The organism is Marinovum sp. 2_MG-2023 (assembly GCF_030548265.1).
Taxonomy (GTDB): domain Bacteria; phylum Pseudomonadota; class Alphaproteobacteria; order Rhodobacterales; family Rhodobacteraceae; genus Marinovum.
This window is the reverse complement of sequence record NZ_JAUOSD010000001.1, coordinates 393,387-582,182: the sequence shown is the minus strand read 5'-3', so window position 1 is coordinate 582,182 and position 188,796 is coordinate 393,387. Positions and strand designations below refer to the sequence as shown.

Below are 188,796 nucleotides of genomic sequence, written 5' to 3'. Positions count from 1 at the left end.
TGAAGACTCCGCGCCCGGCGCGCTTGCGTCAGACGCGGAAGCCGAATACCCAGATTCAACCTGCAGACTCTCATTATGAATGAGGGACCAGCAGGGGGCAGGTCAATCGCAAAGCCCCTACCCTACCTGTTACACTGGAAAATGCTCGCATTCAGCTCGAAGACGCCAATGCCACCGCCAACCCTTCTCACCGACACCAACGGCGCTTGAAGGCCTGTGCCCTCGGTATCACCGTTGCTTGCCCGCCGCGTGCCCGCGATGTGGTTGATCGTATGTTCTGGGGGCACGGCGTGTTCTATCGCGCTGACACAAACAGCTATGCGTTCGATTATAACCAATCAAAGGTCGGCCATGAGCTGAAAAATTGGCTTCCAGCCCAGCTTCAACACGTTCTTCAATGCATTGCTTCTGGGCGATAACGATGCGCGCTACCTGCCACAGATCCGCGAACAAGCGATTGCACAACGGCGCCCGATGTTCATGCGATACGACGGTGAACCTGTCGCTTACGGGTGGTTCGGGCGAGCCTGGAATGAAGCCATCGGATCATCAAGTCATTTGGCGCGCACATTGCTGCAAACCTTCCTCGCCGATCTTGGCGAACCTGGTCTTGCATACGGAAGAGATGCCATAGGCCACCGCGGTCACCGCCACCTTTTCAAATGCCGTGATGAGCACACCAAGAAGATTTCGGCATCAAAGGCCTCAGATGCCTTTTCGTCCCGCGCAGCAAACCTTTCACCAGACGACATATCGGACCTCTTTTGAAATGAAACATCCAACACAAGTCATTGAACAAAAACAACCACCTGAGCTGGCAAAAAACGCCTCAGCCATTTCAGGTCATCTTAAAACGGTAGAGACATTTCACGATATTGAAAATGCGCTCTGTGCCGCGACAAGGACCGGCACCCCCTGTATCGCCGATCGGCAGCACCGGGCAATAGACTTCCGGATTTTGGAACGCCTTTTGGGGGATCTTGACCACCCTGTCAGAACCTTCAGCATGGTACTCTCGGATGACTGGTCTGAGGTCCCTGACGAGATCAAGGATCGGATCCCCGGTAACGCAAGGAACAATCACATGCGCCTTATCGCCGCATTCAAGCGTGCAATCGGATTTTATCGGCCCGATCTTGACCCCTGGTCAGCCTTACAAGTGCTCGCGGACGTCGAAATGGCAAAGACATCACCCTCTTTGGGACGGGTAAAGGCACTTGCCAAAGAAGGTGATTTGAGCCCGGTAGAGTTGAACAACAAATGGATCGAGCAACAACTCACCGACTTGACACAGCAAAACGAAGCCGAAATCCGCGGAATTTTCCTTTTCCTTGTTAGGCTGTCGAAAAAACCAGCAGTACGGGCCTCAGGCCTCCTTCAGGGCGATCTCAAACTTCCCCCGACCAATAGGCAGAAGCGCCGCTCAACCGAACTTCCCGGATGGTTGCAAACCATCTATGGCAAAGTCGACCGCCCGACCCAAAATGCCTTGGACCGGATATGGCTCACTGTTGAACGTCTCAATCTCACCGCAAAGTGTCCGCGGGACATCCTGAGCTTGATTAACGAAGGAAAGCTGTCACACAGCACAGCGAACCAAGTCGAGCCCATCACGATAAATACATGGAATGGTTACGCGCAAAAAGCCCGAAGGGTTCTATGAGTCGGATCACTTCTTGTCATCCTCACCGTAGCTGTGGCGCCGAGCAATCGGTGAAAGTTCATATAAGCGTCTGCCCATATTTTTGACACTAAGCCATTTACATTACTAAACTTCTGAAGCGCGATCATTTAGCATAAACCATTGTACATAAGGCCAAATATGATACGCTTAGGGCGAAGCATTTTGATTTTGGACCTTACGCCGCCGTGAGTCTTCATGAAAACACGCACGACAGGAACAAGCTCGCAGATCTGGCAAAAGAAAACCCCGATATGCTTTTCCACCTGCACGTTGGGCCCACCGCGTTGTCAGAGGTTAAGGCAAAATCTACGGCCATGGGCCTCAATGACACCGAAATCGAAGCTGTTCGCGGCATGCATCTTGCTATCGCATTGGACGAATATGCTGACATGTATCACATCGGTCGCCTGTATAGCGTTCCCTCACGCCAAGAACTTCAATTAAACATGAACAAAGGCGAATCTTTCTGGCGCGGCTTCCAAATCGCCCGTGGCGAGATCGTCCTCAAAAGCGGCTTTCGCAGCAATATCCAGAATGAGGAAAGACTGGCAAGTTGGATGTACGCCAAATCATTGAATTACGCCTGTGCGATGGAGGGTTTTGCTTTTGGGGCTTCGACCGATATGTCGGGCACACAGGCAATCCTGAGCCAGATTCTTGGGACCGATGATCATGCGTCATATTCCCCTTCCACATATCTCGAATCCATCAGCGATCTGGTAGCTGCCATTGAGCGGTCAGATCAGTCGTACTTCATGGCAACGTGAGCCCCCCTGGCAGAGATGTTTAGGGCTTCCGCCAGTGACCTGCTTGAGATGCACTTTTGCCATAGGTTCTTTCGTCGCAATCATGGTCGTTGTGCTCGCTACCTTTTCAGCAAACCGTAGCATGGGCTGCTTCGCCAAATTTATTATTCAAGACAAAGCACTACACCCTTGAAGTAACCTTTGATGGAAAATAGCATCAAAGCTTGGGCTAAGGCTTATAAAATATTTGAGGAAAAATTTGGTGTTTCAAACATTTAGCGAACAATTGGGCCTTTTCCTCAAGAATGGTATCATCTCTGTTGCAGAGGCGCTGACTCTCTCCGACAGCCGCCCTGGTCAGATTGCAGGTGTGATCATTTTTGCCACCATCATATTTGCGATTTTGTACTTTATTCGATCGAGCCGCCAATTAGGCGCCATTACATTGCTGGACCAAAAAGTCAGAGCTTTTGAGAGCATTCCAGAATTTGCCGATGGTCACTCGGAACTCATCCATGAACTCCGAAATGACTATCGGAGAAAAGGCCCACGGGAAACGGTTTGGGAAGCTTTCGACGAGTTTAATGAAACCATCGTACACGATGATGTAGACGGCCCCCTGAGGCTGCGTAACTCGATCCGCCCAGCATCATTCCTAAACGTCGATGACTTGGGGTTTGGTCCGGGGGTTTTCCGCATATTACCGAATACATTGGTCTCAGCTGGTTTGCTGCTGACATTCTTAGGTCTCGTTGCGGCCTTGCACCAGTTTTCGCAATCAATGAACGCCGGGACAGGTGGAATGGATAGGGCGATGCAGGACTTTATGCAAATTGCCTCTGCTAAGTTTGTTATGTCGCTTGTGGGCCTGTTCTGCTCGATCTTATTCACGTTCCTGCTTCGCGCACGTCAAAACAAGATGGATGCAGCCCTGCATCGCCTTTGTATCGGTATAGAACGACGTCTCGTGTTCGTCAGCTTGGAGGACATCGGATTTCGTCAGCTGCGCGCAGCAACCGAACAACGCGAACATTTGCGCGAGATCGGCATGGGAATGGTCGCGGAACTTCAAAAGCCCCTTGAGGCTCTGCCGGAACAAATCACAAGTGCTATCGCGGACAGGATGGACCCAATTTTTGACCGTGTCACCTCCATGGGCACAAGCAGCATGGAAGGAATGGTCGGAGATCTCTCTCAACAGCTCTCCCACTCTGTCGGGAACGCGTTGACCCGCGCGAGTGAGTCTTTGGGTGAGGCGACCGACCGCATAGGTTTGATGGTCGATAGAATGAGCTCAACTAACACTCAGGCTGGCGACGGGCTGAAGGATGCGCTGGATCAGATGGCACGCGCGATGGCCGAAATGCGCAGCGAAGTGGCTGCCAGCGGGCGCACCGCATCGGAAGCCATGAACGAAGGGGCAGATCGCCTGCTTTCCGTCATGAATGACACGTTGGAAGGCATACGCGACAACACCGGTCAGGGAGCGGAAGCTATGCGCACTGCCGCTGAACAAATGCGGGCCGCCGCCGAAGGATTCCGCGACACCTTGGCCAGCGCCAGCGAAGAAAGCAGCCAGGCCGCGCGAGACCGCATGGCTCAAACCAGCGCAGAGGCTGGTCAAGCAATTGAAGGCGTCAGCAAAAGCTTGGTGGACAGCTTTCATCAGACCAGCACGGATATTGCAAAGCTTGGTTCCGAAATGGGTGGTGTCATAGGCGAAGAACTTTTGTCGCGGCTCGATACGATCAGCACACGGCTGGAGACCATGGCCGAAGCAGTACAGCGCGGAGCGGCCGGTGCCCAAAGTGCGGCGCAGGGCATGAACACGGGCGCAGACGCGATACACGGCGCATCCGAAGGGTTCCGCAGTGCAAGCCAAAGCCTCGTGTCTGCGGTCGATCCGATCCGTGCTTCACAAGAACGCGTAGAAACAACCCTGCGGAGGGTTGGTGACCTGGTTGAAACTGTCTCAGAGACGCTGATGCAAAACTCAGCTTCCGTCGCTGAAAATGCCACACATGTTCTGGATACTGCCCAGACCGCCCTTGGGAACGAACGGGAAGGTATCCGCCGCGCACTTGAGGCGACACATGCCGCAATGTCACAGCTTTCCAGCGAAGCAGAGAAGCTTGACCAAATCGATGAAATGCTTGGCCGTGCGCTGACAGAGTACAATTCGCAACTGGAAGCTGCTCTCGGGTCGGCGCAAGATCACGTTGGGCAAATGCGTGATGCCCTTGCTCCTGGACTGGACACCCTCAAGAGTGTCGTTGAACAAGCCGAAGCCTTCCTTCCTGCACAGCGGCAGCGTCGAACATGAGAGCGCAGGCAAAGCGCATACGTCACGAAGAGGAAGAAGAAAGCGCCTTCGTATCAATGACCGACATGACGGTCGGGTTCCTATTCATCATGATGATTTTGCTTGCATTTTTCGCAAGCCAGGCCGGCGATCCAGATGCGGTTTCAAAGATTGAATACGACCGAGTTGTTGAAGCGCGAGATAGCTGGCAACAGATAGCCGAAACACGCGAACAAACCATTGAACGGCTTGATGCACAGCTCGCAAAGCTCTTGCGGGAAAAAAGGCAATTGGAGGCTCTGGTCCTGCAGCTGTCCGCCAACCTCACAACCGCAGAAACGCGGATCAAAAACCTCGAAGAGCGTCTCCGGCAGTTGATCGCAGAGATTGAGCAAAAAGATGCCGAGATCGATCAACTCCGGCAGGAGCTTGCCGAATTAAAACAGATTGACCCACTTGAGGCATATCTGGCGCAGGTAACTCAGACGAGGCGTAAGGTGCTGACGCAACTACGGGACGCAATCAAGGCTGATTTCCCTGACTTACAAGTCGAATTGAGCGAAGAATCCGACGCGTTGCGCTTTCAGGGGGAGGGCCTTTTTGCCTCCGGCCGGTCAGATTTGGCCCGCGATAGACGCGAAATCGTCGCCCGGCTCGCGCAGCGGCTGAATGAGGTACTGCCCTGTTTTACAATTGGTCAAGCATCGCAATTTGATCGCACATGTAACTCCGGATTTGTTATGATTGAGGCCGTCCAAATTGAAGGTCATACTGACAATGTTGGAACAGATCGGCTAAACCGTACGCTGTCAGCGGCACGCGCCAACAACACTTTCTTCGCCATGACACAAGCAGCCCAGGGGGTTATGGAGCACCTAAACCTGAAGAGTCAGCCCGTTCTTTCAGTCGCCGCATATGGGCCCGATCGCCCTGTCGCGCCCAACGACACACAGGAAGGCCGGGCAACCAACCGCCGGATTGACCTTCGCTTTATTATGGTGACGCCACAGGATACCGACGGGATAGAAGTAGTACGAGAGGCGCTGGAAAACGTCGTGCTCCAGCCATGAACGCCCCTGAGACAAACCGCCCCCGCGAATCGACGCGAGCCTTACTGCAACGAGGCCAATCTTTCCGCACACGAGCCCTGCCACCGCTCGGTCAGATCAAGCGCTCCGTCGACAACATCCTGAACCGCTGGCCCGATGCTGTTCGAACCCCGGAGGATCGGGATCGCGAAAAGCTGGCCAAAAATATGCGATTGCGTGTCTCTGAGTGGAACTGGGAAAACATTACCACCCAGAGGGTAATCTCGGCTGCGGTTGCTGTCTTTGACAAGGAACGCTGCAATCGGCCCGACCTAAGCGACGTGCGTGAATTTTACTTCGATGAAATCGCCACTCGTGAACCAGGGGCCTTTCTTGACGGCATGGTGGGTGTCTATCTGGACAGTTTCACGGTTGGCGCAGACCACACCCGCGATCTTGCAAGAACCCTGTCTGCCCGCGGCAGCGACTTGGGAGGGCGGCATCGGAAGTTAATAACTGCCCTACCCCAAGTATTCACACCTGATGCTGCGCCGAGAGGTTTGGCGCAACTCATGCTTGAAACAGACGATGCATATGCCAAACTTCAATCCATCGGATTGAGCAGTCCCCACACCTCTGGTCTGGCCAAAGCCGCACAAAAGCTCTTTGTGAAATCTCTTGCGCCCGATCTCGCAAATACTTCAGCCCGTCATAAACTTTTTAACTGGCTGACCCCGCAAAATGGGCCAGTACTGCAAGCAGGTGCCGGTCCTGCGGTTGAGGCCCTATTGTCAGTCTGGCGCACAAAAACGCCCCCCGATGCCCTGCGCAATGAACTAAGCGAAGCAATCATCGCCGCATGGAATGACCCGCGCCTGCATACTGGAGGCATTTGGTCTGGCTTTGACCCGGAGCTGCGCGCCATTCTGTTACGATGGTTGACCCATCAGGACATGAAGTTCTTCTGTAATATGGTTACGGCAACTCAGAATAATCATATGTGGCCCCCTCGCCGAGATTTTTGGTTACAGCTATTCGATGACAAAATGATCGATGAGGCATGGGTGGCTTTTGGATCGGCAGCACGTCGCTATGCTCAGCAAAACCTTATACGGCAAGGAGATGCGAGCATGAATACCCGCTTCGGCCGCCAAATGGACCGAGGGGGAAATACTTCCCTCTTGATCATGAGGATTGGCAACAAGATCGTGGTCGACGGATGCCATAACTACAGAACGCATATATTTCGGATAGATGACCCTAAGGCACCAAAATTATACGAAAACTTTCAGCCTTACTACTGCGACAGGATCATGCATGCCGCTACAAATTCACGATCGCATCACCCTATCCCGCGCTGGAAAGAATGGGTTCTAAAACATGTCTAATGCCCCCCTGCAAAGAATCTCTGATAACAACATCGAGATCCGCTTTCCGGAGCAGAAACACGGCATCCTTTCACGCTTGATCTCAGCACCAACCGCACGCAGCTTTACAGATCTTGCCCCCGAAGATCGCAACCTTCTGTTTGCGATAGGTGATTTGCGTGCTTGGGAGGACGCGCACCCAGAAGATGTTGAAATCGCAGACGATCACCTGCGCATCTCCCATGATGCTGCGGCCCAACTTTCTGCACCGTCTGCCGAGGCCCTCGGCCTTCCTGCAACTGTGGATCTGATGCTGAAAACCGATGTGACAGGCGTATTGGGACGACCTGATTTTCGGCTTCACTATGAATGGTCTCGTGAGGGCCGGCGCGAAATCCCCAAAAGAACCGGCGCAATTTTGCACACGTCAAATGGACCACGCCGCCTCCCCCTTTGGATGAAGCGCGCTCTGGATCTGGCTGATACATTTGATGCGACGCAGCCCGTTGAACAGCACTGGCGGGCGCTGGCCGATTTTCGCCGCGCTATTGAACCCGAAGACGTTATTGAAAGCGAAATGCCCGCCAACAAGGAAATGGCAGGCCTTTCTATGACAGCCTTTCTGCGGGGACTTGAGGTGCGCATCGCGGACAGGTTTTCAGTGTCTCCTGATCCCTCCTTAGGCCAATTTGAAATCGTGCCTTATTCCACAAAACAGCTCGACGATGCGGGGCTCTCGGATGATGATATCTCTGAGCAGAACGCTGAGCTCACCGGCGAAGCTTTGGCAGTATTTCAACACCGCTTGCATGCCCGTGGTGCCAGGTCGGCTTACCAACTTGGCAACAATTCCTACCTGGTGATCGACAAAGGCTCCGCCCCAGTTCTGGAAGAGATGGTTCGCGTGCAGAATGCACCGCGTGAAGAACGGCAGGCTTTCATCGAAAATCCGCGTGCGTTCATCACAGAAGCGGTGAACCGCCACCTTGAACAGACCGAGGGTTTCAAGAACCTTGATGCTGCGGCGCAAGAAGAAATGGTTGAACAGATTGCTGGCCCTGCGCTGATTGAGAGCCGCGAGTATTCTGAACGGGTGACAGGTGTAGTGATCTATCAGCGCTCGCAGGATCAGATTGAGAGCAGCGGAACCACTTGGTTGCCCGAAGCCTTTGCTAAACATTTAGCCGAAGCAATCAAGGCCCTGCCCACCGCAGAACTAAATGACTTGCGCGATCACATGGTCGATGTGTTGGAAACCGGCAAGGATATACCGGCAGAGATCGCTGGCGAAACTGTGCAGATCACGCCAGCCCGTCTTGCAGCGATAAATGGCGAAATCGAACACCGCGAAGCACAGGACGCTCCGGCTGAGAATCCCGAAGCAGCCCCGGAAACCGATGGCCCGATCATCCTTGATACGCTCGACAATTATGACGACCTTTCGTGGGAAGCCAAATTTGCACCGCGTTTTGCAACCGTTCCGCCGAAATTACCCAGCTCGATCCGCACACCCCTGCATCAACACCAATTGGAAAGTTTCGATTGGGCACAAAAGGCTTGGCAAGCAGGGTTGCCCGGGATCCTGAATGCGGATGAACAAGGCCTGGGTAAGACGCTTCAGACGATTGCCTTTCTGACTTGGCTGAAAGAGCACATGAAACAACCAGATGCGGCGAACCGTGGGCCAGTTCTAATTGTGGCGCCTACCTCGCTTTTGCGCAACTGGGAACAGGAGGTTGAACACCATGTTGAAGGACGTGGTTTCGGCTCCCTGATCCGTCTTTATGGCGGGTCACTGGGGTCTCAAAAACGCTGTGATGCGCAGGGAACAGAAACACAATCAGGCCTGCCACTTCTGGATCTCGATTGGTTGGATGAGGCCTTTGACGATGGTCGCGCCCACCGATACTGGCTGCTCACCACCTACACGACACTTGCAAACTATCAGCATTCCTTGGGCAAGATTCCTTTTTCCGCCATCGTCATGGATGAAATTCAGAATATCAAGAACCGCTCAACGCTTGCCTCAAAAGCCGTTGAGGCGATGAATGCCGACTTCCGAATTGGCCTGACCGGTACACCAATTGAAAACGCCGCCATTGATCTATGGACCATCATGGATCGAATCGCGCCTGGGTGCCTTGGCTCTGGCGTTGAGTTTCGCGAGCGCTATGCCGCGCCCGATGCTGAAAACATGGCCGAATTACACGCAAGAGTTTTTAAGGCTCGCGGCTCGATGCCTCCCCTTGGAGTGCGCCGGTTGAAAGAAGAAGTCGCGCGAGACCTGCCCGTTAAACGGCGCTACCTGCACCCACGCCTGATGCCCAAGATTCAGGCAGATGCATATGACCTGGCGCAACTGAAACTGGCCAATGGAGGCCCCGGAGCCGCGTTGAAAATGCTGCACCATATCCGATCAGTTTCGGTGCATCCTGGTGACACGGAAGCCACACCACCTGACCAGTTTATCGCAAAGAGCGCACGTCTCGACGCTGTCATCGACATCCTGCGCAAGATCAAACAAGCAAATGAGCGTGTGTTGGTTTTCATCGAACACCGGGACCTGCAGTTCCGTTTTGGTGAAATCGTGCGTCACATGTTTGGTCTTGAGAAAATTGACGTGATCAATGGCGATACCCCGATCCCTCGCCGGCAAGACATCGTGAACCGCTTTCAACAACATCTGAAGACAGATGGCGGTTTCGATATGTTGATCCTCGGCCCAAAGTCAGCGGGCACAGGGTTGACCCTGACAGCCGCAACCCATGTCATTCACCTATCCCGCTGGTGGAATCCTGCGGTCGAAGAGCAATGTAACGACCGCGTTCACCGCATCGGTCAAACGCAGCCCGTTTCCATTCATATCCCCATGGCACTGCACCCGGAACTGGGTGCTCAAAGCTTTGACAGCCTACTTCAGAGCCTGATGCAACGCAAACGGCGGCTGGCAGAACAGGCGCTTTGGCCTATGGGAGACAACAAAGCAGATGTGACCGGCCTCACGCAGGCAGTGGCACAGCCGAACCGTGGCCAACATGCAGCCATCGCAGACATTATGGTCGAACAGTTCAATCGTGACAGCTTGCCCCCTATCTCCCCTAATTCAGAGGGGACTTACGAAATATTATGAATATGCAAACAGACACAAAAATGGATGTAACCCGCGGACTTATCATCGCCGATCCCTGGATCGGTCTCATTCTTGAAGGTCGCAAAGATTGGGAGATGCGATCACAAGCGACCTCGATACGCGGGTGGTTTGGCCTTATCCAAAAAGGCAGCGGCCATGTCGTTGGCCTTGCCCGCCTTGTAGATTGTGGAAAAGCGCTCATCCCGTCAGAGATGATTGCAAATATCAACCATCATCAAATTCCGGAGGATATGATCCGACGCGGTGAAGTCGCAAAATGGGTCATCCCATGGAAACTCGCGGACATCATTCCTTTGGAGCGCCCTGTCCCCTACCAACATAAGTCAGGCGCGGTCACTTGGGTTGCTTTTTCCTCAGAGGAGACACGAGAACTGAACCGTCTTCGCCATGAGTCTGGAGCTTCATCCAGTTCGGTCATACCAAAGCCAACGCGATCACTGCAAGAAAGCGTAAAGCTCTCTGACGTGGAACGCCCTATTGCGAAGCCCGTCTCTAACAGATCGGCAAATGGTCCTATGCCACCTTTGCCAGAAGGCAGGTTTAGAGTTCTTGGCCGCAGCCGCCTGACAGGTGGAAATGTACGGAACAATCACATCAATCTTTCAAAGTTCTTGAAGGCCTTCCCACAGGACGCGATTGGCGGCAAAAACAAATCTGATGTAGCCCCACGGCAGATTGAGATTGACTGGGGCGGACCACAACCAGTTCTGACCGATGTCGACGGCTCCAAGTCCATCTTCCGAGGACGCGGCTGGGTACGGCGCTTCTTTGCAGCGTCAGGAGCACAAGAAGGTGACTATGTGGTGATTACACAGACCGCCTCCTACAAGGTTTCCCTGCGGCTCGAACGCGCATCCTGACCAAATCGGTATCAATACTGCTACTTCCCTTTTTTGAAGGCCCGCTGGAAATCTTGCGACGAGGCCGCCGCTCCTTACTTGAGAAGTATATGACGATCTTGCTATTCGTTTGCTACTTGACAAAAGGTGTTTTTTTTAGCAATTAAAAACAACAACTTATAAACTGTAGGTCCAATCCATCATCGGGGCGACGGATAGGCGAGCAGCCCTTGAAACTTTTGAGTGTGTCGGGTCTTCCGTCATTTCCGTGTCATACCGTTTTTGCTCATATTGGCCCTTGTACCCCCGATTGGTCACACGAAATGCAGCGGCGCAGATGCGATGGTGAACATCAGAGATGTGCACTCTCGGGGATGGGTCGAAGGCATACCTTGTTCAGAACACCCGGCGCAAGGCGGGGGGCAGTGAAACCCGGCCATTCGACAAGCGAAAGATGCGCAAATGGTCTGCGCGACATTGGGTTTCAGCAGCACGTCCAAACCGCGATCCCGTCGCCCGACCTCGGGCGAGCAGAACCGCCGGATGGAACATCTCGGACACGCCACGCTGATGAACAATCGCACAATGCCAATGCATATCCTGACCGCCTTTGCGGCCTTCTCGACCTGCCGTCAGGCGGAAATGGGCCGGATCACATGGGACGGCGATGTTGCTGACGCCCAGCGCGCCATGGTGCGGCGCATTCCGAAACCGCACCGGCGGGCTATCCGCTGGTGACCTCTGGATCGCCCGCAAGAACGACCGGCATTTCCTGTTTCAAATAGGCAAGGAATGCTTCAAACGCCGGCAGCAACCCCCTGCGCGACGGCATCAACAGGCTGATCTGTGGCCGCCCCGCGGTCCAGCCCGGCAAGACACGCACAAGCGATCCGGCCGCCACCTCTGGTCGGCACACGTAACATGGCAGGGCAACAATCCCCAAGGAAAGCGCCGCAGCGTTTTTGAGCGTTGTCATATCGTCACTGGCAAACCGCACGTGGCACGGGACCGAGGCCGTTTGACCATCGCCGCCCGTCAGCAACCATTGGTGTGTTGCCCTGGGGCGGCCAAGGACAAGGGCCGGGTGATTGGCCAGCATGGCCGGATCCCCCGCCTGATCCCCCGCCAGATCCAAAGTGTCACGATAGTCAGGTGAACAAAACAGATGCCAGTCCACCCGCGCCAGTCGCACCTGCACCAAGCTCGAGTCCGGCAGCCTGTCCATATGCCCCCGGATGGCAATGTCGATGCCGCCCTTGATCAGATCCTCCATCTGGTTTGACGCCCGCTGCTCCACGGTCACGCCGGGATTGTCCTGCAGAAAACGCGGCAGGATCTGATCAAGGCCAAACTGCGCCATCCCGACGGAACAGGACACTGTGACATTGCCCTCTATGGTGTTGGTTTTGCGCCGGACGGCGGTTTCGGCGATCTCGAATCGTGCCAAAGCGTCGCGGGCGTGGCGATAATATTCCTCGCCAATCCGGGTCGAGGTGACGACACGCGATGTGCGCTGCAAGAGACGCACGCCGAGGTCATCCTCCAACTGTCGCACGCGGCGGCTCAGCCGCGATTTCGGAATGTTCAGCGACCGCGCGGCGGCGGAAAACCCGCCCTTTTCAACAACCTGAACAAAAAAGAACGCGTCGTTGAGGTCCATGCCAATCCCCGCCTTATTGTCCCATTAATGGAACGATAGGTTCCGATATTGACCGATTTTCGATCAATTGTCTCGCCCATATTATCAATTCAGCAAAAGCGAGAATTTGACATGAACACCCAACGTATCGACAAACTTGCAGGCGTTCCTTGCGAACCCCATGCACAAAGCGACGGCCGCAAGATCAAGATCAGCGACGGTTTTGAGGCCCGAAGCTATCAGCACGCTGAATTTCAGGGGCTGATGGATCCGTTGATCATGGTGGATCACTTCGTCATGACCCAGCCCACCTTCGGGACACATGCCCATGCCGGGCTTTCGGCGGTGACGGTGATGTTTGAGGACAGCACAGGCGCGTTTCGCAACCGTGACTCGCTTGGCAATGATCTCGATCTGGCGCCCGGTGATCTCTATTGGTTCAAGGCCGCGCGCGGTGCCATTCACAACGAAGCCCCCCGCCCCGGTGCCAGGACCCATGCCTTGCAGGTTTTCGTCAACCTGCCCGCCCGGAACCGGCATGACGCCCCGTCGGCCTTTCACCTTGCGGCCAGCGACATTCCAAAGCTGCCGGGCAAAGACGCCACTGCGCGGCTTGTCCTTGGTGAAAGCGACGGTGTCGCAGGGGCAACCGAGCCGGACATCGCGTTGACCTTGCTCGACATAGAGATGCAGGCCGGGGGACGGCTCACACACCACGGCGACGGCGGCCATCACGCCTGGGTGTTGGCCATCAAAGGCACATCCACCGTGACGTGGAACGCCCGCTCTGCCGAACTGCCCGCCGGCAAGGCCATCGCATTTACCGGTGCCACCGACATTTCGGTGTCCTCAGACACAGGCGCACATGCCGTCCTGTTCCGTGCGCCCCCGCTGCGCCAGACCTTTGTCCAACGCGGCCCGTTTGCAATGGGCACCACGGCAGAGCTTGACGCGGTCGAGGCGGATTATCGCGCCGGTCGCCTTGGATCAATTGACTGACCACCCCCCTGAAGACCAACCTTGAAAGGAGAAGACAATGACCAACCTGAATAATCCAGGGCCCCTGACCCGTGACAATGCCGCTGTCGTGTTTATCGACAATCAGGTCGGCCTGATGACCGGCATCCGCGACTATTCGATCGCGGATATCAAACACAATATCGTCGGTCTGGCCAAGGCGGCAAAGGCCCTCGGCCTGCCGATCGTCACCACCACCACCTCGTCACGGACATTGTGGGGACCCGCCATTCCAGAGCTGCAAGAGGCGCTGCCAGAGCACACATTCATCGACCGGACAACGGTGAACGCATGGGACGATCCCCGGGTGGAAGCGGCCATTCGCGCCACCGGGCGGAGCAAGCTGATCTTTGCTGGTCTGTCGCTCGAAGTCTGCGCCGCATTTCCCGCGATGCGGGCCGTGCGCGAGGGGTTTGAGGCCTATATCGCCGTGGATGCCAGCGGCACGTTCAACATGACAAAGCGTGAAACCGCAATGATGCGGTTGACGCAGGCCGGGGTCGTGGTTGCGGATGGCGCAAGCCTGATGATCGAAATCCTCGCAGACAACGCAAGCGATCAGGCCGGTGATGTCTACAGTGCCCTGGGCATGGATTGGTCAATCCTGGTCGGTCAGGTCCGCGAAAGCGCCTAGCCGATCTGCGCGATCCCCCTGCCTGGGCCTGACACCGCAGTGCGCGCGACATCACGGTCGGGGATCGCGGGTCCAGCCCCATCAAATTCAACTGTCCGCACGACTTTGCCTGACCGCGCTGGGCTGGGCCGCCACTTGGCTTGCTTGACCACGGATTGCCCGGCGCAGGGCGATCTTTCCCGCCAACACACCAAAAAATGCCTTCTGCTCAACATTGGAGATTACCATGACCAACCAACCCATTCTTGTCATCGGCGCGACCGGCAAAACAGGATCGCGCGTCGCCGCGAAACTCGAAGCGAAAGGTCTGGCGGTTCGGCGTGGCGCGCGCCGCTCGGACACCCCGTTCGACTGGGAAGACCGGGCGACATGGGCGCCGATCCTGGACGGCGTGGCCAAAGCCTATGTCACCTATTTCCCGGATCTGGCCTTCCCCGGTGCCATCGAAAAGCTGGAGGCTTTTGCCGAGGTCGCCCTGGGCGCTGGGTTGCAGCACATCGTGTTGCTGTCAGGTCGGGGCGAGCATTTCGCCAGCTTGGGCGAGGATGTGATCCGCAACTCCGGTCTTGGGTTTACCATTGTTCGCGCCGCCTGGTTTGCGCAGAATTTCTCCGAAGGTTATCTGCGCGACCCGATCCTTGGTGGTGTATTGCCCATGCCGGGCGGGGACATCGCAGAGCCGATCATCGACATTGACGATATCGCCGATGTGGTCGTTGCCGCCCTTACCGAAGACGGACATCTGGGCGAGCGGTACGAGGTGACAGGCCCGCGTTTGATGAGCTTTGCCGACATGGCCGCGGTCCTGACCGCCACCCTGGGCCGCCCGATCCAGCATGTTCCCATCAGCTTTGAGGACTTCCACGCCAATGTCGCAGCCGCTGGCGACAGCTTCGTCGCAGACGTTTTCACCACAATCGCAAGGGAAACCCTGGACGGGCGCAACGCCTATACCTCCGACGGGGTCGAGCGTGCCCTGGGGCGCAAACCAAGGGACTTCGCCGCCTTCGCACAGACCGCAATGACCGCCGGCGCCTGGCCAACTGCGGCCTGAACCATCCCCACAACCGGGCGGGTGACAGATGTCACCTGCCCAGATCGCCATAAAGGAGCGCTTTCGATGTCTGCCGTTTTCTTCCTTCTGATCCAGTTCGCCGTTCTCGCCTATGCCTTCGTCGGCGGCGTCTTTCTGGCCTTTTCCGATTTCATCATGCGCGCGCTGGCGATGGCCGGGGGCCACAGTGGTGTTGAGGCGATGCAAGGCATCAACCGAGAGGTCTTTCGCTGGGTGTTCATGGCGCTGTTTCTGGGCATGACCGGGGTGTCCCTGGTCATTGCAGCCTACGGCGCTTTTGCCCTGACCGGTGCGGCAGGCACGCTGATCATGCTTGCCGGTCTGTGCTATCTGATGGGCTGTTTCGGCGTCACTGTCGTCTTCAACGTGCCGATGAACACCGCGTTGGCCGGGATGGAAATGACCGACGCGACAACACTGGACTATTGGCGTCAAACCTATGTCCCGCGCTGGACCTTCTGGAATTCGGTCCGCACCACGGCCTGTGCTGTGTCAGCCGCATTGCTGCTGATCGGGCTTGTCATGTTGATCGGGGGCCAAGCGCAGGCTGTCTGATACCGGTTGACGACCGCCCAACGGCGCTGCGACCATCGCTGAGAAAGGCCGCAAACGCGCTTTGGCTCACGCTTTTCCGGCGTCACGCCGGCGGCGCATGGCCTTGGCGATCGGCCAGATGATCACAAGCACGGTCGCAATCGCCAGTGCCGCAGAGATCGGCCGCGTCAGCAATTCGGTGGCGTCGCCGCGACTGATCAACAGGGCGCGGCGCACGCTTTGTTCCGCCATCGGGCCAAGGATCATGCCAAGGATGACCGGTGCCAGCGGCACATTCACCTTTTCCAGGAAATACCCGGCAAGACCGGCGGCCAGCATCACCCAGAGATCAACAGGGCGGCCGTTGATGACATAAACGCCGACACACATCAGGATCAGGATCGAAGGCACCAGAAGCACCCCCGGCAGGCGCTGAAACTGGGCAAAGACGCGGGTCGCCACGGCACCGCCAAGCGCAAAGATCAAGACCGACGTCAGAAGCATTTCCATCATGAAACCACCGACCAGCACCGGGTTCTGATGGAACAATTGCGGGCCGGGTTGCAGCCCGTGAATGGTCAGCGCGCTGAGCACCAGCGCCGCAACGACATTGCCCGGAATGCCAAGCGCCAGCGCCGGGATCATCGAGGCGGCATTGTCGGCGTTGTTGCCGCATTCCGCCGCCGCCACGCCCTGCGGGTTGCCCTTGCCAAAGCTCGCCGGATCGTCCGAGGCGTTCTTGGCGGCGTTGTAGCTGAGGAATGCCGCGATATTGCCGCCCGCACCTGGCAGGATGCCAACACCGATGCCAATGCCCGAAGCCCGCAGCCAGGTCGGGATCAACGCCCGACGCTCACCGGGTTTGAAGGGCACATCGTTCAACCTGAGCTGCGCGGCTGACAGGCCTTTGAGATCGGCCTTTTCAGCCAATTGCAGCACCGGCGGCAGGGCATAAAGCCCCACCAGCACCACGATCAGGTCGAGCCCACCCAGCAGCCAGGTCTGGTCAAACGTGAACCGCGCCTGCCCCGAGAGATTGTCGATCCCCATCGTGCCAATCAACAGGCCCAGCACGGCGGCCATGATGCCCTTGACCGGGTCAGAGCCGACCATGACACCAACCGAAGCCATGCCAAAAATCGCAATCCAGAAATATTCGGCAGGGCCAAAAAACAGCGTCACCCGTGCCAGCAGCGGCCCGACGGTCATCAGCGCGATGGCGCTGGCGATGCCGCCCACGGCCGACGACCAGCAGGCGATTTTCAGCGCCTTGGCGGCCTCGCCCTTGTCGGCCATCGGGAAGCCGTCAAATGTGGTGGCGATAGAGGCCGGCGTGCCGGGAATGCGCAGCAGGATCGCCGGGATCGCGCCGCCATACATCGACCCGTTGTAGATGCCCGCCACCATGGCCAGCGCCACCAGCGGATCCATCGAATAGGTCAACGGCAGCAGAAGCGCGATGGCCATCACCGGGTTCAACCCCGGCAGCGCGCCGATGAAAACGCCCAGCAGGGTGGCACCGATCATTGCCGTCAGCGGTCCAAACGACAGAACCTGAACAAAGGCTTTGGTGTAAAATTCCATGTCAGGCTCCGGACGCGAAGAAGGACAGAAGGGCCTCGCGCGGCAGCGGCTTTTCCAGCAGCACCGTAAAAACGAGGTAGATCAAGACCATGAACACCAGCGCCACAACCAGCGCATAGACGGCCTGACGAAAGCCCAGCGCCATCGGCAGCGCCAGCATCAAAAGGAAGGAGGCGGTGTAAAACCCCAGCGGCACCACCAGCCCGACATAGAGCGTTGCGATCACCGCCGTGGTGATCATCTTCGCGGGTGCCTCGATCAGCGCCCGCGCCTCTGACCGGCCAGAGCGCACAGCCCTGACCGTGACGGCCCCGCCAAGAAGCGCCAGGATCAGACCAAGCACCATCGGGTAATTCCCGCTGGCCCCGGTGTATTCGGTCGCCATCCAGGCCGCGGCAATGCCAAGGCCGGCAAACAGCAGCCCGAGCACGATATCCTGACGCTTCTCCATGGTTCAGAGACCGAGGTTCTTGGAAACTTCGGCCAGCGCGTCATATTCCGTCTGCAACCGCGCGCCGAGATCTTCGCCCTTCACCACGTTGGGCACTTCACCCTTGGTAGCCAGGAATTCGACGTAGCCGGGATCATTGACCGCCGCGTCGATCACCTCGGCCAGCTTGTCGACGATGGCCTGATCCAGCCCCTTTGGCCCGAGGATGGCCCGCCACAGCAGGGTTTCCTTGTCGCCCAGCCCCAGCGCCGCAAGCCCCGAGGCCCCCGACAGGGCCGGCACATCAGCGGCAGAGGTCACCAGCGGGCACTTGGCCTCGCCGTTTTCGACATAGGGCAGAACGGTCGAGATCGAGCCACCGTAGATGTCCACATGGCCGCCGAGGAAGTTCTGCAAAGTCTCGCCTGCACCGCCGAAGGGAATGGCGATGGCGTCAATGCCCTTGGCCTGAAAGATCCGTTCCGCCGCCAGCTGCATGGTGCCGCCGATACCGTCATTGCCATAGGTGTATTTGCCCGGGTTGGCCGCAAGTTCCGCGAGGAATTCCGCACCCGTCTTGGCCGGGAAATCGGTCTTGACGCAGAGCGTATAGGCGGTTTCCGAGGTCGAGGCGATGGGCGTGAAACTGTCGAGCGCATAGGCCACATTCTGGACCTGCGGCACGGTGGTCAGCGGGCTGTTCCAGGTGGCGAAGAGCGCATAACCGTCCGGTTTGGCCTGCATGAACTGCGACGCCCCGACCGAACCGCCACCGCCGCCGACATTCAGGATCGCGATCGAGGTGCCCAGCTTTTCCTCCAGCAGGATCGCCAGTTTGCGGGCGCTGGTGTCGGTGCCACCGCCGGCGCCGGCCGGGATGGTCAGCTCGATTGCACGCTCGGGATATTCGGCCAATGCCGGGGCGGCCAGCGCCGTGACGGCGGTCAGGCCAAGCAGGATTGTCTTGATTTTCATGGTCTCTCTCCCTTTGGAATTGTGGGTGTCAGCTGATTTCGCTGCGATAGCGGAAGCCCTCGGCGCTGCCGCTGGCGATGCGCCATTCGACGGGCTTGTCTTCGACATCAAAGGCGGTGCGGCAGATCACCGCCAGCGGATCACCCGCCGCGATGCGCAATTGTTGCGCCACCGTGTCCGAGGCACGCCCAAACGACACCTCGTCGGTTGCGCGTTTTACCAGCACGCCGAAATGTTCAAAATAAGTGGGGTAAAGCAGCGGTCCAAAGGCGGTGTCCGGCAGGGTTTCGAACCCGACAAACCGCGTGCGCGGAATATAGATTTCCTCGAACAGCACCGGCTGATCGGACAGGCTGCGCAGGCGGACAATCTTGATCACCTCGCCGGTGCCAAGTGCCGCGGCCGCTTCGGTCGGGGCCTCGGCCGGGGTGCGCAGGATCATCTGGCTCTGTGGGATCGACAGCGGCGCGCCTTCGCTGCCGCGCATCGGGAAGAAGCGGAACAGCGTGGCATTAAAGGATGGTGCCCGCATGTAGGTGCCCGATCCTTGCCGCCGCTCCAAAAGCCCCTCGCCCACCAGCCCGTCAACCGCCTTGCGCACCGTTCCGACGGAAACGTCGAATTCGCGTGCCAATCGTGCCTCGGATGGGATCGGTTGATCCGGTGTCCAGTCGCCCGCAGCAATGCGGGCCGTCAACGTATCGCGCAGCCGGACATAAGCCGGCAACCGTTCGTCTGTTGTCGCGAATCCAGTGCTCATCATCGTCCTCCCGGGAAAGCTTCTAAACGATGTTGACCCATACAGTCAACTAGTCATATATATGAATTGTCTTGGGAGGGCCTCATGATCCAGTTCGACTGTCACGCGCATGTCTATGAAACCGTCACCGCAATCGACGGCGCGAGGTATATTCCCGCCCGACCGGCGCCGCTGGCCGACTGGCTGGGTCATCAACACGCAAACGGGCTAAAGGGCGGTGTGATCGTACAGGTCAGCTTCCTTGGCACCGACAATTCCGAGATGTGTGCAGCGCTTGCCGGTCTGGACCGCGCGCGTTTCGCTGGCGTGGGCGTGGTGCCGCTGGAGGTGGGGGACGCGGAATTGGACCGGCTGATGCGCGCCGGCATGCGCGGGGTGCGCTGGAACCTTGTGCGCGGTGCAGATTTGCCCGATCTGAGCGCGACGCTGACCAGACAATTTCTGACAAAACTGCGTGCCCGCGGCCTGCATCTGGAATTGCACCTCGAAGGTCCGCGCCTTGCGCCGGTCTTACCGGCGCTTGTCGATCAGGGGGTGAATCTGGTGATTGACCACTTCGGCCTGCCCTCCGACCCGGACCCCCGCAATGATCCGATGATCCGGGCGGTTGCCGACCTGCCCGACCGCAGCGCATTGCATTTCAAATTCGCCGCGCATTACCGCACGGGCTTTGACCTTGTGCCGCATGCAACAGAGCTGTTGTCCCAGCTGTCGAGCGATCACATCGTCTGGGGCAGTGACTGGCCCCATACCCAACATGAAAGCCGCGTCGATTATGCCGAGGTGTGCAGGCGCTTCGGGGATTGGGGCGACCTGTCAGACGGGATCGCCGCAAAACGATTGTATGGCATCGGCTGACCGTGGGGCTTGCGAAATCTCCGACCCGCGGGCGAATGGCGCGGCCCATGGACCGACCGGGGGACTTATGCCCCCCTTCGACGCAGCAGCAACAGGATCGGGTCAGCCCATCCGTTCAGAGGCATAAGACCCCGGCGACGCCGGGAAAACCACGGTCTTGTCCCCGTTCAGGAACACCCGGCCATGCACATGGGCGTGGATGGCGCGCGACAGAACCTGTGCTTCGACATCCCGGCCCAACGACACGTAATCTTCGGCGGATTGCGCATGGGTCACACGGGTGGTGTCCTGTTCGATGATCGGACCTTCGTCCAGATCCGCCGTCACATAATGCGACGTCGCCCCGATCAGCTTCACCCCGCGTTCAAACGCCTGTTTATAGGGATTGGCCCCCTTGAACGACGGCAGGAACGAATGGTGGATATTGATGATCCGGCCTGACATCTTCTGGCACATCTGATCCGACAAGATCTGCATGTAACGCGCCAGCACGATCAGCTCTGCACCGGTGTCTTCGACCACCTGCATGATGCGGGCCTCGGCCTCTGGTTTGTTTTCCTTGGTCACCTTGATGCAGTGAAACGGAATATCGGCGTTCACCACGACCTTTTGGTAATCCATGTGATTGGACACCACGGCGACGATATCAATCGGCAAGGCCCCGATGCGCGACCGGTAAAGCAAATCGTTCAGGCAATGACCAAAGCGCGACACCATGATCACCACTTTCTGCTTCACCGCCTCGTCAAAGAAATCCGCCTGCATGCCAAAAGGTTCTGCCACTGCGACAAAGGCCTCTTGCAGTTGCGCAAGCGTCCGGCCCTCTTCCGAATGAAAGCTGATGCGCATGAAAAAATTGCCGGTGCCCGCATCATCGAATTGGGCGCTGTCGATGATGTTGCAACCCTGTTCCGCCAGATAGGCGGAAATGGCGGCAACGATTCCACGCCGCGAGGGGCATTGAACACGAAGGGCAAAGCTGGTCATGACGTCATTCTTCTCGCTTGGGTCCGGTGGGCGTTGCCGCAGACCGGCAGGTTGGTCGATGGTTCCGGACCTAGGCCTGTTGGTCGGGCCTGACAACCACGCAGGCGCGCGATTGATGCCACGCGCACAGGAAACGCGTGGCATTTGCGCAAGTTGTGACCGCGATCGGCCCGCCTGTTTCCTATAGAGGCACCTGACCCGGTTCGCGCAGGGTCAGGGTGCTTTCGGTGTCAAACAGATGCACCGCCTCGGCCGCAAAGTTGAGCGCCACCTTGTCCCCCTGCCGCACGCGGGTCTGACCGGGGTTGTGGACGGTCAACCGGGTGCCATCCGCCAAGGCCCCATAAAGATAACTGTCCGATCCAAGCTGTTCGACCGCCCGCACCTCGAAATGGATCGCGCCCTCATCCGCGGGCTGAAGATCATTGGGCCGCAGGCCAAGTGTCACCCCCTGCCCCGCGCGTTGCGCGAACCCCTTCTGTGGCAAGCGCACAGTTTCGCCCGTGGCGAGCGTCAGCAAGGTCCGGTCGCTGGCATCCACATGGCCGGTCAGGAAATTCATCTTTGGCGACCCGATGAAACCGGCGACAAACAGATTGTGCGGATCGTTGAACAGATCCAGCGGCGCGCCGAATTGCTCCAGCTCGCCCAGGCGCAGCACCGCGATCTTGTCGGCCATGGTCATCGCTTCGACCTGATCATGGGTGACATAAATCATCGTGTTGCCCAGCCGTTTGTGCAGCGCCGAAATCTCGCCCCGCATGTCGACGCGCAATTCGGCATCAAGGTTGGACAGCGGTTCGTCAAACAGGAACACCCGCGGTTCGCGCACCACGGCGCGGCCAATGGCCACCCGCTGGCGCTGACCGCCCGAAAGATCCTTGGGACGGCGATCCAGAAGCTGATCAATCTGCAACATCGCGGATACCGCACCCACCTTTTCGGCAATCTCTGCCTTGGCGGTGTTGATATTTTCCAACCCGAAGCTGAGGTTCTGGCGCACGGTCATATGCGGGTAAAGCGCATAGGATTGAAACACCATGGCAAGACCCCGGTCGGCGGCGGGGATGTCGTTCACCACCTCGCCGCCAATCACGATGTCACCGCCGGAAATCGGCTCCAGCCCGGAAATCATCCGCAGCAATGTGGATTTGCCACAGCCCGACGGGCCGACAAAAACACAGAAATCGCCATGCGGAATATCCAGGTCGATGCCTTTGATCACCTCGACCGGACCATAGGATTTGCGCACGTTGCGCAATTGAATGCCGGCTTGTTGTACTGTCGTGCCGTCCATTATTTGCCTCCTGTCGACGCGATGCCGGTCGCAATGTATTTCTGCAAGAACATGAAGACCGCCGCGATCGGCAGCAATGTCAAAACCGTCATCGCCAGAAGCGACGCCCAGTCGGTCTGCAATTCACCCTGGAACGAGTTCAGCGCAAGCTGGAGGGTGAAGTTTTCGGTGCGTGTCAAAACGATCAACGGCCAAAGGAAATCGTTCCAGCGCCACATGATCGCAAGGATCGCCAGCACCGCAATCGCCGGCGCGCTGAGCGGCACGATAATGCGCCAGAAGATCTTCCATTCCGATGCCTTGTCCATGCGCGCGGCATCCAGAATCTCGTCCGGGATGGTGATCATGTATTGCCTGAGCAGAAACACCCCCGTCGGCGTCGCTGCGCCGGGAATGATCACCCCCCAGAGCGAGTTGAACATGCCCAGTTCCGTCACGATCAGGAACAACGGCACCAGCACAACGGTCTGCGGGATCATCAGCGTGCCAATCACGATCAACAACACCGACGTCCGCCCCCGGAACCGATACTTCGACAGGGCAAAGGCGGCCATGGAATTGACCAGCAGCATCAACAATGTCGCCGTGACGGTGATGAAGGTCGAGTTCCAGAAAAAGCGCAGGAAATTGAAACGTTCGAACAGCTGGGTATAATTTTCGGTGGCGAATTTCACGGATTCAATCGCCACCAGATCCTGCGCCGGCAGCCGAATGCGGGTGCCGGGATCGCTTGGGCGGATCACCTCGGACCGGCCGGCGGCGCGCCGGGTCTGGGCAACGGTTTCACCGGCCACATCCGACTCGGACTCCTCGGACACCATGAACAGGATCAGCGGCTTGTCAAAACCATCGACCATCACGGTTTCCTGCGCATAGGGCAGGAACCGGGGCGGAAAGCGGTCCAGCTCATTGGCGGTCTTGAAGCTGGACATGACCAGCCAGAGCACCGGGCCAAACATCAACAGGATGCCAAGGAAGAGATAGCCATAGGACACCCAATCGGTCCAATGCAGCCGCCCCTTGCCGCGTGTGGCGGTGAGGAACGAGATTATGTTAGCCATCCACATTTCTCCTGTTGGCCCAAAGCTGCACCAGCGTCAGCACGATCAGCACCAGCGCCACCAGAAGCGAGGCAGCAGACGCCAGACCAAACAGACGCGGTGCGCCGGCAAAGCCTTCTTCGTAGATGTACTGAATGATGAATGTCGTCGCCGTGCCCGGACCACCGCCGGTAAAGGCATAAATCTCGTCGAATGTCTGGACGCCCTTGATCAGCGCCAGCACCAGAACCACCAGCATTGTCGGCGACAACAGCGGCAGGGTGATGCGCCGGAAGGTGCGCCATGGTGACGCCCGGTCCATGATCGCGGCGTCGTAAACGTCGCGCGGAATGGCCTGCAACCCGGCCAGCAGGATCAGAGTATAAAACCCCATATGCGCCCAGACCGAAATGAACACCGACCAGCCAAAGGCCCATTGCGCATCCACCAGCCAGTTGATGCCCCCCGCCCCGGTCCAGTCAAGAAAGGCGTTCAAAACACCCTCGCGCTGCAAGATCCATTTCCAGATCAAGGCGACGACAACCGGCGACAACAGCACCGGAAAGAAGAACACAGACCGAAAGAACCCCCGCGCCCGGATATCCCGGTTCAGGATCACAGCGGTCAGCAGCGAAAAGCCGACCATCACCCCGACCTGAAGCACCACAAACCAACAGGTGTTCCAAACCGCGCGCCAGAACTTGTCCTCGCGACAGGAATTGGGGTCGAGAAAATTCGAGCAATCCATCAGGTTTGCGAAATTCCGCGCGCCCACATATGGCCGGTCCGACAACAGCACGTTGTCGCCGCCGGTTGATGCGTAAAACATGTTCAGGATCACTGGCAGGAACGCAAACAGGCCGAACAACAAAAGGTTGGGAAACAGGAACACCCAAGCCAGTTTGTTGATCCCCAACATGCGCTGTAACGCCAGCATCGGGATTTCGATCACGCGCATGATCGGTGTCAGGATGTGCAGCATCGGCCCCTCCGAATTGGTTGGCCCCGCGCACATGTTGCGCGCAGGGCCCTGTCAAGGAAGAGTGCCGCTTACTTGGTTTCGGCCATCGCCGATTCCAGATCAGAGGCCGCGCGTGCCATCGCCTCGGCCACTGTCAGCTCGCCGACAATTGCCTGGCTCAAACGTTCAACCGTGATGCCGAACATCGCGCGGTTGCCCGCATAGCCCTGATAGGCAAAGGCAATTGGCGACACATCCGGCAGCGCCCCGGCAAAGCCGTTCAGCGCAGCCTGTGCGGCGGGCGATGCATTTTCGAATTCGACCCCGGCGGATGCGACACCCAAATGGGCGGGCAGATTGCGGGTGCGTGCCGCAGCTTCGGCATACATTTCTTCCTGCGCAAGGAAGTCGATCACCTTGGCCACGATTTCGGGATGTTCGGTCTGTTCAAACCCGACAACACCCGCGCCACCCGGCATGCCGGAACAGGCGCCTGCCGGACCACAGGGCGAACCGACGACCTGCCAGTCAAAGAAATCGCCAACCTGTTCGTCCATGCGACCGACCTGCCAGGAACCGGAGTAGTAGAACACCACTTCGCCGTTGATGAATTCCTGCGCCGCATCGGCATAGGTCGCACCACCCTGGCTGGCCCAGACATCGCGCGCCATGGTGCCATCTTCGTTCCAGCCGACAAAGGCCTCGGCAAAGGCATCAAAGCCGTCAAAAGATCCGTTGCCTTCGGCGTCAAAGTATTTGGCACCATAGGAAATCGCCGGACCCGCCACGCGGTGGCCCGAACGGTCCATCGCCATCGGGAAATCGGCATCGGTCGCTTCGACAACCGCACGCGATGCGGTGGCCCAATCATCCCATGTCGCGCCTTCGCCCGGCATGTCGACCCCGGCCTGTTCGAACAGGGTGGCGTTCACGAATGGCCCGGTAATGGTCAGCTGGGTGTGCAGGCCATAATATCCCTGACGCTCGCCGACGCGATACCAGTCAAGTGTGCCGCCAAACGAGCTGTCCCAATAGCCGGTGTCGATATACGGCGCGAGATCGAGATAGAATTTGTTCAACCCGCCAAGGTCCGTGACCTTTGCCAGATCCGGGCCGGTTCCAGCGGCCAGCTGCACCGGCAGGTTTTCCAGAATCGCCTGATAAGGCACGACGTCAACCACGACGTCAACGCCTTCGTTTTCGGCTTCAAAACGGCTCAGCAGGTCTTCGTAGACCTCGCATTCATTGCCGTCGGAATAGCACATGAAACGAATTTCCTGGGCCGAAACGGCACCCGCTGCCAGCCCCAGTACCGCCGCTGCGGCGGTTGTTTTCAGGATTGTTGTTTTCTTCATTTTAGGTTCCTCCCATTGGTCCCCGAGCTTGTCGAAATCACTGTCGAAAAATCAAGTGTCACCCTGCGGCATCCACCCCGTATAGCCATCAAAACTTTTGTCCAACGGCAGACGAATAACCTCCTGATTGCGCGCGGATGCATATATCGCGCTCACCAGTTCAATTGAGCTGCGACCCTCGGCCAGGGTCACCGCCCCGGCCCCGTCACCCTGCAACGCATTTGCAATTGCCGCAAGGAATCCTGCGAAGCCTGATGGGCCTTCCCTTACGTCAGACAGCACTGTGTCGACCTGATCCTGGGTCACCGGCGCGCGCGCCGTGAACGTCCAGATGTCCTGGGCCGGTTTATAGGCCGATGTGCCGCTTTCGGCGGTCAGCCCCGCAAAGCAGAAGCGCAGGCGCGTGGTGTCATCGCCCGCCCCCAAAGTGACCGAACTGGTGGCCAGCGCGCCGTTTTGCATTCGAAAACTCAGCGCGGCGCAATCCTCGGTCTCAATCGGGTTCACCCGGGTGTCGGTGGCGGCAAAGACCTCTGCCACTGGGCCAAACACATGGCACAACAGATCATGCGCATGGATCGCGTGGCTAAGAAGCGATCCGCCGGCCTCTCCCTTCCATGTGCCCCGCCAGGGCACGCCATAATAATCTGCGCCGCGATTCCAGTGGGTTTCCAGGCTGGCGACAAACGGCTTGCCCGTCAGCCCGGCATCCATCAACGCGCGCAGCTGGCGCATGGCCTTGCCGAACCGATATTGGAACACCGGAAACACCTGTTTTCCGGCCGCTTCGGCAGCCGCGCCCAGCGCATCCGCTTCGGCCAGCGACCGCACAATCGGCTTTTCACAGATCACATGTTTGCCCGATTGCAGCACCTTGACCGACACGGGAAAATGCAGATGCGGCGGCAGGCAGACATCCACCAGATCGACCGACGGATCGGCCAGAACATTGTTCAGGTCACCTTCGACCCGGATCGTGGCATCGTCACCGGCCACGCCCCGCGCCCGGTCCAGATCCATGTCACACAGGGTCACAACCTGAAAGTCCTGCGGCAGGGCGCGATAGCCTTCCAGATGCTCGGCCCCGATCCCGGCGCCGATAATGGCAACCCGGATCAAGCTTGCGCGCCTTCGGCCATCGCCTGGGCCTGAAGGGCAAGATCACAGACGGTAAACACATGGTCCTGCCGGTTGGCGGTTTCCGTGCGATTGCGAATGTCGTCGATCAACCGGCCAAAGAACGGCAATCCCGCGTCCGATGCATCCATTCGTTCGCAGCGCGTGCCATTGACCAGGATCAAATGATCGGTGCCCTCATGGCCGACATCGACATATTTGCGCAGCTCGATATAGCCTTCGGTGCCAAGGATCGTAAGCCGCCCGTCGCCCCAATTCGGCAAGGCATCCGGCGTGTACCAATCCACGCGGATATAGCCGTGCCCCTTGTCGCTGCGCAGCGCAATTTCGCCAAAATCCTGCATGCCGGGATCATCGGGATTGTTGTAATTGGCGGCGCTGGCCATTGTGACCTCGGCGCTGTCGGAACCGGTGAAAAACAGGAATTGGTCGATCTGGTGGCTGGCGATGTCGGTCAGGATTCCGCCATAGGCGTTGCGATCAAAGAACCAATCCGGCCGCGTGGGCCGGTTGAGCCGATGCGGCCCCATGCCCAGCGTCTGAATCACCCGGCCAATCGCGCCTTCGGCCACCAGTTCGGCAGCACGGGTCACGGCCGGCACTTCGAACCGTTCCGAGAAATTCACCGACCAGATCCGGCCGGTTTCGGCCACCGTGGCGCGCAGCTCGGTCAGTTGGTCCCGCGTGGTGCAGCCCGGTTTGTCGCTCAGCACATCCTTGCCCGCCTGCATCGCCTTGACCGCCCAACCGGCACGGTCACAGGGCACGCCGGCCAACAGGATCAGATCAATACTGTCATCGGCCAAAAGATCCTCGCCACGGGCGGCGCGGGGCACATCGGGAAAGCGTTTGACGAACCCGTCTTCGGTCTCGGGGTGGCCTTCTGTGGTCCAGCCGACAAATTCGGCACCAGCCGCGACCATATTGGCCGACATGCCATAGATGTGGCGGTGGTCGATGCCAATGGCGGCAAAACGAAGCGGGGAAGTCATTGGGAAATCTCCTCAATCTGGCCATTGCGGGCCGAACGCAGGGTTGCGTCAATCAGGTCATGTGCGGCAAGCGCCGCCTCACCGGTCACCACGGGCGCACGGCCCTCGGTCAGGGCGGTGGCGAAATCTTCGATGATGGATTGGTGCCATTCGTGGGTAAAGGCCATCGGGTCCGCACCACCGCCGGTGCTGCCGGCCGCGCCGACCAGTTCTTCGCGGCCATCCCGCCACCGGATCTGCAATTGCCCTGAGGCGAGATGCAGGCTGGCGGCATCAAAATGCAGGGTGATGGACTCTGCCCCGCCCGGAAAGCTTGCGGTGCTGGCCACCATCGACCCGACCGCGCCATTGGTAAATTGCAGACCGGCGGTCACAAAATCCTCTGACTCCATTTGATGGAACCGGCTTGTCGCGGCCATGGCGCGCACTGATGTGACCGGCCCGGCCAGCGACAGCGCAAGGTCAATGGTGTGGATCGCCTGTGAAATCAACACGCCGCCGCCATCGCGGGCATAGGTGCCCCGGCCCGGTTCGTCATAATAGCTTTGATCGCGCCACCACGGCACCGCAATCTCGACCAGACCCAGCGCGCCAAAAGTGCCGGCGGAAATCATCTCTGTTGCCGCGATGGAGGCCGCGCGCATCCGGTGCTGAAACACCACGCCCAGGGTCACACCCGCGGCGCGGCAGATGTCGACCACCTCTCGCGATTCGTCGGCGTTTCGGCCCATCGGCTTTTCCAGAAGGATATGTTTGCCCGCCTCGGCCAGCGGGCGAATGACCTCGGCCCGCACATTGGGCGGCGTCAGGATGATGGCGAAATCGACCTCTGGATCCTGTGCCAGCGACATCACATCCGTGGTCGCGGCAACCGGTGTGCCCATCAAACGCTCGGCTTCGCTGGCCAATGACTGGGCCCGTTCCGGTGCCCGGCCGCAGATCGCCTTCAGCCGCACCGCGTCACTGTCCGCAATGGCAGCGACATGGGTTCTGGCCACCATCCCGGCACCAATTATCACCGCTGTCTTTTGCATCGCATTCCCCCCAGAAACAATCACCGCATCGGCTAGGGTTCATTTGGTGGCATGTGAGCAGGTCGACTGTCAATCACTTGGTATACCAAACTTTGGCACGGGGTGCGGTCCGGCCATCTCTTTCAAAGGTCCGGGCCAATAAAACACAGGTGTTTGAAAGCTTTGTGACGTTTGTGCCGCCCTAGTCGCGCAAGGCCACCCGCAGAAAATCCAGCACGGCGGCGCGCATGGCCGGGGTTTCCTGATGGCCGAAATCCTGTGCCACATGGAACGACAGACGCCCCGGTGCACCCAGTTTGTCAAAGGCGTTTTCGACATCCCGGCGGGCCTGCGCAAAGGCCTCTGGCGGGGTCGACCAATCCTGAAGCCCCACCGCAAATTGCAGCGCACGCGGCGCGGCCAACCCGGCGATCTGGCCGCTGCGCGCCACGGACAACAGCCCCGGAACATTCATATAGATGCCATGCCCGTCATGCGCCCCGCTGTCCACCAGCGTGCCAAGATCGGCAAAGGAACACAGGGCCGATGCGGCGCGAATACGCGGGTCCAGCGCCGCCAGCCACCAGGCAAGCGTGCTACCCATCGAAAAACCCAAAGCGCCAATCCGATCCTGCGCAATCACGGGGTGCGCTGCGAGGTAATCCACGCCGGCGCGCTGTTCCGCCAGCATTTGCCCGAACAGGGTCTGCCCCCGCCAGAAGTGCGCCTTGGCGCGTGCGCCCTCGGCCGGATGCTGCCGCGCGCCGAAACAGGGCATTTCAAGACAGAGCGCCGCAATCCCCAATTGTTGCAGATCCGGCGCATATGGCCCGACCAGCGCCGGGCGCCCCTCGGTCAGCTCGTCCCGGCCCATCTCATAGCGGTTGCCGTGCGCATGGGCATAGATCAGCGCCGGAACCGGCGGATGACCATCGGCGGGACGCAGGAAACGGGCCGGGATGCCCTCGCCTTCTGAATTGGTGAACAACAGATCTTCCAGCAACCAGTCCCGAAACCCCAGCCGCCCCCGCACCGTGACCGATGTGAACCCCGGCCCCGGATACCCCGGCCCCAACAGGGCGGTGATCTGATCACGCAGTTGATCCGGGTCATGAGCTGTCATGGCGTCACCTTGGCTGGGAACATGCCGCGATGATGGCCCGTGCGCCGGGCAACGGCAAGTGCCCCACGAACCGGGCAACGACAAGTGCCGCGCGAACCGGGCAACGGCAAGTGCCGCGCGAACCGGGCAACGGCAAGTGCCGCGCGAACCGGGCAAGGACAAGCGCCGGGCTAACCGGCCATTGCCATGGCGGCGGTCTTCTGGGCCTTTCCGGCGACATAGACTTGATCAATCGCGCGGTCATCGCCCATGATTTGCAGGATGAACAATTCCTCGGAAAGGCTCTCTGCTGCCTCGGCCCGCAGGGCCATTGCATCGGTGGCGCGGCTGTTCAACACCACGACATCGGCCTCGGTCCCGACGTCCAGCGTTCCGATGCGATCCGCCTGCCCCAGCGCCACCGCATTGCCACGGGTGATCCAATGGAACGCCGCCAAAGGGTGCAGTTTCTGGCCCTGCAATTGCAGCACCTTGTAACCTTCGTTCAGGGTTTGCAGCATGGAATAGCTGGTGCCCGCACCAACATCGGTGGCAATCGCCCCGGCAATGCCGCGCCCGCGCAACCCTGCATCGTCATAAAGACCACTGCCAAGAAACAGGTTGGACGTGGGACAAAACACCGGTTTCGCCCCGGTTTCGGCCAACACATCAATTTCGCGCGGTTCCAGATGGATGGAATGCCCCAACAAGGCACGTTCATGCAACAGCCCGTATTTTTCATACACCCCCAGATAGTCCGGCGCGTCGGGGTAGAGCGATTTGGTAAATGCAATCTCGTCGTGGTTCTCGCTCAGATGGGTTTGAAGGTAGCAGTCGGGGTGTTCAGCCACCAGCGCGCCAGCCATTTCCAATTGCTCCGGGGTCGAGGTAATCGCAAACCGCGGGGTGATCGCATAATGGGCCCGGCCCCGCCCGTGCCATCTGTCGATCAGCGCGCGGCTCTCGTCATAGCCCTGTTGCGGGGTGTCGGTCAGCCCCTCTGGCGCATTGCGATCCATCATCACCTTGCCACCGATCATCCGCATGTCGCGGCGCGCGGCCTCGGCGAAATAGGCCTCTGCCGATGTCGGATGCACCGAGCAAAACGCGACGGCGCTGGTGGTGCCATGGGCAATCAACTGGTCATAGAACCGGGTTGCCATCGCCGCGCTATGGGCGGAATCCGCAAATTTGACCTCTGCCGGAAAGGTGTAATTGTTCAGCCAATCCAGAAGCTGCGCCCCCCAGGAGGCAATGACCTGCACCTGCGGAAAATGGATATGGGTGTCGATGAAGCCGGGCAGCAACAGGTTGGGCCGGTGGTCTGTCACCGCGACGCCGGGGGCTGTGGCCGCGACATCGGCAAAATCGCCCATGGCCTCGATGACGCCGCCCGCCATCAGGATCGCGCCATCGGCGAAATAGCTATAGGCGGCGGTGTCGCTCTCATCCGTTGGGACGGCGTGAAAGGTCAGAACCCGGCCACGCAAAAGGGTCTTGGTCATGGTTTGAAGCATCGTGATCGTCCGATTGAAACATGGTTGCGCGGGACATGAGGGGAGAAACCACATGCCCCGCGCCTTGGCGGTCTTGGGGAAAGACCGGTTATTCGGCGGGGGTGCCTTGGCTGTCGCCCAGGGGTAATGCGTCTTCGGCCCGCTTGTTTTTGCCCCGCGTGTCTTCGGCCCCGACGTCGTCGCGGTGAAAGATCGGGTAGATGAACAGAAACGCCGCAACGATCGCATAGCCCATGGACACGCCGTTGAAGTCCGGCCAATGCAGGCTGGCACCGTGGATCACCCCAAAGAGCGACATGATGGCCGCGGCCAGTGCAAAGCCGCCGGCATTGCGGAACCGCCCGTCAATGACGCTGGCCACAATCGCGCCCCAGATCAGCCCGGTCAGGATCGCGCCCTGTGACAGCGCCAGATGCCCCTGATAATGCGCGCCCTGTTGCAGCAAGGCAGCGGTCAGTGCCGGGTCACCCAATTGCGGCAACCCCTCGACCCCCGATGCGCCCAGCGCGCCCATCAGCGAATTCCATTTCACCATCAAAAAGGCCGAGACATGCGGCATCATCGCAAAGGTGACGGCGGCCATATGTTCGGTCTTGACCGAATGCGCGGTGTTGGTGATCAGGCTCAGCGCCACAAACACCAGCACCGGCGCGGCGGCGGCCACCGGGATCAGGTTGTTCAGGAACGCCAGCAGGCCAAAGAACGCCGCCAGCGGGATCACCGCGCCCACACCAATGATATACCCGGCATGTGCGCCCATGCGTTTGTACGCCGGGTGGCCGATATAGGCCGTGGTCGGAAAGGGCGAGCCAAAGACCGCGCCGATCATCGTGCCAACGCCATCGGTGATCTGACAGGTGGCAACGGGGTAATGATCGCCCGCCGCCTCGGCGCTTTCGACGTTGTTCATGGTTTCGATGAAATTATAGATCTGCACCGGCACCAGCACGAGGAACAGTTCCGGGTTGTTAAAGAGGTGCTGGATACCGATGATCAGGTCGCCAAAATAGGGCAGCGGTGGATAAAACCCGACGCCTTCGAAACTAAAGCTCGACTGCCCCAGCGCAATCGCCACTACGGTGCCGATGATCAGCGCCAGAAGACCGGCCGGCATATTCCACGGCAAACGAAACTGCCCGACCAACCCCCAAAGGATGATGATCAAAGAGGCAAATCCGACAAAGGGATTTTCGAAAACGGTGGCCAATGGCACGGTGCCGATGAACACCAGCGCAATCCCGCAGAGCGTGCCCAACATGCCCGCGCGCGGTGTCACCCGTTTCAGCCAGGGACCGACAAGCGCGCCCATCCCGGCAACAATACCGCCCATGAACCCCGCGCCAATGCCGACCTGCCAGGCCAGCACCGGATCATTGGTGGCCCAGTAAATCGGCCCGATCACCCCGAAAAGATAGACAAACATCACCGGCGTTGAAATGCCATAAGGCAGCGCCGTGACATCACGACCGGCCTTTTCCGCCGCGCGTTTGGCCAGCAGCACATAGACCGCGATACCGGCCAGAATGGCCACGCCCGCCCCCGGCACGATACGCCCAAAAACGATCTCGGCCGGCATCTGAAAGACAAACTGACAGATCCCCGCCAGCACCATCAGGTTGATCAGGTTGTCAGTAAAAAGCGCCCAAAATGCGCTGAAATCGCTGCGGTCAAACAGCCTGTAGGTGTAACTCGCATCCCGCATCGGGATCTCCTCCTTGTTGGCATCTGCCGCACCACTCCTCCCGATGCGTCAGATGTTGTGTTACTCTGCCGCGACCTGTGACATGGGCCGTCCCAAAGACCCGTCTGCGCCGGACTGTTGCGCCGTCAACGCCGCAAGCACATCCGCCACCACAAAGGCGGCAATCACCGCCGGTCGCTTGTCACCGCTGCCCCCCGCCCCGATCGGGCAAACCAGGCTGTCGATTTCCAAACCGTCGCATTGATCACGGCACCAATTGCGAAACTTGACCCGTTTTGTGGCGCTGCCGATCAGCCCCACATAGGCCGCATCGCCGCGCTCCAACGCGGCAGAGGCCAAAAGAAAATCCAGCCCGTGATCATGGGTCAGCACAATGAACGCACTGCCCGGCGCGGCCGTCATGATGTCGACCTCCGGGATGGCACTTTGGCGATGTTCGACTTCGGCCTGGCTTTGCGCCAGCTCCTCGCGCCGTTGGTCGATCAGGATGGGTTTCACCGGCAGGTGTTGAAACAGATTGGCCAACGCGCGACCGACATGCCCCGCCCCCAGAATATAGACCGCAGGCTCTGCTGCCTCCTGTGCTCTGGCCCCGGCAATCGCTTCCTGTTTGTCGGCGGCGGACATGCGGTGCAGCGCGACCTCGACCCGCCCGCCGCAGCATTGGCCAATTTCCGGTCCCAAAGGCACATCCAGCACCTGCGCCAGATCCCCGGCCCGCAACAAATCACGCGCCGCATTGATTGCGATATGTTCCAACTGGCCGCCGCCCACAGTGCCAAACAGCCCCTGCGCGGTGACAAACATCTCTGTCCCCGTATCGCGTGGCGATGATCCGCGCACCCGGGTCAGCCGAAGGCGCACCGCAGGCTCATTCGCCAGAAAATGCGCAAGCTTTTCCGCCGTCCGCATCAGCCCCGCCCCCGCAGACGCTCTATCGCCATCAACACCCGTTCCGGCGTGGCAGGCGCGTCCAGACGCGGGCATTCGCGGTATTCTGCAACGCTTGCCACCGCCATCGACAGCGCCTCGAACACGGAAATCCCCAGCATGAACGGCGGCTCGCCCACCGCCTTGGACCGTTTGATCGTGCGTTCGCGGTTGACCGACCATTCGGCCAAATCGACATTGAAAATCCGGGGTCGGTCGCTGGCCAGCGGGATTTTATAGGTCGATGGCGCATGGGTGCGCAGCCGCCCGGCATCGTCCCACCAAAGCTCCTCGGTTGTCAGCCACCCCATGCCCTGGATAAACGCGCCTTCGACCTGGCCCTTGTCCAGAACCGGGTTCAGCGACCGCCCCACGTCATGCAGGATATCCGTCCGCTCGACCCGGTATTCGCCGGTCAGCGTGTCCACCGAAACCTCGGAACAGGCCGCACCATAGGCGTAATAGAAAAACGGCCGCCCCTGCCCCTTGGCACGGTCCCAATGAATATCGGGGGTCTTGTAGAACCCGGCCGCAGACAGATGCACCCGCGCCATATAGGCGGCCTTGACCAATGCGGTGAAGCTGACGATTTCCTCGCCGATCTTGACCTCATTCGGCAGGAACACCACCTCGGCCTCGGCCACGCCCCAGTGTTCCGCCGCAAAGGCCACCAACCGCGCCTTGATCTGATCCGCCGCATCCAGCGCCGCCATACCGTTCAGATCCGATCCCGAAGAGGCGGCGGTGGCCGAAGTATTCGGCACCTTTTCGGTGGTGGTCTTGGTGATCTTGATCCGGTCGAAATCGACCTGGAATGCATCGGCCACCACTTGTGCGACTTTGGTGTTCAACCCCTGCCCCATCTCGGTGCCGCCATGGTTCAGATGGATCGAGCCGTCCGAGTAGACATGGATCAGCGACCCGGCCTGATTGTAATGCGTGGCGGTGAAAGAGATGCCGAATTTCACCGGCGTCAGCGCGATGCCGCGTTTGATGAACCGGCTCTTGGCGTTGGCCTCAACAATCCCGGCCCGGCGGGCGCGGTAGTCTGAGGTATCCGTCAGCTCTGTGATCAGACGGTCGAGGATATTGTCGGTAACCTCCTGATGGTACGGCGTCAGGTTGCGGCCCGCGCCGCCATAGAAATTGGCGATCCGCACATCGAGCGGGTCGCGGCCCAGCTTGTAGGCGATCTCTTCGATCATCCGTTCGGCGGCGACCACGCCCTGCGGCCCGCCAAAACCGCGAAAGGCGGTGTTGGAGACGGTGTTGGTCTTCATCGGGCGCGACGTCAGCCGGACATGCGGATAGAAATAGGCGTTGTCGGCATGAAACAGCGCCCGGTCGGTGACCGGCCCGGACAGATCCGAGGACCAGCCACAGCGCGCGGCGAACTCACCCTGAACCGCCTGAATACGGCCCGCATCGTCGAACGCCACGTCATAGTCGATGACGAAATCATGCCGCTTGCCGGTGGCAGTCATGTCTTGATCGCGGTCGGGACGAATTTTCACCGCGCGATTCCATTTCTTGGCCGCCATCGCCGCGACGCAGGCAAAGAGGTTCATCTGGCTTTCCTTGCCACCAAACCCACCGCCCATACGCCGCACATTGACCGTGACCGCATTGGACGGCACGCCCAACACATGCGCGACCATATGCTGGGCCTCGCTCGGGTGTTGGGTCGAACAATGCACGATCACATCGTCATCCTCACCCGGAATGGCAAAGGCGATATGGCCTTCGAGATACATGTGATCCTGGCCGCCGACGGTCATCCGCCCTTTGATGCGGTTGGGCGCACCGGCAAACCCGGTCGCGACATCGCCGCGTTCCAGCTTCAGCGGGTCGGTGACATGCGGATAACCGGCCTCCTGCGCCTTGATCGGGTCAAGCGCGTGGGGCAGCACGGTGCAGTCGATCACCGCCCGTTCCGCCGCACGCCGCGCCGCATCGCGGCTCTCTGCAATGACGGCAAACAGCGGCTGACCGTGGAATTCGATCTTGTCGGTGGGAAACACAGGTTCGTCATTGCGGCCCGTGGGGCTGATGTCATTTGCACCGGGAATATCGGCGGCGGTCAGCACGCCGATCACGCCGGGGGCGGTGCGCACCGGGTCAAGGTCGATGCCATTGATCCGCGCATGGGCCACATCCGACACACCAAGATAGGCATGCAATGTGCCTACGGGTTCAGGAATATCGTCGCAATATTCCGCCCGCCCGGTCACATGTTTGATCGCGCTGTCGTGGCGCAGGTCAGTATTGACGGCCCCTTGAATTGTCACTTGATCTTTCATGGTCCTACCCTCCCCTTATGCCACGGCCAGCCGGACCGGCGTTTTGCCGGAATGCTCGTGGAAAAACCGGCGCAGCAGGTTGGCAGCGGCCATCGCGCGGTAATCCGACGTGGCACGCCAATCCGTGAGCGGTGTGAAATCCTGTGCCATGTGATCGGCGGCGGCGTCGAATGTCGCCTCGCACCAGGGTTGGCCGATCAAGGCCTCTTCGGTCCTGGCGGCCCTCTTCGGCGTCGCAGCCATACCGCCAAAGGCCAGTCGCGCGACGGTGATGACGCCCTCCTCAATGGTCACGGCGAACCCGGCCGCCACCGAGGAAATATCCTCGTCCCGCCGCTTTGAGATCTTGTAGGCGGCATGCATGTCGCCCGGTTTCGGCAGCGGCACGCGGATTTCGGCGACGAATTCACCCGGCGCACGATCCTGCTTGCCATAGTCGATAAAGAAGTCGGCCAGCGGCAGAACCCGTTGCGCGCCCCCCCGGCGCAGCACCACCTCGGCCCCCATGGCAATCAACACCGGCGGCGTGTCACCAATGGGCGAGCCATTGGCGATATTGCCGCCAATCGTGCCCATGTTGCGCACCTGCCAACCGGCAATACGGTTCCAATATTCGTCCAGATGCGGGAAATGCTCTGCCACCACCGGGCCGAATTCGGAATAGCTGACACCGGCGCCGATGCGAACCTCGGTGTCCGAGACTTCGATCCCCTTCAACCCATCAAGATGGCCGATGAAGATCGCCGGACCGATGGGTTTCAGGAACTTGGTCACCCAAAGCGCCACATCCGTCGCCCCGGCCACAATGGTGGCATCCGGCATCCCGGCATAGACTTCGGCGAAATCATCGACACTGCCGGGCAGGATGGCGCGGTTGTCCTCTGGCCCTGTCACCACCCGGTTGCCATCCTGCATAGCGGTCAGCGCCGCCGTCACCCGGTCGCGTTCCTGCATCAGCAGATCGGCGCTTGGCGTGCCATACCGGCTGACGGCCACCGCAGCGCGGATGATCGGCTCATACCCGGTACAGCGGCAAAGATTGCCCTGAATCGCGGTCTCGACCTGTGCCGGACTTGGCTCCGGCACCTCCATCCACAGCGCATAAAGCGACATGATGAAACCGGGCGTGCAAAAGCCGCACTGGGAGCCGTGGAAATCGACCATCGCCTGTTGCACCGGATGTAATCCGCCCCCTGATCCGCGCAGATGTTCAATCGTGACCACGTGACAGCCATCAAGCGTCGCCAGGAACCGAATGCAGGCATTCACCGCCTCATAGCGCAGCCCATCCGCCGCCAATCGGCCAACCAGAACGGTACAAGCGCCGCAATCGCCCTCGGCGCAGCCCTCTTTGCTGCCGGTCAAACGGCGATTGATCCGAAGGAAGTCCAACAGGGTCTGCGACGCGCCCACATCAGGCAACGAGACCGGTTGGCCGTTCAACAAAAAGTGGATTTCATGGCGTTCCTGCATCTGGCGTCTCCCGCTGGTGTGCTTGGCCTTGCGGTGGTTTTACGCTCATTTTCGTTCAACAAATACGGTCGCAATTGGCAAATACTTTCAACAGATCGTTGATAAACGGCCCGCCTTGGGGGTAGACTTCGGAAACCTTCCGGGAAATTGAGCCACGCCAATGCCTTATGTCGAAAGCCTTCGAGTCTTTGTGCGCGTGGTGGAATTGGGGTCGATCACATCGGGCGGCCGCGATCTTCGCCTGACGCCGGCTGTGGCCAGCAAACGGATCAAGGAGCTGGAAAAACACCTGGGCGTGCGGCTGTTCAATCGCACGACAAGATCGCTGACCCCGACCGAGGTGGGGCGGGTGTTCTACGACCACGCGCGCCAGGCGCTGGCCGCGCTGGAAGACGCCGAAGCGGTGGTGGCAAATTTCTCGGACACACCGCGTGGCGTGATCCGGGTAACAGCACCGCTGGGGGTCGGGCGTCGGATCATTGCGCCACTGGTGCCAAAATTCACCGACCTCTACCCGGAATGCCAGGTTCAAATGCGCCTGTCGGACCGCCAGGTGGACATTCTGGGTGAACGTCTCGACGTCGCGTTCTTTATCGGCATTCCAAAAGAGAGCAACCTCACCCTGCGCAAAATTGCAGAATGCAACCGGGTCCTGTGCGCGGCCCCTGACTATCTGGCGCGCCACGGCACACCGCAAAACGCCGACGCCTTGCTGTCGGCGGATCACAATTGTCTGTTGCTGCGCTATCCCCGCTCACCAGAATATTTCTGGTTGTTGGACACAGCAGACGGACCGCGCAAAATGGATGTGGCCGGCAAATTCGACGCGGACGACACCGATGTGCTGATCAATTGGGCCCTTGCGGGGCAAGGGATTGCAAATGTGCCGCGTTTCCTGATCACGGGCCATCTGACAGCAGGAAATTTATGTGAGGTGCTTCCCGCCACACCGCCGCGTCCCTCAATTTTCGGCTGTCTGTACCCACACCGCCGCTTGCAGGATCCCAAGATCCGCCGATTTGTCGAGTTCATGACCCAGCATTGCAGGTCGGGGATTGCTGATATGGCCCAGACCTACCCGATTTAACGGCCTTTACCCCATTTTGTGATCTCGTCGCGCCGGGGCGCGCCGACAGGCTGGGGGGCTAGCCCCCCAGACCCCCCAGGATATTTTCAAACAGAAGAAGAAACCAACGAGCTACGACTTTCATCTGACCAGAAATATCCCGGGGGTGAGGCCAAAGGCCGAGGGGGCTGGCCCCCTTTTGCAGTTTCGGTGAACATTGTCCCCTGCCCCGTGCCAGGGTCAGCCGGGAATGATCTCGAATTTCACCACGTCCACCATACCGCGGTCGGTGATTTTCAAGGCCGGGATAACCGGTAGTGCAAGAAATGCCAGCTGCAGGAAAGGTTCTTCCAAAACCACGCCAAGCGAGCGCGCGGCGTCGCGCAGCGAGATCAAATGCTGATGCACCACTTCGAAGGGCTCAAGGCTCATGAGTCCCGCCACCGGCAGGGCAAGTTCGGCCAACACCTTCCCCCCTTGCACCACGACGAACCCGCCTTCTATTTCTGACAGGCGATTTGCCGCGATTGCCATGTCGGTATAATCCATGCCAACGCAAGCGATATTGTGGTGATCGTGACAGACGGTCGAGGCAATAGCCCCGTCCTTCATTCCGAAGCCGCGCACGAAACCGGTGGCGATATTGCCGTTTTTGCCATGACGTTCGACCACCGCGATGCGCGCCAGATCGCGCGCGGCGTCTGGGCGTTTGTCGCCGTCTTCGATTGCTATTACCTCTGTCAGGTGTTCGGTGATGATCTTGCCTTCGATAATGCCGATCACATCGGTGGCGCTGCGATTGCCGGTGGCGCGGAAATCGGCGGCGCTGACGCGGGGCGCTTTGACTGAATTGCGCCCCACAACATCGACATGGCCACGGGCCGCAAATGCCGCATCATCAACACGTTGCCCCGCACAGAAAACCATCTGCGCATGGCATCCCTCCAAAGTGTCGATTGCAACGATATCCGCGCGCAGGCCCGGCGCGATCATGCCGCGATCCTTCAGGCCGAAGGCTTCGGCGGCAGACAGCGATCCGGCGCGATAGGCGGCCAGTGGCGGCACGCCGCGTTCGATCAGCCGACGGATCATGTAATCCAGATGGCCATGATCCGCGATGTCCAGAGGATTGCGGTCATCGGTGCACAGGCACATATAGGCGCTGGTCCGTTCGGTCAGCAGCTCTGCCAGCGCCTCGAGATCCTTGGATACCGAGCCTTCGCGGATTAGCACCCGCATGCCTTTTTGCAGCTTTTCGCGCGCCTCTTCCGCCGTGGTCGCCTCATGTTCGGTTCGGATGCCTGCCGCGACATAGGCGTTCAGATCCTTGCCCGAGAGCTGCGGGCAATGGCCGTCAATATGGGCGTTTTCGAACAGGCGCAGTTTGGCCATGGCGCGCGGATCGCGAAAGATCACGCCGGGGTAATTCATGAATTCCGCCAATCCGATAGCAGACGGGTGCCCCATCACCTGGGCCAGATCATCGGCTTCGATCCTGGCGCCCGAGGTCTCCATATCGGTTGAGGGCACGCAGGATGACAGTTGCACGCGAATGTCCATCAGCGTGTGCTCGCTGGCCTTCTGGAAATAGCGTATACCGTCTAGCCCAACGACATTGGCAATTTCATGCGGATCACAAATCGCCGTGGTCACACCGCGCGGGGCAACACAGCGGTCGAATTCAAAGGGGGTGATCAACGAGCTTTCGATATGCAGATGCGTGTCGATGAACCCGGGCACCAACGTCAGGCCCGAGACATCGACCACCTCGCGCCCATCATATTCTGCGCCGATGCCCACGATCCGGTCGCCACAGATCGCCACATCCCCGGTGATGAAGTCACCGGTCACAAGGCAGAACACCTGCCCGCCGCGCAGGACCAGATCCGCCGTTTCATCCCCGCGCGCCTGCGCGATGCGTTGTTCCAGATTGCCCATGGCAGCCCCCTAAGTGATCACTTTGCTGCTGATCATAGGGCGGTGCATGACGGTGTCACCCAGGGAAACGACGGCGCGGCGCAGGGGGAGTCCCGGACATGATCCGGGACCTCATCGAAATTTGGCGAGAGGTCCCGGATCACGTCCGGGACCGCGGCGCAGTTACTTGACCGGGGCCAGTTCGCCGTTGTCGATCTGTTCCTGTTCGATGCTTTCAAACAAGGCTTTGAAATTGCCTTCGCCAAACCCATCGTCGCCTTTGCGCTGGATGAATTCAAAGAAGATCGGGCCGATCACTGTCTTTGAGAAGATCTGCAACAGAATGCGGGTTTCGCCACCGTCGACCACGCCTTCGCCGTCAATCAGAATGCCATGTGTCTTCATTCGATCCAGCGGTTCGTCATGCCCTTTGACCCGATCATAGGACATTTTGTAATAGGTTTCGGGCGGGCCCGGCATGAACTTCACACCTTTGGCCGCAATCGCATCGGTCGCGTCATAGATATCATGTGACCCGACGGCGATATGCTGAATGCCCTCGCCATTGTATTTCTTGAGGTAAGCAACGATCTGGCCAGTTTCGCCGCGATCTTCGTTGATCGGAATGCGGATGCGGCCACAGGGCGATGTCAACGCACGGGAAAACAAGCCGGTGAATTTGCCTTGAATGTCAAAGAACCGGATTTCACGAAAGTTGAACAGATCGCCATAAAAGCCGAACCATTTGTCCATATTGCCCTTGAACACGTTATGGGTCAGGTGATCGAGGTAGTAGAAACCCACGCCGCGCGGCTTGGATTGTGCGATCCAGTTGAAGTCTTCGTTGTAGGGCGAAGTTTCATAATATTGGTCGATGAAATAGATCAGGCTGCCGCCGATGCCCTTGATCGCGGGGACATCCATGGTCTTGTCGTTGCCTTCATAGGGTTCGGCCCCCTTGGCCACCGCATGATCAAACGCACGTTGGGCGTCGACAACACGCCAGCCCATCGACGGCGCACAGGGTCCATGCTCCTCGACAAATTTGGCGGCGAAACTTCCCGGTTCGGCGTTCAGCACATAGGTGATGTCGCCCTGCTGCCAAAGCTCGATCGCCTTGGATTTATGGGTGGCCACATGTTCGTAACCCATGCGGGAAAACAGGTCGCGCAACTCTTGTGGTTCCGGGTGGGCAAATTCGACAAATTCGAAACCGTCAGTGCCGGCGGGGTTTTCCGCGGTGATGGTCGATTTCGGGGCTTCGTGCGGGAACGGTCCCATAGCGCGTCTCCTGATATCCTGTTTTGATATGTGGAGTGTAGCGTTGACCAATCCGGGGATGTGCGCATAATTCGGCATGACCTTTTATAATTTCGCGGCAGAATTACGATTTCTGTCTAAAAGATGCGGGAAATACGCATATGCTCGATTCTTCTGACCGCAAGCTGTTGCGGCTGTTACAGGAAAACGCCCATCTGACCGCCAATGAACTGGGCGAGGCGCTGAACCTGTCGCCAAGTCAGGCCGGGCGGCGCCGTCAAAGGCTGGAGGCCGAGGGATATATCCGGGCTTATGGTGCCAAATTGGATGCCGCGCGGCTTGGGCTTGGGGTGCAGGCCTTTGTGCAGGTCCAATTGGCCAGCCAGCGCCCCGAAGACGGCGAGAGTCTTTCGAGATTGATGCAATCCCAGCCGGAAATTGTCAGCACCTGGACCCTGACCGGAGAGGCGGATTTCCTGCTCCGGGTCTATTGCCGCGATTTGGCGGCGTTGAACCGGCTGATCCATGACGTGTTGCTGCCGCATCGCGCGGTGGCCCGCATCCAGAGCCAGATTGTCATGGATCAGCTGAAACAGGATGCGCCGCTGCCACTTTAGGCAGCTGACGGCACAGATCATGCCAAGCGGGCAATGGCCGCTTGTTCATCCCTGCCCCGCCCTGCACAATGGCCGCAATCAGCAGGAATTTATCTATGGAAAGTTTTCTTTTTCAGGCCACCGTGTTTCTCGCCGCTGCGGTGATCGCCGTGCCAATCGCGTCGCGGTTTGGGTTGGGCTCGGTGTTGGGCTATCTGGCGGCCGGCATCGTGATCGGGCCGATATTCGGCTTTGTCGGCGGTCATGAAACACAGGAATTGCAGCATTTTGCCGAATTCGGCGTTGTGATGATGTTGTTTCTGATCGGTCTGGAACTGGAACCCCGCACCTTATGGGACATGCGTCACAAATTGATAGGGTTGGGCGGGTTGCAAATCACCCTGTCGACCCTGTTGATCATGGGCGGCGCGATGCTTTTGGGATTGGTCTGGCCGGTGGCGCTGGCGGTGGGGTTGATCTTTGCCCTGTCGTCCACCGCAATCGTACTGCAAACCCTGTCGGAAAAAGGGTTGATGCAAACCGGCGGCGGACGGTCCGCGTTTTCCGTGCTCTTGACCCAGGACATCGCGGTCATCCCGATGCTGGCGCTTTTGCCACTGCTGGCGGTCATCCCCCAGGCGGCGATTGCCCCGGACGGCGCGATCATACTGCCCTCGAACGAGGCCAAGACGGCGGCGGAACATTCGATGTCACTGGTCGAGGGGCTGCCGGGGTGGGGTGTGACCCTTGTCACCCTGGGCGCGGTGGCGGCGATCATCCTGGCGGGGATCTACCTTGTGCGGCCGGCGTTCCGCTTTATTCATGCGGCGCGATTGCGCGAATTGAACACCGCCCTCGCCCTGCTGATTGTTGTCGGCATCGGCACCTTGATGATCCTGGTCGGCCTGTCGCCTGCGTTGGGCACCTTTCTGGCGGGGGTTGTGCTGGCGAACTCGGAATTTCGGCACGAGCTGGAAAGCGATATCGAACCGTTCAAGGGCCTGCTGCTGGGGTTGTTTTTCATCACCGTGGGCGCCGGGATCGACTTCCCCACCCTGTTTGATGCCCCGCTGAAAATCCTTGGGTTGACGCTGGCGGTTATTCTGGCCAAGGGCGCGGTGCTTTTCCTGCTGGCGATCCTGTTCAAATTGAAGGGGCGAAACCGTTGGCTGTTCACGCTCAGCCTTGCCCAGGCGGGGGAGTTCGGGTTTGTGCTGATCTCCTTTTCGGTCAACCAGCACATTCTAGCGCCGGAATTGTCGCAAACATTGCTGCTGGTGGTGGCGCTGTCGATGCTGATCACACCGCTGCTGTTCATCCTGTATGAATATCTGTCGCGCCGGATGCACGACGGGGCGGAAACCTATGAAGAGGACGTTATCGACGAAAAAGGTCCGGTGATCATCGCCGGGGTTGGCCGTTTTGGCCAGATCGTCAACCGGTTGGTGCAATCCTCGGGGTTCAAGACCGTGGTGCTCGACAACAACATGAAAACAATCGAGCTGATGCGGCGTTTCGGGTTCAAGGGCTTCTACGGGGATCCCACCCGCCCCGAGCTGTTGCATGCCGCCGGTCTGCGCGAGGCACGGGTGCTGGTGGTGGCCTTGGATAACCCGGCGGCGGCCACCGGGCTTGTCGCGCTGGCGCGCCGCGAACGGCCTGATTTGCATATCATTGCCCGCGCCCGTGATCGCACCCATGCGTTCAAACTCTATCAGGCCGGGGCGAATGACATCGTGCGGGAATTGTTCGATTCCTCGCTGCGGGCGGGACGCTATGTGTTGGAAAACGTCGGGTTGACGGAATACGAGGCCGCAGAGGCGGAAAAGGTGTTCTATCAACATGACCGTCATTCCGTGGCCGAGCTGGCCGCGCTGTGGCGCGATGACATTCCTTCGATTGAGAACGAGCCCTATATCGCCCGCGCCAAGGAGCTGGAGGCCGACCTCGGGGCGCTTCTGTTGGCGCAATTGCAAAAGGATGACGCGGCTTAGGGCCGCGTCCCCCTAACCGGCGGTCAGATGTTGCACCAGAATGACCGATCCCAGCGCGATCAGAATGCTGCCGCCGGTGCCTTCGGCAATACGGCCATACCGTTGGCCAATGAAGCGCCCAAGCAGGACACCGGATGTGCTGGTCACCAGTGTGGCACAGCCAATGGCAGCGGCGACAACCAAGATATTGACGTCCAGAAACGCCAGCGACACCCCAACCACCATCGCATCAATCGAGGTGCCCAAAGCCGTGGCCAGCGTCATCCAGACCGATACCCGTCCCGCGACGGCATACCCCACGGCCCGGGGGCGACAGGCCTGAACCAGCATGTGCAGACCAACCGCCACCAGAAGCACAAACGCGATCCAATGATCAAAGGCCGCGATAAACGGGCTGGCGGATTGGCCCAGCGCCCAACCAATCAACGGCGTCACCGCCTCGACCGCGCCGAATATCGCGCCGGTCCTGAGCGCAAAGCCAAGGCTCGGGCGATTTTCACCCTCTGACCCACCCTCGGTCCCTGCCCCGGATTTTGCGCCTTTTCCCAACGCCGCCACAAAGGCATCCACCGACATCGACAAAGCAAGCACGCCAATTGCAATTGGGGACATTGGTTTTCCTAACCAGCATTGCGGGCAGACGGCACCCTGGGCATTCATCTAAACGCACAGCTTGGAAAAATCAAGAAAATCAAATAGTTACAAATGATTTTCATTCGCAACTTGCCGCAGATGCAAGCATGGAAAAGGCCCGCGCGATCGCTCGCACGGGCCTTGGATAGGATTTTATCAGGTTTCGCAGATCAGGCCGCGCGCGACAAAAGCACCTCATCCACCTGTTTGGCGGCTGCCACTTCGTCGCCACCGGCCACAGCGGCCACTTCGCGTGTCAGACGTTCCAACGCGGCTTCATAAAGCTGACGTTCGGAATAGCTCTGTTCGCGCTGTTCATCGTTGCGGTGCAGGTCGCGCACCACTTCGGCAATGGAAATCAGATCGCCAGAGTTGATCTTTTGCTCGTATTCCTGGGCCCGACGGGACCACATGGCACGTTTGACACGGGCCTTGCCCTTCAGCGTGGTCAGGGCGCGCTCGATCACATCGGGCGAGCTGAGCGAACGCATGCCGATTTCAGTGGCTTTGTTGGTCGGCACGCGCAGGGTCATTTTGTCCTTCTCGAAGGAAATCACAAACAACTCCAACGGGATACCGGCAATTTCTTCCTTGTCGATCGACAGGATCTGGCCCACGCCATGGGCGGGATAGACCACATAGTCGTTCGGGCGGAACTCATTTTTCTTCGATTTGGTCATGCAGTCCTTCCTCGCATGTCCCCATGCATCAAACGACAAAAAAGACCGCACGGGGAACAATCCTCTCCGTGTGCCGGTTTTCTATGAGCCGCTGTCAGCTGATCAGGTGCAGACGAACCTGATCTAAGTGGGGAATGTAAATCATGTACAGGGCAATATGCCACAAAACGGATACGATTTCCAGCATATTAACGCGAATGCCGGGATAGCTGTTGAAAATTCAACAGGTTAGATCGAAAATCCGGGCCCGTTTACCCGGATTTATCGCCTTTGACCGCGAATCATTTCCGTCGGGTCAACCGCCCTCGCCCGGTGCTTCCGAGAAATATTTCTCGAGCTTGCCAGTTTCGCCATCGCGTTCTGCGGCTTCGGGCAATTGGTCTTTCTTGGTGATGATGACCGGCCACAGTTCAGAGTATTTTCGGTTGAATTCCACCCATTTTTCCATGTCCGGCTCGGTGTCCGGGCGGATGGCATCGGCGGGGCATTCCGGTTCACACACACCGCAATCAATACATTCATCCGGGTGAATCACCAACATGTTCTCGCCTTCGTAGAAGCAATCCACCGGGCATACTTCGACACAGTCGGTGTATTTACAGGCGATGCAAGCATCGTTGACGATATAGGTCATGGGGCGTCTCTTTCATGCTGTCGCAGCGGTAGGTAATCCAGCAGGCCGGATCATTCAAGCGGGCGAAGCCGGTTAAGATCGAGGTTTCGCCGATCCCGCTTTGTCGGACGCCCCTTTCCTTCAAATGCCGGATTTCTGGGCGGCTTGTCCTCGGATTTCGGCTCCGGCGGGGACAAATCTTCGTAAAGCGCCTGTGCCTCCGAGGCCGGACCGCGCCGATCACCCAACGTCACAACCCGCACCACCCGGACGCGACGGGCCTGCAGAAATGTCAGAACATCCCCCGGGCTGATGGTGCGGCTGGGTTTGGACACACGAACACCATCAACACGCACCCCCTCGGTCGAGATGATGCGTGCCGCCAATGTCCGTGTCTTGAAAAACCGCGCCTGCCACAGCCATTTGTCCAGGCGCAGTTTGTCGTTTGCGGCCAAAGTCTAACCCTTGTCCTTGAGCCCCATAAGCGCCGCGGCAAAAGGATTGTCCGGGTCGATCCGGTCCTTTTTCTCTGGTCGTGCGCTGAATTTGCGCGGGCCATTGTCGTTTTTCTTGCCGCCATGACGGTCGCCCTTGCGGCCGCCCGCCTTGTGGCCGGGTTTGCCGCCCGGTTTGCCACCGTCGCGCGCGGGGCGTTTGCCACGCGGTTTGCCGTTGGATTTACCATCCTGCGCGCCGGCATCACCGCCCGCGTTGTCGCCACGTCCAGCACCACGATTACGCTCGCCGCCGCGATTGCGATCACCGCGCGGGCGACCCCAACGGAAGGTATAGAACACTTCGACTTCTGGTGCGGCTTTTTCGGCATCAGCGGCCTCGCCCGGGGCGATTTCACCGGCCTCGACATCAACCGTAGCTGCGGTTTCGCGCGCGGCAACCTCGGCCTCTGGCGCGATGTCGGCGACGGTTTCGGCCTCCGGCTCTGCAACGTCTGCTCCGATATCCGGTGCAATGTCCGCAGGCGATTCGGCCAGATCCGGCGCAGCCGCATCCATGATCGGCGCATCTGCGGCCGGGGCGGTGCCCTCGGCGGTGTCTTTGACCGCGACATCTGCGGCTTTCACCTTGCTGCGTTCACCACGCTCGGCCTGATAGCCCAGCCCCATCATCAGATCGGAAAACTGTTCCAGCGTCATGCCGGTGATCGACAGCATGTCCGGTTTTGCTTCGAAACCGCCACGGGTGTCCTCGGATCGCAACATATCCGCCAGACGTTCCAGCATGTCGATGCGAATCGAGCGGGCCCCGGATTTGCGGTAACCCGACATCGTGTCGGCCCCATCCGCCGCACCCACATCGGTTGGCACAGTGACCAGACCGGGCGGCGGTGCTTCGGGGAAAATATCAAGGTTCTGCCACAGCGACCACAGCACCAGACGCAGACGCGTCGGGGCAGGTTTCAGCAGCAGCGGCATGAAGATCGTGAACTGACCGAAACGCACGCGATGTTTGCGCAGCGCGCCACGGGCGTCCTGATCGAGCGCCTTGACGTCATCCGCGACCGTTGCACGCGGCAAAACGCCAAAACCTTCGACCATGCGAAAGGCAAAACCCTTGGCCAACCCGCTCAGCGCCTCGTCACGGCCCAGCGCGACAAGCGGTTCGAACAGCGTCGACACCTTGCGATCAATGAAGTGCTGCAAACGCCGCTGCACCTTCTGTGCCACATCCGGTCCAGCTTCGTCATCGACGAATGCCTTGACCTCGGGCTTCAGCGGATCCGCGCCTTTGACAAGTTTGCCAACCGCCTGATCGCCCCACATCAACCCACCCTGTTCGGTAAAGTCGATTTCGGTATCAGGCGCATTATAGAACCGGTCCGCGCGCAGATGGAAATGCGGGCTCAATGCCTGAAGCGACGCGGTTTTCAGCGTTTTTGCCTCCTGCCCGGTCGCATCTTTGTCCTGCCGGAAGCGGAACCCCTCAAGACGGCCGACGAATTCGCCCTCGACCGTCACTTCACCATTTTCATTCACTTCGGCCAAGAGGGCCTCCTTCTGCTTCAACCGCCGCAACAACACAGATGTGCGCCGATCAACAAATCTTTGGGTCAGGCCGGCATGTAACGCGTCCGACAGCCTGTCTTCTACAGCGCGAGTCTCGCCGCGCCAATGGCTTTCGTCACTGACCCAGCCCTTACGCTGTGCCACATAGGTCCATGTGCGGATATATGCCAATCGTTTCGACAATGTGTCGATATCACCATCAATGCGGTCAATGCGGCGAATTTGCCGCGCCAGCCAATCGTCGGGCATGGTGCCGCCCTGATGCAGGAAGCCGAATATCGACGCCAGAAGCCCGGAATGTTCGGCCGCACTGATGCCGCGAAAATCGGGAATGCGACAAACGTCCCACAGCAATCTGACCGCATCGGGGCTGGATGCGCGGGCAAAGACCTCATCCTCTTGTGCCAGGGTGCGCAGCGCCCGCAGGTCGTCGGATTCGCGTGTGCGCACAAGGATGTCATCCTCGGTCGGGCGTTCCAGCGATGCGATCAACCGGTCGATCGTGCCGAATTCCAGCGCCGCATTGCGCCATTGCAGTTTTTTCAACGGGGTAAAGCGGTGGTCGCAAATCGCATTTGCCACCTCTTCATCCAGCGGCGGCGCTTCGCCGGTAACGCCAAAGGTGCCATCGCGCATCCCGCGCCCTGCCCGCCCGGCGATCTGGGCCAGTTCATTTGGCGCCAGCGCCCGCATCCGTCGCCCGTCAAACTTTGACAGGCCCGAAAACGCAACGTGATGCACATCAAGGTTCAGCCCCATTCCGATGGCATCCGTCGCCACCAGAAAATCAACATCGCCGTTTTGATAAAGTTCCACCTGGGCATTGCGGGTCCGGGGCGACAAGGCCCCCATCACCACCGCTGCACCGCCCTTTTGCCGCCGCAACAGCTCTGCGATGGCATATACATTTTCAACAGAAAACCCGACAATCGCGCTGCGCGGTTGCAGTCTACTTATCTTTTTCGAACCAATATAGCTTAATTGGCTCAGACGGTCGCGGCGGGTGAATTCCACCCCCTTGACCAATGCAGCAATCGGGCCGCGCATGGTTTCGGCCCCAAGGAACAGCGTCTCATGGGTGCCACGCATCCGCAAAAGCCGGTCGGTAAACACATGGCCCCGCTCTGGATCGGCACAAAGCTGAATTTCGTCAATCGCCACGAAATCTGTGCCCATACCCTCGGGCATGGCTTCGACTGTACAGACCCAATATTGGCTGCGCGGCGGCACGATCCGTTCCTCGCCGGTGACCAGCGCGACCACAGAAGGCCCGCGCGCAGCAACGATCTTGTCATAAACCTCGCGTGCGAGCAGGCGCAGCGGCAGGCCGATAATGCCTGTGCGATGCCCCAACATGCGCTCGATTGCGTAATGCGTTTTGCCCGTATTGGTGGGGCCAAGGACCGCAACGGTCCGTCCACTGGTCGCCATCCCGCGTCCTCCGGGTCTTGTTCAGAGATCACGGCCGCGGGCCGCGACCAACAGCCGCTCGACACCCTTTTGCGCTTCTTCATCGTTGGGATGCAAGCGCAAGACCATTTCATATCCGTCCAACGCGCGTTTCTTGTCGCCAAGAGATTCGAAAATCACCGCAAGCCCGCGCAGGGCGGCGAAATGGTCCGGGTTCAACCGCAGCGCCATTTCCAAATCCCCAAGTGACGGGCCAATCAGATCCGCATTGTAATACGCCATGGCCCGCATGTGATAGCCTTCGGCAAAATCCGGCGCATGGTCGATCAGGGCGGTCAAATGTTCAATGGCGGCCGGAAAATCCTGCACATCCATCGCGTCCTGACCGCGTTTCAGCAACAAATCCATCGCGCCAGAGCCAGAGCGCGACCAAAGCCGCGCAATCTCGGCTTCAATCCGCGCAGCTTCGACCGGCTCAGCCTCGCGCAATTGATTCAAAAGCGCGTCAGTTTCCGCCGCTTCGATAACCGAAGGTAGGGAATACATGACTATGAGCGAAAGTGCCGCAACGCTACGTTTGATGTGTTGTCTGATCGTATCCATAGTTATTCCAATGTAACGCGGCGGGATCGAAATACTACCCGCGATCAGACTTAGGAGAACGCAAATGAGTGATGTGGTGACCGCAGCGGTCAAGGCGCTGAACGAAAAGCTCGACGATGGCTTTGACGGCAAAGCAAAATTCGTCATCGATGGCGAGGGATCGATCCTGGTCGATGAAAACGGCGCCAGCGCATCGGACGAGGATGGCGATGTGACCCTGACCGCAGATGCCGACACATTCGAGGCCATTCTTGCCGGTGACCTCGATGCGACCAGCGCCTTCATGAGCGGCAAGCTGACGGTTGATGGCGATATGGGACTGGCCATGCAACTGGGATCGGCCTTGTCCTGATGACACTTTTGCCAGCCCCGTATTTCAGCGACATTGCCCGCGGTCCCGACAACGGCCAATGCTACTGGCTGACCACCGATGACGGAAAACGCATCCGTATCGGCCATTGGTCTGCCGCCGGCACCGCAGAAGGTAAGCCACTGGGAACATATCTTATTTTCCCCGGCCGCACGGAATATGTCGAAAAATACGGGCCGCTGGCAAAAAACCTGACCGCTGTCGGATACGAGGTGATTGCCATCGACTGGCGCGGTCAGGGGTTGTCGGATCGCATGCTGGCCGACGAACGGGTCGGCCATGTGGATGTGTTTGCCGATTATCAACGCGATGTGCAGGCTGTTCTGGCCGCATTGCCCAAACTGGGCGCGCCGAAACCGCTGTATCTGCTGGGTCATTCCATGGGCGGCTGCATTGGCCTGCGCGCCCTGCACAACAAGATTCCGGTTATTGCCGCGGTCTTTACCGGTCCGATGTGGGGCATTCGCATTTCGACCCCGGTGCGCCCCGCCGCATGGGCCGTGGGCTGGACCAGCAAAATTCTGGGCCTCAGCCATCATTACGCGCCCTCGACCGGGGCAGACAGCTATGTCGCCACCGCGCCCTTTGAAGACAATCTTTTGACCACCGACCGCGACATGTTCGATTTCATGCGCGATCAGGTGGTCACCCACCCGGAATTGCAACTGGGCGGACCTTCTCTGCATTGGTTGCATGAGGCGCTGCGCGAATGTCACCAGCTGGCGGCGATGCCCTCGCCCGACCTGCCCTGTCTGACCTTTATCGGCAGCAATGAACGCATTGTCAGCGTGCCGGATATTCAAACCCGCATGTCCAACTGGCCCGGGGGCAAGCTGGAGGTGCTGGAAAATGGCGAACACGAAGTCTTGATGGAGGCCAGGGAAATGCGGGCGCGGATATTCGAACTGACCTGCGCCCATTTCCACGCCGCTTTTGAGCAGGAAAATCAGGTCCGGGTCACGGCGTAACACAATCCGCCACCGGGCGGCGGCGCGCCCTCCCTTGAACCTTGGACCTTGCCGGGCTTATCTGTGGGCAACCAGAACAGAAGGCCAAATTCATGTTGAACCTCCCCTTTCCCGTGCGCGACGCCAATTCCGGTGCGGGCACCCGCGATCTTGGCGATTTGCCGGAATGGGATCTGTCCGATCTCTATGCCGGGGAAGATGCCCCCGAACTGGCCCGCGATCTTGACTGGCTTGCCACGGAATGCGCCAGCTTTGCTGCCGATTACGAAGGCAAGCTGGACGGTCTGGATGCTGCCGAGCTGTTGAAATGCGTGCAGCGCAACGAAAAGATCAGCTCTGTTGCCGGGCGCATCATGTCCTATGCCGGGCTGCGCTATTACCAGCTGACCACCGACGGTGCACGGGCGAAATTCATGTCCGACGCGCAGGAAAAAATCACCAATTTCACCACGCCGCTGGTGTTTTTCACGCTGGAACTGAACCGGCTGGGTGATGATCATTTCGAACGGCTTCTGGCCGAAAGTGGCGATCTGGCGCGCTATGCCCCGGTGTTCCGGCGCATTCGGGCGATGAAACCCTTTCAGCTTTCTGACGAGTTGGAAAAATTCCTGCATGATCTGGGGGTTGTCGGCGATGCCTGGGAACGGTTGTTTGACGAAACCATTGCCGGGCTGACCTTTGAAGTTGACGGCGAAGAGCTGAACATCGAAGGCACGCTGAACCTTTTGACCGAACAGGACCGGTCAAAGCGCGAGGCCGCCAGCGTCGAATTGGCGCGGGTGTTTGCCGAAAACATTCGCATCTTTGCCCGCGTGCACAACACGCAAGCCAAGGAAAAGGAAATCGTCGACCGCTGGCGCAAGATGCCCAGCGCCCAGACCGGTCGCCACCTGTCCAACGATGTCGAGCCAGAGGTCGTCGAAGCGCTGCGCAATGCGGTTGTTGCCGCCTATCCCCGGCTGTCGCACCGCTATTATGCGTTGAAAGCCAAATGGTTGGGCCTGGACCGAATGCAGGTCTGGGACCGCAACGCGCCCCTGCCGATGGAAGAAACCCGCACCGTTGGCTGGGACGAAGCACGCCAAATCGTGACCGAGGCTTATGCCGGATTTGATCCGCGCATGGCGGAATTGGCCGAGCCGTTTTTTGAAAAGGGCTGGATCGACGCGGCGGTAAAACCGGGCAAAGCGCCGGGTGCTTTTGCCCATCCAACCGTGACCGACGTACACCCCTATGTGATGCTGAACTATCTCGGCAAGCCGCGCGATGTGATGACATTGGCGCATGAATTGGGCCATGGCGTGCACCAGCGTCTTGCCGCCGATCAGGGCGAAATGCTGTCCTCTACCCCGCTGACATTGGCGGAAACCGCATCGGTGTTCGGCGAAATGCTGACCTTCCGCAAGATGTTGGAGGGCGCGAAAACGAAAGAGGCCCGCAAGATCCTGTTGGCGGGCAAGGTCGAGGACATGATCAACACCGTGGTGCGCCAGATCGCGTTCTATGACTTTGAATGCAAATTGCACGCGGCGCGCCGGGAAGGTGAACAAACCCCCGACGACATCAATGCGCTCTGGATGTCCGTACAGGCCGAAAGTCTCGGGCCGGTGTTCGACTTCATGGAGGGGTATGAAACCTTCTGGGCCTATATTCCGCATTTCGTGCATTCGCCGTTCTACGTCTATGCCTATGCCTTTGGCGATGGTCTGGTGAACGCACTTTATGCCGCCTATGAGGCCGAGCCGGAGGGGTTCCAGGAGAAGTATTTCGACATGCTGAAGGCCGGCGGATCGAAACATCACAAGGAACTTCTTGCCCCATTTGGCCTTGATGCATCGGACCCTGCTTTCTGGGACAAGGGCCTGTCGATGATCGAAGGTTTCATTGACGAGTTGGAAGCGCTGGAAGACTAGGCGCCAATGATCTGGCGGTTCGGGTAATTGCAGCCCGAGCCGCCAGATTGCGCATAACACATGCTGACATTTGAAAACATCCTGACCGACCGCGGATCGAAATATGCGGTATCCGGGGCGCCCTGTGCGTCGGACGCCGAAGCAAAAGAGCTGCTCAAAGCGCTGAAGACGCAAAAGAAATTCGCCAAGGCGACGCATAATACCTGGGCTGTTCTGCTCGACCACGCGCCCATCAAGAACGACGATGGCGAAAGTGGCGCGGGCAATGTGATCCTGAGGATGCTGGAACGTGATGACATCCGCAACCACCTGGTGATTGTCACGCGATGGTACGGCGGCAAGCATCTGGGCGGGGATCGGTTCCGGCACGTGCAAACCGCGGTACGCCATTACCTTCAGGCGGCGAATTTGCTCTGAAATCTATTGCAGGACAAAGGGTTGTTTCTGCCAATCCCGCAGCGCCTCAATGACCGCTTCGGGCTGTTCCATCGGCGACATATGACCGGCACCTTCGATCACCTTCAGCCGTGCATAGGGGATCAGGGTCGACAGAAATTGATGCCGTTTGACCGGCAGGGCCACGTTTTCCGCGCCACACATCACCATTGCCGGCACTTTGCATTTGCGCATCACCGCTTGTTGATCGCGACGGCGCACTGCGGCACGTGTCTGGCGGGCATAGACCTCTGCCCCCAGGTGCAACCCCATGTCCAACGCCATGGCCCTGACCTCTGCGCTGTCGGGCGAGACAGCAAGACCAGACAATCGCAACTCTTCTTCCAAAGCTTCGACCAAGCGCCCCGTGCGGGCCTTGACAAGCCGCGCCTCGCGCGCGGCGGCCTCTTGTGGCGTTTCGGCCAGGGGGGTTGTGTCCATCAGCGCCACGCGCAACACCCGCTCCGGGGCGCGGCGCATCACTTCCATGGCGACGATGCCGCCAAATCCCAACCCCGCCAAGGCAAATTTGGCGGGCAGCGCCGACATCAAGGCCGACGCGATTTCTTCGACGCGTTCGCCGATTGTCACCGGGGCGACCATCACAGGCGTATCCGCGCTCAGCGCCAGAACCTGCGGCCCGAACACCCGTGCGTCACACATAAAACCTGGTAAAAAGACGAGCGGCTCGCGCATTTCGACCCAAAGGCCCCCAATTTGTCCCCACTATTGCTGTGGGATTTGCGGCCACAATATCGAATGCCCGCGCAAAGGAAAGTGCGGAAACGCGGTCCGGGGCAACCGGGCGGATTGTTGAACATCGCCGTCGGAAACCGCCCAAGAATTCACCCCGCGCGGCCCCGAAATGGCGGAAAATCCTGATAAAGCTGCTGGCGCGTGGATAGCGCCATGTCCGGGACGGCCCCGCGTTTCAATAACGTGCCGCGCGGCGCGATGTAGCTGGAAATCTGCCGCCAGGGCTCTGGCCGCCATGAAATATTGAAGGCGCAGAGTTTTGGAAAGAACCACAGCTCTGAAAACGGCAGGTGATCGTGAATCCACCAAGCAAGATCGCGCCAATCGCGGCCACGATCATACTGGTCGGCAAACCACGGAATGACGATGCTGGCCCCGGCCACCGGAACATCGGGAAAATCCCAGATATGGCATTCCTGGGGATAGTCATTGCGGGCGCAATTCAGTTTGTTTTCGTTGCCATAGCGGTTCAGCTCTGGCGATCTATACCCGGATCGGACCGCGACCCGCCCAAAGGTGTCCTGCATCGGATCCAACAGCGCGTTGCAAAAGGACCGCCCGCGTGAAATCGCCAGATCCGGGTATTCCGGGATATTGGCGATGCCGTGGAAATTGCCGATTTCTGAATACAGAAATTCGCGCATATAAAAATGCTGTCCCAGCCGCACCCGGCCCAACGTTTCCAGGCTCCACATGCTGGTCGGCTTGCGCATCACCCTGCCCTGTGGTGTCGGCCCGGCCCACCGCAATGGCAGGCCGCTCCGGGTCGGGGGTCAGCCATGACCGTTCCAGCGAAACGACCCATCCGCAGCCAAGGGCGAAAACGGGTTATGCGCCACTTCCCAGATGTTGCCTTCTGGATCTGAGAAATACGCGTGATAGCCGCCCCAGAACACCTCTTGCGGCGCTTTCAGGATCGTGGCGCCGGCAGCTTCGGCCCGTTGCACCAGCGCATCCACAGCAGCACGATCCGCCAGATTGTGCCCCAATGTCATCGCGCCATGCCCCAGGCTGGCTTCTGCGACGCCAATATCCTTGGCCAATTCCGCAAGCGGATACAGACCCAATGTCTGACCAATCAGATCAAACGCAATCACGCCCTCCTGTGTTTCAACCCGGCGCCAACCAAGCTGGTCATAAAATGCCGCGACCGCCGCCATGTCGCGCACGCCCAATGTAATCAGCGAAATTCGTTGTTCCATCATGACCCTCATTGATTAACTGAGCGTGAACATATAGCGAACATCATCACAACACCAGTTACAACAGGCTGCCCTGTTCCGGGGGCGCTTTTGCCGGTTTGACCTTGATTTTGGGCTGCGCGCCGATTTTCAAACGCCCATCTGCGAATTCTATTTCCAATCCGGTTGCGTTTTGTGCCGCAGATTTTGTTGTGACAACGCCCGCTTCGCCGCGGACAACCGCATAGCCGCGCGCCAGGGTCGCTTTGTACCCCAATGTTTCACGCAGACGTTCCGCCGCAGCCAGTTGATCCCGCCAGCCAGCCACCTGCCGCTGGGCACTTCCTTCAAAACGTGAAGAAAGCGATGCAAGCCGCTCTTTTTGCGCCCTTAAATCCCGTTCGATTTGCCGCGTAGATACACGAATTGCATTCAATTTTTCGCGTTTCCGGGTGACCGATGCCGCCAGAACCGGCGCCAGTCGGGCCGCCAGTTTTTCGGTGCGTTGTTTGTCATTGCGCAGCATCCGGCGGAGCGACGACAATTGCAAAGCACCGGATTGTTCCGACAGGATCACGCGGCGCCGTTCGACCCCACGCACCAGCGCCACTGGCAGACGCTCGCCCCAGGTGTCCAGCCGCTGGCGCGGCCCCTCGGTCAAAACATCCGGCCGTGGCAGGGCGCGGGACAGATCCCTAAGCCGTTGCTTGCGCTGGGAAACCCCGCCCGTCAGCGCCTGGGTCAAACGACCGCCCTGACCATCCAGCCAAGCAAGAAGTTCCAACCGCACCGGCACCGCCATTTCCGCCGCCGCTGTGGGCGTGGGCGCCCGCCGATCCGACACAAAGTCGATCAGGGTCGTGTCGGTTTCATGCCCAACCGCCGAAATCAACGGAATTTCCGACGCCACAACAGCGCGGGCAACGATTTCTTCGTTGAAGCCCCAAAGATCCTCGATCGAGCCGCCACCACGCGCCACAATCAACAAATCAGGTCGCGGCAAGGCGCCCCCCGGCGTCAGAGCGTTAAAGCCGGCAATGGCCTTGGCCACATCCGGGGCGCATCTTTCGCCTTGAACCGCCACCGGCCAGATCAGCACCTTGCGCGGGAACCTATCGCGCAATCGATGCAGGATATCCCGGATCACCGCGCCACTTGGCGAGGTCACAACCCCAATTATTTCAGGAAGATACGGGATCTCCTTCTTGCGATCCGTCGCAAACAGCCCCTCGGCCTCCAGCGCCTTTTTGCGCTTGTCCAGCATGGCCATCAGGGCCCCGACGCCCGCCGGTTTAATATCCTCGATGACAATCTGATACTTCGATTGCCCGCCAAATGTGGTCACCCGACCAGTGGCCACAACCTCCATGCCTTCTTCCGGCATGGTCGCCAATCGCGCGGCGACACCTTTCCAGATCACACCAGAAATGACCGAACGATCATCCTTCAAATCCAGATAGATATGACCGGATCTTGGCCTGGAGACCCGCCCCACTTCGCCCTTGATGCGAATATGCGAAAACTCGCCCTCGATCACGCGTTTGATCGCGCCAGAGACCTCGGTCACCGAATATTCCGGCGCGTTCCTGCCCTCTTGGGACTCGTCGATCAGGTCTGACATCTCACCTCGCTTGTATCTGCTTGGGCCAGACCCTAAAACGCCGGGCAACAAAGTCCAAGCGGAGACCCCCATGAATATCCTCATCCTCGGCAGTGGCGGGCGCGAACATGCCCTCGCCTGGGCGGCCCTTCAGAACCCGAAATGCGACAAGCTGATTGTGGCACCCGGCAATGCCGGCATTGCGCAAATCGCCACCTGTGCATCGATGGATATCGAAAACGCCGGGGCGGTTTTGGCGCTGGTCGAGGCCGAGACAATCGACTTTGTGATTGTCGGCCCGGAGGCGCCACTGGCGGCAGGAGTGGCGGACCGGCTGCGGGATGCAGGTTTGCTGGTGTTCGGCCCCTCGCAAGAGGCGGCGCGGCTTGAAGCCTCGAAGAAATTCACCAAGGAAATCTGTGACGCGGCCAATGCCCCAACCGCAGCTTATGGCCATTTCACCGACCCGGATCGCGCCAAGGATTACATCCGCGCCCAGGGTGCCCCGATTGTGGTAAAGGCCGATGGCCTTGCGGCGGGCAAAGGCGTGATTGTGGCGATGGACGAAGCCACGGCACTGGATGCGATCGACGATATGTTTGGCGGCGCATTCGGCGCGGCCGGGGCCGAAGTGGTGATCGAAGAATTCATGGACGGCGAAGAGGCCAGCTTTTTCGTGCTCTGCGATGGCAAGACCGCCCTGGCCATTGGCACCGCACAGGATCACAAGCGCGTCGGCGAAGGGGACACCGGGCCGAACACGGGCGGCATGGGCGCCTATTCCCCTGCCCCGGTCCTGACAGAAGCGCTTCAGAAACAGGCGCTTGATGAAATCATCAATCCGACATTGGCCGAAATGGCGCGGCGCGGGACGCCGTATCAGGGCGTGCTCTATGCCGGGCTGATGATCAAGGATGGGCAGGCGCGTCTGGTCGAATACAACGTGCGGTTCGGCGATCCCGAATGTCAGGCCCTGATGCTGCGCCTGGGGGCTCAGGCGCTGGACCTGATGCATGCCGCAGCCGAGGAACGGTTGCATGAGGCACAGGTGACCTGGGGCGATGATCACGCGATCACGGTGGTTCTGGCCAGCAATGGCTATCCCGGCGCTTATGAAAAAGGGAGCGTTATCAAAGGGCTGGAGGCACTGCCCGAGGATAGCAGCAATATGGTGTTCCACGCTGGCACCACCGCGGTCGACGGCGCGATCACAGCAACCGGCGGCCGGGTTCTGAACGTGACTGCGCGCGGGGCCACGCTGGACGAGGCGCGCAAGCGGGCCTATGCGATGATCGACGGCATTGATTGGCCAGAAGGCTTCTATCGCAAGGACATCGGCTGGCGCGCGCTTTGACCTCAGGGGGCACCCTGGGGCTGCCAGTCACGAGGCCCCGGGTCAGGCCCGGGGCCGGTCCACAGCTGGATCACATGTGTCCAGCACTGCCCCGGACTTGATCCGGGGCCTCCCGGACCACATGAAACGGACCACGTGCAAGTGGCCTAGAATGGTTTGGTGACCACCACCCAAAGGATGGCGATCACGCCCAGCACACTGATTTCATTGAATATCCGCAGGAACCGGTCACTTTCGCGGAATTCACCGTGCCTTGCGCGGGCCACCATGCGACCGGTCATCACATAATGGGCGACCAGCAGGGACACCAGTCCCAGTTTTGCCCACACCCAAAGCGGAAAATCCCAGCTCACACCCAGCCACAGCCCGGTGATCAGGGCAACAACGCCAAGGCCCGCCGAAAACCGGTAGAGCCGAAATGTCAGATCACCGGTGGGCCCAGGCGCGCCAAGCTGCGCCCATTCCCGTTTCCAGAAGATCAATGCGCGCGGCACGGCAAAGATCGACGTCATCCACCCCATCACGCAGAGCAGATGTATGATCTTGACCCAATCCATGCCGTTCAGCCCCGTATCAGATCAGGTCATGCCCAACGCTTCTTTGTACATTTCTAACACCGCTTCTTCTTCGGCGATGTCGTCCTTGTCGCGTTTGCGCAGCGCGATCACCTTGCGGATCACCTTGGTGTCGTATCCACGCGCCTTGGCTTCGGCCATCACTTCTTTTTGCTGTTCGGCGATGTCTTTCTTTTCCTGATCCAGCCGCTCGAATCGCTCGATGAACTGGCGCAGTTCGCCTGCGGTCACTTTGTAGCTGTCGGGAATTTCGTTTTCGGTCACGTCCATGGATGCTCTCCTGCCTTTTGCAACGTAGCTAGCTTTGCCGCGCCCGTACCGCAAGACCCTTGCGATGACGGGCCGCTTCGATTACCGAACCGGCGAAGGCAGTAAGGGGTTTCATCATGGATTGGCTGGTCTGGGGCGGCGCGTTGGTGTCGGTTGTCGGTGTCGTCGGATTGATCTGGTGCATCACAACCGTGATGCGTGCCAAAAAATCGGCACTGTCGGAAGAGGCCATGCGCGCCGTGATGCACAAAGTCCTGCCGCGCAATCTGGCGGCCCTGTTCCTGTCGGTGATCGGGCTGATGATGGTGATTCTCGGAATTTCATTCGGGTGATGGGCGACGTGCCCGGCCCCGACCGGACACATCAATCAGATTTCAGGCCGACCGCCCTGGTCAAGCGCAGGAACCTGCGCCAAAGCGGCGGTGTCTAGACCGGCAGATTGTCAAACTGTGCCTCGACGGCATCGTCGATGCGGTCTTGTTCGGCACGCGCACAGCGGGGGTCGGACACGCGGACCCCCTCACTATCAGCTTTGCGTTGCAGTTCGAGCCGATGCTGGCGCAGCACCTGACGGTCCGCGACACCGCTGGCCGCGATCTGTGCGTCAATATCAGCAAAAAGGCGTTGGTATTGTGATCTATGCATCTTGGTCCTCCCCTGTCCAAGATCCTAACAGCATCTGAGATTCGGGGAACCCGGCAATACAAGCTCAGGTTGCGTTTTTTCGGATAATTGAAGCGCCGCACAAACCGCGCTGAAAAATTCGGCACTATGCCCTGCCCCGCCTCAATCAGCATCAAATTGCGAGTTTTCTGCCATCGACCTTCGGGGCGGCGCGGGCAGAATTTTGCCACTTGATACATATTCAGATATTGCTATATGAATATTGAAACGGCGGCGCCCTCATCAGGGGGCCGGAGTCTGGATCATAGTCATCGGGGATTACACCACATGCAGGCAGATTGGATTTGGGGGCTGATCGGCGGCTTGCTGATTGGCACAGGTGGTGCGGTCTACCTCTTGGGGAATGGTCGCATCATGGGGGCCAGCGGCATCATCGGCGGTCTTGTCGACGGCAGCGGCCGGGCAACGGCGCTGGAACGGTTGATTCTCCTCGCTGGAGTGGTGTTGGCCCCGATCGGCATTCTGGCGTTCACCGGCCCGGCGCAATCCCATTTGACTGGTAATCCGGTCATCCTGATTGCCGCCGGTCTACTTGTCGGTGTCGGCACCAGATTGGCCAATGGCTGCACCTCGGGCCATGGTGTCTGTGGTATTTCGCGCCTGTCGCTGCGCGGCATTGTCGCGACTGTGTTTTATATCGCGGCCGGCGGGATCACCGTCGTCCTGTTCCGTCATATCCTGGGGGTCATTTGATGCGCAATTTCCTGGCATTTATCGCGGGTGGGCTGTTTGGCGCCGGACTGTTGGTGTCGGGCATGACCGACACGGCCAAGGTCCAGGGCTGGTTGGATGTATTTGGCGATTGGGATCCGACCCTGGCCTTTGTGATGGGCGGCGCGATTGTCCCGATGGCGGTGGCCTGGCGGCTGACATCCGGCCGTATCCCCTTGGTTGGAGGGGCATTTCCACCGCCACCGGACCAAAAACTGGGGCGCAATCTGGTGATTGGGTCGGTGTTGTTCGGGATGGGATGGGGGCTGGTCGGGCTCTGCCCCGGCCCGGTCGTCGCCTCGTTGGGATTTGGCAATTGGGGCCATTACCTGTTTCTTGCCGCGATGATTGTCGGCATGATCTTGGCCCCGGGACTGCGGTCACAACTGGACAGATCGGCCCGCGCAGCCTAAGGAGATATTATGGATATCAGGCATATTGACGAGACATATCATGTCTCCCCCCAGATCGCGCTCGAAGACCCTGCGGCCATTGCCGCCGCCGGGTTCAAAGGCATTATCTGCAACCGGCCCGACACCGAAGTGCCACCAGCGATTGCAGCAGAAAACATGCGCAACGCGGCCGAGGCCGAGGGGCTGGTGTTTCACGTTCTGCCGCTGACTCATCAGACCATGACGCCCGACAATATCGCGCTGCAAATGCAATTGGTGGCCGAGATTGACGGCCCGGTTCTGGCCTATTGCGCCTCGGGCACGCGCTGCACGGTTATCTGGTCAATGGCCAAGGCGATGGACGGCGCGATGAGCCCGGACGACATCCTGGCCAAGGCGGCAGCGGCGGGCTATGCGCTGGACGGATTGCGCCCACAGCTGGAACTTCTGAGCCAGAGCTAGGCCAACCACAAATGCCCAAATCCAATGCGGAGCCGCTAGCCAAGCGGTTCATTGGGCTTGGGCAAATCTCCGATTGGCAGCGCCCCTTCCCCCGCATCAAATGGCGGTAACGGACCGGGTCCGGCAACCGGATCGTCGAAATCCAACGGCGGAAGATCGGGCAAGGTTTCCGGCAAATTACGCTCTGGCTCGTTCCCGATCGGCGGATGAGAGATCTGTGCAGGCGGCGCAATTTCGGCTGGCGATGGCGCGGGGGCCGCTGTGGTCATCCCGGACGTAGTGGTCGTGCCTTCGGCCTTGGCGCTTTTGCTCTGTTCGACCATCAACTGCGCAGCCGCCTCGGGGGCCGTGCCAGAGAACCGAACAGCCCAGTGATCCCCCAAACGCCCCAAGCGCGCTTTGCCAACCATTTTCCCGTCGACCGCCCGCAATTCCGCGCGGTCCATAAACATCTCGTCAAGCGGCAACACATCCCCCGCCCGCAACGATCCGGCCCGCGACAAGGGAAGGCTCAGCCGCCCGGCGACCACCCGCATTTCCGCCGGGATCGCTAGAAAGGCCTCCTCTGGCGTGTCACGCGGCGTTTTGACCGGCGCCTCGGGCTTGGCCGTGAACGGCAGCAACAACAGCAAATCCCCGCTCCGCCGCCCAAGCGCCACATCCAGCGTCACCCGAATCAACCGGAATTGTGGTGATTCCAGCGCCAGCACCAACGCCCGGCCATCTTCGGCCATTGCACCAAACCGATAGCCAATCAGCCAGCTATTGTCCTTGCCCTCGATCGTGTCGCCGACACCTTCCACGGCATCACCATCCGCATCCTGACAAAGCGCCACATCGACCCGTTCCAGCGCGGCATCCAGCCAAGGCGCCACCATGGCGGCATCCGTGGGCGTCAACCGCCGGTCACTGACCGCAAGGTTAGACACCGTTCCCATGGTTTGCACCTCGATCAACGAGGTCACCAAAGCCCGGTCCATGCCCACCGCCCCACGCGCGCCATCCGGCCCGTCCAGAAGCGCCAGCAACATATCAGGCGGCAGCGCCTGACCCAGCCCCTCAAGCCCGGTGTCGGAAATTTTCAGGTCACTGACCTGTAACGGCAGGTCAAGCAATTGTGCCGCCGCCCGAGCAAGCCCCAGCCGCAGCGCACGCGCCGGGGACATGATGCGCGTTTCCTGTTCCCTGCGTGCAGCAGAGGCCAGATCGCTCAGCAAATTTTTGCGCTGTGTGTCCGCCATAGATCCCGGTCAGCAATGGGCCGGTCTGGCCCGTTAAGCATACAGAACGATCTATGAGGTCAATTGGTTACCATAGGCTTACCGCTTGCCGTATCTCCTGATCGGGTTGACGGCAATGTCACGCGAAAATGGGTTTTCCCCTCACCCGGAACATAATCAATTGCCCCTCCCAAACGATCCATGATCTGGCGGCAAATCGACAGCCCAAGCCCCGCACCGCCCGCCCGCTGCGGGCTGACACGGGAAAATTTTTCGAAAATCAGATCGCGGGCCTCCGGTGGAATGCCACTGCCATTATCGACGAAATCCACCTGCACCTCGCCCCCCTCCTGGACAGAGGCATGAATGGTCAATTCCGGCGATGTCGCATCGCAATACTTGCGTGCATTGGCGATCAGATTGATGAACACCTGACCCAGACGGTCGAAATCGGTTTCCAGCAGACATTCTTCGGCCTCTGTATCGCGGCGGATCACCAGGGTCGCATCCTCCTCGCCTGCCGCGGCGGCGGCCACGGCCTGATCCAGTGCGCTGCGCAGGGTGCCTTTACGCAGGTTCAAATTCACCTGGCCGCTTTCCAGAACACTAAGATCCAGAAGGTCATCCAACAGACGGGTCAAGCGCACCGATTCGTCATGAATGATCGAGGAATATTTGCGCTTTTCCTCGGTCGACACGTCGCGCGTATCCCGCAGAATTTCCGAAAAGGCCCGGATCGACGTCATCGGCGTGCGCAGCTCGTGGCTGATCTGGCTGAGAAATGCGTCCTTTTGCACCGACAACCGGGTCAATTTGTCATTGGCTTCGCGCAGTTTGGCCGCCGTCGCCGCCAATTCACGCGACTGTGCCTCCAGCTGGTCGGAATATTCGATCATCTGCGCGGTTTCATCCGCCACCGCCAGCAATTCCCGCACCGAGACCGAGGCCCCGCCGACAATCTGCGCCACCATCGCATGGGCGGTTGCCGCCCCGACCGAACCGGACAATTCACGCTCCAGCCGTTGCAGGAAATCCGGGTTCGGATCCGGCAGATCCCCCGGCCGGGCGGCCCGCCCGCTTTGGCGCGCGGCCTCCTGTTCGAAAAAGGACTGGGCTTCGTCCGCGCCCAGAATCCGCTGCGCCATGACCATCAGATCTTCGGCCTGGGCGGCACCGGCGGTCCAGCCCCGTGCATTTGTCGTATGTTGCAGGGCATTGACGAATTGCGCGCCTTGCAACCGTTCCAGCGGCGCCGGGAAAGACGCAAGAGAGACCACCAGAAAGGTCACCGCATTCAGCGACAGCGACCAGAACACCGCATGCACCAACGGGTCCAGCCCCTCGATCCCAAACAACGCCTGTGGGCGCAACCCGCTGAGGCCGAAGGGCCCATTGTCCAGCAGGGACTGCGGCATCAACATCCCGGTCCCGAGGCTGGGCAGAAACAGGGTATAGCCCCACAGCGCAAAGCCCACGGTCAACCCGGCCAGCGCCCCGATCCGGGTCGCACCGCGCCAATACAAGCCGCCAATCATCACCGGCAGCACCTGGCTCAACCCGGCAAAGCTGACCAATCCAATGGCCGCCAGCGCCGCACCGCCGCCGGATACGCGGAAATAAAGGTATCCCAGGAACACAATGGCCGCGATCGAGATCCGACGCGACAACAAGACCACATGCCGGACATCCCCCGACACGCTGGCACGCGTGCCCGATTGGCGCAGCCACAACGGCATGACGATGTGGTTTGACACCATGGTGGACAAGGCCAGCGCCGCCACAATCACCATCGACGTCGCCGAAGAGAACCCGCCAAGAAAGGACAGGATCGCCAGTGCGGTCTGCCCTTCGGCCAAAGGCAGGGTCAGGACAAAAAGATCCGGGTTGGCCTCTGGCGGCAATCGCTCCAATCCCATGACGGCAATCGGCACCACAAACAGGCTCATCAACAACAGATAGCCGGGAAAGGCCCAGCTGGCGGTGCGCAGATGGGCCTCATCAGCGTTTTCCACCACCATGACCTGAAACATACGCGGCAAACACAAAAGCGCCGCGCCGGACAAAAACGTCAACGCGGCCCAGCGGCCGCCATCCATCTGCCAATGGCCGATCTTGGAGGCATCTATCCGCGCCAGCGTCTCGGCCACCCCGCCCGACAATCCCCAGACCACGAAAATGCCAACCGCCAGCAAGGCCATCAGCTTGATCACGGCCTCAACCGCGATGGCCATGACCACGCCGTGGTGGCGTTCGTTGGCATCCAGATTGCGCGTGCCAAACAACACCGTGAACAAAGCCAACCCAAAGGCCACCCAAAGCGCGGTCGAGGTGCGCCCGCCATCCCCTGGCCCCGGCTGCCCGACCGCATCAGCAAAGGTGGCAAAGGACAGCGTCACCGATTGCAATTGCAATGCGATATACGGCGTGGTGCCCACCACGGCCAGAATGGTCACCCCCACCGCCAGAAGATTGGATTTCCCGAAGCGCGATGAAATCAGATCCGCGATAGAGGTCACCCGCTGGCTCCGCCCCACCCGCACCAATTTGCGCAGCACCCACCACCAGCCGATCATGACAATCGTCGGCCCAAGATAGATGGTGATATATTCCAGCCCCGATCGCGCCGCATAGCCCACTGCGCCGTAAAACGTCCAGGCCGTGCAATAGATCGACAGCGACAGCGTATAGACCACCGGCGAGCGCAACCACCGCCCCCGCCCCTTTCTGGCACTGCGCTCGGCGACAAAAGCCACAAGAAACAACAAGGCCACATAGATTGTGCAGACCATGATCAGCAGATTGACGGTGTTCATGGCTCTTGCTTCGACCCGGCTGGCGGGGCGCCGGGGCCATTTGGGTCACGCTCTGCATCACTGGCCGCCCGCGCCGCCCGCGAGGCCGGGTCGTCTATATCGACCTCATTGTCGTCCCGCAGATAGAGCGACAACACCATCGCCACCGCCACCAATGCCGCCCAAAGCATAAACAGATAGAGAATCGCGCTGGACATGCTGACGCCACCGGCGCCCTCTGCCCACAACAGCGGCACCATCACCAGCATGATGCCCAGCACCGGCAGAAACCGCGCCCCATCCTCAAGCCGCCGCCGCCGATAGGTCTGGCGTTCAAGAAATAGATGTTTCGGCCGATCGGTCATGCGGCTGTCATCGGTCGGTCATGGGCGGGCCAATTCGCGAACCGCCTCCAGGATGTCATTGTTCGAAAACGGCTTTGTCATGAACCGGTTGGCGCCAGCGGCTTTCGCCATATCGCGGTCTTTCGCCTGACCACGTGCAGTCAGGATCAGCACCGGCAGCGCGGACCATTTATCGCAGGCACGCAGATCGCGCAGGATTTCATAGCCCGACCGCCCCGGCAGCATCACATCAAGAATCACCAGATCCGGCACACGACGATCCACCACCTCCAATGCATCATGGCCATTGGAATGGGTAAACACCTCCCACCCGTCACGCGACAGAAAGAAGCTGATGGCTTCGATGATATTTGGCTCATCCTCGATCACGAGAACACGTTTGCCCATCGCATCCCCCTCCCAAAGTCAGCGCAAAGCAATAATATTACGCCGACTTTTATCGGCGGTTTTCACGGGGAAGTCAAAATGCTTTGTGCGTTTATGAATTTCGGCGCGCGACAAAGGCCCCGCAAACCTCGATGCCGCAACACTTTTCGCGTTCCGCATCAATTCCGGGCACTTCAGATCTTTCATCTGACCAAAAATATCCCCGGGGGTTTGGGGGGCTGGCCCCCCATCTGTCCTGCGGTTTGGGGGGCTGGCCCCCCATCTATCCTGTGGTTTGGGGGGCTGGCCCCCCATCTTCCCTGAGGTTTGCCCCCCAACCTGTCGACACGCAACAGCGTGGCGAAATCAAATCGGCGGGACCGATAATCACAAACCGGCGGTCAGGACCGAAGGCTCGCGGCGGGCGCTGCATGTCTCCCGCGTACAGATCCGGCAGGACACCCCGACCGGAACCGGCGCATGTCCTGTGCCGTCGCCCGCATCGCTCGCCGGGAACAACCGCACCAACATCGCGGCTTCGATCCGGGCCACATCGCCAAATCGCATGCCCCCGGTCAATTCGGCAATCGAAAAGGTCTCGAAACGCCGGGCTTCACGCGCCGATTGTTCCACCAGCCGATAGACCGGTTGGGCCGGACGGGTCAGCGCGGTAAACAATGGCCAGAGTGCACAGGACGCCCCGAACCGCGGCAGCGGGAATTCATCCAGCGGCTTGCGAAACAGCAATGTCCCGGAGGCATCACAGATCACCAAACCAAGCGGCCCCACCCCGGCGCTGTCCGGCAGAATGGCCAATCGGTGCAAGGCGCTGCCCAATGGCGCATCAAAATCGCGCGCCAATCCGGCCGGATCAAACCCGTTTGCCGCGACATAGGCCAGCAGCGGGTCCAGCGGAATGCGCCCGGCGTCGCGGGCATAACGTTCCAGATAGCGCAACATCGCATCGCGCGAGGCCGCCATGGTCAACCCCTCTGCCCCGGCCACGATCTCGGCCACCGTCTGGGTGCCGGATTCCAGAGTTTCAAACTGATAGGCATGCCCTTCGAGAAAGGCTTCGACCTCTTCCTGGGGGGACGTCAGATTGGCCTGGGCATCCGCCGAATCCAGATAGCGCACCAATGCGGTCGAGGTATCCGCCAGCCGCCGGGCATCTTCGTTGATATTGCGGTGAAAGCGGTCCTGCCACTCTGGTTCGATTTCACCGCTGTCCGCCAGAATGCCGGCGGTCGACCGGATCGAGGTCACAGTGGACAACATATCATGCAATGACGCGGCCAGGTGCGGGTCGTGGGTCAGCCGGTCGGTCAGGGTTTCAACCGTGCGTTCCAACGCATCCACCCGGCGACGGTTGGCCGCCAATAGCGCCGCCCAGCCCGGAAAGCGGCCGGCAAATTCGTCAATGCGATCCAACTCTGCCCGAAGGTCGGGCTGCGCCGCCGCCGCTTCGCGCAGGGTGGAAATCAGCGCCGCCTCCGCCCCCTCGATCAGCGCCGAGGGCTCGACCTCCAGAATCCTGGCCAAAGACAGCAACAGCTTGCCGCCGATCCGGCGACGATTGTGTTCGATCAAATTTAAATAACTGGCCGAAATTCCGGCACGCGCCGCCAATTCAGCCTGTTTCATGCCGGTGGCGGTGCGCCGCTCTCGGATCCGGCTGCCTGTCAAAGTGTCGCGGGCCATTGGAATTTCTCCGGCAATTTCAAAGACGCTCTGCATCGCAGAATAATTTCTTTACACATTCCCCCGCGTCATTGTCCATAAATTTACAAGAAAATCATTAGGCCAAAAGCCTTTGTTGCGAAGTTTTCGGTAACCACGCGATAATGTTTTTGCACGAAAAGTGCGCGTGTCGCGGGTGGAGGAGCCCGCGAGACACATTCATGAAACGGGAGGATACCATGTCCAAATCGAATTTCACGCGTCGTGGCGTGCTGAAGACCGGTGCGATGAGCGCCGGGGGTCTTGCGCTGCCCACCATCCTGACCGCCGCCAGCCATGCGGGCTATACCAATGCGCCGACCGGCTCGACTGTGACGCTTGGTTTCAACGTGCCCCAAACCGGCCCCTACGCCGATGAAGGCGCGGACGAGCTGCGTGCATATGAACTTGCGGTGGAACATCTGAACGGCGGTGGCGACGGCGGCATGTTGTCGACATTCTCGTCCAAAGAGCTGGACGGTTCCGGCATCCTCGGCAAAAAGGTCGAATTTGTCACTGGCGACACCCAGACCAAATCCGACGCCGCCCGCGCATCGGCCAAGTCGATGATCGAAAAAGACGGCGCTGTCATGATCACCGGTGGCTCGTCCTCGGGTGTGGCTGTGGCGGTTCAGGGTCTGTGCCAAGAGGCCGGCGTCATCTTCATGGCTGGTTTGACCCACTCGAACGACACAACCGGCAAGGACAAGAAGGCCAACGGTTTCCGCCACTTCTTCAACGCCTATATGTCGGCGGCGGCCCTCGCGCCGGTGCTGCAGAAACTCTACGGCTCGGACCGCAAAGCCTATCACCTGACAGCTGACTATACATGGGGCTGGACGCAGGAAGAATCGATTGCGGCCGCCACCGAAGCGATGGGTTGGGAGACCGTCGAAAAGGTCAAAACCCCGCTCGCGGCGACCGATTTCTCGTCCTATATCGCACCGGTTCTGAACTCGGGCGCGGATGTTCTGGTCCTGAACCACTACGGCGGCAACATGGTCAACTCGCTGACCAACGCGGTGCAATTCGGTCTGCGTGAAAAGCAGGTGAACGGTAAGAACTTCGAAATCGTTGTGCCGCTCTATTCGCGTCTGATGGCCAAAGGTGCCGGTGAAAACGTGAAGGGCATTCACGGCTCCACCAACTGGCATTGGTCGCTTCAGGACGAAGGGTCCAAGGCGTTTGTCAAATCCTTCGGCACCAAATACGGCTTCCCGCCGTCCCAGGCCGCACACACATGTTATGTGCAGACCCTGCTTTATGCGGATGCGGCGACACGGGCCGGCACGTTCAACCCCTGTGGCATTGCGGAAGCATTGGAAGGGTTTGAATTCGACGGTCTCGGCAACGGCCCGACATTGTACCGCGCCGACGATCACCAGTGCTTCAAAGATGTTCTGGTGGTGCGCGGGAAAGAAAACCCAACATCCGAGTTCGACCTTCTTGAAGTGGTCGAAGTCACACCTGCGGCACAGGTCACCTATGCCCCCGATCACCCGATGTTTGCCGGTGGTCAACTGGGATCATGTAACCCCGGCGCATAACCGGGCGGCATGATACGGGCGCCTATTCCGGCGCACAGATCCAAAATCAACTTGGGTGGGCAATTTTGTCCACCCAAACCCTATCGCCTGGGCCTCTCTGTCCACGGCGCAAAATAGTCATTTTCCGCAAGGGGTGGGACAATGGACGCAATCATTCTGCAAATTCTGAACGGCCTGGACAAGGGCTCTGCCTATGCGCTGATCGCGCTGGGGCTGACATTGATCTTTGGCACGTTGGGCGTGGTCAACTTTGCCCACGGCGCGCTGTTCATGATCGGGGCCTTCTGTGCCGTCACGGTCCAGCGCATCCTGACCCTGAGCTATGAGGTCGTCGACGAGACACAGACCGATTTCCTTGGCAATCCGCTAAAGGTCAAAGTGCCCTATGTCGAAAGTTGGTTTGGCCCGGAAACCGGTGCCGCGATCATCGACTGGGCGGTGCCATTGGCGATCCTGTTTGCCATCCCGATCATGATCGCCATCGGTTTCATCATGGAACGCGGGTTGATCAAACATTTCTACAAACGTCCCCATGCGGACCAGATCCTTGTGACCTTTGGTCTGGCGATCGTGCTGCAGGAAGTAATCAAATACTTCTATGGCGCCAACCCGATCCCGACCGGCGCACCAGATGTGTTCCGCGGATCGTTCGATTTCGGCGTGCTGCTGGGGTTTGATCCGAATGCGATCATCTATCCCTACTGGCGGCTGGTCTACTTCTCTTTTGCGGCTCTGATCATAGGTGGCGTGTTTGCCTTCCTGCAATTCACCACCTTTGGCATGGTTGTGCGTGCCGGCATGGCGGACCGGGAAACCGTCGGCCTGCTGGGGATCAACATCGACCGTCGGTTTACCATCATGTTCGGCCTTGCGGCCGCGGTGGCGGGGCTGGCGGGCGTGATGTATGCGCCGATCAACTCGCCCAATTATCACATGGGTATGGATTTCCTTGTGCTCAGCTTCGTGGTCGTCGTCGTCGGCGGCATGGGCAGCCTTCCGGGTGCTGTACTGGCGGGGTTCCTGCTGGGCATCCTCGAAAGCTTTGCCTCGATGAACGAAGTGAAATCCATCCTGCCCGGTATTGACCAAATCATCATCTACCTGGTTGCCATTATCATTCTGCTTACCCGTCCTCGGGGCCTTATGGGCCGCAAGGGCGTGATGGAGGACTAACGCCATGTTCGGACTGGACAAAAAAGACTTTAACCTGTTCCTGGTAGTGGCGGCCATGGCCCTCTTGGCGCCTTTTATCCTGAACCCTTTTCCCACCGACAGCGCGCTTGCGCAGTTCAACGCCGGTTATCCGGATCTGATGCAGCGTTTTGTGATCTTTGGCATCTTTGCCATCGGGTTCAACATCCTCTTTGGCCTGACCGGGTATCTGTCATTTGGTCACGCCGCATTTCTGGGGGTGGGCAGCTATTCCGCCGTCTGGGTGTTCAAGCTGCTGGGCATGAATGTTCTGCCCGCCATCGCATTGTCTGTTGTGGTCGCCGGGTTGTTCGCGCTGTTGATCGGCTTTGTCAGCCTGCGGCGCTCTGGCATCTACTTCTCGATCCTGACGCTGGCCTTTGCGCAGATGTCATTCAACCTGGCCTATTCGGTACTGACGCCGATCACCAATGGCGAAACCGGTCTGCAACTGACCTTGAACGATCCGCGCATTCTTGGATCTTCGGCCACGGCGGATGGCTCTATCCCGGTCACCAACCTTCTGCCGGGTCTGGAAATCCGATCCGCCTATGATCTGGTGATCGGACCGTGGAGCTTTACCTTCAACGTCGGCTACTACCTCTGTGCCCTGTTCCTGCTGCTCGCGTTTTATCTGTCGGTGCGCATCTTCCGCTCGCCCTTTGGTATGATGCTGCGGGCGGTGAAATCGAACCAGCAGCGGATGCATTACACCGGCCTCAACACCCGCCCCTACACCCTTGCGGCTTTTGTGATCTCGGGCATGTATGCCGGTCTGGCAGGCGGTCTGATGGCCTCGATGGACCCTCTCGCCGGTGCAGAGCGGATGCAATGGACCGCCTCGGGCGAGGTTGTGCTGATGACCATCCTTGGTGGTGCGGGCACGCTGATCGGCCCGGTTCTGGGCGCAGGTTTCATCAAGTATTTCGAAAACATCTTCTCGAAGATCAACGACAACGTTCTGCACGGCTGGTTTGCCTTCATGCCGGATGGGCTTGAGGATTTCATCGTCACCATCATCCACCCCTTCATCGGCAAGGGCTGGCACCTGACGCTGGGTATCTTGTTCATGCTGGTTGTCATCTTCTTGCCCGGCGGGCTGGTCGAGGGCGGACAACGGATTGCAAAAATGTTCCGTAAGAAATCCGAAGGCACCGACACACATGTCGACGCCAAACACCCTGCTGAATAAGGAGCGACGAGATGGGAATTCTTGAAGTCAAAGACGTCAACAAGCGCTTCGGTGGGCTACAGGCGCTGGGCAATGTGAACCTGAGTGTGGAGGAAAACACCTGCCACGCCATCATCGGCCCAAACGGTGCCGGGAAATCCACCCTGCTGAATTGTTTGATCGGCAAGCTGATCCCCGACACCGGCTCGGTGATGTTTGACGGGCAATCGGTGCTGGGCCGCACGCCTTATCAGATCTGCCAGATGGGGATTTCACGCGTGTTCCAAACGCCAGAGATCTTTGGCGATCTGTCCGTTCTGGAAAACATGATGATCCCGATTTTTGCCAAACGGGATGGGGCGTTCGAACTGAACGCGTTGTCCAATGTGTTTGGCCAGCGCGACATCCTGGAACAGGCAGAAAAGATGCTGGAAGAAATGAATATGGCGGACAAACGCCATATGCATGCGGCGTCGATGTCGCGCGGCGACAAGCGGCGGCTGGAAATCGGCATGTGCCTGTCGCAGCAACCCCGCCTGTTGTTGCTGGATGAACCAACCGCCGGCATGGCACGCGCCGACACCAACAACACAATTGATCTGCTGAAACAGATCAAGGATGAACGCGACATCACCATCGCGATCATCGAGCATGACATGCATGTGGTGTTCAGCCTGTCTGACCGGATCACCGTTCTGGCCCAGGGCACGCCGTTGGTCGAAGACACCCCCGACAAGATCAAAGGCCACCCCAAGGTGCGCGAAGCCTATCTTGGCGAAACCGCCTGATCGTTGAACCAAACCTGCCCCGGACGTGATCCGGGGCCTCCCCCCTATGAGGTCCCGGTTCAAGCCCGGGACAGGGGCAGCACATTGGGAGAGCACTATGAACGTCAAACCCGAATTTTCCAAGAACGCCAACGTCGCCGAAACCGCACCGGCCTTTTTGTCGGTCTGGGATGTCCATGCCTCTTACGGCGAAAGCTATATCGTCCAGGGCATCAGCTTCAACGTGCATGAAGGCGAGATCCTGGCACTTCTGGGCCGCAATGGCGCGGGCAAGACATCGACCCTGCGCGCGATCGCGCGGATCGGCTCCCCCTTGGTCAGCCATGGGGAAATCTGGCTTGATCACAAGCCGTTACACCTGATGTCCAGTCACGAGGCCGCCGCAAATGGTCTGGGTCTGGTGCCGGAAGATCGCCGCATCATTCCCGGCCTTACGGTCGAGGAGAATCTGCAATTGGCCCAGATCGCGCCGCCCATCGGCTGGTCGATCGACCGGCTCTATGATCTTTTTCCCCGCCTTGGCGAGCGCCGCAAACAAGAGGGCGTGACCCTCTCGGGTGGCGAACAGCAAATGTTGGCAATTGCCCGCGCTTTGGCCCGCGATCTTAAGGTTTTGTTGCTGGATGAACCTTATGAAGGTCTGGCACCGGTGATCGTGGATGAGATTGAAAGAACTTTGAAGCTCATCAAACAACAGGGCATGACCACAATTCTGGTGGAACAAAACGCCGTGCGCGCGCTGCAACTGGCGGATCGGGCCGTGATTCTGGACACCGGTGGTATTGTGTTCGACGGAACCGCTGCCGAGGTTCTGGAAGACGAAGCATTGCGGGCCGAATATCTGGCGATCTGACGCCATTCCTGGCGAACCGACCCTTGTGGCACAAGCCATTGTTGCCAGGCTTACCCGCACCTCAAAAAGGTGCGGGTATTGCATTTTTTGCCGGCCACCTGTCGGTCAGCTGCGGGTCATCGAAAATTGTCGGAATATCGCCGACCGCGCGTATGGATACCTTAAGACCGCGTTAACCTGTGTGCTGCATCCTTTTGGGGATGTAATTCCAGGTAAGCTTTGGAGCAAAGGATGTTCTTGTCTGCCATACCCGCGCCCTTGGCGCCGCAAACCACGGGCCATCCGGCGGCCCTGCCCCAGGACATGCGCAAAACGGACCCCGACACACGGGTCAGCGCGGTCAATTCCGGTGCATCCACTGATCTGGTGCGGGATGACCATCCGCGATCATCCCAGCAGGCCAAATTGGCTGGACATCTGGATCAAAAGGAAACCGCCCCGCCCACCATCCTGCAATTGAAAATCAATCGGATGTTGGCAGAGCAACAAGAAAAGCAATCCGAAAAAGCCCTGACCGATCCCGGCAATGAACAGGTCGAAAAAGCCGACACCATGTCGCAAACCCCACAAGCGGCCCGGAACCATGACGACGCCAGAATTGCCGAAAACATGTTTCAGGAACCGCCATCATCTGGGAAAACGGCTGAATTGACGGCGACGGCAAACAGCGCGGAAAAAACCTCCGCTACGGGACACGCCCCCACAGCGAAAGAGCCGCAACCACCGCACAACGGTGCATATATGCCACCGGCCACCGACGAAGGGCACCGTGGCATGCAGGTTTCCTTTTCCGCCTAGGGCCTCTTTTCGGGAAGTCTGAAATCAACCACGGCTATTCGCCAGTGGATTCTGTGTTTCAAGACATGCAGAGGGCATAATTCTTTCCCTGCAACCCGCTGGCCACCCGCACCATGCCGCCCCCTCCGCCCGCAAATTTCACCATTAAGGCACTGAATTGGCGCGCAGTTCCCGTGCCCCCCACGCCGAATGTCGCGCATTTGACCATTTCCTTGTTTCTCGCACAGCTTTTGCATGCTTTTCACTGCCGCCATGCTGGCATATAAGCAGCCGCGGGCGCTGTGGCGTAATACGTCCTGCGAGGCAACAATTTATAGGTGAAACAGGAATGACCAAGACCAAGCATGACGCCGATGTGGCCTTTATCGAGGCGCTTGCGAAACTTCTTCGCGACAATGATCTGACCGAACTACAGGTCAAACGCGATTATGCCCAGGACGACAGCCTCAATGTCCGTGTCAGCCGCATGACCGCGCCCGCCGCCCCGGCCCAGCAAACCTTTGCCGCGCCCATGGCCGCTGCGCCGTCACCGGCAGCTGTGACACCGGCCGCCGCACAAAGCGATTCCGATCCAGCCAATCATCCGGGTGCGGTATCGTCTCCCATGGTCGGCACGATCTATCTTCAGGCAGAACCCGGCGCCGCCCCCTTTGTCAGTGTTGGCGACACCGTGGCCGAAGGCGACACGCTTCTGATTGTCGAAGCCATGAAAACCCTGAACCACATTCCTGCCCCGCGCGCGGGCAAAGTGACCCGCATTTTGGTGGCCGACACCGACCCGGTCGAATTCGGCACGCCGCTTGTGATCCTCGAATAGAGGCACAGCACATGTTCGACAAAATCCTGATTGCCAACCGGGGCGAAATTGCCCTGCGTGTCATCCGCGCCTGCCGTGAAATGGGCATCGCCAGCGTCGCCGTACATTCGACCGCTGATGCGGATGCAATGCATGTGCGCATGGCCGACGAATCAATCTGCATTGGCCCTGCACCTTCTCCGCAAAGCTATTTGTCGATCCCATCGATCATCGCAGCCTGCGAAGTGACCGGGGCCCAGGCAATCCACCCCGGCTATGGTTTTCTTTCCGAAAACGCCAATTTTGTTCAGGTGATCGAAGATCATGACCTGACCTTCATTGGCCCCACCGCCGAACATATTCGCGTCATGGGTGACAAAATCACCGCCAAGGACACGATGAAGGCGCTTGGTGTGCCCTGCGTGCCCGGCTCGGACGGGGGTGTCGCAACCCTGGAAGAGGCGCGCAAGCTCGGCCAGGAAATGGGGTATCCCGTCATCATCAAGGCCACCGCTGGCGGCGGCGGCAAGGGTATGAAGGTCGCCACGTCCGACAAGGATATGGAAAAGGCCTTCATGACGGCCCGGGCCGAAGGCAAATCGAACTTCGGCAATGACGAAGTCTATATCGAAAAATACCTGCAAAAGCCGCGCCATATCGAGGTGCAGATTTTTGGCGATGGCAAAGGCCGTGCGGTGCATCTCGCGGAACGTGATTGCTCGCTCCAACGGCGGCATCAAAAGGTCTTTGAAGAGGCCCCCGGCCCCACAATCACCGCGGAAGAACGTGCGCGCATTGGCAAGATCTGCGCCGATGCGATGGCCAACATCAACTATATCGGCGCTGGCACCATCGAATTCCTCTATGAAGACGGTGAATTCTATTTCATTGAAATGAACACCCGGCTTCAGGTCGAACATCCGGTGACCGAGGGCATCTTCGGCATTGACCTCGTGCGCGAACAAATTCGGGTGGCGGCTGGTCTGCCGATGTCCTTCGAACAGGATGACCTTCAGATCAACGGCCACGCTATCGAAGTGCGAATCAACGCCGAAAAAGTGCCGAACTTTTCGCCCTGCCCCGGTAAGATCACCCAATACCATGCCCCTGGCGGCCTGGGGGTACGGATGGATTCCGCTCTCTACGACGGCTATTCCATCCCGCCCTATTACGACAGCCTGATCGGGAAATTGATTGTGCACGGGCGTGATCGCGACGAGGCGCTTGCCCGTCTCAACCGCGCGCTTGGTGAATTGATTGTTGATGGGATCGACACCACGATTCCCTTGTTCCACGATCTTTTGGCCGAAGCGGACATTCAATCGGGCAGCTATAATATCCATTGGCTGGAAAAATGGCTGGCGCGCAAATTCGGCTGATGAGATGACCGATGCCGGTGCAGCGCTGGATCCCGATCTCGTCCTGCGGGCCTATGCCTCGGGCCTTTTTCCCATGGCGGAACATCGCGACGACCCAGAAGTATTCTGGGTCGATCCGCGCCGCCGGGGTATCTTTCCGCTAGAGCGGTTCCATATCTCTCGGTCGTTGGCCCGCTCCATGCGCCGCCTTCCACATGACATGCGGATCAATACCGCATTTCCCGAGGTCATGCAGGCCTGCGCCGACCGCGCAGAAACCTGGATCAACCCGTTGATCTTTGATGTCTTTCAGGAATTTCACGCCCGTGGACAGGCCCACAGCCTGGAAATCTGGCAGGACGGCACCCTGGTTGGTGGGGTCTACGGGCTGACACTTGGTGCGGCGTTCTGCGGCGAATCCATGTTCTCGCGCCGCACAGACGCGTCGAAAATGGCATTGGCCTATCTTGTCGATCGGTTGCGTCAGGGCGGGTTCACCCTGTTTGACACCCAGTTTCTAACCGAACATCTGGCGTCCCTAGGCGCGATAGAGATCCCGCGCGCGCGCTACCAAAAGCATTTACAAGAGGCATTGCAGCGCGACGCAGATTTCCTTGCACCGCCGCTGGCACGGGCTCAGGACGTTCTGCACCGCAGCACCCACACGTCGTAGCGCGAATGGTCCAGGGCGTTCAACGCCGGGGATGACGCGATCATCCAGCCGGAAAACATCGGCTGAGACGCGCCTTTTTCCCAGATATTAAGAAAGGCAAAGGCATCCCCCGCTGGATTGCCTTCGGGGTAGCGGCATTCCGTCAGATCAATCCGCAGATTGCCAAAATTGGCAAGCCCGCCATTGGACAATTCGAAATCGGTCACGTCGCCCGACACTTTGTCCAACCCACGCAGCACCGCGCCATTGCCTCGGCTGACCGCCTCTTGCGCCATCGCCGAAGCGGCAGCACAGGTCAGAATGGCCCAGAGAAAGGCGCGTTTCATTCTTCGCTGTCCCCGCCGCCACCGACAAATTTCAGCAAAAGCGAGATCAAGCTGACGGCGCCCTGGGTGTCTTCAATTTCCTGGCCGGGATCGAAATAGAACGGTGATCCCCCCGGCACGATTTCGACGAAATTGCCGCCCAATAGCCCCTCAGAGCTGATGGAAACTGCGCTGTCATCCGGGATCAGGATGCCATCCTTGACCGTAAAGACCGTGTCTGCGCGATAGGTGTCGACGTTCAACGCCACATCGGTCACGGTTCCGATTTTGACCCCGGCGAGCCGGACATCCGTGCCGATCTGCACCCCTTCGAGCGAGCGAAACGACGCTGTCAGCGGATAGCCCGCACTGGATTGCGACAGACCGGTTGCTTGCCCGGCGTAGACCACAAAACCGATAGCGGCGGCCAATACAGCGCCGCCGACCAAAACTTCTGTTGTATTTTCAGACATCTCGCGGCCTTATTCCGGCGTCCAAGCCTCATAATCCTGGCGCGCTGCGGGCTCTGGCCGACGCAAAGAGCCGGCAGGCGCATAGGCCAGCGGCGTGCCGGTCAGGTTTTCCTGATGTGGCTTTTCCCAGGTTTTATGCGTCAGGGGGCGTTCGGTTGGCGGTTCTTTCATCGTGTGATGCAGCCAGCCATGCCAATCGGCATTCACGCGGCTGGCTTCGACCTCGCCATTGAACATGACCCAGCGGCGTTTGCCGTCGCGGGTTTCGTAATACACGTTGCCCTGATCGTCATCGCCGACTTTGACACCTTTGCGGTTGGTATAAAGCGCGGTGTTCAGGGTCGATCCGTCCCACCAAGTCACAGCCCGTAAAAGCGTGTTCAGAATACCCATGGATGCCTCCGATATTTTCATCTTCGGTATGGACCAAGTGCACAAAAAGGTCCAGCGACAAGCGCCCTATCAAATGCGGCAGCGTCAAAAGAAAAAGGCCGGTCATCCCGGCCCTTTTCACAGATTATTTCTTGGGCCTTAACCCGCGGTTGCCGGGGTTTTTTCGGCATCCGCATAGATCATCAACGGGGCCGCGTCGGACATAACCGCCTCTTCGTTCACCACAACCTCGTCGACGTTTTCCATTCCGGGCAGGTCGAACATGGTGTCCAGCAGGATGTCTTCCAGAATCGACCGCAGACCACGCGCGCCGGTTTTGCGCTCTATCGCCCGTTTGGCGATCGAGGACAGCGCCTCATCCGTGAAGGAAAGCGACGTGTCTTCCAGTTCGAACAGACGCTGATACTGCTTGACCAATGCGTTTTTCGGCTGGGTCAGAATGGTGACCAACGCGTCCTCATCCAGATCTTCGAGCGTGGCCAAAACTGGCAGACGGCCGACAAACTCCGGGATCAGGCCGAATTTCAGCAGGTCCTCGGGTTCCAAATCCTTGAAAACCTCGCCAACACCACGGTCATCATTGTCGCGCACATCGGCGCCAAATCCCATGGCGCTGCCTTTGCCGCGCTGCGCGATGATCTTGTCCAGACCGGCAAATGCGCCGCCGCAAATGAACAGGATGTTGGTGGTATCCACTTGCAGGAATTCCTGTTGTGGATGTTTACGCCCGCCCTGCGGCGGCACGCTGGCAACTGTGCCTTCCATCAACTTCAACAGCGCTTGCTGCACACCTTCGCCCGAAACGTCACGGGTGATCGATGGGTTTTCCGATTTGCGGGTAATTTTGTCGACCTCGTCAATATAGACGATGCCGCGTTGCGCGCGTTCAACGTTGTATTCGCTGGATTGCAGCAATTTGAGGATGATGTTTTCCACATCCTCGCCCACGTATCCCGCTTCGGTCAGCGTGGTGGCGTCCGCCATGGTAAACGGCACATCCAGAATACGCGCCAAGGTCTGCGCCAGCAAAGTCTTGCCGCAACCAGTCGGGCCAATCAGCAGAATATTGGATTTCTGCAATTCGATGTCGCCCGATTTCGCCGCGTGGTTCAACCGCTTGTAGTGGTTGTGCACCGCAACCGAGAGAACCCGCTTCGCCACAGCCTGACCAATCACATAATCGTCCAGAACCTGGCAGATTTCTTTGGGCGTCGGCACCCCTTCCGAAGATTTGAGACCGGCGCTTTTGGTCTCTTCTCGGATGATGTCCATGCACAGCTCGACACATTCATCACAGATGAAAACGGTCGGTCCGGCAATCAGCTTACGAACCTCATGCTGGCTCTTGCCGCAGAAGCTACAATAAAGGGTGTTCTTGCTGTCACTGCCGGTCGTCGTTGCCATATCTCACCTTTCGCAGCTATTGTCTGCTTTTTTTGGCGATGTACCTAACATCACCACGGGCCTTCCACCCAACTTAGGGCAGGCAGCAGGGGGTCACAATTGCAAAATCGCCCCTGCTGCATATCGCTTAGCTTTCGTCGCCTTCTCGCGCACGATTTTCGACGATTTCGTCGATCAAACCCCATTCCTTGGCGTCTTCGGGCGACATAAAGTTATCGCGCTCCAATGCAGCCTCGACTTTTTTCAGGGTTTGCCCGGTGTGGCGCACGTAGATCTCATTCAAGCGGCGCTTCAATTTCAGCGTTTCTTCGGCATGGATCATGATATCCGTCGCCTGCCCCTGATAGCCACCGGACGGTTGGTGCACCATGATACGGCTGTTCGGCAGCGAGAACCGCATGCCCGCCTCACCCGCCGTCAACAGCAGCGAACCCATCGAAGCCGCCTGGCCAATGACCAGCGTGCTGACCTTGGGTTTGATGTATTGCATCGTGTCATAAATCGACAATCCCGATGTCACCACGCCGCCGGGGCTGTTGATATACATCGAAATGTCTTTCGACGGATTCTCCGCCTCAAGATGCAACAATTGCGCCACGATCAGCGACGACATGCCGTCGTGCACCGGGCCGCTGACAAAAATGATCCGCTCCTTCAGCAGGCGCGAAAAAATATCATAGGCGCGTTCGCCCCGGCTCGTCTGTTCGACGACCATGGGCACCAATGTGTTCATATAGGTATCAATCGGGTCTCGCATTTTGGCCTGCCTCTTGCGCTGGGGGCGTTCATACCCCGCCGGAATTACCAGAGTCTTAGTCATGGGTTTGGGGGGCTGCAAGGGCCGACCGAAAAACAGCCTTCTCACCCGGTCAGCTACCCCGCTCGATAAAATGGAAACAGATCACCCCAAGAGAGCGCCTTACGTCCGATTGACGCAAGGCCCCCGCCACAGGGCAATCCAGGGGCGTTAGGCCACCCGTTTTATTGTTTCTTTTCTCGCAAAAGTCGCACCGACCTTGCCGGTGGCAAAGTTCATCGTGCCACAATCGCCAACGTAAACCACCGGAAGATTCGAATAGCGGCTCTGAATGCGGTTTTTGAGTTCTTCGCCGCTGAGATCGCCGAACATGCCCTCGTCTATCAGGACAACCGATGGGAGCTTGAAACTGTCAAGAAGGTCAAGCGCTTCGCCCCCGGATGCGGTGTGGCGCACCTTGCGACGTTGATGGTTGAGATGGCCAAAGAATTTGGACGAAGATTGCGTTTCATTTGCCACCAGCAAGATATCGTAATGGCTGTCTTCTTCCGCTGTGACCGGGCCGTTTTCAACGGCCTGTTCCCGCAGTTTTCTGGCCGACGAAATTGGCATGGCCACCGCAATCGACGTGCCTTTGCCAAGCTCGCTGTTGATCAGCAACCCGCCGCCCAGTTGCTGGCAAATGCCATTGACCGATGCCAGGCCAAGACCGCTGCCTTTCCCAACCCCTTTGGTGGAAAAGTAAGGTTGAACAGCCCGCGCCACAGTTTCGTCATCCATACCGCTGCCGCTGTCGGTAACCTCGATCACAACGTAGTTTCCGGGGGTGAGACCCGCATTGAAATTAAACGTCGCCGCATAGCCATTGGTAATGTGACGTTCCTTGATCTCTACATTGATCTCGCCCCCGCCCGGCATTGCGTCGCGGGAATTCACCAAGAGATTGAGCAAGGCCCGCTCCAGCGTGGCATCGTCGATTTGGACGCCCGCGATTTTATCTTCCTCGGAATGAAGAGACACCGAAATATTTTTGGGTGCGACCCGACCGAACAATTTGATGACCTGCTGAGCCACCGACAAAACATCGCTTTCCGCTGAGTTGAGACGTGATTTGCGCCCGGTTTCAAGCAGTTGCTTGGTCAATCCCGCAGCCCGATCCGCGGCTGAAATCGCTTCTCCGACATATTGAGGCGCCTTTTCCGGATCCAATTCGATCAGTTCCAGATTGCCGCGCAGGGCGGTCAATGCATTGTTGAAATCATGGGCGACACCCGCAACGATCTGGCCCAGAACCCGCAAATTCTCGTCACGTTCACTATTGATTTCAACGCTTTGGATTGCCTTGCTGGAGGCGGATTCCAACGCCGCGCTGCGATGTTCCTCAACCTCGAGCCGGTCAATCAAATAACCAACAACAAAGGCCGATCCGATCAGCACCGAAATCATCGCGCTGCCCAAAAACACCAGTCGAAAATCAGCGGTCATAAGCTCGCGCACCGTCAGCGCGCTGGTCAAACCGCAAAACCCAAGCACCGCCAAAATGGAAAGCAGAACCGACACACGCAGAATCCGGCTCTTAGGGCTGCTGCCAAGCAGGCCCCGAAAATGCGCACTGTCGCGGGACGAGGCGATGAAGGCCAAGGTCAATGTGAAAATGCCGCCCGCTGTATGCAGGGCCATTTCACTAAAGCCAAATACGTCGCGCACCGAGTCGGACACAAAAATCTGGGCCATGATCGCCGTGCCGGAAATCAACGCACAGAGAAACCCGGCCGCCACAGCCATGGCCCGGCCCGCGGTGAATTTCATGGCAAGCCCGGCCATCGAACACGCCAGACACACCAGACAAAACGCGGTGGCCGGGGCCATCGCATCGCTGGTACCCAGCCCCTGCAACGACGGTGGTGTCCGGTAAGAGGCCAGAACAATCAGGAGCAGCCCAGCCGCCATGACCAGTGGAATCACCTTTGGCCATCGGTTCACCGCCGCCAGTGTGCCAACCGCCGCCAGGGCAAGTGCCATGGCCGTTTCCGGCACCATTGCGGGCATCTCTGGACGAATCCGAACAACGGTTTCCGTCCCGACACCCCAACCAACCACCAGCACAGCAAGGGCCGTGACCAGCACCGCAAGAGCAAACAGGCTCTCTATCTTACTCAGATCTCTGAAAAAACGTTTTGCAGGAAACAACATTCCTTAACCCCGCCACCACAATCAAACACATCGAATGCATCCAGATTATCGCAGCGTGGTTTCGGAGAGATGAATCGTTCAGAGTTTAATCACTTCCGGATCGGGGATTGCGGGCTGCAAATCAACCGATCCGGCCGTGCCTGGCCCATAATCGTCAGGACCAATCCTGAAGCCGCGCCACATATCGCGCCAGCGTATCAATTTCCAGATTGATCCGGTCGCCCAGTTTGACCCCGCCCCAGGTCGTGGCCTGTTTGGTGTGGGGAATGAAATTGATGCCGAAATCACGGCCCTTAACCTCATTCACGGTCAGCGATGTGCCATTCAACGCCACAGATCCTTTGGGCGCGATGAATTTCGCCAATTTCTCTGGCGCCCGAAAGGTCACCCGGGTGCTGTCGCCCTCGTCCTGCATGGACACGATTTCGGCCACGCCATCCACGTGGCCCGAAACGATATGGCCGCCCAATTCATCCCCGACCTTCAGCGCCCGCTCCAGATTTACGGCATGGCCATCGGACCAGGTATCAAGATTGGTTTTGGACAGCGTTTCCGCACTGATGTCCACGTCGAACCAGCCCTCGCCAAGCGCCACAGCGGTCAGACAAACCCCGTCACAGGCAATTGACGCGCCGATGTCGATTGTCGCGGTGTCATAGCCGGTTGCGATCCGTGCCCTAAGGTCACCTTGGTGTTCCAACGCCTGAATTCGGCCAATATCGGTAATAATTCCGGTAAACATCTAACTATTCCCTCGCCGGTTTCTTCCCTTTCAGCCATAATTTGGTCCATATCCAAGGGTAAAAGGGGTATGTGAACCATATGAGGGAATTCTGTCTGATGGGCAACGTCGCCGGAAAGAAAAGGGTTTTCCTGTTCCTCCAGGGTCCGCATGGCCCCTTCTTCAACCGGTTGGGCAAGATGTTGCGCATGACCGGGGCAGAGGTCTGGCGGATCGGCTTCAATGCCGGTGACCGGGCGTTTTGGTTCCACCCCCAAAGCTATATCCCCTTTACCGGCGAAGTGGCCGAATGGCCGGAAACATTTGCCGATTTGGTGGCCGATAAACAGGTCACCGATATTGTTCTTTATGGCGACACACGCGCCATCCACGCCATTGCGGTGGAAAAGGCCAATGAACTTGGCCTGAACGTTCATGTCTTCGAAGAAGGCTACATGCGCCCCTATTGGGTGACCTATGAACGCGGCGGCACCAACGGTCATTCGCGGCTGATGGATATGCCGGTCGAAACCATGCAAGAGACCCTGCAATTGTCGGATATGGAGGCCCCTCTGCCCCCCGGCCATTGGGGCGACACCCGCCAGCACGTGTTTTACGGCGCGCTCTATCATTGGTTCGTGATGTTCCGAAACGGCGATTACCGCAATTTCGCCGCCCATCGTGACCTGCCGGTGACGGCGGAATTCGCATTATACGTCAAACGGTTGCTGTTGATGCCATTGCATTCCGCCGAACGGGCGATTGCCACGCTTGGCATTCGCAACGGCGGATATCCCTATCATCTGTGCCTGCTGCAACTGGAACATGATGCCTCTTTCCTGAAACATTCCCCCTTTACCCGGATGACAGAGTTTCTGGAACTTGTGGTCGAGGGGTTTGCCCGCGGCGCCCCGGGGCATCATCATCTGGTGTTCAAGGCGCATCCGCTGGAAAACGGTCGCACCAATATCCGGGGTGAATTGAAGCGCCTGACGCGGAAATACGGCGTCGAGGGACGGGTGCATCATGTGCGCGGCGGCAAGCTTGCCCCGCTGTTGAATGATGCACGCAGCGCGGTCACGGTGAATTCCACCGCCGGGCAACAGGTGCTGTGGCGGGGCATCCCGTTGCGGGTGTTTGGCAAGGCAGTTTACGCCAAACCGGAATTTGTCTCGTCCCAACCGCTGAAAGAGTTTTTTGAGGCGCCTCAGCGGCCCGACAACCGCGCCTACAAGGATTATCGCCGCTATCTGCTGGAAACCAGCCAGATCCCGGGCGGGTTTTATTCGGCCAAGGGACGGCGGCAGTTGATGCGCCTGGTGGTGGATATGATGCTGTCGCCAGAAGATCCCTATGATGACTTCAAATCCGGCACCGCCGCCCCACGCCAGCAATTGCGACTGGTGACGTGATGGTTGACGTCACGGCCCAATCGGCCCGGTGACGTCGCTCAACCAACTGAATGTCGTCCGACAACCGGCGAAATTCCTTGGCAAATCCCGAAATACACTGTGCCCAAATGACAACGTAGAGGCCTTGACTTGCGCAACCGCAAGCAGGTGCTGGATTTTTGTGACGTATTCCGGTAAATTAGCAAAAAAAGCTGAGGCAGCATAACGACAAGGTCGAGGAGACCGAGCAGTGAAGAACCGTCACAACCGATGGGCCCGTTCCGTGGCCCTGCTTCTTGCCGTATCAATGGTGGCCTCTTGTGGCCTGCCCCGATCCGGCCCAAACAAACGCGAAATCTTTTCCGGCTCTGTGCAGCAACAGGGCGATGCCTTTGTTGTGTCGGTAAACGACAGGGTCACACGCGCAACGGGCGTTGTCCCGGCGCTCGGGTTTTCTGAGTCCTTCAAGAATGCACAGGTGATCGGCTCCGATATGATTCGTCCCGGCGATACGCTGGGTCTGACGATCTGGGAAAACGTCGATGACGGCCTTCTGGCAAGCGAAACATCGTCTTCGACCGTTCTGGAAGAGGTGCAGGTTGACGGCGCTGGCTTTGTCTTTGTGCCCTATGCCGGCCGGATCAAGGCCGCCGGCAACACAACCGAGGCGCTGCGCCGCATCATCACCCGCAAGCTGGAAGAACAGACCCCCGATCCCCAGGTTGAAATTCGCCGCGAGGCCGGTGACGGATCGACAGTGTCGATCGTCGGTGCCGTGGGTGGCCAGGGCATTTATGCAATCGAACGGCCCACCCGCACCCTGTCCTCCATGCTCGCGCGGGCTGGTGGTGTGACCATCGAACCCGAAATTGCCCAGATCACGGTCACCCGTGGCCGCCAATCCGGCGAGATCTGGTTCCAGGATCTGTATGAATATCCCGAAATGGACATTGCCCTGCGTGGCGGGGACAAGATCCTGATCGAAGAAGACAGCCGGGCATTTGTGGCTCTTGGCGCGACCGGTGCGCAATCGCGCGTGCCGTTTGAAAGCCAGACCCTGTCCGCGGTTGAGGCCATTGCCCAGGTTGGCGGGCTTCTGGCGACATCCGCCGACCCCACCGGCGTCTTCATCATTCGCAACGAGGTTCAGGAAATTGCCGCCAGCGTTTTGGGCCGCGACGATCTGACCGGCGATCAACGCATGGTCTACGTGCTGGATCTGACCGAGCCTAACGGGCTTTTCCTGGCGCGGGATTTCGTGATCCGTGACGATGACCTGCTTTATGTCACCGAAGCGCCGTTTGCCCAATGGTCGAAAACCATTGCGGCTGTGACCGGATCGCTGGGCGCGGTCACCACTGTGACATCGGCGGCCTCATCCGTGTCGGCGCTGAGCTCCGGTTCCGGCGGCTAAGACCGGTGGCGGTGCCGTCCAATGACAAGACCAACGCCGGGGTGGCAACATCCCGGCGTCTTTACGTCTATAACGGCGGGTTTCTGAAACAGCCGCGGTTGCGGCGCATTTTGCATCTGGCAGGCTATGACATTCGGCTTGGCTTGCCCGGTGCCAATGATCTGGTGGGGATCTGGGGGCAAAGCCCGACGGCCCATCGCGGCCAGACCATCGCCGCCAAACGGGGCGTTGGCCTTGTGCGGATCGAAGATGCCTTCCTGCGATCGCTGCACCCCGGCCGCGCCGGGGGCGAGCCGCCCCTAGGCTTGATGATCGACCATAATGCGGTGCATTTCGACCCGTCATGCCCCTCTGACCTTGAACGCCTTCTGGCGACAGAGCCGCTGGATGATGCCGGTCTTTTGACCCGTGCAGCGGATGCCATTGCCCGCATCCAATCCGCACATCTCACCAAATATTCCGGGTTTCCGCTTGCCGAACAGCCCCCCGCCCCCGGTTATGTGCTGGTGATTGACCAGACCCGTGGCGATGCTGCGGTCACCGCATCCGGCGCAGGACGGGCAGAATTTCTGGAAATGCTGGTGTTCGCGCAAGAGGAACATCCCGGCGCGCGGGTGATCATCAAGACACATCCCGAAACCGCACGCGGCCTGCGCCCCGGGTATTTCGGCCCCGAAGATTGCAACGACCGCATTTCGTTGCTGTCCGATCCAATCAGCCCCTGGCAGCTGATGGAAGGCGCGGTCGGGGTTTACACCCTGTCGTCGCAACTTGGGTTCGAAGCGATTTTTGCCGGCCATAAGCCACGGGTCTTTGGCCAGCCCTTCTATGCCGGTTGGGGGCTGACCACAGATGAACGCCCGGTGCCGCGCCGCCAGCGCAGCCTGACGCGAAACCAGTTGTTTGCCGCCGCGATGATCCTCTATCCCAAATGGTACGACCCGTACCGGGATCAGCTGTGCGAGATCGAAGGCACCTTGGACGCCTTTGAGGCGATGACCCGCGCCTGGCGCGAGGATCATGGCGGTTGGGTGGCCTCTGGCATGCGGTTGTGGAAACGCCGACCGCTGCAAAAGGTGTTTGGTCGCGAAAAGCCGATGGTGTTCGAAGACGACACCGCAAAAGCACGCCAGATCGCCAAATCCAAGGACCGTCGCCGCATGGTCTGGGCCGGGAAATCCGGCGCGCTGGACCAGGTGGTGCGGGTCGAGGATGGCTTTCTGCGGTCGCGCGGCCTCGGCGCTGAGCTGGTGCCACCGCTGTCGTTGGTGGCGGATGATCTGGGCATCTATTACGATCCCTCTCGCGAAAGCCGATTGGAACGCTTGCTGAACCAATCCGGCGCCCTGCGCGCGGATGAGTTGCATCGCGCCGCAAGATTGCGCCGCGAGATCCTGAAAGCCGGATTGAGCAAGTATAACCTGCGCGGCGCGATCCCCGATTTACCCGCAGGTCACCGTATTCTGGTCCCCGGTCAGGTGGAGGACGATGCCTCGATCCTGACCGGGTGCAGCGACGTCAAAACCAATCGCGCATTATTGCAAGCCGCACGTGACGCCAACCCGGACGCGGTCATCCTGTGGAAACCGCACCCGGACGTCGAAGCCGGGTTGCGGCAGGGTATCGTTGAAAACCCATTGGAGCTTGCCGATATGGTGCTGGAACGTGCCGATCCGGTGGCGCTGCTCGATCAGGTGCAGGAGGTCTGGACGATGACCTCTTTGCTGGGCTTCGAGGCGCTGTTGCGCGGGGTAAAGGTCACGACATTGGGCGCGCCGTTTTACGCGGGCTGGGGGCTGACCGATGACCTTGGCGATGTGCCGCCAAGACGCAAGGCGCGGCTGACATTGGATGGGCTGACCCATGCGGTGCTGATTGCCTATCCTCGGTATTTTGATCCGGTGACCAACCTGCCCTGCCCGCCCGAAGTTGTGGCCAAACGCCTGGCCGAGGGCACGCTTCCGGGGCCCGGTGTCGGCAATCGGCTGCTGGCCAAACTGCAAGGTGTCTTTGCCAGCCATTCCCATCTTTGGCGGCGGCAATAGCCGGTCCACGAATGGTTTTTTCGCGGCATCCTATCCGCGGGATCGACACCAGCGCGTCATCACATCGGCCCCAACGGCGCGGGTCTCAACCAGGTTCAATCGCGGTGCCTCGGCCAGATGTTCCAGCCCCAATGCGCCAACGCCCGGCTGGCCTTCGGCCCCCAACATCATGCCGGCATGAAAGCATATCAGCTCATCCACCAGCCCCGCCGCCAAAAGCGATGCCGCCAGATGCCCGCCGCCTTCGCAGAACACCCGCGTCAAACCGGCACTGCCAAGCGCCTGAAGCACCGAAGTCACATCAACCTGTCGGCCGATCAACGGACAGGGGACAAGCCGCGCGCCCAGCCCGGTCCAGGCATCACGCAACGACGGATCCGCATCCGGCCCATGACAGAGCCAGACCGGCACATCGCCGGCGCTGCGCGCCAGTTCCCCGGTCAATGGCAGATCGAGACGGCGCGACACCACAATACGCACAGGCTGGCGCGTGATGCCCAGCCCGCGCACGGTCAACGAAGGATCATCAGCCCGCGCCGTGCCAGCCCCGACCATGACCGCATCGTGACGGGCCCGCAGCCCATGCACCTCGCGGCGTGCCTCGGGTCCGGTGATCCACTGGCTTTCACCGGTGGCGGTGGCAATGCGACCATCAAGCGATGCGGCCAGTTTCAGTGTCAAAAACGGGCGGCCCTGATCCTGACGCAGGAAGAAACCGGCGTGATCCTGTGCGGCCTGATCCGACCCGATGCCGGTGGTCACAGCGATCCCGGCGGCACGCAGCATGGCAAAGCCGCGCCCGGATACACGCGCATCCCGATCCTCGAACGGCGCAACCACACGGGAAATACCGGCCGCGATCAACGCCTCGGCGCAGGGCGGTGTCTGGCCATGATGGGAACAGGGCTCCAAGGTGACATAGGCCGTCGCGCCGCGTGCATCAGCGCCCGCCTCGGCCAGGGCCACGGGTTCCGCATGCGGGCGGCCGCCCGGCTGGGTCCATCCCCGCCCGATCACCCGGCCGGATTTGACGATCACACAGCCCACAGCCGGATTTGGCCAACAAAGCCCCATGCCCCGCCGCCCAAGTCGCAACGCATGTGCCATGTGGCGATTGTCAACGTCGCTCATGTCACGGCCTTTTGTGCCTGCATCAGCCGATCAGCTTTCCTTTGGGCCGTCCGGGCGCAGCTCGCTGACGAATTTGTCAAAATCATCGGCGGCCTGAAAATTCTTGTAGACGCTGGCAAAGCGCACATAGGCGACGGTGTCGATCCGCGCCAAGCTCTCCATCACGATCTCGCCAATCTGTTTCGAGTTGATGTCGGTTTCACCCATGCTTTCCAGACGCCGCACGATGCCGGAAATCATCTGGTCCATGCGTTCAGGTTCGACAGGACGTTTTTGCAGCGCGATGCGGATCGATCGTTCAAGCTTGTCGCGGTCAAAATCCTCGCGGCGGCCATTCGATTTGATCACCACCAGATCGCGCAGCTGCACCCGTTCATAGGTGGTAAACCGCCCCGCACAGGCCGGACAAAACCGCCGCCGCCGGATCGACACATGGTCCTCGGCCGGACGTGAATCCTTGACCTGGGTATCAATATTTCCGCAAAACGGACAGCGCATCGGCCGTTCCCCTTATCTCTGTTCCGCCTCTTTGTGGGTCTATTTGCCCACTTATCCACAAAGTATAGAAGCAACGCCCGCATTTGGGTAGAGACAAAATCCAAGAACATAGGGCAGCGCGTGAAGGTCAAGGGGGAAAGCGGCAGAAAATTTCCCCAAAGATGATTTTTGCAGCAGGTGCATATGGGGGCCAGCCCCCGTCGCCTTTGGCGACTCCCCCGGGATATTTGTGAACAGAAGAAGCGCCCGGCGTATTGGACCAAGCGCCGGGCCAAGCGAGCGCGGACGGCGCTCAAGCCTTGTCGGAGAAGAGCGCAGACCAGTCAGGTTCGGATTGTGTGCCCGCCTGAAGCGCCTTTTCGCGGCTTTCCATCCAGGCATCAATCTGATCCGGGTCCGGGTCGACCTTCTCCATCCAGCGCAAGCACCATTCAAATTCCTGGCGCAGGACTTCGTCGCTGAGGCTGGTGAGATCGCGGGTCGGGTTGTTCCAACGCGGACCGCCCAAATAGACCGCAGCATACATGATCCGCGCGGTGCGTGGTGCCGTGCCATTGACCAACAAGGCCTCGTAGAACATGCGATGCACGTCTTCCCAGGGGCGGGTGTGGTAGGTCGCCAGGTCCTCATTGCCGACACCACAAAAGGCATCATGCAAGGCCGCCGCCAGCAGGTATTCCCGGCTTTGCCGGTCGCCCATCACCGTAGCCAGAACCGCAGGAATCGAGGCCCCATCGGTTAGTGTTTTGGCCGGCGCGGTCCAGTGATCGCCCTGCGCATCAATGAATGTCAGGTCGGCCTTGGTCGGGAACAGCGCCTGAGACCGGTCATCGACAAAGACCGGCGCGCCGGCGACTTCCAACGGACCGCCAATGAAGCGGCAGAAATCGCTGTTGCCGGTCAGGCTGACGCAGCTGATGGTCTGGGTGTCGGTTTGTTGCGTTACATAAAACGTCAGGGCCGCGCCCAGCACCGTGCCACAGCCCAGAAGGCTGGCCCATAGGATTTTGCGGCTGCGGCGTGATCTGGATTGATCCGGCATGGGGTTCAACACGGGTCCTGATGTCTGATGTCGCTGGTATTGGTAGCGGATTTTGCCGAGACGGCAAGTATGGGAAACCTGCCCCCAGCGCCCAGTTTGGCGGTTTCGCCCCGGAAGTTGCAGGGGCTAGCCGAGATGCGCGGCGACCTGGCGATGGTGGGGCGCGGCACGATGTTCAAACACATAGATCCCTTGCCAAGTGCCCAGCCGCAACCGGCCATTGGTCACCGGGATCGACAGCGAGACCGGCAAGAGAGCGGCCTTGATATGCGCGGGCATATCATCCGGCCCTTCATGAAGATGGGTCAGGAACGCCATGTTCGGGTCGTTGGCGGGCGGCACCAGTCGGTCGAAATAGGCCAGCAGATCGACACAGACCGACGGATCGGCGTTTTCCTGAATCAGCAGGCTGGCGGATGTATGCCGGATCAACAGCGACAGCACGCCGGTGCGCGGCTCCACCGCTTCGACCCAGGCCTCGACCTCACGGGTGAATTCATAGAGCCCGGGGCCCGCCGTCGGAATTGTAAATGTGGTTTGCATCGCGCCTTAGCTTTCGATCAAAGCCTTCAGGTTGGCCAGACCGCGTTCATAATCACCGCCCACCCAGCCGTCCATCATCACCCCCATCCAGCGGGCCAGCGGGTTCATTCCGGTGTCGGTCGCAAAGCCCCAGGTGACTGTGGTGCGACCATCCGCTTCGACCAGGGAAAACTGTGCCTCCGCCCGGCCCATGTCGCCAAAATCCAATGCTGTCACCACAAGTGTGTCCGGCTCTGATGTGATGATCTCCTGGCTGCCGTTGCCGACCTGCGGCACATCCGACTGCCATTCCAGACGGTTGCCGACGCCGCTGTCCGGGCCGCTGTAGGTCAGGGCCACATCGGGATCACGCGCCAGCCAGGGGGACCAGTTTTCCGTCGCCTTCATGCTGTTCACATGCGGAAAGACCGCCGCCGCCGGGGCATTGATTTCGACACTGCGATGCACGTCGACATGGCGCGGCAGCAGAAAAGCACCGGCCACAAAGACCACGGCCAACAAAATGACCAGCCGCAACAGATGCTTCAGAATACCCAATGGACCCTCCAATGCTTGCCTCAGGATAACATCAATCCAAGATCCCGTCACCGGGAATGTGAGCTTGGCCGGCCGACAGGTGCATCGCACGAAAACGTGCATTTTTCGGGACTTCTCAGAACCGTATCTCTGGCTATCCTGCCCGCATGGCCAACCCGGCACTGGCTCGCCCCATCACGGAGATCTTCCAATGAATGAAATGACGCCCACCCCCCGCATGACCGCCAAGGATTTCGACCAGGAGCTTCTGGACCTTTATGACTTTTACGCACACGGCAAGATCAGCAAGCGCGAGTTCCTTGAAAAAGCAGGGAAATTCGCCGTCGGCGGTGTGACCGCAGTGGCGTTGTTGAATATGCTCAGCCCGAATTATGCCATCGCAGAGCAGGTGAAATTCACCGACCCGGACATCACCCCGGAATATATCACCTATCCTTCGCCCAATGGGCACGGCGATGTGCGCGGCTATCTTGTCACGCCGACAAATGTCGAAGGCCCGATGCCGGCGGTGATTGTCGTGCACGAAAATCGCGGTCTGAACCCCTATATCGAAGATGTGGCGCGGCGGGTGGCCAAAGCCGGGTTCATCGCGCTGGCGCCGGACGGGCTCAGCTCGGTTGGTGGATACCCCGGCAACGACGCCGAAGGCCGGGACCTGCAGCGCACGGTAGACGGCGTGAAATTGATGAATGATTTCTTTGCCGCCTATGAATTCATGGCGGCCAGTGACACAACCACCGGCAAGGTCGGTTGTGTCGGGTTCTGTTATGGTGGCGGTGTGTGCAACGCTTTGGCTGTGGCCTATCCTGAACTAGGTGCCTCTGTGCCGTTTTACGGACGCCAGGCCAGTGCCGAAGATGTGCCCAAAATCCAGGCGCCGCTGCTGTTGCAATATGGCGAGCTGGACACCCGGATCAACGAAGGCTGGCCCGCCTATGAAGCGGCGTTAAAGGACCATGGCAAGACCTACACCGCGCATATCTATCCCGGCGTGAACCATGGCTTTCACAATGATTCAACGCCCCGCTACGATGAGGACGCCGCAGAACTGGCCTGGCAGCGTACCATCGCGCATTTCAACACCTATCTGCGATAGGCTCAGTTCTCAAAGCAGGCGATTTGGCCCGCGGTGCGTTGATCCAATGGCATGGCGCATACTTCTGTTTGGCTTTCGGTTTCCGGCCCCAGAAATGCAGAGGGCTGGAGCCACGCCTGCCGCACCACGCCATCGAAACGCACTTCCTGCAATGTCAGCTGCGCATCGGTGCCGACATGGGCGGTGGCCATGGTCGGGGCCATCAAGGGGGATGCAAGTGCAAGGGCGGCGGCGGTAGCGAATTGTAATGTTTTCATGTCGTTGTCTCCTGTTACCCTCAGATGGGGACAAAAGACGGCAAAGCCAATCCGCCACGCCTATACATCTGCGCACATGCTTGGTGCGCAACCGCAGTGTCACATCATTGTGTGCGGGACCATTTTGTCCGGCACCACTTTGTCCGGCGACATTCAAGCCAAACCGGTCAGGCAAAGCATCAATCTATGACTGTCGGCGACAAAAAAACGCGATTGTGGGCAGGGTTGTCAATGCACCTACCCCCGAAACGCGAAGCGCCGCCCCCATGGGCGGCGCTTTTTATAAAAATGCAGCAATCAGGCTTATTCAGCAGGCTCAACTGCCATTTTTTGCGGCGGTGCCGAAATGGTGAAACCGGATTTCTCCAGCGCACGAATGGCCGCACGGCCTGCCTTGGTGCTCGCCTTGCGGGCGGATTTCCAGGCGGCATTCAGCTCTTCTTTGCTGGCTCCGGGATTGGCGGCCTTGAACTCTACGCGCCAAAAATTACGGGCGATAGTGCGGGCTACCCGGCGCCGCGTTTTTTGCTCGGCTGTGAGCGGGGTATTTTTTTTCTCCACGGTGATTTTCCTCAAACCAAAAGGAGGGGTGCCCGGGAACCGGACACGGGCACCAGGATAGGTGCGCCAAATTCCGGATATCGCCAATCTCTGATTCCACAAAGAGAATTCAGCGAGATAGATAAACCTTTAATAACTTTACCAAATTTGCGCCGGTCTGCGCGCCGGGAACTGAGGCAGGTTGCCCTGCCCCCCCCCCAAAGGATCACGGGAAAATTGCGTCGCCCTGTTGGTCGATCATCTGCTTGGCCTTGTTGACCGATGCGTCGATCGCATCCTTTTCGCTGTTGATCACATCGGCCCGGATCATTAGATGGCTTTTGGTTTCGCCATCTTCGGTTTTTTCAATACGCGCCCCAATGCGGAAGCCCCCCGGACCGCTGACCGGTTCGGGAAAGATGTTAAATCCAGCGTATTCCACCGGCGTCGGGCCAGAACTCTTTGCCCCGGTCCCGCCACCAAACAACTTCGAAAACAACGACATCACAGCCCCCTATTGATCAAGGAAGCTGCGCAGCTTGCGCGACCGGCTGGGGTGTTTCAGCTTGCGCAGCGCCTTGGCTTCGATCTGACGGATACGTTCACGGGTCACGCTGAACTGCTGGCCCACTTCTTCAAGCGTGTGATCGGTGTTCATGCCGATGCCGAACCGCATCCGCAACACACGTTCCTCACGCGGGGTAAGCGACGACAACACGCGGGTCGTGGTTTCCTTCAGGTTTTCCTGAATGGCGGAATCCAGTGGCAGCACCGCGTTCTTGTCTTCGATGAAATCGCCAAGCTGGCTGTCTTCTTCGTCGCCGATCGGGGTTTCCAGCGAAATCGGCTCTTTGGCGATTTTCATCACCTTGCGAACCTTTTCCAACGGCATTTGCAGCTTTTCTGCCAGCTCTTCCGGCGTCGGCTCGCGGCCGATTTCGTGCAGCATCTGGCGCCCGGTGCGGACCAGTTTGTTGATCGTCTCGATCATGTGCACCGGGATACGAATGGTGCGCGCCTGATCCGCAATCGACCGGGTGATCGCCTGACGAATCCACCAGGTCGCATAGGTCGAGAATTTATAGCCCCGACGGTATTCGAACTTGTCCACCGCCTTCATCAGGCCGATGTTGCCTTCCTGAATAAGATCAAGGAATTGCAGGCCACGGTTGGTGTATTTCTTGGCGATGGAGATCACGAGACGCAGGTTGGCCTCGACCATTTCCTTTTTCGCCTGACGGGCCTCTTTTTCGCCTTTCTGAACCTGACCGACGATGCGGCGGAATTCAGAAATATCCAGACCCACGTATTGACCGACCTGCGCCATTTCGGCGCGATATTCTTCGATCTTGTCCGAGAACCGTTCAATGAACATCTGCCAGCCCCGACCGGATTTTTCACCCATCCGCTCAAGCCAGGTGGGGTCAAGCTCGCGCCCGCGATAGGCCTCGACAAATTCACGACGGTTGATCCGCGCCTGATCGGCCAGTTTCACGATAGAGCTGTCAATCGCCATGATCCGGCGGTTGATGCCATACAGCTGGTCAATCAGCGCCTCGATCCGGTTGTTATGCAGATGCAGACCATTCACCAGTTCAACAATCTCGGAGCGCAGCTGTTGATAGACCGCTTCGTCCTGCTTGCTGAACGAATTGTCTTCGTTCAGGGTCGCGGAAATCCGGCTGTCCTGCATTTCCGACAGGTGAATATAGTCGTCCGCAATCCGGTCCAGCGTTTCCAGAACCTGCGGCTTCAGCGCGGTTTCCATCGCCGCCAGCGACATATTGGCCTGTTCGTCTTCTTCGTCGTCGTCATCATCCTTGGAAATCGGATTTCCGTCGGCGTCCAGCTCTGGCCCGGTGTCGGGCTTTGGCGCAGACGACACATTGGCCGCCGTGGCCGGAACCACCGGTTCGCCGACAACGCCCTCTTCATCCTCCATCTGACCAGAGAATGTGGTCTCAAGATCAATGACGTCGCGCAGCAGAATGTCTTCGCTCAGAAGTTCGTCACGCCAGATGGTGATCGCCTGAAAGGTCAGCGGGCTTTCACAAAGCCCGGCGATCATCGTGTTGCGGCCAGCCTCGATCCGTTTGGCAATCGCGATCTCGCCTTCGCGCGACAGCAATTCGACCGATCCCATTTCACGCAGATACATCCGCACCGGATCGTCAGTGCGATCCAGTTTTTCCGACGCCCCGGAGGAAAGCGTAACCTCGCCCGGTTTCTTGGTCTCGACCAGATCGGTCGCACCTTTGTTTTCGTCTTCTTCGGATTCTTCGTCGTCTTCCGTGACCTGGATGCCCATTTCGGACAGCATCGACATCACGTCCTCGATCTGGTCAGAGCTGACCTGATCAGGCGGCAGAACGTTGTTCAGTTGGTCATAGGTAATATATCCGCGCTCGCGCGCTTCGGCGATCATCTTCTTGACGGCCGTCTGGCTCATGTCAAGCGATGCGTCTTCCGGGGCGTCCGTCTTCTGATCGTCGGTATCTTTGGCGGCCATGCGGGGCTCCTGTTTGCGGCGCAGATGATTCGCGGTTCCGAATCATTACCGAATCTGAGTGATTCGTGCAGCGTTTTACTTGTATTTTTCTACTAATTCCTCACCAAACCGCGTTATTTTCGTCGTTTGGCATAGGTGATGCGATCCAGCAGCGCGTCAAGTTCGTTGCGTTCATCGCGATTGATTCGCGCGCCGTTCGGTCCGGTGTCATATTCTGTCTTGTCGTCCTGTACCCCGGATTGCGCACGGTTGCGCGCCTCTGCCGCCTGACCCAACCGGTATGTCACCGCTTCATCGGTCACATGATCCAGATCTTCGGCGGCCTCTTCCATCTCGTCCTGCAGTCCCTGACGCGCGGTCAGTTTGGCGAATTCCTCGGCCAATGTCATACGGGCCAATTCGATGTCTCCGGGTCGACGCACACATGGGATGATAGCCACATGGCCCATGGACAGCAGGTTTTCAAGGGCCTCCGGTCCCATTGCATGTTGGATTTCTGATTGCAGCGCGCTGCCATCCGGTTGGGCGTGGCGCAAAATCAGGTCGCGCAGATGGGCATGTTCTGGATCGGAACAGCGCAATTGTTCCAGCGCATGTTCGAATTCCAGCGCAACGGCGGGGGTCTGAACGGTGGCGGCCAGGATCACCGCCTCGCGCATTGATACAAACCCGGCATCATCCGCCGAGGCAAGAAGCGAGGATTTTGTTCGGGCTCTGGCCGATTCCGGTGCATCGCGTCGCCAGGGTTTCTTGTTGCCGGGCTGCCATGTCCTGGCATTGGGTTTGCGCCGGGCGGCGGTGAACAATTCCCAACGCAGATCCTTGACCGCCTGACCGTAATGGCTTCGGATTGATGGATCCTTGATCAAGGTGATCTTGGCGCGCAACGCCTTGTCCAGCGCGGCCTTTCGCTCGGGGCTGTCCAGCACCCGGCCTTCGGTTTCGCGCCGCCACAGTAATTGCACCATCGGAAGCGCCTGATCCAGAAGCGCCTGCACCGCTTTGGCGCCTTTGGCCCGCAGCAAATCGTCAGGATCCTGCCCTTCTGGCATCAAGGCAAAGCGCAGGGATTTCCCGGCCTCCAACAAAGGCAGCGCCAGATCAATCAGCCGATGCGCAGCCCGCAGACCAGCGGTGTCACCATCCAGCGCGATGATCGGCTCATCCGAGATGCGCCACATCAGCCGCAATTGGTCTTCGGTCACGGCGGTGCCAAGCGGCGCAACAGCGGCACCAAAACCGCCCTCCACCAGCGCAATCACATCCATATACCCTTCGGCCACGATCAACGGCAAACCTTTGCCCGCCGCCTCACGCGCGGGCCCGTGATTATAGAGATTGCGGCCCTTGTCGAACAATTCCGTTTCAGGCGAATTCAGATATTTGGCGTTGTCATTCGGGTCCATGGCCCGCCCGCCAAAGGCGATCGCCGCGCCGCGCCCATCGCGGATCGGATACATGATCCGCCCGCGAAACGTGTCATAGGGCCGCCCGCCCTTCTGGCTGGGTTTGGCCAGACCGGCGGCAAAAATCAGCTCTTCCGGCACGTCCTTGGATCGCAAATGGTCCCACAGCCCCTGCCATGCGTCGGGGGCAAAACCGATTTCGAATTTCTCTAGTGTTTCGGGGGCCAGACCGCGACGGTTCAGGTAATCGCGCGCCGCCGCCGCCGCGCCGGTGCCCAATTGCAGACGGAAATATTGCACCGCCTGTTCCATCACATTGATCAAAAGCGTCCGGCGATCCGCCTTTTCGCGGGCCCTTGGATCGCGTGCCGGCATCTGCATCCCGGCTTCTTCTGCCAGAATCTCCACCGCCTGCATGAAACCGACATTTTCGGTTTCACTGATGAATTTCAGCGCATCCCCCTTGGCATGACAGCCAAAGCAATAATAGAATCCCTTGCGGTCATCCACATGAAAAGACGCGCTTTTTTCCTGATGGAAGGGGCATGGCGCCCACATGTCGCCCTTGCCCTGATTGCTTTTGCGGGTGTCCCACATGACTTTGCGGCCGACCACATCGACAATGGATGTGCGGCTGCGCAATTCATCAAGGAATCCCGGGGGCAGGCTCATAAGTCAATGTATCCTACCCAGCGTGGCAAGAGTCGAGTCCGCCGCAGCCGGGTCAGGGCAGTTCTGCATCAATTTACATTATTGCGCGTTGCATTGTTCCGCAAAAACATCGCCCGGCCCCGCGCTCAGATCCGCCTCTGGCAGGGAATACACCCATTCCGCCAGCGCCGGGATGGTTGGCACAAACCGTTTCTTGCGGCCAGTATACTCTCCGGCAACGGTTTCCATCGACGCGTTTATCACCGCCCCGTCCTGACGTTCGGCCACGATCTTGTCGACGATTTCACCAAAGACCGCACAATCCGGGTTGGCCGCCAGGGTCGCGGCGGGCATCAGGGCAAAGCATGTCACCAGTAAAAAACGCATATTGGATCTCCTGTCTTGCGGGGTGAGATAGGACAATTTCTGCCCGGTCTCCAGCCCCGCGCCGACATCTCTATGCGCAAACCCCTGTAATCGGCAACAACAGGCCGATCAGGCGGGTGATGGCCGCCGAAATCGGGCGCCTAATTGTCCGACCAGACCAATTGCGGCGCAAACCGTGGGCGGCTGAAGGCCAATGTGTACATTTCCTGGCTATCTATCCCGGGGATGTTCAGCGGCGGTGTGTAAATTGACGAGGTTTCGACCACGATCACCCGTTCGTTGTGCAGCAAGCTGGGCAAGTTATCGACCAGGGTCGTGTTCAGATCACGATTTTTCAGCGGATACAGCGGGCCGCGCGTTTTGGACCAATCCCGACGATAGGCATTCTTGTTCTTGTTCCAACGCACCATTGTCACCCGCAATCCAACCTGATCGCCGGACCGGGCAAGAAAGGACAGCATGTCGTGCATCCCGTCCATATACCCATTGGTGACCGCATCGGTTTCCCGGCTGAGCGCATCCGAAATGGTATAGGCGGCATTGGTGTTGATCGCCCGCTGGCGATAGGCGTCGAAATAGACATAGGCCGCCCCCAGAAGGAAGATCAACAACGGGGCAAAGATCGCGATTTCGATCGAAGCATTGCCGCGACCGTCCTGCAGGAATTTCTGAATCTTGTGCAACATGGGGGTCATCTCGGCTCCTGAACAAAGGCAGAGGTCGCGACAAGCGCGGCATAACCTTCATTGTCCTTGCTCAATTCCGCCGCCAGCCCGCTGGTCGGAAACACAGGTTTGAACATCAGACAGGCCCGCAACAGCATAAGCTCATTGGCGGCACCGGCCTGAAAATTGCGCAGCGGGCGCGCCTCCTGATCTGCATTGCGGCAATCGGCACTGCCGGGGATGGCCTCGAACGAGCGTGGATCGACCACCTTCATTTCCAGTCGGAGGTTTTCGGCGCAATCGGTAATGATTCCGGCCCGATCACAGATCGATTGCCGGATCGCATCATGGCCCGGCACAAACCCGGTCGCCAGCCGGAGCTCGCGCACGGTGGTATCCAGCCCGCGTTCCAGCATGGCGTGCCGAATATTCAAATACCCCATCTCGACGCTGGCGCCCAAAATGGTGGCAAACATCGTGACGATAATCGCGAAATCTATGGTGGCTGTGCCACGTTCGTCACGACAGAACCGGCGGGCTGCGGCCCGCATCATTGATCTCATTGGATCAGCCTCAAATTATTGATTTGCCGTGCGATGGCATGGAAGGTTTCGGTGATTTCGATGCCTTCGACGGCAAAGTAATGCGACGGCGACGAGGCACAGTCCTGCAAGGCCGCCTGACCGCCAGAGGGGGCCTCAAACGCGATGGCAAAGACCACAATCCCCTTGTCCCGCGCCACGCCACAAATCTCTGACAGCCGGGTGTCGGCCTGGGTGCCATTCACGATCGAAGTCGAGCCATAGTAGATGTCGGAATAGGTATTATAGGAGATATGGCCGTCGTTCTTGGGCTTCTCCCAGAACTTCCTGGCCACTGCCTTGACCCCGAATCTGGCATAGACTTCGGCATTTTTCATCCGGCGGGCGTTGGCCCCGTCGGGGGCGTTGCGATAGCGATAAGACCAGCCGTAATTTTCGTAACGCAGCCAGAAATATTCGTCGTTAAGGCTGCCGGAATTGTCATCCACCAGCACCGAAAACCGGTCATCGGACCCGATGCCATTGCCCCGTTCGTCAATCCAGATGTCGGACCATTCGGTTTTGAACTGGGGTTTCAGGTCATATTCCGTTGTGTTTTGCCCATCGGTCATCAGCACCACGACCTTCATCGCCTCTGTATCGGTAAAGGTCGCGGGGCGATCGGTTGCAGAGGCGCCAAGATGGCCATTGGCACGCATCGCATCAAACACCGGCTGCACCTTGTCCGACAAAAGGGCCGCGCCCCATTTCATGCCCAGATCAATGGCGGTGTTGCCCCCTGCCCCAAGCGAGTCGATGTGATCCTTCAACGCCTGCGCATCGCTCGATGCCACAACGATTTCGCCATAATCATCATCGGCGCACCAAGGGCTGGAAATGGAGAGCGTGCTTTCGCTGGAAGAATAGCGATCAAAATGCGCCAGCCGTTTCAGAAGCTGCGTGCCGGTGATGTCGACGGTATCGAATTCATCATCGGCGAAAATCACGCAGTTGGAATAGGCATGGGTGTCCTCGATATTGAAATATTGCGACACCAAAGGCCCCAGATTGACCGTGGCATTATATGGCACGACCGAGATTGTCGTCATATCCAACGCGTTTTCGGTTGGCGTGATCACCGTATCGACAAATTCCTTGCCCGCAGCGCGCAGGTTTTCGATCTTGCTGTTTGATCCCATCGACCCCGAAATATCGAGCACCATCGAGATTTCGACCTTGGATATCTTTTCCTCCGCCACGCTCAGCGCCGGGGCGTTCAAACTGTCGATGCCGCCCAACCGCATGAAAAAGGTTTCGACATCTGTCTGGCCGATGGCGGTGACGGTGCGATAGTTCAAACCATCGTCGACGCTGACATCGGTCAGCGCAGCCCCCAGCCCCGCCGCAGTCACATAATCCTGTGCGACCTCTGCCGGGTCGCCCTTTTGGTCAAGATCCGCCGCCGCCAGAACCGCCCGGTCAAGCACGTGCTGCATTTTGGTGCGCACCGCTTCGTAGCGCATGACGTCAATGGCCGCCCCCGTGGTCAAAAGGATCGCCAACGACATGTATACCGACAGAATTGTGGCGTTTCCCCCTTCGGCCCGGCAAAACCGCGCGGCGGCGGCTTTGGCGTTTCTGGCAAATTCTGACATGGCGATCTTTCCCCTTCGGGCGCAAAATAGTTGTCTGCGCAACGATCACTTCTGCGGGGGAAATCGTGGGCGCCGTGGGCATAAAAGTGGCAAGATCAAGGCGATTAACGCTGATTTTTGGTAAATCCACCGGGGGTGGGTGGCAAATCCCGGACCGGATCAGGCGGGGCAACCGTCGCTTTGCAACGGGGCCAAGCGTGGAAATATGCAGCGGGTTGCGTGCGACCGCCAGTTCCGCCCGGCCATGCGCAAAAGGAAACGCGCGCCGGTTCGGGCGCGCGTTCCGTTTCTCTGTGCGAGGTCTCTTTGCAGGGTCACTTTGCCGGGCAATCCCCGGCAATCCCCGGCCTGTGACCTCAGAGCCCCTTGGCGCGATAGCTGGCTGCAACCTTGCTGATCGACACCAGATAGGCAGCGGTGCGCAGATCCTCGACGTCGTCCCGCCCATGCCAGATGTCGCGCATCGACTGATAGGCAATGCGCATCGTGTCATCCAACCCGGACCGCACCAATTCCAATTCATCCGCGCCGCGCAGATATTTGGCCTTGAAGTCCGGCGTCATTGACCAGGCCCCGCCCAGATGCTGGTCGAGCCGTTCAAGTTCGCGCACGATCAATTCATGCCGCGCCTCTTCCTGACGGCGCTGCATGCGGCCAAACCGAATATGGCTGAGGTTCTTGACCCATTCGAAATAGGACACGGTCACACCGCCGGCATTGGCATACATGTCTGGAATGATCACTGTGCCCTTCTTGCGCAGGATGTCATCCGCCCCGGCGGTCACCGGGCCATTGGCGGCCTCGATGATCAACGGTGCCTTGACCCGTTCGGCATTGGACATGTTGATCACACCTTCCAGCGCGGCCGGGATCAGAATATCGCATTCTTCCTCCAGCACCGCCGCCCCTTCGGCATGATGCGATGCATCGGGGAATCCGGTCACACCGCCGTGTTTGACGATCCATTCGTGTACCGCCTCGACATTCAGCCCATCGGCACTGAACAGCGCACCATCGCGTTCGATAATGCCGGTGATCAAACAGCCGTCTTCTTCTTGCAGAAATTTGGCGGCGTGATAGCCCACGTTGCCCAACCCCTGAACGATCACCCGTTTGCCATCCAGCGTCCCGGACAGGTTCGCCTTGGCAACACCGCGATCATCCCGAAAGAATTCGCGCAGGGCATATTGCACCCCCCGTCCCGTCGCCTCGACCCGGCCGGCAATGCCGCCGGCATTCAACGGTTTGCCGGTCACACAGGCGCGGGCATTGATGTCGGTGGTGTTCATCCGGGCGTATTGATCCGCGATCCAGGCCATTTCACGTTCGCCGGTGCCCATGTCGGGGGCTGGCACGTTCTGGCTTGGATGGATCAGATCGCGCTTGGCCAGCTCATAGGCAAACCGCCGGGTGATCTGTTCAAGCTCATGTTCATCATATTGCCGCGGGTCGATACACAATCCCCCCTTGGAGCCGCCAAACGGCGCTTCGACCAGAGAGCATTTATAGGTCATCAAAGCGGCAAGCGCTTCGACCTCGTCCTGATTGACCGCGTTGGAATAGCGAATACCGCCTTTGACCGGTTCCATATGTTCGGAATGCACGGACCGATAGCCGGTAAAGGTCTGGATACGCCCCCGCAGGCGCACGCCAAAACGCACGGTATAGGTGGCGTTGCAGACCCGGATTTTCTCTTCCAGCCCCGGTGGAAGGTCCATCAGCGCCACGGCGCGATTGAACATCAGATCCACGCTTTCGCGAAATGTCGGCTCATTGGCAGGCTGCATAGGGTGTCCTCCGTTAAGTGATGTGTGACTCGCCATCTATTTTGTTTTTGAACCAAGCCTATGACGTCATAGTTAAGAGTTGCGAGTGAATTCTTTTCTGATTGCTTCACATGGTGAAAAAACTTTGTGAAACAGAACTTGCCAGCTCGGGTGCGGCGAGCCAGACCCGCCGGACCGGCACCGCCAGACCAGACCCGCCGGGCCGTTTCAGCAGACCAGTGCCAGCAGACCAGTATCAACAGATCAGGGTCAGCAAATAGGGGTCAGCACATCAGGATCAGAAACCGGAATGTGGCACCCCACCCGGCGGCCGCCACAACAGGGCACAATTTCTGCCAAAAAAGGTTCAATTTGTTTCTATTGCCCGGACAATACCGGAAACCCCCGCCCACTAATGCGCAACAAGAGACAAAAACCCCTTATTTGACAAAGGCTTGCCATATTTCCGCCGCCTTCTTCCCGCACAACAGACTGCAGCGCGAAGTCTGCCCAGCGCCGCAATCTGCACCCGCCCTTTTGGCGACACACTGGTGAAGGCCGGGCAATTGTAATGAGGAATTTCGAATGCAATTGGACACCTGCGGTCCGCTGTCTTCCTGGGGGGGAAGGGTCACAGCACGAACAAAAAGCTTTCGTTCCGACGAAACCGGCACCATCACGGTTCTGGCGATGATCATCTTTGTCGGCATCATTGCCATCTGTGGCTTCGGCGTCGATCTGATGATGAACGAAATGAAGCGCACAAAGCTTCAGGGCACGCTCGACCGGGCGGTTCTGGCGGCTGCCGACCTGGAACAGGAACTTGATCCGGCTTCGGTGGTGCAAGACTATTTCACCAAATCCGGTGTGGCCGATACATTGACCTCAACCACGGTGGATGATGGCGTCAGCTACCGGACCGTGACCGCCACAGCGTCGCAAACATCGGATTCCCTGTTTCTGGGGATCATTGGCATCGACGAAATGGTGGCCCCCGCTGCCGGTCAGGCCACAGAGATCATGGCCAATGTGGAAATCTCGCTTGTGTTGGACCGGTCGGGGTCGATGGGATCGAACAGCAAGATCCAGAACCTGCGCGCCGCAGCACGTGAATTTGTCGACGCAGTGATCCAGCCCGCAGATTCGCCCAGCCTGACCACCGTGAACCTGGTCAGCTATAACGCCACCGTAAATCTGGGGTCCATCGTCTCCCAGTATTTCAACCTCTCGGCGGAACATAACTATTCCAGCTGCGCGGTGTTTCCCGACAGTGCCTTCAACACCCTGGGCATTTCCCGCACGGCGGAACTGGATCGGTTGAGCCACTTCGACATGAACAGTTCCAATGAAAATTCGACCGCGATTACCAATTCCTGGTGCCCGGATGACGATTACGGATCTATGCTTGTGCACAGCAATGATGCGGATGCTCTGAACGCGCATATCGACGCCTTGGGTGCCGGCGGCAACACCGCCATCGACCTGGGGATGAAATGGGGCACGGCGCTGCTGGACCCCAGTGCCCAGGACCTTGTGACCGACATGATCAGCGATGGTCATATCGACCAGGTTGTCTCTGGACGTCCTGTGGCCTTCACAGACATGGATACGCTGAAGATCATCGTGCTGATGACCGACGGGGCCAATACCACCGAATACGACCTGAAGCCCGCCTATCAGACCGGCATGTCGCAAATCTTTATTGATGATCGCGGTGACAACGATGCGTCAAACGATCGGTTTTCCTCGCGGATCATTGACCTGCCGGGCACCGTCGCAGACGTCTATTACTGGGACCGTTACGAAAACTCCTACTACAGCTACAAATATCGCACGACCCCCGATGGTGGCAACTCGGCCCGGCAAATGTCGAACGCAGAGGTTTTCGCCCGCTGGGGCACCCGTGCGCGCGCCTATAAATTCTTCCGCACGCCCTATCAGAACGGTCAGATCCCTTATAGCGACTATTATGACGAGTATTACGCCTATGAAAGCATTGTCGGCGCGGACCATGCCGACGCTCGCCTGGAGACCATCTGCCAAGGTGCCAGAGATGCAGGGATTGTGGTCTTTGCCATCGGATTTGAAGCGCCGCAGCGTGGGTTGGACGCCATGCAGGACTGTGCCTCCTCTCCTTCGCATTACTTTGACGTGCAGGGCGTGGAAATCTCGGATGCCTTTGCATCCATTGCCCGCACCATCTCTCAATTGAGGTTGACCCAATGACCCATCGGATAAACCAATATCTGCGCCGTTTCCGCCGGGACGAGGCCGGTTCGGTCGAAACAGTGGCCTTTGCCATCTGGTTGCCGCTGATCATTTTCACCCTGCTGGCCGCATTGGAGGTCGGGGCCTACACCGCACGGGCCACCATGCTTGAACGTGCATTGGATCAGGTGGTGCGCACCATTCGTCTCAGCACCGGCAGCGCCCCACAGCATTCCCAGATCAAGGATATGATCTGTGACCGTGCGGTTATCCTGCCAAACTGTGAAGAAAACCTGCGTCTGGAAATGGTGCAACGTGATCTGCGCAATTGGGCCGCCCTTCCCGCCACGGCGGATTGCACCGACAACTCGCTAGAGGTCGCCCCGGTCCGCGCCTTTGAAAACGGTCTGGAAAACCAGCTGATGGTGATGCGGGCCTGCGCCAAGATCTCGCCCATCTTTCCGCTGACCTGGTGGGCAGAGGCCGTGCACAAGGATCAAGCAGGTGACTATGCGCTGCTTGCCGCCACCTCCTTTGTTCAAGAACCGAGGTAACAGGTATGATCGTTAAAATTCTTAACAAACTCTCGCTTCATTTGCGCAAATTTGGCACGGATGCGCGCGGCGGCGTCAATGTCGAGGCCATGATATTCCTGCCGTTCCTGCTGGCGACCATCGTGGCCACAATGGCGTTCTACGATGCATTCCGCAAAGACAGCCTGGGCGACAAGGCGACCTTTACCATCAGCGACATGCTTTCGCGGGAAACCAACTATATCACCCCGGTTTATGTCGACAGCGCCAAGTCGCTGTTCACCTTTCTGACCGGGTCAAGTGACGCCGAAAGCACGCTGCGGGTTTCCGTGGTGTCCTACAACGGCCGCGACGATCGCTATGAAATCGAATGGAGCCAGGTGCGCGGCGCGCATGCCCAACCGTTGACCGACAGCGATCTGATCAACGCGCAAGCGATGCTGCCCGTGATGGTGAACGCCGAGCAGCTGATCGTTGTGGACAGCTTTCTGAACTACGAATGGCCGATTGACCTGGGATTTGAAGACCATGTGATGAATTCACGTGTCTTCACGCGCCCACGTTTTGCGCCTCAACTTGTCTGGTTGGGGAACTAACCCCCAATCTGCTCTCTTTCCAGACAGGAAGTGGCCAGCGGCAGGTCGGGCAGAAATGCCCGGCCTGTTTATGTGATTACAACCGCCCTGCGCGTTCGGACAGTTTCATGTTCATCATGTCGGCCATGAATTTCGAATGCGATGCTGCCGTCACGCCGCCGATTCCGATACGCCGCCCCATGATCCAATAGAGCCCCGGACGCCAGCGCCGCGCCTGTGGCGTCTTGGTGCGGATCATGAAACCGTTGGACGGTTTGAATGCCAGCATGCCGCGTTCGACCGCTTCGATATTGTCATATTCGGCAATCAACAGACCGTCGGAATCATACAGACCCGTGTCGGTCAAACTCAACACCAGCGATGTGGCGCGCTGCATCCGCATGGCGGCAAACATCGCGCCCGCAGCCAAGGCAATCAACAAAACCTGCCACAGCAGATTGGAAAAGGAATTGGCAAGCGCGAGGTACAGCAACAGCGCCCCAAGCGCGAACATCATCACCACGCCAATCACCCGACGCACCGCGGACGCCCGCAGTTCCGCAACAACCTCTGACATCATTCTCTCCCGACCGCTCTTTGGCTTCGCCCTATAGCCCGGATATCTTCCAGACGCGAGGGGGCCGATAACAGGCCAGCCTGTGAACTGGCGCACAGTGACAGTTCAGCGGAAGGATTTGCCGAAATGAATGCGCAGGTCTATCTTTATGCCAACCGCATGAGCAAAGGAGACAGACATGTCCCTCAGACCCACACTGGAGACCCGCAAAGCCGTTCCCACAACCGAAGGGGCCGGCGTGAAGCTGCACCGCGCTTTCGGATTTCAGGATCCATCCGAGCTGGATCCGTTCCTGTTGTTTGATGATTTTCGCGGCGATCGGCCAGAAGATTACACCGCCGGATTTCCCTGGCACCCCCATCGCGGGATTGAAACCATCACCTATGTGCTGAATGGCACGGTGGACCATGGCGACAGTCTTGGCAATTCCGGCACGCTTGGCGCCGGGTCGGTACAATGGATGACCGCCGGGTCGGGCATCCTGCATCAGGAAATGCCAAAGGGGAACGCCAAAGGCCAGATGCATGGCTTTCAGCTTTGGGCCAACCTGCCCTCTTCGCTGAAGATGACCGCGCCGCGCTATCAGGACATCCAAGGCTCCGACATCCCCGAAGTGGTGGATGACGATGGCACACGCGTCAAGGTGATCACCGGCGCCTTCTGGGGCCAGCGTGGCCCGGTGGATGGCATTGCCGCCGATCCACAGTACCTTGACATAACCGTGCCGGCCGGGGTGAAAAAGACGTTCAGGATCGACACCTATCGCCGGGCATTTGCCTATGTGTTTGACGGGGCTGGCGCGTTTGCCGATGCCTCTGGTCCCACGGGCGTGTTGCTGGAAAAGGAAGTCGCAGGTCAGGAAGTGAACATTCGCGACCTGTCCGGCAACCGCACGCTGATCCGGTTTGGCACCGGGGATGAGGTCACGGTGCAGGCTGGCCCCGAAGGCATCCGGTTCCTGCTGATTTCAGGCGCGCCGATCCAGGAACCTGTGGCCTGGCACGGGCCCATCGTCATGAACACGCGCGAAGAACTGATGCAGGCATTTGCAGAATTGCGCAACGACACCTTTATCAAACCGGCCCATTAAACGTTTGCGGGGCGCCCCTGTATCGGACGCCCCGCAACACTTTTCTGTTTCTGCCAGAAGTCACAGGCAGAAGTCATGGGCAGAGGCCACAGGCAGAGGTCACGGGCCGCGCACAATGCTCCGCCCCGTTCCGCCTGTCGAAACACCTTAGCGCGTCCAGCTGCCATGGTGGGCACCGTCGGAATCAAACCGCGCAAAGCCATGATGGCCAAAGAAATCGCGCTGGGCCTGAATCATCGCCGCAGAGCCGCGCGCCTGACGCATAGCATCATACCAGGTCAAGGCCGCCGACATCACCGGCAGCGGGTATCCCGCCGCAACGGCGGCCCCGACCACCCGTCGCAGCGCCGGAAGTGTCTCTGCCAGACGGTCGCGCATCGCCGGGGCCAACATTAATGTTTGCTCCGGCACCGCATCCGCATAGGCCTCGGAAATCACATCCAGAAGCGCCGACCGAATGATACAGCCCGCCCGCCAGATCCGGGCAATTTGCCCCATGTCCAGATCCCAGCCATATTCATCCGACCCGGCCTGCATGACATCAAACCCCTGGGAATGGCCCAGAATACGGGTGGCAAGCAGCGCTTTTTCAAGATCGTCATCCGACAGCGGGGCAAGCGCGCTCGGCCCGTCGAACAGATCCGCAGCCGCCGCGCGACGGCTCCGCTGCGCGGACCAGATACGCGCGCCCACCGCCGCTTCGATGGTGTTGGCCGATTGCCCAAGTTTCAGCGCCTCGATCACCGTCCAACGACCGGTGCCTTTTTGGCCGGCGCTGTCGACAATCACATCCACCATCGGTTGCCCGGTCTGGTCATCGGTCGAGGCCAGCGTCTTGGCGGTGATTTCGGTCAGAAAGCTTTGCAGCGGGCCTTCGTTCCATGTGGCAAAACGTGCGGCAATGGCCGCAGGGTCCTGTCCCGCGCCAAAACGCAGCAGGCCGTACACCTCTGCAATCGCCTGCATGTCGGCATATTCAATGCCATTGTGGACCATTTTCACGAAATGCCCCGCCCCGTCCGGCCCGAGATGCGCAACACAGGGCGCGCCCTCGAATTTGGCTGCAATCGCTTCGGCGACGGGCTGCAACAGACCCCAGCTATGCACGGTGCCACCGACCATCATCGACGGGCCGACGCGCGCGCCTTCTTCGCCGCCGGACACGCCCATGCCAACAAAATGCAGATCATGTTCCGCCAGCCGTTGGGACCGCGCCCGCGTCGCGTGGAAATCGGCATTGCCTGCGTCAATCACCGTGTCCCCCGCCGACAACAAGGGAATGACATGATCCATCATGTCGTCCATCGGTCCGGTTGACGGTATCATGAACAAAATGGTGCGCGGGCACGGCAATGCCTCGATCATCGCCTCAAGACTGTCATACCCCGCGATGCGGTCCGCCAATTGCCCGGCCTCGGCCAGAAATTCGGGCACCGCCGCAGCAGAGCGGTTCGAGACCGCGATCTGAATGCCTTTGTCCGCCATATTCAACGCCAGGGCGCTGCCCATGGTGCCAAGCCCGTAAATGCCGATCTGGGACGTCATGTCGGTTTCCTATACTCTGTTGATGTCGGCCAAAATCAATCAAATTTCCCGAAAGCACCACCCATTATCGCAACGGTCTGGATTTCCAGGGCAGAAACGTATATACCTTGGAGATACAAGAGACGTAATGAACGAGCAAATTGTGTATGACGAGTGTAATTCAGGCCGGAGATCCAAAGAGGTCGCCTGCTATTCCTGATCGAGAAAACCAACACCAGATCGCAGCGCTATGTTTGCGCGGCTCTGGCAAGAAGCGCCGTGTCTTGTTGATCACCAGCCGCGATACCGGACGTTGGGTGCTGCCCAAAGGCTGGCCGATCGAGGGGCTGGACGGCCCCGGCACCGCAGCGCAAGAGGCCTGGGAAGAGGCCGGTGTCAAACCGGTCAAAGTGAAAAAACGGCCCGTCGGCAGTTTTCAGTACCTCAAACGCATGTCAGCGGATCTTGCGGTGATTGTGCAGACCCAAGTCTACAAAATCCGGGTGGCCAGCCTTGCCGAGACATTTCCCGAAGCCGGGGAACGGATCCGCAAATGGGTCACCCCCGACAAAGCCGCCATGATGGTCGAGGAACCGGGCCTGCGCGAAATTCTGCGCAACCTCTAAGCCAAAGTGCCCGCCGCGATGCGCCCGGCGGCGGGCAAAGAGCGTTTGTTGCGGGGCTCAGACGCCCAAACACCAGCGCATGACGGCTTTTTGCGCGTGCAGGCGGTTTTCGGCCTCGTCAAACACCACCGAATTCGGGCCATCCATGATTTCAGAGGTCGCCTCTTCTTCGCGATGGGCCGGCAGGCAATGCATGAACAGGGCATCCGGTTTGGCCTGCCGCATCAGATCCGCATTCACCTGATAAGGCCGCAGCATGTTGTGACGGCGTTCCTTCGACGATTGGCTGTCATGCATCGACACCCAGGTGTCGGTCACGATCAGATCGGCGCCGGCCACCGCACGATAGGGATCACGCTCGATGGTTACGCTGACCCCCTGCTGGCGGGCGAGACCGACAAATTCAGCCTCCGGGTCAAGCTGCGCCGGGCCGGTAAAGACCATGTCAAACCCGAACTGCCCCGCCGCATGCAGGAAAGAGGCACAGACGTTGTTGCCATCGCCGGTCCAGACGACTTTTTTCCCTTTGATCGGTCCGCGATGTTCCTCGAACGTCAGGATGTCGGCCATGATCTGGCAAGGATGTGTGCGATCGGTCAGCCCGTTGATCACCGGCACATCCGCATATTCCGCCATTTCCATCAGCACCGATTCGTCAAAGGTGCGGATCATGATCAGATCAACATAACGTGACAGCACCCGCGCGGTATCCGCGATGGTTTCACCATGGCCCAGCTGCATGTCATTGCCCGACAGCACCATGGTTTCCCCGCCCATCTGGCGCACACCGACATCAAAGCTGACACGGGTCCGGGTCGATGGTTTTTCAAAAATCAACGCCACCATATGACCGGCCAGCGGTTGCGTGTCATCCGCCGCGCCGCACGGGCGCCCCTGGCGGGCGTCTTTCATCGCTCTGGCGTTGGTGATGATCGAACGCAGCTCGTCCGCATCGGTTTTGTGAATATCGAGGAAATGCTTCATGGTGTTTCGCTTTTGATTAATGTCGGAATTGGGGGCCAGCCCCCAAACCCCCGGGATATTTTCAAACAGAAGAAGGTCAGGAGGCTTTCAACGCGGTGGCCGCGCTGTCGAGCCGCGAAATCGCTTGGGCGATGTCGTCTTCGGTGATGTTGAGGGGCGGTAGCAGGCGCACGACATTGTCTGCGGCAGGCACGGTGATGACCTCAGACGCATAACCCGCCGCCACGACATCACCCGCAGGCACAACGCATTTCAAACCCAGCATCAGCCCCTGCCCGCGCACCCCGGAAAACACCGTTGGATGACTGGCCACCAGCGCCTCGAGCTTTTGCCGCAGCAAACTGGCCTTGCGGTTGACGCCATCGAGGAAATCGGGATCGGTGACATGGTCCATCACAACGCCGCCCACGGCACAGGCCAGCGGGTTACCCCCGTAGGTGGAGCCATGGGTGCCAGCCACCATGCCATTTGCGGCCTGTTCTGTTGCCAGCACAGCGCCAAGCGGGAAGCCGCCGCCGATGCCCTTGGCCACCATCATGATGTCCGGTGTCACACCGGCCCATTCATGGGCAAACAACCGCCCGCTGCGCCCGATGCCGCATTGCACTTCGTCAAAAATCAGCAGGATACCATGCGCATCGCACAGCGCCCGCAGCTCTTGCAGGAAGCTGTCAGAGGCCACGCGAATGCCGCCTTCGCCCTGAATGGGTTCGATCATGATGGCACAGGTCGTGTCGGTGATTGCCGATTTCACCGCATCCAGGTCGTCCCACGCCAGATGGACAAACCCGGGCAGGACCGGGCCGAAGCCCTTGATCATCTTTTCCGAGCCAGAGGCGGCAATCGCCGCAGAAGACCGGCCATGGAAACAGCCGTCAAAGGTCAGGATATCGACCCGCTGTGCGGCGCCGTTTTCATAATGGTGCTTGCGCGCCATTTTGACCGCCAGTTCACAGGCCTCTGTGCCGGAATTGGTGAAAAACACCGTATCGGCAAAACTGGCATCGACCAGCTTCTGCGCCAGCGCCTCTTGCTGGGGAATTTCATAGAGGTTGGAGACATGCCAAAGCGCATTGGCCTGTTCGGTCAGGGCCGACACCAGCGCGGGATGGGCATGGCCCAGTACATTGACCGCAATACCGGAGCCAAGGTCGAGAAATCGGCGGCCGTCCTCTTCGATCAGCCAGCTGCCTTCGCCTTTGACGAAATGCAATTTTGCCCGATTGTAGGTCGGCAGAACGGAAGCGATCATGGAGGTATCCTCTGAAAGAAGCCCGATTGGTGCCAAGGGCACGCGGTCAAGTCAAGTTGTGATGGGAGATAACAGGCAAGCATATCCGCGCCCAAGGGCGCGAAGCGGAAGAGATCAGATATCTCGTCGGATGTGCTGCATGGCTGTCATGGCGGGTTTCATAGGGCCAATGCCCCCGCACGGCAAGGGGTTTTCCGTCAGGTAAACGGATCTTCGGGGTAGGACACCCCAACCAGGTAAAGCCCCTGCGGCGGGCACACCGGACCACAGGCGGCGCGATCACGCGCCAGCAATGCGGTGCGCACCTGATCCGGCGACCATGACCCGGACCCGACCCGTTCGAGCGAGCCGACGAAGCTGCGCACCTGATTGTGCAGAAAGGAGCGCGCCGCGAGATGGAAATGGAATTCGGAACCCGCCGCGGTTTCGACCTTGGCAATATCCAGACGATCCAGGGTTTTGACCGGTGATTCTGCCTGACAGATCGACGAACGGAAGGTGGTGAAATCATGTTTGCCTATCAAATGCGCCGCACCGGCCTGCATCGCGGCAAGATCCAGCGAATTTTTGACCTGCCAGACCTGCCCGGCCTCCATCGTGGCGGGCGCACGGCGCGACAACAGGCGAAAGAAATAGCGCCGTTCGCGGGCTGAAAACCGGGCGTGCCAATCATCCTCCACCCGGGCGCAATCCCGGATCGCCACCGCCACCTTGCGCAGATGATAGTTCAAGGCTTCGGACAGGCGAAACGGATCCCAATCGCGTTGCAGATCGCAATGGGCCACCTGGCTGCGGGCATGAACCCCGGCATCGGTGCGCCCGGCGGCGGCAATGGTATGTGCGCCCGGCTCCAGCTGGGCCAGCGCCGTTTCAATTGCGCCTTGCACCGACGGCAGGTTGGTCTGGCGCTGCCAGCCGACAAAACCGGCACCGTTATATTCAACTTTCAAGGCATATCTGGGCATGTCTGCGCCTTACCCCGACGCGCCGATGGGAACAATCCCCCAAAGCCCCCTCTGGTAACGCGCGGCGCGGATGCCTATCCTTTGGCCAAGTGATTTGCGAGGGACGGATTTGATCATCAACACACTTGCCGACGGCGTATTGCGCAGCGTCGAGGCCGTGACAGATACGGTCAATTCTACCCTGTTCGAGCCGGTGATACGGCTTGGGGTGACGGGGCTTGCGCGGTCCGGCAAGACCGTATTCATCACTTCACTGGTGGCCAATCTGATGGACCGGGGTCGCATGTCCGGTGTGGTGGCAGCCTCTGAGGGGCGGGTGCTGGCGGCCTATCTGCAACCGCAGCCCGACAATACCGTGCCGCGATTTGACTATGAAACCCACCTCGGGGATCTGACATCCCGCAGCCCGAAATGGCCCGACAGCACCCGCGCGGTCAGCGAATTGCGCCTGTCGCTCAAGGTTCAGCCCGGCGGTTTTCTGGCCGGGCTGCAAGGGCCGCGGGTGATCCACCTCGACATTGTCGACTATCCCGGCGAATGGCTGTTGGATCTGGCCTTGCTCGACAAAAGCTTTGCGGAATGGTCGATTGAGACCCTGGAGAGGATCAAGGACCGGCCGGTCGCTGCTGATTTCATGGCGCTGTCGCTTGGCACCGATGGCGCGGACATGATGGCAGAACCTGCGGCAAAGGCGCTGGCCCAAGCGTTTACAAGCTATTTGAACGCGGCGCGCGAAGCGGGGTTTTATGACTGCACGCCGGGGCGGTTCATCCTGCCCGGCGATCTGGCGGGGGCGCCGGTGCTGACCTTTGCGCCGCTGGCCAAACCCGACAGCCCGCCCCGCCGGTCGTTATGGCGGGAAATGGAACGGCGGTATGAGGCCTATAAACGCGAGGTGGTGAAACCGTTCTTTCGCGATCATTTCGCCCGGATTGACCGGCAGGTGGTGCTGGTGGATGCGCTGGGCGCGATCAACAAAGGCCCGCAGGCGGTCGAGGATATGCGCCATGCCATGGCGGACATCCTGTCGGCCTTTCGCCCCGGTCGCAATGATTTCCTGACCCGGCTGTTGATGGGCAAACGGGTGGAACGCATTCTGTTTGCCGCGACCAAGGCCGACCATCTGCACCACGGCCAACATGCGCGCCTGACCGCAATCATGGAGGCGCTGACGCGTGACGCGCGCGACCGGGCGCGCTTTGCCGGGGCAGAGACGGCGGCGATGTCCATCGCGGCGCTGCGTGCCACCACCGAACAGACGCTGGAGCATCAGGGCCAGAGCCTTGATTGTGTGCGGGGCATCCTGTTGGACAGCGGCAAACAGGCCGCGCTGTACCCCGGTGAGCTGCCCGAAGATCCCAATGCATTGCTGGGCCCGGCCCGCGACGGGGCGACGCGGTGGCTTGACGGCGACTATCAATCCATGCGCTTTGCCCCGGCACCACTGACCCTGAAACCCGGCGACGGCCCGCCGCACATCCGGCTGGACCGGGCGGCGCAATTCCTGATTGGGGACAAGTTATGAATTTGAAAATACGCCCGGCCCGCAGCACCGACGCCGGCAAGATCGGCGAGATCATGACCGAAGGCAATGCCGCGCCCGACTGGAAGCCGCATTTGCATTCTGCGGCCCAGGACATCGCCTTTTGCGGGCGGATGATCGACCGGGGCTGGGTGCGGGTCGCGGAAAACAACGACGGGCGCATTGTCGGCTTCATTGCCCGCGACGGCGAAGAGATTAACACGCTGTATGTCCGCGCAACCGCCCAAGGCAGAGGCGTCGGCAAGCAGCTTCTGCGCGAAGCGATGCGTGATGCAACACGGCTTGAGCTCTGGACCTTCCAGCTCAATACCGGGGCACGCCGGTTCTATGAGCGCGAGGGATTTGTCGCGGTCAAGGAAACCGATGGCGCCAACAATCAGGAACAGCTGCCCGATGTCCGCTTTGTCTGGGAGCGCCCGAAATGAGCCGTAAACCCGTCCTGATCGAATTGGAAGACGACGCCCCCTCGCCCGCCGAGGCACCACCAGTGCCGGAGCTTGGCCCCCCGACGCCACAGGGACAGGCGATGCAGACTGCTGCTGTGCTGGCGGCGCGACGTGGTTCGCGGCTGGCGCGCTGGTTCTGGGGATTGCTGGTTGCGGTGATCGGGGCGGCGGTGTCGGTGGCGGCCTGGGATTTTGCCACTGCGATGATTGCACGCCAGCCGATTTTGGGCTGGGCGATTACCGGGGTCATCGGCCTGTTGGTCTTTGTGATGCTGCTGATCGCGATCAAGGAACTTGCGGCCTTTGGCCGCTTGCGGCGGGTCGATCGGTTTCGCCGCGCCGCCGATGATGCTTTGGCCGACAGTGACCTGAAGGCGGCACGCAAGCTGGCGCAGGATCTGATCGGGTTTTATGCCGGGCGCGAAGACACCCGCTGGGGCCGCGAAAAGCTCAAGGATGGCATGGCCGATTCCTTTGATGCCGAGGCGATGCTGGCGGAGGTCGAATTGGATCTTCTGGCCCCATTGGATGCCGCCGCCCGACGAGAGGTCGAGGCCGCCGCACGTCAGGTGGCCACAGTGACGGCCATCGTGCCGCTGGCGCTGGCCGATGTGGCGACCGCGCTGACCGCCAACCTGCGGATGATCCGCCGCATTGCCGAAATCTATGGCGGGCGGTCCGGCACATTGGGCAGCTGGCGGCTGACCCGCGCGGTCATGGCGCATCTGGTGGCCACCGGAGCTGTGGCGGTGGGCGATGACATGCTGGAACCACTGCTCGGCGGGTCGCTGCTGGGCAAACTATCGCGCCGGTTCGGAGAGGGCATGGTCAATGGTGCCTTGACCGCCCGCGTGGGCGTCGCCACGATGGATGTCTGTCGCCCGGTGCCCTTCCTGCGCAGCTCGCGGCCTTCGGTGCGGGGCATTATTCAAAGCGCCCTGGGTGGATTGTTCAAAAGCGGCAAATGATGCCGCTGCTTGCCCCGACACAGGGCTGCTGCTAGGCCAAAGCCACAAGTTACGGGACAACAGATCATGCGCACCTGCATCGTGACCGGGGAATACCATTTGCCCGGAGAGACATTCATCAACCGCCATATTCAGCATATTTTTGGCGGGGCGGCGGCGGTGGTCTGTGGGCGCTATCACGGCGAAAACCCCTTTGATGTGGCCTATTTCAACCGGCGTGGTCGCGACATGCCGATGGTGGACCGGGTGGCGATGCCGTTTGTCATGGCCGCCAATCGGATGATCCATGGCACCGGGCGCCTGCCCTTTGGCCAGGCGAAACGCGACTTGGCGGACTTTTTGCGGGCCGAGCGCATTGAGGTCATTCTGGCGGAATTCGGCACCCAGGCGCTGGCGATTGCGCCGCTGGCCAATGCGCTGGGCATCCCCTGTTTCAGCTATTTTCGCGGCACTGATGCCTCCAAGGCGTTGAACCAGGGCAATGTCCCGGGCGCCTATGCCAAGATGATGCCGCGTCTGGCGGGGGTGTTTTCGGTGTCGCAATTCCTGCTCGACAATCTGGCGGCACGTGATGTGCGCCACGAAAACGCCCATGTGATCCCTTCTGGTGTGGATGTGCGGCGGTTTCAGCCGGCTGCAAAAGCGCCGCTGTCCTGTCTGGCCGTGGGACGGATGGTCGAAAAGAAAGCGCCGCTGGTGACCCTGCGGGCGTTTCTGTTGGCGGCAAAGGCCAATGCGGGCGCGCATCTGGATTTCATTGGCGACGGCCCGCTCCTCGCGCCCGCAAGGGCGCTTGTCGCGGCGGCAGGGGCCGAGGATCAGGTGACATTCCACGGCGCACAACCCCATGATGTGGTGCGCGCGAAACTGGCCACGACCGAGTTCTTTTTGCAGCATTCGATCACCGCCGAGGATGGCAACACCGAAGGTCTGCCCACCGCCATTCAGGAGGCCATGGCCTCTGGCTGTTTGACCGTCTCGACCCGCCACGCCGGCATTCCGGAGGCGGTGGATGAGGGCGAGACCGGTTGGTTGGTCGATGAACATGACGAAGCCGGATTTGCCGCCGCGATAGCCGCGGCATTTCAGGCGCCGGATCGGTCAGGGATGGCAATGGCCGCGCGGGCGGTGGCCGAAGCGCGGTTTGACAACCAACAGCTGTTGCAGAAGCTGGAGCGGATCATCCGCGAGACCCTGGCGGGCTGATCCTCTGGCTTGGGGGCGCTGCCCCCGTCCCGCTGGGACTCCCCCGGGATATTTTTCAACAGAAGAAGGACCGGGTTTGGCTAGCTGGTGCGCGCCTCTGACAGGGCCGCTTTTTCCAGCGCCGGATAGCGCAGCAACAGGGTGACACCACGCGCCACAAAAGAGATATGCAGCGACAGCCAGAGCCCGGCATAGCCCATCACCGGCATCAATGTGAACACTGCCGCGAAATAGATTGCGGTCGAAATGGCCATCATGTTGCGCATGTCCGCCGACCGGGTTGCACCGATGAAGATCCCGTCGAGCATCCAGGAGGCCACGCCGGTCAGCGGCGCAAGCACCATCCAGGGCAGAAAGGCGATGGCCGTGTCCCGCACGCCGGGATCCTTGGCCATGAGGTGGATGATATCGGGGCCGAAGACCCAGAAAATCGCCATCAGGATCACCACCAGGATCGCCCCCCAAAACCCGGTCAGGAGGCAGGCACGCCGCAGTTGTGCCACCGCGCCGGCCCCGAAGGCCCGCCCGACCAATGCCTCGGCCGCGAAGGCAAACCCGTCCAGCGCATAGCCGGTCACCGAGACAAATTGCAAAAGCACCTGATTGGCAGCCAATGTGACATCCCCGAACCGCCCGCCAAACAGCAGAAAGCTGACGAAGATCGCCTGCAGCATCAGCGATCTGATTAGGATATCGGTATTGACCACAGCCATGCGGCGCAGGCGATGGCGGTCGAACACCCGCGCCCAGTCGCGCCAGGACGGGTGGCGGAAGGCGGATCGGCACAGCCACAGCCCCATCACAAACCCGCTCCATTCGGCGATGAATGTCGCGATCGCAACCCCGTTCACCCCCCAGTCGAAGCCCAGCACAAACAGCAGGTCGAGGCCGATGTTCACTCCGTTCATCCAAAGTTGCAGCACCAGCACCGCACGGGCGCGTTCCTTGGCAATCAGCCAGCCGGTGACGCCATATAGGGCGATTGCCGCCGGGGCCGACCAGATGCGGATCTGCATATAGCCACGCGCCAGGCCCTCGACCTCGGCCGAGGCCGGCGACAGCACAAAAGCGGCACGATAGATCAGCGGTTGCAGCAGAATGATCAGCACCCCGCCGGCCAGTCCGATCATCAGCGCCCGGGTCAACAGCGCGGCCACCTCGGGGGCTTGTCCCTGCCCTTCGGCCTGGGCGGTCAACCCGGTTGTGCCCATGCGCAGAAAACCGAACACCCAATAGATGGCCGACAGAATGATTGCCCCCACCCCCACAGCGGCAATTGGTTCCGCCTGCGGGATCTGGCCCACCACACCGGTGTCCACCACGCCAAGGATGGGCACGGTCACCGTGGCCAGCATGATCGGCAGGGCGATTTTCAGCACACGTTGGTGGCTTAGCGCGGGGGGCTCCTCCGCGCGGGCCGCCGGGGTTTGAGCTGACATCTCGGACCTTTCACAATCAGGGGATCGGACGCGGGTGTGTCGCGTCAATCGCGGCGGGGCATCAGGAAATGCCCGGTCGCCTGGGCATGGGGGCGGCTGTGGTTGTCCTGCCACCCCACAACATGCACCGAAGCATAGCGCCGCCCCGACCGGGTGATGCTGGCACGGGCATAGCTGTCGCGCGGCAAACCAGAGCGCAGGAAATCCACGGTGAAATCAATTGTCTTCGGCGGACGTGGCAGATCACCGGTCTGTAGTTCCTGTAATGGCAGAGCGCCGCTTTCGACCTCTTCCCAGAGAAAAGACCAGCTGAGACTGATGATCGACGTCACTTCCAGAAATGCCGCTGTAACCCCGCCATGCAGGGCCGGCAGACGTGGGTTGCCAATCAGCTTGTCCGCAAACGGCAGGATCGCTGTCAGCTCATCCCCGCGGCGGTCGAATTTGATGCCCAGATACTGCGCATAGGGCACGCCATTGGCCAGGGCATGCAAGGCAGCATCGCGGCGTTGCTTCACCTGCTGCAGCGGTTCATGGCGGTTCTGATGCATCCGGTGTGCCCTCTTGCAGCCCAATTCAGGATCCTACGGTAAACGCCCCGGTGGCGGTGGCAACCGGTCGTTCAAGGTCAGCGTCAAAAGCCTGGGCGCGCACAAAGGCGACCGACCGGGTCAGTTGATGGCATTCGGCACGGGCCGTGATGGTCTGGCCCGGTGTGGCGGCCCGCATGTAATCGATGCGCAGGTCAAGTGTCGCCGTCGCCCCGGGGCAGTCAGGATGGGTCATGACAGCCGCGCCGCAGCAGGTGTCCATCAACGCCGAAACCGCGCCGCCATGAATGACGCCGGTCTTGGGATCGCCGACAAAACGGGAATCATATGGCATGGTAATTTCCGCAGTGCCGTCGCCGATATCGGTCACGGCCATCGCCAATTCCCGCGCGTGCGGTATGGCCTGAATGAAATCACGGGCAATTTTGAATTTGTCCTGGGCCATGAATGCGTCCTTGGTGAATGGCTATGTTATGCGCTGGCGGCATCCAGGGTTGCAAGGCACCTGCCACATTGCAACGGTTCAGAGCATTGCGTACCCTATGTGAGCAGCGGCCGGTTCGTGGATCAGTTTTCGACCATGACCGCTGCCGGGTGAGTTTGATCCTTGCCTGATTCCGAAACGGCGAAGGCGTGGACCCGGATTACCCGGACGGATCGAAATGAGGACAAGATGAGCGACAGCAAGCTGAGTTTCAAAGACATGTGTGCCAAGTTCGACGTCACACCACGCACCCTGCGGTATTATGAATATATCGAGCTGCTGGCACCGGAGCGTCAGGGGCGATCACGGTTTTATGGCGCCCGCGAAGTGGCCCGGATGGAACTGGTCATGCGCGGGCGTCGGTTCGGCTTCTCGCTCGAGGAATGTCGCCAATGGTTGCAGATCTATGACCGCGACGGCACCGAAACCCAGATGCAGGTATTCCTTGGCATGGCGGATCGGCAATTGATTGCCCTGGCCGAGCAACAGCAACAGCTGGACGAAGCCGTGCGCGAATTAAAAGAGCTACGCGCGCAAACCGCGGCGCGTTTGGCTCAGTCGGACTGACCTTTTTCGCCGCTCAAACTGCACGCGCGGCAAACTAAAATTTCACACTTGCAGCTTGACGCGCATTGATCTTACGTCAACCTGAATGTGACGTAGCGTTTGAGTTACGTCACCTGTTTTTCCCATTGTAGAGATAGGGAACGATTAATTACTCAGCCGGGATGACAAACGATCTCAGGTGTAGTGATGAATGAAACAACAATGACGATCCGTGAAATGTGTGATGCATTTGATGTGACCCCGCGGACCCTAAGGTTTTATGAAGCAAAGGAGCTGCTTTTTCCAATTCGTGACGGATTGAAACGGCTGTTTACCCGCCGCGACCGTGCCCGGTTGAAACTGATTCTGCGCGGCAAACGGTTTGGTTTCTCACTCGAAGAAATCCGCCAGCTGCTCGATCTGTATGACGTTGGTGACCAACAGAACACGCAATTGCTGAAGACCTATGAAGTGGCCAGCGCCCGGTTGGCCGAACTTGAAAAACAACGCGCCGAACTCGACGCGAATATCGCCGATCTGAAGGGCCAGTTAAAATGGGCCGAAAAGATGATCGGTTCCATGTCTGTCCAGAACAAGGCGGCGGAGTAACCGCCAGCCAGAATTCCAAGGGAGCCCCCGATGCCCAGCTACACACCGCCCACCAAGGATCTGCAATTTGTCCTGCATGAGGTGCTGAATGCATCAACTCAGGATGTGCCAGGCTACGAAGATCTGGACGCCGAATTCACCGGGGCCGTCTTGGAAGAAGCGGGCAAAATCGCCCGCGACGTGCTTGCCCCGCTGAACGTGGTTGGGGATACCGAAGGCTGTGTGTTGGAAAATGGCGTCGTGCGCACGCCAAAAGGGTTCAAAGCTGCTTTCGATCAGATGCGCAACGGCGGCTGGACCGCCTTGGATTGCGACCCGGAATACGGCGGTCAGGGCCTGCCCTATCTGGTGCAAACCGCAGTGGGCGAAATGCTGACCTCGGCCAATATGGCGTTTCAGATGTATCCCGGCCTGACGCATGGGGCCTATTCCGCGATCCATGCCCATGGCACCGACGCGCAAAAGGCGATGTATCTGCCAAAGATGGTCACCTGTGACTGGACCGGCACCATGAACCTGACCGAACCGCATTGCGGCACCGATCTGGGCCTGATGCGCACCAAGGCAGAGCCGCAGGATGATGGCAGCTACGCGATCACCGGGCAAAAGATCTTTATCTCGGCTGGCGATCATGACCTGTCGGACAATGTGATCCATCTGGTGCTGGCGAAAATCCCCGGCGGCCCCGAAGGCATCAAAGGCGTGTCACTGTTCATCGTGCCTAAATTCATGGTGAACGAGGATGGCAGCCTTGGCGACCGCAACGGCGTGTCAGTTGGCAAGATCGAAGAGAAAATGGGCATCCACGGCAATTCCACCTGTGTGATGGATTACGACAATGCGCGCGGCTTCCTTCTGGGGACCGAACACAAAGGCATGCGCGCCATGTTCACCATGATGAACGAAGCCCGGATCGCCGTCGGCCTGCAAGGGTTGGGTCAGGCGGTTGTCGCCTATGACAATGCGCTGGCCTATGCCAAGGACCGGCTTCAGGGCCGTGCCGTGACAGGCACCGAAAACCCCAATGGTCCCGCCGATCCGCTGATCGTGCACCCCGATATTCGCCGCAACCTGATGGACCAGAAAAGCTTTGTCGAAGGCGCGCGAGCCTTTGGTCTGTGGGGGGCGAACCTGATCGACCAGGCACATCGCAAAGAAGACGCCGCCGCCGAAGGGCTGGTATCGCTTCTGACGCCGGTGATCAAAGGCTTCCTGACCGACAAGGGCTTTGACGGCACAATTGCCGCGCAGCAGGTCTATGGCGGTCATGGCTATATCGAGGAATGGGGCATGTCGCAGTTTGCCCGCGACGCCCGGATTGCGATGATCTACGAAGGCGCGAACGGCGTGCAGGCGCTTGATCTTGTTGGCCGCAAGCTAGCCGCCGACGGTGGCAAACATGTGATGGCCTTCTTCGAAATGGTCAAAACCTTCTGCAAGGAAAACGGCGAAGTCGACGGCATGTCGGATTTCGTCACACCGCTGAAAGCCGCGTCCAAGGATCTTCAGGCGGCGGGCATGTATTTCATGCAGAACGGCATGAAGAACCCGAACGAAGCCTTGGCCGGTTCTTATGACTTCATGCATCTGTTTGGCCATGTTTGCCTGGGGCTGATGTGGGGCCGGATGGCCAAGGCCTCGCTGGATGCGCTGGCCAATGGTGCGTCAGACAGCGCCTTCTATCAGGCGAAGCTGACCACCGGGCGGTATTACATGGCACGGCAACTGCCGATGACCGCAACGCATCTTGCGCGCATCCAAAGCGGCGCGGCCCCGGTGATGGAACTGGCAGCCGAGCAATTCTAAGGCCAGAGTGGGTCCAACCCAACTGTGCACAAGGAGACGCAGAATGCCAAAACGCTTTCGCCTGACCCGCCGCTTCAACGCCGCAATGACCGAAGACGGCTATCGCCGTTTACGTCGATTTGCGGACAACGCCGGGTTGGACGAAGGCGAGGCGCTGTCCTTTGTGTTCGAACATTTCGACAGCATCACCGATGACGAGGCGCTGACCCACCGGCTGCGTCTGTTCAATTCGGAACTGGACGCGCGAAAAAGATGATCGGACATGCCACCCGCCACATTCAGGTTCCCCCTGCGGCGGAGGCCAGCGCATTTGCGTATTTGAAAAGAGAAGAAGATGCGCAGAGCGATCCACCCCCATGTCCGGCCCGGTCGTATGACGGACCAACGGCGGGACACAGGGGCTTCTCCTCTTGCGGTCATCGGCTCGCCAGCCTGTACCGCAGCTATGACGCTAGCGAGTTAACCTTAATGGTGTGTTACCGGGCGCCTGGCCCTTCTTCTCTTTCCAAATACGCAAATTCCAGACCCGCAACAGGCGGCTCACAGGAGGTTTTTTCATGACTATGCAACTCTATTGCTTCGGTGAATCCGGAAATGCCTATAAGGCCGCGCTGGCGCTGCAACTCAGCGGGCTGAAATGGGAACCCGTCTATGTGGATTTCTTCAACGGCGCCGCACGAAGCGAGGATTATCGCACAACATTGAACGAAATGGGCGAAGTGCCGGTTTTGGTGGACGGTGACACCCGCCTGACCCAATCCGGCGTGATCCAGATGTATGTGACCGAGAAGACCGGAAAATTCGGCGGCACAACTGCCGAGGAATCGCGCGAAATCATGCGTTGGGTGTTCTGGGACAATCACAAGTTTTCAAGCCAGGCAGGCGTCACCCGGTTTCTGATGAATTTCCTGCCGCAGGACCGCCGCCCCGGTCCGGTGATCGACTTTTTTCAGGGCCGGTTGAAAGCCGCTTATGGCGTGCTCGAGTCCCATTTGCAGGCGCGCGACTGGATTGTCGGCGACGGCCTCACCAACGCCGATCTCAGCTGTTGCAGCTATCTCTATTACCCAGAGCCATTTGGTTTTGACCGGGCAGACTGGCCGAATATCGACGCTTGGTTGACCCGGATTTCCGAAACACCGGGATGGAAACATCCCTATGACCTGATGCCCGGCTCGCCAGCCGACCGGGCGAAATGAGGAGGACAGGCATGACCGACGCCTATATTTACGACGCAATCCGCACCCCGCGCGGCAAGGGCCGCAAAGACGGCTCCCTGCATGAGGTGACCAGCCTGCGGCTGTCGTCGCAGGTGCTGAACGCGGTCAAGGACCGTAATGGACTAGAAGGCCATGCGGTCGAAGACGTGATCTGGGGCAATGTCACCCAGGTCGGCGAACAGGGCGGTTGTCTTGCGCGGTCCGCTGTTCTGGCCTCTGATCTGGACGAACGTATTCCGGGGCTGGCGATCAACCGGTTCTGTGCCTCGGGCATGGAGGCGGTCAACCTGGCCGCCAATCAGGTGCGCGGCGGGGCCGGATCGGCCTATATCGCGGGTGGCGTTGAAATGATGGGCCGTGTGGCCATGGGCAGTGACGGTGCCGCAATTGCCGTCGACCCCAGCCTGGCGATGGAGAGCTATTTTGTCCCGCAGGGCATTTCAGCCGACATCATTGCCACCGAATACGGATTCTCCCGTGACGACGCGGATCGGTTGGCCGTGGCCAGCCAGGAACGCGCCGCCGCAGCCTGGGCCGACAAACGGTTCGACAAATCGCTGATCACCGTGCGCGACATCAACGGGCTCGCCATTCTGGATCATGATGAATACATGCGCCCCGGCACCGATATGCAAAGCCTCGGCGCGTTGAAACCCGCCTTCAAGGACATGGGCGAGGTCATGCCCGGTTTCGACAAGGTCGCCCTGATGAAATACCCGCATCTGGAGCGGATCAACCACATCCACCATGCCGGCAATTCCAGTGGCATCGTCGATGGCGCCGCCGCCGTCCTGATCGGCAACAAGGCATTTGGCGAGGCCAATGGATTGAAACCGCGTGCGCGCATCCGCGCCACGGCCAAGATCGGCACAGATCCCACCATCATGCTGACCGGCCCGGTGCCGGTGACGCAAAAGATCCTGGCAGACAACGGCATGGCCATTTCCGACATCGACCTGTTCGAGGTCAACGAAGCCTTTGCCAGCGTCGTGTTGCGTTTCATGCAGGCGTTTGATGTCGATCATGACAAGGTCAATGTGAACGGCGGCTCTATCGCCATGGGGCACCCGCTGGGCGCGACCGGCGCGATCATCATCGGCACCCTGCTGGATGAGCTGGAGCGCAGCGGCAAAGGCGTCGGCCTTGCCACGCTTTGCATCGCCTCCGGCATGGGCGCGGCCACGATCATCGAACGGGTCTGATCCGCGACGACGCCAACAATCGAGACATCCGCCGGAAACGGCAGGACCAGGAATATCTGTGACAGGAGTTACAAGATGAGTGATTTCACCATGACCACGGGCGACGACGGCGTCGCCACGATCACATGGGATGTGGCCGACAAAAGCATGAACGTGCTGTCGCTGGAAGGTTTGGCCGAACTTGACAGCCATATCGAGGCCGCGCTGGGCGATGATGCAATCAAAGGGGTGATCATCACCTCGGCCAAAGCCGATTTTGCCGGCGGCATGGATCTGAACGTGATTGCCAAGATGAAGGAAAGCGCGGGCGACGATCCGGCGCGCGGGCTTTTTGACGGGATCATGCAGATGCATGGTTTGTTGCGCAAAATCGAACGGGCCGGCATGGATGCCAAGACCAACAAGGGCGGCAAACCGATTGCCGCCGCCCTGCCCGGCACTGCGCTGGGCATCGGGCTGGAAATCCCGCTGGCCTGCCACCGGATCTTTGCCGCCGACAATCCCAAGGCCAAGATCGGCCTGCCGGAAATCATGGTTGGCATCTTTCCCGGTGCCGGCGGCACCACCCGGCTGGTGCGCAAGATGGGGGCGATGGCGGCCTCGCCCTTCCTGCTGGAGGGCAAGCTGTCGGACCCGAAAAAGGCCAAGATGGCCGGGATCATTGACGAAGTCGCCGAAGACCCGGTTGCGGCGGCACGCGAGTGGATCTTGTCGGGACCAAAGATCGTCAAACCCTGGGACGAAAAAGGGTATAAAATCCCCGGTGGCGCGCCCTATCATCCGGCGGGTTTCATGACGTTTGTGGGTGCATCCGCGATGGTCAACGGCAAGACCAAGGGCGTCTATCCGGCGGCCAAGGCATTGCTTTCGGCAGTCTATGAAGGCGCATTGGTGCCGTTTGACACCGCGTTGAAAATCGAAGCCCGCTGGTTCACCAATGTGCTGATGAATCCGTCTTCCAGTGCAATGATCCGGTCGCTGTTCATCAACAAGGAAGCGCTGGAAAAAGGCGCAAACCGCCCCGAGGCACCCGACCAACGGGTGAAGAAGGTTGGTGTTCTGGGGGCCGGCATGATGGGGGCCGGTATCACATTGGTCTCGGCCCTAGCGGGGATCGAGGTTGTGTTGATCGACCAGAAACAGGAAGCGGCGGACAAGGGCAAAGCCTATGCCGCCGATTACATGGATCAGGGCATCAAGCGTAAAAAGGCGACCGAAGAGAAAAAGACCGCCCTGTTGGGTCTGATCGAGGCGACAACGGATTACGCGGCGCTGGCCGATTGTGATCTGATCATAGAGGCCGTGTTCGAAGACCCCAAGATCAAAGCCGAAGTGACGGCCGCGGTCGAAGCGGTTGTTGGCGCGGATTGCATCTTTGCCTCCAATACCTCGACCCTGCCGATCACCGAACTGGCCAAGGCCAGCAAACGGCCCGAGCAGTTCATCGGCATTCACTTCTTCTCGCCGGTCGAGAAAATGATGCTGGTCGAGATCATCAAAGGCAAGGCAACCGGTGATCGCGCGGTGGCCAAGGCGCTGGATTACGTGCGCCAGATCCGCAAGACGCCGATCGTGGTCAATGATGCGCGCTTCTTCTATGCCAACCGCTGCATCATTCCCTACATCAACGAAGGCCTGCGCATGGTGGCCGAAGGGGTTGCCCCGGCGTTGATCGAAAATGCCGCCAAAATGGTGGGGATGCCGCTGGGACCGTTGCAATTGGTCGACGAAACCTCGGTCGATCTGGGCGCAAAGATCGCCCGCGCGACCAAGGCGGCGATGGGCGATGCCTATCCCGATGGCGCGGTGGACGAGGTGATCTTCTGGATGGAGGCGCAGGGCCGGTTGGGTCGCAAGACCGCTGCGGGCTTCTATGACTATGATGAAAAGGGCAAGCGCACCGGCCTCAGCGAAGCCGTCAAAGCGCAATACCCGGCATCCGATGACCAGCCCGACCTGATCGAGGTGCAGCATCGTCTGCTGTTCGCACAGGTGCTGGAGGCGGTGCGCGCGCTGGAAGAAGGCGTGCTTGAGGACATCCGCGAAGGCGACGTGGGTGCGATCCTTGGCTGGGGCTTTGCGCCCTGGTCCGGCGGCCCGTTCAGCTGGCTCGACATGTTGGGCGCGCCTTATGCGGCAGACCGCTGTGACCAACTGACCGCGACGTATGGCGACCGGTTTGCCTGTCCTGATCTGCTGCGCGACATGGCGGCAAAAAATCAGGACTTCTACACCCGGTTCGCCAAGGCCCAAACCGCCGCATAAAAAAGCCGGCCAGTGGAAGCGCTCCACTGGCCGACCGCTGTTTACCGGGCAATTTCCAACCTACTTTACGTTGGTCACAATCGCCCCAAGCTCTGCCGCGACATCACCAATCTGACCCATGGCATCCACGCGCTGCAACACGCCTTTGCCTTGGTAATAGTCGATCAGCGGGGCGGTTTGCGCGTGATAAGCCTCTAGCCGCGAGGCGACGGTTTCCGCATTGTCATCGGCGCGGCGTTTGAAATCGCTGCCGCCGCAATTGTCACAGACATCCGCCACCGCAAGAGGTTTGAAACTGTCGTGATACCCTTCACCGCAACTGGCACAGGTAAACCGCCCGGAAATCCGGGTGACCATGGCGGCATCTTCGACATCCAGTGAGATCGCGGCATTGATGCCGGTGCCAGTCTCGCTCAGCAGTGTATCCAGCGCCTCGGCCTGCACAATTGTGCGCGGGAACCCGTCGAGGATCACACCCTTGGCGGTGTCCCCCTCGGCCAGACGATCGCGCAGGATGGCAATCACGATCTCGTCCGAAACAAGGCCGCCGGCCTCCATCACGGCTTTGGCGGATTTGCCGGCCTCGGTGCCCGCAGCCACCGCAGCCCGCAGCAGATCACCGGTCGAAAGCTGGGCAAGGCCGAACTTCTCTTCCAGCATCCGGGCCTGGGTGCCTTTGCCTGCGCCGGGCGGCCCAAGCAGAATGAGGATGACGTCGGGAGTCATTCGGGGTGTTCCATCCATCACGTTCAGGCCCTGTTCATGCGGTTTTCAATCAGATCATCCACCACCGACGGATCGGCCAGTGTCGATGTATCGCCCAGCGCGCCAAAATCGTTTTCGGCGATTTTGCGCAGGATACGGCGCATGATCTTGCCCGAGCGGGTTTTTGGCAGGCCGGGGGCCCATTGCACCAGATCGGGGCTGGCAATCGGGCCGATTTCTGTGCGGACCCAGGTCCGCAGCTCTTTCATCAGCTCGTCTGACGGCTCAATCCCGTTCATCAGGGTGACATAGCAATAAATGCCCTGCCCCTTGATCGCATGCGGATAGCCAACCACCGCGGCCTCGGCCACCTTGGCATGGGCGACAAGCGCGCTTTCAACTTCGGCGGTGCCCATCCGGTGGCCGGACACGTTGATCACATCATCAACCCGACCCGTGATCCAATAATCCCCATCTTCGTCGCGACGGCAGCCATCACCAGAGAAATAATAGCCTTTGTAATCGCTGAAATAAGTCTTCTCGAAACGCTCATGATCGCCCCAGACGGTGCGCATCTGTGCAGGCCAGCTGTCGGCGATGACCAACACGCCCTCGACACCATTGCCTTCGATCACCTCGCCGGTTGTCGGCTCCAGCACCAGGGGCTTCACCCCAAAGAAAGGCCGCTGGGCCGATCCGGGCTTCAACTCATGCGCGCCGGGCAGCGGCGTCATCATGTGGCCGCCGGTTTCGGTCTGCCACCATGTATCGACGATCGGGCAATTGCCCTTGCCGACCACATCATTGTACCAATTCCAGGCTTCGGGATTGATCGGCTCGCCCACGGTGCCCAGCAGGGTCAGCGACGACAGATCGCATTTTTCAACAAACTCCGGCCCCTGCCCCATCAGCGCGCGAATGGCGGTGGGGGCGGTGTAGAACTGGTTCACCTTGTGCTTTTCACAGACCTGCCAGAAACGCGACGCATCCGGGTAGGTTGGCACGCCTTCAAACATCAGCGTGGTCGCACCATTGGCCAGCGGGCCATAGACGATATAGCTGTGACCGGTGACCCAGCCGACATCGGCCGTACACCAATAAACATCGCCGTCGTGATAATCGAACGTGATTTCATGCGTCATCGCCGCATAGACCAGATAGCCGCCGGAACAATGCACCACGCCCTTTGGCTGGCCGGTGGAGCCAGAGGTATAAAGCACGAACAGCGGATCTTCTGCATTCACCTCAACCGGGGCAAAGGTGCTGTCCGCCTCTGCTGACAGCGCATTGTAATCATAGTCACGCCCATCGACCCAGGTGGTCTGGCCGCCGGTGCGTTTGACCACCAGACATTTGACCGTGTCCTTGGTGTGCAACAGCGCCTTGTCAGCGTTCGATTTCAGTGCGGTCTTGCGTCCACCGCGCGGGGCCTCGTCCGCGGTGATCAGAACCTTGGCATCACAGCCATTGATCCGCGCGCCCAGCGCATCGGGCGAAAACCCGGCAAAGACGATGGAATGAATCGCGCCAATCCGCGCACAGGCCAGCATGGCATAAGCCGCTTCGGGGATCATCGGCAGATAGATCACCACCCGGTCGCCCTTGGTCACGCCCATATCCGTCAGGACATTGGCCATCTTGCAGGTTTTGTCGTGCAATTCCTGATAGGTGATGTGCTGGGCGGCCTCGCCTGGATCATCCGGTTCAAAAATGATCGCAGTCTGCGCGCCACGTGTCGCCAGATGCCGGTCAATGCAATTGGCCGATACGTTCAGCGTGCCGTCGTGATACCATTTGATGCGGATATCACCGGGGGCAAAGCTGACATCCTTGATCTGGGTATAAGGTTTGATCCAGTCAATGCGCTTGCCCTGTTCGGCCCAGAATGCATCGGGATCGGCGATGGATGCGGCATACATTTCGTCATATTTCGCGGCATCGACATGGTACTGGCGTGCGGAATCAGTGTTGGGCATATGCTCCCCCCTCGTATTTTCAGGATCCGGGGCGATCAATGGCTCCTCCATCTGCTCCGGACATCCTCGTTGGCGCGAGTTTACAGAGGAATGCGGGAATTGCCTCTAGGTCACGGCAACCAGAGACTTTTTCTGTAAATAAATCCACAATACCATCTGAAAACCTGTAAAGTTTCGAACAACCTACGCCTGTATTTCATCCTTATGTCAAACGGTTACAAGTTCATTTGCAGAGCAGGCCGCGCTGTAAACTTTCGGTGATCAGCGTGACTTTGGCCGCTAACTTTCTTGCGTTTGACCTGCGACAAATGCGCATATCTTGCCACGGCGACACCATCGGCGGTGTCTTCATTGCCCGTCACCCCGGCCTGTTTCCCGCAACATGACCGGGGCCACGGCCCAGACCCCGGCCGGCAATCGCCACCTGGATCTCGCGGCTGCCGGGCATCGACGCCACCCGTCGAAATGCGCCACTGGACGCCCGATCTTGCCAGGCCTATAAGCGGGACAAGATGGCTTATTTCGCGATCATCATTCGAATTACATGCCCGGCGCTCTGATACATCGAGCCGCCGGGACAAGGCGTATGGGCAACCGCGCCGCCAGACCCCCACATAGTTGAAGACCCTGATAGAACAATCCGACGAAGGACGCCCAAAATGTGCGCCGATACGCCAGAAACACCCCAAGCCGACTATAAAGACACCCTGAACCTGCCGAAGACCGATTTCCCGATGCGCGCAGGCCTGCCCAAACGCGAGCCGACATGGCTCGACCGGTGGGAAAAGATCGGTGTCTATGACCGCCTGCGGGCCAAATCAGAGGGCCGCCAGCCCTTTACCCTGCATGACGGCCCGCCCTATGCCAACGGCCATCTGCACATCGGCCATGCGCTGAACAAGACGATCAAGGACATGATCGTTCGGTCGCATCAGATGATGGGATATGAGGCGCGTTATATCCCCGGCTGGGATTGCCACGGTCTGCCGATCGAATGGAAGATCGAAGAGCAATACCGCAAGAAGGGCAAGAACAAGGACGAAATCGACGTCATTGATTTCCGTCAGGAATGCCGGAAGTTTGCCGAAGGTTGGGTCGATGTACAGCGGGAAGAGTTCAAGCGCCTCGGCATCACCGGCAATTGGCCCAAGCCCTATCTGACAATGGATTTCCACGCCGAACGCGTGATCGCCGCCGAGTTCCAGAAATTCCTGATGAACGGCACGCTCTATCAGGGGTCCAAACCCGTGATGTGGTCGCCGGTCGAGAAAACCGCATTGGCCGAAGCCGAGGTGGAATATCACGACAAGGACAGCTTCACCATCTGGGTGAAATTCCGCGTCGCGACGACTAACGCTGAAGTCGCCGCCAACTACGGAAAGATTGCGCTTTCTCATCAACGCGAGGAAGCTAGGCAACACTACGACGAAACGATTAAAGATTGGAAAGAGATTGAAGGGGCTTATGTCGTGATTTGGACGACGACGCCTTGGACGATCCCCTCCAACAAAGCCGTTGTTTACGGAGAAGACATTTCTTACGGACTGTATGAAGTAACCGCAGCGCCTGACGAGTGCTGGGCCAAAGTTGGCGAGAAGTACATTCTTTCCGACAAACTAGCAGCTGCGACGTTCTCTAAAGCACGCCTTGGCGAGAACCAATATCGGCGCGTCAGAGATGTTGATCAAAGAATTCTCTTTAATTGCAAGCTGCAACACCCGCTGGCGGGTGCCGAAGGCAGCAATGGCGAATGGGATGCCCCCCGCGATTTCCGCGCCGCCGATTTCGTCACCGACGAAGAAGGCACCGGATTCGTGCATTGCGCGCCCAGCCATGGGATGGAGGAATATGAACTCTATCGCGATCTCGGCATGCTGGAACAGGTCATCACCTACAACGTGATGGATGACGGCGGTTTCCGCGCCGACCTTCCGTTCTTTGGTGGTAAATACATCCTGAACCGCAAAGGCGGCGAAGGCGATGCCAACAAGACCGTGATCGACAAACTGGTCGAGGTCGGCGGCCTGTTGGCGCGTGGCAAGATCAAACACTCCTACCCGCACAGCTGGCGCTCCAAGGCGCCGGTGATCTATCGCAACACGCCGCAATGGTTTGCTGCGGTCGACAAAGCGGTCGGCGATGGCCAGGACACCTATGGCACCACCATCCGTGAACGCGCCCTGACGTCCATCGACCAATTGGTGAACTGGACGCCTAAAACCGGGCGCAACCGGCTCTATTCGATGATCGAAACCCGCCCCGATTGGGTTCTGTCGCGCCAGCGCGCCTGGGGCGTGCCGCTGACCTGTTTCACCCGCAAGGGCGCGTTGCCGACCGACGATGATTACCTCTTGCGCGACGAAGCCGTGAATGCCCGCATCCTTGAGGCGTTCGAAGCCGAAGGCGCCGATGCCTGGTACAAGGATGGCGCCAAGGAACGTTTCCTCGGCGATGCCTACAACGCCGACGACTGGGATCAGGTGTTCGACATCCTCGATGTCTGGTTCGACAGCGGCTCGACCCATGCCTTTGTGCTGCGCGACCGCGAAGACGGCACCGAAGACGGTATCGCAGACGTCTATATGGAAGGCACCGACCAACACCGCGGCTGGTTCCATTCCTCGATGTTGCAGGCCTGCGGCACCAAGGGCCGCGCGCCCTATCGCAATGTGGTGACTCACGGCATGACCCTGGACGAAAAAGGGTTCAAGATGTCGAAGTCCATCGGCAACACCATCGCGCCCGATCAGGTCGTGAAACAATATGGCGCAGACATCCTGCGGCTTTGGGTGTCGCAGACCGACTATACTGCGGATCAACGGATCGGGCCGGAAATCCTCAAAGGTGTGGCCGACAGCTATCGCCGCCTGCGCAATACCATGCGGTTCATGTTGGGGGCGCTGGCGCATTTCGAGGAAAGCGACCGGATGGACCCGGCCGATATGCCAGAGCTTGAACGCTATGTGCTGCACCGGCTGGCCGAATTGGATCATGCCGTGCGCAAAGGCTATAGCGCCTTTGATTTCCAGGGCGTGTTCCAGCAATTGTTCAACTTCGCCACGCTTGAGCTCAGCGCCTTCTACTTCGACATCCGCAAGGATGCGCTGTACTGCGATGGCGACACCGCTCGTCGCCGCGCGGCGCGCACGGTGATGGACATCCTGTTCCAGCGGTTGACCACCTGGTTGGCCCCGGTGCTGGTCTTCACCATGGAAGAGGTCTGGCTGGAACGGTTCCCCGGCGAGGACAGCTCGGTCCACCTGGCCGATTTCCCCGATACCCCCGCAGATTGGCTGGACGAGCCGCTGGCGGCGAAATGGGCCCAGGTCCGTCGCGCTCGGCGCTCCGTCACCGCCGCGCTCGAGGTGCAGCGCACAAACAAGGTCATCGGTGCCTCGCTTGAGGCGGCACCGGTGGTGCATGTGCGTGCCCCGGACATGCTGGCGGCGTTGAAATCGGTCGACTTCGACGACATCTGCATCACCTCCGGCATGTCGTTGACCGGCGACCCGCAACCAAGCGAGGCCTTCCGCCTGCCGGAAATCGACGGTGTGGGCGTGGTGTTCGAAAGCGCCGAGGGCGACAAATGCCAACGCTGCTGGAAAATCCTGCCCGACGTTGGCAGCCACAGCCACCCCGCCACCTGCAAACGGTGCAACGACGCGCTGAGCTAAGACCGCCCAAAAATCTGGCCTTCCCCGGCTTCTTCTGTTCAAAAATATCCTGGGGGAGGCCAAAGGCCGGGGGCGAAGCCCCCTAACCTTTCAAAACTGAGGCGAAGCCCCCTATTTTTCTCTACTGGGGCCACATTCTTCAACTGGGGCCACGGCCTCGGCATTTTCAAACCAAAACAATGCCACCGCCCCCCAGCCCCACATTAATGCACACTCGATGTGCACCCCTTGGGATCGGTGGGCATGCGCCTTACGTCCCATCCCAACTGGATGCAGCCAAGGATAGATCAATGACCGATACCTACACCCCCCCCGAAGTCTGGACATGGGAAGCCCAAAACGGCGGTACTTTTGCCTCGACCAACCGGCCCATTGCCGGGGCAACCCATGACAAGGAGCTGCCGGTCGGCGAGCATCCGTTTCAGCTACACTCCCTGGCGACGCCCAATGGGGTAAAAGTGAACATCATGTTCGAAGAGTTGCTGGAGGCCGGATATGCCGCCGAATACGATGCCTGGCCAATCCGCATTGGCGACGGCGATCAATTCGGGTCCGGCTTTGTCGAAATCAACCCGAACTCCAAAATCCCGGCCCTGATCGACCGCTCGGGCGACAAACCGGTGCGCGTGTTCGAAAGCGCCGCAATCCTGATGCATCTGTCGGAAAAATTCGACAACGCGTTTCAGGTCAAGGATCCCGGCGATCGCGCCGAAATGCTGTCCTGGCTGTTCTGGCAGATGGGCAGCGCGCCATATCTGGGCGGCGGGTTCGGCCATTTCTACGCCTATGCGCCGGAAAAATGGCAATATCCGATTGATCGCTTCGCAATGGAGGTCAAGCGCCAGCTGGACGTATTGGACCGGCACCTCGCGGACAAGGATTGGATGGCGGGCGGCACCTATACCATCGCCGATATCGCGATCTGGCCCTGGTACGGCAATCTAGTGCTGGGGCGCCAGTACAATGCCGGCAAATTCCTGGACGTCGACAGCTACACCAATGTTGTGGACTGGGCCAAACGGATCGACGCACGCCCCGCGGTTCAGCGCGGACGCAAGGTGAACCGCCTGTTTGGCGAGCCTGAGACGCAGCTGCACGAACGTCACGCGGCATCGGATTTCGACACCAAGACGCAGGACAAGCTCGAAAGCGCCTAAGTGAAACAGCAGGAATCGGATTGTGCCTTGCCCCGGCAAAGGCCAATCTGATCCCATGCCAGAACGCGCGATAAAAACACCGGTCGGATATCTGACCTTGACCGAGACCGATGGCGCGATTTCGTCGGTCTCGTGGCGCGGCGGTGACAGGAATGCGTCGGATCTGTTGGACCGGGCCGAAATACAGGTGAACGCCTACTTCTCAAACGAAATCACGGAATTCGACCTGCCGTTTGCGCCCCAAGGTTCGGATCTTGTCAAACGCACCTGCGCTGCGATGACGCGCATTCCCTTTGGCGAAACCCGCACCTATGGCGATTTGGCCCGCGAGCTTGGCGCGCCCGCCCAGGCAATTGGTCAGGCCTGCGGCGCCAACCCCATTCCGGTGCTGATCCCCTGCCACCGCATACTTGCGGCAAACGGGCTTGGCGGTTTTTCCGGCGCGGGTGGCGTGGAAACCAAGGTCTGGTTACTTCGCCACGAAGGCGCGGCCGGATTGCTGATCTGAACCGCGCCGCACGCCGCGTTTCAATCCCGGCGCGGGTCGCGCGGATAGGTGCCGAGGATTTCCAGCATATCGGTGAAATAATCCAATTCTTCCAACGCCCGTGCCACGGCCGGATCTTCGGGATGCCCCTCGATGTCGGCATAAAACTGCGTCGCGGTGAACGATCCGCCCACCATATAGCTTTCCAATTTGGTCATATTGACGCCATTGGTGGCAAAACCGCCCATCGCTTTGTACAGCGCCGCCGGGATGTTGCGCACCTGAAACACAAATGTCGTCAGCATGCCGTGATCGCCGCGCCGCGCCATATTGGCCTCGCGTCCCATCAACAGAAACCGGGTGGTGTTATGGGCGTGATCTTCGATATGACGGGCCAGAATCTCCAGCCCGTGAATTTCCGCCGCCATGTCCGAGGCCAGCACGCCCGATGTGCGGTCCCCGCTGACCGCCAATTCCGCCGCGGCGCCGGCGCTGTCGGCGGCTGATTCCCCGTGAATGCCGTGCTGTTTCAAAAACGATGCACATTGCGGCAACAACACCAGATGGGCGCGCACTTTTTGAATGTCTTCGATTGTCACACCGGGATGCGCCATCAGGCTGACATGCACCCGCACAAAAGCCTCATCAACGATATGCAGACCGCTTTCCGGCAACAGGCGGTGAATGTCGGCCACCCGGCCATACGTGGTGTTTTCCACCGGCAACATCGCCAGATCCGCCGCCCCCGATGTCACCGCCGCAATCACATCGTCAAAACTGGCACAGGGCAGCGCCTCCATGTCGGGACGTGCATCACGACAGGCCTCATGACTGTAGGCCCCCGGTTCGCCCTGAAAGGCAATACGTCCGTTCATGGTATTTTTCCGTCTTTTTGGCCCGGTTTCAGCATGAGATGGGCGTTTCGTCGCGGCTTCTATACCTTGCCACCGGCAAGGGGAAGACGTAAGACCCGAAGCAAGGATCGGACGTAAGGACGCGCGTGTTATGGATACAATGACCTCGACCAAGATTCTGGGTGGCTTCTGCGGAGCATTCCTGATCTTCCTCTTGGGCAAATGGGCCGCTGAAGAGCTTTATCATACCGGTGGTGGCCATGGCGACCACGCTGAACAGGCATATGTGATCGACACCGGCGAAGAGTCCGGCGGTGGCGATGTGGCCGAAGGCCCGACATTCGCCGAATTGCTGGCCAGCGCCGACATCGCCAAGGGCGAAAAAGTGTACGGCAAATGCCGGGCTTGTCACAAAATCGAAGACGGTGTGAACAGCACCGGACCGTCGCTTTATGACGTTGTTGGCCGCACGGTCGGCAGCGAAGAAGGTTTCGGCTATTCCGGCTCGCTTGTTGCGGTGGCCGATGTCTGGACCCCCGAGGCGCTTGACGGTTTCCTGGCCAATCCCAAGGGATTTGCACCGGGCACCAAAATGTCCTTTGCCGGTTTGAAAAAGCCTGAGGACCGCGCCAATATCGTGGCTTGGCTGGACAGTCTCGACAACTGATCACTGCCAAAAACACAAGCTATTCGGCCGCTGCACCCCGGTGCAGCGGCTTTTTCTTTGCCAATTGGCCGTGATCACCGTCGATCACGGAATATCAACTTGAATAAGGACTCTCTGGCCATCTACCGTAATAACAACAGAGTATTGGCCACATCTTTGGCATGTCCAGTTTCGGAGGATTCCATGATCAAGCCCCGCCAGCCCCTTCAAACCCCAAAGGCACAGGCCGCAGCCCGCCCCCGGCCCGTGGCCCTGCCAAGAGCGGTGACTGCGCTGAGCGGATTGATACTTGTGGCGGGTCTGGCCGCCAGTCTTGCCACCTCTGCCTTTGGTCAGGATGCGGCATCCGACGACACCACAGTCATCAAAAGCCACGGCTATTCCTATTTTGGCAATCTCGACTATCCGCCAGACTATGCGCATTTCGACTTTGTGAACCCGGATGCGCCCAAGGGCGGGGAAATCACCCTGGCCGCGACCGGCACATTCGACAGCCTCAATCCCTATTCCCGCAAAGGGCGGTCGGGGGCTCTGACCTCGATCCAATATGATCAGCTGATTGAATCGGTCGAAGATTCGGTGGGGCAATACTATGGGATTCTCGCCCACAGCCTTGAATACCCCGAAAGCAAGGATTGGGTGATCTTCCACCTGCGCCCCGAAGCGACGTTTTGGGATGGCACGCCCGTGACCGCAGAGGATGTGGTCTATTCCCACAAATTATTCATCACCCAGGGCTTGCCGTCGTATGCGCAGGCCGTCAGCCGCATGGTGACAAGCGCCGAGGCGCTGGATGATCACACGGTGAAATTCACCTTCAACCCGGAAACATCCAAACGGTCGCGGATTGAAACTGTGGGCTCGACACCTGCGTTTTCCAAAGCCTGGTTCGAGGCGGACGAAACCCGCCGTCTGGATGAACCCCGGCTGGAGGTGGCAATTGGATCAGGGCCTTACAAGCTCGACAATTACGACATCAACCGCCGAATCGTCTACAAACGCCGCGACGATTACTGGGGCAAGGATCTGCCGTTCAACAAGGGTCGCTACAATTACGATTCGATCCGGCTGGAATATTTCTCTGATCAAACCGCCAGCTTCGAGGCCTTCAAGGCCGGCGAATATACCATCCGCGTCGAAAGCGACCCCAAGGTCTGGGCCTCGGGCTATGACTTTCCCAAGGTGGATGAAGGTTCGGTCGTGAAAATGGAACTGCCGGACGGCAATCCGCCCAATCCGACGGGATTCGTTTTCAACCTGGGCAAGCCCAACCTGCAGGACAAAACCGTGCGCGAGGCAATTGCCCTGGCGTTCAACTTTGAATGGACCAATGAATCGCTGCTTTACGGCCTGTATTCGCAGCGCTCCTCCTTTATCGAGGGCACCCCGCTGGAGGCCAAGGATATTCCCGAAGGCGAAGAACTGGCCTTCTTGCAGGGGTTGGGCGATGTGGTGCCGCCGGAATTGCTGAGCGAGCCTGTGCGCGTGTCGCATTCCTCGGGTGCTTCGCGGCTGAACGATCGCGGCAATCTGCGTCAGGCCTCCAAACTTCTGGAAGAGGCCGGTTGGGTTGTCGGTGATGATGGCGTGCGCCGCAATGCACAGGGTCAGACCCTGAAATTGACCATGCTCTATCCGTCCAACATCCAGGATTCGGTGGATGCGATGCATGACACCTATGCCCAGAACCTGACGCAGATCGGTGTTGATGTGAAATTGGACAAGGTCGATCCGGCGCAATACACCGACCGCCGCCGCGAACGTGACTTCGACATGCTCTATTCCACGACCTACGATCCTTTCCTGTCCACCGGGGGCGGGCTCAGCCAGATGTATGGCTCTCAGGAGGCTGAATTCAGCCTGTTCAACCCCGCCGGACTGGCCAGCCCACTGGTCGATGCGATCATCGAAGCCTCCTTTGTCACTGACAATCAGGCTGATCAGGATGTTGCGTTGCGCGCGTTAGATCGGGCATTGCGCTATGAATTCTTTGTCGTGCCCACCGGCTATATCGCCGATTACTGGGTGGCGGCCTATGACATGTACCGCCATCCCGAAACGCTGCCGCCTTATGCGCTGGGTTATCTTGATTTCTGGTGGATCGACCCCGACCGCGAAGCGGATCTGAAATCGAAAGGCATCCTGAAGTAAATGGGCGCCTATATCCTACGACGGCTGTTGCTGATCATTCCGACCCTTCTGGGCATCATGATCATCAATTTCGCTCTGATTCAGTTTGTGCCCGGTGGCCCGATTGAACAATATATCGCCCAGTTCGAAGGCGAAGGTGACGTGTTTGGCGGGTTTGCCGGTGGCGAATCCGGTGCCGGGCCGGAAACGGAAGACAACGATTATGTGGGCGGTCGTGGGCTGCCCAAGGAGTTCCTGGAAAAGCTGGAAATCGAATTCGGCTTTGCCCGTATCGTCTGTGAAGAAGGGTTCACCGGCACGCCTTCGCTGACCGATCCCGCCTGCGTCAAAGAAGCGATCGGCATGGGCGAACGGTTCCTGATCATGATGGGCAATTACATGCGGCTCGACTTCGGCGAGAGTTATTTCCGCTCGATCGGCGTGCTGGAGCTGGTGGTGGAAAAACTGCCGGTGTCGATCACGCTGGGCCTTTGGTCGACGTTAATCGCCTATCTGGTGTCGATCCCGCTGGGCATTCGCAAGGCGGTACATGACGGATCGGCCTTTGACACCTGGACATCGGGCGTGATCATCGTGGCCTATGCCATTCCCGGCTTCTTGTTTGCCATTCTGTTGCTGGTGCTGTTCGCCGGCGGGTCGTATTGGCAGATCTTTCCCTTGCGCGGGCTGACATCGGAAAATTTTGACAGCCTCAGCTTGTTTGGCAAGATCGGCGATTACATCTGGCATATCGCGCTGCCGGTGATTGCCTCGACAATCTCGGCCTTTGCCACATTGACGCTTTTGACCAAGAACAGCTTCATGGACGAGATCAAGAAACAATATGTCATCACCGCCCGCGCCAAGGGGCTGAGCGAGAGCCGGGTGCTTTACGGTCATATCTTCCGCAATGCCATGCTGATCGTGATTGCCGGTTTTCCGGCGGTGTTCATCGGTGTGTTCTTTGGCGGTTCGATCATCATCGAAACCATCTTTTCGCTCGACGGTTTGGGCCGGTTGGGGTTTGAGGCCACGGTTGCCCGTGACTATCCGGTGATCTTTGGCACGCTGTTTGTCTTTGGCCTGCTTGGGCTTGTGGTCGGCATTCTGTCCGACCTGATGTATGTCTTTGTCGATCCGCGCATCGACTTTGAAAAGCGTGAGGGCTAGACCATGGCGCTTTCCCCGATCAACCAGCGCCGCTGGCGCAATTTCAAGAAAAACCGCCGCGCGTTGTGGTCGTTGATCATCTTTCTGTTTGTCTTTGGTCTGACGCTCTTTGCCGAGTTTCTGGCAAACGACAAACCGATCATGGTCAAATATCGCGGCGAGATCTTCACGCCGGTGTTCAATTTCTATCCCGAAACCGCCTTTGGTGGTGATTTCAAGACCGAAGCGATCTATCGCGATATCGAGGTCAAATGCCTGATCCGCACCGGCGGGCTTGAGGCCTGCTGGGACGACCCCGAAGGCATGATCGAAACCGTCGATGCCGGTGGCACGCCAGAGGGCGATTTCGTCAAGGGCTGGGCGCTTTGGCCGCCCATCCCGTACAGCTTTGACACGCCCGTGGATCGCCCCGGCGCGGCCCCCCTGCCCCCGAACGGGCAGAACTGGCTGGGCACCGATGACACCAAACGCGACGTGCTGGCCCGGATCATCTATGGTTTCCGGCTGTCGATCCTGTTCACGCTGATTGTCACGACGCTGGCCTCGGTCATCGGTATCATTGCCGGTGCCTTGCAGGGTTATTTCGGTGGCTGGCTTGACCTTATCTTCCAGCGGGTGATCGAAATCTGGGGCGCGACCCCCAGTCTTTATATCATCATCATCCTGTTCGCGATTCTGGGACGTGGATTCTGGCTTCTGGTGTTCCTGATGGTGCTCTTTGGCTGGACCTCGCTGGTTGGTGTGGTGCGGGCCGAATTCCTGCGCGCCCGCAATCTGGAATATGTTCGCGCGGCCAAGGCATTGGGCGTGTCCAACATCACCATCATGTTCCGCCACATGCTGCCCAATGCGATGGTGGCCACCGTCACCTTCCTGCCGTTCATCGTGACCGGCACCATTGGTGCGCTGGCCTCTCTCGACTTCCTCGGCTTTGGATTGCCATCGTCGTCGCCCTCGCTGGGCGAGCTGACATTGCAGGCGAAACAGAACCTTCAGGCCCCCTGGCTGGCCTTCACCTCTTTCTTTGTCTTTGCCTTCATGTTGTCGCTTCTGGTCTTCATCTTCGAAGGTGTACGCGATGCATTCGACCCAAGGAAAACATTCGCATGACGGCGCTGCTTACGGTCAAAAATCTTGAGGTCGGCTTTCGTCAGGACGGCAAGCGCACAGCCGCCGTCAAAGGCGTATCGTTCGAGGTCGCGCGCGGCGAAACCGTGGCGCTGGTTGGGGAATCCGGCTCTGGCAAATCGGTGACGGCGCTGTCGACCGTGTCGCTTTTGGGTGGGTCATCGGATGTTTCGGGGTCTGTGACCTATGATGGTCGCGAAATGGTCGGCGCGGATGAACGCACCCTGCGCCAGATCCGTGGCAACGACATTTCGTTCATCTTTCAGGAACCGATGACATCGCTCAATCCGCTGCACACGCTGGAAAAACAGCTGCGTGAAAGCATGGAGTTGCACCAGAATGTCACCGGGGCGGAGGCGCGTTCGCGCATCATCGACCTGCTGCACAAGGTTGGCATTCGCAATCCAGAGGACCGGTTGGGCGCTTATCCCCATCAGCTGTCTGGCGGGCAACGCCAGCGGGTGATGATCGCCATGGCGCTGGCAAACGGCCCGCATCTCTTGATCGCGGATGAACCGACCACCGCGCTGGATGTGACCATTCAGGCGCAGATCCTCGACCTGCTGGCGGACCTCAAGACCAAAGAAAACCTCAGCATGTTGTTCATCACCCATGATCTTGGCATCGTGCGCCGCATCGCTGATCGGGTCTGTGTGATGAAGGATGGCGAAATCGTCGAAACCGGGCCGACGGATGAAATTTTCACCAATCCCAATCATCCCTACACCCAGAAATTGCTGGCCGCCGAAAGCACGGGCCACCCCGATCCGGTTGCCCCGGATGCGCCTGTGGTGGCCGAAGCCCGGAACCTGAAGATCTGGTTCCCGATCCAGCAGGGGCTGCTGAAACGCACGGTCGGCCATGTGAAGGCGGTGAACGACGCCACCTTTTCGGTACGTGCCGGGGAAACCATCGGCATCGTTGGCGAAAGCGGCTCTGGCAAGACAACGCTGGCGCTTGCGATGATGCGATTGATTGCCTCCGAAGGTGGGATGACCTTTGACGGTCAGGATCTGCGGCAATTCTCGACCCGCAATCTGCGCCGATTACGGTCTGAAATGCAGATCGTGTTTCAGGATCCCTTTGGCTCGCTCTCGCCGCGCATGTCCGCCGGTCAGATCATCGCCGAAGGGCTGGGCGTGCATGGCACCGACGGCGACACCCGCCCAGAGCGGGACATCGTGGCAGAGGTGATGGCAGAGGTCGGGCTGGACCCCGCAATGATGGATCGCTACCCGCATGAGTTTTCCGGCGGTCAGCGTCAGCGGATCGCAATTGCCCGCGCCATGATCCTGCGCCCGAAACTGGTGGTTCTGGACGAACCGACCTCGGCGTTGGATATGACTGTACAGGTGCAGATCGTCGAACTGCTGCGCGACCTGCAACGCAAATACGGGCTGGCCTATCTGTTCATCAGTCACGACCTCAAGGTCGTGCGCGCCATGTCACATTACGTCATGGTGATGAAACAGGGCGACGTGGTCGAGGCCGGTCCGGCGGATCAGGTGTTTTCCAACCCCCAAACCGATTACGCGCGCATTTTGCTGGAGGCGGTAGCCTAGCCAGGGGCTTTCCATCGAAGACTGCCGCAGGCTTCTGGCGCTGAGGGCGGACAAGGTCCGGACCTCTGGCGATATGCCCCGTATCGCCAGCGTTACCCAATAGCTGACCACGCGTTTGACCGGGGCACCGCACAGGGGCCCGGGGTCCCGATTGTATGCGCCCAAAGTCGCAAAACGGCTCGACTTGACAATCCTTATCTTTTCAGTCAACTTTATACGCAAGACCCAGCCATCCTGCACGGACAGCCCGGTTCCCTTTGTAACTGGAGACTGAACATGGCCCAACCGCGCCCGAAAACCCGTGGCATCACCTTGCCCACCCCACCCTGGCACGACCTTTTGCAAAACGCGCTCAGCGGATCTTTCCCGACGGAATTGCGGCTGGAAGACATGCTTGACCGGTTGGAGGCAGACCGATGAACGCGATTGCCCGTCCCATGGACCTGCTTCAAAACACCACGGACGACGCCGGCCCGGCCTATGACGCTCGGATGCTTGTGGGGCACAATGCCACCGCGCGTATCGTGCTGGACGGCAAGGTTTATACCCTGCGCATCACCAAAGCCGGGAAATTGATCCTGACCAAGTAAATGATCCGCGTTCCGGTGCCGATTCGGGCCTGTCCGATCAAAGCGGCGACTGAATTCGGAATCGAAATTGCCGCCTATTCCGGGTAAGAGATCCAGCAAAAGCCCGTTCCGGGCCTTGCTGACAGGATCTTTGCCATGCGTGTTGCCGATGTTATCCGTTGTGCCATCTGTGCCGGTCTGTCTTTTGCCGCGCCGGTGGCGCAGGCGCAGGATGCTATCGGCCCGCGCGTTCAGGTCGAGCTGAACACCGCCCAAAGCCAGACGGACAATTGCACGCTGACCTTTCTGATCCAGAATGGCCATGCGGCGGATATTGACCGCGCGGTATATGAGGCGGTGGTGTTTGACACCTCGGGTCAGGTCGAGCGATTGACGCTGTTTGATTTCGGCCCCCTGCCCGCCGCACGCCCCCGCGTCCGCCAATTCGTGATTTCCGGGCTGTCCTGTGACGGCATCAGCCAGATCCTGATCAACGGCGCACAGACCTGCGATGCGCCGGATCTGGACGCCACCGCCTGCGAAGACGGCTTGGCCGTCAGCAGCCGCAGCGCCACGCTCGGCCTGATCGGATGAGCGCCCCTTCGATCCTCTTGCCCCCGATCCCCGGATTGCACAGCGGTAGTGCATCCCCGTTTGCGCGGCAAAGGCGTGTCGGTTCATCCACCGGTCAACACATGCCAGAGGCCGGTCGCCTTGTCGCCATGACCCCAAAGGGCATGCGATGGTCCTGACCTCCGGGTTTGTCAAAATCGGCGCAGCGCTCTCTGCCGTGGCGCTGCACGGGTTTTTGATCTGGGCGTTTCTGCCATCTTCGCAGCCCGTGGAAATCGCGGGGGGCGGGGCCAATGTGGCGGTCCAATTGGGCAACAGCTTTGCCGATTTGTCCGAAGGGACACTGACCGCCACCCCGACCAAGGCGCAGGCCGATCGCCCCGACGTGGCCCAGGCCGCCCCGCCCCTGCCGCCCCTGAATGCGGCACAACATCCGCCCGTCGCGATGGACACATTTGCCCCAGCCCCCGATCTGGCCAAAACGAACACCGCCCCCGTGACACAAAGCGTCACACCCGACAGGGTGACCGCGGCCCCCGCGCCGGAAAGGGCGGAGCTGGCACCGCTGGCACCCGCCCCGCGGCCGCAAGCGGCACGCACAGGCGCCACCGCGCCCGCCCCGGCGACATATCCCAAAGTCGATGCACCAGAGCCGCAGGTGGCACAGGCAGCACCACCCGCCGTTTCTGCGGCCATGGCCCCCGCGCGCGCAATGGCCCCTGCACCCGCGCCGATGGCCGGTTCGATCACGGCCAATCAATCTGGCAATCCCAACAAAGCCGAACGGCCAAGCCCCCCGGTGGCCACAGAACCGCCTGTCAGCACAGAGCCAGCTGTCAGCCCCAAAGGCTCTGAACTCATCACTGCGCAAACGCCCGAAACCGCCGACCCCCATGCCTCCCTGCGGCCGAAAATCCGCCCGCCCGGATTCGAACAGGTCGCGCCACCCGCGCCCAACCGCCCGAAAAAGACCGCCACGACGCAAACGCCGCGCGGCACGGCCAAAACCACCACCCGCGCCGGTGCGGCCCAGGCCACCGGCACAAACCGCGCCGCCAGCACAGCCACTCCTGCGCGAAAACAAGCGGTGAAGCCGGGCAATGCGGCGGCGGCAAATTACCCCGGCAAGGTGATGGCCCGCTTGCGCCGGGCCGGAACGCTAAAGACCGGTGTCAAAGGCAAAGTGCGCGTGCAATTCACGATTGCCGCCAATGGCCGGTTGGCCGCCGCACGGGTGACCCGCAGCTCTGGGTCGGGCAAGCTGGACAATGCCGCGCTGCGCGTGATCCGCCGCGCCGCGCCCTTTCCCAAGCCACCTGCGGGGGCGCAACGCACTTTTTCCCTGACACTGCAGGGCGTCTGAACACCCGCCCTTAGGTTGCAAGACCGCGCTGTGATAGTCTGGTGGCAACTGGCGCGGACGGAGGCCCCCATGGCTGAGACAACCCTGTTGATCGGCACCAACAAAGGCGCGTTCCTGTTGAACGGCAATGCGGACCGCCAGCAATGGTCCGTCACCGGCCCATTCTGTGACGGCTGGCGCATCAACCACATGACCAGCGATCCCGAAACCGGCACCATTTGGGCGGCCGGTGGCGGCGAATTCTTTGGCGCAGGTGTCTGGCGAGCCGACGATGGCGGGCAAACCTGGACCCTTAGCAAACTTGCCGATGGTCAGCTGGACGAATGGATGCGCAACGATCCCGAAGCGGCCCGTTTTTTTGACAAGTCCCCCGCCCCGCCCGCGCCCTTCAGTGGCCAAATCGACGCGCTTTGGTCCGTGCACCACACGCCGCACGCCATCTACGCCGGGGCAAAACCGGCCCAATTGTTTGCCAGCAAAGATGGCGGCACCACTTGGGAAAAACTGACAGCCGCATGATCGGGACATTGCCGTTGAACGGCGATTCCCAAGGGCGCTTTCCGCCCGGGGCCTCGGCCGCGATATGGAAATCAACCGACGGCGGCGACACATGGACAAAGAAGCAAACCGGCCTGCCGGTGGAAAACTGCTATTTCACCGTGCTGCGCCAGGCCATGGCCACCGACGGATCCTCGCCTGCCGGGGTATATTTCGGCACCAATTCCGGATCGATCTTTGCCAGTTTTTCCGCCGGCGATTCCTGGTCCGAAATCGCCCGGCATCTGCCAACTGTTTTATGTGTCGAGGTCTTGGAGCGCAGGTCACGCGAGTCGCGCATGCCACCGCCCTGACCTGCAATTGGCCCACGCCAGTACATCGGTCGTGGATGTGTCGGAACACGAAGCCCGGCAAAATGGCCCAAACCCCAAGCCCGATTGGCCCACAGGTCAAAGCGGCTTTTCAGCCGGTTCAATGTCACGATCTTTGAGGGAAATAATGGTAGCGGAGGAGGGACTTGAACCCCCGACACGCGGATTATGATTCCGCTGCTCTAACCAACTGAGCTACTCCGCCACAGGCCCGGCGGAATTAAGACAGCAGCCGGGGCGCGTCAAGGCAAAATCATTGTGCAACCGGGCTTTTTTCGACTTCGGCCCATAAGAAGCGAAAAAAACCCTGCAACCGGGGCTTGGTTCGCCGCAAAAGCCCGGCTTGTGGCGGTGCAGGATTTCGGTCGAAATTCGCCGTATAACAAATCCTGCAAAAAGCATCGTTTTTCGTACAACAGGGCTTGAACCCCTTTGACGATTTGCTTAATGAGACCCGCACAGTTGGGATGTAGCCAAGTGGTAAGGCAACTGTTTTTGGTACAGTGTACCGTAGGTTCGAATCCTACCATCCCAGCCATTTACCGAATTCAACTAACACGCCCGGATGGGGAAATCGCGCCCCACAGACGGGGAACGCGGGCTTGGCCCAGCTGTCACGGCGTCTGGCACGCCAGCGTGATTGCAGCGCCTTTGATGGAATCATGTGACAGGTCAGCCATCAGGTCATGGTCGCATTGATTGCGCGCGACCTGAGCGCGCCCCCTGTGTGACCGTGCGATCTGCACCCAATGGGTCAGCCCCACCTGCCCGCCCCAGGACCCGCAGGCAATTAGCCGATAAAAAAAGGGGGCCCTAGAGCCCCCCTTCAAAGATCAGTCTTCGGAATGAACTGCCTGCACTCCGTTTCTCTCGCGGATGCCGTCTTTCCAGATCGCTTTGACAAGGGAAACGCACATCAACCCCATCACCAGCGAAAATGGCAACGCGCCGATCACCATGGCGGATTGGATCGCCCCGACACCGCCCGCGATCAGCAACCCGCCCACAACCAGGGACAGTGCCACACCCCAGAAGATGATGTGCGGCCGGCCAGAGGGCTTCTCTGCGCCGGCGGCGTTGATGGTGTTGACGATCAGGATCGCGGAATCCGCGGTTGTCACCAGATAGGTCAGCAACAAGACAACAACGATCACCGCCATCACCCAGGCCGCCCCGGACCCAAGGATGAAATCAAGCATCGCAAACAGCTGGTTCTGTTGCCCCGCACCGGAAATTGCATCGCCTGCGCCGCCGTTCAGGGTCAGATCAATCGCTGTGCCCCCCACAATGGTGAACCAGACGAAACACATGATGGAGGGAATAATGATCGCACCCAGAATGTATTCACGAAGGGTACGGCCCCGCGAGATCCGGGCAAGGAACACCCCGACAAACGGCGCAAATGCGATCCACCACGCCCAATAGAAAACAGACCACCCGCCCTGCCAGCTTGCCAGCTGCGCGGCTTCGCTGCCCTCGACGCCATCAGATGTCCAAACGGTGAACAGCAATTTCGGCAATTGGATGATGTAGGTGAACAGCCCCTCTACGAGCGCGGTCAAACCAAAGAATGTGGACCCGAACACCAAGAAGAACGCGAGCAAGAAGAAGCTCAGCCCCATGTTGATGTTGGAAAGCCATTTGATGCCTTTGCCAACGCCCGACAACGCCGACAAGGTGGAGGCGCCCATGATGATCAAAAGCGCGGTGATCACACCGGCCGTGGACGGCGCGCCGGTGTCCGCAACAATAAGCCAGTCACCAAAACCGATCCGGTGCAGACCGGATACGAATTGCTCGACCCCGAAACCAAGCGTCTGTGCCACGCCCAGAATGGTGGCCACCACGGCGACAACATCCACGACATGGCCCAGGATACCAGAGAGCTTCTCGCCGAACAGCGGCGTCAGCGCAGAGCGGATGGTCAGAGGCAGGTTGCGGCGATAGGAAAAATACGCCAGCGACAGCCCAACGATGGCGTAACATGCCCAAGCGGAAAACCCCCAATGCAGGAATGACCAAAGATAGGCGTTGTTGACATTATCGGCGGCCGAGGCGCCGGTTTCGCCCATGATCACATTGGGGTTTGTGGCAAAATGATACATCGGTTCGGCGGTTGCAAAGGTCAGCATGCCAATGCCGATGCCCGCGCCGAACATCATCGAAAACCAGGAGAAACTGGAAAATTCCGGTGTATCCCCATCCAGCCCAAGTTTCAGACGGCCCGTGCTGGGGATCAGCGCCAGAACGATACACACAATCAGGAAAAGCGCGACGACGTAGATATACCAGCTTGAAAATGTCCCAAGCAAAGACCCGTTGAGATCGCCAAGGATTGTCGCTGCTTTCTCTGGCACCGCAATGGCCCAGACGATCAGAGCCGCAATCAGAATTTTGGATGTGATCGCGACATCTTTGCTGAAACCAGCGTAAAATCCGCGCTCTGCGGTTCGGATAGGTAATTCCATCAATGGGGGTTTATTGGCCATGTTTCCTCCTGAATGGCTGGTGAACGCCAGGCGCAATCGGCCCTCCCACGTGATGTGTCATCACGTGACCGATCAATTCATGCGGCTGGCTGGGAATTCGGGCATTGGCGTTGGTCAATACCCGTCGCTGTGCGTCCCTGGTGCTTGCCCGGATGCGCGGCAAACACATGATCCGATCAACTTGGCAGGTATTCTTCGCTCCAGGAATCGGTCAGATTTCCGGATTTGAGTATCGCCTCTATCGCGCTTTCTGCGTAGCCGAGTTCCGAAAGGATTGCGCGGGTCGACGCGCCGAATTTCTCGGCTGGGGCCACGGCAACCACTTTTGCACGCGCGGATCGCACGGCATAGGGGTCAAGCTGGATAACCTCATGGCCGCTTGGGTGATCGGGGTATCTTGAAAACGAATAGCTGCCGTTTTCGGTTCCGGCTGTGCCATCCGCATCGCGCAGGTTTTGCGCCCGAAGCGAATCGAGGTTTTCGCAGATCACCGCACCGACATCTGCGGCTTGCAAACGTGCGACCCATTCCGTCGCGGGCTGTAATTGAAAGGCATTTGCCAAAAACGCGGCGCGCTCTTCCTCTGGCAAATCCGGCAGCTGTTCCAGCCCCTCGACATTGCGGAACAACGGCAGATCGCCCTCATAGGCGCTGAGCAGGATGTATTGCGACGCCGTACTATAGAACCGTGCAAGCGCGTTATAGCCGCTTGCCTCCGGGCCGGAAGGTTCATCAAAAAGCCCCCTGCCCCGGTAGTCATAGGCAAACGGCACCTGCAACAATCCGCTGTTGGCGGTCAGCGACGTGCGCCCGCGACCAATGCGGCCATGGCGGTGTTTCTGATAAAGCGCCGCCGCAACAGCCAGGGCACCACCGAAACCGCACATCACGTCGATCGTGCCGACATGGGCGTGTTCCTCGGGGCGGTCCATCGCGCCGCCAAAGCGCAGCATGATGCCCGTTGCCGCCTGAACCAGATCGTCATAGCCGATGTAATCCGTTCGGGCGCCGCGCCGCACACCGCTGAAACAATCCAGCTTGCAGAACAGCGCGTCGGGATTGAGCTTGCGCAGATTGTCGGCGTCCAGCCCCATCTTCTTGATCTGGTTGTCGGGGGCATTCCAGACAATGATATCAACGGATTTCACCAGATCTTCGAACACCTGCCGCCCGTGGCGGGATGTGATGTCCGCCAGGATGGACCGTTTGCCGCGCATTTGCGACATGCCATAGATGACGGTGTTCCAGCTGTCATACATCGGCTCTGCCGGTTCCAGTTTGATCACCTCGGCCCCGAAACGCGCCAGATAGCTGGCCAAATGCGGCCCCGCGATCACGTTGCACAGATCCAGAATACGCACCCCCGACAGCCATCCGTCCGGCACCGCGTCCTCTGTCACTTCGGGGATTTCGGTGCGGATCTTCCTTAGAATCTTCAGCGCCTCGTCGTATTCCACCCAGCGGCGCGGTTCGGGTTTCAGCGCCTCTTCGCCGCTTTCCTCCATCCATACGACGGGACCGGGTTGGGTCATTTCCCCATAAACAGGATCCCATACGTCGATCATCAAACCAGAGGCTTCGGCATATTCGTCGTGAATCCACTCTTGCAGCCACCGTTGCGGCGCGCCCGGAATAAGCCCGCGACCAAACATCTTTTTCCACTCGTGCGAGGTGCGGGTCATAAAGACCTCTTTCATCCGCTCCGAGATCTTGTCGGCCCAGTCCTTGGGCATCGGATACACCCCGAGCGAGGTTTTATGTTCCCACTCCGACCACGGCCGATAGGTGTTTTCCTCGGATGTCAGCCCCTCTTCCAGCAGTTCATCATAGATGCCCAGCACCTCAAGACAGCGGCGCGCATGGTTCTTGTGGCTGGGGCAGACCACATAGAACATGCGCCCGTCCTTGCACATGTAGCTGCGGAAAAACGGGTCCATCAGCTCTTGCAGCTCTTCATAGCTGACATTCATCGGAAGACCTTCGATACGGCGGCGCTCTATCTCCATCTCGCGCTGGGTCAGATAGCGTTCGGGCATCCCGTCAACCTTGATCGAGTTATAGCACAGCCCCTCCATCACGGCGGCGGCAAGCGGCACCTCGATCTGATCGCCAAGGCCGGTGACCTGACGCGATTGCAGCGCCAGCACCGTGGCCGAAGCGGCGATCTGTGACGCATAGGCCGAGGCCAGCGGCAGCGGCGAAAACGACGGGTTCAACCCCATCAGAACCCGGTTCAGCCCCATGTCGGTAAAGACGCCCGAACTGGCCGCGACAATGCTTTCATAGGCGCGCAATTCGCGGCGCTCTGCATCGTTCGAGGCAAACCCCGGCACCGAAATGGTGATCAGCTCTGGCCGCTCCGCGCGCATGGCGGCGAAATCAATACCCAGCTTGGCCAGCTTGCCGGGGCGGAAATTCTCGACGATGATGTCGGCCTCGGCACAGAGCGCCAGCGCCTGTTCCAACCCGTCTTCGGTTTTCAGATCCAGGTTCACGATGACCTTGTTCCGGTTCAACGTGGCATTGGCCGGGCTGTCCCACATCGCGCCCGCAGGCGGATCAATATGCACGACCGTGGCCCCCAGATCGCCAAGAAGCATCGCAACAGCGGGGCCCGCAATATACTGGCCAAAATCCACGACTTTCACACCGGTAAGCGGCAGTTGGGAAAACGAATTTCGCATGTGACCTCCAGAAAGGCTTCTCATGTTTTTGATGATCGGGGTTATTGACCCGCCAAAATCCAGCCTGCCGCTTTTTCCGCGATCATGATGGTGGGGGAATTGGTGTTGCCGCTGGTAATCTCTGGCATGACAGAGGCATCAACGACGCGCAGTCCCGCAACACCCTTGAGCCGCAGATGCGGGTCCAGAACAGCGGTGTTGTCGTCCGCGCGGCCCATTTTGACGGTGCCGACGGGGTGGAAAATCGTGCTGGCAATATCGCCGGCAAGCCGGGCCAGATCCGTGTCGCTCTGGTATTGAATGCCGGGTTTGTATTCCTCGGGCTCATAGGGCTGCATCGCCGATTGCGCCATGATTTCACGCACCTGACGCAGGCTGTCTGCTGCCACCTTTCGATCATCTTCAGTGTCGAGATAGTTGGGGGCGATTTTCGGCGCATCCCGGAAATCGGCAGAGGCAATGCGCACATGGCCGCGGCTGGTGGGGTTCAGGTTGCAGACACTGACGGTCATCGCCGGAAAATCATGCAGATCATCGCCAAAAGCCTCAAGGCTGAGCGGCTGTACGTGATATTCCAGATTGGCATGAGAGCGCGAGGGATCAGACCGGGTGAAGGCGCCCAGCTGGCTGGGTGACATGCTCATCGGGCCTGACCGTTTGAACAGATATTCCAACCCGATCTTGGCCTTTCCGATCATGGAATTGGCCAGGGTGTTCATGGTGCTTGTGCCCTTGACCTTGAACACCGCCCGGATTTGCAAATGGTCTTGCAGGTTCTCACCGACAAAGGGCTGGTCCATGACCACGTCGATGCCATGTGCCTTCAGCAATTCAGCCGGACCAATCCCCGAAAGCTGAAGGATCTGCGGCGAATTCACCGCCCCGGCAGACAAAACCACCTCGCGCGTGGCTTTGACGACGGTGGATGTGCCCGCACGCTGAACCTTGGCCCCGACACAGCGCAGTTTGCCGTCGTCCGCCTTGTCAAAGACAAGCTTTTCAACCTGTGCTTCGGTCCAGATAGTCAGGTTGGGGCGTTGTTTTGCCGGGCGCAAAAATGCCTTGGATGTGTTCCAACGCCAGCCGGACCGCTGGTTCACATCGAAATAGCCGACACCGGCATTGTCGCCACTGTTGAAGTCGTCGGTTTTCTGGATGCCGGTCTCCACCGCAGCATCGGCAAAGCTGTCCAGAACGTCCCAGCGCAGGCGCTGCTTTTCGATCCGCCATTCGCCGCCGTGGCCATGCATATCGGAAAATCGGCTGTTGTCACCGGTGACCGGATCGGCGCCATCATCCAGCTTGTAATGGTCTTCATGCGCCTTGAAATTGACCAGAGAATTTTCCCAGTTCCAGGCCTCTTCGCCGGTCAACGCAGCCCAATTGTCGTAATCACGCGCCTGACCGCGCATATAGATCATGCCGTTGATCGACGAACATCCACCCAGCGTTTTTCCGCGCGGATACAAAAGACTCCGCCCGTTCAAACCTTTGTCCGGCTCGGTCTTGTACATCCAATCGGCCCGTGGGTTGCCGATGCAGTAAAGATAGCCGACGGGAATGTGAATCCACGGATAGGTGTCCGGCTTGCCAGCCTCCAGAAGCAGCACCCGGTTGGCTGGATCCGCGCTCAACCGATTGGCCATCAAACACCCGGCAGAGCCGCCACCAATCACGATAAAGTCAAACCCGTTTGAAGCTTCGGACATAACGCCCCCCATCCATAAGTCATAGCATTGTCGACCGCGCAGACAGGGGGAGTTGATGAACCAGAAACCGCGTTTTGCCGCGTCGGCAAAAGCAGTTCGATCCGGTCACGTCCCCTCCCCGAACGCGAATTTCGATGAGCTTTGGGCGAGGGCCGCAAAAAAACCTAATGACAAATGCCACACAGTAATATTAGGAATTTTAATATGGATCGTTTCTCGAATATTAACAGCATCTTGGCCTTTGTGACCGTGGCACGAGAAGGGAGCGTTTCGCGCGCCGCCGAGGTTTTGAACCTGACGCAACCCGCGATCAGCCATCAGATAAAGCGGCTGGCCGAAGAGACCGGAATCGTCTTGTTCAACCGCACCGCTACCGGGCTTCGGCTAAGTCATGATGGTGCCGCGGTGCTGGCCAAGGCGGAACATGTTCTTGAGTCAATGAACGATTTCCACCGCAGCGCACGCCGGCGCTCCGGTCGCATCAGCGGAAAGCTCAAGATCGGGACAATTGTCGATCCGGAATTCATCCGGCTGGGTCGGATGCTGGCACGCCTGCGCACCGAACACCCTGACATCGAAACCGAGCTGACCCATGGTGTCAGCGGCGATATTCTGGTCTGGTTGAAGCGCAACCAAATTGACGCCGGTTTCTATCTGTGTGGGCCCACGGATCTGGCGCAGATGGGATCAGAAGTCGAAGATCCGATACATGCGATCAAGCTTGCCGACTTCAGCTATCGCATCATCGGTCCGGTCGGTTGGCAGAACAAGATCGAGAACGCCGACTGGACCTCGCTGGCGACGTTGCCCTGGATCGGCACACCGGACAGATCGGTGCATCACCGGCTTTTGGCCAAGGTGTATCAGGATCTCGATGAACGTCTGAACGTCGTTGCCCGTGTCGACCAAGAGGCCTCGATGCTGGAAATGGTGCGGTCTGGTATCGGGCTGAGCCTGTGCCGTGAATCCATTGCGCTGCACCAAAAACAATCTTTTGGCCTTGCGGTCTGCAACTCTGTCTCGGTGCCGGCCTGTCTGTGTTTCGTCGCATTGGACCGCCGCAAGGACAGCCCGGTTCTTGCTGAGCTGTTCAATTTACTGCAAAGCCTGTGGTGACGAGAAGACCACTCAAGTCCCTGAAATAAAATCGCTTTCACCACGTGTCCGCCGAATTTTCGCAGCCAAATCAAACAATTTTCCGGCGCGCGCCTTTTGCGCAACCAAGGGTTTACCCCAGGCCCGGGACACATCGCAGACCCTACATTCACAAAAGTTCTCACTGCCATAGCCGGGCGCTATTTGCGTGAAAACCGGGTTCGGTATTCCATGGACAAAATTGTTGTGTCCACAGGAGAGAAAAAATGAATCACTCAATCAAACGACTGAAAACCGGTGTTCTGGCGGCCTGCCTTGCGGCGCTTTCATCCACAACGGCGCTTGCCGCCGACGTGTCGGTGCGGCTGGGTCACGTCCTGCCGGAAAGCCACAGCTGGCATATCGCGGCGACCGGCTTTGCCGACGAAGTGACCGCCAAAACCGACGGCCGCGTCAAGATCGAGGTCTTTGCCTCGGGCCAGCTGGGCAGCGAAAAAGAGGTGATCGAAGGTCTGCAATTCGGCTCGGTTCAGGCCGGCCTGATTGGGTCTGGGTCGTTTCAAGCGATCGAGCCGCGCATGGGCATCATCGAAATGCCTTATGCCTGGGGCGCGCGGGATCAGGCCTTTGCCGCGCTTGACGGCGATCTTGGTGACGCGCTGGAAGAGATGCTGGATGCCAAGGGCATCAAGGTTCTGGGCTGGTGGGAAAACGGCTTCCGCAACATCACCAACAGCGTGCGCCCGATTGAAAAACCTGCCGATCTGGACGGCATCAAAATCCGTGTAACCCCGGACAAAGTGCGCCTCGCCACGTTTGAAGGCCTTGGGGCGGAACCTGCGCCGCTGTCGTTTGGCGAGCTGTATTCGGCGCTGCAACAGGGGGTATTTGACGCCCAGGAAAACCCGCTGGCGATCATCTATTCCTCGTCCTTCTTTGAGGTTCAGAAATACGTTTCGATGTCCGAACACATCTGGGGTGCCGCGACATTGACCATGTCCAACGCCACATGGAACAAGATTTCGCCAGAAGATCAGGCCATCGTGACCGAGGCCGCCACCAGCTGGGGCGCGCAACAGCGTGATATGGTTGCCGCCGCCAATGCCGAATTGGTCGCGCAACTGGAAGCCAAGGGCATGATCTTCAACGAGGTCGACAAAGCCGCATTCATCGAAGCGGTTGCGCCGATCTGGGAAGATCAAAAAGACGTCTACGGCGAAGACCTCCTGGCCATTTTGAATACCTACCGCAAATGAGCCTGCGTCCGGAAATAACAGAAGTTGCATCGGTGGAGCCGGTGCAACTTTATGACTTCAGCCAAAAGGTGCTGTTTTCCCCGGCGGCGCGCGGCGAAGGATTTATCAAACTTTCCGTCACCACCGGCAAAAAGGGCGCGAAATCCACCGCCCACAGCCATCCGCGCGACGAGGTGACCCTGACGCTCAAGGGCGAGGCGATCCTGCGTGCGGGCGGCGAAGAATACCACATGACCGAAGGCACGGCGGTGCGCCTGCCCCCCGGGCTCGATCATACGGTCGAGGTGATTTCCGATGAATGGGTCGTTGTCGCCGCCTATTGCGACGAATGCATGCTGTGCCGCGGCCCCGAAGGGATTTTGAAACCATGAAGCTTTCTACAGCGTCGCTTCGCGCGGCACATGTGATTGACCGCGTTGCACGCTGGATGGGTGCGGGGCTGGTTGGCGGATTTGCGGTGATGGTGGTCTACGTCGTGGCGTCGCGCTATCTGTTTTCCTCCACCCCGCGCTGGGCCGAAGAATTGCCACGCCTGTTTCTGGTCTGGTTGACCTTTGTCGGTGCGGTGTCGGGATTTGTGCGCAGCACCCATTTCCGCGCCGGATTGCTGGATTTGATCGCCATGCCGCCCGCGCTGCGCCGGGTGTTTGGCCTGTTGGCCGGGCTGGCCAGCGTGACGTTTCTGATCGTGTTGATGATCACCGGCGCACGGCTGACCGGGATCACATGGTCACATCAAACCACCGCTTTGTCGCTGCCCGTTGGGCTGTTCTACCTGTCTTTGCCGGTCTGCTGCGGTTTGGCGCTGGTCGGATTTCTGTTGAAAGGAGGCCGGGAATGAGCCTCGCCCTTGGCCTTCTTATTCTTGTATTCGTGCTGTTGGTGCTGATTGATGCGCCCATTGCCGTGGCACTTGGCCTGTCGTCGATGTTTTACCTGTTGATTGCCGATACCGCGCCGATGATCGTGGTGGCCCAGCGGGCTGTGGCCGGCATCAACAGTTTCACTTTGCTGGCTATCCCGTTGTTTTTGCTGGCGGGTCTGCTGATGGTGCATGGTGGCCTTGCGCCGCGGATCATTGCGCTGTGTTCGGCGCTGATTGGGCGGCGCACCGGCGGTCTGGCCATGGTGATGATCATCGCCTGCATGTTGTTCGGCTCGCTCTCGGGCTCTGGTGTGGCGGATGTGGTGGCGATTGGCACAATGATGCTGCCCGCAATGCGCGATCAGGGCTATGCGCCGGGTTTCAGCGCCTCGGCCCTTGGCTGTGCTGGCTCACTTGGCACCGTCATTCCGCCGTCGATCGTGTTGATCGTTTATGGCACTGCCACCAACAGCTCGATCGGGCAGCTTTTCGTCGCCGCCATCATCCCCGGTATCCTGTTGGGGCTTGGTCTGATCCTCGTCGCATGGTGGATTTCGCGCAAAAATGGCTGGCAGGGCGGCGACCCCTTCACCTGGGGCGAGCTTGGCCGCGCCGCCAAGGGGTCCATCCTGGCGATGCTGGCGCCGCTGATCATTGTTGGCGGCATCCGGCTTGGCTTTTTCACCCCGACCGAGGCGGCCGGCATCGGCGTGGCCTATGCGCTGTTCATCGGCGTCTTTGTCTACCGCGTGCTGACCCTGACGCTGTTGCTGCGGCTTCTGCGTGAAACCACCGAGATGACCGGTGTGATCCTGTTGGTTATTGCCTCAGCCTCGGTCTTTGGCTGGATTCTGGCCGCCGAACAGGTGCCGCAACTGGCGGTGTCCGGCATCACCCAGGCCACCGAAAGCGACACCGTTGCGCTGCTGTTGATGATGGCCATCCTCTTGATCCTTGGCACCTTCATGGAATCGATTGCCATCATCCTGATCCTTGCGCCGGTGTTCCTGCCGATCCTGCATCACTATGGCATTGATCCGGTCTATTTCGGCATCCTGCTGACCATCAACCTTGCGATCGGGGCCAATACGCCGCCGCTGGGCATTGATCTTATGGCCGCTTGCCGCGTCGGGAAAATCCCGCTCAGCGCCTCGTTCCGTTACCTCGTGCCGTTCCTTGGCGTGATGGTTGGCGTGCTGCTGTTGCTGGTGCTGTTCCCGGCGCTGATCACCGACCTTCCCTCCATTCTGTTCTGATCCGAACATCCAAGATGAAAGAGCATACACCATGCCGATGACCCCTGACGCCCGTGTAAACCTTGACCGGTTTTGGTCAACCATCGAAGCCTCTGCCGAAATCGGCGTGGGCCGCCCCGGTGGGCTGTCGCGGCTGACCTTGGGCGATGATGACAAGGCCATGCGCGATCTGTTTCGCGACTGGTGTCTTGCGGCCGGCCTGTCGGTCGAGATTGACGCCGCCGGCAATATCTTTGGCCGCCGCGATGGCACCGACAATGACCTGCCCCCGATCCTGATCGGCAGCCATCTGGACACCCAGATCAACGGCGGGCGCTTTGACGGTATCGCCGGGGTCTTGGCCGGGCTTGAGGTGATCCGCAGCCTGAACGATCTGGGCCATGTCACCAAGCGCCCGATTGTCGTGGTCGATTGGACCAACGAGGAAGGCGCGCGGTTTTCGCCGCCGATGGTCGCCTCGGGCTGTTTCATCGGAAAATATGATATCGACTGGGTGCATGACCTGATCGGTGACGATGGCGCGCGGTTTGGGGATGAGCTGGAGCGGATCGGCTACAAGGGCGACCGCCCCTGCAAGGCGGGCGAGATCGACGCCTATTTCGAACTGCACATCGAACAGGGGCCGATTTTGGACGCGGAAAACCGCCAGGTTGGCATTGTCACCGGCGGCTATCCGGTGCGCGGCATGCGCGCCTCTTTCAAGGGGCAGACATCGCACACCGGCCCCACCCCGATGGATCTGCGCAAAAACGCGCTGGCGGCGGGGGCGCGTTGGCTGACCGCTGTCGATGACATCGGCTGGGATTTCGCGGTGCTGGATGGCAAGGCCACAGCGGCGCGGTTGACCGCCTGGCCCAACAAACCCGGCATCCTGTCCGACACAGCCGAAGCGGTCTGTGACGTGCGCCACCCCGATCCGATCACCACCCGCGCCATGGCCGAAAAGATGCGCCGTGCTCTGTATGAATCCGCAGCCCGCTGTGGCTGTGAGGCGGTGATCGAAGACGAATGGGAATGGGGCGGCGACATTTTCGACCACGAGATGATCGACGGCATCCGGCAACAGGCGGTGCGCATGGACTATAACTGGCGCGATATTCAAAGCCAGGCGGGCCATGACGCCTATTTCCTGGCCACGCATTGCCCGACGGCGATGATCTTTGCGCCGTGCAAGAACGGAATCACCCACAACAACGAAGAAAGCTGCGATCCGGCGGATTTCGTGGCCGGGTTGAATATCCTTCTGCACGCCGTCGTGACACGGGCCGATCGATGACCGCCCTGATCGGACATGCGGCGCTGGAATCGGCACTGGACTGGCCGGCCCTGATCGCGGAATTGCGCGCGTGGTACAGGGCCGACACGGTCGAAGCGCCCGAACGGCAGGTGTTGAGCATCCAACAACCGGACGGCAGCGAAGGGTCGCTGTTGATCATGCCCGCCTGGGTCCCGGGGCAGAACATCGGGGTCAAGGTTGTCACCTTCTTTCCCCAGAACGCGGACCAAGGCCGTCCCACCATCAACGCAGGCTATTTGCTGTTTGATGGCGCAACCGGCCAGATGCAGGCCGCGCTGGATGGGGACACGTTGACCGCGCGGCGCACGCCTGCGGCCTCGGCGCTGGCGGCGGATTACCTCGCCCGTGCTGATGCCAGCCGTCTTTTGGTGGTGGGCACCGGGCAATTGGCGGTGTCTTCTGCCGCCGCCCATTGCGCGGTCCGGTCCTATCGCGATGTCACGATCTGGGGTCGCACACCGGCCAAAGCCGCAAATATCGCCGCGACACTGCGCGATCTGGGGATCAATGCCACCGTTTCGGATGATCTTGAAGCCGCATGTGGCGCTGCGGATGTGATCACCACACTCACCGCCGCCACCCAGCCGATCATTTTCGGCGACTGGCTGCGCCCCGGCACCCATCTCGACCTTGTCGGAGCGTTCAAAGCCGACATGCGCGAAAGCGACGACAGGGCAATCATGCAGGCCGAGGTTTTTGTCGACCACCGCAAAGGCGCGATGCTGGCGGGCGATCTGGCACAACCGCTGGACAGCGGGTCGATCACCGACAGCCATATTCTTGCTGACCTGTCACAGCTTTGTCAGGGCGCCCATCCGGGCCGCCAATCCGATGACGCTTTTACCGTCTTCAAATCCGCGGGCATGGCGCTTCAGGATCTGGCCGCCGCAACCCTGGCGGCGGATCAGCTCATCTCTGGATAAAGCGCAATCAATTCCTGCGCCATCTGCACGAATTTCTGCTCCGACGGAGACAATTTCTCTGCCGGGGCATGAACCAGATAGACATCGGCCCCGATGGTTTCATCGGTGATTTCAAGCGGCCAAAGATTGCCCTCGCGGATGTCATTTTGTGCACAGGCCAGCGGCAGGATGCCAATACCGATCCCGGCGGCAATCATCCGGCGCACTTCTTCCATATTGGTGGACAGCCCATTGATGCGATCACCCAGCCGCGTGCCTTCGCGCAGGACCGACATCGGCTCCAGGCCCATGCCTTCGGTGGCGCAGGCAAAAGAGATGAACGGTTCCCGCTGAAGTTCACGCACCGTCACCGTATCCTGACCAAACAGCGGATGTTCCGCGCCGCAGAACAGGCGAAATTCCTCGCGGAACAACCGGATTGACGTCAGATTGACCAGCGGTTTCGACAACAGACAAAACCCCAGGCCAAGCCGGCCCTGCTGGATATTGCGCACAATTGCCTGACTGTTCTGAATCTCGCTTTGGAAGACAACAGAGGGGTGGCGCTGATGAAACAGACGCAGCATTTCGTCCAGCATCGGCGACACCAGATCGCTGATGATCTGATAGCGTACCTGCCCGCGTTCATGGCCGTCTTCTTCGCCGACAACATGGGCAATCCGTTCGGCGCTATGAAAAATGTCGCGGCATTCCTGAAAGATCTTGTCCCCCGTCGGCGTCAGTTCAAACTGGCGGCTGTCGCGGAACACCAACTGGCTGCCAAGCTGGGCTTCAAGCTTTTGCAAGGCATTGCTGACCGACGGTTGGCTCAGGCCAAGACGTCTTGCGGCCTTGGTAATGCCCTTTTCCTTGCCGATCATGTAAAACACACGCAACAGATTCCAATTCAGATCCGATTGCAAATTGCTGTTCATTGTTGATCTTTCGATTACACATCAGTATCGCCGTCAGTTGCGCCGGGGCCCCGGGCGCATCAATCATTACCCTACGCTATATGCGGCATACGCCCAAGCTATGCCGTAGATCTGTGCGAATTCCGGCAAGACCGCTACAACTGCACAAGTTTCCAGCAAGAAAGAGATCCAATGACCATCACACGTTTGCACCCCGGCCCCCGCATGAGCCAGGCCGTTGTTCACAACAATACCGTCTACCTCGCCGGTCAGGTGGGCACAGCAGGGGCGGATATTGCCACCCAGACAAAGGATTGCCTTGACGCGGTGGATGCGCTTCTGGCCGAGGCGGGCAGCGACAAATCCAAGCTGTTGCAGGTGATTATCTGGCTGGCCGACATGGAAGATTTCGCCGCGATGAACGCGGTCTATGACGCCTGGGTCGACCCAGCCAACCCGGCCGCACGGGCCTGTGGCGAGGCCAAGCTGGCCACACCGGAATACCGGGTCGAGTTCATCGTAACCGCCGCCCTGTAACGCCGCCCTGTAGGGTCGCAGCGTAAAGATACGCGCCGAAACAAGCGACCGGGTGGCCACCCGCCCGGTCGCGCAGATCCCCGCAGGGGCGGCTTTAAGCGCTTGCAAAGGACGCGGTTTGAATTCGCAGGGTCCACCGCGACAGGCACACCCCGACCGGCCGGATCAGACGTGAAACGTCTTAGTCATCCAACAGAATACGCGACGCATTGCCCGCGTCATCGTCATATTGGTCGGACCGCACGGTCCAAAGGAACGCCGCAAGACCCAGCGCCCCAAGCACCAGCGAGACCGGGATCAGCACCACCAGAACGTTCATCTACAGATACCTCATCCTTTGGGCATTAAGCAGCACGGTGATCGACGACAGCGACATGGCCAGCGCCGCCGCCAGTGGCGTGGCAAAACCGGCCAGCGCGATTGGCACAGCGATGCAATTATAGATCGCGGCAATGGCAAAATTCTGTTGTGACAACCGCCGCGTGGCGCGGGCGATTTTCAGCACCAATGGCAGCTCGGCAAAGCTGTCTTTCAGCACCACGATGTCGGCGGCATTGCGCGATGCCTCCAGCGCTTTGGCGGGGGCGATTGATGCATGGGCGGCGGCCAGGGCACCTGTGTCGTTCAACCCGTCCCCGACCATCATCACGTGATGCCCCTTGGCCGCGTGATCCGACAGAATGCGCAGCTTGTCCTCGGGGCGCGCGTTCGCGGTCACCGGGATGTTCAGGGCGCGGGCCAGCGCGCGGGCCGGTTCGTCGCTGTCCCCGGTCACCACCTCTGCCGTCAGATCCAGCCCCGCCAGCGCGGCCGCCACGCCCGGACGCAGCGCATCCAGCGTTTCAATCTGCACCGGCTCTGCCGTGCCAAAGCGATAGCCAAGCCCGGCAAAAGACGCGCCCAGCCAGGCCCCCCGCCCCAAGCGCACTGTTTCGCCCTGATAAAGCGCACAGAGCCCCTGCCCCGCGATCTCGGTTATCTCCGTCACCGTGGCGACCGGCACATCGTTCAGCGCTGTCACCAATGCCTTGGACATTGGGTGATGCGATGTCTGCGCCAAGGCCCTCACAACGGAACGGTCGCGCATGTTCATGCCCGGTGGCAGGTCGATGGCCGGTTGGGTCAACGTGCCGGTCTTGTCAAAGACCACATGATCGACCTCTGCCAACCGTTCCAGCGCGGTGGCGTGTTTGACCAGAAAGCCGTGCGAAAACAACCGGCTGATCGCGGCAGTCGACACCGCTGGCACCGCCAGCCCCAAGGCGCAGGGACAGGTGATGATCAGCACCGCAATCGCAATATTCAACGCATGGCGCAGATCGCCGGTGGCCGCGACCCAGCCAAGAAAAGCCGCAAATGCCAGCAGATGCACCGCCGGCGCATAGATCTGTGCGGCCCTGTCCGCCAGCGCGGTATAGCTGTTGCGGGCCTGTTCCGCGGTTTCGACCAGCGCCGCCATTTGCCGAAGCGAGCTGTCTTCGCCAACCGCGGTTGCCATGATCCTGACGGGCGCAGACAGGTTGACCTCGCCCGCTTGCAACATGTCGTTTTCCTGCACGTCTACCGCCGCGCTTTCGCCGGTCAGGATCGCACGGTCCATCAATGCAGTGGCATCCAAAAGCCGCCCATCAACAGGCACCCGCGCGCCGGTCGGCACCCAAAGCACATCCCCGACCACCAGATCGGCAAGGTTGACCGTCTCGACCCGGCCATTGGTCTCACGCTCGGCGGTGTGGACCTCAAGCGCGTGCAATTCCTTGGCGGCGGATTGCGCAGCGGACCGGGTGCGGTGATCCATATACCGCCCGATCAGCAAAAAGAACGTCAGCGACAACGCGGCATCAAAATAGGCATGTGCGCCGCTGTTCAGCGTTTCATACAACGACATGCCCGCCGCCAATAGGATGGCCAGCGAAATCGGCACATCCATGTTCAACCGGCCAACACGCAGGGCGGCCCAGGCATTGTGAAAGAAGGGCTGACCGGCATAGGCCACCACCGGCAGGGCAATCATCGCCGAGATCAGGTGAAACAGATCCCGTGTCGCATCCGTCGCCCCGGACCAGACCGCAACCGACAGCAACATCACGTTCATCATCGCAAAGCCGGCCACCGCCAACCGCGTCAGCAGCGCCCTGCCCTGATCGTCGCGCACCTTTTGCAGCGCCTCAAGATCCAGCGCATAGGCCTCGTAGCCAAGATCGCTCAGGGCGGACAAGACCTGAGCGGGGTCAATCGTGCCGGACACCGTCAGCCGTTTCAGCGACAGGTTCACCCGCACGCCGGTCACGCCGACCAGACCGCGCAAGCCGCCCTCGATCTTGCCGATACAGGCCGCGCAATGGATTGTCGGCAGCGAAAATTGCAGCGCCGGACCTTGGGCCATTTCCGCAGCCAGGGGCGCGGCCGCACAGGCCGGACAGGCCGCGGTCACGACACCACCCGCACAATGATACGTTGCTGAAACAATGTACCATCCTCGGCCTGTGCCGTCAGACGCAGGTTCCAATTGCCCCCGCCGCCCTGCACATCGGCCAGAAACACCCGGCCATCAAAGGCAAACACCGGCTGTTGATCTTCGCCCACATGGGTGGCACGGCCAAAAACCGCCTTTGTGATCCGGGGTTGCACCGGGATGCCATCCTGCGAGATTTCAAGCCGCAGCTGGTCGTTTTCCAAGGTCGCCGCAACATCCCAGGCCAATGCCTCTTGCGCGGTGCGCTGAACATCAAAGGTCTGGCTGGCGACATAGGAATTCTTGACCTCCAGCCCCGGAAAGGTGCGCACGGCCTGAAACGCCAGGGTCAGATTGACCGAAATGATGATGCCAAAAGCCAGCGCAAATGCGCCAAAGACATGCCAACCGGTGATCTTTTTCATCATTGAACCCTTCCATTGAATACGGTGGCCTGGCTGGCGCGGGTGGTGGTGTCACCATCCGTCGCCTCGACCCAAAAGCGGAAATCGGTCACGGCACGTGTTGCCGCCGGATCCTGCGGACGCGCGGTGACATAGACCCGTTGCAGATGGGTGCTGTCCGCCGCGACATTGACCGAATATGTGTTTTCCTGCCCCTCCAGCGTGATCCTCAGAATGTCGTCGCTGGTCAGGCTGAGCCGGAAATCACGGTCATCGCCGGATTTGTTGCGCAGCCGCACATCATAGATATTGCGGATCGCACCATCGGATTGCACCACATACACCGGATTGCGCACCGGGCTGACCGTCAGTTCGATGTCGGTTCGGATAAACAGGGCATAGATCAGCCCAACCCCGATTGCCGACCACAGCGTGGTATAGATCAAGGTGCGCGGGCGCAGAACATGACGCCAGATTGGCTTGGGCGGGTCGCCGGCCCGTTCGGCGGCCTCGTCCGACAGTGCAAGATAGTCAATCAACCCACGCGGTTTGCCGATTTTGCCCATCACATCGTCACAGGCATCAATGCACAGCGCACAGGTAATACATTCCATCTGCTGGCCGTCGCGGATGTCGATCCCCATCGGACAGACATTGACGCAAGCCATGCAATCCACGCAATCGCCGGCGGTGCCGTCATGTTTCTTGCCGCGCGGTTCACCGCGCCAATCGCGATAGGCCACGGTGATCGTGTCGGAATCCATCATCGCAGATTGAATGCGCGGCCAGGGGCACATGTAGATACAGACCTGTTCACGCATGAAACCGCCAAAGACAAAGGTGGTCAGCGTCAACACCGCAATGGTGCCATAGGCAATCGGATGCGCCGAAAACGACCCAAGATCGGCCAGAAGGGTTGGCGCATCGGTAAAGTAGAACACCCAAGCCCCGCCGGTCGCGATGGAAATCAGCAACCAGACCGCCCATTTCACCAACCGTAATCGCCATTTGCGGAACGACCAATTGGCGCGATGCAGGCGCACCCGCGCATTGCGGTCGCCCTCGATCCAACGTTCGACCAGAATGAAAAGATCCGTCCAGACCGTCTGGGGACAGGCATAGCCACACCAAACCCGCCCCAATGCAGAGGTGAACAGGAAAAGCCCCAAGCCCGCCATGATCAACAGACCGGCCACGAAATAGAATTCATGCGGCCAGATTTCGATCCAGAAGAAATAGAAACGACGGTGCATCATATCGACCAACACCGCCTGATCCGGCAGGTTGGGCCCGCGATCCCATCGGATCCAGGGGGTCAGATAATAGATCGCCAGGGTCACCCCCATGATCCACCATTTCAGGCGGCGGAACATGCCGGACACCCGACGCGGGAAAATCGGCTCTCTGGCGGCATAAAGGCTTTGATTTGTCATGATGTTATCCTGTTCGCAGGCCCCTGATACGCGGGCCGATGGGCGCTTGCCTTGATCTGGATCAAGCAAGGGCCCCGAAGCGGCGTCGTTTTGCGAACAGGACCGCTTCGGGGGTGGCTGCCGCGCATATGGCGGCCGCCAGTCTGTCTACTCGCCTCCTCCCAAGGAATGCACATAGACAGAAACAGCACGAATATCGGCCTGACCAAGGCGTTGGCCCCAGGCTGGCATCACACCGTAGCGCGCATTGCGTACGGTTTCTTCCACTGTTTCACGACTTCCGCCATAAAGCCAGATCGCATCTGCCAAATTTGGCGCGCCCAGCTCGCGGTCACCTTGGGCCGTATCGCCATGACAGGCGCTGCAATTGTCGGCAAAGACTGTTGCCCCCTGTTCGGCCAGGGCCTTGTCAAAGTCCGGCGATGACAACCCATAGACATATTCAACCACAGCATGGATGTCTTCGTCTTCCAGCATGTCGCCAAAGGCCGGCATTTCGGAATAGCGCGCATCGTCGTCGGTGTCGTTGCGCACGCCATGGGCCACGGTGGCGGAAATGCTTTCGATGTCCCCCCCCCAGAGCCAATCGTCATCCAGCAGGTTGGGATAGCCGACCGCCCCCGCCGCACCGGCACCGTGGCATTGGCTGCATTGCGCACGAAACACCGATCCACCGCGCGCCACCGCATAACGATGCAGATCGTCGCCAGCCGAAAGCGTGGCCAGATCTGCCGCCAACAGCGCCTCGACCAGGCCCTGGTTCTTTGCCTCATGCTCGGCAATATCGGTCGCCACCGCCGCACGGGTCGAATAGCCCAGAACCCCCGCCGTTGCGCCGGAAATCATCGGCCAGGCCGGATAGGCAATGGTATAGCCAATGCCCCAGACAATCGTGGCGTAAAGTGTCCAGAGCCACCAGCGCGGCAAGGGCGTGTTCAGCTCTTCGATGCCATCCCAGCTGTGGCCGGTGGTTTCCGTGCCGGTTTCTTCATCCAGCTTCTTATCGGCCATCGGATTGTCCTTTCTGCACCATCGCCTGCGACCCTTCGGGGCCGGCATTCAGGTCGGAATTCAGGCTTGCCTGAGCGTCGTCGTCGCGAAACGGGATCATCTGGGCTTCGGTTCTGGCGGCGCTTTGGCTGGGCAGATAGGCCCAGATCATCACCCCGAGAAAGAACAGGAACATCGCCAGCAAAACCCAGCTGTCGGCAACTTCCCGCAAGAGCGTATAGGTATCCATCATCTGCCCCCTTTAACGGCTTGCGTCTGGTGTGAAGGTTGAAAAATCGACCATGGTGCCCATGACCTGAAGATAGGCGATCAGGGCATCCATCTCGGTCAGGGCCGATTGCCCGTCAAAGTTCGACACAGCCGCGCCGGGATAACGTTCGACAAGCCCGTCCCAATCGCCGTCCGGGTCCGCCTGGACATGGAAATCCGCACTGGCCTGGGCAATCTGCTCGTCGCTATAGGGCACGCCGACAAACCGGTGTGTGCGCAAAAGCGCCTCGATATGATCGCTGTCGATTTCGGCATCCGACAGGAACGCATATTTCGGCATCACACTTTCCGGCACCACAGATTGCGGATCTTTCAGGTGATCCACATGCCAGGCATCGGAATATCGCCCCCCCACCCGGGCCAGATCGGGCCCGGTGCGTTTTGATCCCCATTGGAATGGGTGGTCATACATGCTCTCTGCCGCGAGCGAATAATGGCCATAGCGTTCGACCTCATCCCGCATCGGGCGGATCATCTGGCTGTGGCAGGTATAGCACCCTTCGCGAATATAGATGTCGCGTCCAGTCAGTTCGAGCGGGCTGTAGGGGCGCACGCCCTCAACCTCTTCGATGGTGTTTTCCAACCAGAACAGCGGTGCGATTTCCACCAGCCCGCCAACGGTGACCACCAGCAGGGAAAAGGTCAAAAGCAGGGTCGGGCTTTTTTCCAGGACGGCGTGTTTGTCAAGAATTGCCATGATCTGCTCCTTATTCTGCCGGGACGGCGCTGGCGGAGGGGGTTGGCATCCGGGCCTCTGCCGGGCTGCCGCGACGGATGGTCATCCACATGTTCCAGCACATGATCACCGCACCGCTGAGGAACATGACCCCGCCCAATCCGCGCACCACATACATCGGGAATTTTGCGCTGACCGTGTCGGCAAAGGAATTCACCAGGAACCCTTGATCGTCGACTTCGCGCCACATCAAACCTTCCATGATGCCGGTCACCCACATCGAGGCCGCGTAAAGCACGATCCCCAAGGTCGCGAGCCAGAAATGCCAGCTGATGGCAGACAGGGAATACATCTGTTTACGCCCCCAAAGCTTGGGTGTCAGGTAATAGAGACAGGCAAAGGTGATCATGCCGTTCCAGCCAAGCGCGCCGGAATGCACATGCCCGATGGTCCAGTCGGTGTAATGCGACAGCGAGTTCACCGCGCGGATCGACATCATCGGCCCTTCGAATGTCGACATGCCATAGAACCCAAGGCTGAGCACGAACATCCGCAGGATCGGATCGGTGCGCAGTTTGTCCCAGGCGCCTTGCAGCGTCATCAGACCGTTGATCATGCCGCCCCAGCTGGGCATCCAGAGGATGATCGAAAACACCATGCCCAGGGTCGATGCCCAATCCGGCAGCGCGGTGTAATGCAAATGGTGTGGACCTGCCCAGATATAAAGGAAGATCAGCGCCCAGAAGTGAATGATCGACAGTTTGTAGCTATAGACCGGGCGCCCCGCCTGTTTCGGCACAAAGTAATACATCATCCCCAGGAACCCGGCAGTCAGGAAGAAGCCCACCGCGTTGTGGCCGTACCACCACTGGGTCATTGCATCCTGCACACCCGAGAAGACCTGCACAGATTTGCTGCCCCAGATGCTGACCGGGATCGACAGATTGTTGATCACATGCAGCATGGCAACCGTGATGATGAAGCTGAGGAAGAACCAGTTCGCCACATAGATATGCTTTTCACGGCGGTGAAAGATCGTGCCGAGATAGACCGCCAGATAGGTCAGCCAGACCAGCGTCAGCCAGAGATCGACATACCATTCCGGTTCGGCATATTCCTTGGACTGGGTTGCCCCCAGCAGATAACCGGTCGCCGCCAACACGATAAACAGCTGATAGCCCCAGAACACGAACCAAGCGGCCTTGCCGCCCCAAAGCCGCACGCCGCTGGTGCGCTGCACCACGTAAAACGATGTCGCGATCAGGGCGTTGCCACCAAAGGCAAAGATCACCGCACTTGTATGCAGCGGACGCAAGCGGCCAAAGTTAGTGAACGGCTGGCCCCAATCGAAATTCAACGCCGGAAAGGCCAGTTGAAAGGCAATGAAGGTGCCGACCAGAAAGCCGGCAATCCCCCAGAATGCGGTGGCAATCACACCGGCCCGGATCACACCGTCAAAGTAGATGCCCTCTGCCGGCGGCGCGGGCGGCGCTTCGTCGATCCGGCGCAACACCCGGACAAACATCACAAAGGCGATCAACATGATCAGGACCGCATGAACCTGATATGCCAGATCATGCGCCCAATTCACGCCAATCGCGGCAAAGAACGTGACCAACGCCAATAGTATTAATTTTATATAGTCCATTCAGACACCCCTGATCTTAACAGAGCACCGAAAAGACGCTCCTGTTCGCAGGGTGGTTTTAGGGGGTCGGCGAATCTATGCCTTGATCTGGATCAAGGTCGCAATTCCCGACCGGCCTGTGCCGCCGAACACATGGCCGCCGAACACATGCCTGTACAAAAGGAACTTAACTGACCAAGCCACCATCGGCGTCGTCACCCGTCGCCAACTGCAATCCGGGCAGATCCAGAACCTCAATATGGTGACGATCCGAAAAGCCGATCATGCCTTCTTTTTTCAAAGCCGAAAAATGGCGACTGACCGTTTCCAATGTCAGGCCAAGGTAATTCGCGATCTGATCCCGTGTCAGATACAGGATGAACTGGCCGCCCGCCTCCTGGTCCTGAACCGTGGCGCGCCGGGCCAGCATTTCGATAAAGGTCGCAATCTTTTCCCGCGCGGTCTTGCGGCCCAAAAGCAGCATCCATTCGCGCGCGGCGTCCAGCTCGTCCAAGGCCAGCTCCATCAGGCGCTGCGCCACATGCGGCGTGTCTTCGACCAGTTTTTCAAACGGTTTGCGATCAAAACAGCACAAGGTCACATCGGTGGTCGCCGTGACGTCGAATTCGATTTCCTGACGTCCGGGCCGACCAATGAAATCCGACGGCAAAAGCAGACCCACCATCTGGGTGCGACCGTCCTCAAGGGTTTTTGACAGCGTCGCCGCCCCCGTCACCAGCGAGGCCACAAATTGCAGCGGCTCACCACGCCACAGAATGACATCGCCAGCCTTGAAGCTGCGATAGGTCTTCATCCCGCTCAGCAGCTCCAGCTCGTCCTCGTCACATTTCGCACAGACCGCACGATGGCGGATCGGGCATTCCTGACAGCGGACCGAGGTTAGTTCGGGAATTGGCATCTTGTTGATCTGCATCAATGTGGACCTGATCGTTGCATGATCAATCTACAGTATGAACATTCCAGAGCAACTCCGAAAGCACGGGCTCTTTGACGCACGTGTGCCGCGCTATACCAGCTATCCGCCGGCCAATCACTTTCGCCCCGGCGAAGGTCATCGGCATCAATCCGACTGGCTGAATGCGGTGCCCGCAGGCAGCGAGATTTCGGTCTATATTCACATTCCGTTTTGCAAGCGGCTGTGTTTCTTCTGTGCCTGCCGGACCCAGGGCACAAAGACGCTGCGCCCGGTGGACGCCTATGTCGAGGTGCTGCGCCGGGAAATTGCAAATGTCCGCAAATTCCTGCCTTCGGGCGTGAAAATGGCGCGGCTGCATCTGGGGGGCGGCACACCCACAATTTTGTCCCCCGCCACCATGGCCCTGCTGCTTGATGAGGTCTTTGCCGCGTTTGCCCCGACCACCGACATCGAATTTTCGGTCGAAATCGACCCGACCGAAGCCGCGCCGGAGCTATTGGCAACCCTGGTTGATTTCGGCCTGAATCGCGCCAGCATCGGGGTTCAGGATTTTGCCGCGGATGTGCAGGACGCCATTGGACGGCATCAATCCTTTGAACAGACAGAACGCGTGATCCAGCAATTGCGCGGTCTGGGGGTCGACAATATCAATCTGGATCTGCTGTACGGGTTGCCACATCAAACCAGCGACAGCTTTGCCGCAACTCTGCAACAGGTGCTGTCGCTCTGCCCTGATCGTCTGGCGATTTATGGCTATGCGCATGTGCCGTGGATGTCGAAACGTCAGGTGATGATCGACGCGGCAAGCCTGCCCGACACCTATGCGCGTTTCGATCTGGCCAAATTGGCCCAACAGGCCTTTGTCTCGGCGGGCTATGACGAGATCGGCATTGACCATTTTGCACTGCCCTCGGACGGGTTGGCCATTGCCGCCCGGGCCGGTCGGTTGCGGCGCAATTTTCAGGGCTATACCGATGACACCACCCCGACGCTTGTCGGTCTTGGCGCATCGGCAATTTCCAGATTTCCGCAAGGCTATTCACAGAATGCCGCCGCCACTTCGGCCTATCTCGACCGGATCGCAAACAGCGGATTGGCCGGGCACAACGGCTATGAAATGCAGCCGCAGGATATTCTGACCGCGCGTGTGATCGAGGATCTGATGTGTTGCTTCGGTTTTCGGGAAACCCGGCTGCTGGCGGATTTCCCCGAAGAGCGAGAGGCAATTCATGCCACGGGCATTGCCCTGATGCGGCAATTTCCGGATGCGTTTTTCATCGCCAAGGGCGGGTTGCAGATTCGCGAGGATTTCAAACCCCTCGTGCGGGTGATTGCCAGCCGGGTCGATGGGTTTCTGGCCCAGACACTGGCGCATGCCTCGGCGATCTAGCCGAGCGGCGGTGTAATGTATCAAAGGCCCTGCGGGCGCAAAAGGGGGCCAGCCCCCTCGGCCTTTGGCCTCACCCCCGGGATATTTTTGGTCAGATGAAATCAGCGGGACCGTACATTGGATGGCCGCAGGATGTGGCCGTCGGAGAGCCCGCCGCGGTCGATGCCTAAAAAATCAGCGCATCACCAGGAAACGCCCCAAAGTTCACCCGCCCAGCATTTACTTTCCCGCGCCAAGCCGCACATCTGAGGCTATGAACCAACCGATTTCGATCACCATTGTGGAACCGGACCGCGACCGCGCCTTGCTGATCGTGGACAGCCTGCGCACGGCTGGGGATTTTGACATTCAGGTCATCTCCGAGCCGACCAGCCTGGCCCGCCAGATTCAGGCCCGCCAACCCGACATGGTGCTGATCGACATCGAGAACCCGTCGCGGGACATGTTGGAGGAACTGGCACTGGCCTCTGGCCCGTTGGAGCGGCCGGTGGCCATGTTCGTGGACCGTTCGCCCGAGGGGCTGTCGACCGCTGCGATCGAGGCCGGTGTGTCGGCCTATGTGGTCGACGGGATGCAGCCACAGCGGGTCAAAGCCGTCCTGGACGCCGCAATCACCCGGTTTCGCATGTTTCAGCGGATGCGCACCGAGTTGGCGGAAACAAAGCGCGCGTTGGAAGAGCGCAAGGTTATCGACCGCGCAAAAGGTATGTTGATGAAGGCGCGCGGCATTGGCGAAGACGAAGCATATGCGCTGCTGCGGAAAACCGCGATGGATCAGGGCAAGCGGGTTGCCGATGTGGCTCAGGCGCTGGTCACTGCGGCGGGGTTGTTGTCATGAGTCTGACAACGCTGTCTGTCGGGTTCATCCCGTTGGTGGATGCTGCGCCATTGGTTGTGGCCCAGGAAATGGGATTTGCCGCCGAGGAAGGCATTTCGCTGGATCTGCGGCGCGCGCCGTCGTGGTCTTCGCTGCGGGACATGCTGAGCTTTGGCCAGGTTGATGCGGCGCATATGTTGTCGCCGGTGCCGGTGGCGACGGCAATGGGGCTTGGTGGGGCTGGCGCGCCGCTGTCGGCGGTTTCGGTCCTGTCGGTCAATGGCAATGTGATTGGTGTCAGCCGTGATCTGGCCCGACGCATTCACGATGGCGGCCATGATTTCGGGTTCCGCGACGCCCGCGCCGCTGGCATGGCCCTGATTGGGGCTGCGGGCGGGCGGTTGCGCATTGGCGTGCCGTTTCCGTTTTCGATGCATGCCGAGCTGGTCTATTACTGGCTTTCTGCGCTGGGCCTGCCTGCCCCGCAGAGCGTCGACATCCGCACCGTGCCACCGCCGCTGATGGCGGATGCGATCCGTGCAGGTGAGATTGACGCATTTTGCGTGGGCGAACCTTGGGGCAGTCAGGCGGTGGAAACCGGGATGGGGGAATTGTTGTTGCCCTGTTCCGCGATCTGGGCATTTGCCCCGGAAAAGGTCTTGGCTGTGCGCAGCGATTGGGCGGCGGCGGAAAATGCGCTTTTGGGGCGGTTGATCCGGGCGGTCTGGCACGCCGGGCGCTGGCTGGCGGATCCTTCGTCCCATAGTTTGACGGCGGAAATCCTGTCGCGTCGCGAATATCTGAACATTGCGCCGGACATTCTGGATCGCGCCTTGTCGGGTCGGCTGGTGCTGTCACAAACCGGTCAGGAACGCGAAGTGCCGGGATTTGTCGAATTCCACGCCGCTGCCGCGACCTTCCCCTGGCGCAGTCAGGCAGAATGGATCGGCCAGCAATTGGCGGCGCGCACCGGGCTGGATCGCGTGACCGCGAAAACCGCCGCACGGGCCGTCTATCGCAGTGATCTGTATCGGACCGCGCTGGCAGGTTTGAATGTGCCTTTGCCAACCGCCTCGGCCAAGATCGAGGGCGGCGTCAGCGTTGAAACCGCCGTTGCGACCGAGACCGGGCGGCTGATTCTGCGGCCTGACGGGTTCTTCGATGGCCGCGTTTTTGATCCCGACCTGATTTGATGCCCATTTTTTGCGCAGCCGCAGCATTGGCTGCGCTGCGATGCAGAATAATCGCCGCAAAACGCCAACTTCTCTTTGCGCATTTTGCCCATCAGCTGTCATAAATAAGTCATCGGCAGGCAACGATGCCCGCTGCTGGAATTTCCCTCAAAGATTTGAGGATCATGAGCAAAGCCGCTCGACCCACCGCCAGACAGGCAGTGTGAGTCAGCGGCTTTTTTATTTGCTCGGGTCCTTCCTCCCGCCCGGGCACAAATCAAAAGGAAAGACAGATGAAGAAACTCCTCCTTGGCCTTGCGGCATCCACCGCCCTTGTCAGCCCCGCATTTGCGGAGCTTGATCTGGAAAAAGACGAGCTGACATTTGGCTTTATCAAACTGACAGACATGGCACCGCTGGCTGTGGCCTATGAACAGGGGTATTTCCTGGACGAAGGTCTGTTTGTCACGCTGGAGGCCCAGGCGAACTGGAAGGTTCTTCTGGACGGCGTGATTGGCGGTCAGTTGGACGGCGCGCATATGCTGGCCGGTCAACCGCTGGCCGCGACCATCGGGTTCGGCACCGAGGCGCATATCATCACCCCGTTTTCGATGGATCTGAACGGCAACGGCATCACGGTTTCCAACGAAATCTGGGAGCAGATGAAGCCGAATATCCCCGCCGATGCCGAGGGCAAGCCAATTCACCCGATCAGTGCCGAGGCGCTGGCCCCGGTGGTCGAGAAATACAAGAACGACGGCAAACCGTTCAACATGGGCATGGTTTTCCCGGTCTCCACCCACAACTATGAACTGCGCTACTGGCTGGCGGCCGGTGGTCTGCATCCGGGGTTTTACAGCGGCGAAAACATTTCCGGCCAGATTGGTGCCGATGTGCTGTTGTCCGTGACCCCGCCGCCGCAAATGCCGGCCACACTCGAGGCGGGCACTATCTATGGTTATTGCGTGGGCGAGCCATGGAACCAGCAAGCGGTGTTCAAGGGCATCGGCGTGCCGGTGATCACCGATTATGAGCTGTGGAAGAACAACCCGGAAAAGGTTTTCGGCATCTCCGCAGAATTCCAGGAAGCCAATCCAAACACCACCCTGGCCGTGACCAAGGCGCTGATCCGTGCGGCACAATGGCTGGATGAAAACGACAACGCTAACCGGATGGAGGCGGTCGAAATCCTGTCGCAGCCGGAATATGTCGGCGCCGATGCCGAGGTGATTGCCGCTTCGATGACCGGGACGTTTGAATACGAAAAGGGCGACAAACGTGCGGTTCCCGACTTCAACGTGTTCTTCCGCTACAACGCGACCTATCCGTTCTATTCCGATGCGATCTGGTATCTGACACAGATGCGCCGTTGGGGCCAAATCACCGAGGCCAAGCCAGACAGCTGGTATGATGAAGTGGCCAAATCGGTCTACAAGCCAGAAATCTATCTGCAGGCCGCCCGTATGCTGGTCGACGAAGGTCTGGCGAACGAGGCTGATTTCCCATGGGACAGCGATGGCTACAAAGCCCCGACCCCGGCGGGCGATATCATTGATGGCATCGCTTATGACGGCAAGACCCCCAATGCCTATCTCGACAGCCTGCCGATCGGCCTGAAGGGCGAGCAGATGGTTGTTGGCACCGAAGTCAAAGGCTGAGCCAAACCAAAGGCAGAGGCCCCGGATCCTGTCCGGGGCGCGATCACCGCGAGACGCGCGCGCCCCGGACATTGCTCCGGGGCCTCCACCAAACCCCAAGGGGACAAACACATGACCACCGTAGACCCGAATTTCACTGACGCCGAAGCGCGCGAAGCCCGCAAGGAACGGCTTTTCACCCGCATCAATACGGCGGACAAATGGTTCCAGGTGCTGGGCCTGAGCTGGGCCACGCCGGTGCTGAAAGCCGCCGCCGGTGACAACCCGAAAGCACAGGTCAAGGAGATCTGGCGCCTTCTGGTCGTGCCGCTGATCGCCATTGCGATTTTCCTGTCGCTCTGGGCCACCCTGGCGCCACGGGTGCAGACATCTCTGGGCGCGGTGCCCGGCCCGGCCGAAGTCTGGGTCGAAGCGGTCAACCTGCATGAAGATGCCGGGGCCAAGGCCGAAAGACGTGAAAAATTCGAAGCCATGGTTGCCAAACGCAACGACAAGCTGATTGCGGATGGTCGCGCGGACGAGGTCAAAAACGTCGCCTATACCGGCGCGCCAAGCTATTACCAACAGATCTGGACCTCGATCAAAACCGTGTTCTTTGGCTTCCTTCTGGCCACGGTGGTCGCCGTTCCACTGGGCATCATGGCCGGTCTGTCCCCCACCGCAAACGCCGCGATCAACCCGCTGGTGCAGATCTTCAAGCCGGTGTCGCCGCTGGCATGGCTGCCGATCGTGACGATGATCGTTTCCGCCGTCTATGCCACCAATGATGGCATGTTCTCGAAATCCTTCCTGATCTCGGCCATCACCGTGACGCTTTGTTCGCTTTGGCCGACGTTGATCAACACCGGTCTGGGTGTGGCCAGCATCGACAAGGATCTGGTCAATGTGTCCAAGGTTCTGAAAATGAACACCTGGACCAAGATCACCAAACTGGTTCTGCCCTCGGCCCTGCCGCTGATCTTCACCGGGTTGCGCCTGTCGCTGGGTGTGGGCTGGATGGTGCTGATTGCCGCCGAAATGCTGGCCCAGAACCCCGGCCTTGGCAAATTCGTCTGGGATGAGTTCCAGAACGGCTCGTCCTCCTCGCTTGCCAAGATCATGGTTGCGGTTTTGACGGTCGGCATCATCGGCTTCCTGCTGGATCGGGTGATGTTCGCATTGCAATCCCTCTTCACATTCTCGAACAACCGGTGATCCCCATGAGCATCCTTAAATTCGACAATGTCTCCAAGAGCTTCGGCGAAGGCACGCACCGCGAAGATGTGTTGAAAAACATCAATCTCGAGGTGCAGGAAGGTGAATTCCTTGTTCTTCTCGGCTTCTCGGGCACCGGCAAAACGACGTTGATCAACCTGATGGCGGGCCTCGAAAGCCCGACCAAGGGCAGCGTCACCTTCAAGGGCAAGCCGATCACCGGACCGGGGCCGGAACGCGGCGTAATCTTTCAGAACTATTCGCTGATGCCGTGGCTTACGGTGCAGGGCAATGTGATGCTGGCGATCGACACGATCTTTCCCGGTATGCCCAAGGCGGAAAAGGCCGAAAAGGCCGCGCATTACATCAATATGGTCGGCCTGCCCCATGCCACACATCGTCGTCCGGCGGAGTTGTCCGGCGGCATGCGTCAACGGGTCAACGTGGCGCGTGCATTGGCGATGAACCCCGAGGTTCTTCTGCTGGATGAACCGCTCTCGGCGCTGGATGCGCTGACCCGCGCCAACCTTGCGGATGAGATCGAGGCGATTTGGGATGCCGACAAAAAGACCTGTGTTCTCATCACCAATGACGTGGACGAAGCCATCATGCTGGCCGACCGGATCATTCCGCTGAACCCCGACGGGACGCTGGGTGACGCGGTCACAGTCGACATCCCCCGCCCACGTGAGCGCAGCGAAATGAACCACCACGAAGGGTTCAAGAAACTGCGCGCCCAGGTCACCAATTACCTGATGGATGTGGGCATCGAGGCCAAGGTCGAAGGCAGCCGCATATTGCCCAATGTCACCCCGGTGCATGGTGTGCCCGCCGCCGTCAAAGAGGCGCAGGAAGGCATGATCGAGGAAAGGTTCCTTGATTTCAGCCAGTTGCACAAAATCTACCCCACCCCCAAGGGCCCGCTGACCGTGGTCGAGGATTTCGACCTCAAGGTGAACCGGGGCGAGTTCATTTCGCTGATCGGCCATTCGGGCTGTGGCAAATCCACGGTGCTGACCATGGCCGCTGGCCTTAACAGCATTTCCAAGGGCGCGATCCGGCTGGATGGCTATCATGTTCAAGGCGCCGATCCCGAACGCGCCGTTGTGTTTCAATCGCCCAACCTGTTCCCCTGGCTGACCGCGCGTGAAAACTGTGCCATCGGCGTCGACAAGGTTTATCCCAAGGCAAGCCAGGCCGAGCGTCAGGACGTGGTGGAATACTATCTTGAGCGTGTGGGTCTGGCCGATGCGATGGACCGCTCTGCCAATGACATGTCGAACGGCATGAAGCAGCGGGTCGGTATTGCCCGGGCCTTTGCGCTCTCGCCGAAACTCCTGCTGCTGGATGAACCTTTCGGCATGCTCGACAGCCTGACGCGCTGGGAGCTGCAAGAGGTGCTGATGGAGGTCTGGAGCCGGACCAAGGTCACCGCGATCTGTGTCACCCATGACGTGGATGAGGCGATCCTGCTGGCCGACCGCGTGGTGATGATGACCAACGGGCCACAGGCCACAATCGGCCGCGTCGTCAACGTCGACCTGCCCCGCCCCCGCACCCGCAAGGCGCTGCTGGAGCACCCGGATTACTACGCCTACCGCGATCAGGTTCTGAGCTTTCTTGAGGAATACGAACACGGTGCCAAAGGCAAGTCGGAGATGGCCGCTGAAGAAGAGGCCAAGACCCCCAAGGACGATGAGAAGGAAGCTGCATAATGGAAGCGTTGATTGAAACGGGCGTCCGCACCTTTATCGAAGTCACCGAATATTGGGTGCCAGAGGGCGACACGCTGGTGCTGGCCGGTGGCAATTATGGCGACCTGAAAGCATTCGAAGAAGCCTCGCGCCAGACCAGTTTTGCCAAGGGCGAAGGCCTGCCTGGCAAAGCCTGGGCCGAGGCACGCCCGGTTGTGCTGAAAGGGTTTGACGGGTCGTATTTCAAACGGACCGAAGCCGCACATGAAGCGGGCCTGACCAGCGCCGTGGCAATCCCGGTGTTTGACGGTGAAACGCTCAAATCGGTTTTGGTGGTGCTGTGCGGCGACGACGACGTGCGCACCGGCGCCATCGAAGTCTGGAAAGCCGACGACACCCTTTTGAGGCTGGATGACGGCTATTACGGCGCGGCTAAACATTTCGAGTTCGTCTCGAAACATACCCAATTTCCGCGCGGCCAGGGTCTTCCCGGTGGTGTCTGGGCGGCAAAAACCCCGATCCTGATGCGCGATCTGGGCTCTGGCTATGCCTTTATCCGCTCTGAAAGCGCGGGCAAGGCCGGGCTGACCACGGGTCTTGGCCTGCCGATCCCGGTGCCGGGTGGTGACACCTTTGTGCTGACGTTGCTGTCGGCACGCGGCACGCCGATCGCGCGCCGGTTCGAAATCTGGGACGCACGCGCGGCCAAGGTCGGCAAAGCCAACGATGCGGTGCTGATCGACGGGATCTGCGCCCGCGAGGGGCGGCTTTGGGATGACGAAAGCCCGCGCAAGGTTTCGGCCTGGCAGGGGTTGATCGGCCGGGTTCTGGGCACGGGCCTGCCGGTGGTGGAACAAACCGAAGGTCTGGCGGCGGGATATGATTCCGTGGTGGCCCTGCCGATCCATTCCAACGGTGAACTGGCCCATATCGTCGCCTGGTACGCCTGAGCCCTGGCTCTTGAATTGTATTCCTAACTGGATTTCCCAAAAGGAAAGCACATGAAAAAACTTGTCGTTATTGGCGCGGGCATGGCCTCGGGGCGGGTGTTGGAACACCTGTTCGACGCTGACCCGGACGCCTATGAAGTTACTCTTTTCAACGCCGAACCGCGCGGCAACTATAACCGCATCATGCTGTCGCCGGTGCTGTCGGGCGAAAAGACATATCAGGAAATCGTCACCCATGACGATGATTGGTATCGCGAAAACAAGGTCACCTGCCGCTTTGGCGAGGCCGTGACCGGCATCGACCGCGACCGTAAGGTGGTGAAGGGTGCCAATGGCGAAGTGGCTTATGACAAGCTGGTGATTGCCACCGGCTCTGCCCCGTTCATCATTCCGGTGCCGGGCAAGGATCTGCCGGGTGTGATCAGCTATCGCGATCTCGACGACACCAACGCAATGATCGAAGCCTGCGGCAAGCGCGGCAATGCGGTTGTGATCGGTGGTGGTCTGCTTGGGCTGGAGGCGGCTGCGGGCCTTGCATTGCGCGGCATGAATGTGACCGTGCTGCACCTGATGGGCCATCTGATGGACCGCCAGCTTGACCCGGCGGCGGGCTATCTTCTGCGCAAGGATCTGGAACGGCGCGGCATCACGGTGAAGACCCAGGCCTCGACCAAGGCGATCCTTGGCGAAGAGGCCGTCGAAGGTGTGTTGCTGGATGATGGCGAGGTGCTGCCAGCCGATCTGGTGGTGATGGCGGTTGGCATTCGCCCCGAAACCCGGCTGGCCAATGACGCCCATATCGAGGTCAATCGCGGCATTGACGTCAATGCGCAGATGGTCACCTCGGACCCGGATATTTTTGCCGTCGGCGAATGTCTGGAATTCAACGGCATGTTGTTTGGCCTTGTGGCCCCGCTTTATGATCAGGCCAAGGTCGTGGCCGCCGGTCTGTTGGATCAACCGGGCGAATTTGTACCGAAGGAGCTTTCGACCAAGCTGAAAGTGACAGGATGCGATCTGTTTTCTGCCGGTGATTTCGCCGAAGGCGACAACCGCGAAGACATCGTGTTCCGCGATCCGGCGCGCGGCGTCTATAAACGGCTGGTGATCGAAGACAACAAACTGGTCGGCGCGGTGATGTATGGCGATACCGCTGACGGCAATTGGTTCTTTGGCCTGATCAAGGACGGCACCGACATCGACGAGATGCGCGAAACGCTGATCTTTGGACCGTCCATGCAGGGGGGTGCCTCTGTGGACCCTCTGTCAGCCGTTGCAGCATTGCCGCCTGAGGCAGAAATATGCGGCTGTAACGGCGTATGCAAATCCACCATCGTTTCGGCCATTCAGGGCGGCGCAACCGACCTGGGCGCGATCAAGGCAACCACCAAGGCCAGCGCGTCCTGTGGCACCTGTACCGGCTTGGTCGAGCAGTTAATGGAAGTCACGCTTGGCGATTCCTATGCGGCGCCAGAGGCGGCGTCGATCTGTGGCTGTACCGATCTCAGCCACGAAGACGTGCGTCTTCTGATCAAGTCCAAGGAACTGAAATCGCAAGCGGCGGTTTGGCAGGAATTGGGTTGGAAAACGCCCAATGGCTGTCACGTCTGTCGCCCGGCGGTGAACTATTATCTGTTGGCCGATTGGCCGGTGGAATATCAGGACGACCCGCAAAGCCGTTTCATCAACGAACGCAAACACGCCAACATTCAGAAAGACGGCACATTCTCCGTCGTGCCCCGGATGTTTGGCGGCATGACCACCCCGGACGAATTGCGCGCCATTGCCGATGCGGCGGACAAGTACAAGGTTCCAACGGTGCATGTCACCGGCGGCCAGCGCATCGACCTTCTGGGCGTCAAGGGCGAAGACCTGCCCGCGATCTGGGCCGATCTCAATGCCGCTGGCATGGTCTCGGGCCATGCCTATGCCAAGGGTCTGCGCACGGTGAAAACCTGTGTCGGCAAGGATCATTGCCGCTTTGGCACGCAGGACTCCACGGGGCTTGGCATCAAGCTTGAGAAGAAGCTCTGGGGCTCCTGGTCGCCGCATAAGGTCAAGCTGGCGGTGTCGGGCTGTCCGCGCAACTGTGCCGAGGCGACCTGCAAGGATATCGGCGTTGTCTGTGTCGACAGCGGCTATCAGATCGGCGTTGCCGGTGCGGCGGGCATGGACGTGAAGGAAACCGAACGTCTGGCTGATGTCACCACCGAACAGGATGCCATCGACCTGGCGACCGCATTCATGCAGCTCTATCGCGAAAACGCCAAATACCTGGATCGGCCTTACAAATGGGTCGCCAAGGTTGGCCTCGACTGGGTCAAGGAACGCATCGTTGACGATCTTGATGAACGCGCGGCGCTGATCGAACGTTTCGAACTTTCGCAGAGCATCTATCGCAAGGACCCCTGGGCGGAAGAGGCCAAATCCAAGGCTGATCAATACGCCCCCCTCGCCGATCTTACCCTGGAGGCCGCAGAATGAGCTGGATCGACATCGGACATATCGACGACATCCCCCTGCGCGGTGCGCGGGTCATCAAGACACCGGTCGGCTGTGTGGCATTGTTCCGCACCAGCGAGACCGAGGTTTTTGCCGCATCCGACCGCTGCCCGCACAAGGGCGGGCCGCTGAGCCATGGCATTGTACACGGGCAATCCGTGACCTGCCCGCTGCACAACTGGGTGTTCGATCTGAACACCGGCGCGGCACAGGGGGCGGACGAGGGCCAGATCGAAACCTTCCCGCTGCGGCTGGAAGAGGGGCGCATCCATATTGATGGCACCTCGCTTGGCAACAGGAGCGCCGCGTGATGGATGGGGCGGGCATGACAGAAAAACGGTCGACCTGCCCCTATTGTGGCGTGGGATGTGGGGTCATTCTGCGCCCGGATGGCGCGGGTGGGCTGGACGTGCGCGGCGACCCGGATCACCCGGCCAATTTCGGGCGGCTCTGTTCCAAGGGGTCGGCGCTGGCCGAAACCATCGGGCAGGAAAGCCGTCTTTTGGCCCCCCGCATCAGCGGGCAGGACGCCGATTGGGACAGCGCATTGAATCTGGTTGCGCATAAATTCCGCAACACAATTGCCCGTCACGGGCCGGATTCAGTGGCCTTCTATGTCTCGGGGCAATTGCTGACCGAGGATTACTATGTCGCCAACAAGCTGATGAAAGGTTTCATTGGCTCGGCGAATATCGACACCAATTCACGGCTTTGCATGGCCTCGACCGTGGCGGGCCACAAACGCGCCTTTGGCAGTGACACCGTGCCCGGCACGTACGAGGATATCGACGAAGCCGATCTGGTGGTTCTGGTCGGCTCCAACCTCGCCTGGTGCCATCCGGTGTTGTATCAACGGCTGCTGGCCGCAAGGGCGGCACGTGGCACCCGGATCATCGTGATCGACCCGCGCCGCACCGCCAGCTGTGATGGCGCCGACATGCATCTGGCGTTGAAATCCGGCAGCGATGTCGCGTTGTTCAACCGCCTGTTGGTCGAGATCTACGAAGGCGGCGCGTTTGACAAAGACTATCTTGCCAAGGTGGACGGTTTTGATGCCGCGTTGCAATCTGCCTATGCGGATGATCCAGCGGTCACCGGCCTCAGCGAGGCAGAGATCCGTGCTTTCTGTCAGATGTGGATGCGCACCGAAAAGGTGGTGACGGTCTTCAGCCAGGGGGTCAATCAATCGACCTCGGGCGCGGACAAGGTCAACGCGATCCTGAACTGTCATCTCGCCACCGGGCGCATTGGCAAACCCGGTTCTGGCCCGCTGTCCGTCACCGGCCAGCCCAACGCCATGGGCGGGCGCGAGGTTGGCGGACTGGCCAATATGCTGGCCTGTCACCTCGACATCGAAAACCCCAGCCACCGCAGCGCGGTGCGCGATTTCTGGCAGGCCCCCGCCATGCCAGAGGCCGCAGGGCTGAAGGCCGTCGACATGTTCAAGGCCGTCGGCGATGGCCGGATCAAGGCGCTGTGGATCATCCACACCAACCCGGCGGTGTCGATGCCCGACGCCGATGCGGTTGCGGCTGCGATCAAGGGCTGCGAATTCACCGTCGTGTCCGACATCACCGCCGCGACCGATACCGCGCGGCTGGCCGATGTGCTGCTGCCCGCCGCCGCATGGGCGGAAAAGGACGGCACCGTCACCAATTCCGACCGGATCATCAGCCGCCAGCGCAGCGTTCTGACCGCGCCGGGCATGGCGCGCCCGGATTGGGAAATCCTCGCTGATGTGGGCCGCCGCATGGGGTGGACCGCCGCTTTTGACTACCAGTCCCCGGCGGAAATCTTCCGCGAATATGCCGCGCTGTCACGGATCGCAGGACACTTCGGACGGGATTTCGATATCTCCGGTCTGCGCGAGATCAATGACCGCGATTATGAAATCTTCGAACCCACCCGCTGGCCGATGTCCGACAGCAAACAGGGGGGCCGGTTCTTTGCCGATGGCACCTTCTTTCACGAGGATGCCCGCGGCAAGATGCTGCCGCTGCGCCATCGCGAGCCTGCGTCGCGCACCGCACCGCGCTATCCTTTCCGGCTCAACACCGGGCGCATTCGCGACCAATGGCACACGATGACCCGCACCGCGCTGTCCCCGCGTCTGTCGGCCCATCTGGCCGAGCCGTTTCTGGACATTCACCCCGCCGATGCCGCCGAAAAGGGGCTGAAGGCCGCAGATCTGGTGCGCCTGACCAGCCCGCATGGCAGCGCGATCCTGCGCGCGCGGATCACCACCGACGTGCACCCCGGCGATGTCTTTGCCCCAATGCATTGGACCGGCGAAACCGCGCCATCGGCCCGGATCGACACGCTTGTCGCGCCAGAGGTCGACCCGGTGTCCGGCCAACCGGAAAGCAAGGCCAGCGTTACAGCGGTCGCCAAATTTGACGCCGCCTGGTACGGCTTTGCCATCTCTGCCAATGCGATCAACCCGACCTGTGATTACTGGGCGCGGGCGCGCACCAACGCCGGTTTCCGCGCGGAATTGGCGGGGCTTGATCCCGTCACCGATTGGGAGGCCGAGGCGCGCAAGTTGTTTGATCTAGGCACGGCAGAGGTCCAGTCGGTGATCGACCAGAAACGCGGTATTGCCCGTTTGGCATTTTATGCCGAAGATCGGCTTTTGGCGGCGCTGTTCATCTCGCCCCGACCGGTGGCGGTGATGCGCGATTATCTTGCCACCCTGCCCGGCTCCGAAGCGCTTGATGCCCTGAGCGGCATGACCCCGGCAGATCGCCCCGACCCCGGTCCGATCCTGTGTTCCTGTTTCTCGGTCGGGGTGAACACCATCCTGTCCGCCATTGAAACCGAGGGCCTGATGACCGTCGAGGCGATCGGCGCAGCATTGAGTGCCGGCACCAATTGCGGCTCCTGCCGCCCGGAGCTGGCGGAATTGCTGGCCCGTGTCGAAACCCGCGAGGCGGCGGAATGACACTTGCCCCTTATGTTCGCATTCTGGGGCGCGGTCCGGGGCGGTCCCGGTCGCTGACACAGGAAGAAGCGCAGGCGGCAATGACGCTGATGCTGTCAGGCGAGGCCGCACCAGAGGCGATTGGCGCGCTGCTGATGCTGTTGCGGATGAAGGGCGAAGTCCCGGCAGAGATCGCGGGGCTTGCGCTTGGCGCGACCAGCACCTTGCCCGCCCTGCCGCGCCCGGATCTCGACTGGCCATCCTATGCGGCGGGGCGCACGCGTGGTCTGCCATGGTTTTTGTTGTCGGCGCGGTTGGTGGCCGAGGCCGGGCATGATGTCTTGCTGCACGGCTTCAACGGCGCGGACAGGAAGGTGCGCGCGGGGCTGGCCCCGGCTGGCATCCCTGTTGCCGCCACGTCCGCCGACCTTCAGGGGCTGATGGACCGGGGGCGGATCGCCTATCTGCCGCTTGAGGTTCTGTCGCCTGACCTCTTTTCCCTTCTCACCTTGCGCGATGTTCTGGGCCTGCGGTCTTGCATCAACACCGTCTGTCGGATGCTTAATCCCGCAGGCGCAACCGCCAGTGTACAGGGCGTATTCCACCCGTCTTATCGCGGGCTTCAGACCGAGGCAGCGGTGCTTATGGGATTGCGCCAGCAAACCCTCATCAAGGGTGGCGGCGGCGAGTTTGAATGTCATGCGGCCAAGGACACCGCCTGTTTCGGTCTGCGCGATGGCCAGATCTGGAACGAGACGCTGCCGGCACGCATTGACGACACCCGCCGGTTGGACGACGGATCCGAAGACACCGCGCGGCTGGCCGCGCTCTGGCAGGGCAAGATCACCGATCCCTTTGCCGAGGCGGTTGTGATCGCCACCGCCGCGCTGGCGCTGGACACACTTGGCCATGCCCATGCGACCGACATGGCACAGTCCCTCTGGTCGAACCGCCACACCCTCAAAGCCGCCTGATCCCGGCAAAGGAGACCGACATGAAAAGCTTTCCCATGTTCATCCGCACAACCAACCGCCGGGTGGTGATTGCCGGGGGGGGCGAACAGGCGGCGCAAAAGACCCGGCTGATCCTGAAAACCGATGCAAAAATCGTGCTGGCCGCGCCGGAACTGGATGATGAATTGCAATCCATCGTCGACGCCGGGCGGGCCACACATCACGCCGGGGCCATTGGGGCCGATCTGTTCCGGGGCGCCGCGATGGGGTTCATTGCCACCGGTTGTCCGGGGATGGACACAGCGGTGCATGCCATTGCCAAAGCGGCGGGATGTCCGGTCAATGTGGTCGACCGGCCCGACCTCTGCGACCTGACAACGCCGTCGCTGGTGGACCGCGATCCGGTGGTGGTCGCCATCGGCACCGAAGGCACGGCCCCGGTTCTGGGCCGTCAGATCAAGACCCAAGTTGAGCAAATGCTCACACCCAATCTTGGCGGATTTGCCGCGCTGGCGGGACGGATGCGCGGCGCGGTAGCGCGACGGGTGGCGCCAGAGCAACGGCGTGCCTTCTGGCGCTGGGCCTTTGCCGAAACACCGCGCCGGGCCTGGACCCGTGGGGCGGAACGTGAGGCCGCCGAAGCATTGAAAACCGCGATTGCCGCGGGCGCGGCCCCGGATGCCGAAACCGCAGGCAGTATTGCCCTGATCGGTGCCGGCCCCGGTGCACGCGATCTGTTGACCCTGCGCGCAGTGCAACGGCTGCAAGAGGCTGATGTGATTTTCTATGACCGGCTGGTGGACACAGAGGTGCTGGAACTGGCGCGTCGCGATGCCGAGCGGGTCTATGTCGGCAAGGTCGTGGGCGCCCACGCCTGGCCACAGGAACGGATCAATGCGCTGATCGTGGCCGAAGCGCAAAAGGGCCGCCGGGTGGCGCGTTTGAAATCCGGCGATCCCGGTGTCTTTGGCCGCGCAACAGAGGAGCTGGAGGCCGCCCGCGCCGCCGGAATCGCCACCGAGATCGTGCCGGGCGTGACCGCCGCCTGTGCCGCCGCCGCACATGCCGGACAATCCCTGACCGAGCGCGGCGTTTCGGACACGCTTGTTCTGACCACCGGCACCTGTCGCGACGGTGATCCCCTGCCTGATTGCGCCCGCCATGCCCAGCCCGGCAGCACGCTGGCGCTCTATATGTCGGTTCGACAATCGGCGCGGATTGTGGCGGCGCTGCTGGCACAGGGAATGCCGGGGGCTGCCGATGTGACCATCGCGGTCGAAGTGACAAAACCCGGAGAACGTTTTTTGCATTGTCGTCTGGAAGATCTGAGCACGACCTTGCTGGCCGAGGGGATCAACGGTGTTGCCACGCTTTTGATTACCTGGCCCAAATC

The 188,796-nt window shown here is 59.5% G+C and carries 174 protein-coding genes and 2 tRNA genes (1 of these 176 cut by a window edge); 89 read left to right on the top strand and 87 right to left on the bottom strand.

Features of this window, described 5'->3' with window-relative positions:
• Positions 1 to 769: 769 nt before the first annotated feature.
• The 8 genes from Q4577_RS02885 to Q4577_RS02850 all read left to right on the top strand — a co-directional run bounded on the left by Q4577_RS02885 (position 770) and on the right by Q4577_RS02850 (position 11,855).
• Entirely contained in the window at positions 770 to 1,663 is an 894-nt protein-coding gene (locus Q4577_RS02885; RefSeq protein WP_303466612.1) for a hypothetical protein, read from the top strand.
• A 206-nt stretch (positions 1,664 to 1,869) separates the two neighbouring features.
• Positions 1,870 to 2,451 carry a hypothetical protein gene (locus tag Q4577_RS02880; protein ID WP_303466613.1) on the top strand — a complete coding sequence of 194 codons (582 nt, stop codon included), beginning with the start codon at positions 1,870 to 1,872 and terminating at the stop codon, positions 2,449 to 2,451.
• A gap of 241 nt (positions 2,452 to 2,692) precedes the next feature.
• Positions 2,693 to 4,753 (top strand): hypothetical protein, encoded by a 2,061-nt coding sequence (locus tag Q4577_RS02875; RefSeq protein WP_303466614.1) that lies wholly within the window; start codon positions 2,693 to 2,695, stop codon positions 4,751 to 4,753.
• Positions 4,750 to 5,802 (top strand): flagellar motor protein MotB, encoded by a 1,053-nt coding sequence (locus Q4577_RS02870; RefSeq protein WP_303567589.1) that lies wholly within the window; start codon positions 4,750 to 4,752, stop codon positions 5,800 to 5,802. The genes Q4577_RS02875 and Q4577_RS02870 overlap by 4 nt, the downstream gene beginning before the upstream one ends.
• Complete coding sequence (locus Q4577_RS02865; RefSeq protein WP_303466616.1) at positions 5,799 to 7,148, top strand: EH signature domain-containing protein; 1,350 nt, start codon at positions 5,799 to 5,801, stop codon at positions 7,146 to 7,148. Before Q4577_RS02870 ends, Q4577_RS02865 begins: the two co-directional genes overlap by 4 nt.
• Entirely contained in the window at positions 7,141 to 10,257 is a 3,117-nt protein-coding gene (locus tag Q4577_RS02860) for a DEAD/DEAH box helicase (RefSeq protein WP_303466617.1), read from the top strand. Before Q4577_RS02865 ends, Q4577_RS02860 begins: the two co-directional genes overlap by 8 nt.
• Positions 10,254 to 11,138: a hypothetical protein gene (locus tag Q4577_RS02855; protein ID WP_303466619.1), complete on the top strand. Its 885-nt coding sequence runs from the start codon at positions 10,254 to 10,256 to the stop codon at positions 11,136 to 11,138. The genes Q4577_RS02860 and Q4577_RS02855 overlap by 4 nt, the downstream gene beginning before the upstream one ends.
• A gap of 522 nt (positions 11,139 to 11,660) precedes the next feature.
• The gene (locus tag Q4577_RS02850) at positions 11,661 to 11,855 is read left to right on the top strand and encodes a hypothetical protein (protein ID WP_303567587.1); all 195 of its coding nucleotides are present in this window, start codon (positions 11,661 to 11,663) and stop codon (positions 11,853 to 11,855) included.
• Here Q4577_RS02850 and Q4577_RS02845 read toward each other — a convergent pair.
• Entirely contained in the window at positions 11,842 to 12,777 is a 936-nt protein-coding gene (locus Q4577_RS02845; RefSeq protein WP_303466621.1) for a LysR substrate-binding domain-containing protein, read from the bottom strand. The genes Q4577_RS02850 and Q4577_RS02845 overlap by 14 nt on opposite strands.
• Before the next feature lie 111 nt (positions 12,778 to 12,888).
• On the opposite strand from Q4577_RS02845, the gene Q4577_RS02840 reads away from it, so the two are divergent.
• The 4 genes from Q4577_RS02840 to Q4577_RS02825 all read left to right on the top strand — a co-directional run bounded on the left by Q4577_RS02840 (position 12,889) and on the right by Q4577_RS02825 (position 16,037).
• Positions 12,889 to 13,755, top strand: a complete 867-nt coding sequence (locus Q4577_RS02840; protein WP_303466623.1) for a pirin family protein — start codon at positions 12,889 to 12,891, stop codon at positions 13,753 to 13,755.
• A 37-nt stretch (positions 13,756 to 13,792) separates the two neighbouring features.
• Complete coding sequence (locus tag Q4577_RS02835) at positions 13,793 to 14,407, top strand: isochorismatase family protein (protein ID WP_303466624.1); 615 nt, start codon at positions 13,793 to 13,795, stop codon at positions 14,405 to 14,407.
• A gap of 226 nt (positions 14,408 to 14,633) precedes the next feature.
• Positions 14,634 to 15,461 carry an NmrA family NAD(P)-binding protein gene (locus tag Q4577_RS02830; protein WP_303466625.1) on the top strand — a complete coding sequence of 276 codons (828 nt, stop codon included), beginning with the start codon at positions 14,634 to 14,636 and terminating at the stop codon, positions 15,459 to 15,461.
• Between the two features lie 66 nt (positions 15,462 to 15,527).
• Positions 15,528 to 16,037: a DUF1772 domain-containing protein gene (locus Q4577_RS02825; protein WP_303466626.1), complete on the top strand. Its 510-nt coding sequence runs from the start codon at positions 15,528 to 15,530 to the stop codon at positions 16,035 to 16,037.
• 66 nt (positions 16,038 to 16,103) lie between these two features.
• Here the strand turns inward: Q4577_RS02825 and Q4577_RS02820 are convergent, their stop codons facing one another.
• From Q4577_RS02820 to Q4577_RS02805, 4 genes are read right to left on the bottom strand one after another with little or no spacing between them, the layout of a single operon-like run.
• Entirely contained in the window at positions 16,104 to 17,600 is a 1,497-nt protein-coding gene (locus Q4577_RS02820) for a tripartite tricarboxylate transporter permease (protein WP_303466627.1), read from the bottom strand.
• 1 nt (position 17,601) lies between these two features.
• Complete coding sequence (locus Q4577_RS02815) at positions 17,602 to 18,051, bottom strand: tripartite tricarboxylate transporter TctB family protein (protein WP_303466628.1); 450 nt, start codon at positions 18,049 to 18,051, stop codon at positions 17,602 to 17,604.
• 3 nt (positions 18,052 to 18,054) lie between these two features.
• Positions 18,055 to 19,005 (bottom strand): tripartite tricarboxylate transporter substrate binding protein, encoded by a 951-nt coding sequence (locus Q4577_RS02810; protein WP_303466629.1) that lies wholly within the window; start codon positions 19,003 to 19,005, stop codon positions 18,055 to 18,057.
• A gap of 28 nt (positions 19,006 to 19,033) precedes the next feature.
• Positions 19,034 to 19,765 (bottom strand): GntR family transcriptional regulator, encoded by a 732-nt coding sequence (locus Q4577_RS02805; RefSeq protein WP_303466630.1) that lies wholly within the window; start codon positions 19,763 to 19,765, stop codon positions 19,034 to 19,036.
• A gap of 84 nt (positions 19,766 to 19,849) precedes the next feature.
• On the opposite strand from Q4577_RS02805, the gene Q4577_RS02800 reads away from it, so the two are divergent.
• Positions 19,850 to 20,623 (top strand): amidohydrolase, encoded by a 774-nt coding sequence (locus Q4577_RS02800; RefSeq protein WP_303466631.1) that lies wholly within the window; start codon positions 19,850 to 19,852, stop codon positions 20,621 to 20,623.
• Between the two features lie 102 nt (positions 20,624 to 20,725).
• On the opposite strand, the gene purU is transcribed toward Q4577_RS02800, so the two are convergent.
• The 14 genes from purU to xdhA form a co-directional block, all read right to left on the bottom strand.
• Entirely contained in the window at positions 20,726 to 21,610 is an 885-nt protein-coding gene (gene purU / locus Q4577_RS02795; protein WP_244691309.1) for a formyltetrahydrofolate deformylase, read from the bottom strand.
• 181 nt (positions 21,611 to 21,791) lie between these two features.
• Positions 21,792 to 22,907: an ABC transporter ATP-binding protein gene (locus Q4577_RS02790; protein ID WP_244691310.1), complete on the bottom strand. Its 1,116-nt coding sequence runs from the start codon at positions 22,905 to 22,907 to the stop codon at positions 21,792 to 21,794.
• A complete protein-coding gene (locus tag Q4577_RS02785) occupies positions 22,907 to 23,968 on the bottom strand; it encodes a carbohydrate ABC transporter permease (RefSeq protein WP_303466632.1) in 1,062 nt (353 codons plus the stop codon). The genes Q4577_RS02790 and Q4577_RS02785 overlap by 1 nt, the downstream gene beginning before the upstream one ends.
• Complete coding sequence (locus Q4577_RS02780) at positions 23,961 to 24,929, bottom strand: carbohydrate ABC transporter permease (RefSeq protein WP_244691312.1); 969 nt, start codon at positions 24,927 to 24,929, stop codon at positions 23,961 to 23,963. The genes Q4577_RS02785 and Q4577_RS02780 overlap by 8 nt, the downstream gene beginning before the upstream one ends.
• Before the next feature lie 68 nt (positions 24,930 to 24,997).
• The gene (locus tag Q4577_RS02775; RefSeq protein ID WP_303466633.1) at positions 24,998 to 26,263 is read right to left on the bottom strand and encodes an ABC transporter substrate-binding protein; all 1,266 of its coding nucleotides are present in this window, start codon (positions 26,261 to 26,263) and stop codon (positions 24,998 to 25,000) included.
• Positions 26,264 to 26,314: 51 nt separating this feature from the next.
• Entirely contained in the window at positions 26,315 to 27,382 is a 1,068-nt protein-coding gene (locus tag Q4577_RS02770) for a Gfo/Idh/MocA family protein (protein WP_303466634.1), read from the bottom strand.
• Positions 27,379 to 28,392, bottom strand: coding sequence for a Gfo/Idh/MocA family protein (locus Q4577_RS02765; protein WP_303466635.1), 1,014 nt, complete (start codon positions 28,390 to 28,392; stop codon positions 27,379 to 27,381). The genes Q4577_RS02770 and Q4577_RS02765 overlap by 4 nt, the downstream gene beginning before the upstream one ends.
• Positions 28,389 to 29,426 (bottom strand): Gfo/Idh/MocA family protein, encoded by a 1,038-nt coding sequence (locus tag Q4577_RS02760; RefSeq protein WP_303466636.1) that lies wholly within the window; start codon positions 29,424 to 29,426, stop codon positions 28,389 to 28,391. The genes Q4577_RS02765 and Q4577_RS02760 overlap by 4 nt, the downstream gene beginning before the upstream one ends.
• A 181-nt stretch (positions 29,427 to 29,607) precedes the next feature.
• Entirely contained in the window at positions 29,608 to 30,528 is a 921-nt protein-coding gene (locus Q4577_RS02755) for a S9 family peptidase (RefSeq protein WP_303466637.1), read from the bottom strand.
• 170 nt (positions 30,529 to 30,698) lie between these two features.
• Positions 30,699 to 32,012: a guanine deaminase gene (guaD, locus tag Q4577_RS02750; RefSeq protein WP_303466639.1), complete on the bottom strand. Its 1,314-nt coding sequence runs from the start codon at positions 32,010 to 32,012 to the stop codon at positions 30,699 to 30,701.
• Positions 32,013 to 32,112: 100 nt separating this feature from the next.
• Positions 32,113 to 33,726 (bottom strand): xanthine/uracil/vitamin C permease, encoded by a 1,614-nt coding sequence (locus Q4577_RS02745; RefSeq protein ID WP_303466640.1) that lies wholly within the window; start codon positions 33,724 to 33,726, stop codon positions 32,113 to 32,115.
• Positions 33,727 to 33,786: 60 nt separating this feature from the next.
• Positions 33,787 to 34,638, bottom strand: coding sequence for a xanthine dehydrogenase accessory protein XdhC (gene xdhC, locus Q4577_RS02740; protein WP_303466641.1), 852 nt, complete (start codon positions 34,636 to 34,638; stop codon positions 33,787 to 33,789).
• On the bottom strand, positions 34,638 to 36,956 hold the full coding sequence (gene xdhB, locus Q4577_RS02735; RefSeq protein WP_303466643.1) for a xanthine dehydrogenase molybdopterin binding subunit: 2,319 nt from the start codon (positions 36,954 to 36,956) through the stop codon (positions 34,638 to 34,640). The genes xdhC and xdhB overlap by 1 nt, the downstream gene beginning before the upstream one ends.
• A 15-nt stretch (positions 36,957 to 36,971) precedes the next feature.
• Positions 36,972 to 38,429, bottom strand: a complete 1,458-nt coding sequence (gene xdhA, locus Q4577_RS02730; protein ID WP_303466644.1) for a xanthine dehydrogenase small subunit — start codon at positions 38,427 to 38,429, stop codon at positions 36,972 to 36,974.
• A 160-nt stretch (positions 38,430 to 38,589) separates the two neighbouring features.
• Between xdhA and Q4577_RS02725 the strand changes: the two genes are divergently transcribed.
• The gene (locus Q4577_RS02725; protein ID WP_303466645.1) at positions 38,590 to 39,516 is read left to right on the top strand and encodes a LysR family transcriptional regulator; all 927 of its coding nucleotides are present in this window, start codon (positions 38,590 to 38,592) and stop codon (positions 39,514 to 39,516) included.
• 219 nt (positions 39,517 to 39,735) lie between these two features.
• Here Q4577_RS02725 and ade read toward each other — a convergent pair whose 3' ends face one another.
• A complete protein-coding gene (gene ade / locus Q4577_RS02720; RefSeq protein ID WP_303466646.1) occupies positions 39,736 to 41,433 on the bottom strand; it encodes an adenine deaminase in 1,698 nt (565 codons plus the stop codon).
• Positions 41,434 to 41,595: 162 nt separating this feature from the next.
• Complete coding sequence (gene hppD, locus Q4577_RS02715) at positions 41,596 to 42,693, bottom strand: 4-hydroxyphenylpyruvate dioxygenase (protein WP_303466647.1); 1,098 nt, start codon at positions 42,691 to 42,693, stop codon at positions 41,596 to 41,598.
• A 140-nt stretch (positions 42,694 to 42,833) separates the two neighbouring features.
• Here hppD and Q4577_RS02710 point away from each other — a divergent pair, with 140 nt between their 5' ends.
• Both Q4577_RS02710 and Q4577_RS02705 read left to right on the top strand, forming a co-directional pair.
• Positions 42,834 to 43,289 carry an Lrp/AsnC family transcriptional regulator gene (locus Q4577_RS02710; RefSeq protein ID WP_244691325.1) on the top strand — a complete coding sequence of 152 codons (456 nt, stop codon included), beginning with the start codon at positions 42,834 to 42,836 and terminating at the stop codon, positions 43,287 to 43,289.
• Between the two features lie 95 nt (positions 43,290 to 43,384).
• A complete protein-coding gene (locus Q4577_RS02705) occupies positions 43,385 to 45,262 on the top strand; it encodes a monovalent cation:proton antiporter-2 (CPA2) family protein (protein ID WP_303466648.1) in 1,878 nt (625 codons plus the stop codon).
• A 12-nt stretch (positions 45,263 to 45,274) separates the two neighbouring features.
• Here the strand turns inward: Q4577_RS02705 and Q4577_RS02700 are convergent, their stop codons facing one another.
• From Q4577_RS02700 to Q4577_RS02675, 6 genes are all read right to left on the bottom strand, one after another.
• Positions 45,275 to 45,874, bottom strand: a complete 600-nt coding sequence (locus Q4577_RS02700; protein ID WP_303466649.1) for a manganese efflux pump MntP family protein — start codon at positions 45,872 to 45,874, stop codon at positions 45,275 to 45,277.
• A 191-nt stretch (positions 45,875 to 46,065) separates the two neighbouring features.
• Entirely contained in the window at positions 46,066 to 46,575 is a 510-nt protein-coding gene (locus Q4577_RS02695) for a CarD family transcriptional regulator (RefSeq protein WP_244691327.1), read from the bottom strand.
• A gap of 295 nt (positions 46,576 to 46,870) precedes the next feature.
• Entirely contained in the window at positions 46,871 to 47,209 is a 339-nt protein-coding gene (gene fdxA / locus Q4577_RS02690; RefSeq protein ID WP_244691328.1) for a ferredoxin FdxA, read from the bottom strand.
• 50 nt (positions 47,210 to 47,259) lie between these two features.
• The gene (locus Q4577_RS02685; protein WP_303466650.1) at positions 47,260 to 47,643 is read right to left on the bottom strand and encodes an RNA-binding S4 domain-containing protein; all 384 of its coding nucleotides are present in this window, start codon (positions 47,641 to 47,643) and stop codon (positions 47,260 to 47,262) included.
• A 3-nt stretch (positions 47,644 to 47,646) separates the two neighbouring features.
• Positions 47,647 to 50,643: a helicase-related protein gene (locus Q4577_RS02680; RefSeq protein WP_303466651.1), complete on the bottom strand. Its 2,997-nt coding sequence runs from the start codon at positions 50,641 to 50,643 to the stop codon at positions 47,647 to 47,649.
• A 21-nt stretch (positions 50,644 to 50,664) separates the two neighbouring features.
• Positions 50,665 to 51,225 (bottom strand): tetratricopeptide repeat protein, encoded by a 561-nt coding sequence (locus Q4577_RS02675; protein ID WP_303466652.1) that lies wholly within the window; start codon positions 51,223 to 51,225, stop codon positions 50,665 to 50,667.
• A 64-nt stretch (positions 51,226 to 51,289) separates the two neighbouring features.
• Between Q4577_RS02675 and Q4577_RS02670 the strand changes: the two genes are divergently transcribed.
• The 4 genes from Q4577_RS02670 (at position 51,290) to Q4577_RS02655 (ending at position 54,893) form a co-directional block, all read left to right on the top strand.
• Complete coding sequence (locus Q4577_RS02670) at positions 51,290 to 51,577, top strand: SCP2 sterol-binding domain-containing protein (protein ID WP_244691331.1); 288 nt, start codon at positions 51,290 to 51,292, stop codon at positions 51,575 to 51,577.
• On the top strand, positions 51,577 to 52,563 hold the full coding sequence (locus Q4577_RS02665) for an alpha/beta fold hydrolase (protein WP_303466653.1): 987 nt from the start codon (positions 51,577 to 51,579) through the stop codon (positions 52,561 to 52,563). The genes Q4577_RS02670 and Q4577_RS02665 overlap by 1 nt, the downstream gene beginning before the upstream one ends.
• A 92-nt stretch (positions 52,564 to 52,655) precedes the next feature.
• Positions 52,656 to 54,476 carry a M3 family oligoendopeptidase gene (locus tag Q4577_RS02660; protein WP_244691333.1) on the top strand — a complete coding sequence of 607 codons (1,821 nt, stop codon included), beginning with the start codon at positions 52,656 to 52,658 and terminating at the stop codon, positions 54,474 to 54,476.
• Between the two features lie 60 nt (positions 54,477 to 54,536).
• On the top strand, positions 54,537 to 54,893 hold the full coding sequence (locus tag Q4577_RS02655) for a YigZ family protein (protein WP_303466655.1): 357 nt from the start codon (positions 54,537 to 54,539) through the stop codon (positions 54,891 to 54,893).
• A 3-nt stretch (positions 54,894 to 54,896) separates the two neighbouring features.
• Here Q4577_RS02655 and Q4577_RS02650 read toward each other — a convergent pair whose 3' ends face one another.
• The 4 genes from Q4577_RS02650 to xseA form a co-directional block, all read right to left on the bottom strand.
• Complete coding sequence (locus Q4577_RS02650; RefSeq protein ID WP_303466656.1) at positions 54,897 to 55,607, bottom strand: alpha/beta fold hydrolase; 711 nt, start codon at positions 55,605 to 55,607, stop codon at positions 54,897 to 54,899.
• A gap of 149 nt (positions 55,608 to 55,756) precedes the next feature.
• Entirely contained in the window at positions 55,757 to 56,362 is a 606-nt protein-coding gene (locus Q4577_RS02645) for a hypothetical protein (RefSeq protein WP_303467438.1), read from the bottom strand.
• Positions 56,363 to 56,440: 78 nt separating this feature from the next.
• The gene (locus Q4577_RS02640; RefSeq protein WP_303466657.1) at positions 56,441 to 56,869 is read right to left on the bottom strand and encodes a VOC family protein; all 429 of its coding nucleotides are present in this window, start codon (positions 56,867 to 56,869) and stop codon (positions 56,441 to 56,443) included.
• A gap of 58 nt (positions 56,870 to 56,927) precedes the next feature.
• Positions 56,928 to 58,469 carry an exodeoxyribonuclease VII large subunit gene (gene xseA / locus Q4577_RS02635; RefSeq protein WP_303466658.1) on the bottom strand — a complete coding sequence of 514 codons (1,542 nt, stop codon included), beginning with the start codon at positions 58,467 to 58,469 and terminating at the stop codon, positions 56,928 to 56,930.
• Positions 58,470 to 58,539: 70 nt separating this feature from the next.
• Between xseA and purD the strand changes: the two genes are divergently transcribed.
• A complete protein-coding gene (gene purD, locus Q4577_RS02630) occupies positions 58,540 to 59,802 on the top strand; it encodes a phosphoribosylamine--glycine ligase (protein WP_303466659.1) in 1,263 nt (420 codons plus the stop codon).
• A gap of 146 nt (positions 59,803 to 59,948) precedes the next feature.
• Here purD and Q4577_RS02625 read toward each other — a convergent pair whose 3' ends face one another.
• Positions 59,949 to 60,359, bottom strand: coding sequence for a CopD family protein (locus tag Q4577_RS02625; protein ID WP_303466660.1), 411 nt, complete (start codon positions 60,357 to 60,359; stop codon positions 59,949 to 59,951).
• Positions 60,360 to 60,380: 21 nt separating this feature from the next.
• Positions 60,381 to 60,647, bottom strand: coding sequence for a DUF2312 domain-containing protein (locus Q4577_RS02620; RefSeq protein ID WP_244691340.1), 267 nt, complete (start codon positions 60,645 to 60,647; stop codon positions 60,381 to 60,383).
• Positions 60,648 to 60,763: 116 nt separating this feature from the next.
• Between Q4577_RS02620 and Q4577_RS02615 the strand changes: the two genes are divergently transcribed.
• Positions 60,764 to 60,979 carry a hypothetical protein gene (locus Q4577_RS02615; protein ID WP_244691341.1) on the top strand — a complete coding sequence of 72 codons (216 nt, stop codon included), beginning with the start codon at positions 60,764 to 60,766 and terminating at the stop codon, positions 60,977 to 60,979.
• Positions 60,980 to 61,073: 94 nt separating this feature from the next.
• Here the strand turns inward: Q4577_RS02615 and Q4577_RS02610 are convergent, their stop codons facing one another.
• Complete coding sequence (locus tag Q4577_RS02610) at positions 61,074 to 61,292, bottom strand: hypothetical protein (protein WP_244691342.1); 219 nt, start codon at positions 61,290 to 61,292, stop codon at positions 61,074 to 61,076.
• 306 nt (positions 61,293 to 61,598) lie between these two features.
• Here Q4577_RS02610 and Q4577_RS02605 point away from each other — a divergent pair, with 306 nt between their 5' ends.
• The 3 genes from Q4577_RS02605 to Q4577_RS02595 are packed head-to-tail and all read left to right on the top strand — an operon-like array spanning position 61,599 to position 62,896.
• The gene (locus Q4577_RS02605) at positions 61,599 to 62,024 is read left to right on the top strand and encodes a YeeE/YedE family protein (protein WP_303466661.1); all 426 of its coding nucleotides are present in this window, start codon (positions 61,599 to 61,601) and stop codon (positions 62,022 to 62,024) included.
• Positions 62,024 to 62,455 (top strand): DUF6691 family protein, encoded by a 432-nt coding sequence (locus tag Q4577_RS02600; RefSeq protein ID WP_244691344.1) that lies wholly within the window; start codon positions 62,024 to 62,026, stop codon positions 62,453 to 62,455. Before Q4577_RS02605 ends, Q4577_RS02600 begins: the two co-directional genes overlap by 1 nt.
• Positions 62,456 to 62,464: 9 nt before the next feature.
• Positions 62,465 to 62,896, top strand: a complete 432-nt coding sequence (locus Q4577_RS02595; protein ID WP_303466663.1) for a TIGR01244 family sulfur transferase — start codon at positions 62,465 to 62,467, stop codon at positions 62,894 to 62,896.
• Between the two features lie 35 nt (positions 62,897 to 62,931).
• Here Q4577_RS02595 and Q4577_RS02590 read toward each other — a convergent pair whose 3' ends face one another.
• The 6 genes from Q4577_RS02590 to Q4577_RS02565 form a co-directional block, all read right to left on the bottom strand.
• A complete protein-coding gene (locus tag Q4577_RS02590) occupies positions 62,932 to 64,137 on the bottom strand; it encodes a FliM/FliN family flagellar motor switch protein (protein WP_303466664.1) in 1,206 nt (401 codons plus the stop codon).
• A gap of 59 nt (positions 64,138 to 64,196) precedes the next feature.
• Positions 64,197 to 66,929 (bottom strand): ATP-binding protein, encoded by a 2,733-nt coding sequence (locus Q4577_RS02585; protein ID WP_303466665.1) that lies wholly within the window; start codon positions 66,927 to 66,929, stop codon positions 64,197 to 64,199.
• Positions 66,926 to 67,273 carry a hypothetical protein gene (locus Q4577_RS02580; RefSeq protein WP_303466666.1) on the bottom strand — a complete coding sequence of 116 codons (348 nt, stop codon included), beginning with the start codon at positions 67,271 to 67,273 and terminating at the stop codon, positions 66,926 to 66,928. The genes Q4577_RS02585 and Q4577_RS02580 overlap by 4 nt, the downstream gene beginning before the upstream one ends.
• A gap of 18 nt (positions 67,274 to 67,291) precedes the next feature.
• Entirely contained in the window at positions 67,292 to 67,660 is a 369-nt protein-coding gene (locus Q4577_RS02575; protein ID WP_303466667.1) for a response regulator transcription factor, read from the bottom strand.
• Positions 67,661 to 67,678: 18 nt separating this feature from the next.
• Complete coding sequence (locus tag Q4577_RS02570) at positions 67,679 to 67,846, bottom strand: hypothetical protein (RefSeq protein ID WP_303466668.1); 168 nt, start codon at positions 67,844 to 67,846, stop codon at positions 67,679 to 67,681.
• A gap of 180 nt (positions 67,847 to 68,026) precedes the next feature.
• Positions 68,027 to 69,340: a helix-turn-helix domain-containing protein gene (locus Q4577_RS02565; protein WP_303466670.1), complete on the bottom strand. Its 1,314-nt coding sequence runs from the start codon at positions 69,338 to 69,340 to the stop codon at positions 68,027 to 68,029.
• 218 nt (positions 69,341 to 69,558) lie between these two features.
• Between Q4577_RS02565 and Q4577_RS02560 the strand changes: the two genes are divergently transcribed.
• The 9 genes from Q4577_RS02560 (at position 69,559) to aat (ending at position 78,533) form a co-directional block, all read left to right on the top strand.
• The gene (locus Q4577_RS02560; protein ID WP_303466672.1) at positions 69,559 to 70,905 is read left to right on the top strand and encodes a substrate-binding protein; all 1,347 of its coding nucleotides are present in this window, start codon (positions 69,559 to 69,561) and stop codon (positions 70,903 to 70,905) included.
• A 141-nt stretch (positions 70,906 to 71,046) separates the two neighbouring features.
• Entirely contained in the window at positions 71,047 to 72,078 is a 1,032-nt protein-coding gene (locus Q4577_RS02555; RefSeq protein ID WP_244691351.1) for a branched-chain amino acid ABC transporter permease, read from the top strand.
• 4 nt (positions 72,079 to 72,082) lie between these two features.
• A complete protein-coding gene (locus Q4577_RS02550) occupies positions 72,083 to 73,288 on the top strand; it encodes a branched-chain amino acid ABC transporter permease (protein WP_244691352.1) in 1,206 nt (401 codons plus the stop codon).
• Between the two features lie 11 nt (positions 73,289 to 73,299).
• The gene (locus Q4577_RS02545) at positions 73,300 to 74,055 is read left to right on the top strand and encodes an ABC transporter ATP-binding protein (RefSeq protein WP_244691353.1); all 756 of its coding nucleotides are present in this window, start codon (positions 73,300 to 73,302) and stop codon (positions 74,053 to 74,055) included.
• A gap of 97 nt (positions 74,056 to 74,152) precedes the next feature.
• Positions 74,153 to 74,908 carry an ABC transporter ATP-binding protein gene (locus Q4577_RS02540; protein WP_244691354.1) on the top strand — a complete coding sequence of 252 codons (756 nt, stop codon included), beginning with the start codon at positions 74,153 to 74,155 and terminating at the stop codon, positions 74,906 to 74,908.
• 231 nt (positions 74,909 to 75,139) lie between these two features.
• A complete protein-coding gene (locus Q4577_RS02535) occupies positions 75,140 to 75,706 on the top strand; it encodes a hypothetical protein (protein WP_303466673.1) in 567 nt (188 codons plus the stop codon).
• Positions 75,707 to 76,034: 328 nt separating this feature from the next.
• The gene (gene accB, locus Q4577_RS02530; RefSeq protein ID WP_303466675.1) at positions 76,035 to 76,523 is read left to right on the top strand and encodes an acetyl-CoA carboxylase biotin carboxyl carrier protein; all 489 of its coding nucleotides are present in this window, start codon (positions 76,035 to 76,037) and stop codon (positions 76,521 to 76,523) included.
• Between the two features lie 11 nt (positions 76,524 to 76,534).
• Positions 76,535 to 77,881 carry an acetyl-CoA carboxylase biotin carboxylase subunit gene (gene accC, locus Q4577_RS02525; RefSeq protein ID WP_303466677.1) on the top strand — a complete coding sequence of 449 codons (1,347 nt, stop codon included), beginning with the start codon at positions 76,535 to 76,537 and terminating at the stop codon, positions 77,879 to 77,881.
• Positions 77,882 to 77,885: 4 nt separating this feature from the next.
• Positions 77,886 to 78,533 (top strand): leucyl/phenylalanyl-tRNA--protein transferase, encoded by a 648-nt coding sequence (aat, locus tag Q4577_RS02520; RefSeq protein ID WP_303466678.1) that lies wholly within the window; start codon positions 77,886 to 77,888, stop codon positions 78,531 to 78,533.
• Here aat and Q4577_RS02515 read toward each other — a convergent pair.
• The 7 genes from Q4577_RS02515 to Q4577_RS02485 all read right to left on the bottom strand — a co-directional run bounded on the left by Q4577_RS02515 (position 78,497) and on the right by Q4577_RS02485 (position 84,800).
• On the bottom strand, positions 78,497 to 78,859 hold the full coding sequence (locus Q4577_RS02515) for a DUF2155 domain-containing protein (RefSeq protein ID WP_303466679.1): 363 nt from the start codon (positions 78,857 to 78,859) through the stop codon (positions 78,497 to 78,499). The genes aat and Q4577_RS02515 overlap by 37 nt on opposite strands.
• Positions 78,856 to 79,311, bottom strand: coding sequence for an outer membrane lipid asymmetry maintenance protein MlaD (gene mlaD / locus Q4577_RS02510; RefSeq protein WP_303466681.1), 456 nt, complete (start codon positions 79,309 to 79,311; stop codon positions 78,856 to 78,858). The genes Q4577_RS02515 and mlaD overlap by 4 nt, the downstream gene beginning before the upstream one ends.
• A gap of 9 nt (positions 79,312 to 79,320) precedes the next feature.
• A complete protein-coding gene (locus Q4577_RS02505) occupies positions 79,321 to 79,704 on the bottom strand; it encodes an NADH:ubiquinone oxidoreductase subunit NDUFA12 (protein WP_303466682.1) in 384 nt (127 codons plus the stop codon).
• A 138-nt stretch (positions 79,705 to 79,842) separates the two neighbouring features.
• The gene (gene clpX / locus Q4577_RS02500) at positions 79,843 to 81,108 is read right to left on the bottom strand and encodes an ATP-dependent Clp protease ATP-binding subunit ClpX (protein ID WP_303466684.1); all 1,266 of its coding nucleotides are present in this window, start codon (positions 81,106 to 81,108) and stop codon (positions 79,843 to 79,845) included.
• A 127-nt stretch (positions 81,109 to 81,235) separates the two neighbouring features.
• Complete coding sequence (locus tag Q4577_RS02495) at positions 81,236 to 81,865, bottom strand: ATP-dependent Clp protease proteolytic subunit (RefSeq protein ID WP_244691362.1); 630 nt, start codon at positions 81,863 to 81,865, stop codon at positions 81,236 to 81,238.
• Positions 81,866 to 82,075: 210 nt separating this feature from the next.
• Positions 82,076 to 84,058 carry an ATP-binding protein gene (locus Q4577_RS02490; protein WP_303466685.1) on the bottom strand — a complete coding sequence of 661 codons (1,983 nt, stop codon included), beginning with the start codon at positions 84,056 to 84,058 and terminating at the stop codon, positions 82,076 to 82,078.
• Positions 84,059 to 84,212: 154 nt separating this feature from the next.
• Entirely contained in the window at positions 84,213 to 84,800 is a 588-nt protein-coding gene (locus tag Q4577_RS02485) for a riboflavin synthase (protein WP_303466687.1), read from the bottom strand.
• An 80-nt stretch (positions 84,801 to 84,880) separates the two neighbouring features.
• Here Q4577_RS02485 and Q4577_RS02480 point away from each other — a divergent pair, with 80 nt between their 5' ends.
• From Q4577_RS02480 to Q4577_RS02470, 3 genes are all read left to right on the top strand, one after another.
• Entirely contained in the window at positions 84,881 to 86,191 is a 1,311-nt protein-coding gene (locus tag Q4577_RS02480; RefSeq protein ID WP_303467440.1) for a capsule biosynthesis protein, read from the top strand.
• 286 nt (positions 86,192 to 86,477) lie between these two features.
• Positions 86,478 to 87,584: a polysaccharide biosynthesis/export family protein gene (locus Q4577_RS02475; RefSeq protein ID WP_303467446.1), complete on the top strand. Its 1,107-nt coding sequence runs from the start codon at positions 86,478 to 86,480 to the stop codon at positions 87,582 to 87,584.
• An 11-nt stretch (positions 87,585 to 87,595) separates the two neighbouring features.
• Positions 87,596 to 89,629, top strand: coding sequence for a capsular polysaccharide biosynthesis protein (locus tag Q4577_RS02470; protein WP_303466688.1), 2,034 nt, complete (start codon positions 87,596 to 87,598; stop codon positions 89,627 to 89,629).
• Between the two features lie 30 nt (positions 89,630 to 89,659).
• On the opposite strand, the gene ribD is transcribed toward Q4577_RS02470, so the two are convergent.
• From ribD to Q4577_RS02445, 5 genes are all read right to left on the bottom strand, one after another.
• Positions 89,660 to 90,760, bottom strand: a complete 1,101-nt coding sequence (ribD, locus tag Q4577_RS02465) for a bifunctional diaminohydroxyphosphoribosylaminopyrimidine deaminase/5-amino-6-(5-phosphoribosylamino)uracil reductase RibD (RefSeq protein ID WP_303466689.1) — start codon at positions 90,758 to 90,760, stop codon at positions 89,660 to 89,662.
• A 30-nt stretch (positions 90,761 to 90,790) separates the two neighbouring features.
• A complete protein-coding gene (gene nrdR, locus Q4577_RS02460; protein ID WP_244691368.1) occupies positions 90,791 to 91,258 on the bottom strand; it encodes a transcriptional regulator NrdR in 468 nt (155 codons plus the stop codon).
• Between the two features lie 292 nt (positions 91,259 to 91,550).
• Positions 91,551 to 92,300, bottom strand: coding sequence for a DUF1353 domain-containing protein (locus tag Q4577_RS02455; RefSeq protein WP_303466692.1), 750 nt, complete (start codon positions 92,298 to 92,300; stop codon positions 91,551 to 91,553).
• 126 nt (positions 92,301 to 92,426) lie between these two features.
• Positions 92,427 to 92,843, bottom strand: a complete 417-nt coding sequence (locus Q4577_RS02450; protein ID WP_303466693.1) for a secondary thiamine-phosphate synthase enzyme YjbQ — start codon at positions 92,841 to 92,843, stop codon at positions 92,427 to 92,429.
• 6 nt (positions 92,844 to 92,849) lie between these two features.
• Complete coding sequence (locus Q4577_RS02445) at positions 92,850 to 93,380, bottom strand: SRPBCC family protein (protein WP_303466696.1); 531 nt, start codon at positions 93,378 to 93,380, stop codon at positions 92,850 to 92,852.
• A 199-nt stretch (positions 93,381 to 93,579) separates the two neighbouring features.
• On the opposite strand from Q4577_RS02445, the gene yghX reads away from it, so the two are divergent.
• Positions 93,580 to 94,476: a YghX family hydrolase gene (yghX, locus tag Q4577_RS02440; RefSeq protein WP_303467447.1), complete on the top strand. Its 897-nt coding sequence runs from the start codon at positions 93,580 to 93,582 to the stop codon at positions 94,474 to 94,476.
• Positions 94,477 to 94,478: 2 nt separating this feature from the next.
• On the opposite strand, the gene Q4577_RS02435 is transcribed toward yghX, so the two are convergent.
• From Q4577_RS02435 to Q4577_RS02390, 10 genes are all read right to left on the bottom strand, one after another.
• Positions 94,479 to 94,733, bottom strand: a complete 255-nt coding sequence (locus Q4577_RS02435; protein WP_244691371.1) for a hypothetical protein — start codon at positions 94,731 to 94,733, stop codon at positions 94,479 to 94,481.
• Positions 94,734 to 95,036: 303 nt separating this feature from the next.
• On the bottom strand, positions 95,037 to 95,294 hold the full coding sequence (locus tag Q4577_RS02430) for a hypothetical protein (protein ID WP_244691372.1): 258 nt from the start codon (positions 95,292 to 95,294) through the stop codon (positions 95,037 to 95,039).
• A 205-nt stretch (positions 95,295 to 95,499) separates the two neighbouring features.
• A complete protein-coding gene (locus Q4577_RS02425) occupies positions 95,500 to 95,778 on the bottom strand; it encodes an HlyU family transcriptional regulator (RefSeq protein ID WP_244691373.1) in 279 nt (92 codons plus the stop codon).
• Between the two features lie 9 nt (positions 95,779 to 95,787).
• On the bottom strand, positions 95,788 to 97,782 hold the full coding sequence (gene rpoD / locus Q4577_RS02420; RefSeq protein WP_303466699.1) for an RNA polymerase sigma factor RpoD: 1,995 nt from the start codon (positions 97,780 to 97,782) through the stop codon (positions 95,788 to 95,790).
• Between the two features lie 113 nt (positions 97,783 to 97,895).
• Positions 97,896 to 99,860: a DNA primase gene (gene dnaG, locus Q4577_RS02415; RefSeq protein WP_303466701.1), complete on the bottom strand. Its 1,965-nt coding sequence runs from the start codon at positions 99,858 to 99,860 to the stop codon at positions 97,896 to 97,898.
• Between the two features lie 78 nt (positions 99,861 to 99,938).
• Positions 99,939 to 100,226 (bottom strand): DNA primase, encoded by a 288-nt coding sequence (locus Q4577_RS02410; RefSeq protein WP_244691375.1) that lies wholly within the window; start codon positions 100,224 to 100,226, stop codon positions 99,939 to 99,941.
• A 140-nt stretch (positions 100,227 to 100,366) separates the two neighbouring features.
• Entirely contained in the window at positions 100,367 to 100,921 is a 555-nt protein-coding gene (locus Q4577_RS02405) for a TadE/TadG family type IV pilus assembly protein (RefSeq protein ID WP_244691376.1), read from the bottom strand.
• Positions 100,918 to 101,454, bottom strand: a complete 537-nt coding sequence (locus Q4577_RS02400) for a TadE/TadG family type IV pilus assembly protein (RefSeq protein WP_244691377.1) — start codon at positions 101,452 to 101,454, stop codon at positions 100,918 to 100,920. Before Q4577_RS02400 ends, Q4577_RS02405 begins: the two co-directional genes overlap by 4 nt.
• A complete protein-coding gene (locus Q4577_RS02395; protein ID WP_303466702.1) occupies positions 101,451 to 103,067 on the bottom strand; it encodes a TadE/TadG family type IV pilus assembly protein in 1,617 nt (538 codons plus the stop codon). The genes Q4577_RS02400 and Q4577_RS02395 overlap by 4 nt, the downstream gene beginning before the upstream one ends.
• A 356-nt stretch (positions 103,068 to 103,423) precedes the next feature.
• Positions 103,424 to 104,854: a Glu/Leu/Phe/Val dehydrogenase gene (locus Q4577_RS02390; RefSeq protein ID WP_303466704.1), complete on the bottom strand. Its 1,431-nt coding sequence runs from the start codon at positions 104,852 to 104,854 to the stop codon at positions 103,424 to 103,426.
• 564 nt (positions 104,855 to 105,418) lie between these two features.
• Here Q4577_RS02390 and Q4577_RS02385 point away from each other — a divergent pair.
• From Q4577_RS02385 to Q4577_RS02375, 3 genes are read left to right on the top strand one after another with little or no spacing between them, the layout of a single operon-like run.
• A complete protein-coding gene (locus Q4577_RS02385) occupies positions 105,419 to 107,059 on the top strand; it encodes a TadE/TadG family type IV pilus assembly protein (RefSeq protein WP_303466706.1) in 1,641 nt (546 codons plus the stop codon).
• Entirely contained in the window at positions 107,056 to 107,595 is a 540-nt protein-coding gene (locus tag Q4577_RS02380) for a TadE/TadG family type IV pilus assembly protein (protein ID WP_244691652.1), read from the top strand. The genes Q4577_RS02385 and Q4577_RS02380 overlap by 4 nt, the downstream gene beginning before the upstream one ends.
• Before the next feature lie 5 nt (positions 107,596 to 107,600).
• On the top strand, positions 107,601 to 108,170 hold the full coding sequence (locus Q4577_RS02375; RefSeq protein WP_244691655.1) for a TadE/TadG family type IV pilus assembly protein: 570 nt from the start codon (positions 107,601 to 107,603) through the stop codon (positions 108,168 to 108,170).
• Between the two features lie 76 nt (positions 108,171 to 108,246).
• Here the strand turns inward: Q4577_RS02375 and Q4577_RS02370 are convergent, their stop codons facing one another.
• Complete coding sequence (locus tag Q4577_RS02370) at positions 108,247 to 108,726, bottom strand: hypothetical protein (RefSeq protein ID WP_244691657.1); 480 nt, start codon at positions 108,724 to 108,726, stop codon at positions 108,247 to 108,249.
• A 178-nt stretch (positions 108,727 to 108,904) separates the two neighbouring features.
• Between Q4577_RS02370 and Q4577_RS02365 the strand changes: the two genes are divergently transcribed.
• Complete coding sequence (locus Q4577_RS02365; protein ID WP_303466712.1) at positions 108,905 to 109,816, top strand: pirin family protein; 912 nt, start codon at positions 108,905 to 108,907, stop codon at positions 109,814 to 109,816.
• A 147-nt stretch (positions 109,817 to 109,963) separates the two neighbouring features.
• On the opposite strand, the gene gndA is transcribed toward Q4577_RS02365, so the two are convergent.
• Positions 109,964 to 111,361, bottom strand: a complete 1,398-nt coding sequence (gndA, locus tag Q4577_RS02360; protein ID WP_303466714.1) for an NADP-dependent phosphogluconate dehydrogenase — start codon at positions 111,359 to 111,361, stop codon at positions 109,964 to 109,966.
• Between the two features lie 146 nt (positions 111,362 to 111,507).
• On the opposite strand from gndA, the gene Q4577_RS02355 reads away from it, so the two are divergent.
• Entirely contained in the window at positions 111,508 to 111,966 is a 459-nt protein-coding gene (locus Q4577_RS02355; RefSeq protein ID WP_303466716.1) for an NUDIX hydrolase, read from the top strand.
• A 57-nt stretch (positions 111,967 to 112,023) separates the two neighbouring features.
• On the opposite strand, the gene argF is transcribed toward Q4577_RS02355, so the two are convergent.
• From argF to truA, 3 genes are all read right to left on the bottom strand, one after another.
• Entirely contained in the window at positions 112,024 to 112,950 is a 927-nt protein-coding gene (argF, locus tag Q4577_RS02350; protein ID WP_303466718.1) for an ornithine carbamoyltransferase, read from the bottom strand.
• Between the two features lie 76 nt (positions 112,951 to 113,026).
• Positions 113,027 to 114,202: an aspartate aminotransferase family protein gene (locus Q4577_RS02345; protein WP_303466720.1), complete on the bottom strand. Its 1,176-nt coding sequence runs from the start codon at positions 114,200 to 114,202 to the stop codon at positions 113,027 to 113,029.
• 197 nt (positions 114,203 to 114,399) lie between these two features.
• On the bottom strand, positions 114,400 to 115,167 hold the full coding sequence (truA, locus tag Q4577_RS02340) for a tRNA pseudouridine(38-40) synthase TruA (protein ID WP_303466721.1): 768 nt from the start codon (positions 115,165 to 115,167) through the stop codon (positions 114,400 to 114,402).
• A gap of 109 nt (positions 115,168 to 115,276) precedes the next feature.
• On the opposite strand from truA, the gene Q4577_RS02335 reads away from it, so the two are divergent.
• The 4 genes from Q4577_RS02335 to Q4577_RS02320 all read left to right on the top strand — a co-directional run bounded on the left by Q4577_RS02335 (position 115,277) and on the right by Q4577_RS02320 (position 119,330).
• A complete protein-coding gene (locus Q4577_RS02335) occupies positions 115,277 to 116,692 on the top strand; it encodes a YcjX family protein (protein ID WP_303466722.1) in 1,416 nt (471 codons plus the stop codon).
• On the top strand, positions 116,689 to 117,135 hold the full coding sequence (locus Q4577_RS02330) for a GNAT family N-acetyltransferase (RefSeq protein WP_303466723.1): 447 nt from the start codon (positions 116,689 to 116,691) through the stop codon (positions 117,133 to 117,135). Before Q4577_RS02335 ends, Q4577_RS02330 begins: the two co-directional genes overlap by 4 nt.
• Positions 117,132 to 118,124 (top strand): YcjF family protein, encoded by a 993-nt coding sequence (locus Q4577_RS02325; RefSeq protein WP_303466724.1) that lies wholly within the window; start codon positions 117,132 to 117,134, stop codon positions 118,122 to 118,124. The genes Q4577_RS02330 and Q4577_RS02325 overlap by 4 nt, the downstream gene beginning before the upstream one ends.
• A gap of 66 nt (positions 118,125 to 118,190) precedes the next feature.
• Positions 118,191 to 119,330 carry a glycosyltransferase gene (locus tag Q4577_RS02320; protein ID WP_303466725.1) on the top strand — a complete coding sequence of 380 codons (1,140 nt, stop codon included), beginning with the start codon at positions 118,191 to 118,193 and terminating at the stop codon, positions 119,328 to 119,330.
• A gap of 80 nt (positions 119,331 to 119,410) precedes the next feature.
• On the opposite strand, the gene Q4577_RS02315 is transcribed toward Q4577_RS02320, so the two are convergent.
• Genes Q4577_RS02315 through Q4577_RS02305 form a run of 3 tightly spaced genes read right to left on the bottom strand, consistent with a single transcriptional unit; the run spans position 119,411 to position 121,765 of the window.
• A complete protein-coding gene (locus tag Q4577_RS02315; RefSeq protein WP_303466726.1) occupies positions 119,411 to 120,769 on the bottom strand; it encodes an MATE family efflux transporter in 1,359 nt (452 codons plus the stop codon).
• 44 nt (positions 120,770 to 120,813) lie between these two features.
• The gene (locus Q4577_RS02310) at positions 120,814 to 121,320 is read right to left on the bottom strand and encodes a PaaI family thioesterase (protein ID WP_303466728.1); all 507 of its coding nucleotides are present in this window, start codon (positions 121,318 to 121,320) and stop codon (positions 120,814 to 120,816) included.
• Between the two features lie 25 nt (positions 121,321 to 121,345).
• Positions 121,346 to 121,765 carry a PaaI family thioesterase gene (locus Q4577_RS02305; RefSeq protein ID WP_244691679.1) on the bottom strand — a complete coding sequence of 140 codons (420 nt, stop codon included), beginning with the start codon at positions 121,763 to 121,765 and terminating at the stop codon, positions 121,346 to 121,348.
• Positions 121,766 to 121,993: 228 nt separating this feature from the next.
• On the opposite strand from Q4577_RS02305, the gene Q4577_RS02300 reads away from it, so the two are divergent.
• From Q4577_RS02300 to Q4577_RS02270, 7 genes are all read left to right on the top strand, one after another.
• A complete protein-coding gene (locus Q4577_RS02300; protein WP_244691681.1) occupies positions 121,994 to 122,371 on the top strand; it encodes a MerR family DNA-binding transcriptional regulator in 378 nt (125 codons plus the stop codon).
• A gap of 186 nt (positions 122,372 to 122,557) precedes the next feature.
• Positions 122,558 to 122,959: a MerR family DNA-binding transcriptional regulator gene (locus Q4577_RS02295; RefSeq protein ID WP_244691683.1), complete on the top strand. Its 402-nt coding sequence runs from the start codon at positions 122,558 to 122,560 to the stop codon at positions 122,957 to 122,959.
• Between the two features lie 30 nt (positions 122,960 to 122,989).
• Positions 122,990 to 124,765 carry an acyl-CoA dehydrogenase C-terminal domain-containing protein gene (locus Q4577_RS02290; RefSeq protein WP_303466729.1) on the top strand — a complete coding sequence of 592 codons (1,776 nt, stop codon included), beginning with the start codon at positions 122,990 to 122,992 and terminating at the stop codon, positions 124,763 to 124,765.
• 43 nt (positions 124,766 to 124,808) lie between these two features.
• On the top strand, positions 124,809 to 125,021 hold the full coding sequence (locus Q4577_RS02285) for a hypothetical protein (protein ID WP_244691688.1): 213 nt from the start codon (positions 124,809 to 124,811) through the stop codon (positions 125,019 to 125,021).
• Between the two features lie 301 nt (positions 125,022 to 125,322).
• Positions 125,323 to 125,964 carry a glutathione S-transferase family protein gene (locus Q4577_RS02280; RefSeq protein ID WP_303466731.1) on the top strand — a complete coding sequence of 214 codons (642 nt, stop codon included), beginning with the start codon at positions 125,323 to 125,325 and terminating at the stop codon, positions 125,962 to 125,964.
• Between the two features lie 11 nt (positions 125,965 to 125,975).
• Positions 125,976 to 127,187 carry an acetyl-CoA C-acetyltransferase gene (locus Q4577_RS02275; protein WP_244691692.1) on the top strand — a complete coding sequence of 404 codons (1,212 nt, stop codon included), beginning with the start codon at positions 125,976 to 125,978 and terminating at the stop codon, positions 127,185 to 127,187.
• Between the two features lie 75 nt (positions 127,188 to 127,262).
• Positions 127,263 to 129,452 (top strand): 3-hydroxyacyl-CoA dehydrogenase NAD-binding domain-containing protein, encoded by a 2,190-nt coding sequence (locus tag Q4577_RS02270; RefSeq protein WP_303466732.1) that lies wholly within the window; start codon positions 127,263 to 127,265, stop codon positions 129,450 to 129,452.
• 60 nt (positions 129,453 to 129,512) lie between these two features.
• Here the strand turns inward: Q4577_RS02270 and Q4577_RS02265 are convergent, their stop codons facing one another.
• On the bottom strand, positions 129,513 to 130,178 hold the full coding sequence (locus Q4577_RS02265) for an adenylate kinase (protein WP_244691696.1): 666 nt from the start codon (positions 130,176 to 130,178) through the stop codon (positions 129,513 to 129,515).
• 23 nt (positions 130,179 to 130,201) lie between these two features.
• Positions 130,202 to 132,133 carry an acetate--CoA ligase gene (gene acs / locus Q4577_RS02260; protein WP_303466733.1) on the bottom strand — a complete coding sequence of 644 codons (1,932 nt, stop codon included), beginning with the start codon at positions 132,131 to 132,133 and terminating at the stop codon, positions 130,202 to 130,204.
• Positions 132,134 to 132,792: 659 nt separating this feature from the next.
• Between acs and ileS the strand changes: the two genes are divergently transcribed.
• The 3 genes from ileS to Q4577_RS02245 all read left to right on the top strand — a co-directional run bounded on the left by ileS (position 132,793) and on the right by Q4577_RS02245 (position 137,472).
• The gene (ileS, locus tag Q4577_RS02255) at positions 132,793 to 135,807 is read left to right on the top strand and encodes an isoleucine--tRNA ligase (protein WP_303466734.1); all 3,015 of its coding nucleotides are present in this window, start codon (positions 132,793 to 132,795) and stop codon (positions 135,805 to 135,807) included.
• A gap of 290 nt (positions 135,808 to 136,097) precedes the next feature.
• Complete coding sequence (gene yghU / locus Q4577_RS02250; protein WP_303466735.1) at positions 136,098 to 136,964, top strand: glutathione-dependent disulfide-bond oxidoreductase; 867 nt, start codon at positions 136,098 to 136,100, stop codon at positions 136,962 to 136,964.
• A gap of 55 nt (positions 136,965 to 137,019) precedes the next feature.
• Positions 137,020 to 137,472: a methylated-DNA--[protein]-cysteine S-methyltransferase gene (locus Q4577_RS02245; protein ID WP_303466736.1), complete on the top strand. Its 453-nt coding sequence runs from the start codon at positions 137,020 to 137,022 to the stop codon at positions 137,470 to 137,472.
• A 20-nt stretch (positions 137,473 to 137,492) separates the two neighbouring features.
• On the opposite strand, the gene Q4577_RS02240 is transcribed toward Q4577_RS02245, so the two are convergent.
• On the bottom strand, positions 137,493 to 138,326 hold the full coding sequence (locus Q4577_RS02240) for a prephenate dehydratase (RefSeq protein ID WP_303466737.1): 834 nt from the start codon (positions 138,324 to 138,326) through the stop codon (positions 137,493 to 137,495).
• Between the two features lie 130 nt (positions 138,327 to 138,456).
• Between Q4577_RS02240 and Q4577_RS02235 the strand changes: the two genes are divergently transcribed.
• The 11 genes from Q4577_RS02235 (at position 138,457) to Q4577_RS23710 (ending at position 148,318) form a co-directional block, all read left to right on the top strand.
• Positions 138,457 to 138,972, top strand: a complete 516-nt coding sequence (locus tag Q4577_RS02235; protein WP_303466738.1) for a cytochrome c family protein — start codon at positions 138,457 to 138,459, stop codon at positions 138,970 to 138,972.
• A 183-nt stretch (positions 138,973 to 139,155) separates the two neighbouring features.
• Positions 139,156 to 141,123: an extracellular solute-binding protein gene (locus Q4577_RS02230; protein WP_303466740.1), complete on the top strand. Its 1,968-nt coding sequence runs from the start codon at positions 139,156 to 139,158 to the stop codon at positions 141,121 to 141,123.
• On the top strand, positions 141,124 to 142,272 hold the full coding sequence (locus Q4577_RS02225; RefSeq protein WP_303466741.1) for a microcin C ABC transporter permease YejB: 1,149 nt from the start codon (positions 141,124 to 141,126) through the stop codon (positions 142,270 to 142,272).
• Between the two features lie 3 nt (positions 142,273 to 142,275).
• Positions 142,276 to 143,382 carry an ABC transporter permease gene (locus Q4577_RS02220; protein WP_244691712.1) on the top strand — a complete coding sequence of 369 codons (1,107 nt, stop codon included), beginning with the start codon at positions 142,276 to 142,278 and terminating at the stop codon, positions 143,380 to 143,382.
• A complete protein-coding gene (locus Q4577_RS02215) occupies positions 143,379 to 144,962 on the top strand; it encodes an ABC transporter ATP-binding protein (protein WP_303466743.1) in 1,584 nt (527 codons plus the stop codon). The genes Q4577_RS02220 and Q4577_RS02215 overlap by 4 nt, the downstream gene beginning before the upstream one ends.
• A 276-nt stretch (positions 144,963 to 145,238) precedes the next feature.
• Positions 145,239 to 145,382 (top strand): hypothetical protein, encoded by a 144-nt coding sequence (locus Q4577_RS02210; protein WP_303466744.1) that lies wholly within the window; start codon positions 145,239 to 145,241, stop codon positions 145,380 to 145,382.
• A complete protein-coding gene (gene hemP, locus Q4577_RS02205; protein ID WP_303466745.1) occupies positions 145,379 to 145,552 on the top strand; it encodes a hemin uptake protein HemP in 174 nt (57 codons plus the stop codon). The genes Q4577_RS02210 and hemP overlap by 4 nt, the downstream gene beginning before the upstream one ends.
• A gap of 135 nt (positions 145,553 to 145,687) precedes the next feature.
• Entirely contained in the window at positions 145,688 to 146,125 is a 438-nt protein-coding gene (locus tag Q4577_RS02200) for a hypothetical protein (RefSeq protein ID WP_303466746.1), read from the top strand.
• Positions 146,126 to 146,273: 148 nt separating this feature from the next.
• Entirely contained in the window at positions 146,274 to 147,467 is a 1,194-nt protein-coding gene (locus Q4577_RS02195) for a TonB family protein (protein WP_303466747.1), read from the top strand.
• Positions 147,468 to 147,536: 69 nt separating this feature from the next.
• Positions 147,537 to 147,986, top strand: coding sequence for a hypothetical protein (locus Q4577_RS23715; RefSeq protein WP_336623634.1), 450 nt, complete (start codon positions 147,537 to 147,539; stop codon positions 147,984 to 147,986).
• On the top strand, positions 147,983 to 148,318 hold the full coding sequence (locus tag Q4577_RS23710; protein WP_336623635.1) for a hypothetical protein: 336 nt from the start codon (positions 147,983 to 147,985) through the stop codon (positions 148,316 to 148,318). Before Q4577_RS23715 ends, Q4577_RS23710 begins: the two co-directional genes overlap by 4 nt.
• Positions 148,319 to 148,464: 146 nt before the next feature.
• On the opposite strand, the gene Q4577_RS02185 is transcribed toward Q4577_RS23710, so the two are convergent.
• Positions 148,465 to 148,541, bottom strand: a tRNA-Met gene (locus tag Q4577_RS02185).
• 258 nt (positions 148,542 to 148,799) lie between these two features.
• Between Q4577_RS02185 and Q4577_RS02180 the strand changes: the two genes are divergently transcribed.
• Positions 148,800 to 148,874 (top strand) — tRNA-Gln (locus tag Q4577_RS02180).
• Between the two features lie 295 nt (positions 148,875 to 149,169).
• Here Q4577_RS02180 and Q4577_RS02175 read toward each other — a convergent pair.
• The 3 genes from Q4577_RS02175 to Q4577_RS02165 form a co-directional block, all read right to left on the bottom strand.
• Entirely contained in the window at positions 149,170 to 150,825 is a 1,656-nt protein-coding gene (locus Q4577_RS02175; RefSeq protein ID WP_244691722.1) for a BCCT family transporter, read from the bottom strand.
• A gap of 176 nt (positions 150,826 to 151,001) precedes the next feature.
• Complete coding sequence (locus Q4577_RS02170) at positions 151,002 to 153,509, bottom strand: CoA transferase (RefSeq protein WP_303466748.1); 2,508 nt, start codon at positions 153,507 to 153,509, stop codon at positions 151,002 to 151,004.
• Between the two features lie 41 nt (positions 153,510 to 153,550).
• Positions 153,551 to 155,218, bottom strand: coding sequence for a GMC family oxidoreductase (locus Q4577_RS02165; RefSeq protein WP_303466750.1), 1,668 nt, complete (start codon positions 155,216 to 155,218; stop codon positions 153,551 to 153,553).
• Between the two features lie 204 nt (positions 155,219 to 155,422).
• Here Q4577_RS02165 and Q4577_RS02160 point away from each other — a divergent pair, with 204 nt between their 5' ends.
• The 7 genes from Q4577_RS02160 to Q4577_RS02130 all read left to right on the top strand — a co-directional run bounded on the left by Q4577_RS02160 (position 155,423) and on the right by Q4577_RS02130 (position 161,910).
• Positions 155,423 to 156,334 carry a LysR family transcriptional regulator gene (locus Q4577_RS02160; protein WP_303466751.1) on the top strand — a complete coding sequence of 304 codons (912 nt, stop codon included), beginning with the start codon at positions 155,423 to 155,425 and terminating at the stop codon, positions 156,332 to 156,334.
• Between the two features lie 245 nt (positions 156,335 to 156,579).
• The gene (locus Q4577_RS02155; protein ID WP_303466752.1) at positions 156,580 to 157,569 is read left to right on the top strand and encodes a DctP family TRAP transporter solute-binding subunit; all 990 of its coding nucleotides are present in this window, start codon (positions 156,580 to 156,582) and stop codon (positions 157,567 to 157,569) included.
• Complete coding sequence (locus tag Q4577_RS02150; RefSeq protein ID WP_280520743.1) at positions 157,566 to 157,940, top strand: cupin domain-containing protein; 375 nt, start codon at positions 157,566 to 157,568, stop codon at positions 157,938 to 157,940. Before Q4577_RS02155 ends, Q4577_RS02150 begins: the two co-directional genes overlap by 4 nt.
• On the top strand, positions 157,937 to 158,410 hold the full coding sequence (locus tag Q4577_RS02145) for a TRAP transporter small permease (protein WP_303466754.1): 474 nt from the start codon (positions 157,937 to 157,939) through the stop codon (positions 158,408 to 158,410). The genes Q4577_RS02150 and Q4577_RS02145 overlap by 4 nt, the downstream gene beginning before the upstream one ends.
• Positions 158,407 to 159,690, top strand: a complete 1,284-nt coding sequence (locus Q4577_RS02140) for a TRAP transporter large permease (RefSeq protein ID WP_303466755.1) — start codon at positions 158,407 to 158,409, stop codon at positions 159,688 to 159,690. The genes Q4577_RS02145 and Q4577_RS02140 overlap by 4 nt, the downstream gene beginning before the upstream one ends.
• 31 nt (positions 159,691 to 159,721) lie before the next feature.
• Complete coding sequence (locus Q4577_RS02135; RefSeq protein ID WP_303466756.1) at positions 159,722 to 160,966, top strand: Zn-dependent hydrolase; 1,245 nt, start codon at positions 159,722 to 159,724, stop codon at positions 160,964 to 160,966.
• A complete protein-coding gene (locus Q4577_RS02130) occupies positions 160,963 to 161,910 on the top strand; it encodes an ornithine cyclodeaminase family protein (protein ID WP_303466757.1) in 948 nt (315 codons plus the stop codon). Before Q4577_RS02135 ends, Q4577_RS02130 begins: the two co-directional genes overlap by 4 nt.
• Here Q4577_RS02130 and Q4577_RS02125 read toward each other — a convergent pair.
• Positions 161,892 to 162,824: a LysR family transcriptional regulator gene (locus Q4577_RS02125; protein ID WP_244691731.1), complete on the bottom strand. Its 933-nt coding sequence runs from the start codon at positions 162,822 to 162,824 to the stop codon at positions 161,892 to 161,894. The two genes, Q4577_RS02130 and Q4577_RS02125, sit on opposite strands and share 19 nt — an antisense overlap.
• A 171-nt stretch (positions 162,825 to 162,995) precedes the next feature.
• Between Q4577_RS02125 and Q4577_RS02120 the strand changes: the two genes are divergently transcribed.
• Positions 162,996 to 163,340, top strand: coding sequence for a RidA family protein (locus Q4577_RS02120; RefSeq protein WP_303466758.1), 345 nt, complete (start codon positions 162,996 to 162,998; stop codon positions 163,338 to 163,340).
• A gap of 181 nt (positions 163,341 to 163,521) precedes the next feature.
• Here the strand turns inward: Q4577_RS02120 and ccoS are convergent, their stop codons facing one another.
• From ccoS to fnrL, 9 genes are all read right to left on the bottom strand, one after another.
• A complete protein-coding gene (ccoS, locus tag Q4577_RS02115) occupies positions 163,522 to 163,659 on the bottom strand; it encodes a cbb3-type cytochrome oxidase assembly protein CcoS (protein ID WP_244691733.1) in 138 nt (45 codons plus the stop codon).
• Positions 163,660 to 165,774, bottom strand: a complete 2,115-nt coding sequence (locus Q4577_RS02110; protein ID WP_336623636.1) for a heavy metal translocating P-type ATPase — start codon at positions 165,772 to 165,774, stop codon at positions 163,660 to 163,662.
• Positions 165,771 to 166,223, bottom strand: coding sequence for a FixH family protein (locus Q4577_RS02105; protein WP_303466759.1), 453 nt, complete (start codon positions 166,221 to 166,223; stop codon positions 165,771 to 165,773). The genes Q4577_RS02110 and Q4577_RS02105 overlap by 4 nt, the downstream gene beginning before the upstream one ends.
• Positions 166,220 to 167,632: a cytochrome c oxidase accessory protein CcoG gene (gene ccoG, locus Q4577_RS02100; RefSeq protein WP_303466760.1), complete on the bottom strand. Its 1,413-nt coding sequence runs from the start codon at positions 167,630 to 167,632 to the stop codon at positions 166,220 to 166,222. Before ccoG ends, Q4577_RS02105 begins: the two co-directional genes overlap by 4 nt.
• A gap of 147 nt (positions 167,633 to 167,779) precedes the next feature.
• Entirely contained in the window at positions 167,780 to 168,643 is an 864-nt protein-coding gene (ccoP, locus tag Q4577_RS02095; RefSeq protein ID WP_303466761.1) for a cytochrome-c oxidase, cbb3-type subunit III, read from the bottom strand.
• Entirely contained in the window at positions 168,633 to 168,875 is a 243-nt protein-coding gene (locus Q4577_RS02090) for a cbb3-type cytochrome c oxidase subunit 3 (protein WP_336623637.1), read from the bottom strand. Before Q4577_RS02090 ends, ccoP begins: the two co-directional genes overlap by 11 nt.
• 9 nt (positions 168,876 to 168,884) lie before the next feature.
• Positions 168,885 to 169,610, bottom strand: a complete 726-nt coding sequence (gene ccoO, locus Q4577_RS02085) for a cytochrome-c oxidase, cbb3-type subunit II (RefSeq protein WP_244686269.1) — start codon at positions 169,608 to 169,610, stop codon at positions 168,885 to 168,887.
• Between the two features lie 10 nt (positions 169,611 to 169,620).
• Positions 169,621 to 171,237, bottom strand: a complete 1,617-nt coding sequence (gene ccoN, locus Q4577_RS02080; protein ID WP_303466762.1) for a cytochrome-c oxidase, cbb3-type subunit I — start codon at positions 171,235 to 171,237, stop codon at positions 169,621 to 169,623.
• A 166-nt stretch (positions 171,238 to 171,403) separates the two neighbouring features.
• Complete coding sequence (gene fnrL, locus Q4577_RS02075) at positions 171,404 to 172,135, bottom strand: transcriptional regulator FnrL (protein WP_368397466.1); 732 nt, start codon at positions 172,133 to 172,135, stop codon at positions 171,404 to 171,406.
• Positions 172,136 to 172,187: 52 nt separating this feature from the next.
• Between fnrL and hemN the strand changes: the two genes are divergently transcribed.
• From hemN to cysG, 12 genes are all read left to right on the top strand, one after another.
• A complete protein-coding gene (gene hemN / locus Q4577_RS02070; protein ID WP_303466764.1) occupies positions 172,188 to 173,543 on the top strand; it encodes an oxygen-independent coproporphyrinogen III oxidase in 1,356 nt (451 codons plus the stop codon).
• A gap of 253 nt (positions 173,544 to 173,796) precedes the next feature.
• On the top strand, positions 173,797 to 174,381 hold the full coding sequence (locus tag Q4577_RS02065) for an ANTAR domain-containing response regulator (protein ID WP_303466765.1): 585 nt from the start codon (positions 173,797 to 173,799) through the stop codon (positions 174,379 to 174,381).
• Positions 174,378 to 175,553 (top strand): CmpA/NrtA family ABC transporter substrate-binding protein, encoded by a 1,176-nt coding sequence (locus tag Q4577_RS02060; protein ID WP_303466766.1) that lies wholly within the window; start codon positions 174,378 to 174,380, stop codon positions 175,551 to 175,553. Before Q4577_RS02065 ends, Q4577_RS02060 begins: the two co-directional genes overlap by 4 nt.
• Positions 175,554 to 175,825: 272 nt before the next feature.
• On the top strand, positions 175,826 to 177,190 hold the full coding sequence (locus tag Q4577_RS02055) for a CmpA/NrtA family ABC transporter substrate-binding protein (protein ID WP_244686262.1): 1,365 nt from the start codon (positions 175,826 to 175,828) through the stop codon (positions 177,188 to 177,190).
• 111 nt (positions 177,191 to 177,301) lie between these two features.
• The gene (locus Q4577_RS02050; protein WP_303466768.1) at positions 177,302 to 178,384 is read left to right on the top strand and encodes an ABC transporter permease; all 1,083 of its coding nucleotides are present in this window, start codon (positions 177,302 to 177,304) and stop codon (positions 178,382 to 178,384) included.
• Between the two features lie 5 nt (positions 178,385 to 178,389).
• Positions 178,390 to 180,099, top strand: a complete 1,710-nt coding sequence (locus tag Q4577_RS02045) for an ABC transporter ATP-binding protein (RefSeq protein ID WP_303466769.1) — start codon at positions 178,390 to 178,392, stop codon at positions 180,097 to 180,099.
• Positions 180,099 to 181,028 (top strand): GAF domain-containing protein, encoded by a 930-nt coding sequence (locus tag Q4577_RS02040; protein WP_303466770.1) that lies wholly within the window; start codon positions 180,099 to 180,101, stop codon positions 181,026 to 181,028. Before Q4577_RS02045 ends, Q4577_RS02040 begins: the two co-directional genes overlap by 1 nt.
• Positions 181,029 to 181,079: 51 nt before the next feature.
• Positions 181,080 to 183,512 (top strand): nitrite reductase large subunit NirB, encoded by a 2,433-nt coding sequence (gene nirB, locus Q4577_RS02035; RefSeq protein WP_303466772.1) that lies wholly within the window; start codon positions 181,080 to 181,082, stop codon positions 183,510 to 183,512.
• Positions 183,509 to 183,841, top strand: a complete 333-nt coding sequence (gene nirD, locus Q4577_RS02030) for a nitrite reductase small subunit NirD (protein ID WP_244686251.1) — start codon at positions 183,509 to 183,511, stop codon at positions 183,839 to 183,841. The genes nirB and nirD overlap by 4 nt, the downstream gene beginning before the upstream one ends.
• Positions 183,841 to 186,471, top strand: a complete 2,631-nt coding sequence (locus tag Q4577_RS02025) for a nitrate reductase (RefSeq protein WP_303467455.1) — start codon at positions 183,841 to 183,843, stop codon at positions 186,469 to 186,471. Before nirD ends, Q4577_RS02025 begins: the two co-directional genes overlap by 1 nt.
• Positions 186,468 to 187,424 (top strand): glycosyl transferase family protein, encoded by a 957-nt coding sequence (locus tag Q4577_RS02020; protein ID WP_303466773.1) that lies wholly within the window; start codon positions 186,468 to 186,470, stop codon positions 187,422 to 187,424. Before Q4577_RS02025 ends, Q4577_RS02020 begins: the two co-directional genes overlap by 4 nt.
• A 20-nt stretch (positions 187,425 to 187,444) precedes the next feature.
• Positions 187,445 to 188,796 carry the 5' portion of a siroheme synthase CysG gene (gene cysG / locus Q4577_RS02015; protein WP_303466775.1) on the top strand. Its footprint extends 82 nt past the window's final position, so 1,352 of the gene's 1,434 nt are visible here — the first part of the coding sequence; its start codon is at positions 187,445 to 187,447; its stop codon lies off the right edge, out of view.

Bases quoted from the DNA above. Each gene is read 5' to 3' on its own strand.
- Q4577_RS02885 (WP_303466612.1), top strand. From the start codon at position 770: ATGAAACATCCAACACAAGTCATTGAACAAAAACAACCACCTGAGCTG.
- Q4577_RS02870 (WP_303567589.1), top strand. From the start codon at position 4,750: ATGAGAGCGCAGGCAAAGCGCATACGTCACGAAGAGGAAGAAGAAAGC.
- Q4577_RS02865 (WP_303466616.1), top strand. From the start codon at position 5,799: ATGAACGCCCCTGAGACAAACCGCCCCCGCGAATCGACGCGAGCCTTA.
- Q4577_RS02860 (WP_303466617.1), top strand. From the start codon at position 7,141: ATGTCTAATGCCCCCCTGCAAAGAATCTCTGATAACAACATCGAGATC.
- Q4577_RS02855 (WP_303466619.1), top strand. From the start codon at position 10,254: ATGAATATGCAAACAGACACAAAAATGGATGTAACCCGCGGACTTATC.
- Q4577_RS02850 (WP_303567587.1), top strand. From the start codon at position 11,661: ATGGAACATCTCGGACACGCCACGCTGATGAACAATCGCACAATGCCA.
- Q4577_RS02845 (WP_303466621.1), bottom strand. From the start codon at position 12,777: ATGGACCTCAACGACGCGTTCTTTTTTGTTCAGGTTGTTGAAAAGGGC.
- Q4577_RS02840 (WP_303466623.1), top strand. From the start codon at position 12,889: ATGAACACCCAACGTATCGACAAACTTGCAGGCGTTCCTTGCGAACCC.
- Q4577_RS02835 (WP_303466624.1), top strand. From the start codon at position 13,793: ATGACCAACCTGAATAATCCAGGGCCCCTGACCCGTGACAATGCCGCT.
- Q4577_RS02830 (WP_303466625.1), top strand. From the start codon at position 14,634: ATGACCAACCAACCCATTCTTGTCATCGGCGCGACCGGCAAAACAGGA.
- Q4577_RS02825 (WP_303466626.1), top strand. From the start codon at position 15,528: ATGTCTGCCGTTTTCTTCCTTCTGATCCAGTTCGCCGTTCTCGCCTAT.
- Q4577_RS02820 (WP_303466627.1), bottom strand. From the start codon at position 17,600: ATGGAATTTTACACCAAAGCCTTTGTTCAGGTTCTGTCGTTTGGACCG.
- Q4577_RS02815 (WP_303466628.1), bottom strand. From the start codon at position 18,051: ATGGAGAAGCGTCAGGATATCGTGCTCGGGCTGCTGTTTGCCGGCCTT.
- Q4577_RS02810 (WP_303466629.1), bottom strand. From the start codon at position 19,005: ATGAAAATCAAGACAATCCTGCTTGGCCTGACCGCCGTCACGGCGCTG.
- Q4577_RS02805 (WP_303466630.1), bottom strand. From the start codon at position 19,765: ATGAGCACTGGATTCGCGACAACAGACGAACGGTTGCCGGCTTATGTC.
- Q4577_RS02800 (WP_303466631.1), top strand. From the start codon at position 19,850: ATGATCCAGTTCGACTGTCACGCGCATGTCTATGAAACCGTCACCGCA.
- purU (WP_244691309.1), bottom strand. From the start codon at position 21,610: ATGACCAGCTTTGCCCTTCGTGTTCAATGCCCCTCGCGGCGTGGAATC.
- Q4577_RS02790 (WP_244691310.1), bottom strand. From the start codon at position 22,907: ATGGACGGCACGACAGTACAACAAGCCGGCATTCAATTGCGCAACGTG.
- Q4577_RS02785 (WP_303466632.1), bottom strand. From the start codon at position 23,968: ATGGCTAACATAATCTCGTTCCTCACCGCCACACGCGGCAAGGGGCGG.
- Q4577_RS02780 (WP_244691312.1), bottom strand. From the start codon at position 24,929: ATGCTGCACATCCTGACACCGATCATGCGCGTGATCGAAATCCCGATG.
- Q4577_RS02775 (WP_303466633.1), bottom strand. From the start codon at position 26,263: ATGAAGAAAACAACAATCCTGAAAACAACCGCCGCAGCGGCGGTACTG.
- Q4577_RS02765 (WP_303466635.1), bottom strand. From the start codon at position 28,392: ATGACTTCCCCGCTTCGTTTTGCCGCCATTGGCATCGACCACCGCCAC.
- Q4577_RS02760 (WP_303466636.1), bottom strand. From the start codon at position 29,426: ATGCAAAAGACAGCGGTGATAATTGGTGCCGGGATGGTGGCCAGAACC.
- Q4577_RS02755 (WP_303466637.1), bottom strand. From the start codon at position 30,528: ATGACAGCTCATGACCCGGATCAACTGCGTGATCAGATCACCGCCCTG.
- guaD (WP_303466639.1), bottom strand. From the start codon at position 32,012: ATGACCAAGACCCTTTTGCGTGGCCGGGTTCTGACCTTTCACGCCGTC.
- Q4577_RS02745 (WP_303466640.1), bottom strand. From the start codon at position 33,726: ATGCGGGATGCGAGTTACACCTACAGGCTGTTTGACCGCAGCGATTTC.
- xdhC (WP_303466641.1), bottom strand. From the start codon at position 34,638: ATGCGGACGGCGGAAAAGCTTGCGCATTTTCTGGCGAATGAGCCTGCG.
- xdhB (WP_303466643.1), bottom strand. From the start codon at position 36,956: ATGAAAGATCAAGTGACAATTCAAGGGGCCGTCAATACTGACCTGCGC.
- xdhA (WP_303466644.1), bottom strand. From the start codon at position 38,429: ATGCAGGAACGCCATGAAATCCACTTTTTGTTGAACGGCCAACCGGTC.
- Q4577_RS02725 (WP_303466645.1), top strand. From the start codon at position 38,590: ATGCCTTATGTCGAAAGCCTTCGAGTCTTTGTGCGCGTGGTGGAATTG.
- ade (WP_303466646.1), bottom strand. From the start codon at position 41,433: ATGGGCAATCTGGAACAACGCATCGCGCAGGCGCGCGGGGATGAAACG.
- hppD (WP_303466647.1), bottom strand. From the start codon at position 42,693: ATGGGACCGTTCCCGCACGAAGCCCCGAAATCGACCATCACCGCGGAA.
- Q4577_RS02710 (WP_244691325.1), top strand. From the start codon at position 42,834: ATGCTCGATTCTTCTGACCGCAAGCTGTTGCGGCTGTTACAGGAAAAC.
- Q4577_RS02705 (WP_303466648.1), top strand. From the start codon at position 43,385: ATGGAAAGTTTTCTTTTTCAGGCCACCGTGTTTCTCGCCGCTGCGGTG.
- Q4577_RS02700 (WP_303466649.1), bottom strand. From the start codon at position 45,874: ATGTCCCCAATTGCAATTGGCGTGCTTGCTTTGTCGATGTCGGTGGAT.
- Q4577_RS02695 (WP_244691327.1), bottom strand. From the start codon at position 46,575: ATGACCAAATCGAAGAAAAATGAGTTCCGCCCGAACGACTATGTGGTC.
- fdxA (WP_244691328.1), bottom strand. From the start codon at position 47,209: ATGACCTATATCGTCAACGATGCTTGCATCGCCTGTAAATACACCGAC.
- Q4577_RS02680 (WP_303466651.1), bottom strand. From the start codon at position 50,643: ATGGCGACCAGTGGACGGACCGTTGCGGTCCTTGGCCCCACCAATACG.
- Q4577_RS02675 (WP_303466652.1), bottom strand. From the start codon at position 51,225: ATGGATACGATCAGACAACACATCAAACGTAGCGTTGCGGCACTTTCG.
- Q4577_RS02670 (WP_244691331.1), top strand. From the start codon at position 51,290: ATGAGTGATGTGGTGACCGCAGCGGTCAAGGCGCTGAACGAAAAGCTC.
- Q4577_RS02665 (WP_303466653.1), top strand. From the start codon at position 51,577: ATGACACTTTTGCCAGCCCCGTATTTCAGCGACATTGCCCGCGGTCCC.
- Q4577_RS02660 (WP_244691333.1), top strand. From the start codon at position 52,656: ATGTTGAACCTCCCCTTTCCCGTGCGCGACGCCAATTCCGGTGCGGGC.
- Q4577_RS02655 (WP_303466655.1), top strand. From the start codon at position 54,537: ATGCTGACATTTGAAAACATCCTGACCGACCGCGGATCGAAATATGCG.
- Q4577_RS02650 (WP_303466656.1), bottom strand. From the start codon at position 55,607: ATGCGCGAGCCGCTCGTCTTTTTACCAGGTTTTATGTGTGACGCACGG.
- Q4577_RS02645 (WP_303467438.1), bottom strand. From the start codon at position 56,362: ATGTGGAGCCTGGAAACGTTGGGCCGGGTGCGGCTGGGACAGCATTTT.
- Q4577_RS02640 (WP_303466657.1), bottom strand. From the start codon at position 56,869: ATGGAACAACGAATTTCGCTGATTACATTGGGCGTGCGCGACATGGCG.
- xseA (WP_303466658.1), bottom strand. From the start codon at position 58,469: ATGTCAGACCTGATCGACGAGTCCCAAGAGGGCAGGAACGCGCCGGAA.
- purD (WP_303466659.1), top strand. From the start codon at position 58,540: ATGAATATCCTCATCCTCGGCAGTGGCGGGCGCGAACATGCCCTCGCC.
- Q4577_RS02625 (WP_303466660.1), bottom strand. From the start codon at position 60,359: ATGGATTGGGTCAAGATCATACATCTGCTCTGCGTGATGGGGTGGATG.
- Q4577_RS02620 (WP_244691340.1), bottom strand. From the start codon at position 60,647: ATGGACGTGACCGAAAACGAAATTCCCGACAGCTACAAAGTGACCGCA.
- Q4577_RS02615 (WP_244691341.1), top strand. From the start codon at position 60,764: ATGGATTGGCTGGTCTGGGGCGGCGCGTTGGTGTCGGTTGTCGGTGTC.
- Q4577_RS02610 (WP_244691342.1), bottom strand. From the start codon at position 61,292: ATGCATAGATCACAATACCAACGCCTTTTTGCTGATATTGACGCACAG.
- Q4577_RS02605 (WP_303466661.1), top strand. From the start codon at position 61,599: ATGCAGGCAGATTGGATTTGGGGGCTGATCGGCGGCTTGCTGATTGGC.
- Q4577_RS02600 (WP_244691344.1), top strand. From the start codon at position 62,024: ATGCGCAATTTCCTGGCATTTATCGCGGGTGGGCTGTTTGGCGCCGGA.
- Q4577_RS02595 (WP_303466663.1), top strand. From the start codon at position 62,465: ATGGATATCAGGCATATTGACGAGACATATCATGTCTCCCCCCAGATC.
- Q4577_RS02590 (WP_303466664.1), bottom strand. From the start codon at position 64,137: ATGGCGGACACACAGCGCAAAAATTTGCTGAGCGATCTGGCCTCTGCT.
- Q4577_RS02585 (WP_303466665.1), bottom strand. From the start codon at position 66,929: ATGAACACCGTCAATCTGCTGATCATGGTCTGCACAATCTATGTGGCC.
- Q4577_RS02580 (WP_303466666.1), bottom strand. From the start codon at position 67,273: ATGACCGATCGGCCGAAACATCTATTTCTTGAACGCCAGACCTATCGG.
- Q4577_RS02575 (WP_303466667.1), bottom strand. From the start codon at position 67,660: ATGGGCAAACGTGTTCTCGTGATCGAGGATGAGCCAAATATCATCGAA.
- Q4577_RS02570 (WP_303466668.1), bottom strand. From the start codon at position 67,846: ATGAAAGATCTGAAGTGCCCGGAATTGATGCGGAACGCGAAAAGTGTT.
- Q4577_RS02565 (WP_303466670.1), bottom strand. From the start codon at position 69,340: ATGGCCCGCGACACTTTGACAGGCAGCCGGATCCGAGAGCGGCGCACC.
- Q4577_RS02560 (WP_303466672.1), top strand. From the start codon at position 69,559: ATGTCCAAATCGAATTTCACGCGTCGTGGCGTGCTGAAGACCGGTGCG.
- Q4577_RS02555 (WP_244691351.1), top strand. From the start codon at position 71,047: ATGGACGCAATCATTCTGCAAATTCTGAACGGCCTGGACAAGGGCTCT.
- Q4577_RS02550 (WP_244691352.1), top strand. From the start codon at position 72,083: ATGTTCGGACTGGACAAAAAAGACTTTAACCTGTTCCTGGTAGTGGCG.
- Q4577_RS02545 (WP_244691353.1), top strand. From the start codon at position 73,300: ATGGGAATTCTTGAAGTCAAAGACGTCAACAAGCGCTTCGGTGGGCTA.
- Q4577_RS02540 (WP_244691354.1), top strand. From the start codon at position 74,153: ATGAACGTCAAACCCGAATTTTCCAAGAACGCCAACGTCGCCGAAACC.
- Q4577_RS02535 (WP_303466673.1), top strand. From the start codon at position 75,140: ATGTTCTTGTCTGCCATACCCGCGCCCTTGGCGCCGCAAACCACGGGC.
- accB (WP_303466675.1), top strand. From the start codon at position 76,035: ATGACCAAGACCAAGCATGACGCCGATGTGGCCTTTATCGAGGCGCTT.
- accC (WP_303466677.1), top strand. From the start codon at position 76,535: ATGTTCGACAAAATCCTGATTGCCAACCGGGGCGAAATTGCCCTGCGT.
- aat (WP_303466678.1), top strand. From the start codon at position 77,886: ATGACCGATGCCGGTGCAGCGCTGGATCCCGATCTCGTCCTGCGGGCC.
- Q4577_RS02515 (WP_303466679.1), bottom strand. From the start codon at position 78,859: ATGAAACGCGCCTTTCTCTGGGCCATTCTGACCTGTGCTGCCGCTTCG.
- mlaD (WP_303466681.1), bottom strand. From the start codon at position 79,311: ATGTCTGAAAATACAACAGAAGTTTTGGTCGGCGGCGCTGTATTGGCC.
- Q4577_RS02505 (WP_303466682.1), bottom strand. From the start codon at position 79,704: ATGGGTATTCTGAACACGCTTTTACGGGCTGTGACTTGGTGGGACGGA.
- clpX (WP_303466684.1), bottom strand. From the start codon at position 81,108: ATGGCAACGACGACCGGCAGTGACAGCAAGAACACCCTTTATTGTAGC.
- Q4577_RS02495 (WP_244691362.1), bottom strand. From the start codon at position 81,865: ATGCGAGACCCGATTGATACCTATATGAACACATTGGTGCCCATGGTC.
- Q4577_RS02490 (WP_303466685.1), bottom strand. From the start codon at position 84,058: ATGTTGTTTCCTGCAAAACGTTTTTTCAGAGATCTGAGTAAGATAGAG.
- Q4577_RS02485 (WP_303466687.1), bottom strand. From the start codon at position 84,800: ATGTTTACCGGAATTATTACCGATATTGGCCGAATTCAGGCGTTGGAA.
- Q4577_RS02480 (WP_303467440.1), top strand. From the start codon at position 84,881: ATGAGGGAATTCTGTCTGATGGGCAACGTCGCCGGAAAGAAAAGGGTT.
- Q4577_RS02475 (WP_303467446.1), top strand. From the start codon at position 86,478: ATGGTGGCCTCTTGTGGCCTGCCCCGATCCGGCCCAAACAAACGCGAA.
- ribD (WP_303466689.1), bottom strand. From the start codon at position 90,760: ATGAGCGACGTTGACAATCGCCACATGGCACATGCGTTGCGACTTGGG.
- nrdR (WP_244691368.1), bottom strand. From the start codon at position 91,258: ATGCGCTGTCCGTTTTGCGGAAATATTGATACCCAGGTCAAGGATTCA.
- Q4577_RS02455 (WP_303466692.1), bottom strand. From the start codon at position 92,300: ATGCCGGATCAATCCAGATCACGCCGCAGCCGCAAAATCCTATGGGCC.
- Q4577_RS02450 (WP_303466693.1), bottom strand. From the start codon at position 92,843: ATGCAAACCACATTTACAATTCCGACGGCGGGCCCCGGGCTCTATGAA.
- yghX (WP_303467447.1), top strand. From the start codon at position 93,580: ATGACGCCCACCCCCCGCATGACCGCCAAGGATTTCGACCAGGAGCTT.
- Q4577_RS02435 (WP_244691371.1), bottom strand. From the start codon at position 94,733: ATGAAAACATTACAATTCGCTACCGCCGCCGCCCTTGCACTTGCATCC.
- Q4577_RS02425 (WP_244691373.1), bottom strand. From the start codon at position 95,778: ATGTCGTTGTTTTCGAAGTTGTTTGGTGGCGGGACCGGGGCAAAGAGT.
- rpoD (WP_303466699.1), bottom strand. From the start codon at position 97,782: ATGGCCGCCAAAGATACCGACGATCAGAAGACGGACGCCCCGGAAGAC.
- dnaG (WP_303466701.1), bottom strand. From the start codon at position 99,860: ATGAGCCTGCCCCCGGGATTCCTTGATGAATTGCGCAGCCGCACATCC.
- Q4577_RS02410 (WP_244691375.1), bottom strand. From the start codon at position 100,226: ATGCGTTTTTTACTGGTGACATGCTTTGCCCTGATGCCCGCCGCGACC.
- Q4577_RS02405 (WP_244691376.1), bottom strand. From the start codon at position 100,921: ATGACCCCCATGTTGCACAAGATTCAGAAATTCCTGCAGGACGGTCGC.
- Q4577_RS02400 (WP_244691377.1), bottom strand. From the start codon at position 101,454: ATGAGATCAATGATGCGGGCCGCAGCCCGCCGGTTCTGTCGTGACGAA.
- Q4577_RS02395 (WP_303466702.1), bottom strand. From the start codon at position 103,067: ATGTCAGAATTTGCCAGAAACGCCAAAGCCGCCGCCGCGCGGTTTTGC.
- Q4577_RS02390 (WP_303466704.1), bottom strand. From the start codon at position 104,854: ATGCAGCCTGCCAATGAGCCGACATTTCGCGAAAGCGTGGATCTGATG.
- Q4577_RS02385 (WP_303466706.1), top strand. From the start codon at position 105,419: ATGCAATTGGACACCTGCGGTCCGCTGTCTTCCTGGGGGGGAAGGGTC.
- Q4577_RS02380 (WP_244691652.1), top strand. From the start codon at position 107,056: ATGACCCATCGGATAAACCAATATCTGCGCCGTTTCCGCCGGGACGAG.
- Q4577_RS02375 (WP_244691655.1), top strand. From the start codon at position 107,601: ATGATCGTTAAAATTCTTAACAAACTCTCGCTTCATTTGCGCAAATTT.
- Q4577_RS02370 (WP_244691657.1), bottom strand. From the start codon at position 108,726: ATGTCAGAGGTTGTTGCGGAACTGCGGGCGTCCGCGGTGCGTCGGGTG.
- Q4577_RS02365 (WP_303466712.1), top strand. From the start codon at position 108,905: ATGTCCCTCAGACCCACACTGGAGACCCGCAAAGCCGTTCCCACAACC.
- gndA (WP_303466714.1), bottom strand. From the start codon at position 111,361: ATGACGTCCCAGATCGGCATTTACGGGCTTGGCACCATGGGCAGCGCC.
- Q4577_RS02355 (WP_303466716.1), top strand. From the start codon at position 111,508: ATGACGAGTGTAATTCAGGCCGGAGATCCAAAGAGGTCGCCTGCTATT.
- argF (WP_303466718.1), bottom strand. From the start codon at position 112,950: ATGAAGCATTTCCTCGATATTCACAAAACCGATGCGGACGAGCTGCGT.
- Q4577_RS02345 (WP_303466720.1), bottom strand. From the start codon at position 114,202: ATGATCGCTTCCGTTCTGCCGACCTACAATCGGGCAAAATTGCATTTC.
- truA (WP_303466721.1), bottom strand. From the start codon at position 115,167: ATGCCCAGATATGCCTTGAAAGTTGAATATAACGGTGCCGGTTTTGTC.
- Q4577_RS02330 (WP_303466723.1), top strand. From the start codon at position 116,689: ATGAATTTGAAAATACGCCCGGCCCGCAGCACCGACGCCGGCAAGATC.
- Q4577_RS02325 (WP_303466724.1), top strand. From the start codon at position 117,132: ATGAGCCGTAAACCCGTCCTGATCGAATTGGAAGACGACGCCCCCTCG.
- Q4577_RS02320 (WP_303466725.1), top strand. From the start codon at position 118,191: ATGCGCACCTGCATCGTGACCGGGGAATACCATTTGCCCGGAGAGACA.
- Q4577_RS02315 (WP_303466726.1), bottom strand. From the start codon at position 120,769: ATGTCAGCTCAAACCCCGGCGGCCCGCGCGGAGGAGCCCCCCGCGCTA.
- Q4577_RS02310 (WP_303466728.1), bottom strand. From the start codon at position 121,320: ATGCATCAGAACCGCCATGAACCGCTGCAGCAGGTGAAGCAACGCCGC.
- Q4577_RS02305 (WP_244691679.1), bottom strand. From the start codon at position 121,765: ATGGCCCAGGACAAATTCAAAATTGCCCGTGATTTCATTCAGGCCATA.
- Q4577_RS02300 (WP_244691681.1), top strand. From the start codon at position 121,994: ATGAGCGACAGCAAGCTGAGTTTCAAAGACATGTGTGCCAAGTTCGAC.
- Q4577_RS02295 (WP_244691683.1), top strand. From the start codon at position 122,558: ATGAATGAAACAACAATGACGATCCGTGAAATGTGTGATGCATTTGAT.
- Q4577_RS02290 (WP_303466729.1), top strand. From the start codon at position 122,990: ATGCCCAGCTACACACCGCCCACCAAGGATCTGCAATTTGTCCTGCAT.
- Q4577_RS02285 (WP_244691688.1), top strand. From the start codon at position 124,809: ATGCCAAAACGCTTTCGCCTGACCCGCCGCTTCAACGCCGCAATGACC.
- Q4577_RS02280 (WP_303466731.1), top strand. From the start codon at position 125,323: ATGACTATGCAACTCTATTGCTTCGGTGAATCCGGAAATGCCTATAAG.
- Q4577_RS02275 (WP_244691692.1), top strand. From the start codon at position 125,976: ATGACCGACGCCTATATTTACGACGCAATCCGCACCCCGCGCGGCAAG.
- Q4577_RS02270 (WP_303466732.1), top strand. From the start codon at position 127,263: ATGAGTGATTTCACCATGACCACGGGCGACGACGGCGTCGCCACGATC.
- Q4577_RS02265 (WP_244691696.1), bottom strand. From the start codon at position 130,178: ATGACTCCCGACGTCATCCTCATTCTGCTTGGGCCGCCCGGCGCAGGC.
- acs (WP_303466733.1), bottom strand. From the start codon at position 132,133: ATGCCCAACACTGATTCCGCACGCCAGTACCATGTCGATGCCGCGAAA.
- ileS (WP_303466734.1), top strand. From the start codon at position 132,793: ATGTGCGCCGATACGCCAGAAACACCCCAAGCCGACTATAAAGACACC.
- yghU (WP_303466735.1), top strand. From the start codon at position 136,098: ATGACCGATACCTACACCCCCCCCGAAGTCTGGACATGGGAAGCCCAA.
- Q4577_RS02245 (WP_303466736.1), top strand. From the start codon at position 137,020: ATGCCAGAACGCGCGATAAAAACACCGGTCGGATATCTGACCTTGACC.
- Q4577_RS02240 (WP_303466737.1), bottom strand. From the start codon at position 138,326: ATGAACGGACGTATTGCCTTTCAGGGCGAACCGGGGGCCTACAGTCAT.
- Q4577_RS02235 (WP_303466738.1), top strand. From the start codon at position 138,457: ATGGATACAATGACCTCGACCAAGATTCTGGGTGGCTTCTGCGGAGCA.
- Q4577_RS02230 (WP_303466740.1), top strand. From the start codon at position 139,156: ATGATCAAGCCCCGCCAGCCCCTTCAAACCCCAAAGGCACAGGCCGCA.
- Q4577_RS02225 (WP_303466741.1), top strand. From the start codon at position 141,124: ATGGGCGCCTATATCCTACGACGGCTGTTGCTGATCATTCCGACCCTT.
- Q4577_RS02220 (WP_244691712.1), top strand. From the start codon at position 142,276: ATGGCGCTTTCCCCGATCAACCAGCGCCGCTGGCGCAATTTCAAGAAA.
- Q4577_RS02215 (WP_303466743.1), top strand. From the start codon at position 143,379: ATGACGGCGCTGCTTACGGTCAAAAATCTTGAGGTCGGCTTTCGTCAG.
- Q4577_RS02210 (WP_303466744.1), top strand. From the start codon at position 145,239: ATGGCCCAACCGCGCCCGAAAACCCGTGGCATCACCTTGCCCACCCCA.
- hemP (WP_303466745.1), top strand. From the start codon at position 145,379: ATGAACGCGATTGCCCGTCCCATGGACCTGCTTCAAAACACCACGGAC.
- Q4577_RS02200 (WP_303466746.1), top strand. From the start codon at position 145,688: ATGCGTGTTGCCGATGTTATCCGTTGTGCCATCTGTGCCGGTCTGTCT.
- Q4577_RS02195 (WP_303466747.1), top strand. From the start codon at position 146,274: ATGGTCCTGACCTCCGGGTTTGTCAAAATCGGCGCAGCGCTCTCTGCC.
- Q4577_RS23715 (WP_336623634.1), top strand. From the start codon at position 147,537: ATGGCTGAGACAACCCTGTTGATCGGCACCAACAAAGGCGCGTTCCTG.
- Q4577_RS23710 (WP_336623635.1), top strand. From the start codon at position 147,983: ATGATCGGGACATTGCCGTTGAACGGCGATTCCCAAGGGCGCTTTCCG.
- Q4577_RS02175 (WP_244691722.1), bottom strand. From the start codon at position 150,825: ATGGCCAATAAACCCCCATTGATGGAATTACCTATCCGAACCGCAGAG.
- Q4577_RS02170 (WP_303466748.1), bottom strand. From the start codon at position 153,509: ATGCGAAATTCGTTTTCCCAACTGCCGCTTACCGGTGTGAAAGTCGTG.
- Q4577_RS02165 (WP_303466750.1), bottom strand. From the start codon at position 155,218: ATGTCCGAAGCTTCAAACGGGTTTGACTTTATCGTGATTGGTGGCGGC.
- Q4577_RS02160 (WP_303466751.1), top strand. From the start codon at position 155,423: ATGGATCGTTTCTCGAATATTAACAGCATCTTGGCCTTTGTGACCGTG.
- Q4577_RS02155 (WP_303466752.1), top strand. From the start codon at position 156,580: ATGAATCACTCAATCAAACGACTGAAAACCGGTGTTCTGGCGGCCTGC.
- Q4577_RS02150 (WP_280520743.1), top strand. From the start codon at position 157,566: ATGAGCCTGCGTCCGGAAATAACAGAAGTTGCATCGGTGGAGCCGGTG.
- Q4577_RS02145 (WP_303466754.1), top strand. From the start codon at position 157,937: ATGAAGCTTTCTACAGCGTCGCTTCGCGCGGCACATGTGATTGACCGC.
- Q4577_RS02140 (WP_303466755.1), top strand. From the start codon at position 158,407: ATGAGCCTCGCCCTTGGCCTTCTTATTCTTGTATTCGTGCTGTTGGTG.
- Q4577_RS02135 (WP_303466756.1), top strand. From the start codon at position 159,722: ATGCCGATGACCCCTGACGCCCGTGTAAACCTTGACCGGTTTTGGTCA.
- Q4577_RS02130 (WP_303466757.1), top strand. From the start codon at position 160,963: ATGACCGCCCTGATCGGACATGCGGCGCTGGAATCGGCACTGGACTGG.
- Q4577_RS02125 (WP_244691731.1), bottom strand. From the start codon at position 162,824: ATGAACAGCAATTTGCAATCGGATCTGAATTGGAATCTGTTGCGTGTG.
- Q4577_RS02120 (WP_303466758.1), top strand. From the start codon at position 162,996: ATGACCATCACACGTTTGCACCCCGGCCCCCGCATGAGCCAGGCCGTT.
- ccoS (WP_244691733.1), bottom strand. From the start codon at position 163,659: ATGAACGTTCTGGTGGTGCTGATCCCGGTCTCGCTGGTGCTTGGGGCG.
- Q4577_RS02105 (WP_303466759.1), bottom strand. From the start codon at position 166,223: ATGATGAAAAAGATCACCGGTTGGCATGTCTTTGGCGCATTTGCGCTG.
- ccoG (WP_303466760.1), bottom strand. From the start codon at position 167,632: ATGACAAATCAAAGCCTTTATGCCGCCAGAGAGCCGATTTTCCCGCGT.
- ccoP (WP_303466761.1), bottom strand. From the start codon at position 168,643: ATGGCCGATAAGAAGCTGGATGAAGAAACCGGCACGGAAACCACCGGC.
- Q4577_RS02090 (WP_336623637.1), bottom strand. From the start codon at position 168,875: ATGATGGATACCTATACGCTCTTGCGGGAAGTTGCCGACAGCTGGGTT.
- ccoO (WP_244686269.1), bottom strand. From the start codon at position 169,610: ATGGCAATTCTTGACAAACACGCCGTCCTGGAAAAAAGCCCGACCCTG.
- ccoN (WP_303466762.1), bottom strand. From the start codon at position 171,237: ATGGACTATATAAAATTAATACTATTGGCGTTGGTCACGTTCTTTGCC.
- fnrL (WP_368397466.1), bottom strand. From the start codon at position 172,135: ATGCCAATTCCCGAACTAACCTCGGTCCGCTGTCAGGAATGCCCGATC.
- hemN (WP_303466764.1), top strand. From the start codon at position 172,188: ATGAACATTCCAGAGCAACTCCGAAAGCACGGGCTCTTTGACGCACGT.
- Q4577_RS02065 (WP_303466765.1), top strand. From the start codon at position 173,797: ATGAACCAACCGATTTCGATCACCATTGTGGAACCGGACCGCGACCGC.
- Q4577_RS02060 (WP_303466766.1), top strand. From the start codon at position 174,378: ATGAGTCTGACAACGCTGTCTGTCGGGTTCATCCCGTTGGTGGATGCT.
- Q4577_RS02055 (WP_244686262.1), top strand. From the start codon at position 175,826: ATGAAGAAACTCCTCCTTGGCCTTGCGGCATCCACCGCCCTTGTCAGC.
- Q4577_RS02050 (WP_303466768.1), top strand. From the start codon at position 177,302: ATGACCACCGTAGACCCGAATTTCACTGACGCCGAAGCGCGCGAAGCC.
- Q4577_RS02045 (WP_303466769.1), top strand. From the start codon at position 178,390: ATGAGCATCCTTAAATTCGACAATGTCTCCAAGAGCTTCGGCGAAGGC.
- Q4577_RS02040 (WP_303466770.1), top strand. From the start codon at position 180,099: ATGGAAGCGTTGATTGAAACGGGCGTCCGCACCTTTATCGAAGTCACC.
- nirB (WP_303466772.1), top strand. From the start codon at position 181,080: ATGAAAAAACTTGTCGTTATTGGCGCGGGCATGGCCTCGGGGCGGGTG.
- nirD (WP_244686251.1), top strand. From the start codon at position 183,509: ATGAGCTGGATCGACATCGGACATATCGACGACATCCCCCTGCGCGGT.
- Q4577_RS02025 (WP_303467455.1), top strand. From the start codon at position 183,841: ATGGATGGGGCGGGCATGACAGAAAAACGGTCGACCTGCCCCTATTGT.
- Q4577_RS02020 (WP_303466773.1), top strand. From the start codon at position 186,468: ATGACACTTGCCCCTTATGTTCGCATTCTGGGGCGCGGTCCGGGGCGG.